Origin of the sequence: Colwellia sp. MB02u-6 (genome assembly GCF_014077095.1) — a bacterium.
Classification (GTDB): Bacteria; Pseudomonadota; Gammaproteobacteria; order Enterobacterales; family Alteromonadaceae; genus Cognaticolwellia.
Window position 1 is genome coordinate 1 of the sequence record NZ_JACGVG010000027.1, and the last position, 230,686, is coordinate 230,686.

The following is a 230,686-nucleotide window of genomic DNA, read 5'->3' on the forward strand; positions in this document are numbered from 1 at the left end:
TAGTGTGGGAGTTCCCATGTGAGAGTAGGACATTGCTAGGCTTCTATTTAGAGAGACCCGTAGCTAACGCTACGGGTTTTTTGCTTTCTGGCATTTGATAAATAAAGCTTGAGATTTGAGCATTAACTTGCTGTAATCTCAAAGGTTATAACAACTCCAATAATTAACTAGTCAACTTTGCCCAGTCCCTCCAGGATAGAAATAAGGCCCGTTCTTTATCAGCTATGAAGTTGTTCCATGCAATAGAGCACTTATCCACTATATCCTCATAATCAGTGAACGAGCGATTCGCTATTTCATTTTAAAAGCTTATTTTACTTTGACTATCCATCAGTGCTCGTATTTTTTAATAAGCAATACAAAGGTTTGGGATGGTGAGTACAGACTCAAGTGATCTGGTTAGTAAAAGTCAGCACAAGGTTTAACTTTACGCATTAATTCTAAATAATAATGCAAATGTAGCGGTAAATTGTCGTAATATAGATAAACTAAGTAATGTACATTATATGGAATTAATTTATGGATGAATCTAGCAGCTCAAGCGCAACAGAACAGGTAAGTAAAACCTTAGATCCTGTCAACTTACTTAAAGATGAAATTGATCAAGTGGGTCGTATTTACAATATCATTATTGAGTTTTTCACCAATTACAGTTTTCAATTAATTGGTGCGTTTATCATCTTCATTATTGGTTACATTTTTGCTGGTAAAATAGCGACTTTCGTACTGAAATTATGTGAGCGACATAAGCTTGATGTCACCCTGAGTCGCTTTTTAGCGAATACCAGTAAAATGTTAATTGTAGTGATGATAACCATCATTTCTTTAGGTAAATTAGGTATTAGTGTTACGCCATTTATTGCCGCTATAGGTGCTATTTCATTAGGTGCGGGTTTAGCTCTGCAAGGCTTGCTGGCTAACTATGCTGCCGGCTTTAATATTATTATTATTCGTCCCTTTGTGGTGGGTGATACGATTACGGTGCGTGGCGTTACTGGGCTAGTGAAAGAGGTTTTACTGGCATACACAATATTGTCAGATGAAGACAATGTTGAAATTACCATTCCGAATAAACATATCGTGGGTGAAATATTACATAATTCAAGCCACGACTCGTTGTTAGAGTTAAGTGTTGGCATTGATTATAGCGAAAACCCGTTAGCGGTGGTGGCGTTGCTTGAAGAGGTGATTGGACAGTTAGACATTGTGAGTAAAGCTCGTAAGCCTCTGATTGGTATCGATGCTTTTGCTGATAGTGCTATTAACATCGCGGTGCGCTTGTGGACCCCAACAGAAAATTTATACAGTGCTAAATATAAAGCGAATAAAGAAATTTATTTAGCGTTAGATAAAGCCAATATTAAAATTCCATTCCCACAACGTGATGTTCATCTTATTAAGGATCTGGTTTGATTTTTGTGCCGTTTACACTGGATTTATTATGGCGTTAAATAAAGCTAGGCTGGATCGATTTCTGGCACAATATTGTCAGGTTAATCGCAAAAGTGTTCGACTAATATTGGCGCAAAATAGAGTATTGATCAATGATGTAGTCGCTCATGATATTGATGAAATTATTGATACCTTTAGCCATATCACCTTGGATGGTAAAGTGATCCAAGCTAATTGTGCCTATTATATTATGCTGAATAAGCCTGTGGGTGTTGTCAGTGCAACCCGTGATACAAAGCATAAAACAGTGCTTGATTTACTTGAATATTCGTTTAAAAATGAACTGCATATTGTTGGCCGACTTGATCTTAATACTTCTGGTTTGCTGCTAATGACCAATGATAGCCGTTGGTCAGAACGCTTAACTTTACCCGAGAAAAAAATAACTAAACGTTATATAGTAACCTTGAAAAATAAACTTACCGCCGAATATATAGCCGCTTTTGCCGAAGGTATGTATTTTGCGTTTGAGGACATTACGACTCAGCCTGCAAAGTTAACTATTATATCTGACTATCGAGCACAAGTTGAAATTTTTGAAGGACGTTACCACCAAGTCAAGCGCATGTTTGGCCGTTTTCGTAACCCGGTGATGGCTTTGCACCGATGTTCTATTGGCAATTTACAACTTGATCAGCACTTAGCTGTTGGGCTAAGTAGAAAGCTAACCGCGCCCGAGGTTAATAATATTAATCAATAATAGGCGCTTCAATGCATGAATATTGAGGCGTAAAATTACTACAACAATTACAACAATCACAACAGTCACAACAGTCACAACAGTCACAAGAAATCATAAAAAATAATAATAAGGAATAAGAATGTTTAAGTATATTATGCTAATTATTGTACTGGCCTTAATTGTCAGCTTCTTTGTACGAAATAATGCTAACCGTGAAGTAGCAAAGGTTAATGCTGTGCTAACGGCAGATTTTTTAGAAAATAATAAACAAGTCGTCGGTGTGATTGAAACAGCTTCTGGCTTGCAGTATCAGGTATTAAACCCAGGACAGGGTGAGGTTCATCCAATGGCAAGCACAAAAGTAAAAGTCCATTATCACGGCACTTTACTTGATGGCACAGTTTTCGACAGTTCAGTTGAAAGAAATGAACCGATTAGTTTTGGCTTAAATCAAGTGATTAAGGGTTGGACAGAAGGTTTACAGCTAATGGTAGTAGGTGAGAAAACCCGCTTATTTATACCGGCAGAGCTAGGTTATGGTAATAGTGCGGCAGGTAAAATTCCGCCCGGCTCATTATTGATTTTTGATGTTGAATTACTGGCTATTGAGTAGTTCACTTAACTGCCCCCTAGTTCAATGACTTATATTAAATAACAAAACAGTTTTAACAGTGTTGCCAACGCGATACTAGAATAATGGTTATTTTCTTAATTTAGTCGTTTGTTAACGTTTAACTTGCTAGCAACCAAGTAATCAACGGCTTGTCATGGCGTTTTATGTTACCTACTCTTGGTTTTCTTAAACTTCTTTAGCAAACGGCGATATCTAACTATCCAGAATACTTCATAGCAGCGAATGCCGTCTTCCTCAAGTGGCTTACTCTATTCTTCCCTAAAGGCTTCTGCCGAAAGATGGTGGCGATTAAGCAATTTGTAAAATTCGGTGCGATTTCTTTGTGCTATTTTCGCTGCCTGTGAAACATTCCCGGCCGTAATTTTTAACAGCTTGGCAAGATAATCGCGTTCAAATTTATCTCTGGCTTGGACAAATGACGGTAAAATTGTGGTGTTATCGCGCAGTGCATTCTTTACCAACATTTCGCTGATTAATGGTTCAGTAGACAACGCGAGTGTTTGCTCAACCACATTTTGTAATTGTCTTATATTGCCTGGCCAAGTTGCACTGATTAACACTTCCATGGCCTCTTGCGAAAAACCAGTAATATTGATGTGTGACTGGTCGGCAGACTGACTTAAAAAGTATTGCGCAAGTAATGGGATATCTTCTCGACGTTCAGACAAGGGTGGCAACTCTAACTCAACGACATTGAGTCGGTAATACAAGTCTTCACGAAATGTTTTGTCAATAATAGCTTGCTGTAAATTTTTATGGGTTGCTGAAATAATCCTAACATCAACTTTAATCGCTTGTGTGCTACCCACGGGGCGTATTTCTCGTTCTTGCAAGGTACGTAGCAGTTTTACCTGAAAATTCATTGGCATATCACCAATTTCATCCAAAAAGAGTGTACCGCCATCTGTCGCTTGAAATAAGCCAATATGATTTTTTTCCGCGCCGGTAAATGCGCCTTTAATATGACCAAATAATTCAGACTCTAGCAGCTGCTCAGGAATAGCAGCGCAGTTAATAGCGGTAAATGTTTGTTGGTGTCGAGGGCTTGCCAAATGAATCGCCTTTGCCAACAGCTCTTTACCTGTACCACTTTGGCTTTGAATAAGTAAACTAAAATCACTTCTTGCCACTTGCTTACTTTGTTGTAAAAGCGACTCCATAATAGTACTACGACTAATAATTTTATCACGCCATTGGTTATCAGCCTGACTGTGGTTGAGTTCTGCTGGTTGCAGGCGAATGGCTTGTTGTACTATTTCCAGTAGCTCTTTACTCTCAAAAGGTTTAGTGAGAAAACTAAAAACCCCCTGTTTAGTGGCATTAATTGCATCAGGAATAGTACCGTGGGCGGTCATGATAATGACGGGAATATGAGGGTGCTTAGCTCTTATTTGTTCAAATAGTGCCATGCCGTCCATGCCTTCCATTTTAAGATCGCTGATCACTAATTGTGGATGAAAACTCTCGAGTCGGCCTAGGGCTATTTTAGCATTTTTTGCTGACTCAACTTCATAGCCTGCTGCAGCCAAACGGATAGCAAGTAGCCGCAGCAAGCTAGGATCGTCATCAACGATTAGAATTTTATTGTCTGTTTTAACGGCAGCTGGATTAAGATTGGTCATGGGTTATTCTCGGTGCTTATCTATGGCTATAATATATGGCTAAAATATAGTGCTAAAAATAGAACTTAAATTGCTCTTAATCGCTAGTGCATTTAATAGTGCCTTTAACTAGCAATTATTGATCTCTTTTATCAATAGCTTGTTCAATATTCTTTAATTGTTTAATAGTTTGTTCTAATAACTTCACTTGTTCGGTTAACGCTTCTTGCTGTTTTGTTGCCTGCTGTCGTTGTGCTTGTTGAAGCTCTTGTTGCTGGGTAAGCAAGCGGCTTCTCATTAGTAAACATTGATTTAATTGATCGCGCAATAAGGAAATAAAAGCCTGTTCACTTGGGCTGATATTAGCGAGTGCGGCATTGTTATCATCACTGTTCAATTCATTTAACAATACTTTAGCGTTGAAAACATTGTAAATAGGTGACGTAGGTAGGCTATAAAGTAGCAGGAGTTTTGTTTGTGCGTCATAGTGCATTAGGCTGTTTTTTTTTGTTGGTTTTGTAAGTATTTTTTGTTGCTTACTAACCTCATTGGTTAGTTGTTGTTGGTTAAGTTGTTGCAATATTAGGTAATACTCACCATAACTTGTGTTGCTATTCTTGTGTTTGGTGATGAGTTGACAACCAGATAACAGCAGTAACCCTATGCTTAGTACTATCATTGTTGATGAAAATCGCTGTAAATTAGCCATTAAACGGATTCCTCTTGTCGAAAAGCGCGTGGTAAGGTGATTTTTACTTTAGTTCCCTGTTGCTCACTTTGTTCAGCCAAATATTCAATATCGCCATTGAGGCGTAGTATGAGTTCTTTAACTATGGTGAGGCCGAGACCACTACCTTTGATTAAATTTTGCTCAGGTGGTGGACCTTGATAAAAAGCATCAAATATTTTGTCTTTACTTTCCTCGGCAATTCCCATGCCTTGATCGCTAATAAATAGCTGCAAGTGGCCATCTACTAGTGCTGACGAAATATCTATCACGCCTTCATCCGGTGAGTATTTTATCGCGTTGGACAAAATGTTATCGATAATAACCGTTACTTGTTTACGGTTACTAAAAAGAGATATATCACTCAAGCTATTGTTAAGAAGTATTTTTTTACGTTTTATGGCTAACTTTTGCTCTGCGATCACTTGATAGACTACCTCATTAATTTGTATCAACTTGGAATCTTGTAAACTGGTTGAGTCGAGGACAATATTAAAATCGAGTAAGTCTTCAATATGCTTTTGTAAGCGAAATACGCTGTCTTTGATAATGTGAGAAATTTCTTGTTGCTCGGCATTGAGTTCACCAACACTATTATCATATAACAGCTCCGTGCCTTCTCTAATGGCCGCTAGGGGAGTTTTTAATTCATGTGATATATGGCGAATAAAGCTCGATTTTTGCAACTCTAACGCTTGTAAGCGTGTACGCATGTTTTCCAAGGCTAGCGCTATTTCTTGAATCTCTGGCGAGCCTGTTACTTTGATTTCATGATCAAAATGTCCTTGTTGTAATCGAAAAATACTCTGCGTAAGTACTTTAAGCGGACTAGTGATTAAGAAGGTAAATATAGCTGCAATAACTATGCTAATAGGAATAATAACTAAACTCTGGATCATAATATCGCGGACAGCTTGTGCGGCCTGTTTAATATTTGTGATATGCAAGGTGTTAAGTTCACCACTTCGCTGAGTAATTCGTTCATAAGTCATATTTAGGGCACTAAATATGACCTGTATTGGCTTGATGATTGTGCTGTCAGTAGGTGATTTTTGTTCAGCTTCTGGCATGGTCTGTTCAATCAGTGCCGTAACAGTTTGGGCATATTCAGTTACCAGTAGCTGTAATTTTTGATCTTGGCTCGCCGCGATTAATTGTTGAGCTAATTGTAATATTTGCTTGCACTGCTCATCATAACTGGTTGCCAAAGCAGGATCTCGCAGTACTAAATATTGCGCAGCACTGCGTTCCAGTTTGATTTGACTACTTTTCAGTAATTGTTGCTGATCCAATATTTCTGTTATACCAGTAATTGCACTCGCACTTTTTTTTGCAAGCGTATTGACTTGCGAGGCACCAAAAATTAAAGCAACGACCAGAGGTAAAGCGACTAAACCAAACCCTAATAAGGTTAATGATTTTATTGATAAGCTTTTTATCGACAAATTCCTATTATGCGCTTTACTGGCGAGTGTGATTGAATTGCTCACAATGTGTGCTTGGGCCTTTTTTCCTCATAAATATTTATATAGTGTTAGCTAAAAACGCAAAAAAAACAATGCTGTCTCAATACGGAGACAATAGTACTGACAGTTTTTTATTTTTTTAAATTATTGTTTTATAAATATATTTTATGAGTTAGCTAGAGTCAGTCACTATTTATAAATTATGGTACAGATAAGTTGTTGCTAATTGGAGACATTCACTAGGAAAGCATATTATTTAAATTGATAAAAATCAATGACCTATGTTTTGGCATGAGATATGCTTTATATCTATTGTAAGTGGCAAGGGCCATGGCCGGCATATTTCTTGATGTGCTATCAATTAAAAGGATTCAGATATGAATAATATGAGCTTAAAAAAACTGTCTATTACTGTTGTTGTCGCATCGCTGGCATCAAACCTTGCTTTTGCCAACAATGATGTTACTCAAACAACGCTTAAAGTGGCAGAGCCTACAGCCACTTTTTCTCAATTAGTCACAGATTATGATGTCGATAAAAGTAATAGCTTAAGTGCAAATGAATTAGCTAAAAATGAGACATTAACAAAAGTTTTTGCTCAGCTCGATATCAATGGTGATACAGAAATTAATGAAGAAGAATTTAACCAATACCTAGCTAAGATAAAAAAGCTATTATTATAAAAATAATTTTTTCTATTAATAGCTTTTTTTTCGACTGCTAGTGTTTTTTCAACCAGGCAGTCGCTAATTTTACTGACTTTAAGGACCTCTCCACATGAAAAATCAGTCTTCTCAAGATAGCTTGTCCCGTTATGTTAAAATTGATAAATGGATTTTTGAAGTGAAATCAGTGCGCGCCATACGCGTCGAGGATTTTGGTAAACCTTACACTGCTGTTGCAAATATTGCCTTAAATGGTGACAGCGCATATATTGATGGTCTGCTGACTCGTGAAGATGATGACTTTACACGTGAAGACTATCAAACCTTTGGGAAAATGAGTCAGCAATTAGGACTTGAAACCGTAAATTTTGACCGTTTTAAGCAACAACGAAAATCTTCAGATACAGTTAAAGTGCCACCAATAAATTATGTTAAACCCGAGTTAAAATTAGTTATAGTATAGTTATTAGCACTGATTGCGTTTTAGCATGGTGCGTTAACCTATTTTAAAGGCAGTCTAATGAATTCGGTTAAAGTCAATAATACTTATATTACATCATCTAAAATTATTTGTGTTGGTCGAAATTATGCCCTACACATCAGCGAACTTGGTAATGAGGTTCCTGACGATATGGTGTTATTTATGAAACCCAATGCGGCGATTGGTGAGCAGCTTTGCTCTTACCATCAAGAAACCTTGCATTATGAAGCTGAGCTTTGTTTTCTGTATCAACAAGGTAAATTTTGTGCTGTTGCTATAGGCTTAGATTTGACTAAAAGAGCCCTGCAAACTCAGTTAAAAGCTAAAGGCTTGCCATGGGAGCGCGCTAAAGCGTTTACAGGTTCTGCGCTATTTAGCGATTTTGTGACGATAGATGTTATTGATAAATGCCTAGCGTTAGCACTTTTTATCAATGGTGAATGCCGACAATCTGCTTCGACTGCGATGATGTTACATTCACCGCAAGCCATATTGGATGAAATTCGTTCTTTTATTACGCTAGAAGATGGCGATATTGTGATGACAGGCACACCTGCCGGTGTCGGTGAAGTGGTATCGGGTGATGTTTTTGAAGGGCGAATACTGAATCAAGATAAGGTCTTAGTGACTAAACAATGGCAAGCAACTTAGTTTGGAACCAATAAATAATATCTCACTGTAATAAGTGTTTTATGCTCATTCTATGCGATAATTGCTTAAATTTAATTAACTTAACTGTTTAAAACTCACTTTATGCAACGTATCACGCTTTATACCATGACTAATTGCCCACATTGCCAGACGGCAAAACGCTACCTTGAAGAAAATAACATTGCGTTTCGTTTGTGCAATGTAAAGACGCCAGCAGGGCAGAAAGAGTTTGCCAAATTAAACTTACGTGGTGTACCGGTATTAAAAGTTGGCAATCAAGTTCTTAGAGGCTTTAACGTTAAAAGCTTCAATGAACTCTATCAAGATAACTAATTCCCAACAGACCAATACTAAAGCCACAAAAAGTATCTTTATTATCGAGGAACTTTTAGCAGGTTTTTCACCAAGATGATATTTTTCTGGTATTGGGGTGGCAGTATCTCTGTGTGCTGCCGAAAAAAATAGTGTTGCAAGTACGAGTTTAAAGTCACAACCAAACAATGTCACAGCCAAACATTGTTGAGCGACTCCTGGTCAACTCATCACTCAACAATAGATAAATAACATTAAGCTAGTGCGGCTGTTAGTATTAAGGTTGCGACAATTTTTTGTCTGTCGTCACCATCTGAAATTACGGCCCATTTTTACCTCAATACTGGGCAAGCTTTATATCAAGCAAAACACCAGCATAACAATCAAGTTAAAGTTTTTTAATCCTAAATCATCATTACTACGTATAACTAAAATATTAATCACTTAGCTATAATTTTTCTTATTATCCAAGTATATTCAAAATATCAACGTTCAAGTATTTATCCATTATGAATAGTTTAAATAGGCTCGCAGAAGCCATAATTTCAGGTCTGCAAGATTACATTAATAAACGCGGCTTTCGCGCATTAATACACTTTGAATTGGAAGGGTGTTATCAAAAGCCAAAAGATAAGCATATAGATTATAGGCAGGTGAATAGAAATTTATTAGCACTGGGTATTGATGGTGAAGTGGTTGCTGAGTATTGGAGTAATCAATGGGAGTATGTGTCGATATTTAATGGCCAAAGTCCATTAAAAGAGGCACAAAACCTTAGTCGCGCTATTGAAATATTACCGAAACTGTTTGCTGCTCAAGGCGCGACAAAAACACTTATTAAACCTGTTATTTGGGCGGGTGACCATGGCAAGCTAGCTTATGGGTGTGAAAATATTTTTAGTGGCGATAACCGTGCGGTACATATCCCTAATGCGGTACAAATTAATGTTAGCGTACAAGATGTCAGTGGAAAAAATTTACTTGTTTCCGGTGATTTTGGTGAATGTTTACAGCAACATTTTTTACGTACAAGTTTAGCCTGCTGCTTAATTTATTTGCCAGAGGAAGAAGCTTTTGAGCGATTAGCATTAAAGTCGAAATATGGCTTAGCCGAGGAGCTGTGTTCGCCTGTTGATATTTCTGGCGGGCATCAAGGCAGTATTGCTTTGTACAGAGACATTGGTAAACACAATCAAAAAATGGGCGTTGAGGCACTATTATATGATGATAAAAACAATGTCATTGTTAGTCAGAATAATTGGCATAAAACTGCAAGAATTGAACACAGGCTAGGTGCGTCTAGCGAGCACTACAACCCCTATTTGAATGTGATTTTTGCTTTGCTAAATGTTATTGAAGCTATTGATGACATGAAAAGTGGCTACCAAGTGCACAGTGAAACGTATGGCCAATTACCGAGCTCGTTGCACGATCAAGCTAATAGTGTTGGAGCTATTACGTTATTTGCCAATAATGATTGGTTTAACCAAAGCATAGACAAAGCGCTCAGTGTGACAAGTCGTTATGGTGAAAAAACAACAGAGTTAAGTATGGGGCAATTATTGCAACATGGTTATTTAAAGCAATTTCAACGGCCAAGTATTATTATTTAAAGCGTGAGCTTTGAAATACTAAGTCGGACTACAAACATATTTAGCGAAGAATTAAATGATAAAACAATTAAATACCCCAACACTTGATGGCAACTCGACAGCAGAAAAGCGACAAGAGTTAACCGCATACTTTAAAAATACTTGGTCGACATATGAGTCATTATTCTCACTGATCAACCATGACCATGCTTATTTTTTAAGGCCAGAGCGGTTACGTCATCCGTTAATTTTTTATTTTGGACATACCGCAACTTTTTACGTTAATAAGCTGATACTGGGTAAATATATTAAGCAGCGAGTCAACAGCCGTTTAGAAGCTATTTGCGCGGTCGGTGTTGATGAAATGAGTTGGGACGATCTTAATAGCGAACATTATGACTGGCCAAGTGTCGATGAAGTCCGAATTTATCGTCAGCAAGTTTATGATTTAGTACTCGATTTGATTGACAATATGGAGTTGAGTCTACCTATTACGCAAGACTCGTTAGCATGGATGATATTAATGGGCTGCGAGCACGAACGTATTCATCTTGAAACTTCATCGGTGATTATGCGTATGTTGCCATTAAAATGGCTAACAAGCCAAGAGCAATGGCAACCGTGCTTACATTCATCAGTTGCACCTCAAAACCAATTAATACCGGTTAAGTCTCAACACTTGTCGTTAGGAAAAAAAGCAGATGACAAAACCTTTGGCTGGGATAACGAATATGGTCATCAAGATGTCGATGTTGATAACTTTAGTGCCGCTAAATTTTTAGTGTCCAATGATGAATTCATGGCTTTTGTTGTTGCTGGTGGCTATCGCTCAGAGCAATTTTGGTGCGAAGAAGGCCAGGCATGGCTGGAATTCACTCAAGCTGAAATGCCGAGGTTTTGGCGCTATAACAATGGCCAATATGCTCAGCGTAACTTAACAAGTGAAATGCCTTTGCCATTAGATTGGCCGGTAGAAGTCAATTACTTAGAAGCCAAAGCCTTTTGCCAGTGGCGACAAAAAACGACCACAGGCTTTGTTCGCTTACCCACTGAAGCCCAGTGGTATTGTCTTCGCGAGCATGTTGCTGGTGACCAACACCAGTGGCCTGAAGTACCAGGTAATATTGATTTAGCTTATCAAGCATCATCATGCCCAGTTAACCGACATCAGCAGGGTGAATTTTTTGATGTTATTGGTAATACTTGGCAGTGGACTGAATCAGCCATCGACGGCTTTGCTGGTTTTAATGTTCACCCCTTGTACGACGACTTTTCGACACCGACTTTTGACGGTAAGCATAATTTAATTAAAGGTGGGTCTTGGATCTCTACGGGTAATGAAACTTTGGCCTCTTCACGCTATGCTTTTCGTCGACATTTTTACCAGCATGCAGGCTTTCGCTATGTGGTTAGTGAGCAAGCAGAAAAACCACCAGCAGCGGTTAATAAATATGAAACAAGTAAAGACATTTGCCAGCAGCTTGAGTGTTATTTTGGCGCTAATGCGCTTGGCCATGAAAATTATGGCCAACAAATAGCACAACAGGTAGAGAGTTTTATCGCCGCTGAAAATATTGCGACTGAGCGTTTACTTAACTTAGGCTGTAGTGTTGGGCGAGTAGCATTTGAACTGAGTCAATATTTTCAACATATTGATGCGGTAGACTTTTCTGCGCGCACCATTCAATATGGTGTGCAATTACAAACCGGTGCTAGTGTCCGTTATACCCATACAATAGAAGGAGATATCTGCGAGTATAATGAAATTACCCTAGCGGACAAGGTCAAACAGGCTAATAGTGAACGGATATTATTCAGTCAAGCAGATGGTTGTAATCTCAAAGATAACTTTAAGCACTATGATGTTATTTTGATTCAAAATGCTTTGGAGCAGAGTTACGATCCTAAGCGTTTACTGGCGAATGCTGTAAGCCGTTTAAATCCTTCAGGGTTACTGATTATTATTTCAGACTACCATTATCAGTTGCAGACAACAGATAAAGCTAAATGGCTAAGTGGCGTGAAAGTTAATGGCGAAAACTTATCAGGCATTGATGCTTTAACCAGCGAACTCAATGATGAGTTTGACCTTGTAGCGACCAAAGAATTACCACGTGTTGTCGCAGACTCTGCGCGTAATTTCAATGTCTCTCACTGTCAGCTCAGTGTTTGGCGAGTAAAATAGTTTGCTGACTTATAGCCGTATTTACATAAAGAAGAATAGCTAATTTATGCCAACTTACTCACTGCCTAAGCATATTGCTTATAGTCAAAGTCTTGCGGGTTATATACAGTATAATTTAAGTGATTCGACTGCGCAGGCTTTGACATTAGCTCAGTTGTGTCAGCTTGGCACTGCTGGCTTAGGCGCTAGCAGTTTAGACACTGATAACCTGACCATAAGCGGTGTTGAAACAGACCCTATTGGCGCAACACTTTTAAGTTACTCACCTGTTCAAGGTGATGAGGCGTTGCGGCAAGAAATAGTTAAGTTTCACCAAGGTTTAAATTGCCATAGCCGATCAATAACGGCCGATAGCGCGGTGACATTTTGCGGCGCGCAGGAAGCCCTTTCAGCCATTTATCAAGCTGTATTAAGTGCCGGTGATGAAATAGTGGTCATGACACCCAGTTATCCGTCTTTGGTCAGTATGGCGAAGTCGATGGGCGTTATCGTTAGAGAAATATCACTTTGCGCTGAAAACCATTGGCAAGCCGATATTGACGATTTTAAGCAAGTAGTGAATGATAAAACCCAGCTTATTGTGCTTAATTCACCACATAACCCAACGGGTAGTGTTATTGACAGTAAACTCGCTAAGCAAATACTGCAACTGGCGCAGCATTATCAGTGTTACTTGTTAAGTGATGATGTTTCACAAGCAAGTAATTACTATGATTTAGCTTTAGCTCATGGTTATTTAGATTACCGAAGAAGTATTGTTGTCGGTGTGATGTCTAAGAGCTTAGGGTTGGCTGGCGTTCGTATTGGTTGGGCGGTAACACCTAATAAGACATTACTGCAAAGTTTAATGGCAATTAAAGCCGTTCATTCTATTTGCTGCTCGAAAATTGATGAAAAATTAGCGCTACTGGCATTGCAAAATAGCCAAGAAATTTTAACTCGCAATAATCAGCTTATTGCCGACAATATAGCACTTTTTTCGGCACTTGTTGCCCGACACCCAGAAAAATTACATTGGCATCAACCTCAGGCAGGTATGCTCACGCTAGTTGAGGTTAAAAATATCGACTCAATAATATCTTGGTCACATAAACTTGCCAAGCAAAGCGGTATATTAGCGCTGCCAAGTGAGCTTTTCGGACTTTCAGGTAATTATTTTCGCTTAGGTCTAGGCCAAAAGAGCTTCGCTAATACACTAGAAAAATTTGAAGATTATTTGCTAACAACAAGTATCGATATAGCTTAATTAACAGCTGTTACTTTTAGTTATTTAAAGTACGTAAAAAAACATCATGAAAAAGTGGCACAAAGCGGCTAAAAATACAAAAACATGCCAAATGGCATGACTATATTGCTTGTCTTTTCTAACGTAAAAAATAGTACCCAAGCCATAAATAATACCGCCTAAAGCCAGTAAAATCATGCCTTCATAGGCAAGTTTAGCATTGAGTTTATGTATAAAAGTGAGGGAAATTAAACCCAAACCTAAATAGGTTGATAGCGATAACTTTTTATATTTGTTACCAAACTTAACTTTAAAAGCGATACCCAAAATGGCTAGCCCCCAAATAATAACCAACATTAGCGGGCCAATGTCATCAGCTAATGTAACTAGCATCAGCGGGGTATATGTGCCGGCAATCAATAAATAAATCGCACAATGATCGAGTAACTTAAAGACTCTTTTTGCCTTTTCATGTAATAGCGCATGATAAAGTGTTGAGGCACTAAACAGTAAAACCAGACTAGCACCATAAATACTAAAACTGATGATTTTAACCATGTCAGTTTGTATCCAGGCTAAAGTGACTAAAAGTGTTAAACCGGCCACACTAAGCAATGCCGCCAGCCCATGACTAACTGCATTGACAATTTCTTCTGCTAAGCCGTAATCTTGAGTTTGCACGTTATGTATTCCCGTTTCAGTGTACGCGTGTACGCCGAGTATGATAGCAAGCCACAGATTGGAATACTAGAGGTCTGACCTTTAAGCTTGTGAAGCATGATACAAAAGCTAACATCGTTTCATCATTATTGAGAAATCAGAGCAAAGAAAAGTGGCTTGAAAAAGATGGCTAAAAGCGTGTTTGAATAATATTTTTTAGAAAAAATTGTGGCAATAACAGCACAAGAACTATCCATAAGCTGGTAGCGAAGGATGGAAAATTCAGCATTATTTTTTAAAGTAAGTTGGAGGTTAAATATAAATGATTAAAATTAATAGGTTAAATATCAACCGTCCAGACGATCAAAATGCGCTTATATAGCGAGCGATATACAAGCGCAAATAAGCACTACAGTGCTAGATCGATAACCATTTCACGTAACTCATCTTTGGAAATTGAGTTGTCATGATTTTTATCAAAGCGATTGAATATGGTTTCACACATACGAATGCCTTTATCTTGTAGTAAGCAGTCAATCAATTCGACAAACTCACTTCTATTGATGACACCGTCTTTATCTTCATCAAACAATTCAAATAATTCATCTACCCACTGATTTAATTCCATCAGTCATCCTCTTATCTGGCGAATAATACTTATAACAGACTTTATCGTTATTTTAGGACTATGTGAATGATTAATTCTGTTATTTCGTGCAATCGTGTGTTTTTGCCACATAAGGCTATTTTTATAGAGCAAAGGGCATTGCTGATATCGAACAGCAGGATGATCGCTCTTTAGCATGAAAAATATCACAGCAAGTCATGTTATTTTTCAATTAACTATTTTTTACTTTATTTAGCGCTTAGCAACTTGGTTATGTGTAAACTTCTTAGCGGCTTTATCTCGCGGTAGTCGGTTGTGTTAGCCATTAAAAATAGTTTGAATGAAATTTTAAAAAAAAGATGTAATAGAATCGCCAATGATAAGATTATGCAGTCAGGGTTTTAAAGGGAAGATAAAATGAAAATAAATTGGAAAAATTTATTGAGTGCAAGTTTACTCATTGCAATAACCAACAGCAGTTGGGCTGAGAATAGTGTAAAACAGGCACTAACCTTAACAAGCTGTTATATAGAGGGTATTAGACAACAAGTACAGTGCGGCACTTTAGTTACACCAGAGAACTATGCCAAACCAGATGGCGTAAAAATTGATATAAATTTTGTGCTGTTACCGGCAATAGATAATAGTCAAGAAAAACACCCGCTAATGTTTCTGGCCGGTGGCCCGGGTCAAGCCGCAACTGAGCTGGCTAGCCCTATTTTTCGCGGCTTTAACGAGATTAGAAAAACCCGCGATTTAATTCTTATTGACCAACGCGGCACAGGTCAGTCACATCCTCTGCAATGTGAAGACTCATTAGAGATTGATCCCTATACCAGTATACCTGAAGATTTTGTTTTTACTGATATTGAGCAATGTCTAGCACAGCTCACAGGAGACTTAAGCCAATATAACTCAGAAAATGCGATTCGAGATTTTGAGGCGGTGCGCGCGGCGTTAGGTCATCAACAAGTACATATTTACGGTGGCTCTTATGGCAGCCGTGCCGGTTTAGTTTATATGCGTATGTTCCCAAATTCGTTAAAAAGTGTAGTACTTGACAGTGTTGGCCCAATCGAAGTACCTATTGGCTTATTTGGTAAAAGCGCAGAGCAGTCCTTTATTAAGCTGGTTGAACACTGTCAGAACGAAATAAGTTGTGCGGCACAATACCCTGAATTGGCAAATGAGTTTGCCACCATCAGCAATAAATTATCGCAAGCACAGGTGACGGTAGAAATTGATCATCCAAGATTAGGCACTAATACCGCCTTTATCATTAGCAAGGATAAATTCATTTCAACCATACAAATGCAACTTTACTCGATGGAAACACGTAGCCTAGTGCCGCTGTTAATTCATCAAGCCTATTTAGGTAACTATAAGCCATTGGCGGGTGTTATTGCTCAGAGTGAAGGTGGCATGGGTATTTATATAGCTTTGCATTTTAATATTGTTTGCAATGAAGACTATCCCAGAATATCTGCCCTTATGAAAGCTGACGATGCCGACAATAGTTTCGCTAAAGGTATGAGCTTAACTATGGTTGGAAAAGTGTGTGCTGTTTGGCCAAAGTATCAACCGAGCGACGATTTTTATCAAACCGTTAGTGCGGATATACCAACCCTAATCATGTCGGGTGCATTAGACCCGGTCACGCCAGCCAGTAATGGTGAAAAATCTGCCGCGCATTTACCCAATAGTCATCATATTATTGCTAAAAACAACGCGCATATCGTTGCCTCAACAGCTTGCGGTATTAAAATCGTTAATGAATTTTTAGAGCAACAAACGCCAAAGGAACTTGATGAGTCATGTCTTGAAGAAATTCCTGACGAGTCATTTATGGTGGGTTTAAATGGTGGTGCAGCCCAAGTAACGCCTAGTGCTATGCCAAAAAAAGCAAAGGAATAAATCATGATTGAAGTTAATAATTTACATAAAAGTTTTGTCAGTAAAAAAAATACCGTTAAAGCGCTAGACGGCCTATCATTTATTGCAAAAGATGGTGAAATTACTGGTATTTTAGGCCCAAATGGTGCCGGTAAAACTACTTGTTTGCGCACACTATATGGTTTACTTCGTGCCGATGAAGGTTATGCGACCATTGATGGTATTAAAGTAACAGAAGAGCCAATTAAAGCTAGAAAACTATTAGGCATATTTCCTGATAAATTTGGCTTGTATGAGCGCTTAACTGCTTATGAACAAATTGATTATTTTGCCAGTATTCATGGCATGCAAGGTGCAAAAAAGCATGCCGCCATTGAGCAAATTCTATCTGATTTAGAAATGAGTGAATTAGCGCATCGCAAAACAGTGGGGTTTTCGCAGGGTCAGCGCATGAAAGTGACCTTGGCTCAGGCACTAGTCCATCAACCGAAAAATTTTGTACTTGATGAACCCACCCGTGGTTTAGATGTGATGAGTACGCGCGTGTTGCGTAACCACTTAGCTAAATTTAAAGCCAAAGGCCACTGTATTTTATTTTCCTCACACGTTATGCAAGAAGTTGCCGCGTTATGCGATCGCGTGATCATTGTTTCAAACGGTAAGTTAGCGGCCCAAGGCACACCGCAAGAGTTGTGTGATTTAGCAGGAGAAAGCTTATTGGAAGAAGCCTTCGTGAAACTCATTGGCTCTGATGAAGGTGTCGCCGCATGATGCAATTAAAAGCCTTAATGGTAAAAGAATTTAAAGAAGCTTTTCGCGACCGGCGCGCACTAATGGTAGCGATGAGCATGGCTTTATTGATGCCAGTCATGATCATGGTTATATTAAAAGTAGCGATTAAAGAAGCGGTAGACAACCCGCCAGTCTATGTGAAATATAGTGGCGAGCAACATGCACCAAAACTGATTAACGCCCTCAAAGACCAGAATATTTTATCTTTTGCTGATGTACCCGAAGATGAAGAGCGTAATTGGAATGAGCGTAATATTGAACTGAGCATTCCTGAGACATTCATTGCAGATATGGCAGCAGGTAAGCCCATTGAATTAATTTTGCGTGCGGATTATAACGAGAAATCGTTAACGTCTCCTATTCGCCGAATTAAAGCTGTTATTAGTGAACACTCCTTAACTATTGGTTACAAACGGCTATTAGTGCGCGGTATAGACACTAAATTATTGCAACCCATTAAACTACTTGAACAAGACACCTCACTGCCCAGTAGCAATGCAGTGATGATCTCACTCATTTTAGGGGTTTATTTAATGATGGCAGCGTTTATGTCGGGTTTACCTGTGGCGATAGATTCGAGCGCAGGTGAACGAGAGCGTAATGTTTTAGAAATGCTGCTGTGTCAGCCGGTAAGTACTTTGAAAATAGTGCTGGCGAAGTTGAGTTGTGCCAGCGCTATTTCAATTATCTCCATTATATTAATGCTAGTGTTGACTTCAGTGGCAATGAACTTTGTTGACCTAACTAAAATAGGGGCAACCTTTAGTATTGACGCCAGTACCTTTGTTATATTGTTGTTGTTATTGGTACCTATTTGCTTTCTCGCCGCAGCACTACAGCTCTTCTTTGCCTTTCAGGCCAAGAGTTTCAAAGAAGCACAATCAACTGTGACCATGTTGATTATGGTGCCTAGTTTTATTCCTTTTGCCTTAATGATGATGGATGATAAGCCTGCTTGGATCGATTGGATGCCAATCTCTGGCCAGTCATTGTTGATGGAAGATGTTTTTAAAGGCTTAGCTATTGATTGGAGTGCCTTGCTATTTACCAGCGCAGCCACCATCGCGTTAACCCTGGTCTTGGTGTTAATTTTGGCGAAACGATTAACCTCTGAAAAAGTGGTGATGTCGTTAAGTTAGTCACAGATAGAGCCGTTCCATAACAAGATATAGCTCGAACTAGAACGGCTATGGTTAAGTGAGTATAAAAAGCATCAGGTCAGTAGCTTAGTTAGCAAAAAAAAGGCAGTGCGAAGTGGCTAATGAGCCATTGAGTTATTTATTTCGTATGCAAGGCATATTGATTCATTGTTTTGGCAGGTTAACCAGCATTAAAGACGGCTACATCATATAAGCAATAACTTTGAAACCAAAGCTGCAATTCAAGCAAAGCTACTTCAAGTAATAGGGTTAAATATATCTCGCGCATTATTCAGCTTTCCCCCCAATTCAAAGGTTAACGCTTCATTGGTCTTAAATGTTTGAGTCACACTTGCGTTTATTATTCGAGTTGGGACTTAGGTGGATAATAGCGCGCTTCCACGAGGGTAAGTACAGGATCGAGTCAACACAACCAAGTGCTTTCGCCACCGAATAATTTACAGTTTATTTTTATTTACTTGTATTTAATTTGTATTAACGCATAATTTAATGAATTAAATTTATTGTTTTTACGATTTTAAAGAAGTATATTAGTTTTAGTTATCTATTGATGTTAGTATTAAAAACTTTTGCAGATAACTTCAAAGTATATTTGATTGCAAAATGAACTAAAAGAGCACGGTTTTATCGTGTACAAGCACGGCAAGTTCAGGCAAAATATGTCGCAATTAATTTAGAATTAAAGCCAACCCCCAGTATTGCCAATGGCAGACTATTTGAGGATATAACATGTTTACACGTGATATGAATATTGCTGATTTTGATCCAGAACTTTATCAAGCAATGAGTAACGAAGTTGTTCGTCAAGAAGAGCATATTGAACTCATCGCTTCGGAAAACTACTGTAGTCCACGTGTACTCGAAGCTCAAGGTTCACAACTGACGAATAAATACGCTGAAGGTTACCCAGGTAAGCGTTATTACGGCGGTTGTGAGTATGTTGATATTGCCGAGCAACTGGCTATTGACCGCGCAAAAGAATTATTTGGCGCAACTTATGCTAACGTGCAGCCACATGCCGGTTCACAAGCAAACGCTGCTGTTTTCCAAGCCTTAGTTTCACCAGGTGGCAAAATATTAGGCATGAGTTTAGCGCATGGCGGCCATTTAACGCATGGATCGCATGTAAACTTTTCGGGTAAGTCATATGAAGCTTTTCAATACGGTCTACACCCTGAAACCGGTGATATTGATTATGCTGAATTAGAACGCTTAACACTAGAGCATAAACCAGAGATGATCATTGGTGGTTTCTCAGCCTTTTCTGGTGTGGTTGATTGGGCTCGTATGCGTGAAATTGCCGATAAAGTGGGTGCTTACTTTTTTGTTGATATGGCTCACGTTGCCGGTTTAGTTGCTGCGGGTTTATATCCTAATCCAGTGCCACACGCCCATGTTGTGGCGACAACAACTCACAAAACATTAGCTGGCCCACGTGGCGGACTAATTATTTCGGGTTGTAATGACGAAGCAATTTATAAAAAATTGAACAGCGCAGTATTTCCTGGTGGTCAAGGTGGACCACTAATGCATGTGATTGCCGCAAAAGCTGTAGCATTTAAAGAAGCATTAGCGCCAGAGTTTAAAGTTTATCAACAAAACGTGTTAGATAATGCTAAAGCTATGGTGGCGGTTTTACAAGAACGTGGTTATAAAGTTGTTTCTAATGGCACAGATAACCATCTATTATTGCTTGATTTAATTGATAAAGATATTACGGGTAAAGATGCTGATGCCGCCTTGGGTCGTGCTCATATTACCGTGAATAAAAACTCTGTACCCAATGATCCACGTTCACCTTTCGTAACTTCTGGCCTACGTTTAGGTACACCAGCCATTACTCGTCGTGGTTTTGGTGTTGAAGAAGCCAAAAAAACTGCGGATTGGATTTGTGATATTTTAGATGACATCAACAACGAAGCCGTGATCGCTAAAGTTCAAGCCGCCGTTAGTGAGCTTTGTGCACGCTTCCCTGTTTATAAGTAATTATTTTTAGCTTTTAAATAATATTGTTATTTACTGACTAATCTTAAAGTGGCCACCTTAGTGGCCATTTTTTTGACTGTTTTTTATTGGACCATGACTAGTTTGCCATTAATCGCAAACTATTTGGCTTAATGAACTGTTTTCAATTAACATACCAAGATTAAATTGCTCATGACCTGTTAACTTTGGAACTCATCAATGCATTGCCCCTTTTGTTCAGCCAACGAGACTAAAGTTATCGATTCACGCTTAGTGTCAGATGGTCACCAAGTCCGTCGTCGTCGTGAATGTTTAGCGTGCCATGAAAGATATACCACTTTCGAAAGTGCCGAGTTAGTTATGCCACGCATTATTAAGCGTGATGGCTCTCGTGAACCTTTTAACGAAGATAAAATGCGCAATGGTTTATTACGTGCATTAGAAAAAAGGCCTGTTAGCACCGAACAAATAGAGTTGTCGATTAATAAACTCAAATCACAGCTTAGAGCAACAGGTGAGCGCGAAGTGTCAAGTGAAATGCTCGGTACTATTATTATGGAGCAGCTAAAAGTTTTAGATAAAGTGGCTTATATTCGCTTTGCTTCAGTGTATCGCTCGTTTGAAGATATTAAAGAGTTTGGTGAAGAGATTGCCCGTTTAGGTGATGAATAAATAATTAGTTCGATGGGCATATAGCTTAAGCGCCATCACAGTTTAACTTTGAGTCCAATAATGAACCATTTTTCATTTAAAGATCATCAATTTATGCAGCGCGCCATCAGCCTGGCAAAGTGCGGCCATTTTACCACGTCACCTAATCCGCGTGTTGGTTGTGTCATCGTATTAAATGGCGAAGTGGTGGGTGAAGGCTTTCATCAAAAAGCAGGGCAAGGGCATGCTGAAGTTTATGCATTAAAACAGGCTGGCAGCAAAGCCAAAGGTGCTACTGCTTATGTCACGCTAGAACCTTGTAGTCATTTTGGTCTAACACCACCTTGTGCAGAAGCGCTGATTAAAGCACAAGTGAGCCATGTTATTGCCGCTATGGTTGATCCAGACCCACGAGTTTCGGGTCGTGGCCTTAAGTTGTTAACTGAGGCAGGAATAACCACAAAGTTTGGCTTGCTTGAACAAGATGCTCGGGCATTAAACCCTGGTTTTATTCACTTAATGACCACCAAATCACCTTATGTTCGTTGTAAATTAGCGGCAAGCTTGGACGGAAAAACCGCCATGGCTAGTGGTGAAAGCCAGTGGATAACCTCAAATGAAGCTCGCACTGATGTCCAGCGACTCAGAGCACAAAGTTGTGGCATTATTTGTGGCGCCGACTCTGTTATTTTTGACAATGCTAAAATGAATGTCCGTTGGCAGGCATTAGGTGAGCTAAAGCAGCGTTATGCACAAGCAGATATTAGGCAGCCAGTTCGTATTATTATTGACGGTAAAAACCGCTTAACACCTGATCTTGATGTCTTTAAAACGAGCAGTAAAATAATATTAATTCGACAATCTATTGAAAATAGTCAAAATTGGCCACATTTTGTAGAACAAGTGATTATTCCTAAAGCAGTCGATAGTGAATACATTGATCTCAGTTTATTGTTAGCTTACTTGGCTCAGCAAGGCTTGAATGATATTTTAATTGAGTCAGGCGCTAAGCTAGCAGGCGCTTTTATTAACGCAAACTTAGTGAATGAGCTGGTACTTTACCAAGCACCAAAACTTATCGGTAGCGAGGGTAAAAGCTTACTTAATATGCCAGCAATATTGCAACTATCAGCGGCTAAAAATCTCGATATCAATGATATTCGCATGGTGGGTAAAGATATTAGGATAACGGCAAGGTTTAGTCGTTAAGGTGAAGGCTCTACTGTCTAGACTAGAGTCAGTGGTAATAATAAGCTATACAGACGACGAGACATAATATGTTTACAGGCATTATAGAAGCCGTAGGGCATTTACAAGCAATTAATAGCTCAGGTGATGGCGCACGCGTCACCATTAATACGGCAAGATTAGACTTATCAGATGTTAAATTAGGCGACTCAATTGCAACCAATGGTATTTGTTTAACCGTTGCTGCCTTAGATAGCACCAGTTTTAGCGCTGATGTATCTAGCGAAACTTTAACACGTACCGGTTTCGCACATTATAAAATGGGTGCTAGCGTTAATCTTGAAAAAGCCATGTTACCCACCACACGATTCGGTGGCCACATGGTGTCGGGTCACGTTGATGCCGTGAGTGAAATTAGCGCCATTGAACATAAGGGCAATAGTATAGATTATTGGTTAACTATGCCCGCAGAATTATCTGCCTATATTGCAGAAAAAGGCTCAGTGACTGTCGATGGTACTAGCTTGACGGTCAATAGTTTAAGCGCCGATCAATTTCGCTTAACGACTGTTCCACATACCACAGGTCAAACAATTATCAGTACATACCAAGTGGGCACTAAAGTTAATCTAGAAGTTGATTTAATTGCCCGCTACCTAGAAAGATTACTTACCAAGCAAACAACTGCCAAGCAAGACCCGTCAGGTGTTACGCATGCGCTATTAGCGCGTAATGGTTTTATTAAATAAAGAGGTTGTCATGAATTTACATACGCCACAAGAGATTATCGACGATATAGCTCAAGGTAAAATGGTCATCTTAATGGATGATGAAGATCGCGAGAATGAAGGTGACTTTATTATGGCGGCAGAAAAAGTAACGCCTGAAGCGATAAACTTTATGGCAACACATGGTCGTGGTCTTATTTGTATGCCAATGTCGGCAGCGCGTTGCGAGTTGTTAAAATTACCGCTAATGGTCGATAAAAACGACGCTCAGTTTACCACTAATTTCACTGTCTCTATTGAAGCGGCTGAAGGGGTAACTACTGGTATTTCTGCCGCTGATCGTGCCACGACCGTTTTAGCCGCGGTTGGTAAAGACGCTGATCATAACTCGATTGTGCAGCCTGGCCATATTTTCCCGCTGATTGCCAAAGATGGTGGCGTGTTAAACCGTGCGGGTCATACCGAAGCAGGTGTTGATTTAGCGCGTTTAGCTGGCCTTGAAGCCGCAGCGGTTATTGTTGAGATATTAAATGAAGATGGCACCATGGCGCGTCGGCCAGACCTAGAAATTATTGCTGAAAAACATGGCATAAAAATGGGTACTATTGCGGATTTAATTGAATATCGTAATGCCAATGAAACCACTATTGAACGGATCTCAAAGTGTAAACTACCGACCGAATTTGGTGATTTTGATTTAACCGTATTTAAAGACACTATTGACGGTCAGGCACACTTTGCCTTAACCAAAGGTGAAATTAAGCCTGAAGAGCCAACGTTAGTTCGTGTGCACTTAGAAAATACTTTTAAAGACTTATTGCTCAGTCAACGTGAAAGTGTCGCTAAATGGCCGATGTCGAGTGCGCTGGAAAAAATTGGCAAAGAAGGCGGTGTATTAGTCTTGTTAGGTAAGCACGAATCACCTATGGAGCTTATTGCCCAAGTACAGAAATACGCTAAGCTTGACGCGGGTGAAACCGTTAAAGAAGTTAAACGTCATGTTGGCTCACGTAACGTTGGTGTTGGATCACAAATTTTGGCTAATTTAGGTGTCAGTAAAATGCGCTTATTAAGCTCACAAACGAAATATCACTCGCTTTCAGGCTTTGGCTTAGAAGTTGTGGAATATATTGCTGAGTAAACGATTTTTTAGTGAATTTTGTGACTATTTCACGGCCAAGTGAGTGTAATATAGTTAATGTGCGACAAGAAAAAAAGCGATTTGAAGCCATTCAAATCGCTTTTTTTCTGCCATATTAAACTCAGGTCAACAATATTTAAAGCACTGGCGATCTTCTATGTAATGTTGATTGCTCATAATCATAGGCAACCTCAATCAATTTAGCTTCTTGTAATTTACCTGAAAACATTGATAAACCAACAGGTAAGCCATGAACATAGCCCATTGGTACTGTAATATGGGGATAACCAGAAATTGCTGCAGCAGAGGACGCTGCGCCTAAATAATGGTCACCGTTTATCCAATCAGTTTTCCAAGCTGGTCCTGTGGTTGGTGCAATAATCAGATCAAGCTGGTGTTCAGCCAAGAGGGCATCAATACCTTTATCTTGAGTTGATTTTTTTGCTAGTAGTAATGCGGCACGATAACGCTCATCAGTGAGTGTTCCTTTAGCTTGTGCCATCTCAAATATTTCCTGTTTAAAATAAAGCATTTCTTTATCTGCGTTTGCAAGATTAAAGGCAATTAAGGCTTCAAGTGACTTAGGGATATTATCACCTGTGTTTGCAAGATAAGCATTTAAACCATGTTTAAATTCGTATAGCAGCACTTCAAACTCTGCGTCACCCCAAGCATCAGTATTGGCGAAATTAGTTGCATCAACAATAATGGCACCTTGAGCTTGTAAGTCGACAATAGCTTGTTCAAAAACCGCATCAAGTTGCCCATGATACCCTGTAAGATTTCTGGCAACACCGATGCGTTTACCTCTGATGCCGCCTATTTTTAAATGATTAATAAAATCAGTCGTAGTTGATAGTGCACCATGGTCTCTGTTGTCGACAGCAGTTAATGCAGTAAGCAGAATAACAGCGTCAGTCACTGTGCGCGCCATTGGGCCAGCAGTATCTTGGCTATGAGCGATAGGGATAATGCCATCTCGGCTTATGGTACCTAAAGTAGGCTTGATGCCGACAATACCGTTTATTGCCGATGGACAGGTTACCGAGCCGTCTGTTTCTGTGCCTACAGCCAATAATGCTAGGTCTGCTGCGATGGCTACGCCAGAGCCAGCACTAGACCCACATGGGCTTGTAGTAAAGTCGTATGGGTTTTTACTTTGACCCCATAGGCCACTCCAACCACTTGAAGACGAGGTTGAACGAAAGTTTGCCCACTCACTTAAATTTGTTTTTCCTAAAATAATCGCACCAGCATTTTTAAGTTGCTGAACCAAAAACGCATCATTTGTAGGATAGTGATTTTTTAACGCCCAAGAGCCTGCAGTATTGGCCATACCGTCAACAGTATCGATATTATCTTTTAATAAAACAGGAATACCGTGCAAGGCTCCTACTTTTCCTGATTTTTTATAAATCGCATCAAGCTCTTGCGCTCTTTTAAGTGCATTTTTATTGAGCTGAACTACAGCGTTTAGTTGTGGCCCTTGGTCATCAATTTTTGTTATTCGCGCTAAGTAATAATTGACCAGGGCTTCACTTGTTAGCTGTTTATTTTCCATCATGCGGTGAACTTTAGTCACAGTTAATTCGTGATGATTTATGTTTTTTTTTGAACAAGCTGACAAAGTGCAGAGCATGAGGACTGCTATAATGCTAATAAAGCTTCGCATAGTACTTCCTTTTATGATTTATACGCTTATGTAACGTTAAATAAAGCCACTTGTCTAGCCTTAAAGGTAAACGTGATAGTGAGGTTTAGCATGAGAGATAACATATTTTGACGAAGTGTGTTTGTACTATGTTTATTGTCGAATAAGGCAGTACGCCATTTGCTTTATCAAATGGCGAGTTTGCTTCTAGCGGTGAATTAAGACTTTTATAGTTGCATAAATTTTCTGATTTTCTCGGTTATCCCTTGGCTATCTAAGCCTAATTCTTGATGGATTTCCGCTTGGGTACCGTGCTTAATAAAACTATCGGGTAAGCCTATATTGAGAATTTTTTTCGCGATACCTTGGCTTAAGATAAATTCGTTAACACCAGAGCCGGCACCACCAGCAATAGCGTTGTCTTCGACGGTGACAATACAATCGTGATTGGCACATAGTGTTTTGATAAGCGCTTGATCTAAGGGTTTAACAAAGCGCATATCGACTAAGGTGGTGTTAAGGGTTTCTGCCGCAATTTTCGCTTGCGTTAATAGGGTACCGAAATTAAGCACAGCCACTTTACTTTGCACTTGGGTATTATCGTCTATCGCACGAATAATATTAGCTTTGCCGATCTCAAGTGTTTCTGATATTGCCGGTAGTGTTGCGCCATTACCACTGCCACGAGGGTAACGCACGGCGGCAGGGGTATTTAACTGATAACCGGTATTGAGCATTAGCTGACATTCGCGTTCATCAGAGGGCGTCATGATAGTGAGGTTAGGAATACAACGCATAAAGCTTAAATCAAATGCACCTTGATGCGTCGCACCATCAGCGCCGACAATACCGGCTCTGTCAATGGCAAATAATACGGGTAAATTTTGAATTGCCACGTCATGAATAAATTGATCATAACCGCGTTGTAAAAAGCTCGAATAAATAGCCACCACTGGTTTTTGTCCGCCAATAGCTAGGCCGGCAGCAAAAGTGACTGCATGTTGTTCAGCAATAGCCACATCATAATACTGCTTGGGAAAGCGTTGGCTAAACTCCACCATACCTGAGCCTTCACGCATGGCTGGCGTAATTGCGGCAAGCTGATTATCTTGTTCAGCAACTTTACATAACCAATCACCAAATATGGCTGAATAAGTTGGCAAGCTTGGCGCGCTTTTTGGGAGGCTGGTTTCTGTGTGATCAAATTTAGGTACGGCATGATACTTGATTGGATCTTGTTCAGCCTGTTGATAACCTTTACCTTTTTTAGTGGCAATATGCAGTAATTGTGGACCTTTGAGGTTACGCATATTAGAAATAGTCGCTACTAAGCCATTAACGTCATGACCATCAATGGGGCCAATGTAGTTAAAACCTAGTTCTTCAAATAAGGAGCTTGGCACGACCATACCTTTTAAATGCTCTTCAGCACGACTCGCTAATTCCTTAATTGGTGGAATGTTTTCAAGTATGCGTTTACTCCCTTCACGGATACCGGTATATATGCTGCCAGAAAGTAATTTTGCTAGATGATTATTCAACGCACCAACATTTTCCGATATCGACATTTCGTTATCATTTAAGATAACTAACATGTTTTTATTGATATCACCGGCATGATTTAAAGCTTCAAAAGCCATGCCTGCTGTCATGGCGCCGTCACCAATAACCGTAACCACCTTACGACTTTTTGCTTCTTGCTCAGCCGCAACGGCTAAGCCTAATGCCGCAGAAATTGAGGTGCTTGAGTGACCGACACTAAGCACGTCATATTCACTTTCTTCACGCCATGGGAACGGGTGCAAGCCGTCTTTTTGTCGAATAGTGTGTAGTTGATCACGTCGGCCGGTAAGTATTTTGTGTGGGTATGCTTGGTGTCCAACATCCCAAAGTAAATGGTCAAATGGCGTGTTATAAACATAATGTAAGGCAACTGTTAATTCAATTGTACCTAAGCCCGAGGCAAAGTGACCGCTACTTTTACTGACAGAATTTAAAAGATAACGTCTTAGCTCTTCACTGACTTTTGTTAATTGCTTTGGCTCTAATTTTCGCAAATCAGCTGGAGAATTGATCTTGGCCAATAAAGGATATTTAGTTAAGTTTATAGTCATATGATTCTATTAAATTTAAAAGTTAATGTTTGCGGCTGACAATGAAAGTTGCAAAGTCGGACAAGCTCTGGGTATTGTAAGGCAAAGTGGCTAAAGCTTGAAGCGCTTGTTGATATAAGTTTTCGGCTTTTTCTTGTGCACCTTGTAAACCTAACAATGCGGGATAGGTACTTTTATTGGCGGCAAGGTCAGAACCCGAGGGTTTACCCAGCTCTTCTTGTGTTGATGTTATATCGATAATGTCATCACGTACTTGGTAAGCCAAGCCAATAAGCTTGGCATAAAGGGCTAATTGTTCTTTGTCATACAGAGTGGCTTTATTGCTGCATTCTGCCGCCATTTTTACTGAAGCTTCAAGTAAAGCGCCGGTTTTTAACGAGTGTAAATTTTCTAATGCGGTCAGTGAAATGGCTTTATCAGTTGCGGCTAAATCTAATGCTTGGCCACCACACATGCCTTGATAACCTGCGGCATTGACCAGGTAGCGTAATAAATTAATGCGCTTAGTATCCACGGCCTCAGAAAATTCGTGGTTGGCAATAATGTCAAAAGCTAGCGTCTGCAAACTATCACCAGCAAGAATAGCGGTCGCCTCATCAAAGGCTTTATGACAAGTGGGTTGGCCACGACGCAGGTCATCGTCGTCCATTGCCGGTAAGTCATCATGCAACAGTGAATAAGCATGAATGCATTCTATGGCAGCGGCTACACCGTCGATATCACCTTGTTTGGCGTCTAATGTTGCCCCCGTAATATAAGCTAAATATGGCCGCATACGCTTACCACCAATCAGTAAGCCGTAGCGCATAGCGGCTAATAACTTTTCATCGTTAAGAGTTAAGCTTGCAAGCTTTTTGCTTAGATAATCATTAATGCGCGTTTGCACATCATCAATATGTGCGAGTTTAGTCACGGATGTTAGTCTCGTCAGTATTAAATTTTTCTAATTGCGCTTGGCCGTTTTTTTCTAGCAAAATATTAATTTGCTGTTCGGCCCCTTTAAGTTTTTCCTGATTATGTTGGCTCAGGTGTAGGCCACGTTCAAATAAGGCCATTGAGTCTTCAAGGTTAAGATCACCTTGCTCTAAATTTTTCACAATGGTTTCTAATTCAACTAATGATTCTTCAAAGCTTAAGTTTTCAATTTTTTTTCTGGCCATGGACTTTTTTTTGCGTGATATGAACTCTAAGCGCAAACTTACCTTAGCTAGGGCGCGGGGTCAATTAATGATGAATTGATGCTGGTAATGATAATATTGATATTAGCTTCTTAAGTTATTGACAATGTGGACGATAACAAAGGTACAACGAAAAATATAAGTATTCGCGTAAGACCTATTCATCAGGTATTATCAGCCTAATGGCTATATTTAAGAAAATTTATCGGAGGCACTTGTGGATTTAGCAACGTTAATAGGCATAGTCGGTGCAATAGGGTTACTGGTTATGGCGATGCTACTCGCTGGCGACATTAGCATGTTTATAGATCCTCAGTCGGTGATTATTGTCTTTGGTGGTTCGATTTTTGTTGTGTTAGCCAATTATAATTTAGGCCAGTTTTTTGGTATTGGAAAAATTATTGGTAAATCCTTCATGTTTAAATTGGAAACACCTGAAGAATTAATTGAAAAGTCAGTAGAAATGGCGGATGCAGCTCGTAAAGGCGGTTTTTTAGCCCTAGAGGAAGCTGAAATTTCTAATGCCTTTATGCAAAAGGGTGTCGATATGTTGGTCGATGGGCATGATGCTGATGTTGTGCGTACCACCATGCAAAAAGATATCGACCTTACCACAGAACGTCATGAAACCGGCTCAAATATGATGATGGCCCTAGCCGATATTGCACCCGCTATGGGCATGATAGGCACCTTGATTGGTTTGGTTGCTATGTTATCTAATATGGACGATCCAAAGGCAATTGGTCCAGCCATGGCGGTAGCATTGCTAACAACCTTATACGGTGCGTTTTTGGCGAATGTTATTGCCATACCTATCGCGTCTAAATTAAAATTACGTTTAGCAGAAGAGAAAATGAATCAAGAACTGGTGCTTGATGCCGTTTTAGGTATTCAGGATGGTCAAAACCCACGTGTTATTGAAGGCTTGCTAAAGAGCTACCTTGCTGAAGGTAAGCGAGCTGTTAATACAACTGAAGAGTAGGGGAGTCAATTATGGCAGATAAATGTAAATGCCCACCCCCAGGATTACCACCATGGATGGGCACATTTGCCGACTTAATGGCGCTATTAATGTGTTTCTTTGTCTTACTTTTATCATTTTCTGAAATGGACGTATTAAAGTTTAAGCAAATTGCGGGCTCAATGAAATTTGCCTTTGGTGTACAAAATAAAATAGAAGTAAAAGACATCCCTAAAGGCACCAGTATTATTGCTCAGGAATTTCGCCCCGGTAAACCTGAACCAACCCCGATTGAGGTTATGCAACAGCAAACGATGGAAATGACCCAACAAATGTTGGAATTTCAAGCCGGTGATGACACCTCCGCGGGTGGTCGACAAGAGCAACGTGGCACCCAACGCGGTGGTCAATCAAAAAACACTGCAGATACCAGCTCAACAGCGGCATCACAACAAGCCAGAAATGAGCTAGAGCAAGCGTCTCAAGAGCAAGTTAATGATCTAGTAAAAAAAATAGCCGAGCAATTAGAGCAACAAATCCAAGACGGCGCTATTGAGTTAGAGTCATTGGGGCAGCAAGTTATTATTCGCATTCGTGAAAACGGCTCATTTCCATCTGGCTCAGCATTCTTACAACCACAATTTAAACCCATTATGCGAGAAATTGGTTTGTTATTAAATACTGTACCCGGTGAGATTATGATCTCTGGCAACACCGATAACCAGGGTATAAGTTCTGAATTGTTTACCTCTAATTGGGATTTATCAAGTAAACGCGCTGTGGCTATTGCGCATGAAATTATTAAAGTGCCTAATTTTGACCAATCTCGTCTACTGGTTGTTGGCCATGCCGATACACGGCCTTTAGTGCCTAATACTAATCGCTTAAACCGTCGTCGAAATCGTCGGGTTGAAATTGCCATTAACCAAGGTAAAGCGAAAGAAACGGCGCCAATCTCAATCCAGTGATGATAAAAAGCTATCTCATCTGAAGGAAAATTATATTAGGAGTACAAATGAAGTACTCCTTTTTTACGGTTGAGCTTAAATGTAGTCTATCGCCACTGCTGTTAAATAGGCAGGTTTTTGGATATTAAGGACATGCTCTACCTTGATTATTTTGTGATGCATACTGATATACGCATACTATTGTGCAATAACAGTTTTTCATATGAATAGCGTTCCTAATTTAATGGTTTTTATACTTAAAACACTTTGGTATTATTTTATTGTTAATGTTTATCACCTAGCAGATAAGCCGTTAGCAGTTTACATTAGGGTACTTAGCGCTGAAATTGCATATTACATCGGAACAGGTATATAATGCGCGCCATTATAAATAAGGGCGTTATTGTTGATGAGATTCATTGTTAAGCTACAGGCTGAAATAACCATTAAAAGCCGTCCAGTGCGTAAGCGTTTTACTAAGATTTTAGAATCAAGTATAAAAAATGTTCTACGTCGTGTTGATGAACAAGTGACAACACAAATGCACTGGGACAACATTGAAGTTAATACGGCCAATAATAGCCCCGAAAATCGTTTAAAATTAATAGCGACTTTAAAATCCACGCCAGGCATTCCGATGTTTCTCGAAGTGCAACAAGCTAGCTTTACTAACCTTGATGATATTTGTGAAAAAACCTTAGCGGTTCATGCCAAAAATATCGAAAACAAAACATTTTCTGTCAGAGTAAAGCGTTCAGGTAAGCACGACTTTAATTCCATGGACGTCGAAAAATATGTTGGCAGTGGACTAAATTTGCAAGTTGAATCTGCTAGCGTTAAATTGAAAAAACCTGATGTTACTGTTTATTTAGAAATTAAAAACACACATTTATATATTGTTACCCAGCGTCACAAAGGCATGGGCGGTTTTCCCATAGCCACACAAGAAGATGTGCTATCGCTAATGTCGGGTGGTTTTGATTCAGGTGTTGCTAGTTATCAAATGATTAAAAAAGGTGCACGAACGCATTATTGTTTTTTTAATTTAGGTGGTGCGGCGCACGAAGTGGGTGTTAAGCAAGTTAGTTATTATCTCTGGAACAAGTATGGTGCGTCACACCGAGTGAAGTTTTTCTCGGTAGATTTTGAACCCGTTGTTGCACAGATACTCAAACACATTGATAACGGTCTAATGGGCGTTGTGCTTAAACGTATGATGATGCGAGCCGCAGCTACCATAGCCGAAAAAATGGGTATTCAAGCCTTAGTGACTGGTGAAGCAATTGGCCAAGTATCTAGTCAAACAATTACTAACTTAAATGTGATTGACCGGGTGACTAATGCCTTGATTTTGCGACCATTAGTGACCTACGATAAACAAGATATTATTAATATTGCACGGGAAATTGGTACGGAAGACTTTGCCAAAACCATCCCTGAATATTGTGGTGTTATTTCTAAAAAGCCAACCGTAAAAGCGGTATTGTCAAAAGTTGAAGCTGAAGAAGAAAAATTTGATTTCTCAATTCTTGACAAAGTTGTTGATGAAACCCGAGTCTTTGATGTTCGTGATATCGGCAAAGAAAGTGAAGCAGAAATTCATGCGGTTGATACTTTAGATAATATCCCAGCCAATGCGGTTGTACTTGATATTCGAAGCCCTGATGAAGAAGATGACCGCCCGTTAGTATTAGAAGGCGTAGAAGTTATACACATACCGTTTTACAAACTAACCAGTCAATTTGGCGAGTTGGATAAGTCCAAAGACTACTTACTTTATTGCGACCAAGGTGTGATGAGTAAATTACAGGCGCTCTATTTATTAGGCGCAGGCTTTAGCAATGTGAAAGTATATCGGCCATAAGTAACCACTCGGTTTCACCACAATGTTGTTCACAGATGGAGTCTACCCTAAATAGAACCTAGGTGGATAAGAGAGTGTTGGGCAATTTTTTCTAGGTCGAACTTTAGTCCGGCAAGCGTTAAATAGGTAAGTAACATGATAGGCCAAATATGCATAGCCCAGTTAATTTTGTGTCAGACGACAAAAGTTAATTGCAACTAAATACTATTATAGATTCAACACCTTTTTTTAATGTTAAGCATGTCAGAGTACTAAACTTCTAGCGCTCTAACTTGCTGTATTATTTTTTCATTTTGGGGTACACCAAGACCTGCCTTTCTAGCCACATTAACAATGTAGCCATTGATATAATCAATCTCAGTTTTTCGTTGTTGTAGAATATCACTGCGCATTGAAGAGCAATTTTTAGCGGTGTTTGTCACAACCTGCAGTATTGTTGCTTGCAGCTCGTTAAAGTCAAAGTTAATGTTTTCATAAGCTGCTACAGCAATGATTTCATGAATTAACTTAGTGACGAGTGACTTGAATTTATCATCAAGTAGCTGACCATTATTGATGTTTTCTATCGCGGTTATTGGGTTAATAACACAATTTATCGCTAATTTAAGCCACTGTTTGTCTTTAATAGCCTCTGTAAAGGTCAATGTTGGCAAGTTTTGGGCCAATGTCGCGGTAAGTTCATCACGCATTGATGGTTTAATATCGCCAGCGATCAGGCCTAAATCATGGTGACCTAAACCTGTGTGCCGAGCATGAAAAGGGCGGATTATTTTACAGCCATGGGTGGTTAATAATGCTAAACAAGGTTGCTGAAGTTTGGCCCAATCGTGGTATGCGCCCATACCATTATGACAAAAAATAATGATTGCTTGAGTTGATATTTTATTGGTTAAAGCCGCTATGGCGGCTTTAACCTGATAAGACTTTACGCAGAGCAATATCAACTCTGCATTGGCAAAGGTATTGTTATTGGCGAGCGTTAATAAACCCTGCTCACTGTGGTTGTTAATGTCAGTAAAGTGGTAATGTCTAGGCACAGAACTTGCGCTTGATGAGCAGGATAAACTGACTGAGTTTTTCGGCGCTTTAGTTAAATGATGATACCAGAGCAGTCCAATAGCACCTTGGCCAATAACAACAATATTCATGATGTTGACTTGTTACTAGAGCGATTACGATAGATCAAAATTGCCCATCTAATAACACCAAATAAGGCTATGCCGATTAAATCAGAAATAAAGTCGCTTACTTGCGCACTGCGAAAGCCTAAATAATACTGTCCTAACTCGGTGAGTATGCCGTAAAAAGCGACGGTTAACATGGTATTAAATAACGGCAGTTTTAATATGCTCTGTAGCACCCAAGTTAAGCAAAAAAAACTGATGATATGGCCAATAGAGTCGATTTCTGTGCTACGAAAAACGATGCGCCTCAAGTCTTCAGAACTAAAATAAAAGCAAAAAAATAGCATAACAATAATGGCGAGAATAGATAAGTGATAGCGACTTTTCATTGCAGTGTAGGTCATTGTACTTAATAAAATTAGATGTTATTAATCATATCAGTGCTAAGCAACGAAAACTATCATTGTTGCTTTGAACTAAAGGCTTTATTTCCCTTAACATAAATAATCGATCGCTTAGTTAATTCAACGGGTATTATTCCTAGTCAAAGCAATAATTTGTTATCTTGTGCATTGGTATTAATTTCATATATTGATAATATATGCCTAATTATTGTTAGATAGAGAATCATCATGCCTTCAATGGATATTGTTTCCGAAATTAATTTGGAAGAAGTTAGAAACGCAACTGAAAATGCTAACCGTGAGTTATCGACTCGATTCGACTTTCGAGGTGCAGACGCAAGCTTTACTTGGAAAACGCCAACAGTAACGATGAAAGGTGATGCTGACTTTCAACTTAAGCAAATGGCGGATGTGCTGAGAAGCCAATTAGTCAAACGTAATATTGACGCCAAAGCGCTGACACTGAGCAACATTGAGCACACAGGGAAAAATTTTAGCCAAGAGGCGACTTTTAAAGAAGGCATCGAACAATTGGTGGCCAAGAAAGTGGTTAAATTGATCAAAGATAGTAAGTTAAAAGTGCAGGCTTCAATTCAAGGTGAACAAGTGCGAGTTACCGGCAAAAAGCGTGACGATTTACAAGCGGTAATGCAATTACTCAGAGAAAATGAGTTTGAACAATCATTTCAATATAATAACTTTAGAGATTAATGCGCTAGTCATAGCGTTATTTTCTATTGGTTAGTGTCTAATTTTTAAAAAGAGGCTTTGGCCTCTTTTTTTTGCTTTAATCTTTTTACAAAGCTATAGGTAGCAATAAATATACTGCTGACTGTAATTTAACCAGTAATGAAATGTTTACGCGAAAAACAGCGATTAAAAGCACTTTCATGACCTTTTCTACCAATAAACGCTGTTTTTTTCTTAATATTTTAAGTAAATTAACTTATTCAAATAATAATAATGATGGTTTTAAATGGCTGCTTCTAGAGGTGCGTTCAGTTCTCGTTTTGGTTTTATCATGGCGGCGGCGGGTTCTGCGGTAGGGTTAGGTAATATATGGGGTTTTCCAACCCAAACAGCAAGTAATGGTGGCGCTGCATTTGTGCTAGTTTATTTAGTGCTTGCCTTTTGTTTAGCGTATCCCGCTTTTATGGCGGAGTTACTGATAGGACGATATGGCCAAGCCAATGCGGTGACGTCACTACAAAAAATATCACGTAATATTTTTCACAAACGTTTTGCTTTTGTCGTTGGCTTTGGCGGTATTGTTTGTGCGGCATTAATTTTAAGCTTTTATGGCATTTTAGCGGGTTGGATGATGTCATTCGCGATTGAGCCAATGACGACTTTGTTAGGCTTTAATGAAGCGTCAAACTGGCTAACCTCACAATCTATAGCGCGTAATTTAATTTTTTCTGCGTTATTTATGATGCTGACTATCGCGATTATTCGCCGAGGTGTTGAGCAGGGTATTGAAAAATGGTCTAAGCGCTTAATGCCTATGCTAATAGGTTTGTTGATATTATTGATCTTCTATGTCTTTACTTTAGAAGGGGCAAAAGAAGGCTTCGCGGCGTATTTAAATCCTGATATCTCTCGTCTATTTGAACCCGACTTACTGATCAGCGCATTGGGGCAAGCTTTCTTTTCTTTGTCACTAGGGACTAGTGTGATGGTGATTTATGGTTCATATATATCTAAAAGTGAAAACTTAGTATCGCTTGGTGCACAAGTGACCTTAATTGACGTCTCTATTGCCTTCTTGGCCGGTTTGCTTATTATTCCATCGATGTATGTTGCCCAAGCACAAGGTGTCGCAATTTTCAGTGCAGATGGCAGTTTAATTTCTGGTCCTAATTTGGTTTTTGATGTCTTACCGACGTTATTCAACGGTATGGGGGCCATTGGTTTATTTGTTGGCTTTGGTTTTTTTGTTTTAATGTCAATTGCCGCGTTAACATCTAGTATTTCAATGTTAGAAGGGCCGGTTTCTTTTGTGGTAGAACGCCATAATATTGAACGGAAAAAAGCCACCACTTTTATCGGCCTAGGTATCTTTATGTTAAGTACCTTAATCGTATTTAATTTTGATGTGCTTTTTGGTTTAGTTATTTCGATGTCTACGGTTTATGGTCAGCCACTGATTGCGATGTTGTGCTGTGTGTTTGTTGGTTGGATTTGGTTTCGTAACGATATTTTAAATGAACTTAAGCAAGGTAATGATATGGTTGAACATTCGTTATTTTGGAAGATTTGGCCTTGGTACACTAAGTTTGTTTGTCCCACAGCAATCGGTATTGTTTTCTGGCATTCATTGTAATAAACCCACTTTAAATTTAGTGATTAAAAAGGGAGCTATTTTAGCTCCCTTTTCTTATACTATTTTGTGCCAAAATGTTTTTTTAAGTATGGTTTTTAAGTATAGATTATAATGTAGGCCATGATTGTTGCCATGGTGGTGTCAGTTGTTTTATAACCGCAAGCGTTGAGCTGTTGTTGAAAATGGCTCCCGTGTTTGGCGCCAGGCAGTACTGATATTGTTTATTGTGCAAACTAAAGCTTAAGGCAAAGGCGTGGAGATAACCTCGGTCAGTATTGAGTTCACTGTTGTATAGCGGATCACCCAGTATGGGTACGCCTATGCTATTTAGCGCCACTCTAATTTGATGCGTTTTACCCGAATGAGGCTTGATTAAATAGAGCCGTTGTTTGGCGGCAATAGTGAAAGATAAGAATTGGCTGATGGCGGGGTTATCCATAGTGCGGAGCAATTTCCACATACCTCTGCGGCTTTTTTCCATATCACCTTTAATTAAGCCTTGTTTTTTTTTCGGCTTACCCTCCGCTATTGCCAAGTAATATTTTTGCACTTGGTGTTGCTCAAATTGTTGTTGAAACGCTCTTGCGGTCGCACTATTTTTAGCTACTATAATCAGCCCCGAGGTCATCTTATCTAATCGATGAACAGGATAAAGCTCAGTAAGGGCAAACTGGGTTTTTAGCTGCGCTTTTATTTGGGAAAATAAACCACTGCCAAGCTTATCTTCATCATGAAAACTTAGCCCTTGGGGTTTATCAATGATGACAAAGTCAGCTTGGTGATCAATCACAGTTAATGTTTGCTCAATCATTAAAAGCTCAGCCCTATAATGATATAAATAATGAGTGTTAGTACCGCGCCCACTAAGGCATAAGGTAATTGGGTTTTAACGTGCTCAAAGTGATCACAGCCACTGGCAATTGAGGCGACAATGGTGGTGTCGGAAATAGGTGATGCATGATCGCCAAATATACCGCCACCGAGCACGGCAGCCACCAAAAATTCAATAGGTAAGCCGCTTTGTTGCGCGATAGGTACAGCAATGGGGATCAGTATCGCAAAGGTGCCCCATGATGTGCCGGTTGCAAAAGCCATTATAGCAGCGGCAATAAATAAAATGGGAGCCATTAAAAATAATGGCACTTCAACATTAATTAATTGGCTGACATAAACCCCGGTACCAAGCGCTTTAATAGCGTCACCAAAAGCAAACGACAATACTAAAATGGCGACAACAGGTGACATATATTTAATACCGGTAACAATAGTTTTAACAACAGTTGACCATGACATGAGCTTATGGCTGATAATTAATAGCACTAAGAATACTAGCGCACCAACCACAGACCAAAACACAGAGAAAGCACCAGAGCCTCGACGTATATCACCATCACCGGTAAACCAAAGCAGTATAAAAGTGCCAATTAATAGCGTTAGCATCGGGAACCACATAATATAGGCGGGGGCAACATCATCAACCGTGGTTTTTTGTTGTGCTTGTACTACCGATTCAGCACGCTTTAATGGTCCAAAAACTCGGCCACTAAAGGCGGTGTAATAAGCTAAAGCAACCGCAATAATGGCGTAAAAATTATAGCCAATGGTAGCAATTAAAATACCGACCGGATCCTTAAGTGAATAACCATCAAGTAAGCCTAAAACATAAGCTCCCCAGCCATTAATCAAAAATAAAATACTGATGGGTGCACAGGTTGAATCCACCAAGTAAGCTAGCCTAGCTCGGCTAAGCTTGTGCTGATCGAATAGCTTTTGACTCGCCATGCCGGCAGTAAACATGCTGAGATTAGTATCAGTAAAAATGGTGGTACCGATCACTGTGGGTAATATGCTAGCTTGTCGGCTGTTTTTCACTAAGTTTAATGAGGCAAGGTGATTAATAAAGCCGTTTACCGCGCCTGATTGATTCATCAAGGTGACTAACGCGCCAATTAATAAGCTGAAACTGACAATATATATGTTACCTAAAGAATAAAATACTTTCGCAATGCCAAGTGTAGTGCCAGTTAAACCGTCAATAGGATGACCATTTTCTATCATGACATAACAAAGCGTTACACCACATAAAAGTGCAAAAAGTGCTTTTTTTCGCCATATGGCAATGATAATAGCAACAAGCGGGGGAAGTAAGCTAAAAACACTGTCTTGCATAGTAAACCTTTATTATTATTTTATGTTGGGGGGGAACTTGTAGCTATAATTTAAAAATTTACAGCAGCTAACTTTACCGTAAGCTCATCCAATAAGAAACTGTATGCTTGCAGACCTGAGTATACAAATTTTCAAAAAAAGAAACATACTTTGACTGAATTGCTGCAATATCTGAGTTAGCTAAAGATAAATGCAGCAATATAGCGTATATTTTACCAGAGTAAGGTGATGAGTTAAAAGTGAGAGAGCAAATTTTTACCGTTTTGTTGGTACTTTATTTACTTGACCTAACGCATATTTAAAGAATAATAAATCATTGTAGCCATTGAAAAATTCACATTTCACCCTTAAATAACAGTCACTCACTGGCGTAACGCATCAGGAACTATTTTGACATTAACATTAAACGAATATATCACGGCTTTTACTCAAGAAAAGCATCAATCTTCTTTGAGCCAATTTGGTCGAGGTATAGAACGTGAAGCACTTCGGGTGCTACCACAAGGCGGGTTGTCTGAACGCCCGCACAGTGAACGATTAGGCTCGGCGTTAACCCATCCTAATATTACCACCGACTACTCAGAAACTTTGATGGAATTTATCACCCCAGTGAGTTATAAACCTGAAACGGTTATAGCCCAACTTGAAGATGTACAAAAGTTTACTTTAAGCCAACTTGATGGGGAGCTATTATGGCCAATGAGTATGCCGTGCTTTGTTGATGATGATGATAAAATACCCTTAGCTCAGTTTGGTAAATCTAACATAGGTAGAATGAAAACTGTTTATCGCCAAGGCTTAAAAAATCGCTATGGTAGCATGATGCAGGTTATCTCTGGCATACACTTCAACTTTTCCTTTCCAAAAAGTTTTTTTCAATCGCTACAGACCATCGAAAAAAATACTGATGACATTGATGATTACACTTCTGATAAATATTTTGCACTTTTAAGAAACTACAAACGTTTTTGCTGGCTGATTCCATATTTATATGGCAGTTCACCCGCTATTTGTGGCTCATTTTTAAAAAGTAAACCTACTGATTTACCATTTAAAAAAACTAAAAAAGGTTATTTGTATCTTGAGTATGCCACGTCATTACGTATGAGTGATTTAGGTTATACCAACAGTGAACAGTCATCGTTGCAAATTTGCTATAACAACTTGTCAGGCTACTTAGACGGGGTGAAAAGCGCGATTAACTTACCGTCGAAAAAATTTGAGAAAATTGGTATTAAAGTTGATGGCAAGTACCAACAGCTTAATAGTAATGTTTTGCAAATAGAAAACGAACTATATGCGCCAGTGCGACCAAAGTGTGTTGCTAAAGCTGGCGAAAAGCCATCAGAAGCTTTAAATAATAGGGGCGTCGAGTATATTGAAGTTAGAGCACTTGATGTTAACCCCTTTTCTGCGACTGGCATTACGGTTGAACAAGTACGATTTTTAGATATTTTCCTGACTTTTTGTATGCTGGAAACGAGTCCAATACTTGACTGCAAAGCACAGGCAACCAGTGAAGAAAATATGGATGCTGTGGTAGTAAGAGGTCGTGATCCAAGCTTATTATTACGAGATATTACCGGTAGTGCAGAAGATAACCTAGAAAAAATCGCAGCAGAAAAGTCTGTACAGCAATGGGGTGGCGAAATTTTTGCTAAAATGGCAAATATCGCCACGTTATTAGATCAAGCTAACGACAGTAAGTTATATAGCCAAGTACTGGCGGCGGAAGCAGCTAAAATTAATGACCCAAGTTTAACGCCGTCAGCACAAATTTTAGCGGCAGTGGTGGATGAAAATCAATCATTAACTAAAATGGCACTTACTAAGGCTGTTGATTATCGCCAAGAGCTTTTAGCTAATGATTATCAAGAGTTTAACGCAGAATACTTTACTGAAACTGTCGCCGATTCATTGCAAAAAAATACTGCGATTGAAGCAAGTGATAAAGTAGACTTTGATACGTTTTTACAGGATTACTTTTCCTGAGTAACTGTTAGTTTTTAATATCACGGTAAACACCGGTAATTTGACTGCCATTATCCGTGGCAGTTATCATCGTCCTAACCGTTACTTAAATTGTGAGCAAAGCTGTTGGTGAAATTTCAGCAAAAAAAGCGTGTTAAGATAACGCGATGTAAAGAATAAGAAGGAAATTTAGGAAGATTTTACTTTCATGTATTATGACTGGCTATTTCTTTGGTAGTTTATTTTTAATATGATTCATTTTTCTTCCTTCCTTAATGAATACTCAGCAAAAGCTTGCCTCAATGACATTGACGTTTGTTTTACCTATTTGAATATAAGGTTATTACTAAGTTTTTATTTTATGCATCAGAATAGAGTTTTCCAAGCAGGTGCTAGAAAAAAGTGTCATATATAGCGACTTTAATCTGAAAATTCGACAATATTCTGGCATGATATTATCACTCAAAACTAAGTAACTGCATTCATGGCCTTTTTTAAAACACTTATTATTTCTGCGTTAGCTTGCTTAACGTTATCAAGTTGTGCAACTAGCCCACCAAAAAATCCTGAAAATTTATGCGAAATATTCCGCGAACATAGAGATTGGTACTTTATTGCAAAAGAAGTGCGCGAACGTTGGGGTGTACCTATTCATGTGCCGATGAGTATGATGTATCAAGAAAGCTCATTTAAAGCCGGTGCATTGCCGCCTAGGGACTACCTGCTAGGGTTTATTCCTTGGGGAAGAGTTAGTAGCGCTTATGGCTATTCACAAGCAAAAACTATGACTTGGGCAGACTACGTGAGAGAAACTGACAATGCCGGTGCTGATCGTGATGACTTTGAAGATGCTATCGATTTTATGGGCTGGTTTATTTTTAAAACTCAAAAAATTAATAAGGTCTCTAAATGGGATGGCTACAACCAGTATTTAAATTATCATGAAGGTTGGAGCGGCTTTAAACATAAAAGTTATAAGAAAAAATCTTGGTTAAGTAAGGTGGCCCGAAAAGTCGATCGTCGTGGTAAGCGTTATTCAAGTCAGCTTAAAAGCTGTGAAGAAGAACTTAATCATGGTTGGTTATGGCGTTTATTTTTTGGTGATTAATTCGTTTACTATGACAGAGGTTAACAAGTTTTTAGCCTCGAGTTATTTTTGTCGCTTTATGACTAGCAATATGACTAGCCGCTACTAAACCAATGGCAAGCTTTTATCCCACTTCAGATTGCTGGTACCTTACACGGTCAGTCTATTATGCTTGGTTCCTACCACTTATCCCTACCACAGGTTTTTATTCAATAGCGCGAGATTAACAGTAGAAAAATGACAATACAGTCAAGCTTGTAGGTGATTTTATTTGGTTGAGCATATCGCTGTGTTGGGGGTAACCAGCACAAGTGGGCGACAACTTAATGCAATGGCTATTAGCTTTAGTATTCTAAAAATTGTGCTGTAGTTAAAGCTTAATTAAATGGCTGCTGATTTAATTAGTCCGATATCGCTTTATGCTTTGAGCCAACTTTGCTGTGCAATATTGCATATAATTAGACCATACTCTTACATAACTTTACTGCACCGTTTTATTCGTTAGTTCCATAGCATAGTTCTTGCCAAAGTTGATAAAAATAGTATTATTTTTTAACAACTCAGTGTGAGTAAGGGCTAGAAAATAAACGTAGTGATTTTTAAAAAAAAATTCATTTTATTTGGAAAAATCGATTGCAAAACTCAAAGGCTATTTGTTGGAGGGCTCGCATTTGTTATCCACAGAAATTGTGGAAACATCGTCTGAAGATCTAGAGCTGTGCATAACCTTGTTAGTAAGTCTTGTTGGTGAATGTTCTATCCACAAAAAACTCTAAAAATGAGCCAGACGCTTTGGGCTAAATGTCATTTACTGATTAGCTTTATATGATGAAATGAATAACTGAGGACGCTAGTTCACTATTACATCCAACTTATTAAAGCTTAGTTATTGAAGAGTTCATAAGAAAAAGGCACCGTTGACTTAGGTTCAACGGTGCCTTTGCGTGAAAAGCTAGTTTAGCCTTTAATCGCTAAGGTTTAATACCATCATAAAAATCAGGTAAAATTCTAACTGTTTTGATCATATTGTCTTTTACTGCGATAATTTCTAGCGGGTAGCCTGCTATTCTAACGCTTAAGTTTGCTTCTGGAATGTCTTCAAGGTATTCCAAAATTAAGCCATTGATAGTTTTTGGGCCATCAGTAGGGAAATTCCAGGCCATTTCTTTATTCACGTCACGTACGGTGGCACTGCCATCAACTAAATAGCTGCCGTCGGGTTGAATATTAACTTCATCACTGGTGGTTGGCGTCATCGTTGTAGTGAAATCACCAACAATTTCTTCAAGAATATCTTCTAAGGTTACTAAACCTTGAATATCACCATATTCATCAACCACTAAGCCTATGCGCTCTTTTGCATGTTGAAACTTTAACAGTTGTACATTGAGGGGAGTACCTTCAGGAATAAAATAAATTTCTCGCACAGCACGTAACAAGGTTGCTTTGGTAAATTGTTCTCTTGAGACTAATCGCAAGGCATCGCGCATGTGAACATAACCTACTACATCGTCAATATTGTCACGATATAATAATACCCGGGTATGGTTTGACTGGGTAAGTTGTTTTTGGATGCGTTTCCACTCGTTATTGATATCGATGCCAACCAGTTCATTACGCGGGATCATAATATCTTCAACGGTGACATTTTCTAAATCGAGAATACCCACCAGCATGTCTTGATCTTGAGATTTCAATAAGGCACCTGATTCATTTACCACGGTGCGTAATTCTTCAGAGCTTAAACTGTGTTGTTCACGTTGTTCTGAACTAATCCCTAATATGGCTAATATGCCATTGGTAATCCAATTGACCGCAATAACGAAAGGGTAGAGTAGCTTTAAAAGCAAAACGAGGATCAATGAACTCGGAAACGCGACTTTTTCTGGATATAGTGCCGCTAAGGTTTTTGGCGTTATTTCAGCAAAAATCAAAATAACTAACGTTAGCAACAAGCCGGAATAAAACACGCCTGCGTCGCCGTACAATCGTTGCGCTATGATGCCGGTAATTAGGGTAGCAAAAATATTGACTAAGTTATTGCCAATCAAGATTAGGCCAATTAATTTATCTGGTTTTGCCAGTAATTTACTGACCCTTTTTGCGCCACTATGATTTTGTTTTTCTAGGTGTTTTAACCGATACCGGTTAATCGACATCATGCCCGTTTCAGAACCAGAGAAATAGGCTGATATGAATATGAGAATGCCAAGTACGACAAACAGCATATCGGTAGAGATGTTATCCAAAAGGTATCCTATTGATGCGTTATTTATAAGCAGTACTACAAGACCAAAGTGGAAAAGTAATACAAAGTTAACTTATACCCTAAAAATTATAATAAGAGAAATTCTTTCACAAATCGGCTACCAAAATAAGCCAAAGTCAGTATGAAGGTGGCAATTACGGTTAATATGAGTACCCGTTGGCCACGCCAACCTTGTTTAAAATGTCCCCATAACGTTAAAAAATAAATGCTGCAGGCGATCAGCGATAAAATAGTTTTATGTGCATTTACTTTTGAGATCATGCCGTCAAGAAACAAAAAGCCTAATGCTTGGCTGAGCAATAGGCTGATAGTACCTAACAGTAAAATAATATATAACTGGCGTTCAACTTGCATTAAAGGCGGTAAGTGATGTACGGCTTGTATATTTTTACTTTTTAATTTTTTATTGATGTAGGCAACTTGGAAGGCATACAAAGTGGCGATAACTAAAATACAATAGGCAATAAGGGCTAAAGTAATGTGGCTTAACATGGCAAGCTTATCGCTAACAATTTCCATATTACCTATAGGTGAAATGAAAATCATACTGAGTTGCCAAAGGCCAGCAAAACCATAAATCACGGGCAATAATAAATTAACCTTGAAGCGTAAAGCGACCGTCGAAATCACTAAGGTAATAATTAGACTGACCAGCGAAACCACATTAGGTAGCGAGAAATTAAGGTGGTTATGCGTAAATAAAAATTGTGAGCTACTTAATACATGAAAAACAATCGCCAAACAGGCAAAAATCAAGGTAATGATTAAGTTTGGTCCTTTCGGATGAAATAAACGCGATAAAATTGATATCGTCGCCACGCTGTAGCATACAAACGCAGTAAATGAACTGATACTTGAAAATTCCACAAAGAGCTCCAAAAAATTAAAAATTGTCCACAAGGTAAATAATACTGCTAGTTAATATTTGCTATAGCGATTCTAGCAGAACCTCTAGCAGACTCCATACTATTGTTTATTTTATATCAAGAGTTTACGCAAAGGTTTAATGGCTAAGAATGTTAATACGCCAAGACAAGTTAAGCCAAACCAAAAAGCTATTAACTGGTGACTGTGTTGCATTTGCTGACTAATAGTAATGTTAAAATAGACTAGCCCCCAGTCCAATAATAAACCAAAACTAATGGCAGAAATGCTAATGCCTAAAAGGTACTTTATCAATACGCTACTACCCATTTCATTTTTGATCACGCCTAAGGTTGAGATTTTAGTGGCCGGAGCTGAAGATCCTGATCGTCGTAGTTTAGTCGCCACAGGGATCACGCCACACGAACATAACGGCAATGGTGCACCAATAAATGCTGCTTTAATAATGGCTTTATTACCATAACCTAAATACTGGCTTAAAATTTTAGTGAGTACCTAAACTTTCATTAGGCCAGCAAAAAGTAAACCGAGTAATAGCCATGGGCTAGCTTCGACAGCTGAGCTGTAATAAATTATTAAAAAATAAGGTAAAGGTATTCACACTTGGTCCAAAAGTGAGTTAATTACTGGGAGTTTATCATAAATTTTTTCACTGTTATTGATCTATAATCAGGCTTTTTTTTCTACATATCGTAAGATTAAATCTCATCATTAGCTTAAAAAGATAACTTCTACTTTCGCTAATTAATTGTACGGGTATAATAGAGGTAATTTTTTGCGCAAAGTTAATATTTGAGTCATTTATGTTTGAAAATCTTTCCGATCGTTTAACGAAAACACTAAAAAATATCAGTGGCCGTGGTCGCTTAACTGAAGACAATATAAAAGAAACTTTACGTGAAGTACGGATGGCCTTATTAGAAGCTGATGTCGCTTTACCGGTTATTCGCGATTTTATTGCCAAAGTAAAAGAAAGTGCTGTTGGGCAAGATGTTTCTAAAAGCTTAACGCCAGGTCAGGTTTTTGTAAAAATTGTTCGTACTGAACTTGAAATGGCCATGGGTGAAGTTAATGAAGCCCTTAACCTAAAAACAGCACCGCCAGCCGTTGTGTTAATGGCCGGCTTACAAGGTGCAGGTAAGACGACCTCTGTTGCGAAGCTAGCTAAATTTTTAACTGAGCGTGAAAAGAAAAAAGTGCTTGTGGTAAGTGCTGATGTTTATCGCCCCGCAGCGATTAAACAACTGGAAATGTTAGCCACTGAAATTAATGTTGGCTTTTTCCCAAGTGATATTAATCAAAAGCCTATTGATATTGCTAACGGGGCGATTGACCACGCGAAGAAAAACTTTTTTGATGTTGTTATTGTTGATACCGCCGGACGTTTGCACATCGACGGCGAAATGATGGCTGAGATCCAACAATTACACGCCGCCATTAACCCCATTGAAACCTTGTTCACGGTTGACGCTATGACAGGTCAAGATGCGGCTAATACCGCTAAAGTCTTTAATGACGCCTTACCATTAACCGGTATTATCTTAACCAAAACTGACGGTGATGCCCGTGGTGGTGCAGCGTTATCTATTCGCCATATTACTGGTAAACCCATCAAGTTTATGGGGGTTGGCGAAAAAATTGAAGCCTTAGAACCTTTTCATCCGGACAGAATTGCTTCTCGTATACTTGGTATGGGCGATGTACTTTCTTTAATTGAAGAGGTCGAGCAAAAAGTTGATCGGAAACAAGCCGAAAAATTAGCGAAAAAAGTAAAAAGTGGTAAAGGCTTCGATTTAGAAGACTTTCGTGACCAACTTGTGCAAATGAAAAGCATGGGCGGCATGATGGGCATGATGGATAAATTACCCGGTATGGGCAATATGTCGGAACAAGTTAAAGGCCAAATGGATGATAAAGTGACTGTCCGTATGGAAGCTATGATTAACTCGATGACCAAAGCCGAACGACAGCGCCCTGATGTGATTAAAGGCTCACGCAAGCGTCGTATTGCTGCCGGCTCGGGTACGCAAATACAAGACGTCAATAAATTGCTCAAACAATTTACTCAAATGCAAAAAATGATGAAAAAAATGTCCGGTAAAGGCGGCATGCAAAAAATGATGCGCTCAATGAAAGGCATGATGCCTCCGGGTGGTGGCATGGGCGGTGGTATGCCGGGCCGTTAATTTGATGCTTTAAATTATGCTTTTAAAACAAAAAAGGTAGCGCATTGCTACCTTTTTTTTGTTTCCCTTTGCGCCATGTTGGCATAAATTTATAAAAAAAGTGGCTGATTTAGTGCTTTAATCGATATTTTTTCTTTACTCAATATTGGTCATAGCGGCTAAATCAAGCACTTTTATTTTTAAATCTTAAGTACTCTTTAACTGCATTTATATTTTTTTTATTAAGTATTCTATTACCTAGGGCTGTTAGCATTGAGCCCAACACCACAAAGCTGGCTCCGATATAAGCAAGTGCATTCAACTGTTGTGCTTGGAATGCTGTTGGCCAAATTTTCTCGGCGATAGTGGCAAACATCACAGTAAGTAAGGGTGTGATCGCCAAGGTTGCACTCACTTTGGCGGTTGACAAATATTCTAATGACTTGGCAAAAGTGCCATAGGCAATGAGGGTGTTAGCGCAGCAAAAAAGTAACAAAAGTAATGCGGTATCATCTAAAGACTTTATTTTTTCTGGGCTTGCCAAGGGTAAAAAAAACAGGGCACTAAATAAGTAAATACACCACATTATTTGGTTTGAGCTGTAATAACGTAACATTTGTTTTTGCATGATCGCATAGGCCGCCCAAGTTATTGCCGCACCGAACATAATGATAAAGCCAAGTAAAAAATCATTGCTATCAATGCCACGACTATTAATAAATTGTTGGTTAAAAAACAATAACAAACCTGAGATAAGCACTAAAGAGCCAACCATTTGACCACGGCTAAAGTGTTCCTTCATTACAACAACACTGCCCAGTAACATGAAAAATGGCGCCATTTGAATGAGCATTTGTGCAGTTTCTACTGGTATATAGTGCAATGAAACTAGATACAGTATGTAGTTAAAACTCAATAGGATGGCCGCAAGCAATAGTCGTTTTATGACGCTAGTTTTTTGTAGTGCTGAGCTAGGTATTTTTCTTGCTGCTGATAAAAAGAGGGTAACGAAAAATGCAGCGAACACGAAGCGGTACCAAGTAATAGTATAAGCGTCCATTAAGACTAAAACAGATTTTAGCGCTAAAGGCAGTAATCCCCACATAATAGCCGTGGTCATCGCTAGCATTAATCCTTTTATACTGGTGTTTGCGAGCTGAGTCATAGTTTTTTCCGGCTAGAAAGAGTTAATTAAAGCGCGGATATATGGCGCTTGGTTTTGCAGGAGTGGATTATATAGTTATATTGGTAACACAGATAACTAATTTAAGAAATAATTCATCCAAAGCTAGCTTTAGGTTGCTTTGTCAACAGAAAAGCGTAATATACGCGAGCTTTTCTGTTGCTTAGTCGACGGAAATGTCTGGGAAATTCGTTTTAACACTTAAATTATATAGAGGACGATATGGTTACCATTCGTTTAGCTCGTGCCGGCGCAAAGAAGCGTCCATTCTATCAGGTTGTTGTTGCAGATAGCCGTAACTCTCGCGATGGTCGTTTCATCGAGAAAGTTGGTTTTTTCAACCCTACAGCGCAAGGTCAAGCGGAAAAATTACGTTTAGACTTAGACCGTGTCAACCATTGGGTTGGTCAAGGTGCAACTGTATCTGATCGTGTGGCCAAATTAATTAAAGATGCTAACAAAGCAGCTTAATTTAATTGGTAGGTTTTAGGAGTTTGTTGTGGAAGTTATTGGTAAAGATGTCACTTTAGGTAAAGTAGGCGCAGTCTACGGTATCAAAGGTTGGTTGAAAATTCATTCATTCACAGATGACCAAGAAGCCATTCTAGACTATTTTCCTTGGTCTTTAAAATTAGGGAATAAGATTCAATCAGTAGAGATTACCGATTGGCGCAAACATAACAATGGTCTTGTGGTTAAAGTGGCAGGTATTGATGATCGCGATGTAGCACAAAAGCTCGTCGGTTCAGAGATATTTGTCAGCGAAGAGGCGTTATCAGACTTACCTGAAGGTGAGTTTTATTGGCGTGATCTAATCGGCATGGCGGTAGTTACTGACAAAGGTTACGACCTAGGTCGGGTTTCCGACATAATGGAAACGGGCGCTAACGACGTACTGGTTGTTAAAGCTAATCTGAAAGATGGCTTTGGTAAAAAAGAAAGGTTAATACCTTACTTAATGGACCAAGTTATACTTTCGATAAGCGCTGAAGATAAACAAATTTGTGTTGACTGGGATCCAGGTTTCTAACTTGAGTAAGAGTGTATTAACAAACATGCTTAGTGATAAGAAAATGTGGATTGGGGTGATAAGCCTTTTTCCCGAAATGTTTGACGCAATTACTGAGTATGGGGTGACAGGCCGAGCGATACGTAATGGTCTAATTGAGTTCCATAAATGGAACCCAAGAGATTTTACTCATGATAAACATCGCACTGTGGACGACCGACCTTACGGTGGCGGCCCAGGGATGCTTATGATGGTTCAACCATTACGTGATGCTATACAAGCTGCAAGAAAAGCTGCAGATGAACATAGCAGCCCTGATTTTATTAAAGAAAAGGGTAGAGCGAAGGTTATTTATTTGTCGCCACAAGGACGGAAATTGGACCAAGCTGGTGTACGTGAATTAGCACAACATGACCGACTGATATTTATAGCAGGACGTTATGAAGGCATAGACGAGCGACTAATAGAGTCTGAAATTGACGAAGAATGGTCGGTCGGCGATTATGTATTAAGTGGTGGGGAATTACCTGCTATGAACATAATTGATGCCGTAGCACGCTTTGTGCCTGGAGTATTAGGACATCAACAATCAGCTGAGCAGGATTCATTTTCTGACGGTTTATTGGATTGTCCTCATTACACTCGGCCAGAGGTTATGGATGTTTCGGTAGTCGAAGCAAAGTCTGTTCCTAAAGTGCTATTAAGTGGTAATCACGAACATATAAGGCAATGGCGCCAATATCAGTCGTTAGAAAGAACTTGGACTAGAAGACCGGAACTTTTAACTAACCTAGCTCTGACAGCAGAGCAGCAAAAAATGTTAACAGCCATTAAGGCTGATAACAAAAATGCTGCTGATGACTGTGAAACCTAGGAAGAAGGTATTATGAGTAATATTATTAAGCAGCTCGAAGCCGAGCAAATGAGAACAGATGCACCAGACTACCGCCCAGGCGATACAGTTGTTGTACAAGTAAAAGTTACAGAAGGTGAAAAATCACGTCTTCAAGCATTTGAAGGTGTTGTAATCGCTATTAAAAACCGTGGCATCAATTCTGCATTCACTGTTCGTAAAACTTCGAACGGCGTTGGTGTAGAGCGTGTATTCCAGACACATAGCCCAATCGTTGACTCAATTGCAGTCAAACGTCGCGGCGATGTACGTCAAGCCAAGCTATACTACTTACGCGAGCTATCTGGTCGTAAAGCACGTATTAAAGAGAAATTGGGAAAAAGATAATTCCCCTTTAATACGCGTATTGTTAGTTAGTTTGAGAAAAGCCTGTTTGGGAAACCAAATAGGCTTTTTTGTGTGTTTTTTTACTTATCGAGAAGCTGTAACGTTAGAAAAAACTACAATAAATGCAATGAATACTCTGGCTTTAGCAGTGCCTGGCCAGTGACTGTAGGTTTATTTTCGTTGTTATTGTGTTTTATGTACTTAGACAAGTACATAAAACAGTCAACACTTGTTTTATTTGAACGCCTCAAGATTTTCTAGGCTTTATTCTATCCTCTTGATTTAAATGTTTTGTTTATTTTAAAAATCTTATTGTGCCGCATTTTTAACATTCCTATTAGACTTATTCCATCTCAAGCTTATATAAATAATTCATGAATATTCGACTTAAGTGGTGTGTCCCATCGCGAAAAGTTAGGCTATTATGTTGGTAAGTTAAAAAGTTGATTGATAGTTGAATGAGGTTTTGCTTCAACGTCTCAACAAGCCATTAAATAACAAGATTTCAAGGATTAAGCATGCAAAAACTAAAAAACCATTTTCCCGTATTAGCGCAAGCAAAAGCCCACACCTATATTGATGCAGCGAAATATGACGCAATGTACAAGCAGTCAATTGAACAACCTGATGTTTTCTGGGCTGAGCAAGCTGAACAGTTCCTTGATTGGTATAAGCCTTGGGACAGTGTCTCAGATGTTGACCTTAAGTCTGCTAATATCAAATGGTTTTCTGGTGGTAAATTAAATGTGAGTTATAACTGTATTGATCGTCATTTAGTCAGCAAAGCTGATGATATCGCTATTATTTGGGAAGGTGATGACCCTAGCGAAGATAAAAAAATAACCTATCAAGAGCTGCATGATCATGTCTGTCGTTTTGCTAACTTACTAAAAGCACGTGGCGTGAAAAAAGGAGATCGTGTCTGTATTTATATGCCCATGATTCCAGAAATTGGCTATGCCATGCTAGCTTGTGCCCGCATAGGAGCAGTGCATTCAGTGGTGTTCGGTGGTTTCTCTACTGAAGCTATTCGTTCACGTATTGCTGATGCTGACTGTAAAGTCGTTGTTACCTCGGATGAAAGTCTTCGAGGAGGTCGCGTTATTCCATTGAAAGTCAATGTTGATGCGGCCGTTGCTGATTGTCCAAATGTTCACTCCGTTATTGTTGTTCAACGCACGGGGGGTGATGTGGCGTGGAATGATAAAATTGATGTGAATTACCAACAAGAAGTTGCTAAGCTTCCTGCGGTTTGTGAGCCGGAAGTGATGGACGCTGAAGATCCACTCTTTATTTTATATACCTCTGGTTCAACAGGCACACCTAAAGGTGTGTTACATACCTGTGGTGGCTATTTACTTTACGCTGCTATGACCCATAAATATGTTTTTGATTACAAAGATGGTGAAATTTATTGGTGTACGGCAGACGCAGGCTGGATTACTGGCCATTCGTATATTTTTTACGGACCCTTAGCCAATGGCGCAACCACACTGGTTTTTGAAGGTGTGCCGACTTATCCTGATGCTAGTCGTTTTTGGCAGGTGTGTGATAAGCACCAAGTTAATATTTTTTATACCGCACCAACCGCTATTCGCGCCTTGATGAGTGTTGGTGATAGCTTTGTTGAAAAAGCGGATTTATCATCGTTGCGTCTTTTAGGTACGGTAGGTGAACCGATTAATCCAGAAGCATGGCATTGGTATTATGAGGTTGTGGGTAAAAGTAATTGTCCTATTGTTGATACATGGTGGCAAACAGAAACGGGTGGTATTTTAATCACCTCTTTGCCAGGAGCGGTTGATATGAAACCAGGGGCAGCAGGTAAACCATTTTTTGGCGTTAAACCCGCACTCTTTGACAAAGACGGAAATACCCTTGAAGGCGCAAACCAAGGCTTATTAATGATGACAGGCAGTTGGCCGGGTCAATTACGCAGTGTTTATGGCGACCATGATCGTTTTTATCAAACCTACTTTAGCCAATATCCAGGTAATTACTTTACCGGTGATGGTGCTAAACGTGATGACGACGGTTTTTATTGGATCACCGGTCGTGTTGATGATGTGTTGAATGTTTCTGGTCACCGCTTAGGTACTGCTGAAATTGAGAGTGCTTTGGTATTGCACCCTGCAGTTGCTGAAGCGGCTGTTGTTGGTTATCCGCATGAAATTAAAGGCCAAGGTGTTTATGCTTATGTCACCTTAATGAGTAATGCGACAGAGTCAGATGAGTTATTGCGTGAGTTAACTGAGTTTGTGGCGAAAGAATTAGGCCGTTTTGCTAAACCTGACTACATCCAATACGCTCCAGGACTACCTAAAACCCGTTCAGGTAAAATTATGCGTCGTATTTTACGCAAAATAGCTGAGAATGATGTAGATACCTTAGGTGATACCTCAACTTTGGCTGATCCCGCAGTTGTCGAGAACTTAGTTAAGAATCGTATTGTGCATAAATAAAGTTATTGATATAAACTATTAAGAAAGAAGCGCCATTTGGCGCTTTTTTTATGTCATATTTTTAATAATAGGACTGTACGTGAGTAAATTATAGTGTAATATAAATGATACAAAACAAGTAAACTATATTTTACAGTAAGAAAGGCGTAAAGGATGTATAACCTGCAGTATCGATATTATTACCTCTCATACTTTAACTAGTTGTTCTTCTCGTAGCATGTCTATTGTTAAAAATAGTGGCTAACCAAAATACTTTACTTAAAACTCACAATTATTGTTCCATATTTAGGAAAGAATCATGTCAAAAAATACCTTAACGGCGTCAGACGCAAACCAAATACCTAAAAGTAGGCTGAACGATATTCACGTCAATGCGGAAGATGTCTTAATTACCCCGAATGCTTTACGAGAAGAGTTGCCGCTGCCAGAAGCAGGCCGTGTTTTTGTTAAAAATGCTCGCCAAATCATTGCTAATATTATTCATAAAAAAGATCATCGCTTGTTAGTTATTGCTGGCCCCTGTTCTGTACATGATCTTGAAGGTGCCAAAGCTTACGCAAGACAACTGAAAGAATTACACGATAAATATCAAGATAGTTTATACATTGTTATGCGAGTTTACTTTGAAAAGCCGCGCACTACGGTCGGCTGGAAAGGTCTGATTAATGATCCGCATATGGATGGTTCATTTGATGTGGAAACTGGCCTTCGCAAAGCCCGTGCATTATTAATTTACTTAACCGAGTTAGGTTTGCCGTTGGCGACTGAAGCGCTAGATCCAATCAGCCCACAATATTTAGCCGAGTTATTTAGTTGGTCGGCTATTGGTGCTCGCACCACAGAGTCACAAACGCACCGTGAAATGGCCAGTGGCTTGTCGATGCCGATTGGCTTTAAAAATGGTACCAGTGGTGGTCTTGGTGTGGCTATTAATGCTTTGCAGTCAGCCGCTTCTTCACATCGTTTCATGGGTATCAATCGCTTAGGACAAGTGGCACTGATTAAAACTTCTGGCAATCCTGACGGTCATGTCATTTTGCGTGGCGGAACAAAGCCTAACTACGATGCGGTTAATGTCGCTTTATGTGAAGAAGAACTAGCCAAACATAATTTAGAGCCGGGTATCTTGGTTGATTGTTCGCACGGTAATTCTAATAAAGACTACCGTCGTCAACCCTTAGTAGCTGATAATGTTTTCGATCAAATTTGTGCCGGCAATAAGGCTATTATTGGCATTATGTTAGAAAGTAATATAAATGCTGGTAATCAAAGTTCAGAGTTACCTATTGACCAGCTGAAATATGGCGTTTCTGTGACAGATGCTTGTATCGATTTTGAAACCACGGAGCAGCTTATTTCAGCGGCGAGTGCTAAACTTGAAGTCGTTTTAAAACAGCGGATTAATTCAACCGTTAGTGAATAGGAATAAGCAGCTACGATGAACAACGAATTTACATTTGAGCAAAATTTAGGCGCGTTACGCGATGAAATTGACGATATTGATGGTCAATTAGTGGCCTTATTGGCAACGCGTCGCGTTGTTACCACCAAAGTGGGTTTATTAAAAAGTGCAGCGGGTATGCCAATTTATGCCCCTGAGCGTGAAGCAAACTTATTAAAGGTGCGTCGCCAGCAAGCCATAGATGCCGGTTTGTCGCCAGAATTAATTGAAGATATTCTGCGCCGCTTGATGCAAGACTCTTATGTCAGCCAAGATGCTAGTGGCTATCGTTGTGTCAATCCTGATTGCAAAAAAGTGATTGTGATTGGTGGTAAGGGACAATTGGGGCGCATTTTTGTTGATTTGTTTACTCGTTCTGGCTATCAAGTACAGGCTTTAGAGCAAGCTGACTGGCCAAATAGTGCTGCTATTTTAGCCGAGGCGAGTTTAGTCATTGTTGCTGTGCCGATTCGATTAACCACTTTGGTTATCCAAAAACTAGGCACCTTGCCTGAAAACTGTATTTTGGCAGACGTTACTAGTATTAAAGAAGCGCCACTATATGAAATGATGAAAGTACACGCTGGCCCTGTGGTTGGACTACATCCGATGTTTGGGCCTGATGTCACGGGTTTAGTTAAACAAACTATTATTGCTTGCGAAGGTCGATTTCCACAACAGTATCACTGGCTACTAGAGCAATTTAATGTTTGGGGAGCAAAAATCTATCCAGTTGAAGCACAGGTACATGATCAAGCCATGTCTATGGTGCAAGTTATGCGACATTTCTCAACCATAGCTTATGGTTACCACTTAATGACTGAAGGCGCTGATATAGCGCAACTGGTGGAGATGAGTTCACCTATCTATCGTTTGGAGTTGATTATGGTTGGGCGTTTGTTTGCTCAAAACCCTGAACTTTATACTGATATTATTTTCGCCAATCAAAACAACATAGCTATGATGAAGCGCTTTGCCTATCGATTTTTAGCATTACTTGAAGATGTGCAATCAAATGACAAAGCCGCTTTTACTGAGATGTTTTCACAGGTTGCTGATTACTTTGGTGATTATGCTGATATTTTTATGCAGGAAAGTAAAGTGATGTTGGCAAAAGCAGACCAACTAAAAAAATACTAAACAAGGATTGAGATGAGAAAATTTGCGGTGACGCTATTAAGTATTATGCTGGTTGTTGTTTCAGTCTGCGCCAATAGCCAGGGGGAAAAAACGCCGATGACCATTGGTGAAATTAGCCAGCAGCAATTGATGGCTAATCATAAGTTTTTCCAACAAGGTTATCAGGCATCTCGACTGTCTGCGCTTGAAATTGCTGAAATTAACCGCTGGCCAAAAGATTTACACGTAGACGTTTACTTTGGCTCTTGGTGCCATGACAGTGTGCGTGAAGTGCCTATGTTTTTAAAAATAGTGGCTCAAAGCCTAAGGCTTTCAAATCGCTTAATTGCGCTCGATTATGCAAAGTCAGAGCCAAGCGGCTCAGCTAAAAACCACGATATAAAATATACCCCGACTTTTATTGTTTATCAAAACGATAAAGAAATTGGTCGTATTATTGAACGTCCAAAAGTGTCATTAACCGCTGATATCTCAGCGATGTTATAGCTTAGTTTAAAATGTGCGTATGGGCATGTAGCGAAAAAATCGCCGATGAATTATATTCTCTGCGATTTTTTTGATCATGGCTCACTTTTTTGATAATAGCTGAATTGGTAATATTTTAATGAGTAATAGTTTAATGGATAAGTAGACTTTATAGCTTTTCGTCTGGGTATATTCTGTTACTCATTTAAGCAACAAATACCGTTATGCTTAAGCGACTATAAAGTTCCGCTGTGCCGGCTTAGTAGATGGTGAGTTAACATATGGCAACAGGCATGAACTCGTTGCATGATAATGAAAGTAAGTAGTTGAAGTTTTATTGCTCTTTTTGACCAAGCAGTTACTTTACCCTGTTATAAATTGCCTAGAGTGACAGCTTCAAACTAAGAACAGGTGCATGTTGGCAGGTGACTTAAGGTTTATTAAGTTAAAATTTGATGGCGATTCCGACCGAAATTGAACTATCTATCCAGAGTGAATCGCTAAAGTTTGCGCTACAAATATCCTGCTGGCAAAACATGGCGTCATCCTCATCAATTAAGGTGGCATAGGCGCGTAGTTCGGTCACTAAGGCTATTTGCTGAGAGAATTCATAGCGAGTACCAATGGCGACGCTGGCAGACGGATACAGTTCTTCACTACCTTGTTCGGCATCGAAATAAGCACCACCTAGCCCTAAACTTAAAGTCGTTACATAGTTTTGCTGACGGTACAAAGCGATGCCATTAAAGTGTGCATAAGTGACATCTAGCTCATTATTAACTTGATTTTCGCCAATAAAATCATGACTAACGTGGCTCAAAAGTATCTGACCTTGGCCATTAACATTTTCTTGCCACGCTATACCAACAGCCATGTTATTGCCAGAGTCAATATGGATATCGCTATTGTCACTGGTAACCAAGTCAGGGCCGTATATTTTACCCAACATAAAGCTGAGTTCTAATGGTTTTGCCATAGCGGCATGTGATAACAAAAAAGTGCAAAGCATTGCTAGTGGTGTTAATCGGCTATTTACTTTCATGACAAGGTGTCCTGTGATTTGTTATTTTTTATAAACTCAGCCAAATGTAGTGGCTAATTCTGACTAATCTCGGCCAGTTTTGGCCAATTTTGACTGAGTTTTAAGACCGCTAAAAATTAAGGTTAGCCAAATAAGTCAGTCAGTTTTTTCTTAGCTTTTTCTTTTAGCTTCTCTTTTAATTTCTCTTTAGCACTGTCGGTTAACTTTTTCTTTTGTGTGGTTTTTGCTTGTTGCCAAATTTGAGATAATGCTTGTTTAACAATCTCGGCACCGAGTTGGCTTGCAGGTAAACCAGTTTCACCACCGACATTACTTAATGTGATATCCGGTAAAGTGGCACTGTGTGCTTTATTACCAAAAGCACTTAAATCAAGCGTTAACGCCGTGCCAGCAAGGATGATTTTACTGACTTTTATTTTAGGCTCCTCACCCGTGTTAGTTTCGGTAGCAATTGCCTCAGCTTCAGGGGTATTACGCTTGATAGCATCGAGAATATCTTTAATATTAGAGCCACCAGTTTGGGTGAACTGGACAAATGCTTGCGGTGATTTGATGATGATCGCATCAATAATAATAGGTGATGAGGCTAAGCTTTCTAAATTAATATCAAGCGTTACTTCCTCTAAAGCGAAAGCGTTTGGTTGGTTATAAGTCTTAGGGTTGGCTAAATTAATACCTAAAATACTACCTGCGCCACTCGCGATCTTAATATCAACAGTTTTTACGGTAACCGCTTGTTCAGTGACTTTACTGCCCACCGTTTCAATTTGACCTTTAATGTAGCCATTAAGTGAGCTTCCTGCTAAAAACCAAAGAGTACCACCACTAAGTAATAATAAAACAATAATAATTGAGGCTATAATTTTCACGAGTTCAATCCTTAAAATGTAAAAATGAAGCATCGCGCATACTCGCTATACTTCATTTGGTTCATGTCTTATTAAATTATATCTTAATAAGTACAAAGTTAATTTTTTTTCTAATTTGCGACCAAAGCCTTAAATCCTAGGCTAAGTTGTCTCGAGCGCTGTCAGTATCTAAGCTATAGTAATATTATTATAATTTACTCAATTTTAGAGAGTTTTGTTTATGTCTACTGCCATTGGTCGTCGCTTACCTTTGTTATTACTTGTTGGAATGTTGGTTGCCTTAGTCGTTTATTTACAATGGCCTGAAAAGACCTCCAGCAAAGAAAAATATCAACGTGTTGTCGCAGTAAAAGTCGCTAAAATCGATCTAGTTGATTTTAACGATTCTGTCGAGGCCATTGGTACGTCACGGGCGAATGAGCAGGTCTATATTACCAGTAAATATTCAGATGTTGTTGCTGAGGTTTTATTTCAAGATGGCGAAACGGTTAAAAAAGATGACATTTTAGTACGGCTAAATAGCCAAGAGGAAGCAGCTAAAGTCGAAGAACTTCAGGCTAACCTTGCTGAATCTGTCGCGCAACTCAATCGTTTTCAAGATTTGTACAAACAAAAAGCCACGGCTAAGTCGCTGGTTGATCAACAAGAAGCAAAAACTAAGGCTATTTCAGCACAACTACTCAGTGCTAGAATAAAACTAGCCGAACTTACTATTAAAGCACCATTTTCAGGCATCTTAGGCTTTCGCGAAATTAGTCTCGGTGCGTTAATTAATGTTGGCGATGTGATCACCAGTTTAGATGATCTGAGTATTATTAAAGTTGATTTTTCAATTCCAGAGCGTTACTTAACTACCGTAGCGATTGGTCAGCGCATAGAAGCGAACAATATAGCTTATAAAGACAAAGTATTTGTTGGCAAAGTCACCTCGATAGACTCTCGCATCGACAGCGTTACACGAACTTTAAAAGTACGTGCAAAAATTAACAATGCTGACAATCAGTTACGTGCGGGCATGTTGCTAACTTTGCATGTGGTACGCAAAGTTGAGCAAATATTACAGATACCCGAAAGTGCAATTATTCCGATTGAAGACCAGCATTTTGTTTTTGTTGTTGAAGCGGGTAAAGCCATTAAGAAACCATTAGATATTGGTCGTCGCTACCGTGGTTTTGTTGAGGTTATTGGTGGGCTAGAAGTAGGCACAGAAGTGGTTGTCGAAGGCGCCTTAAAATTACGTGATGGTACTAGTGTCAATACCATAGGGAATAAATCGTGATTTTATCTGACCTGTCAGTTAAGCGCCCTGTCTTTGCCACAGTAATCAATTTACTCTTGATTACTTTTGGTATTGTCGCTTTTTTAACTTTACCCCTTCGAGAGTATCCTGATATCGACCCGCCGGTAGTGAGTATTAATACCTCATATCCTGGCGCTTCTGCTGCAATTGTCGAAAGTAAAATCACGAAAATACTGGAAGATAGAATTAGCGGTATTGAAGGGGTTAAATCCATCAATTCTTCTAGCCGAGTGGGCCGTTCTAATATTTCAATTGAATTCGAACTAGACCGTGATATTGACGCCGCGACAAATGATGTGCGTGACAGAATTTCGCGTGCGTTAAACAACTTACCAGAACAAGCTGAACCGCCTGAGGTGTCTAAGGCAAATGATGATGAAAGTGCCATTGTTTGGTTTGTTTTACAAAGCGAGGTAATGAGCACATTACAGCTAACTGATTACGCCGAACGTTATATTGTTGACAGGTTTTCTGTGGTTGATGGCGTTGCACGTGTGCAAGTTGGTGGTGGTAGAACCTATGCGATGAATGTGGTGTTAAACCGAAAAGCAATGGCCGCTAGAGGTATCACTGTTAATGATATAGAACAAACTCTGCGCGCTGAAAATGTTGAATTACCAGCGGGAGAAGTGGAATCAATCGACCGAGATTTTTCGATTCGTGTTGAACGCAGTTATCTCACCGAAGATGACTTTGCCACTATGGTGGTGGCGCGTAATGATGATAAATCATTGGTCTATCTGGGTGATGTGGCTAAAATTGATTTAGCGGCGGAAGATGAAGAAAACATGTTTCGTGGTAATGGCAAAAATATGGTGGGTCTGGGCATTATTAAACAGTCAAAAGCCAATACCCTCGAAGTAGTTAAAGCGGCGCGAAAAGAGATGATGTCGATTCGTGGTGGCTTGCCAATAGGTACCACGATCACTAATAGCTATGACTCATCAGTGTTCATTCAAGGCTCAATTGACGAAGTATATAGCACACTGGCCATTGCCATGACCATGGTGGTATTGGTTATATTTTTATTTTTGGGTAACGTTAGAGCAACCCTTATTCCAGCTGTTACCGTCCCTGTAGCGCTAATTGGTTCCATGATGGTGCTATCGTGGTTTGGTTTTTCAATAAACTTATTGACCCTACTGGCCATGGTGCTAGCCATTGGTTTGGTGGTAGATGATGCCATTGTGGTACTGGAAAATATTTACCGCCGTATTGAGCGCGGGCAAACCCCGTTGCTCGCTGCATACGAAGGCGGACGAGAAGTGGCGTTTGCTGTTATTGCTACCACCTTAGTGTTGGTCGCGGTGTTTGTACCGTTAATCTTTTTATCAGGTAACGTCGGACGATTATTCACCGAGTTTGCTATTGCGATTGCGGCAGCGGTGATTTTTTCTAGTTTAACGGCATTATCGTTAACGCCAATGATGTGTTCTAAAATGTTAAAACATAAGGAACGTAGCTCATCGTTTGGTCAAAAGTTGGATCGAGGTTTTGCTAAGTTTGAAGCGGCTTATGGGCGTTCGTTAAAAGCCAGTATCCATCAACCCCTGATGATTTTTATTGTGATTATTTTGTCGCTATTCGCGGTCTACAGTTTATTTAATCAATTACCTTCAGAGTACACACCAAAAGAAGACCGCGGAAACTTCTTCGTCATGATGCGTGGTGCAGAAGGGGCAAGTTATGAAAATAACGTTAAAAATATGCAGCAAATAGAAGAAGCATTACTCGTGCATCAGCAAAGTGGAGAGCTTGACCGAGTACTTGTGCGTGTGCCTGGTTTTGGTGGTTCGGGTGGTATTGCCATTGTAGGTATGCCCGCTTGGAAAGATCGCATTACGGACACCTTCGAATTTATTAATAAAATAAATGGTGAACTCGCTAAAGTAACGGATGTTAGAGCGTTTGCTATGATGCGCCGAGGCTTAAGTGGAGGCGGGTCTTCATCACCGGTTGAATTTGTTTTGCAAGGTAACACCTATGAAGAGTTAGCAAAGTGGCGTGATATTATTATTGCTAAAGCGCAAGAAAACCCCAATCTGCACAGTATCGATAGTGACTACAAAGAAACCTATCCACAATTGCTGGTTAATATTAATCACAACAGAGCCTTCGACTTAGGCGTGTCGGTGGGTGATATTGGCCGCACCCTTGAAACTATGTTGGGTCAACGCCGTGTCACTAACTTTGTTGAGCGCGGTGAAGAGTATTATGTGGTGGTTAAAGGCGAGAAAAATGATTTTTCAAACCCTAAAGACATTGATAATATTTTTGTTCGCTCCACGGTCAGTAATAAATTAGTGCCCTTGTCGAACTTGATCACGATACAAGAGAGTGCCACATCGTCGCAACTCAATCGTTTCAATCGCCTGCGCAGTGTCACTATTAGTGCTAACTTAGCCACAGGCTATGCCTTGGGTGACGCCTTAGCGTTTTTAAATACGGCGGTTGCTGAGCATTTGCCTGAACAAGCGCAAGTGGCCTACAAAGGCCAATCGCAATTATTACAAGAATCAGGTAACTCTATCGCTTTTATTTTTATTTTGGCCTTAGTGATAACCTACCTAGTATTGTCAGCCCAATTTGAGAGCTTTATTCATCCTTTTGTGATCATGTTAACCGTGCCATTAGCTTTAGTTGGCGCTTTAGCCGGCCTGAAACTGATGGGAATGAGCCTGAATATATACAGTCAAATTGGCATTGTGATGTTAATTGGTTTAGCGGCAAAAAATGGTATTTTAATTGTTGAATTTGCCAATCAGTTACGCGACAAAGGCATCGCCTTTGAAGAAGCCTTAATCACTGCCGCCACGCAACGTTTAAGGCCTATAGTGATGACCACATTCACCACAGTCACCAGTGCTATTCCATTAGTGCTAGCGGTGGGGCCTGGCGCTGAAAGTAGAATGGTGATCGGTGTGGTAATCTTCGCGGGTGTATCATTGGCGAGTATTTTTACTTTATTTGTTGTACCTGGGGCTTATTATTGGCTGTGCCGCAATACAGGCTCACCACAAGTTATCTCTAAAGAAATTGAGCACCAGCAAGCTCAAGCCGCTATAGATAAAATATAGTTATAGCAATTTCATTAAAGCAGTGAGCAATGATAAGTAAAAAAATAGTTAAGAGTCAGACGCTTAATGGATCAATAACGGGCTATTATGATGGTAAGCAACAGAGATTTTGGCTGTTTAGGCTATCTTAAACGGTCGATTATTTATTTCAATTGCTACTCAATAGTGCCAGTCGATAAAAGTCTCTATAGCCGTAATGTTATAGGGACTTTTCTACATTTAAAGCAGGTAAGCCAAACACTGAGGCTAAATGGCTGCTGATTATTTTTGTATAAAAACCAGACGTCTTGATTAAAAACTATACTTGGGATATAAATAGGGAAAATAATAATAATAAATTTGGGAAATATTGATGTTTAAGGTTAATAAAAAGCTTTGGTCTTTTAATTTTGGTTGCCTAATTGCAGGTTCATTAGTGTGGTTGGTTCATATCGGTAATTGGGTGCCAGTACCCAGCATACTTCACCCCCATACTGATTTTATGCTTGATTATTACCCTGGTGCAGTTACGGCTATTACCGCAAGTATCGTCAGCATATTGTTACTGTTTTTTATGCATAAAGGTTTTAAATTATGTGCCAGTGAACATACTTTTTGGCTATTATTACCAACAATGTGCTTTATTAGTTTAACCTTGTTAATGGGTCAGTTTATGTTTTCAGCCCTTATGTTCGCCGCCATGCCAATATTATTTATCTTAGTGTCTAGTGCTGTTATTTTTAAATTAAAAAATCGCAAACTGCTAGTTATCTAAACTGAACTGAGATTAAGCAAGTGTTGTGTGATAAGTATTGGAAGCTAAGTATGTAGAATTAAGCAGTTCGAACTAAGCATTTAGAAAGTAGATGATTAATAAGGGGCAGTTTTTCTGCCCCTTATTATGTTAAGCATTAGCGCTTATATGAGTGCGCTACTTGGGACACTGGTTGGGCTAATGTGTTCAATAGGGTAACAACCTAGAATTTTAATGAAATTTGTTTGTTCTGTGATTTGACTAATGGCCTCTTGTAAAGCTAAGTGCTTCAAATTGGCTTCTACATCGACATAAAACATTTCTTCCCAAGGTCGCCCTTGAATTGGGCGAGACTCAAGTTTGCACATGTTAATACCTTTGTTTTTTAGTACTAGTAGGCACTCGACTAACGCACCAGGCTTTTGGCCAGTAGCAATAATTAAGGTGGTTTTTGCTGGAATTTGTTCAGCAACCTCAATAGGTTTACGCGCCACTAAAATGAAGCGACTATGGTTTTCAATTTGGTTGGCTATCTGTTTTTCCAAAGCCTGAAGTTGGTATAAGTTACCGCCTTCTTCGCTACCAATAACCGCCACACTGTCGTCTTGCAATTGATAGACTTTAGCCATGGCATCAGCTGTACTCTCACAGTATTCAATGCGAATATCAGTTTGCTTATCTAAAAAGTTACTGCATTGCGCAAATGGCTGGCCATGAGCATAAATGGTTTTGATTTTATTAAGTTTGGTATTTACGGCGGTCAGCAAGCAATGCTCAATAGGTTGGGTTATTTCACCAACAATCGACAAGTTGGTATGTTGTAGTACGTCATAAACTTCATTAATGCTGCCTGAACTGGTGTTTTCTATTGGCAACATGCCATAGTCAACCGAGCCAGATTCAACTTGCTGCATAATCTCAGCAAAACTTTGGCAACCGCTTTCAATAATTTTTGCTGCACGGCGAGAAAAATAACGATGGCTTGCCAAGTAGCTGTAAGAGCCTTTATCACCAAGAAAAGCGACACTCACCGCTGGCTCTTGTATATTTGGATTGGCTAAGGTTTGCAGGTAAGCCTGCTGATTCAGCACGGAATCTTCAATAATGGTTTGAAACACACTAGTCACGTAATGCGCATCTAAACCTAGTTTTTTACCTTGGGTGATCAAGCGGATCAGTAACTCTTGTTCGCGCTGTTGGTCTCGTACTGGGCGAATGAGATGAGCTTTGCTTTTCGCAACATTTAAAGTAAGGGCACGGCGCTCCGCAAATAATGTCAGTAATTGCTGATCGAGTTGGGTAATTTGTTCACGTATTTTATTTAAATCTAATGCTTCGTTCACCGCTTTTTCCTAATAGGTAGTTATGAGTTTATTCGCATTTATTATCATATTCTGCGAGTTATTTATTACTGTTACTTGTTGCGACCACTAAAACTAAAAAACCTCCATTAGGAGGTTTTTTAGTGAATGCCAAAACCTAAAGCGCGCTCAGAGAACTGAGAGAAAGAAAGTGTTAAAGAAAAAAGCTAGTTTTGTCATTTGCATAGCTTTACTTTAGCCACCATCACAGCAGAGTACAACCGTTTCTTTATGCCTATTTTTATCTAAAGGGATAAAAAAGGCTTATTAGTAATAATTTAGACCAATACACAGCTAATAATTGACCTCTAATAACTTACAACTGATAGCTAATCACTATTATCTGTTACTTAAATACATTGATAGATAATAGTGAAAGAACTCATGATGCCAACACCCCATATTAATGAACGTATGACGCCGATATTCATTAAATAGGCAATATTGTAAAGCACTCTGGCAACAATATGGGTAATAGCGAGTTGCTCGATAAAAACGCCGGTGTTTTGTGTCGCTATGGCTAACAAAACGGCGGGAGAAAATATAAGCAAGGATTCAAAGGCATTTTGATGTGCAGCGAAAGCTCTAGCACCAAAACCGGTTAGCTTAGCTTGTTGATCACGAGGGTGATTGTTGTAACCGCCCATTTTATTCATAGCAATGGCAACTGGAATTTTGGCAATAAAAGGTAATAGGGTGGCGATAAATAAACAAATAATTAAAGTGGTCATTATTGTTCCTTAGTATGTTGATGGGTTGCTTTGCTTCGCGAGTAACTGAGTAACCTAGTAACTGAGTAACGTCAGTGTGTACTTGCTTGGGCCGGGCAAAAAGCTAGAGGCCTGACCTTTTATCCAACTTTCATGTCCTAAACCATAATATGGACTCCAAGGATGACCTGATTGACTAGTAGGCATATGAAAAATGCCACTTTCTTCGTGTCCAGGAGAAACCACCATGCGCTGCGACGCACCAAATGATTGTCCTTGTACTCTTGGCATGTAGCTATCACCAGGTAATTCTACTTCAGGCATATCAAGCCATTGACCAATAAATGGCACAGCACGACTTAATGGGTGCTGAATTTTACTGATGTTTTGTTTACCCCAAGTGGCGTTCGCCAGTGTGCTCGATTCGGTCATTTGGCTGAGTGTTGTCTCAAGGCTAGCTTCAAATAAGGCCGACCAACTTTTATGACTACGCCAGAGAAAGTTCTCGGGTTGCTGATTGATTAATTGCCATAATGGCGTTTCTATTTGGTGACGTATGCTGTGAAAACTGTAACTTTTATCAAGCTTGGTCATATTTTCATTGAAAATTGCAAACACTTGCTCTCTGATGGTTAAGCGAAAATTTCTGATCAGGCGATAGGCAACAGAATCTGTGCTTGCTGACAAATGTTCAACGTTGATAATTTCCTTCACTTTATACCAGTCATGATGCTTAGCCAACATGGCGTCAGTGAGTACATCAGACAAGATAAATCTTTGCCAACGTAATAAAAATTTAGCGCGGTTATCAAGGGCAATATCGAGTAAGGCTATTTCATCAAACGATACTTTAGCCTCGAGGTTTTGTTTTATTTGTGAAGACCGCGCACCGATGGCATAGCCGCCATTACCAACTTTGTCCAACATATCTGCACCAATAACCCTTGAATTTGCTGTCCATAGGCGCGAATTATCTGGGTTGATGACTTTTGGATACGCTTCAGCTGGCAAAAGTCCTAACCATTTATTTTCGCCATTGGCCCAAGATGTCGGTGTTTCACCAAATTTTGCACTGCGTTGTGGGATCGGCCCCATGATGGTCCAGCCAATATTACCTTGTTTATCGCCCACCATTAGGTTTTGTGCTGGTAAGCCGGCACGAGCAGCAATAGCGAAAGCTTGCTCTACATTGGTAGCGGTTTCAAATTCAACAATAGCCATGTTAACGGCGGCTTTGTCGTGAGCAATCCAACGATAGGCAAGTAAATCGCCTTGAGCATTTTCACCAATAACAGGCCCCCAAATAGTATCAGTTACCGTGATATCGACCGCTTCTTGATCTTTTACTGCAATAATTTGTTTACGCTTGATAAAGTCCTGATAGCCATCAGGCGTTAAATATTGGCTTTTATCGGCATTGGTTTCAAGAATGATCACATCGCTCCAGTCGCCATAACTGTTGGTAAAGCCCCAAGCAATATGACCGTTGCTGCCAATAATAATGTTGGGCGTGCCAGGTAATGTTGCGCCAGTGACTTTTATGGCGGTATTATCAACACTTGGATATTCAAAAGAGGCTCTAAACCAAGTGTTTGGTACTCGAATGCCCAAATGCATATCGTTGGCCACCATAGCGCTGTCTGTTGAACTGATATTACCGGCAATAGCCCAATTGTTTGAACCTGGGAACTCTTCATTTAAAGTTGATTTTTTTCTGGCCAGTGGTGAGGAAATCCTGTCAGCTATTAGCGGATCTAGCGCTTTATACTTTAGCAAAGCCGTCATAGCTTCACTCGAGGCAGAAGGCCAAGCTGCTTTTGGTAATGGCGATGCAGGAAATTCAGTGCCATCTATGGCAGCATCCCAGCGACTGCCTTTAGGGTTAAGAAATGCATATACTTCAGAGCTTAAGATCGAATGCATTAAGCCTAGGGTTCGTTCACGTTTTCCGTCTTGATACTGTAAGTCGATATACATACTGAGTACAGTTAAAATGGTATCTTCTTCTTGCCATTCGACGGGGGCTTGGCGTAGTAGTAAATATTCAAAAGGTGGTGCTTTAAGGTACTTTAAACCCTGATTTACCCCGCGAGTGTAGGCTTTTAGCAGGTCTAAATCTGTGGCTGATAATTGTGACACTATGTTAGTAGCGCGTTCACGAAAACGATGGCGGCGAATGTCACTGTCATAGGCTATTGCGGCGTCACCAAATAGGCTGGCAAGTTCTCCAGCTGAATTTCGGCGTAATAAATCCATTTGAAAAAATCGTTCTTGAGCATGAACAAAGCCTGTAGCGATGGCGATGTCTAAGCGATTATCTGCTTTGATGGTGACAATACCTTGCGAGTCTCGTTCGACGATAGTGCTGGCAGATAAGCCATAGAGTGTTTGCTTACCGTCTAATTGTGGTAAGGCACTGTCGATTTGACTGTATATCCAAGTACTCAAAGTTGCTATCACTAAGAAGAGAATAAATAGTATGCCAATCAGCGTATTTTTTAAATGTTTCATTAGGCTTAGCAAAGTAAACAATTTCGATAGCTTAGAGTACCTTAAAACAAAGGAAGTTTGAATCTTGATGATTCGATAAATGCATCCTAACCATAGATTAAACTTACATATATACAAACAGACATACACATTTGGTAAAATCCAATGCTTGGTTGAAATCGCCTTGTTGGTTTTATTTGATGTTACACTCAGCCAATTAGTATTCAGATGGTTCGCCAGCAAAAGGCTTAAAATGATGGTAAAGAGCAAATTGAAATGACGAATTGCGCAAATAATAATTTTGCCATCATAGTGTTGGCAGCAGGGAAGTCGTCTCGTTTAGGTCAGATGAAGCAATTAATTAATATCAACGAACAAAGCTTAGTTGAATGGCAACTAGCGCAAGCATTAAAGGTGACAAGTCAGGTCTATTGCGTTTTAGGTTTTAATGCCAGCCAAGTTCAAGCACGTATTGACCATCTCCCCATTAAGACTATTATTAATAGCAAGTTCTCAGAGGGCATGGCGTCATCGATTGCTGTTGGTGTTGCAGGATTAGCTTCTGATATCAAGGCGGTTATGATCGTATTAGTTGACCAATGGCAGTTAACCTCAGCTGATTTGATTCGTCATCAAGGTTATTGGCAAGCTAATCCTGATGCTATTGTTGTTGCACAAGATTTAAGGGTAGTTGCGTCAAACGAAAAAGAAAACATTGGCCCGCCAGTAATATTTTCTCAAAACTATTTTACTGAATTAACCCAGTTAACTGGTCAGCAAGGGGCAAAGCCGTTACTGGCGCAATACCAAAATAAATTATTAAAAGTACCACTCGCGCATGCGTTTATTGATATAGATACACCAGAGCAATTAACATACATGGTTAAAAAGCTTGGTATTAATGTCTAACATCACTAGCTAACCTAACAAAAGCAAGGTTCAACAAACTTAAAGGAAATGATTGTATGATTACCTTAACGGTCAATGGTAAAGAACATCAATTTACTGATGATGGCGACATGCCATTGTTGTGGGTATTAAGAGATATTTTAAAATATACCGGTACCAAGTATGGTTGTGGTAAAGGCTTATGTGGAGCTTGTACTGTCCATGTTGATGGCCAACCTGTTCGCTCATGTGTTATGCCAGTGTCAGCTATTGCGCAGCAAAAAATCACCACTATTGAAGGACTTTCTGAGCATGGAGAACACCCGGTTCAACAAGCGTGGCAAGCATTAAATGTGGCACAGTGCGGTTATTGTCAATCAGGACAGATGATGTCAGCGGTGGCATTGTTAGACCGCAAACCTAAACCAAACAATGAAGACATTGAACTCGCCATGAGTGGTAATATTTGTCGCTGTGGTACTTATCAACGCATCAAACAAGCGATTCACCTTGCCGCTGATTTGGGCACTGAAGTAAAAGGAAGCGGATCATGAAACATATTGAAAATGTTAGCCGTCGCGGCTTCTTAAAAACACTCGGTATCAGTTCTACGGCTTTGGTGCTTGGGGTGCAATTACCTTCTATGCTGACTATTCCAAAAGCCTTGGCAGGTGTTATAGCCGCTGATAAATTTTCACCCAATGTTTATGTCCAAATAGGCAGCGACAATATAGTTAGTATTGTGGTGCATAGGTCCGAAATGGGGCAAGGGATCAGAACCAGCATACCGATGATTGTTGCCGACGAGCTCGGCGCTGATTGGCAACAAATAACTGTTGTACAAGGTTTAGGTGATAAAAAATATGGTAGCCAAAATACTGATGGCTCACGCTCGGTAAGACGCTTTTATCAACCACTGCGAGAAGCTGGCGCTGCCGCACGTATGATGCTGCAACAGGCGGCAGCCAAGCAATGGCAAGTTGATGTGAGTGAAACCACAGCGATAAATAGCACTATTGTCCATAAAAAAACGGGTCGAACATTATCTTTTGGCAGCTTAGTTGCTATAGCAAGCACACTAGCATTGCCTGCACAATCTGCCTTGATATTAAAAGATAAGAAAGATTTTAATCTTATTGGCAAGTCGGATGTGGCTTTAGTTGACGGTGAAAAAATCGCAATAGGTGCTGCTACTTACGGTTTTGATGTTGAATTAGACCAGATGCAATATGCTGTTATTGCTAGGCCACCGGTACTTGGGGCAAAGGTTAAATCATTTAATAGCGCTGCGGCAAAAGCCGTTATGGGTGTTATTGATGTAGTGCAATTACCTGATTTAGAAGAGCCCGCAGTATTTAAACCTTTAGGTGGCGTTGCCGTTATTGCTAAAAATACTTGGGCGGCAATGAAAGGTCGAGAAGCATTAGCAATGCAATGGCATGAAAGTGCGCATCAAAGTTACAACAGCGATGACTATAAACAAGCATTAGCAAAAAGTTGTGATAACCCGAGCAAAGTGTTGCGTAGTAAAGGTGATGTAGGTAAAGCATTAATTGTGGCTAAACAAGTGATAACAGCATCCTATTATGTGCCAGAATTAATTCATGTCCCTATGGAGCCACCAGCCGCTGCCGCACATTTTCATAACGGTATTTTTGATATTTGGGCTTGTACTCAAACACCGCAGTCAGCGCAAAGTACCGTTGCACAAATTACCGGTATTGCGCCAGAAAATGTCAATATTAATGTCACTTTGTTAGGGGGTGGCTTTGGTCGAAAATCTAAGCCAGACTTTATTGTTGAAGCTGCGATACTCTCTAAACAGTTAAATGTGCCAATTAAAGTGATGTGGACTCGCGAAGATGAAATTCAAAATGGTTATTATCATGCGGTTAGTTATCAAAAGCTTGCGGCTGGTATTGATGAAGATGGCACGGTTATCGCGTGGCAACATCATGTGGCAGAGCCGCCTATTGGCTCAACGTTTAGCCAAGGTGAAGACTTAATTGGCTCAGAAGCTGATTTAGGCTTAATTGATATGCCCTATGATATTGCTAATGTCAGTTGTGCTGCAGGCAAAGCGCCAGCCCATACTCGTATCGGCTGGATGCGCTCAGTCACTAATATTAACCATGTTTTTGCAGTAAGTTCATTTGTTGATGAGCTGGCCCAAGCAAAAGGTTTGGACAGTAAAGACAACTTAATAGCCATGCTAGGCGCAGATCGTAAAATTGACTTCTCGAATGAGCAGGCTAAATACGGAAATTATGGTGAAACACTAGAGAAATTCCCTGTTGACACCGCGCGCATGAAAACCGTAATAGAAAAAGTCAGTACCATGGCAAAGTGGGGCAGAAAGCTACCTAAAGGCCATGGCCTAGGTATTGCCATGCATCGAAGCTTCGTTAGTTATGTGGCTTGTATTGTTGAAGTATCAGAAAACAGTGACGGGAAAATTAAAGTTAATGACGTTTGGATGGCGGTAGATTGTGGTTTAGCGGTAAACCCTGAACGTATTCGCTCACAAATGGAAGGCGCGGCTATTTTTGCTTTATCATTAACCTTTTTTAGCGAACTAACCGCGAAAGATGGGGTAATTGAGCAAAATAATTTTGACCGTTATCAAGTGGCTCGAATGGCAGATACTCCAAGTACACATGTAGAAATAATTGACAGTGAGGCGCCTCCAGGCGGTGTGGGTGAACCGGGTGTTCCGCCTATTGCCCCTGCTATTTGTAATGCTATTTTTAATGCCACAGGTAAACGTTATCGAGAATTGCCATTAAAAAAATATGGCATAGTGTAAACGCCTATGGTTAGCTAACTACAGCTGTTTTAGGCTGGGCTAGAGGCCAATTTAAACCAGTACATTAACCATAAAAAAGCAGCAAATTATGCTGCTTTTTTATTGAATGCTGTAAAATGGTAAACGAACTGATAAAATAGTAAAAATCGATATTCAATTGGTATTCTACCATAGGAAAATAGATGGCCTCATTACAAGAGCAGTTGCTTAAAGCAGGTTTAACCACCAAGCAAAAAGCACGACAAGCAAATAGTGATAAACGAAAAACAGGCAAACAAAAGCGCAGTGGCGTCAAGGTTGACACGAGTTTACAAGAGCAAGTAAAACAAGAGCTTGAGCTGGCGAAAAAAGACAAGCTAGCTCATGATATGGCCTTGAATAATGAAAGAAAACAAACCTTAGCAGCAAAAGAGCAACAGCTGAGAATTTTACAAATTTTGCAACATCATCAAGTGACTAATGTTAAAGGCGAAGCAGAATATAATTACACTTTTAATAGTAAAATTAAGAAGTTATTTGTTGATGCTGTCACCCATAAAGCCTTAGTTAATGGCCGTTTAGCCTTGTGTGGTGTCAATGATACAACTTATATCGTTACCACTGAAACGGCAGAAAAAGTAGCAAGTTTAGATAAAGCGGTTATTTTGGTGCAAAACACTAAGGTGGCTGATGAAGTTATTGCTGAAGATGACCCTTACGCAGAATTTCAAATTCCTGATGATATGATGTGGTAATAAAATCATGTCATTATTTTAATTTATTTACTTAACAGTGAGCACAAACCCTATTATGTTTTTAATTCGTTGGCCGATTGGCCGTTTAATTTTGTTATTAAATTTTATATTTTCTCCCAGTGCGCCAAAACGCTCGCCACAACTACAAAAAGAAGTGGATGCTAGTACGGCACATTTAAGCTTGTATCAATTACCTGCTTGTCCATTTTGTGTGAAAACCCGTCGCGCTATCAAGCGATTAGGCTTAAATATTGAATTACGCAATATAAACCAGCATGAGCAATACCGTGAAGAGTTGATCCAAGAAGGTGGTAAAAGAACCGTACCTTGTTTAAAAATTATCAATGCAGATCAATCAGTTACTTGGATGTATGAATCAGGTGAGATTATTGACTATTTAGAGAAGTTTTCTCGTTAAGCGCCATTTTTAATTAAACATGACTGTTAATTAATTATTAAGCTTTTATTAAGAATTTTTCCACCTCTTGATGGGTCTGTATATTGCAAGTTAATCAGATTGCTATAACTAGATCGATCAGAGGTGAAAATGTTAATTAACACGAAAAAAAACCATCGACTGTCCGAGCAGCAAGTAACAGACGAGTCAGTTTATCATGGTCGACGTGAGCTGTTAAAGAAGCTTGGCTACCTGGGTGCGGGTAGTTTATTAGCACAATCTGCCAGCACAAATGCTGGCGCACTAGACTTTTTCAGTAGTAAAGAAGCTGAGGTTTTTCAGCGTCAAGCCTTAAAGTTTGCGCCAGCAGGCGAATCTTTACAAATACTCACCCCGGAAGCTAAAATTTCCAGCCATAATAATTTTTATGAATTTGGTATGGGTAAGAGCGATCCCGTTGAAAATGCGCAAGGATTTAAGGTCAACCCTTGGCAACTGAGCATTTCTGGTGAAGTCGATAAACCTTATACCTTAGGTTACGATGATTTATTTAAACACTTTCCCTTAGAAGAACGTATCTATCGTTTACGCTGTGTTGAAGCATGGTCAATGGTTATTCCATGGGTAGGTTTTGGCTTAGCAGAGTTAATTAAAAAAGCAGCACCTAATTCACGAGCAAAATATGTTGCCTTTGAAACTTTATATGATCCAGAGCAGATGCCAGAACAAAAAAGTCGATTTGGTAGTGTTGAATACCCCTACGTAGAAGGTTTACGTATTGATGAAGCGATGAATCCGCTAACGTTTATGAGCGTAGGTTTATACGGTAAAACCCTACCCGCGCAAAATGGTGCGCCTATTCGATTAGTTGTGCCATGGAAGTATGGTTTTAAAAGTATTAAATCAATTGTTGGTATAAAATTAGTTGAAGATAAACCACCCACAACCTGGAATATACTAGCTGATAGAGAATACGGTTTTTATGCCAATGTTAATCCAGCCGTAGATCACCCGCGTTGGAGCCAGGCAAGTGAGAGACGTATAACCACTGGCGGTTTATTTGCCCGTAATCGTATTGCGACCTTGCCATTTAATGGTTATGGTGAAGAAGTTGCTCACTTGTATAAAAATATGGATTTAAGGAAGAACTATTAGTGCAAACTAGGGCAACTGGGGTGAGTAAAGTGACTTTCAAAGCCGTATTTTTACGTAATAGAGTTATGTTACTTAAAATTGCGATTCACTTACTGGCTTTTTTACCTTTATTTGTACTGTATTTTTTAGCCTTTACCGAGCAGCTTGGTGCAGACCCTGTAGAAGAGGTTATTCACTTTACCGGTATGGGTGCCTTTAATTTATTACTGATTTCTCTGCTGGTAACACCGGTTGCGAAAAAATATCGCCAAGGCTATTTATTACAAATAAGGCGATTACTGGGTCTGTATAGCTTTACCTATGCGATGTTTCATTTACTGAATTTTTTAGCTTTTGAAGTGCAATTTGATCTTGCGCTATTTTTTGACGAGATTATTGACAGACCTTACATTACTGTCGGTATGGCAGCGCTAATAATACTTTTTTCTTTAGCGCTGACTTCAATAACTGCACTAAGGCGCAAAATGGGGACAAAGTGGCAAAAGTTACACAACGGGGTTTATCTCGCGGTATTACTGATTGCACTACACTTTTTTTGGTCAGTAAAATCTGACATTGTTGAACCGATGATATATTTTACGATGGCCGTACTGCTATTAATTTTACGCAAAGATAAAATTAAGCGTTGGTTTAAGTCATCGTGATTGGTTTTTTAGTCAAAAAAAACGAAGGCATTAGCCTTCGTTTTCTATCTTAGATGCGATACCTAAGGGTATTAAATCGTTTGGTCTTAGTCGTCTCGAGCAGTAACTTCAAGCAAGTGATAACCAAATTGAGTCTTAACAGGCCCTTGTACTTCATTCAATGGCGCTGTAAATACAACTTCATCAAACTCTGGCACCATTTGACCGCGACCAAAAGAGCCTAATGCTCCACCTTGCGCTTTAGAAGGACAGTTTGAATGCGCTTGTGCGATGGCAGTAAAATCTTCACCGGCGACTATTTGTTGCTTTAATGTTAGACATTGCTCTTCAGTATCTACCAATATATGACGTGCTGACGCTTTTGACATTGTGTCTCTCTTATTCATTACTTTAAAAGTTATCGGTGGACTTTAACGTATTTTTTTTGAGAATAGAATAGCCAAAAAAATAAATTATGTTACTTAAGGTAAAGGGGGGGGTAAGGAGAAACTAAATAACCTGATAAATGGAGTGTATATCTCTTGATAATTTAATTGATTATCAACTTCATAGATTTTGTTACAGGGGAAATTATCTGGGTATTGGGTTAAATAGCTAGTGATTGTTTCTGCATTTGAGCTAGTTATGACTATATTTATTTCAAATTATGCTTAATAAAACCTGAGTTAAAAATAGTATTGATGGTGCTTATAGCATCTAGGATGATATTTCATATAATAATTTATGTCATCCTAGTTATTATAGTAACTCAAGTCATAGATTATAATAGTGATTGGATTAAAGCTTGCTGCATATGACACTCTTTGGTGTTGCTCACCTTATTAACTATCTTTTAAGCCCATTTTTTTTAAAAAAGTCATCATTAAACACCACTTTGTGAATGATGATTGTAATAAATTAAGGCCAATAAAAGCGGTAAACCATAACCAATTTTGCGAATAGGTTACGGCTAAATAAAGTGAAATTAAAATCATAATACCTGCAACTAGACGAAGTGCTTCATTAATGGTCATGAGAATATCCTTTTAAGTTTAAGTCATAATATGTATTTTCTAATGTAAAAAGGAAGGGTAATTAAAAATTAATTTTGATCCGTAAGTTGCATCAAGAGTCAAACTAATGAGCGTGAAAGCTAAGTGATTAAGCTTAGTGACTCTTTTTAGTGACCATGTTCAGTGACTAAGTTCACTGGTTATGGTTTGGTAGGAATTTTTAGTGATTAGGTTTAAGTGAAACACCGGCATTAAAAACCCGCTAAAAGGCGGTCTGTTAATGCCATCAATCAGATTAAGTGCCCTTGACTAGTACTCAGTATAAATTACTATCATTTTTTACTGACCCTCGCATTGGCCTTTAAAACTTTATTGTCATTTTTAGCAACCAAGCTAGATTTCTGTTTAGCATTATTTTCGCTAATATTTTTGTTTTTACTATTGGTGCTGGTGGATAAAAAGTCAAAGTAGGCGAGTACTTGTTGCAGCTTGTCATTAAATTTAGCCGCAAACTCAAAGAGAGAATTATTTTTAGCAAACTTATGTGGTACTAAGTTTGCAAAATCAGTGACTTTAATCCCCAGCGATGGTTTTCGAGATATTTGAGTCGTTGACTGTATAGCGATTTGATTGTGTCGATTGAATACTTCGCTGGTAATACTAGGGTAAGCGTAGTTATTAACAATGTTAGCTTTGTCTTGCATTTTTGACTCTGCTTGAATCGCTGAGCAGTATAAGCCAATAACAAGCAATATACCGCCACTTAAGCTAAGTTTCTTTGGTCTTGTTTTTTTAGTTATTTTCATTAAATAGTTAACCCGTATCCTTACTTGGTATAACAATTGTACCATTGTGTTACAAATTAATATAGATAGGGCTTGTGTTTACGCGACAATAATATGTTGAGTTGGGTATTTTATCAGGCCAATAACCTGATCTAGTTTATAATTAGCTTATTATGATTTTCTTAATTTATTCATAGAACCATTATTTCAGGAAATTTGCTCAGTAAATTTTGAATCTATACTGACTGCGATGTTGACTAAATTACACCGGATTAGCTGTTTTTGAGCCATAAAAATAGGCCGGTGCTAATAAATACCATGATTTATCAGCACCAAGCTTTAGTCTTATTTGGCTTGAGCTTTAAATAACAGTCTATTATTATGCAATAAAGGTTCAGTATAACCGTTAGGTTGTTTGTCGCCTTGCAGCACTAATGCTAGTGCCGTTTGAAAAGCTATGCTGTTGTCAAAGTCATCCGACATAGCGTGATATTGACTATCACCTTGGTTTTGTTGATCAACAATGGTGGCCATTTTTTTCAAGCTGGCTAGTACTTGTTCTGGTGTACAAATGTTATGTTGTAACCAATTAGCCATATGCTGACTTGATATTCTTAAAGTGGCGCGATCTTCCATTAAGCCAACATTATTAATGTCAGGCACTTTTGAACAACCAACGCCTTGATCAATCCAGCGCACAACATAGCCTAAAATTCCTTGTGAATTGTTATCTAACTCATCTGAAATTTCTTGTGCTGACCACTGGGTATTTTCTGCTAAAGGTATGGTTAAAATATCATCAACGTTTGCCGGTACACGATTTTTCAGTCGCTGCTGCAATTGCAATACACTCACTTTATGGTAATGCAAAGCGTGCAAGGTTGCTGCTGTGGGTGAGGGCACCCATGCGGTATTTGCGCCCGCTTTAACATGATTGATTTTTGTTGCTAACATATTGGCCATTTGATCAGGTATTGGCCACATGCCTTTGCCTATTTGTGCTTTACCACTAAAACCACAAGCTAAGCCAACATCGACATTATTATCTTCATAAGCAGAAATCCATTTAGTTAATTTGATATCTGCTTTTCTGGCCATAACGCCGGCAGCCATTGAGGTATGAATTTCATCACCGGTTCGGTCCAGAAAGCCAGTATTGATAAATACCACGCGCTCTTTTGCCTGATAAATACAGGCTTTTAAGTTAACACTGGTGCGGCGTTCTTCATCCATAATACCCATTTTTATCGTATGACGAGGTAGAGTTAACAGGTCTTCAACTCGGTCAAATAATTCATTGGCAAAAGCCACTTCTTCAGGACCATGCATTTTAGGCTTAACAATATAAACTGAACCTGTGTCACTGTTACGTAAAGTGTTCTTTTGATTAACGTCGTATGTGGAGATTAATGAGGTAATAACAGCATCCATGATGCCCTCAGGTACTTCATTGTCGTGCTGGTCAATAATGGCATTGTTGGTCATCAAGTGGCCAACGTTACGCACAAACATTAAGCTGCGAGCTTTTAGTTTGCCTTGTGTACCATCAAGTTTTTGAAAACATTTATCAGGGTGCATCAAACGGGTTTGTTGTTCACCTGATTTTTCAAAAGTTTCAGATAAAGTGCCTTGATTTAAACCAAGCCAATTTTTATAGGCAATCACTTTGTCTTCTGCATCAACTGCGGCAACCGAGTCTTCACAATCCATGATAGTCGTTAATGCTGACTCCATAGCAATATCACTAACACCTGCTGTATCGCCTTTTGCAATCGTACTGTTTTGATCAAATTCAACGATAAAATGTAAATCGTGGTGTTTAAAAACCAACGCATTTGGCGACGTTTGTTCACCGGTAAAACCAATAAATAATTCAGGCTGAGCTAAGTAGGTGCTTTCGTCATTGCTTAGTGTAACGACAAGGGCATGGTTAATTATTTGATAACTTTTTACATCCCTGTGAGCGCCGTTAACCAAAGGAATAGTTTGGTCTAAAAAGTCGCGAGCAAAGGCGACAACTTTAGCCCCACGTGCGGGGTTATAAGCTTTTGTTTTTTCAGCGCCATCTGCTTCAGAGATCACATCTGAGCCATATAAGGCGTCGTATAAGCTCCCCCAGCGAGCATTGACCGCATTTAAGGCAAAGCGAGCATTCATTACCGGCACAACAAGTTGCGGTCCTGCGATAGTGGCTAATTCAGCATCAACATTTTTTGTTGATATGGTGAAGTCAGCCACTGGGGGAACGAGGTAGCCAATAGCGGTTAAAAAGTTTTTATATTTTTTAAAATCAAATTTTTCAGCTTGATGTGCATGATGATAAGCCGTTATTTGCTCTTGCAATGACGTACGCTTTAACAATAGGGCTTTATTTTTCGGACTTAACTCAGCAATGAGTTTTGCAAAGCCAGACCAAAATGTATTCACAGCGATAGTTGTGCCTGGAAGAACTTGCAGGTTAACAAAATTATATAACTCTTCTGCTACCTGTAAATTTGCGATGGAAATTCTTTTTGTCATAGGGCACCTATTTTGAAAGTTTGAAGAAAATTTTATGTATTACGAAAAACCAATACCTGCAATGTAGAAATATTGTCTATCTGATGCAATAGCTGCAATTTCACGATAGCGCTTGTTTGGGCTAAATTCTTGTTACTTTCACGTAGAGTATAAAGATAAATTATTGTTAAATAAGATTAAAATGTTTATTTATTTTAATTTTTTAGACTTTTATTCATGTTATTGTTTATTATTATCTTTGGTATTCATAATGCGAATGTGTGTAAGTGAAAACGATGACTACCTTTTGATGAAATCTAGTCCAGACCGCAATATAAACGATGTTTTCATGACACTCTAATAATAGATAACTAAGCCTTTAATCGCTATCGCTCAACTAAATACAGCGCTAGATTAGCCCAGCTAGAAAGGTAATCATAAATGGACTGATGAGGGCTGTTATGACCGCAGAAACAATCAAAGCCAATGAACTATAGGCTGCATGTTCGTAACTAATATTACTCACAGTTGCGGTACCAATAGCATGGCTTGCCGCGCCAATAGCTAAACCTTGTGCCTTGGGGGATTTTACTTTAATAAACTTCAACCATGGTGGTCCGACTAAAGCGCCAAAAAAACCTGCAAGAATAATAGCAAAAGCAGTAATGGCAGTATTGCCATCCAATTGACCCGCAATGGCGATAGCAATGGGTGTGGTAACCGATTTTAATGACAATGCAACTGCAATGGTGTAATCCCCTATGAGTAGCATAGTAATAACAAAGCTGGTGCTGATGGCAATAAATGCACCAATGAATAGTACCAAAATAATACTTTTCCACTGCTTAGTAATGGTTTCTAAGTGCTGATAGAGCGGGAAACCTAGCGCAACAACCGCCGGTTCGAGTAACGCATTGAGTAGCCAAGAATTTGAGAAGTAATTTTCAAAACTTATATCTTGCCAGAGTAAAATAGCAATGATCACTAAAATACTTATCAGCATTGGCTGTAACCAAATGGCATTTAATTTACGTTGCAATACGGCGATCAGTTGAAACAGTGTAATGGTGCCTGCGACAACAACGAATGAGGAAAGGATATGGGCGCTTAATAGCTCAGTTGATACCATGATTTCTACTCTTCATCGACAGCATAGCGCTGGTAATGCAAACCAACAATAGTAAGCAATATAAAGGTAGTAGCGAAGGTAATAGCTATGATGGTGAGACCAAATTGTTTTATTAATTCAAAGTGGTTAATAATGCCAACACCAGCAGGAACAAAGCATACACCCATGTGTTTTAAGCACCAAACAACAGTGCTTTTAATATGGTCAGCATTAAAGAGGCGAAAATGTAATGTTAGCGTAAAAATAATTAATCCGTATAAACTACTAGGTAATACAGGCACAAAGTACGAACATAGTTTGCCTAGCGCAACACAACTAAATAGAGCAAAAATGCTATATAACACCTTGAATGTTTTTTTCTTAAATGCTATCACACTTACTATAACCTTCTTGTATTACAAACCTTCATTTGCGGCTTCTATAACCAATTGTCTAAACCAGATGTGGCTTGCATCATGATGTAAAAGTGGGCTCCAAATCATTTTTAGTTCAATGTCAGGAATATCAAATGGTGGTTTAAGAATCGTGTAATTTGAATCGTTTTTATGAATTAATGCCGCCCGCGAAGGCAGGGTTGCCACTAGATCACCTTCAAACGCTAACTGCATAGCAACATGATAATTTCGGGTAAATACCTTAATGTCACGCTGTTTACCTAAGCGCGCTAAAGCTTCATCAACCCAACCGAGTTTTTGCACATCTTTTGGATCCATACCAACGCCAACACCAAAGCCCGTTTTAGATACCCAAACATGCTTAGCACTAAGGTAGGTATTGAGGTTAAATTTTTCAACAACTGGGTTATCGGCACTTAATAAGCAGGCAAATGAATCTCGCCAAATGGTTTTTTGATGAAAAGATTGGGGTAATTCGTCAAAGCGGTTGATGGCCATATCAATTTTACCTGCCTCAACGTCATGAAAGTTGACATCACTGGGTGTCATAATATCAATGGTAACATTTGGTGCTATTTGATTAATGCGCTTCAATAATTTTGGTAACAAAGTTGAGGCGGCATAATCACTTGCCATTAGGCGAAAAACCCGCTGACTATTTTTCTCATTAAATTCTTCTTCACCTTGCAGTGCTTCTTCGAGTTCCATTAAAATTTTACGAATAGCGGGTGCTAAAGCTCGAGCCCGTTCGGTTGGTACCATACCATCCGAAGTTCTCACTAAAATAGGATCGTTGAAAAGCGTGCGTAACCTTTTTAAGCCATTACTCATGGCGGGCTGGGTGATATTTAACTGACCAGCAGCGCGGGTAACATTTTTTTCTCTCAGTAAGACATCAAGATAAATTAACAGATTTAAGTCAATTTTTGAGATATTCATAAAATTAATAATCTAGAACATAAACATAACCTAGATATATGTCACGGCTTATAATGATAATCAAGTGAATTTAATAGAAATATAAATTATTTTCATTGATAGAATCTTGCTTTATGCAGGCGTAATTTTTTTTAGTGATTGAATTTATTAAGTTATATCGAATTATTCTTTAGAGTTAATACACCATTATTTTGCTGGTGAATGGTAGGGATGTGTATTATATATTTCATTTATTTATGATTGTTGGTTTAGTATTTATGTTGTCCGGTGTGACAGCTTACATAAGCAGTTACATGATCAAACCTATAAATACTGTCAGCGAAAAATTTTGGAGAAAGTCATATGTCTAATTATCAAAGTGCAATTGAAGCGGTTCAAGCAATTAAAGAAAAAGCTGGCAGTTCATGGAATGCCATTAATCCTGAATCAGTAGCCCGTATGCGAGCGCAGAACAAATTTAAAACGGGTTTAGACATTGCTCAGTACACTGCAAACATTATGCGTGCTGATATGGAAGCTTACGACGCTGATAGTTCTAAGTACACTCAATCTTTAGGTTGTTGGCATGGTTTTATTGGCCAACAGAAAATGATTTCTATCAAGAAACATTTTGCGGGCAAAACAGACCGTCGTTACTTATATCTTTCCGGTTGGATGGTTGCTGCACTTCGCAGTGAATTTGGTCCTCTTCCTGATCAATCTATGCACGAAAAAACCTCAGTAGCGGCTTTAGTTGCAGAGCTTTACACCTTTTTACGTCAAGCTGATGCCCGTGAATTAGGTGGTCTTTTCCGTGGCCTAGACGCAGCAAGCGAAGGCGACAAAGCGGCTATCCAAGACCAAATTGATAACCACGTAACACATGTTGTGCCAATTATTGCTGATATCGATGCCGGTTTTGGTAATGCTGAAGCGACTTACATCATGGCTAAGCAAATGATCGAAGCCGGTGCATGTGCACTTCAAATTGAAAACCAAGTGGCCGATGAAAAGCAATGTGGACACCAAGACGGTAAAGTGACGGTTCCTCATGCAGATTTTCATTCTAAGATCCGTGCACTACGTCATGCTTTCCTTGAGTTAGGTATAGACAACGGTATTATCGTTTCTCGTACTGACTCTGAAGGTGCTGGCCTGACTAAAGAAATCGCCGTGGTTAAAGAGCCCGGCGATCAAGGCGACATATATAACTCTTTCCTAGATGTTGAAGAAATTGATGTAGCTGACATGGCAGAAGGCGATGTATGTTTCAACCGTAACGGTAAGCTAGTTCGTCCTAAGCGCCTACCTTCTGGTTTATACCAGTTTCGTCAAGGTACCGGTGAAGAGCGTTGTGTATTTGACAGCATTGAAGCGATTAAAGCGGGCGCTGATTTACTTTGGATTGAAACGGCAACACCAAACGTTGCTGACATTACAGCCATGATGAACGAGGTACGTAAAGAAATTCCAAATGCTAAGCTGGTTTACAACAACAGCCCATCATTTAACTGGACACTAAACTTCCGTCAGCAAGCCTTTGACGCCATGGTAGCGGCTGGTGAAGACGTATCTACCTATATTCGTGCTGATTTGATGCATGTTGATTATGATACGACTGAGTTAGCGGTTGCTGCCGATGACAAAATCCGTAGTTTCCAAGCGGAGACTTCACGTGAAGCGGGTATTTTCCATCATTTAATTACACTACCTACTTACCATACAGCGGCGTTATCTACCGATAACCTTGCAAAAGAATACTTTGGTGATGCAGGTATGCTGGGTTATGTTGAAGGTGTACAGCGTAAAGAAATTCGTCAAGGTATTGCCTGTGTTAAACATCAAAATATGTCAGGTTCAGATATGGGTGATGATCACAAAGAATACTTTGCGGGTGAAAACGCGCTTAAAGCCGGTGGCGCGAACAACACTTCTAACCAGTTTTAATTGCACACCTGCATAAAATTTGGCTTAAAATAATACCCAACCGAAGTAAAAAATACTGTATTCAAACAGTACTGCCGACAAGTTAGCATATTAAGCTTGAAAATTGGCAGAAGAAACCAAAATCCGATGAAACCTCTCATCGGATTTTTTATGCCTGAAATTTAGTATTTGAACGTTTTATAATATTTTGAACCAATACGAGATAGATCATTAAAACTTCAGGATGGCAAGCACATGTTGATTTTTAAAATCGTGTGACTCACTTAAAACTATTTCTACAAATAGTTTAGGTTAATGTCGATTAAAGATTTACCATATTCATATATGGGTATATTATTTCGAATATACATTTAAAATATTTTATACATTGATGGTTTTAGGGGGATTAGGAACAAAATGTTTTATGAAATAATAAAGCCACGAGTAGGTGAAACAGATGCTCTTGGGCACATAAATAATACGGTTATTCCACAATGGTTCGAAGGTGGAAGAAATCCAATATTTAGACTGTTTAGTCCTGAATTTAATTTAAACCTCAGTCAATGGGGATTAACGTTAGCAAAAAGCACCATCGAGTTTCATTTACCACTTCTATTTGATTATGATGTTGAAATAAAAACCTATATTTCTCGCATCGGTACAAGCTCGCTTGATGTATATCAAGAAGCATGGCAAAACGGTATTAAACATGTTTCTGGCACGGCAGTGATGGTTCACTTTGATTTCATTACACGGGAATCACGTCCGATTTCTAATAACTTCAAACAAAAGTTACATATGCACTTTAGTAATTCTATTTATGAAACATATTATTAATTGAAATTTAGCGCTACTTTGAGGTTTTGGCCAATTCTTCTAAATAAGCTTCTAAAATCAGATGGCTGCGTGCGCCCTTGCTAATAATTGCAGAGAAGTTAGTATTAAATGTTCTTTTATGAGCTTCAATGGCTCTTAGTTTATCTCTACCTACCCAACTCTGAGCAAAGTGCGTTGGTAGAAAACCAATAAACCGCCCGGTTAATATCAAAAAAGCAATACCTTCTCTGTCTGTCGAAGTTGCAGTGGCATGGAGTTTTTTTTGTTGCTGCTTAATCTCAACAGACTGCGGATAATTGGGCACAACCGCGTCATATTGAATTAAAGAACTGTCACTAATTTTATGTAAATCCTGCTTAAATAAAGGATGTTTTTCGCTGCAATAAAGCAGGGATTGTTCTTTATACAGTGGTAAATAATTTAGTCCTGGCAGTGTTCTAAATTCAGGTACAACGCCAATATGCAATTGGCCATTTAAAATGGCTGATTCAATATCATTTGGCGGCATCATACGGATATTAATAAAAACTTCAGGTCCGCGATGCTTTAAAGCACTTAATGCACGTGTGATCCGCATCTGTTCAATCGTGACTAAGTTATCAGTAATACCTATATTCAATTCACCCACTAGATCAGTCTTTATCGCATTCATTTCAGCTCTAAAGTTTTCAAGACTGCCCAATAACTGTAGAGCAGATTGATAGACCTGTTCGCCATGCTCTGTTATTGAAAAACCTGAACGCCCTCTGTGGCAAAGCTTCATACTTAATAATGACTCTAACTCGGTTATCGCTAGGCTTATTGCTGGCCTACTGATATTGAGTTCGACTTCTGCTGCGGAGAAACCGCCTGACTCAATCACGACTTTATAAATTCTTAACAGCCGAATATGAGCGTCGCCTAATTGTCTTGGTAGTAAATTATTATTTTTTTTCATTCTATGGCGTTATTAGGTAAGTAAAAGCTTAACTTAAGTTTTTAAAATATGGATTTAATAACCTATTAAATCATTGATAATGTAGACATGCAATTAAATATACGCTTCGGTAAACTTTATGAAGAGTAAGGTGGAATGATGAATAAAAACACACACGCAAGTCACGGTTTAACTCAAGAGCAGTTAGACTCGCACTGGATGCCATTTACTGCAAACAGAGAGTTTAAAAAAGATCCTAGAATTATCGTTTCAGCAGCAGGAAATTACTATACTGATGCCGATGGTCGAAAAATATTTGACGGTCTTTCAGGGCTTTGGACTTGCGGGGCTGGCCATTGTCGTCCTGAAATTGCTGAAGCGGTAAGCAAGCAAGTTAAAGAATTAGACTATTCCCCTGCATTTCAATTTGGTCATCCTAAATCTTTTGAATTAGCGCACCGCATTACTGAGCTGATGCCTGAAGGGTTGAATCGTGTTTTTTTTACTGGTTCTGGCTCCGAATCAGTTGAAACAGCACTAAAAATTGCCCGCGGCTATTGGCGTAAAAAAGGCATGGCGAGTAAAACACGTTTTATTGGTCGTTCAAAGGGTTATCACGGTGTTAATTTTGGTGGTATTAGTGTTGGCGGAATTGGTGCAAATCGTACCATTTACGGACAAGGTATTGAAGCCGCACATTTAGCTCATACACTACTGCCGGAGAATGAATTTTGCCAAGGTATGCCTGAAACTGGCGCTGAATTAGCCAATGAATTAGAAGATATGGTGGCTTTATACGACGCTTCTAACATTGCTGCTGTGATTGTTGAACCCATGGCTGGATCTACAGGTGTTATTCCACCGCCAAAAGGTTATTTAAAACGCTTAAGAGAAATATGTACCAAACATAATATTTTATTGATTTTTGATGAAGTTATTACCGCATTTGGTCGTATAGGATCTAATACCGGTGCAGAAGAGTTTGGCGTAACACCCGATATTATGACCGTAGCAAAACAGTTAACTAATGGTGTTATCCCTATGGGTGCTGTTATTGCTAAGCAAGAAATATACGATGCATTTATGGAGACTGGAGGTCCTGAGTACATGCTTGAACTTCCTCACGGCTATACTTACTCAGCACACCCTGTTGCCTGTGCTGCAGCGCTTGCTTCATTGGATATTTTAGCTAAAGATAACTTGCCTGAAAGAGTAAAATCTATCGCACCATATTTTCAAGAATTATTGCATAGTTTGAAAAGTTGCAAACATGTACTTGATATTCGTAACTATGGTTTAGCTGGTGGGATCACCATTGCTCATGCTCCCGGTGAACCGGCAAAACGACCACACCAAATAGCCATGAAGATGTGGCAGAAAGGATTTTATGTTCGTTATGGCGGAGACACAATTCAGCTTGGTTTACCGTTTACTTCTACTTTGCCAGAAATAAGCAGCTTGATAAACGCGCTTGGTGAAACGCTTAACGAAATTGATTGATTTTTACACATTTTAATTTATACATTTTACTCTTACAGTAAGTGAACTAAAGCATTAAAGGAAAAAATATGACAATTATTGGCCACCTAATTAACGGCGAAATATATAACGATAATAACCGTACTCAAGATGTTTTTAACCCTGCGACGGGAAAAGCAGAAAAAAAAGTAGCACTTGCTTCCAAAGCAACAGTCGAAAAAGCGATTGCTGCTGCTCAAGAAGCATATCCAGCATGGCGAAATACGCCACCGATTAAACGTGCGCGTGTCATGTTTAGATTTAAAGAATTATTAGAACAAAACGCCGACAAAATTTGCCAATTAATTGGCCAAGAACATGGCAAAATATCTCATGATGCGGCAGGTGAATTACAACGTGGTATCGAAAATGTTGAATTCGCCTGTGGGGCACCTGAATTATTGAAAGGTGAGCACAGCAAAAATGTTGGGCCAAATATTGATTCGTGGAGTGAATTTCAACCACTAGGTGTTGTTGCGGGTATTACGCCTTTTAACTTCCCTGCTATGGTACCTATGTGGATGTTCCCACTTGCTATTGTTTGCGGTAATACCTTTATATTGAAACCCTCTGAGCGTGATCCAAGTTCTACTTTATTCATTGCCCAATTATTACAAGAAGCCGGTTTACCTGATGGCGTAATGAACGTAATTAATGGCGATAAAGAAGCCGTTGATACCTTGTTAACAGATCAGCGTGTTAAAGCTGTCAGTTTTGTTGGCTCAACACCCATTGCAGAATATATTTATGCAACAGCCAGTGCTAATGGTAAACGTTGTCAAGCACTAGGTGGCGCTAAAAATCATGCCATAGTGATGCCTGATGCTGATATGGACAATGCAGTAAATCAATTGGTAGGTGCTGCATTTGGCTCTTCTGGTGAGCGTTGTATGGCGTTGTCTGTAGCGGTAGCGGTTGGCAATGAAGCTGGTGATGCACTGGTTGAAAAAATGCAACAAGCAATGAAGGGTTTAAGTGTTGGTGAGTACTCAAACGCTAATAACGATTTTGGACCTGTGATCACGCAAGCGCATCAAGACAAAGTGGTTGGGTATATTTCAAGTGCAGTTGAGCAAGGTGCTACTTTAGTTGTTGATGGCCGCAACCCAACCGTTGAAGGCTATGAAAATGGTTTCTTTGTTGGTGCTACGCTAATCGATAACGTAACGGCAAGTATGGATAGTTACAAAGCTGAAATTTTTGGTCCCGTTTTACAAGTCATTAGAGTTAAAACGATGGAAGAAGCTATGCAACTTATTAATGAGCATGAATACGGTAATGGTACCTGTATTTTTACTCGAGATGGTGAAGCCGCACGTTACTTCTCTGATCATATTGAAGTAGGTATGGTGGGCATTAACGTGCCATTACCTGTACCTGTTGCTTATCACAGTTTTGGTGGTTGGAAACGTAGCTTATTTGGTGATTTAAGTGCTTACGGCCCTGATGGTGTTAAATTTTATACCAAGCGTAAAACTATCACACAGCGCTGGCCTTCAAGTGGTGTGCGAGAGGGGGTAAGCTTTGCTTTCCCAAGCTAATACTGATAGTCCATCAAGTGAGCGGTTAAAGCTTTATTTTAAAGACTTACCTGCTCTATAGATTTTTAGATGCTCCGACATGGATGTCGGGCATTAGCATAACGCAGGTGTTTTTAACGATAATAAACCTTCTCGGCTTTGCCATCCTGCTTCGCTCTACCTATAACTCTTCGTCTTCCATCTATAGTAACGTCTTCAATAAATGCTATTGCTCTAAGTCTTTGAAATACTGCTCAGCGTGGGTAAATTTATTGGCATGGCTATAAGTATTTAATGCACTGGGATTTCCACAAATTCATCAAAATCCACAGCCTGTTAGTCAACTTGAATAGTTGGCTGTAAAGGTATGTAAAGCTTGGTTAATCAGGACTATCTCGTTAACCAATAACAACTATCTTGCCAGTGAAATAGCTGACAAAACTTGTTTTTTTTCTCTGTATTACTTGGAAACAACCGTGACTGAATTAGTGTGCTTCAGGGCTACCCACTTTACTGTTTTGGTATCCCTGAAGCTTTCTTGTATTGGTATGTATGGCCAAAATATAAAGAGGAATATGACTCTTTTAATCAATGCCCATCAATAAACGCGGTAAATATAATGCCAGATCAGGTACAAATGTAACTAATAGCACCATAGGCAAATGACCAAAGAAGAGTAATTTAACTGTTGGAACAATATATTTATTCAGAGGCAACTTAGCCACACCTCCTGCCATGTAGAGCATAGGAGCACAAGGTGGTGAAACATTACCTAAACCTAAGTTTACGCCAACTATAGCGGCAAAATGAATAGGGTGAATACCCAGCTCTTGAACCACGGGCAAGAAAATAATTGCGGCAAGTACACCGCCAGAAATATCATCAACAATCATCCCAATTAGTAGTAGTAGCAGGTTAATAACCAACAGAATGACTAACTTATGTTCAGATATGTCTAATAAAGCTTCCGCAAGCTGCTTAGGTACTTGCTCAAGGATCATAGCGCGGCTCATAATAAACAAAAAGAATAAAACTGCCATGATGGAACCGGTCATAATAACTGCCCGAACCGTCGCACTACCTAGTGTTTTAAAAGTCAGCCCTTTATAGACCATTAAACTAACCGGTATCGCATAGATTACTGCAATTGCCGCCGCTTCAGTCGGCGTTGCAATGCCACTGTAAATAGCTCCTAAGATAATAATGGGCATTAATAAAGCAAAAAAAGCTTTATTACCTGAGTGAACCACTCCGCGTACAGCCTGTTTAAAAGGGAGAGCAGGTTCTACCTTAATGTCGGTGTTATTGCGTAAAAACCAAAAATTTAATCCACAGTAGATAATGGTCAACATAATGCCGGGAATAATAGTCGATAAAAATGCAGCACCGACCGATAATCCCCCAGTAATAGAAAATATAATCATGGGAATGCTAGGAGGGATCAGTAATGCTAAAACAGATGAGCAAGCAACTAGCGCTGTAGCATGTCCCTCAGGATAGCCTTCTTTTTTCATGCGAGGGATCATGATCTGTCCAATCGCAGCAATAGACGCCGAAGAGCTGCCAGATATTGCGCCAAATAGTGCACAGGTCACCACGGTTACTGCACCTAAACCCCCTTTAACTCGGCCTACTATGGAATTAACAAAATCAAGTAAACGCTCTGATATCCCACCTTCTGCCATTAATATTCCCGCTAAAATAAACAATGGCAGGGCTAATAGAGCAAAGCCACTAGCTAAATTAAAGCCATGAGTGGCTAAATATGAAATATCATTACCGGTTGTAAAAGTAAATAATAACGCGCCAAAACCAAAGGCAAAGGCAACAGGAGTTTCTATTAATAAAAGCACAACGATGGCTAACATACATAAAAGGAAAATAGTCATAGTGCGTTACCCCTTATTGCTGTTGTGTGATTGATCTTTAATGTCTACCATCAGACGAAAATCCTTAAGAGTTTGTAAGAGAAAATAGACCGACATCAACAAAAACCCAAAAACCATACTTGCAGTCCATAAGCCTTTAGGCCATTGCAGATATAAACTCATTCGCTCTTTTTCAATGACAAATAATCCATACTTGGCAGAAAAATAGCCAAAAATACAGGCTGTAATTAGACAAATAACTGAAACAATGAAGCGCAGCATTTGGATTTTAAATGCATCATAAACAATCAAACTAACAATACCACCATGAATGTGTGAGCGCTTTTTAGTCGCATAACCCATCCCTAGAAAAGAAACCCAAACGGCAAGTAAAATAGCCGCTTCTTCAATACCCGCAAAAGGAGATTCAAGCACATATCGCATAATAACCTGGGTAAACATTAATACGGCCAATCCCAAACCAGTAAATACCATTGCCCCACGAAGGCAATAATCGAGTATAGATTCCAGTTTTTGTAATACTTTGTATTTTGGAACAGTAGGGTCTTTAAACTGTTGTTCCGGGCTTGATGATGCTAACTTTTTAATATTCATATATATCTTCTTTATCAGAGAGAAGTTAAGCCTAAGTAATTGATGGCCTAAGCTATAGAGAGCCTAACAAAACTATTTTATGTCAGCGATATCACGCACTAAGTTCATAATGTCGATACCAACTTTTTCTTCCATATATGGCCACTCATTTTCATACAAAATACCTTTAGCTATAGCTAGATCTTCATCTGATAATTCAATGATTTTAATACCTGAATCTCGAACTTTCTCTAAAAAATTATTATCAATAGATTCTGCTTCTTGCCACACCCAATCAAGAGTTTTATCCACGGCTGCTTGCATTTTATTTCTTTCAAGATCAGAAAGCTCTTCCCACCACTGTTTATTGACAAGCCAGAAAGCATGTTCAAAATAATCACGAGTAAGAATGTAAGCTTCTAGCACATCACGCATCTGATAGATCTCAACCGCTGGACCAAATGCCCTACCATCTACAGTGCCTAGCTGTAATGCAGTATATAACTCGGAATATGGCATTGGAACTGCTGAAAACCCCCAGTTTTGAAAACGTTGAATGGCCAAGGGCGATGGGATCACGCGCATTTTTATGCCTTTAGCATCTTCAGGAAAGCGAGTAGGGATTTTCCCTACCCCTTTACTGATCGTAATAGAGCCAAAGCCAGTAGGAATAGTGCCTAGCGCGACAAGGTCTAGATCAGAAAAAATTTCATTATAAACCTCAATCATAGGTCCACCAGGGCCATAAACTTCATGAGCGCTTGTCCAGTTATCAACTACATAGCCGAGCCAAGTTAAATCCAGCCGCGCATCAAATTCTGATGCGCCATAGGTAATAGTCATGGGGATAACGCCTAACATTGCTTGCTCAAACTGCGAGGTCCAGTCACCTAAGTCTCCACCTGGATGATAATCAGGTTTATAGGAAGAGTTTTTTTTATTAAGTTTTTCGATGAATTTTTGCGAAGTGTGATGGAAAATATGTTCAGTATTGTAAGCTTGGGTAAATATAAACTTACTCTTTGAGTGTGCAATATTAATTGATGATATAAATATCAAAATAACAAAAAATAAAAAATTCAGCCATTTTTTTTGGGTAGGTATAATTTTTTTTAACACTATATTAAGCCTCTATAATTGTTTTTATAAGCTAAGGCTGACGTTATCATAATAATGTCAGCCTTAGTGAGGTAGCATGCTCTGGTCTTAAAGTTAAGGTAAATAATGATGCCTTGGTGTTATGTTTTTTTTAGCAGCAACAATAAGGCTAGTATCTTTTTACACAGACGGTTCCCTTAATGTAAGTAAAACTATTATTCGCCTAGTCTGGTATATACAAAGTTCTTACTATGATTATTTATGTTTCAGCTCTCTGCATTTTACAAAATTCATTAGCTTAACTCTATTATCAACACCCAGTTAGATTAGTAAATCTAAATATTTTTAACTTAAGTTAAGTGATTACTTATTTAACTACTTACCATGAAAATAGCCTATAAAATAAAACTGACAACTTTATACTTAACAGTGGACTCGTGACCAAAGATGATTCTCTCCTTCAAAAATACTGAACCAAGCATTTAGCCTGATACTATAAATAGGCCTAGCAGGGGATATAAAAAGCAGTAAACGATTTTCAGTGTCTAACTTGTTACTAGTTGGGGCTATAGTAGCCTTAATACCTTAATCTATGATGAGTTGTATAAACTAAAATCAATATTTAGTTCATCATGCCGATCAAAGACAGTATGTCTTGCGAGCTCAAGCCTCTTGAACAAAATAGTATTACGCTTACCCTGACTTTAGTCCTAGCTGATTTTTTATCGATTTTAACCTGTGAAAGTACAAGGGTAATAGGCTGTTCTTACTACCTTATCTGTGATGATTTTTTTACTCAATTAGTAAAGCTAAACCACAGATAAAGTGATTATTTCTATGATTTTTTTGTTCATAATTAAGTAAATATCAAAAACTTTTCGCAGTGAATCGTTAATATGGGGTTGCATTTTAGTTAACTGGCGTCTGGACTTACTTGTTAAAACCAAGTAATGTGCGATGTAAAAAGCTGCTAATTTATCTTAGTTAAATAGTATTTTAATGAATAAAACACAAATAATTATAAAAGCACTAAAAGGAAGGAAACATGAAAGTTTTAAATAGTCGTAAACACACACTCGCTTTAAGCATTACCGCCGCATTATTTGCCTCACAAAGTTATATTGCTGTTGCGGCAGAAAAAGACAGTGTAGAAAGAATACAAGTTACCGGTTCTCACATTCAGAGAACTGACATGGAGGGACCCTCTCCATTAACATCACTGAGTGCAGAAGATATTGCCAATAGTGGCGTGACTGATCTTATTGGCCTTTTCACAAAATTACCGATGGCAGGACAAGGCACTTTTTCAACACAAGGAAACAGCAGTGATAATACCAGTAATGGTGGTTCAAGTGTTTCATTACGTGGTTTAGGTGCTGACTCAACATTAATATTAGTGAACGGAAGACGTGTTTCGGTGTCACCATTTGCTAATAATATTGATACCGCCTTTGTTGATATCAATAATATTCCATTAGCGGCTATTAAACGCGTTGATATTCTAAAAGATGGTGCCTCTGCTACTTATGGTTCTGATGCTGTAGCCGGTGTTATAAACATTATCTTAAGAGACGATGTTGAAGGTGCCGAAATTTCAGCCAAACTCGGTGACACTGCTGATGGCGGTGGTAAAGAAAAAAATCTTAGTATTGTTTGGGGCAGCTCAACAGAAAAAAGCAGCCACACTTTTGCTTTAGATTACTTTGACCGCGAAGAGATCCTTTATGCTGATCGAGATTATTCAAAATCAGCTAATCAACAAGCCTTAAGGCCTAATGATCCATTTGCGACAGACTTTAGAAGTTCATCAGGGTTCCCAGGCACTATTGCTTTAGCGAGTGACTCAACTAATCGTCTGCCTGACACCTTTGGTAATGATGTTTGTGCTGAAGCAGATATTGTGGGTAACCTTTGTCGTTATGATTACGCGCCAGTAATGACCTCAGTTCCTGCTACAGAACGAGCTAGCTTTATTTATTTAGGTAAGTACGAAATAAATGACAATTTACGTGGCTTTGCTGAGTTAAACGGTCAACATTCAAAAACCACTATTCGTGGTGCCGGTAGCCCAAGTTTTAACGAGTTATTTATGGCGGGAGACAATGTTAATCACCCTTTTGCCGACTTACCTGAAGATGAGTTTTATCAGCAAGATTTAACCATGCGTCGACGTATGGTCGATATAGGCAATCGTGAAAAACGCGTTACCTCTAATTATTATCGCTCGATTATTGGTTTACAAGGCGAGATTAAAGATTGGAACTGGGAAGTTGCTTATAACTACATTAAAAGTGAATCGACAGAGCGTGGCGTAAATGGTTTCCCTAATTCTCGTCGCACGCAAGAAGCGATTGACAGTGGTTTATGGAACCCGTTTGAACCCTCAAGTAACAGTCAGGAATCTTTAGACTTTATTGAAACTACTACCACACGAATTGGTAAATCAACCAGTAAATCATTTGATGGTAAAATCAGTGGTTCATTAATGGAAATGGCACATGGCGATCTTGGTTTAGCGGTAGGTGTTGAATACAGAGAAGAGAGCATTAGCGATAACCCTGATGATCAATTCTTGCGTGGTGAAGTTTTTGGTACGGAAGCAACTCAAGCTAATGGCTCTCGTGACAATACCTCTATTTTTGCTGAGTTAGCGATTCCAGTACTTGATAACTTAGAAGTACAGGTTGCGGTACGTCATGAAGATTACAGCGATTTTGGTACCACTACCGATCCAAAAGTAGCCTTTATTTGGCAAACAACTGATTCATTATCACTACGTGGTTCATATGGTACGGCGTTTAGAGCACCGTCATTGCATCAAATTGGTTTAGGCAACACAGATGAATCGCCTAACTTAGTTGATTCAGTGCGTTGTGCTGCTGTTGGTAATGTTAATAAAGCTTGTGAGCCACAAGAATATACCGCAGTGCTGTCAGGTAATGATGACTTAGGCCCTGAAGAATCTAAAAGTTATAACTTAGGTTTAATCTATGAAATCGCTGAAAATATGGATTTTTCAGTAGATTATTATGATTATGATATCGAAAATGTTATCACTAAAGATACGCAGTTTAAATTTAGTACCTTGGGTAACGATCCCTCTGTAGTTGAGCGTTTACCGTCAAGTGTTGCTGGCGATCCGGGTGAAGTAGTACGTATTTTTGATCAATATGAAAATATTGGCAATATCACCACATCAGGTTTAGACGTCGAAGCTAATTACGGCTTAGAAACTGATATGGGTGATTTCAGATTTACCTATGCTCTAAATTACGTTTTATCTTATGAAGATGCTCGCCCGAATGCTGATGGCTCTATGCGCATTGATACTCAAGAAGGTGACTTTGAACAACCTGAAGTACGTTGGTCATTCAACACAGTTTGGGTACAAGGTGACTGGAACGCAAGTATGGCGGTTAACTATATTGGCGAATTTCAACAGGACGCATCAGTGGCTACTGAAGGTATGAATGATATAGATTCATTGACAACGGTAGACACCACAGTGAATTATATCGGCATTAAAGATACCACCTTAAGTATTGGTGCCACCAACTTGTTTAATGAAGAGCCTCCGTTTACTTATCATGACTTTATGGGCTTCGTCAGTGGCACACACAATAGCCAAGGCCGTTTTGTCTACGTTAAAGCAAGCTACAAATTTTAAATAACACTTAGTATGTAACCATATAGAAAAGTAATTAAAATTTTTAAAAAGCTCTTACTTAGGTAAGAGCTTTTTTTTGATGCAACTTTTAGGCTCTGCTTTACAAGATTGTTGCTGGGTTGTTGCTAGGTTGTAAAGTCATATTTTTAAAGGATTACAGAGAAGATGAGTATGTTAGCCAAAATTTCTTTAACAGATGATTATGCAGCGCTGAGTGATGGTTTTTTAGGTCGGACTTTAGTCCGCAAGCGGTTAAGCGGGCCATGTATACGATAGGTCAAAAAAACATTAGCAGTGGGGTGTTTTTGTCGCTAAGTTTTTGTGCTTATGGCAGCTAAATTGCATTTAACCTCAAACCGAGATTGAAGTTATATTGAAGCTAAATAGCAGCTATATAGCACCTAGATAGCCTTAAGGCTGAGCATGTATTAGTCACTAAATTTAGTTTAAACTTTTCGAATTTCTTCATTGGGTGGCGTTGTTAGTCTGGTTCCTTGATTTTTAATCATCTGCCGAAAAGCGCCAGGAGTTATGCCATAGCGGCGTTTAAAGTGTCGGTATAAATGGCTTAAATTACTAAAGCCTGTAGCGAATGCCACTGATGCTATATCAGTTTCTGAGCTTGCAAGTAATTTAGCCACCGCATCGCATCGCACCTTAAGGAGATATTCAATGACACTGAATCCTGTGTGCTGACGAAATTGACGCGCAAAATGACTTCTCGATATGTTAACTTGATTTGCCACCATTTCCAGCGTGATATCCATGGCATAGTTGTCATGAATCCAATGCTGCGCTTTAGTCATTCGCAGCGATGATTGTACACTTTTTTTCTGTTCATAACCGGCATTACTCATATGAATAAGCAATAATCGCAAGTATAAATTCTCTTTTAAACTGGCATGCAGTAGCGAGCTGGAATCAGGAGATGCTTCGATTTCATGGGCAATTTTTTGCATTTCCTCAGTGCTGTCATCGCTGTTAACTTGGTTATTGTTGATTAAAAATTCACCTTCAGATAATGTAGTTAAAAACAGGCGATTAGTAGGGTTTGACAAAGTATCAAATGACGGTGGATTAATGCAGACAAAGAGTAACTTGGTAGCCTTGTGCTGATCAATAGCAATGGTATGTGGATATTTAGCGGGGATAAAAATAGAGTGTCCAGCTGAAAAGTGATGCACCTCGTCATTAATGCTGATGTTTACACTGCCTTGTAAGCAGACAACAAACTCATGCAGGTTATGGTGGTGTTGCTCGATATTATGCTGTAATACAACACTGGAAGTCCAAAGCATAAAATAGTCCAATAGTATAGTTATAGGGTTCAATGCTATGCGACAGCAAGCAATAAAGATACTAAAATAACACATGCTTGCACTATTGTGCGCTAAGTCGTGGTCATAAAAAATGCATTGCCAAGGTAAATGTTTAACTCTGGCAATCGAATGGCAATAGCTTAGTTGATATTTTATCTTATTGGAGAAAACTATGGTTGTTGTACATCACTTAAATAATTCTCGGTCTCAACGGGTGCTTTGGGCTTTGGAAGAGTTTGGCGTATCTTATGAAGTAAAACAATATCAACGTGATCTCAAGACTAATTTAGCGCCTGCTAGCCTTAAAAAAATACATCCTTTGGGTAAATCTCCAGTAATTACCGATGGTGACATCACGGTTGCAGAATCTGGAGCGATTATTGAATATCTCGCTCAAACTTATGGTGAGGGTAATTTCATTCCTGAGGCTAAAACTGAAGCGCATCGCCAGTATTTATACTGGTTACATTTTGCTGAAGGTACTATGATGCAGCAATTATTGTTGAAACTCATTTTAGAAAAGGCAGTGCAAAGGTCGAAGCCATTTTTTGTTAAATACATAGCTAAAGCTATTATGAAAAAAGTAATGGCGGGTTATGTCGGGCCTAATATTATGGCTAATTTAGCGTTAATTGAGCGCCACTTAACCGATAATGAATGGTTTGCTGGCGATCAGCTATCAGGCGCTGATATTCAGATGAGTTTTCCTTTAGAAGCATGGGCGGCTGGGAAGACAGCCGACCAAGATTATCCAAACATTATTGCCTACGTTAAACATTTTCAGGCTCGAGCAGGGTATCAAAAAGCCTTAAAGTCGGGTGGCACCTACGATTATGCCTAGCTCTGGCAGTTTAATGAAAAGCCATCAATAGATAGTGTTAAACTTAGCGTCATAAAGTGCATGACAAAACGGTTTTGTTAATGGAATGTTATTATTTGGCTTTTTTTGGGGAGAGCAGTTCCTTGAAAACATCGCTTTATGCATCTCAGTGAGTGCCAGGCACGTTTAGATAAATAATCAACCACTGCCATAAGTGGCGTACTTAATAAATTGATGAGTTGTTAATGTTTCAACTCAATTTTGGGAGAGAAAGCTATGATTGTATTCAAGTTAAATGGGAACAAGGTTTCCTCTGCTGCTGATGTAAACACACCCTTATTATGGGTTATCCGTGATGAATTTGGTTTTAAAGGCACAAAGTTTGGTTGTGGTATTGGTCTGTGTGGTGCTTGTACCGTGCATATTGACGGTGCGCCAGTCAGAACATGCTCTTTTCCATTAATAGCAGCAGAAAATAAAAATATCACCACGATTGAAGGTTTAGAAAACAAACATCCATTACAACAAACATGGATTGATGAACAGGTGCCGCAATGTGGCTACTGCCAGTCGGGACAAATTATGCAAGCCGCTACTTTACTAGCCAGTAATTCGTCACCGAGTGACCAAGAAATTGTCGATCATATGAGTGGAAATTTATGTCGCTGTATGGCTTATGTACGCATTAAAAGTGCGATTAAAAACGCGGCAGGTGTAATGTCAGCGGATGTGCAAACTTTTGATCCTAGCTCTTCAACGCAACAATCATAAGGCGTATGGCAATGAAAAATATTAAAGATGCAAAAAATAATATCAGCTTATCTCGACGTCGATTTTTAGTTGGTTCGGTCAGTGGTTCACTGTTAATGGCTTTTGCCCCCTTAGTTGGCGCAGTAGGCTTGGGTGACAGTCCTCAAGAAACATTGAAAAATAAATTATTTTCCCCAACGGTTTGGTTTGAAATTAACCCATTAGGTGAAGTGAATGTCAATATTGCCAAGGCAGAAATGGGCCAACATATTGGTACTGCACTAGCACGCGTTGTCGCTGATGAGCTCGGCGCTGATTGGTCTAAAGTCTCCATCACTCATGTCGACACCGATCCTAAATGGGGTTATATGGTCACTGGGGGTTCATGGTCAGTTTTTCAAACATTTAAGCCAATGTCTCAAGCGGGTGCTGCAGGCCGTATAGCCTTAATAGAAGCAGCAGCAAAAATATTAAATTGCCCTGCAGAGCAATGTAGCGTAGAAAACGGCACGGTACTTTATCAAGATCGCTCAATTAGTTTTGGTGATATTGTTGCCAAGGGCAATTTTAATCGTGCCTTTACTCCAGAAGAGATTAGCGCCTTACCGTTAAAACCTGCAAGTAAAAGAACCTTAGTAGGAAAACCAGCCTTAGCGCTTGATATTCCAGCTAAAACTAATGGCTCAGCCGTTTATGGTATTGATGTCGAGTTGGCCGATATGGTCTATGCTCGCCCGATAATTCCACCGACCCGATATGGCAGTAAAGTCACGAATGTTGACGACAGTGCCGCCCAGAAAATCAAAGGTTATTTGGGTTATCATCTCTTGCAAGACCCAAGTGACCACCTTCAAGGTTGGGTGAGTGTCGCCGCTGATAGTTATTATGGCGCAATTCAAGCGGCTGATGCCCTAAATGTTAGCTATCAAGTGGGTAAAACCGCTAAGGTCAGTGAGCAAGATATTCTCCAAGAAGGAGAGCGTTTAGTTGCTGATGAAAGTGAAGGCGGATTGTTTATTGATCAGGGTGATTTCTCAGTGGCAAGTACTAAAGCCGATAAAGCGATTGATGCGGTTTATCGCACGCATACCGTTTTACACTTCGCTTTAGAGCCTGTTAACGCCACCGTAGAAGAAAAAAATGGTCTTTGGCATGTTTATACCGGTAATCAATGGCAGTCATTAACCTTGCCAGCCATTGCTAAAGCGCTGCAAGTAACTGATGACAAAGTTGTTATGCATCAGCAATATCTTGGTGGTGGTTTTGGTCGTCGTTTATTCGGCGATTATGCAATACCTGCGGTATTAACGGCTAAAGCGATTGGCAAGCCAGTAAAAATGGTATTTACCCGTGAAGATGACTCTAGATTTGATCAACCTAGATCGCCGTCTGTAGTCTCGTTTCGAGCGGTATTTGATCAGGAAAATAAATTTACCGGTATGGAACATGCACTTGCTGCAGGTTGGCCGACCTTATCTATGGCACCAGGATTTATGCCTGAAAGCTTAGATAAAAAAACCCGTGTTGATATGTTTTCTACCAGTGGTGCTGATCACTGGTACAGCATGGACAATCATCGTGTGCGCGTGGTCAATAATAGCCTAGCACAACAAACCATGCTGCCTGGTTGGTTAAGGTCTGTTGGGCAGGGTTGGATTGTTTGGGGACTAGAATCATTTATTGATGAAATTGCCCATCAAAGCAAAACTGATCCGATTGATTTTCGCTTATCCATGCTTGACGGTTTAGGTAAACAAGCCGGTAAAGCGCCAGAAAGTGTTGGTGGTGCCAAGCGATTAGCGAATGTACTAAACATTCTTAAGCAAAAAACTAAAGATGTTAAACTCGCTAAGAATGAAGGCATGGGTGTTGCGATAAGTTCGGGACAAGAACGTACCATGCCGGCTTGGATGGCTTGTGCTGCTCAGGTTCATGTAGAACCTAACTCAAGAAAAATAACTGTTAAAAAGCTCACCATGATCGTTGATGCTGGTGTTATTGTTCACCCTGATGGCGCATTAGCGCAAGTTCAAGGCTCTATGCTCTGGGGAACAAGTTTAGCTTTACACGAACAAAGCCCAATAGAAAATGGTCAGGTGAGTAATCTCAACTTAAACACCTACTCACCATTACGTATGAGTGACGTACCTGAGCTCGATATTGAATTTGTTAAAAGCGATGAGTTTCCTGTCGGCTTAGGCGAACCTGGCGTAGTATCGATAGCACCAGCGATAGCCAATGCTATTTTTCAAATAACGGGTGTTAGAGTGCGAGATTTACCTATTACCGCCGCAGCAATCAAAAATGCTTAAGCAATAAATGTTATCACTTTTAAGTGAGTTATAGTGATTATATAAAGACTATAGTTAACCCGTTTATTAAAGCCCTTAGTTGTCTTCATAGCGACTAAGGGCTTTTTATTTTCATCTTCTAGCCTAAATGTGCAGGCACATTTAGGCCTCAATATCTTTTAAAGTGCCTGTAAAATCAACAGCAATAATAGAATAAGACTAACCCATTGCCAAAACATGACAGGATCACGCTGCATTAACGGCGGTTTAGTTTTTGCTAGAAATAATTTATTCGGCTGTCGCAAGTCATGAACAAACTCTGATAACACAGAGTAGCGTTTTAAGGGATCAATTTTTAAGGCGCGTTCAAGTGTATCGTCAATCCAAAGGGGAAATTCAGTATTATCATCGATCATCGATTTATAGTTGAGCTTGCGTTGCGCTGACACGCTGTTCGCTTGTGCTATTTCACGACCATATGGAAATTTACCTGATAACATTTGATAAGTGATCACGCCCAACGAATAAAGGTCAGATGCCTGTGTGCCTAAATGTCCTAAAAAATATTCAGGGGCTGAATAACGAATGGTACCGCGCATAATTTCTTCGGTGTCAGCATCGGTCACACCGGCAATAAAGGTTGAACCAAAGTCTATTATTTTTACCGTCTTAGTATTGTCGATCATGATATTAGCTGGGCGCAAGTCTTGATGTATCATGTCTTGGCGGTGAAAAGCCTGTAAGCCTTTTGCGGTTTGCTCAATAATATTTCTAACTTGTTCTAAGCTTGGTTCTGGATGGTCTATCATCCATTGACTTAACGAAATACCATCAATAAATTCTGTCACTAAATATAAATAATGACGTTTTCTTTTTGGAATAATCGCTTTAACAACATGTGGATTGTTAATGCGTTTAGCTATCCATTCTTCTAGCATAAAACGCTCAAGGTATTGCGTGTCGGTTCTTAATTCAGTGGATGGCGTTTTTATCACTACGGTTTGCTGTGTGTCGTTGTCGCGTGCTAAAAAAACATGGCTTCGGCTACTAATATATATTTCGCGGATAATTTCATAACCATCAAACTGCATTCTTGGTGAAAGTCTTGGCGGTAATGGCAACAAGGTGAGTTGATGCACTTCATCAAGCTGATAGCTGGGCACGTTATCAATACGGACAATTTGAACACTGAGGTTGTCATCACTTCCTAAGGCAAGTGCTTGCGCAATAATGGCATCAGCGGCATTATCTAAGCTCGGGGCATTGTTAACGCTATTGGCGATTTGAGTATTATTTAAAAACTCATAAACGCCATCAGTGGCAATAATATAGATATCGCCTTGCTCAAGTAGCTGGCTTTGATAATCAATGTCAAATGTTTGGTTAATGCCTAAAGCGCGGGTTAAATAGCTAACCTCAGCGGAAACAACTCGGCGGTGATCTTCGGTTAATTGCTCTAATTGTTGACCTGACAAACGATAAATTCGCGTATCACCTGAATGAAAAAGATGTGCCGAATTTGATTTTAGTATCAACGCACTGAAGGTGCAGACATAGCCTTTGTCTTTATCAAAACGATAAGGGCTATTACGTGTTTGCGAATAAAGCCATGAATTAATCGATTTAATGACCTTTTGTGCAGAATTTTTAACAGACCATGAATCAGAGGTACAGTAGTAATCCTCTAAAAAACTCGATATTGCTGTTTCACTGGCAATTTGGCTGACGTTACTTGAGCTAATACCATCAGCCATGGCAAGTACAATCCCTTTGCTGCTTAGTATAGGTTCTTTAGGAATGATGCTACCGAGAAAATCTTGATTAATTTTTTTTCGACCTTTATTGGTAGCGCCGCCAATACTCACAGTTAATGCTTGACTCATTACTTATTTCCAATGGATTAAAATTAGCTTAAATCGGTAAAGTTTGAAGCAATAAAAAGACTTCGTAACCTAAATTACGAAGTCTTTTATCTACATTGATATTATTCCAAGTTGATTAATTACCTGATCATTTTTAATGATTACAATGAAAAAATAAGGCATTATAAAATTTATAAGTAGCATAATTATAGACTAAATTTTATGGCTTGTATTTAGCCATTTTTCCTCATGTAAAAGTACATCACTTATTTAATCAAATGGGTATTAGTTATTTATTAATTGACTCATACAAGCTTATGCTTTGAATAAACCCATTGATAAAGTGTGAATTAAGCAATTTTTCTGCTTGGCGATGTTTTAACATGGGTAAAGTATAATGGTAAACCTACTAATAATAAGCCACCGGCAAGGTTACCTAATACCGTTGGAATTTCGTTCCATACCAAATAATCATAAACAGTAAAGTCACCCCCCATGATCATTGAGAATGGGAATAAGAACATGTTAACAATGGAATGTTCAAAACCCATAAAGAAGAACAACATTACGGGCATCCACATGGCGGCCATTTTAGCACCAGCAGAAGTAGAGATCATCGCACCAACTACGCCCATTGATACCATCCAATTACATAACATGCCACGGAAGAATATAGTGATCCAGCCGCTTAAGCCATGTTCTTGGTAACCTACGGTTCTTGCTTCACCAATACTTGCTACTTTAGCTGCAATAGCACCGCCGTCAGCCGAATAACCATAGGTTAAAATAAAGGACATTAAAAAGGCTGTGGTCATTGCTCCGCCAAAGTTACCTAGAAAGACCAGGCCCCAGTTACGCATTACGCCGCCAAAGGTAACACCAGGACGCTTGTCTAATAAAGCTAATGGTACCAGTGTAAATACCCCAGTGAGTAAATCAAACTTCATCAAATAAAGCATAATAAAACCAACAGGGAAAAGACAGGCGCCTAAAATCGGGCTACCTGTTTTAGTTGCCACTGTAATCGCAAATATCGCAGCTAGGCCTAAAATAGCGCCGGCCATAAAAGCACGTATAAGAGTATCTTTGGTAGACATGTAAACTTTCTGTTCACCTGCGTCCACCATCTTGGTTACAAATTCACTGGGTTCTATATAAGCCATTGTTATATCTCTATTTAATAGTAAGGTTAATTAATTTCACTGTTTACCTGACAAAGCAAGTTGAATGCCAGTCATGTAACGTATTGATTTGTATCTAATATATAATTTTTCACTTGGTTTTTTTTGTCTTATTTGCCAACGTTGCACAACTTTAATTAGCTTGGCGCACCAAATAAGATCACCATGATTTATAGGGTAAAAATTTACCATTCAAGGTTAAAATGACTCTATCGCCTTTGGGATTTTCTTCTTTTTCTACTTCCATAGAGAAGTCGATAGCACTCATGATGCCGTCACCAAATTTTTCTTGAATAACCTCTTTAAGGGTATCGCCATAGACGCCTACCACTTCGTATATACGATAAATTAATGGGTCTTGTGGTACTGACTTATCCCATTCTTTGGTTGGGTAGGCCATTAGGGCTTGCTTTGTTTCTTTAGGTAAAGCTAAAAATTCAATGATTTTATCAGCTTCAATTTCAGGCCAACTGTTCATGCCTAAACAGGCAGAGGTTGTCCAAACGATAGACATACCCACAGCGTCTGCAATATTCTGCCAACTAAGTTCTTTTTCAATTTTTATTGCAAATATTGCTTCAGTTACATCGAGCTTATTCATGTGACTTCCTTAAGATTAAAAATATTATTTTATTAAGTTAGCTGTTTAATCTTGGTGCGTTATTTTCAACATAGTGCAAGCATTTTAAATTACGCGTTAATTTAACCATCAAACCACTAACCTTGTTATCTACTGACATTAACAATTGCGAAAACTATGCCAATAGCTATAATTTAATTAAATAGCTGATATTTAATGATATTAATTACTTTCTTGGTCTGTGAAAGGCCACGATTTTTCGTGATAAACGATATTTCGTGCTATTTTTTACGAAATATCGTTGCTTGGCTTAGAAATTGAATGGTGGGGTTAGTTGATAAGTCATCAGGAATGTTTTATGCAAGCGAACTTATTTTTAAATGCACCTAACGCACTGTTATATATTGATCCTTTTAATAATAAAATTTTGCAGTTAAACCACGAAGCTGCAGTATTATTTGCTATCAAAAGCGACGTTGAGCTAGAAAATAATACGTTAACACAGGTTAGCGTAACGCAGTTTTTTACTGGCTGTTTAGATAAGTTAATTCACTTTACTCAACAAATATTAACGCAGGGCGAAGCGTGGACAAACGATCTATTTCTCACCATCAATAATGAAAAAGTATATTTAGATATTACGGCTAGCACTTTAGACAATAAGCTTTTGTTTTCTTGTCAAAGTGCCAAAGTGACTTATGCCCGTTACCACCAAGCAACAGCGCAAGCTAAATATAAAGCGGGCATTGTCCATTGGAATACTAACGAAAGTGTATTTGAAGAAATTGAACGACAAAATCAATTGTTACTCAGTGCGGTAGGTGATGGTATATATGGCGTAGATGTTGACGGGAATACCACCTTTGTAAATACAGCGGCCGAGCAAATATTAGGCTGGAAAAAAGCAGAACTGGTCGGGAAAAGTATTCATGACGTTATTCATCATTCTCATGCCGATGGCGAGCATTACCACGCTTACAAATGCCCGATTTATGCTGCTTTTAAAGATGGAGAAGTACACAGTGTTGATGACGAAGTGTTCTGGTCAAAAAATGGTATGCCAGTTGCGGTAGAATATAAAAGTACCCCAGTAACTGAAAAGGGGTTATTAATCGGCGCCGTAGTTATTTTTCGAGACATAACACAAAGAAAGTCTATTCAAGCTAAATTGTTAACCGCTTTAAAAGAGGTAGATACACTAAAAGAGCGACTTGAAATGGATAACGCATATTTGCTTGAAGAATTAAATGCAGATTTTAATCATCACCAGATCATTGGTCAGAGTATGCAGGTGCAGCATATGGTTAATCAAATAGAGTTAGTGGCAGCTACTAATGCAAATGTCATCATTACTGGTGAATCAGGCACGGGTAAAGAGCTAATTGCTAGAGCGATTCATGAAGTCAGTGAACGAAAAGCTCGGCCATTAATTAGAGTTAATTGTGCGGCAATACCGGCAGACTTATTTGAAAGTGAATTTTTTGGTCATGTAAAAGGCGCTTTTTCAGGCGCAATATCAGACCGAGTTGGACGATTTGAACTGGCGGATGGTGCGACTATTTTTTTAGATGAAGTCGGTGAAATTCCTTTACAACTGCAAGGGAAATTATTACGGGTATTACAAGAGCAGCAGTTTGAGCGGGTAGGAGAGTCGAAAACCAGACATGTTGATGTCAGAGTTATTTCAGCCACTAATCAAAAATTAAAGACCTTAGTTCAACAGAATAAATTTAGAGAAGACTTATATTTTAGGCTTAACGTATTTCCTATTCATTCACCGGCATTACGAGAGCGTAGCGATGATATTCCGCTTTTAGCCAGACATTTTATTGATAAAGTGTGTTTAAACTTTAATCGACCTAAACCACAAGTGTCAGTTTCGCAAATGCAGTATTTAATCCAATACCCTTGGCCCGGTAATATCAGAGAACTGGAAAATATTATTGAACGTCAGATAATCTTAGCCAAAAGTAATAAAATAAACTTCGAATTTTTGACTAATGAATCGGTATTTAATCATGAATCATTTAACCCTAAAGTTACTCCACAGTTGATGAGAGTAGAAGAACAAAAATCACTTGAAAAAACCAATTTGGCTAATGCGTTAAGATATTGCCAAGGTAAAATTTATGGTGAGAAGGGTGCTGCTCAGCTATTAGGTTTAAAACCGACAACATTGGCGTCGAAGTTAAAAAAATATGGCTTAAATCGTCAGGAATTTACTCCTTAATCAGCTGATAGCAAGTGGCTGTTTGATGTTATAAAAATACTATGGACTACACATTTACCACATTTTATTATCTTGACGATCGAGAGCAATGCTCTAATTATTTTTCGTCAAATTAATCCTATGCAGACCTGAGATGATTTAACACCTTGTGTCTCCAGGGTACTTATAATAGTTGCAGCATATTATTTAGGGTAGCCAAGCTTGATAAGGCTGCCAACTGCTCAGCCAGGTTGGAATATCACTGGCGGGCATCGGTCTTGCGATGCCGTAACCTTGGGCTTTATTACAACCCAGTTGTAATAAAGCAGTACCATGCTCAACAGTTTCTACTCCTTCTGCAATCACCTCAAGCTGGAAGGCTTTCGCCAAACTAACAACAGCCAAAACAATAGCTAAGTCATCAGCGTCAGTGAGCATGTCGCGTATAAAACTCTGATCTATTTTAATCAGGTTGGCGGGTAGGCGCCTGAGGTAAGTTAGGGAGGAATATCCGGTACCAAAGTCATCTAACGCAAACTGCACACCAAGCTCAAGGCAAGCTTTCATGGTCGCTATAATGTAGTTGATGTCACTAAAGGCACTGGTTTCTAATATTTCTAATTCTAAAAAATACGGCGACACATCAGAATGTGCAGCCAATAATGTCGCCAAGCGTTCAACAAAATCAGTTTGCTGGAGTTGATAGGCACTGATGTTAACGCTAATCGGTAACGTAATGCCGATACTTTGCCAGTAGCTTATTTGGTTCAGCGCGGTATCGATAACCCATTCACCTATCTCTAAGCTAATAGCATGATTTTCTATTAGCGGTAAAAAATCTAATGGTGGCATTAAGCCGCGGACAGGATGTTGCCAGCGGATCAATGCTTCTACGCCCACGACTTCACCCGTAGACATATTTACTTTCGGTTGATAGTACAAAACAAACTCATGTTTATTAAGTCCTGCACCGATACGACTGATGTTTTCCTGTTTGAGGTTAACGGCGTTATCGAGTGCGTTATCAAACAAGTGATAACAATTTTTACCTGCCTTTTTCGCTATATACATGGCTTGGTCGGCATGACGGATAAGTATGTCTGCATCAGCATCATCTTGAGGATAGATCACAACACCCATGCTAACGGATACTTTTAAGACCACATCGCCAACAGTGATAGGCTTTGATGCGGCAAGAAGTAAGCGCTTTAATGCCATTTTGTAATCTTCAGTGTTAACTAAATCACTTAATACGGCGACGAATTCATCACCACCGATACGGGCAAGTGTGTCCACTTCACGTAAGGTACCACTCATTCGCCCAGAGACTATAATAAGTAGTTCGTCACCGATCGCATGGCCATAGGTATCATTGATATCTTTAAAATTATCTAGATCCATAAAGATAACTGCGAGCGAGTTATGATGGCGTTGGCATTGCCGCATAGCTTGGTTTAGTCGATCAGCAAATAATGCACGATTAGGTAGCTTAGTTAAGGCGTCAAAATGGGCCATCTCTTCTAGTTGGCATTGATGATCTCTTTGCAGCGTAATATCACTAAAGAGGGCCACATAATGGCTGACTTTGCCAACATCATCTTTTACGGCACTGATGGTAATGCCTGCAACATATTTTTCACCATTTTTGCAAAGACTTAATATTTCACCAGCCCATTGACCAGTAGTGTTAATGATTTGCCACATCGCGTTATAAAACTCAGGTGGATGGCGGTCTGCTTGGAAGAAACCTGGGGCTTGGCCAATGACCTCTTCTCGGGAGTAACCGGTAATGTCAGTAAACTTTTTGTTAACGTCAATGACCCTATTTTTCGCATCGGTAATAACAATACCTTCTAGGGCGTGGGTGAATACACTCGCGGCAAGGGTGAGTTCATTTGCTCGTTTATCTATCTCTTTATTTTGAAAAGCCAGTTTTTCGTTCGCAATAATCAGTGCTTTTTGGGCTTGTTTACGTTGGCTGATATCTCGAACAAGCGCATTAAATTCAAAGCCATCAGCTAGCTTAATAAAAGAAATAGTTAATTCTATTGGAAGATTATGTCCGTCTTGATGTAATGCTTCAACCTCAATTATTTTATTTAGAATAGGACCTTCACCCGTGGCCATAAAATGCTCCAAGCCCTTTTTATGTGCCGCACGCAATGGTATTGGGATAATCAGGTTTGCCAGTGCCTGTCCTACAGCTTGCTTATTTGTCCAACCAAAGACATTTTGTGCTTGAGCGCTCCAGCCAACAATATCGCCTTTGGCATTCATCTGTATTAATGCATCTTGTGATGTATTCATCATGGCATGGAGACGTTCTGTATCTTCGTTCACTGTATTAATTAGCTGCTTGTATCTTAGTGAATACGGAATGATAATCACGGGGAGCATTAGTAGCAATATCATTACAGTGACTATTAAGGCTAATGTGTTTGCAGAAAGGCCATTAATGACTTTATCGGTAGTTTGTGGAATAAACTGAAGCGCTGTCATCGCGGTATAGTACATACCAGAGAAAGCTAACCCCATAACTACCGCACTCACGATTTGTTTTTTAGTTATAAATTTGTATTGGCTTTGCTGAATAACTTGATACTGTATTTTCAGTGCCACTATGGCCAATGCCACAGCAATAAAGCTGGCAAGATAAACTAAACCAGTGTCATGAACTATCACGGAGTTTGATCTGATGGCGGCTATGTTTATATAGTGCATCAGGCTGATAGCTGAACCCAACAACAATCCAGCGGCTAATAGTCGGAAATAGTTAAAGGTTTGCTGTGTTATCAACCACAGAACAATGCTGCAAACACAAATTACAGGCAGAACAGATAAAATTATTGTGGGTACATCATAGTTAGCGGGCATTGCAGGCTTTAACGCTAACATGCCAATAAAACTCATGGCCCAAATACCTGCGGCCATCACTGAAGCCGCGAATAAATTCCAAGCTATTTTTTGACTGCTTTGGTGGCTGGAAATATTTCGCTCAACCATGCCAAAAGCACTGAACGATGACAAAATAGCAATGAGGATGGATAGCAATACTAATATAGGGTCATAAGCTGTGATTAGTGCTTCAACAGTGACAACATTATAGTCGGGATTCATTGCTATCAAACCTCAAGCACTTAATGAAAATTAGGTGTATTGCACTTTAATATAGCTTATCCACACTAAGTTTCAAGCAGCACTGAAAGCTTGACCTGTAGGCTTTTTTTGTTATGAACCTAGGCATTTTTCAGTTAACTATTATGTTGTGTTGTTTGTATCAATTCATAATGAGCAGATTGATTGATGGCAGCATTAAGCTTAACTTTGTTGTGACGCTGACTTTTGAGCCGATTATATTAAGGTTATGACTAAGCTAGTTTTGCTAATGTAGTGTTAGTTTACGCTTAACACTCAGACACTTAACACTCATAAGCTAAGCCTCTTGGTTTAGGGCTTGTCGGCTAGATCATTGACCACTAAATCGAGTAATTGCATTAGCTGGTTTGCTTGCATGCTGTCAATACTATTGAACCTGCAGCTTATTTCATTAGGAATGTTTACCGCCTTTATTTTTAAGGCCTGACCATCTTGCGTTAGCTCAACAAGACGTTTGCGCTTGTCGTGCTGGTCTTTAATTATGGCTAACAAGCCCTTGTCAGTCATTTTCTTCAAAATTTGTGTCATCGCACCACCATCAATCACAGTTTTTTCTACCAGCGCTGCTATGGTTATTTTGTCTTGTTCCCACAATGCCATCATAACCACATATTGTGGATAGGTAATATTAAGCTTCATTAGAGGTTCACGATAAGCACGAACAATGCTGTTTGATGCCATATATAAACGATGACACAGCTGATTTTTGAGTGTTAATTGTTCAAATGACATAAGTTGCTCCTTTAAGTGATATTTGAAGTGATATTTTAATTTGCACACAAAGTATTTGCAATCAGTATTTGTTTGATATATTATTTTGCATACAAACTAAATTGTTGTCACTTGGAGTTAATGATGAACGTATTAGAAAATATTGCTTACACAGCAAAAGCAACTGCAACCGGCGGCCGTGAAGGTATAGCAAAATCTGACGATGGCCGTTTAGAGCTTGCATTATCTACGCCTAAAGGTTTAGGTGGTGATGATGGACAAGGTACAAACCCTGAGCAATTATTTGCTGCAGGCTATGCGGCTTGTTTTATTGGCGCACTTAAATTTGTCGCGGGTGAAGAAAAAACCAGTTTACCAAACGAGACCTATATTAATTCAGCAGTGTCTATTGGTGCTATTGAGGGTGGCTTCGGCATCGCAGTTAAGCTAGCGATATCATTAGGCGATATGGATAAAGCACAAGCACAAATCATGGTAGATAAAGCGCATCAAGTATGTCCTTACTCAAATGCGACTCGTGGCAACATTGCCGTGGAACTTTCAATTATTTAATATGCCACATAAGTTGATATAAAAGCACGCATTGCCAACAGCAAGTGCGTGCTTTTTTGTGCCTGTAATAGCGTTAAGGTTAATAGCTTAATCAAGCTATTACATTGATTTTATAACAAAAATATATCTTATTTTAAGCTAACTAAGCGTTAATTTTTCTGTTTTATGCCAAAAAAGATCTTATAGGATGTTTAAGGTTAAGTTGCCATTTCCCTGTGATATTTACCGGCTAATGGCCTTTTCATTTTACAAAAGTACAGGCTTAACATTGACTAAGCTTATGGTGCTGCCATTTTTATTTTCTGCTTGCTCACCAACTAATAAAAGCAGGGTTTTGCCAACGTTGGCTAGTTAAGTAGCCATACTTAGCAGCTTACTTGGCTGGTTTGCTCAAATTTGAGTAGTCGTCTTGAGATAATATCAATGGCGACATTAAGCAGGGCTGTACAGGTAATAAGCATAAGTGCGTTACTATAGCGTATTTCGCTGAAATTACTGTCGATATAAAATCCCAAAGTCATAATGCCTAAAATACCAAACACGGCGGTTTCTCGCACTATGATCTCAAAGCGATAAAACATCAAAGCCATCATACTGGGATAGATAGTTGGCATGATGTGGTAGTTAAATTGATTTAGCCTACTTATCTGCATTTCTTGAGGCGCAATAGCGTTACTTTGTTTCACCGCCAAGTAAGCGATAACACAGCCATTATGTATCGCTAAAGCAATAATAGCAGGTAACATTGATGGGCCAAGCAGCATTAAAAAGATAAAGGCTAAGATATATTCAGGCACTGAACGACCCATTAATAAGGTGAATCGGCCGAGCCAAGTTAGGGGTGTAGGCCATAGGTGCTTACTTGCCATCATATGGGCGCTTAAGCTAATAAAGTGAGTAGCTGCCAAGGCAAGCAGCGCCAAGGTAATCGTGGCTATTGCGCCAGGTATAGCTTGCTCTGACAACAGATCGCTAAACCAAGCCGTGAGTGATGACCATTGCACCTCAGCCAATGTTGCCGCGTTTGCTATTGCGGGAGGTAAAATATCGTGGGTAATAAAGCGTACCAGTAAGCTGCTATTGATGTCAGGAATATCTATCAGTGTCACACAGGCAATCACCAGATAAACCCCGAGTAACTTAGGTGGGCACCAGTAACGAATGGTGCCGATAAGAGCAATAAATATCATTAACAAGGCGGCCCCCTCGCTATAGTTTCCCTGTCTAAAAGCTGTTTCCATGTAAAAACCTAGCGTTGGCATACCGATAAAGCCGAGTACGGCGCTACTGCGCAGGGCACATTCAAAACGGTAGCGAGTGTAGCTCATCAGTTGCGGCATAACTTGGGCGATTTTACCATAAGTGAAACGGCTAATCATATCAGCACGGCTATCAATACTTTCTAAAGGGCTATCTGATGATTGATTGATGATATCGTGAAACACGCGGGCAAAAGTGGCGGCAAATGGGACACTAATAGCCAAAATTCCGGTCAGGGGAGACAGCCCAAAAACTTGTAAAAATAGCAGTGCCCAAAAAATTTCATGAATGGCCCGCAAAAAAGCACAGCAGCTAGATATTAACGGGTGTTGGTATATGAGTGCGAGGGGAGCACCCAGTACTAAGCCTAAGCAGACACCGATAATGGCAAAGTTAACGGTTTGCATAATGGCTTGCCACAAGTATTCAGTGGCGAAAAAATCAGGTGTTATTAACCCCTCCACCATACGAGTTAACTCGAGAAAAGGGTCAAAATTAACAATTTCTATATCCGCAAAAGGCAGAACAATCAGAGCAATAAGCCAGATTGATAACGTGACTTTCTGCCAATAACCTAAAGCATATTGTGGGTTTTTCAATGGTGGTATTTGTTGTAGCTGCTTGGGTTGCGACATAAAAGCAGCTTACGCGATGGCGCTAGTTTGATAGAGCGCCGTGATTTGCTCTTGGTCGATATTCTGCTGTTGGCTATCGAGTATCAAGCGACCTTTATCTAACGCGATAACACGGTCAAAAGCGCTCATGGCTAACGCTCTGTCATGAATCACCATAATAACACTGTTGTGCCGCGCTAACACGGTGTCGAGTAGTCTTGATGTCATTAAGGGATCTAGCGCTGAAAAAGGTTCATCGCCAATAAAAATATCTTGTTGTTGATACAAAGCTCTGGCTAAGGCGACTCGTTGTCTTTGCCCACCAGAGAGTTGATCCACTTTCTTTGATAAGGGCTGGTCTAATTCTAACTGCTGACAAAGTGCTGCAATATCGTGTAAATCTTGCTTGAAAGGTCTCACTAAATTGACTAAGTTGAATAACCAGTGGTGTCGAGCTAAAGCACCCATAAATATATTGTGATAGATACTGAGATTATCCACTAAACTCTGGCGCTGTGAACACAGGGCCGCATGGGTTGTTAATTCTTGATATATATGGTGTAGCAGACTAGATTTTCCCGCGCCAGAGGGACCGATAATCGCAACTTTCTCACCTTCATTGATGGTCAGGTTCAGATCAAAAATCACCTGAGTAGAGCGCTTGTTTTTACCGGTTTTCTTACGAAAATTAGCGCCAGCAGTTTTATCATAATGAAGGTTTAAATTGGCAAGGGTGAGCATTAATCGATAAGCCCTATTTGTTTAGCCACGTCTTCCACCGGTTGAAAATCTTTGTTTTTAGCTTTGACAAAAGCAGAACGTGGAAAACTTTTTAACAGCTCAGGACTATTCATATTGAGCAATGTGGCTTGAACTTTGTCAGCAAAGCCGGCACCAAAATTGGCTTCAACATCAGCGCGTATTGTCCATTGGTAATCAGGATAGGTGGGGCTCTGCCAAATAACCTTGACTTTATTAGTGTCTATTTTACCGGCGGCAAGGGCACTTTCCCACACTTTATAATTTACTGCACCCACTTGGTAAGTACCTGATTGAACTTGCACAATAGTACGGTTATGGTCGCCCGAAAACCCCACCCGTTTAAAGGCTTGTTGTGGTTTTTGCTTTAAGTGCTGCTCGATATAATATTGCGGCATCAATCGACCTGAGGTTGAACCTTTTGAGCCGAAGGTAAAGGTTTTGTCGGTGATATCAGGAAAAATTTTACTCAGTGCTAAGCCTGTGCTGTAGTGGGCAATAAAGTAGCTTTTAAAAAACTGATCTTCATAACCTTGTGCAATTGCTCGCGAGCCTGGCACTAATCGTCTGGCTTGTACCCCAGATAAACCCCCAAACCAAGCAAGCTGCACCTGATTATTTCTAAAGGCGGTTACCGCGGCTGAGTAAGACTTAACGGGAACATATTTTACCTCAACGCCAAGTTGCTTGGATAAATAGAGGGCAACCTGCTCAAAGCGGGTTCTCAGCTGAGACTCATCAGCATCGGGAATAGCGGTAAAAGTAAAGGTGGCCGCACTCGCGTTGGCACCTACAAAAAGGCTCAGGGTTAATACATATAGGGCAAGTAGTTGGGTCAGTGTTTTCATCATATATCTCTGTTAATTAGGCTCTCATCAATATTTTGATGTTATAACGTTGGGCGTGTTAAGTAGTGCATTATCTCTTAAAAATAATAATTAACACACTATTTAGCGATAATCATGCCTGTTAATGCTCAGGCGGAGGAATTGATTTCACTTAGATTAAAATAATAAGTACATAATTTGAATAATTTAAATAAGTTAAAAAGGGGTTAACTGGAGATATGCCCATTATTTTTTCGGGCAAAAATTGCATTAATGAAAGACTTAACACAACAACCAATGGGTTGCTGTTTAGGGTCTCACCATAGTAACACGGAATTGCATTATATTGGGTTGGTGTTACTGAGAGTGTTATTAAAATGTTGGTTTTTATAAGTTCTTATTAATCGTCAACAATCACTAACTGGCTAGTTCTGTAAGGTTTTGTTAGTTTTTAGGCACAAAAAAAGACGCTATAGTGCGTCTTTAAGTGTAGAAATGGTGGCCCCTCCCTGACTTGAACAGGGGACCTGCCGATTATGAGTCGGATGCTCTAACCAACTGAGCTAAGGGGCCATAATTCTACTTCGCTTTGATAAACGCTAAAGGTTCATCGAAAGCGGCCTGAAGTATAAGCACTTTTTATTTTGTTGTCACCCTTATAAAGTTAAAAACCTGATAAATAAGTCTAATAGTTCAATAGATGAGCGATTTGCTGTTTCGGTAATCACTCGATGGAATTTAGGTTACTTTTTATTAAACAGTTTAATTAATTGATCAGCTACAAATGGCCGACATCATATACTCTTTCTTTTTGTGTCATCCACTTAAGCTAGTTATTGATCGACAATATGATTTGCATTGTCCTACTCATTAACATCTATGTAAGCATCAATTACACCTCTTATATGTACAGAGATACTATTATCATGCTTTGCTAGCTAGCATCACTAAAGCAACAGCATACGAATAGAATGTAAACTAGCGCCTCGGGTTGACATTAAATGCGAGGTAAAAAAAATCCAGCTATTAGCTGGATTTTATGTTTATATATTTCGAGAAGAAATATTACTCACCGTCTAAGAAACTCTTTAATTGCTCAGAACGTGAAGGATGGCGCAATTTACGTAATGCTTTTGCTTCAATTTGACGAATACGTTCACGTGTCACATCAAATTGTTTACCCACTTCTTCAAGCGTATGATCTGTGTTCATGTCGATACCAAAGCGCATTCTTAACACTTTTGCTTCACGAGCAGTTAGACCCGCTAGTACTTCATGTGTTGCATGCTTCAAGTTTTCAGCCGTTGCAGAATCAACAGGTAATTCGCCGCTACCGTCTTCAATAAAGTCACCTAAGTGAGAATCTTCATCATCACCAATCGGTGTTTCCATTGAAATAGGTTCTTTAGCGATTTTTAACACTTTACGAATTTTATCTTCCGGCATAATCATGCGTTCAGCTAATTCTTCAGGTGTTGGTTCGCGACCCATTTCTTGTAACATTTGACGTGAAATACGGTTAAGTTTATTAATCGTTTCAATCATGTGCACTGGAATACGAATAGTACGCGCCTGATCGGCAATTGATCGAGTAATCGCTTGACGTATCCACCACGTAGCATAAGTTGAGAACTTATAACCACGACGATATTCAAACTTATCAACTGCTTTCATTAAGCCGATGTTACCTTCTTGAATTAAATCCAAGAATTGTAAACCACGGTTTGTGTATTTTTTCGCAATTGAGATAACTAAACGTAAGTTAGCTTCGACCATTTCTTTTTTCGCTCGACGGGCTTTCGCTTCGCCGATCGACATACGACGGTTAATGTCTTTGATGCCGTGAACATTGAGATAAGTCTCTTCTTCTAGCATGTTCAATTTATAAATACAGCGTTCAACATCTAGTTCGATGTCAGCCATTCTCTTTGAGTGAGGTAGGCCAGCTGCTTTTTGTTCTTCAAACCAATTTTTTGAGGTTTCATTACCAGGAAATATTTTGATGAAAGTAGTTTTTGGCATACCGGCACCAACCACACAGTGTTTCATGATTAAGCGTTCTTGAACACGTAAACGGTCCACAACACTGCGCATGTTTTTAACTAGGCGGTCAAATACTTTGGGTACGATTCTAAATTCTTTAAATACTTCAGCTAATGCATCAATTGCTGCTTGTGCATCAGTATGGCCACGGCCTTTGGTTTTAATAACCTTGTTAGCAAGCTCGTAGGCTGTGCGCAAAGCAGTAAACTTTTCACGGGCTTCTTCAGGACAAGGGCCAGTATCTTCTTCTTCCTCATCGTCCTCATCAGATTTATCTTCGTTAGCTAACTGTTCTTTAGAAAGCTCTGATCCGATATGAGTTGCCGCGGCTGGAATTTCTTCGTCTTGAGCATCAGGGTCTAAAAATCCAACAATAATGTCACTTAGACGTACTTCTTCAGCTTCAAAATTATCCCATTGATCAAGCAAGTAATTAATTGCTGGCGGGTATTCAGAAACAGAACGTTGTACTTCTTTGATACCTTCTTCGATGCGTTTGGCGATAACAATTTCGCCTTTACGCGTCAGTAGCTCTACCGTACCCATTTCACGCATGTACATGCGAACGGGATCAGTTGTACGACCAATTTCACTTTCAACGGTCGCAAGCGCTTGCGCAGCAGCTTCAGCAGCATCTTCATCAGTATTTGCTTCACTCATCATTAACGTGTCGTTATCAGGAGCGTTTTCAAACACCTGAATACCCATGTCGTTAATCATTCGAATGATGTCTTCAACTTGATCTGAATCGATAATATCCTGAGGTAAATGATCGTTAACTTGTGCAAAAGTTAAATAACCTTGCTCTTTACCTTTTACTATTAACTCTTTAAGTCTAGATTGAGGGGCTTGATCCATTGACGAGTGTCCACCTATTTATGGCTATCAAAATTACAACAGTTAGCAGGCAATTATAGCGAAATAATTACTAAATTACCAGCAGTAAACTGCTCTTCTGCTTGTTCTAAATATAACTTAAACGATATTGTTCTATGCGCTTAGTAAACCGTGCAATTCTTGCTTTTCGGTTAAAGTTAAGCCGCTACTACGTTCTTTTTCTAATAATTGCTCTGTGCGTTGTTCAATAAAAACATTTAAAAAGTTTTCAATTAAATCCAAAAACATGCTTTCGGCATTTTCTGCTTCAACATGATGTTCTAAACACAGCAGCTTTGTTAGTTGTTTTCCGGCTTCCTGGCCTCTAAAGTGCTCAACTAATTGTGCACTATTTACCTTCGGGTTTTGCTTACACAATACTAATAACGTATTTAGCAAAGGTATACCTGGCATATTTAATTCATTTAAAATTGCCGAGTCTGGTAGTATCTCTACTATATGGGGATGCTCAAGTAGTAATGCAATAGCGAGTCTTACTGGGGTGATTTTAGGCCGCTTAGCTTTAGCTTTATTTTCAGCGACGTTAGCAAAACTCTTATGTAATTTTTTTAATTGCATTTCGTTACTTGCACCAAATTGATTTGCTAGCTTAGTGACAATGGCGTCTTTAAGATTACTTTCAGGTAGTTTGGCTAAATAAGGTTGAAAAGCACTGACAGCGGCACCTTTTCCTTCGGGAGAGCTCATGTCGATTTGGTTTAGTAAATGTTCAAACAAAAATTGTGACAACGGCGTGGCATTATCTAATATGCTTTCAAAAGCAGCCTGGCCTTGCTCTCTAATCATCGAGTCAGGGTCTTCGCCATCAGGCAAAAATACAAACTTGAGACTATAACCGTCTTGAATTAACGGTAGGGCATTATCCAGAGCACGCCATGCGGCATCACGGCCAGCCCGGTCACCATCGTAACAACAAATAACTTCTTTAACGGTGCGAAATAGGGTTTGTAGTTGTTCGGGCGTTGTTGCCGTACCTAGTGAGGCAACCGCATAGTTAACACCGTGTTGAGCGAGTGCAACTACATCCATATAGCCTTCAACCACCACTAAGCGAGTTAGTTGCTTAATGGCCTGTTTCGCTTCAAATAGGCCATATAATTCTTGGCCTTTATGGTAAATTCGGGTTTCTGGCGAGTTGAGGTACTTGGGTGTACCATCACTCAATACCCGTCCGCCAAAACCGATAACTCGGCCACGTTTATCGCGAATAGGAAATTGAATGCGGCCTCTAAACCTGTCATAGGGTTTGTTTTTATCGCCTTGAACGGCCATGCCTAAATCAACAAGCTGCTGATTTATTTGGCCGCTGCGGCCAAATACTTTCATCATGCCGTCCCAAGCATCACTGATATAACCTATACCAAAACGCTTAACTATCTCACCACTTAAGCCTCGGCCTTTTAAATAACCAATCGCGACATCTTTGTCAGTGGCAACTTTTAATTGCTGTTGAAAAAATCGGCTGATTTGCGCCATTAATTCATAGTCATCTTGTTTTTGTATGTGGTTTTTTTGATCTTGTTTTTGTTGTGCAGGTGAACGCGTGTTTTGTTCGCGTGGCACGTCCATATTGTAATGGGAAGCCAACTCTTCAACTGCATCAGGAAACTCTAAACGGTCAAATTCCATCAAAAACGAAATTGCATTGCCATGCTCACCACAACCGAAGCAGTGATAAAATTGCTTATCTTGGCTAACGCTAAAAGAGGGGGATTTTTCCGTATGAAAAGGGCAGCAAGCTTGGTAATTTTTACCAGCTTTTTTTAATGGCACGCGAGAATCTATGAGTTCGACAATATCGGCTCGAGCCAATAAGTCATCAATAAATTGTCGAGGGATCATTCCAGCCATAAATACCATTACATCAAGATAAAACTCTATTTTACACCAATAAGGTTTGGAAAATAGTAGCTTCTTATATTCTAGTTAAAATAAAACCGCGAGGCCTAAGCTATCGCGGTTTATATTTAGCATGAACATTGAAGTTCAAAGGAAGCTTAACTAACTGTTTAACATTACTCTCACTTGGCCACTTACGGCGCCCATGTCAGCTTTACCTTGCATTAGCGGTTTTAATACCGCCATTACTTTACCCATATCAGCCATTGAGGCTGCACCGGTATCGGCAATTGTTTCTGTAATCAGTTGGTTAATTTCATCTGCAGATAAGGGGTGTGGCAAAAAATATTCTATAGCAATAACTTCTGCAGCTTCTTTAGCTGCTAGTTCATCGCGACCACCTTCAGTAAACATTTTGATAGATTCTTTGCGCTGTTTAACCATTTTGGTTAACAAGGCAATGACATTTTCATCAGTTGCTTCTGTTTTGTGATCTATTTCTGCTAGCTTTATTGCAGAAAGTGCCATACGAATTACGCCAAGACGAAGTTTGTCTTTTGCCCGCATGGCATTTTTCATTTCATCTTGCAGTTGACTAAGTAGACTCATAATTTAATTTACGCTTAAGTTAACTCAGTTGACCTAGGATTTACTAAGGTATCTTAGTACATGCGAACGCGACGAGCGTTCTCACGAGAAACTTTTTTAGCTGCGCGTTTCACTGCGGCTGCTTTCTTACGCTTACGTTCCCAAGTCGGCTTTTCATAAGATTCGCGACGGCGAACTTCTGAAAGGATACCTGCTTTTTCACATGAACGTTTAAAACGACGTAATGCAACGTCAAATGGTTCGTTTTCTCTTACTTTAATTACTGGCATGTACTATTTTACCTTAGTTAGGAATCTATATTAAATGGTGTCTGATTTCAGCTAAATAGCCTCATCTTCACCCACTCTATTAAAAATTGGTGACGTATTCTAATGCGAAGGCCATAGTAATGTAAAGTGGAATTAATTTTTTCACTAGCTTTATTAGCTCAATAGCGGCCGGAACACAGTAATAGTAGTCGCTGTGTAAATAGCTGCTGTAATATTAACAAAATTGATCACTGGTTTTATTTATCATGAATTTTAAAGGCTAAATGGTGTTTTTAAAATGTTTTGGCTATCTTTATGCGCTATAAATTGAAAGTTGCCTAGGGCATAGGTAAAATCAGCAACCAAATAACGGCTGTAGCTTAATACAAGTGAATAGTCGAATTCACTATTGATGCAACAGGGCTAGGTAAAGAAAAATTATGCGAATTTTAGGTATTGAAACCTCTTGTGATGAAACCGGTATTGCGATTTATGACGATGGGCAAGCTAATTTACCCGCGGGTATAGTTGCACATAAATTATATAGTCAAATTGCAGTTCATGCTGATTATGGTGGGGTAGTGCCTGAGCTGGCATCACGTGATCATGTCCGCAAAACTATTCCTTTAATAAAAGAAGTTTTAGCTGAAGCTAATTTAACCCCTGCTGATTTAGACGGTGTTGCTTATACGGCTGGACCAGGCTTAGTAGGCGCCTTACTTGTTGGTTGTTCAATTGGCCGCAGTTTAGCCTATGGCTGGAACTTGCCTGCTGTACCCGTGCATCATATGGAAGGACATTTACTAGCGCCAATGCTAGAAGAGAATGTACCTGACTTTCCCTTTGTCGCTTTATTAGTGTCTGGTGGTCATACCATGTTGGTGCGTGTTGATGGTATCGGTCACTATGAATTATTAGGTGAATCCGTTGATGATGCCGCAGGTGAAGCTTTTGATAAAACAGCTAAATTACTAGGGCTTGATTATCCTGGCGGACCCGTATTAGCGAAAATGGCAGAAAGTGGTCGAAAAGGTCGTTATAAATTTCCAAGACCTATGACGGATAAACCTGGGTTGAACTTTAGTTTTAGCGGTTTGAAAACCTCAGCCGCGGTTACCATTCGAAAAGAAGAAAATGCAGTATTAACACCAGAGCAAAAAGCACAAATGCAAGCTGATATCGCTTATGCCTTTCAAGAAGCGGTCGTTGATACGCTAGCCATTAAATGTAAACGGGCATTAAAACAATGCAATTTAAATCGTTTAGTCATTGCTGGTGGTGTTAGTGCCAATAAGGCGTTAAGAGAAGAATTAGCAGAAATTACTAAAAAGTTAGGTGGGGAAGTTTTCTATCCTAGGCCTGAGTTTTGTACTGATAACGGCGCTATGATTGCCTACGCGGGTTTACAACGCCTAAAAGCCGGTGTTGATACCGACTTAACCTTTAAGGCAACACCACGTTGGCCCTTAGATACCTTGCAGCCCGTTTAAGCTTGCAGGTTGGTGATTAAAACCGGTGATAAAGGCTACTTCTTGGTAAAAGATATTTTGCTTTCTTTGCCCTGTAGTAGTCTAACAATATTGTCTTTATGTCTAAGTATGATCAGCGCTGATAACATCAATACAGGGTAGACATAAATGGGTTTTAATAACCAAGTATACAGTGGCGCTATTGATAAGGTAACAATGGCGGCCAAACTCGAATAGCGGCTAACTTTAGCGACCAACAACCAGGTTAAAATAAGTAGACCACCTAAGTCCAAACCAATAGGTAATAACACACCAAATGCCGTAGCAACAGCTTTACCACCCTCGAAATTAAAAAATATTGGGTACATGTGACCTAAACAAGCGGCGAGAGCAATCATACCTAGATACAAGGGATCTAAGCCTAAGAAATAACCACCCCAAACCGGTAATGTGCCTTTAAGTATGTCAAAAAGCAGCACAGATGCCGCAACAAATTTATTACTTATACGTAAGACATTTGTCGCACCTGGATTTTTTGAACCTGCTGAGCGGGGATCCGGTAAGTGCAGTAATTTGCAAATTAAAATGGCACTCGAAATTGAACCTACTAAGTAAGCCATAACCACCATTAAAAACGTTACAAGTAGACTACTGATACTAAGCTCCTTCTCAAACAGGTGTTAGCAAAGTTATAAAAAAATTTATTCTTTTTAGCTTTTTGACATTGTAGCGCGATGTTTACTAGTTTTTCTAGACCTGCACAGGTAAACTCGCCATTTATTTTCTAAAGTATGTTGTGGCGATTGCGGGGTATATCTCGATAATGCAATGGCTAAATACTGCCAAACCATGTAAGGGTTTTAGTGTGGATAAAGTCTATATTGAAGGGTTAACCTTTCAAACAACCATCGGTTTCTTCCAGTGGGAAAAAGAAATAAAGCAAACACTTGTTATTGATTTAGTGATGGGCTGGAATACGGCGCAAGCAGCAGAAAATGACGAATTAGCTAAAACACTTGATTACGCGACAATTTCTGAAGCCATTGTTGAGTTTGCTAACGCTAACCCAGTAGATTTAATTGAAACGCTTGCCGAACGTATTGCCAGCTTTCTTATCGCTGAATATAAAATCCCTTGGCTGCGTCTAAAGGTAATGAAACCGACTGCGGTGCATAATGCGACTACGGTAGCTGTTGAAATAGAACGTGGCGAACAGTTGTCAGGCCAAGTATTGTAATGGCTGAAATCTATATTTCGCTGGGTAGTAACATAAATCGTCAACATTATATTGAACAAGGGTTGCATGCTTTAACCGATGTATTTGGCCCGCTCACCTTATCTTCATTATTTGAAAGTGAAGCTGTCGGCTTTGCTGGTAAAGCTTTTTACAATATGGTGGCTGGAGTAAGTACTGAGTTTACTTTGACTGAAGTGGCGGCAATACTGCGTGAAATAGAGTTTGCGCACGGTAGAAACCAAGACGCTAAAAAATTTAGTCCGCGGACCTTAGATTTAGATTTATTACTTTATGATGACATTATTGCCGACTCTCCAGCGCAAATACCGCGTGATGAAATTAGCAAAAATGCTTTTGTATTGTGCCCGTTAGCTGAAGTTGCAGGGCATTTGGCTCACCCGATTATTGGCCAGTGTTATGACAAGTTATGGCAACAATATGATAAAAGCCAACAAAAGTTAAAAACAGTGGCTTTTATTTGGCCAAAAAAATAAGAAAAATAAGGAAATATACCCCCAATGAGCACAATTGAAGTTTTTATTTTAGCGCTAATTCAAGGTTTAACTGAGTTTTTGCCTATTTCTAGTTCAGCACATTTAATCTTACCCTCAGTAGTTTTCGGCTGGAAAGATCAAGGCTTAGCGTTTGATGTTGCCGTGCATGTTGGCAGTTTGCTGGCCGTAGTGCTTTATTTTCGCAAAGAAGTGGGCTGCATGGCTGTAGCTTGGTTTGCCACTTTAAAAGGTGAGCGAAATAATTTTGATGGTAAATTGGCTTGGTGGATTATTTTTGCCACCATCCCCGCTGGTTTATTTGGTTTACTTGGTAAAGATTTTATTGAAGAGCATTTACGCAGTGCACTTGTTATTGCCGCCACAACACTATTATTTGGTTTTTTGCTTGGCTTTGCTGATATTAAAGCTAAACAAAATAAAAGCATTGAAAATTTAGGTTTTAAAGGTGCCATGTTAATCGGCTTAGCACAGGCTATTGCGTTAATACCGGGCACATCGCGCTCTGGTATTACCATGACTATCGGCTTGATGTTAGGGTTAAGCAGAGAAAATGCCGCGCGTTTTTCATTTTTATTATCGATTCCAGCTATTGCCATGGCGGGCAGTTATTTAACTTTAAAGTTAATTTTGGAAGCCGGCGCGGTAGATTGGTCAGCCATGGGCCTAGGTAGTATATTGGCCTTTGTTAGTGCTTATGCCTGTATTCACTACTTTCTTATTTTAGTGGGTAAGTTCGGCATGATGCCATTTGTTATTTATCGCTTAGTGCTTGGTGCTGGTCTGCTTTGGTTTGTTGCCGGATAATGGTTATAATATATTCAACTTATGAAAAATGCGCTTTTAGCGCATTTTTCATATCTACATGTATTTTTTTAGATACCAAAAGGGTAGTTTGCTACCGCTTTTGGTATTGTTTTATCACTATTAGTCGTACTAATGCCCATTGTACTTTCTAATGTTGCTAATAAATTTTAGCGATTAATATAGTGATAGATATTCAGCCAATAAAAAAGTGAGAAGTTTGATGGATTTGTCTCTAACTGAAGAACAAATAATGATTCAAGATATGGCCCGAAAATTTGCCGATAGTGAATTAGCACCTGTAGCCGCACAGCTTGATGAAACAAGAGATCAAAGTTTGTTTTTAAAAAATTTAGCGCAACTAAATGCACTCGGCTTTATGGGCCTAAATATTAAAGCTGAATATGGTGGCGTTGAAGCGGGTAGTGTTGCTTTTAGCTTGGCGATTACAGAATTAGCGCGCGCTTGTGCATCAACCGCTGTGACAACCTCAGTGACTAATATGGTCGCCGAAGTTATTCAAGCGGTAGGTAACGATGAACAAAAAAGTAAATACTTGCCAAAAATTTGCAGTGGTGAGTATCGTGCGGGTGGCTTTTGCTTAAGTGAAGCGGCGGCAGGCTCAGATCCCGCGGGGATGAAAACGCAAGCCGTTAAAGACGGTGATGACTATCTTATTAGTGGTAGTAAAATTTATATTACTAGTGGCTCGTTTGCTGATGTATTCGTGGTTTGGGCCGTTACCGATCTAGCAGCAAAAAAAGGTAAGGGTATTTCGTGCTTTATTGTTGAAGCCGGTACCGCGGGTATGACTATTGGTAAGTCGGAAGAAAAAATGGGTCAAAAAGCGTCGCCAACCAATGAAGTGCATTTTGACCGTTGTCGTGTGCCAGCATCGGCCATGATGGGCGCTGAAAATAAAGGCTTTGGTGTTGCGGTTGGGGAGTTGGCTGGTGGTCGTATCGGTATCGGTTCATTAGCCTTAGGTATTGGCCTTGCTGCACTTGATTATGCCAAAGATCATATTGTTGAGCGAAAACAGTTTGGTCAATCACTGTCAAACTTTCAAGGCCTACAATGGACGTTAGCAGAACGTTATACTGAGATGGAAGCCGCACGATTACTTCTGATGCAAGCAGCTTATACTAAAGATCAAGGCCAACCATTTGGGATGGCAGCTTCAATGGCTAAGTTGTTTGCCGCTGAAAAAGCTAATAAAGCTTGTTATGATGCCTTACAGCTTATGGGTGGAGCCGGTTATATTAGAGAATATCCACTGGAGCGTATGGCGCGCGATGTGCGTGTAACATCAATCTATGAAGGCACCAGTGAAATTCAAAAAGTGATCATTGCTCGAGAATTATTGCAAAAAATCTAAGTACTTACATCGGTGATTTAAAACGGAGATGAGCTTTGCTGATGTCCGTTTTTTTATGCTTTTTTTATGCTTTTTTTTTGTTTATGTTTGTTTTATAGGTTAATAGACAGCCTACATCAGAATATGCAAAGCAAAGCTGACACCATTTAACGGTTTGTATTATAGCGTGCGCAGCAGTATAAATAATCTCATATAGGAGCATTAAGGCTTAGGGTTTTAAAGTTTAGTGTTTAATATTTTGTCCCTGTAACGCATGTTCTGAGCTAAAATTTTTGCTATCACGCTATAATCCTCAATTGTCTTGTTTTTGACTTGCTCTTTGTTGAGTCGTTATAAATATTTAGCCCCGCTGCTTGTATCTTTGGTGCTTTGCCCCAATTTAACTACATATATCTTTATTATTGGAACTGCATTGATGACAAATTCTCTTGCGATCAACTTAGAAAACTTTCAACAAGTTATTATTGAAACATCAAAAACTAAACTGGTATTGGTCAGCTTTTGGGCTCAGCAAATTCCAGAAAGTGTTGAATTACGCGACAAGTTGGCGATGGCATTAGCTAATTGTAGCGACACACTCTTGTTTACCACAGTCGATTGCGAAAGCCAGGGACAAATTGCTCAGCAGTTTGGTATTCAAAGCCTACCAACGGTAATTTTAGTACAAGATGGCCAGCCACTTGATGGGTTAACTGGACCACAAACCGATGCAACAATTAATGATTTTTTGGATAAATATTTACCAAAACAGCAAGATGTTTTATTAGCAGAGGCGAAAACACTATTAGCAGAAAATAAAGTGTCGGAAGCATTTCCTATTATCACTCAAGCCTATCAGCTTGATACTGAACGTGCTGATATTAAGTTTGTGCTATCAGATGTTTATATTCAAACTGGTAAAATTACTGAAGCAGAGGCACTACTAAAAAGTATTAAAATGATCGATCAAGACAGTGCTTATCAATCTTTAATGGCAAAATTAGAATTAGCTACTCAAGCTGCCGACTCTCCTGAAATTCAAGCACTTGAGCAACAGTTAGCCAGTGATGCTGATAATGTCCAATTACAACAAAAATTGGCGGCGCAATATAGCCAAGTTAATCGCCATGACGATGCACTGATGATGCTGTTTTTGTTAGTGCAAAAAGATGGTGCCGACATTGCTAGTAAAGATTTACTGCTTGATGTGCTTAAATCGTTACCTGAGGGTGATGCATTGGCGAGTAAATATAGACGTAAGCTTTATACCTTGATGTATTAAGTCGTTAGTTTAATCTAGCGCGGATTTAAAACTAAATTAACCTAGCTTATATTGGATTTTACTCAACGCATAGCAAGTAAATTGTCATGCGTTTTTTTATGAGCAAATTTTTATTAGTTGTCAGATAAGGCGAGTTAAATTACTTGATGTTATATCGCTACAGCGATTAAGTTTCATTTTTTAACAAGTATGAAAACTCACTTAAAAATTTTTGAATTTTTTTTGCTACAACCAGCTGACAGTACTTATTTTCTGGGTTGTTGGTGACATAATCTTGATGATAGTCTTCCGCACTGTAAAAATTAGTGGCGGCTTTCACGACAGTGACTATTGTTTGCTCAACGTATTGCTGTGCATGCAATTGAGCAATTTTTTTTTTCGCTACCACTTGCTGTGCAGCGGTGTGACATAAAATCGTTGAGCGATATTGACTACCTATATCGTCACCTTGACGGTTTAGAGTTGTCGCGTCGTGAATAGCAAAAAAAACCGTTAATAACTGCTCAATAGCTAACAGTGATGGGTTAAAAGTTATTTGTACTACCTCTGCGTGATTAGTGATGCCGCTACAAACTTGCTCATAGCTTGGGTTGATAATATCGCCATCGGCATAACCACATGTTACCGATAGTACACCTTTAATTCGGTTAAAAATATTCTCAACGCACCAAAAACAGCCGGCGCCTAAAGTAATTGTTTCGTTGCTCACTACTCATTTCCTTGTTAAATTTTGCTTAGGTTAACTGAAAGTAGATTTTCAGTCAGATATAAAGACGTTTAGACGTCTATTAACTTTATTCTAAGAAGGTAACACTTAGCCGTTTAGATGTCCATATCTTTTGTTGTTTAAGTTATGGTTGGTACTAGCTGAGTCAGTAGTAGTGTTGATATAGTTTTTAGGCAGGCTGGCCGGCAGCTATGGCGATGTTAGCATGAGTTCATTCAACACAAGTTAACCATATATGTCGTTACTATTGCCATGACCTGATGTTATGCGGTTAGTCTAGTTATCAGTAAATAAGTGACTTAGAACTAGTGTTGTAGTTAGCTCTAGGTGTTATAAATATCAGTTATTAGGCGATAAGTTATAGGCAATCTGTTGATGAAATCGTCAGGTTAATTGCTCCTTTTTGGTTGGAATTTCAAGCTCTTTGGCAAATAAATACATGGCTTGTTCTATTTGATTGATAAATTTCTCATAGTTTTTTCTTCGCCACTATGGCAATCAGCAACAAAGATTAGTTGCACGTTATCAACCAATTCATGCGCTTGCCATCTACTGATAATACCACAGGGGCTTTTTTTGGGGGTGTAGCCTAACATTTGCAATTCGCCCACTTTCAAGACTAAATCATGCAAACTATGCCTAACAATGGGGACTAAACCATTAGCGATAAGTGCGCCATTATTTAAGTTAAAATGTTTTGCTACCAATGAACAAGTGTTGGTTAAATAAGTACCAAGTGGGTTATAGGGATCGGTTGCTGAGGAACCTATATCAACTAACTCAGCAATCCTATGATCAAGGTGTAAGTCGATTATGGCGTAAGTGATTGATGACATACTTTCTGCTAATGTAATATTTTGACTTGCATACCCTTTGTTTTATTGGTTTAAATTTATGAACTTGGCTAGTTTTTTAGTCTTTATTCTTAGCAAAAATATCGTAAGTAAGATGTTGGTGGTCGCGCATACGGATACCCGTTATGGGTAAGTCTATTTGCGGGGAAAAATGTTCTCATCGTACTTTTACCCCTTTATGTAAATTGGCTGCTCCGGCACTGATATCAGGTCCAGAGGCTAAAAATACTAAGGTAATTTTTTGCTTTAATATTGGCATCAAAAAATGAATTTTGCAGTACAGGCTGATTTGGATCGTAATAAAAGATGATTTGTTGTTTTGTTTGCCATTGGTGCACTTCTTGACTGTAACGGACACAAACCTACTTGTCGTTGGCAACCCATATTCTGTTTTTAACGCCATAGTTCTTACTTAAGGTAAACAGTAAGTTTGCCAGGGTTTGATCACAAGCATAATAATTTATACTACCGCTATTATTAACCTGTGTCGGTAATTGCGAAAGCAGTTGCTCTGTTAAGGTGAATTCGGCCAAAATATACTGATTATCATGGGCATTAGTCGGTATAGTAAGCTTTTACTGCAGCACTGTGTTTCCTAACCATTGACATAATAATTCCCCCAAAGAAAAATTTAGGTATCATCTTGATACCAGTCAAGTTGTAAATATGAGCAAAACTATAAACACTCGCGGTGACATTTTATGCCAACGCATGAGCAATAACTAATAACATCTAGGGGCTCAACTGAGCATGAGTAACTTATGTCGATAAATAATAATGCAGATTTAATTGCGGCGGTAAATCAGATCATGCCATTTGGCAAATATAGTGGCAGAAAGTTGCTGCAACTGCCTGAGCCTTATTTAGTTTGGTTTCACCGTAAGGGATTTCCAGAAGGAAAGTTAGGTCAACAGTTGGCCCTCATTTACGAAGTTAAACTTAATGGTTTAGAAGCGATGTTAAAACCTTTATTAAGGGGGTAGGGTTATTCATAGTGCTTTGTCATTAATACAGTTGTAGCCTTATTTACATCAATTTGTTATCTAATTTATGGTTTTAAGAACGGTTAATTATAGGTGGTTTTATAACGAATTGTTTTGCAATGAATAGTTAATTATGGTGTTTTACACTGGACTATCTTGTCTATAAACAAGGGTAAAAGTTGTGTAATTAACTATGGTATCAACTTGCATTCACCGTATTGTTGTTCTTAAATTAACTATTGATTGAAGTAATACTAAGAAAGTATAGAGAAAGTATAGAGAAAGTATGAGACATAAACTTTCAGCGATATTTCTTTGGTTATTATATAAAGTATTAGACGGTTATAAAACAGTTAACGGTGAGGTGTTATATATGAAAAGACAGAAACGCGATAAATTAGGCAGAGCACATTCAAATGGCTATCAAGCTGGCCTCTGTGGCAGAACCAAGAAACATTGCCCGTACCAGAATACCGACGTTAAGTCAGAGTGGCTTGGTGGTTGGCGTGAGGCCTTGACCGATAGAAGTATGGGGTTGTTTAAATAATACATTTTATGCCACTAAACTGAGTTGTATAAGCACATTTGAGCCTGCAATATATTTTTTGCACAGTGTCGTATTATTTTCATTTTTAGTGGCAAGTTATTTACTTATTATTTGCATCTAAGCTTGATACAAAGTTATGAGAGCGAAAGACTTATTATCGGGTAACTTACATTTATACTATGGCGTAGTTGAATATCTTCAGAGTTTTTTCCACAAGTTTTAGCCTTAATTGTGCTAATTTTTTATTAGTTGCTCTAACTGTGTTTTGTAGCCATACAATTGCCACTTTTTTGTTGTCATTAATAACGTATAATCTGTTTATATTTAGCTGTCCGATAAAGTAAAAAAACCTATGACCATACTTTCAATGATAGTGGCCCATGCCAATAATCGTGTAATCGGTAAAAACAATGACATGCCTTGGCACTTACCAGCCGATTTGGCCTATTTTAAAAAAACTACTTTAGGTAAGCCCATTATTATGGGGCGAAAAACTTATCAATCTATTGGTCGGCCTTTGCCGGGGCGGAAAAACATTGTTATTTCGCGTGATAATAACTTTCGAGCCGAGGGAGTTGAGGTGGTTAATTCTGTTGATGCCGCTTTAGCTTTGGTTGTTGATAGCGCAGAAGTTATGGTAATTGGTGGTGGCGCTATTTACCAACATTGTTTAGCGGTGGCGCAACGACTTTATATTACTCATATTAATGCTGCTATTGATGGTGATACTCACTTTCCTGAATATGATTTAACTGTTTGGCAAAAAGTTACTAGTGATATCCGCCCCAGTGATGAAAAAAACCCATATCAGTTAGATTTCTCGGTGTATGAAAAAATTTAAAAATAAGCTAGGCATAATAGCTAAGTGATTAAAAATCACTTAGCGGTCAATAAATTATAGCCATTTGAAATAAAGATTGTTAGACATAAAAAAGAGCGCCTAAGCGCTCTTTTTGTTATTTAAGGTTAGGTAAAACTAAAGCTTAAATTCTCGTACTGACTGTTGTAATTCTTCAGCTAAGCGGGCAACTTCACTGCTGGCTTCTGCGGTTTGCTTGGAGCCGGCTGTTGTTTGTTCAGCAATAGTGACAATTGACTCTAGGTTTTCGCTTATTTCATGAGCAACAACACTTTGTTCCTCAGCGGCTGTTGCTATTTGCGAGCTACGGTCAAAGGCTTCATGCACCGCGTGTGTAATAGTATCAAGTGATTGTTCGGCTTGAATACTTTGTTCAACACAGTTCTTTGCTTGCTTTTTACCTGTATTCATCACTACCACGGCTTCTTCTGCACCGGTTTGTAGTACTTCAATCATATTTTGAATTTCTTGGGTAGACACTTGGGTTCTGCTCGCCAATGTTCTCACTTCATCAGCGACCACAGCAAAGCCTCGACCTTGCTCACCGGCACGAGCAGCTTCTATCGCTGCGTTTAGTGCTAATAAGTTAGTTTGCTCTGCAATACCTCTGATCACATCAAGAATGCCACCAATTGATGCGCTATCTTGTTGCAATTTATTAATGACTTGCGAAGCAGAGTCTACTTCATTAGCTAATAGCTCAATAGTTTGGCGGTTATGACCAGAAATAACTTTAACCCGCTCAGATTCGTCATCAGCATGTTTGATTTCAACTAAGGCATCATTTGCACTCGATAACACACTTTGTGCCGTACTGCTCATTTCAGTGGTAGCAGACGCCGCTTGTTCTACTTGCGTGCGTTGCTCTTCAATAGCTTTGGTACTTTGGGCGGTTACTGTCGACGTTTGCTCAGCTGCTGTTGCTAGCTGGGTTGAACGACTAACAATACTTTGAATTAAGTTGCGTAAACTATCGATTAATAAGTTGCAGTTAGCGGAAAGCTGAGCGAACTCATCATTACCACTTTCATCTAGTTTGTGAGATAAGTCACCAGACGCAACAATATTGAGCATTTTATTTACTCGTCTTAATGGGCGAATAATGCTCGTTAATGTTACCCACGCGATCACTATAGCCAGCACAATAGAAATTAAGGTGATAATAAGGGTATTAAGTGTGCCGTCAGATACTGATGTTTTCACTAAATCGCCAGTTGCAATGGCTGTTTTATTAGCTAAATTTACTTGTGTGGCCAATATGGTATTAGCACTATTAATACCATTTTCTGCCAGTTGTAAACTTGCTTTTGCTGTAGCAATTGCGTTTAGTTGATTATTTTTATGGGTAAAAATTCTTTCACTGCCAATCAGGTAACCTTGCAATGCTGAAAAGCTATCGGATAACTTATTAGCAATATTAGTCACACCTTGTTGCTTTAATTCATTAGCGACATCATAGATTGAATTATCAATATCATTAAATGTGTTTTCGATTTGACTGGCAACCAGTGATGCAGATTGTTGATCTTTAATATCATGATAATTCAGTGATGAACTAACCATGTTATTGAGTAAGGTCTCTAAGCGTTCAGCTAAACTAACCGCACGTTGTAATTTTGTTGTTGCAAGTTTATGGTCGCCAAGATCTAATAAAATAGTTGCCATGTCGTCGGCTTTTTCTTCGATAATATATATTTTATCTAGCAAAATCAGGTGTTGCTCTATGGCAAATTTTCTATTGCGAAGTACAGTGTCGATTTCTTTCTCTAAGCTATTGTAAACCGGATCTACTTGACGTAAGTTTTCGATTAAACTAGCTTCGTCTCGAACAATATCTTTTAAACGCTTGAGCTGAGTTTTAAATTCACTTTTCTCTTTATCAAAAGTGTTAAAATTTTCTGCCAATGGTGCTAGTGCTGTTTGGTAATATGCGCGCAGCGTTAGGTTGCCAATAAAGGCTAGATCGTTCGCTAACTTGTTGCTTGTTTTTAAAGTCGGTATCGCTAGTTCATTTTGCTGTTTTGTAGCATCGCCAATAGTATTTAAACTATTCCATGATATTACGCTGGTTAAAATGAGTAAAAGCGAAATAATGGTGAAGCCACCAATTATTTTTGTTGCTACGGTTAAGTTCATAGATCCCACCAATATATAAATTAAATTATACTTAGATCACATAATAAATAATAAGCGTTATTACCTATCTAGGTGATCATTCATTATTAGACTACAAAGGAATGTACATATATCTTTTCGCTAGTATAACAAGCTAAGTTATATTTTAAACCAATGCCATGCATTATTTTGTTTTTGTATGTGCTTGTTCAATAAATATTTTTTTATCATGCCATCTTAGCATTGTCAGGTGTTGTCCCCAGACACAACCTGTATCAAGTGCATATATATTATTGGCTGGGCAATACCCCATCAAAGCAGCCCAATGGCCAAATATCCATTGGGTATTATCATTAATATGACCAAAATCAAACCAGGGAGATAATGCTTTTGGAGCGCTGGAGGGACTTTCTTTACAGCTAAAGTCTAAACTACCGTCAGCAAAGCAATAGCGCATACGGGTTAGCGAATTGATGGTAAATCTAAAGCGAGCAAGTTCATCGTCAGCCTTCAGCCAACTGATAGGTTGTTCGCCATACATGTTGCTTAACCACGTATGGCTTGCTGAAGAGGTTAAATGCTGTTGTGCGATTTTGGCTTGTTTAAGTGCTTGTTGAGGTGTCCACTGCGGAGAAAGACCCGCATGGCTCATATAAGTCTCTTCATCAGGCAATTTTTGAATAAGTGGCTGTTGAATTAACCAGTGCATTAGTTCTGCTACGTCTGGAGCTGATAATAATAGCGCTAGATGATCTTGCTTTTTCACTTTTTTAATACCGTGATAAACGGCAAGTAAGTGTAAGTCATGATTACCTAAAACCACTTTAGCACTTTGCCCAAGCGATTTAATAAAGCGCAAGGTTTCAAGAGAATTAGGCCCGCGGGCGACTAAATCACCGGCAACATAAAGTTGGTCACTAACATTGGAAAAGCCCACTTGAGTTAATAACGCCTTTAGTTCGCTATAGCAGCCTTGAATGTCACCGACGAAATAAACAGCCATTAGTGCTCTCTAGTTTAATATATTGGGCTTTGCTAAGCGAAACAGTGGGATTGCAACTTGCACTAACTTAGCTGACTTTCTTTGCATGTGGTAGTGCCCTTGCATATTACCTAAAGGAGACTTTAATACACAGCCACTGGTATAGGTAAAATTTTGGCCGGCCTTAATAAAAGGTTGCTGACCAATAACACCTTCACCTGATACAGTGCTAGATTCACCGTTAGCGTCAGTAATTAACCAATATCGACTGAGCAGTTGCACAGTTTCATCACTGTTATTTGTTACGGTAACAGTGTAACTAAAGACAAATTGTTGTTCTGCTTCGATAGACTGTTGCGCTAGATAGTCACTAACGACACTGACTTCAATATCAGCAACTGTTGCTACTTGGTTATCATTCATTGTTAAGCTCTATTGGGTTGTCAGTAACAAAATTAGCTAACATGACAAAATCGGCTAAGGCTAAATTTTCAGCACGCAGTCCTGGATCAATGCCTAACGCGGTTAACTGTTCAGCAGAAATCAGATTTTTAAAACTGTTCCGAATGGTCTTGCGACGCTGATTAAATGCCGCTAAGCAAACTTTATTGAGCGAGTTAATATCCTTAACAGGATTCTTAATTACTTTATGCGGTATTAATCTGACAATGGCCGAGTCTACTTTAGGTGCAGGTTTAAAGGCTTCAGGGCCTATTTCCATCACAGGTATAACTTGGCATTGGTATTGTGTCATGATGGACAAACGACCATAAGCTTTACAGTTTTCACCCGATGCCATGCGTTGTACAACTTCTTTTTGCAGCATAAAGTGCATATCTTTCACTTTATCTTTAAAAGTCAGTAAGTGAAAAATCAGCGGGGTTGAAATGTTATAAGGCAAATTACCAAAAATACGTAATGGTTTTTCGTCACTGGCTAATTGGGAAAAATCAAATTTTAAAGCATCTTCTTCATAGATAGTTAACTTAGCCGCTAAAAATGGATGATGACGTAATCTATGTGCCAAATCTCGGTCTAACTCAATGACGCTGAGTTGACCCGCACGTTCGATAACAGGTTCGGTAAGTGCGCCTAATCCTGGCCCAATTTCGACTAAATTTTCATTGGGCTCTGGATTGATAACGTCAACAATATTGCTGATGATGGCGTCATTATGTAAAAAGTTTTGTCCAAAACGTTTTTTGGCTTGATGACCTAAATGGGAATTTTTACTCATAGTATTTTTTTGCTCGAATTAATCTTCTACATGGTTGTTAGCTAAGGTTATCGCTGTGTTTATCGCTTCTTTGAAACTACCAACATCTGCTTCATCGGTGCCAGCCAAATCTAAGGCGGTACCGTGATCAACAGATGTTCTGACGAATGGCAGTCCTAAAGTAATATTTACCGAAGAGCCAAAACCTTTATATTTAAGTACCGGTAAACCCTGATCATGAAACATAGTCAATATGGCATCAGCATCATCCAAGTATTTAGCTTGGAAAATGGTATCAGCAGGCAAGGGTCCAATAAGGTTCATGCCTTCTAAACGCAATTCGTCTAAAGCGGGGATCATCACATCGATTTCTTCACGGCCGAGATGGCCGTCCTCACCGGCATGCGGGTTGATGCCACAAACATAAATTTTAGGATCATCAATGCCAAATTTCTCAATCAAATCTCGATGCAATATACGCGTAACTTTTTGTAGCCTTTCGTGTGTGATGGCTTTGGAGACATAGGCTAAAGGTATATGAGTAGTGACTAGCGCAACTCTTAATCCTTCTGTCGCTAACATCATTACCACATCAGAACAGTTTGCTTGATTAGCAAAATATTCGGTATGGCCGCTAAACGCGATGCCGGCTTTGTTGATTAAACCTTTGTGAACAGGGCCAGTAACTACCGCATCGAATTCGCCAGAAATATTTTTCTCACTGGCAATACGCAAGGTTTCGACTACGTAGCGACCATTGTTAGCGTTAAGTACGCCAGGCTCGCAGATATCTTCCAATGCTACCGGTAATACAATCAGTGTTCCGGCTTTATGCGCGGTTATTTCATCATCGGCGTTATAATGCTTAATCATCAGTGGCAAGTTTAATAATTTTGCCCGTGCGATTAATAACTCAGGAGATACAACCGCAACCATTTGCATAGGCCAATCTTGCTGTGCGACTTTTATCATCAAATCTGGGCCAATACCTGCAGGCTCTCCGGGTGTTATTGCTATTCGTTTTAACACTATTTTTTACCTATTTCTAAAACTTCTATATACGCTTCGTCACGTAATTCTTTGATCCAACGTGCACCTTCCATACCGAATTTACGGTTGTAAAGCAGTTGGTAAACGCGGTTCTCATTCATTTGCTCAGTGGCGTCTAATGTTCTACGACCAGTTAATTTAGCAATGTGCCAACCAAAAGACGAACGAAATGGTTTATGCACTTCATCAATGTCTAAACTTGCCAATGCTTCGGCAAAGGCGGGATCATATTTACTTGGCTCTGACCAACCTAAGTCGCCACCACGAACAGAGGTAGGCCCCTCAGAGTACTCTTTGGCAAGCTCAGCAAAGTCAGCTTCACCAGCTGTTAATTTGTCGACAAAACCTTGTAATAAAGCTTCTGCTTTGGCTTCACTGAGAATAATAGAGGGCTTAATTAAGATGTGACTTGCTTTTACTTCTTCAACTTCCATGGTTTTGCGACCACGAATATCGACTAATTTGACGATACTAAAACCTAAGCCAGTACGGATGGGGCCAAAAATACTGCCCTTTTCTTGACCATCAACTACTTTAGAAAATAAGGTTGGCATTTCATTAATCGTTTTCCAACCTAAATCACCACCCTCAAGGGCACTTCCGCCACCAGATGAGGTCATAGCAATATTAGTAAAGTCGCTGCCGTTATTTAATAATTCAAGCACTTTCTCAGCGCGTACTTTAGCCGCGCTGATATCCACTTGTTTTGGATTATTAGGAAACTCAATTAATATATGACCTAAACGATACTCTACATCAGCATTCGTTTGTGCTTTCATGACCGACAATAGGTTAGCGACTTCTTGTGGTGAGATATAAATGCGCCGACGTAAACTAGCGCGTCGAACTTCGCCTGAAATTAACTCGTTACGAATACTCTCACGATATTTTTCATAATCTAGGCCATCTGCAACAAGTGATTGGCGAAACTCTTCAAGTGATTGCTTATTCTCTTGTGCCATATTTGATATGGTTTCATCAAGTTGGGCATCACTGATCTGAACGCCCATGCGCTCACCCAGTTGTGAGATTATTGCGTCATTAATTAATTTTTCCATCACTTGAATACGTAAAGCGCGATCTGATGGTAAGGTTTGGTTATTTTTTTTTGCTTGTATAGTAATAGAGGCGATCAGGTCTTTAACTTCAGACTCTAATACAACACCACTATTAACTACCGCTGCGACTCGGTCTAGTTCAACCTCAACGGCCATACATTTCCCCAGTGAGCTTAAAATAAACACCGAGCTAAGCAGTAATAATTTCAATGAATTTTTCATGTAACGTAGGTTTCTTTTAATTAGTTATTGAGGAAGTAAGGGCGTTTATAGCCGAATATACTTGAGTTAAACATATCTCCAACACTGTTGGACGATTTATTGCTATTTATACCATTATATACAAACTGAATATTAAAACTGCTATCAAATGCATCTCGATTTTCGTTTATGTTACCCGTGTCGTCAATGGTCGAATTAATATTGCGATGGTAGGTAAAGCGAATACCCCAACAGCAGCTACTATATTCAAGGCCAGCATAACTTTCGATACTGCGTTTACCTTGCAAGTCTTGGCTAAATCGGCCAACAATTTGCCAGCGCTGTGCAATCTTAATATTAGTGGCTAAAGACATTTGCTCTAATGACTCTCCTGAGACATCACGCGCATATCGATGGTTCAATTGAATTGTTTGATTATCGGAAAATAAATAATCAAATGAGGTTTGGCTTTTATTAGTCACGCCTAAATCGCTGTTGTATTGAATGTCAGAACTAAATTGCCATTGGCGATTTATGTGGACAAAAATATCGGCAGCGAATGCTGATTTATCCACTAAAGCCTCTTGGTCGCTATCGTCAACGTTACTATCGTTTAAATAAACGATTCGTCCTAAACTAAAGCGTAGCACTTCAGTATTATCTGCCGTTAATAGTCGACTTGTTACCCCCCAAGATACTTGATTGGCTTGTGCTATGCGATCAATGCCGCTGAAACGGCGGTCGCGAAATAAACCGTTATAGTCATCTTGCAATCTTGTTGTATCGTAAATACCGATATTGTTTTGTTCTTGCTCTGGAATATAAAGATATTGCAATTGTGGCTCTAATGTTTGGTTATAGCCTTGATTAAATAAGGTTAAGCTGCGGTCGAAGTTTACCCCACCATGGAGACGTATTTTTGGTAAAGTTCTACTGATATTTTTTTCTAACAGACTACCAGTACGAATATTTTTCTGGTTGTAATTGGTTTGAAGTACCTTAAACTCTGAATTTAAAAACCAGGCAGGGGTAACTATGGGATATAACAAGCCCGCTTCTACATGGTACCTTTGTGCGGTGGGCTTGGTTTTATCTGCGGTATCAAAGCTTGAAAACTCAGAATAAAGATCCAAAACACCATCAAAATTAGCTAATGATTGCTGAAGGCTGAATTCTATTTGCGGTAAGGTTTTGTAACTCAGTTGATGGTTTCCCAACAGCTCAAAATCTTGCATTTTGATCGTCGTTTGCCAGTTATCGGCAAAATAGGCAAGCTCACCAATTTGATAAAGATAAGCGTCATTGGCGCTAAATTGATCACTGCCTAAATCAACTAGGTAATTATCATCACTGATAGCGGTATAATCAACATGAGCCCTAAACCGTTCTGAAAATGTACCAATATGTTGAAGTCGTGCTAAATATCGTGCGTTATCATTATTAATCAGTTTTGTGTCTTTATTGAGATATTCAACATCAATTTGTCCTGATTGTAAGTCCTGTAAATACCTAAACTGAGTGATTAATTGTGTGCCTCTTTGTGACATATAACGCGGTGTAATGGTCGCATCGATGTTTTCTGCAATGTTGACATAATAAGGGGTCTCAATCTCTAAACCTGAACTATTGGAGGTACTGACTGTTGGGTATAAAAAGCCTGACATTCGGTCATTACTGAGTGGCATAGTTATATAGGGAATATATAAAATTGGGATATCAAAAAGGCTAAAGCGTGCATGATAAGCTTCAAGCGATTTTTTATCTGATGAAATGGTAATTTCACTGGCCCGCATTTGCCAATCAGGTACGGCGTCGTAACAGGTGGTGAAGCTTGAGTCGAGAAAGCTTAAGGTTTTACCATTACCATTAATGTTGATTTTTTTTGCATTACCATGACCAGCAGAGCCATTGAGTTGATACGAAGCTGCGTTCAGTGAGGTAGTTTTTTTCAGCTGGTTGATATTGAGCGAGTCGGCAAATATATCAATGCCTTTATTTTGAAAGTGAATGTCGCCATTTGCATCGACCGTTGCTGTGTCGCGGTTGACCGTTAATTGCTCAGCAACAATTGATTTATCTTGATTTAATAAAGTAACACCACCGGAAAAGGCCGCATATTGACCTTTTTTTATGGTTGAGGTGGTAGAGATAATAGTAAAGTTTTCGTTGAGCTGCTTACCGGTTTCGTCAGCAATATTTGCGTAGAATGGAATAGGGCATTGGCTGGCTAGATTAGTATTTATTTCAGTATTTTGCGCCTTACTACCAAATGTAAACGATATCAGGCAGACAAAGATAATTTTGTTTAGGGAAAAGCGCATTTATGGTCCGGATAATTAACTTGAAAAATACAAAGCCTAGATTTAGAACGGCATTTTACCGCTAATAGCGATAATATAGCAATTTTCATTAGTCTGCTAATTAGTTATATTGGCATAATCATTGGCATAATTTTTTTTAGAGCGATATTTCATTGAGTAACTTAAGAGCTAGAGATTTATTACAGTGGCTAGAAAGTCACTTTTTTGCAGAAAATATTAGCCTAATCCCCTTAACTGGAGATGCAGGTTTTCGACGATACTTTCGCTTTCACTATCTAAATCAGTGCTACATAGCGGTTGATGCACCAGTAAAGTCATCAAATAATCAAGCGTTTGTCGATGTGCAGCAAATTTTGCAGGATCTTGGGGTAAATGTGCCTAACATAATAGCCGTAGACCTTAAAAACGGTTTTCTTTGTCTGAGTGATTTTGGTGATACGGTATTGGCTGAAAGACTATCCAGTAAAAACATGCAGCGTTATTATGCCAAAGCGATTATTGAGCTGAGCAAGATGCTTAAATGCAAACCAGCAGTCGTGGCAAAATTGCCTGATTATAATGCAGCATTTATTCTGACTGAATTGACAATATTTAACGAATGGTTGTTAGAAAAACATTTAGGGATTTATTTAACTACGGATGAAAAAATAGCATTAAACGCTTGTTTTGATGTTCTGGTTTCTGCCATCATTACACAGCCTAAGGTTTTTATGCATCGTGACTATCACAGTCGAAATATTATGCTGTTGGCCGATGATAAATTGGGTGTTATTGATTTTCAAGATGCGGTAAAAGGCCCGGTTATTTATGATCTGGTGTCGTTACTTAAGGATTGTTACGTACGTTGGCCTAAGCAGTTAATAACGCCATTGATAGAAGATTATCGCCAACAAGTACAAGACTATTTTCCTGATGAAAACCTAAGCAAAGAAAAGTGGCAATATTGGTTTGATTTGACCGGACTACAACGCCATATAAAAGCCAGCGGTATTTTTGCCCGCTTGCATCATAGAGACAACAAGTCAGGGTATTTAGCGGATATTCCACTTACTTTGACCTACATAAAAGATGTTAGCGCACAATATGATAAACTCAGTTTTTTGCACGAGTTAGTCACTAAACGAGTAATGCCAGCAGTAAATAAAGGCAGTAGATTTTAAATTTAATTTTGGATGATTTTTCATGAAAGCAATGATCTTAGCCGCAGGCCGAGGCGAACGTATGCGGCCCCTAACAGATGATTGCCCTAAGCCATTATTGCAAATTAATGGTATACCCTTGATTGAATATCACATCAAAAATTTAGTCGCGGCGGGTATTCAAAATATTGTCATTAATCACGCTTGGTTGGGTCAACAAATTGTTGATTATCTTGGCTGTGGTCAGCAATTTTCGGCTAATATTAGCTACAGTGAAGAGCCGGTAGCGCTGGAAACTGCGGGGGGGATTATTAAAGCACTGCCGATGTTAACCGAGCATGAAGGTGATGTGTTTATGGTGATTAATGCGGATATTTATTGTGACTATAATTTAAAAAAATTACCATTATTATCTGCTGATTGTAACGCACACTTGCTGTTAGTTGAAAATCCAGAGCATAATCGCCAGGGCGACTTTGTACTGGTTGAAGGCATGTTAGCTAATCCTAAAAGTAAACAGCAAGCCACTTACACCTTTAGCGGTATTGCGCTTTATAGAAAAAGCTTTTTTGAGCAAGAAAGAACAAGCGGGCATAAAGCCTTAATGTCACAACAAGCAGTGCAACCTTTAGCGCCGATGTTAAGAGCTGCTGCTGATCAGCAAAAAATATCAGCAAGTGTGACAGACACAGCCTGGACTGATGTCGGCACACCTGAACGTTTAGCTAGACTAAACACTATTTAAAACAGTTTTACAGTTAATTAATTATTGAGTTTTACAATGCGAATTTGGGGTAAGGTTTTAGGTTTCTTGTTTGGTTTTATGCTGAGCAGGAGTATTATTGGTGCATTAATAGGTGCATGGATTGGACATCGTTTTGATAAAGGCATAGGGCTAGATTTTAGTGCTTTAGGTGGCGCTAAAAATGATACCGACCGTCAAGCAGCATTTTTTTATAGTAGCTTTTCGGTTATGGGATATATCGCCAAAGCGGATGGTCAGGTTTCGCCACATGAAATTGCTTTTGCCAACGCCTACATGGATAAGTTGGGATTAAAAGACGCATTACGCCAACAAGCCCAAGAAGCATTTAGAGACGGTAAAACTACCGGTTTTCCACTGAGCGAGCAATTAAAGAAATTAAAGTCTGCAGTAGGTAATCGCCGAGATTTATTATTGTTGTTTTTAGAAATTCAAATTCAAGTCGCCTTTGCCGACGGTAGTTTAGAGCAAGATGAACGTAATGCTCTACACCAAATTGCTAATGGTTTAGGCTACTCAGCACAAGAGTTAGATAAATTATTAGAAATGATTATTGCGGGTGCAAACTTTCATCAACAAGGCCAAGGTGGCTCAAATCACAGTTTTGCACAATCAGGAAAACAGTTGGAAAATGCCTATAAAGTGTTAGGTGTGACGGAGAACAATTCTGCCAGTGAGATTAAAAAAGCTTACCGTAAACTGATGTCTCAGCATCATCCTGATAAATTAGTTGCGAAAGGCTTACCCCCTGAAATGATGGAGACTGCTAAACAAAAAGCGCAAGACATTCAAGCCGCATATGAGTTAGTCACTGCACAAAATAAGTGATGATCGCCAGCAAGATTAGCATTTTATTGTGCTGACATCCGTGTAGTTACTTAAACACTTGCGATAGAAGTACCGTTAATTGTGTTGAACGGTACTTGCTCTGCTTGCAAGATAAGTTGTAAGTCGCGTACACTATCATCGAATTTGATTCATTCACTCATTAGGTAGCACAAATGTACTTTTCAGTAACTAACAGGCGACTTGTCGCAATATGGCTCAGTGCTATATTGTTATTTTTGTCTGTGGCTGCTGCTGCGCATAGTGTTGAACATATTGATGATGGTGCTAAAACTCACTGTACTTTGTGCTTTCACCAGCATCAATTTGATCAAGTACTGCCGCAGCAAGACGTCAAAATTGGACTTATTTCTCAACCGATTGAACAAACCCCTAGTGTTCAACCAATAGTAATACTCACTCATAGTGTTACTTACCTTAGTCGTGCCCCCCCCATAACACTCTAAAACATTTTATACCTAGTTGATAATTTTGATAGTCAAACCGGTATTTTCAACAATTTAAAGTTTTACTAAGCGTTTGCTGTCTATTAGCACACGATATTTGTATTTAATTTAATTTATTTTAGAGATTTTTAACAATGAAAAATTTTCAATTTTTACCTGCCCGCTTATCTGCACACTTGCCGATAAAATTCAGCGCAGCAATCGTCATATCTAGTTTTTTTCCACTACTTTCACAAGCGCAAACACCGACACTCTCTAACCTCACTGTTAGTGCGGTTTTAGACGGCTATTATCAAAGCGATGATCGCCTGATGACTGAACGGGCCGAAGGCTTTGGGCTAGGTGAAACTGAATTGGCGTTCAGTGCCAGTATTGATGATATGTTCTTTGGTAAACTGACTACGGTTTTTGAGTCACATAATGGTGAAACTGAAGTTAACGTTGAAGAAGCCTTTATTCAAACTATGGCTCTACCTAATGGCTTTACCGTACGTGCAGGTAAATTTCTATCAGATATTGGCTATTTAAATAACCAACATCTTCATAGTGACTCTTTTACCAGTAGACCCAGTGCTTATCGAGCATTTTTAGGCGGGCATTACTTCGACGACGGCTTGAGATTTAGTTACATTGCCCCTACGGATTTGTATTGGACTATGGGCGTAGAAGCCTTTTCAGGTGATAGTCTTCGAGCGGCCGACGAGCATGGTGAACGAGCGTTTGACAGTACAGGGGTTTATACCGCGTTCACTAAAATGGGTGGCGATATCTCTATTGAAAGTTCTTGGCAGTTAGGGCTGAGTTATTTACGCAATGAAAATGGCCAATTAACAGCGGAAGAACATGACGAAGCGGGACATGAAGAAGCAGGGCATGAAGAAGCAGGTCATGAGGAAGCTGGGCATGAAGATGAAAATGATCATGCCCATGGTGCAAGTTATACCGGCAAGAATACCTTTATAACTGACTTTGTTTATAAGTGGGCACCTAATGGTAATTATAAATATCAACATTTAACCCTCAGTGCTGAATACTTTAGAGTCAGTGATTTTATGGTTCCGGATCTGCATGAAGAACTTGCTGGAGCAGCAGATCATGAAGAGGGCGATGACGCTAATAGTAAAGACTATCATGAAGCTTGGTACGTCAGTGGTGTGTATCAATTCTCACCAAATTGGTCTGCAGGATTACGCTATGGCAAGTTAAATAGTCAGTTGCAACATGAAGGACACTTTGATCAACAAACACTGAAGGAAACTGAGCTCAGTATCGCTTGGCATAATAGTCACTTCTCTACCGTAAGATTAGAGTTTAGTCATCAAAGTAATGTTGGTTTTGAAAATGCAAATAATGACAACGTTATGACCTTACAATATGTTGTGACAATGGGAGCACACAATGCGCATCAATTTTAAATTACTATTAGGTAGTGCTTTACTGACCCTGAGTCACGGTGCTTTGGCGCAAATGAATATTTTTGCTTGTGAGCCTGAATATGCCGCTTTAGCCAAAGAACTTGCGCCAGATGCTCGTATATACTCGGCTACAACCGCGATGCAAGACCCACATCAAGTGCAAGCTCGACCAAGCTTGATTGCTAAAATGCGCCAAGCAGATCTGGTGATCTGCGCGGGTGCTGAATTAGAAGTCGGTTGGTTACCTATGTTGCAAATGAAAGCGGCTAACGTGCAAGTGCGTAGCACAGACAAAGGTTTGTTTTTTGCGGCAGAGCATGTAAAAACCTTAGATCAAATGAGCAACGTCGACCGTAGTATGGGCGACATACATAGCTTAGGTAACCCGCATGTACATTTTTCGCCGCAGCGTATGCTAACTATTGCTCAAGCGTTAACAGGTAAGTTAATTCAACTTGATGAAAAGCAAAGTGCTGGGTATCAACAGCAGCTAAGTCTTTTTTCTGTACGTTGGCAATTAGCCATGACTAAGTGGCAAGTAAAAGCGCGTGCTTTGCAAGGCATGAAAGTGATTGCTTATCACTCAAGTTTTCGTTATTTGTTTGACTTTACCAATATTGAACAAGTAGCAGACTTAGAGCCTAAACCTGGTTTGCCGCCCACTAGTAGCCACCTTGCAAGCTTATTAAAGCGGGCTGACAAAGGTGATATAGCGGCAATTATTATTGCTTCTTATCAAAACCAACGTGGCGCAAATTGGTTAGCAGAAAAGTCTAATTTACCCATTATTATATTGCCACTATCGGTCGGTGGTAATGAGCAAAGTAATGATTTATTTAGCTTATATGACAGTACTCTAGATTTATTGACGCAAGCATATCGCGCACAAAAATAGCATTAGTTGTTAGAGGACCTTTGATGGATTATGAATTACTGACCATATTATTGCCGGCCTTTGCTGCCGGTATATTAGTGCTTTCAACCCATGTTGTGCTAGGTAAGCAAGTATTAAAGCGTGGCATTATTTTTATTGATTTAGCTATCGCACAAATTGCTGCTTTAGGCGCCATTGTTGTGCGTATGGATCATGATATTGCTGAACTTGCCTATGCATATGTTTGGATGCCAGCGCTATTTGCTTTAGCGGGAGCGGGAATTATTGCTTGGTTAGCTAAGCATATGGCAGAAGAATTGGAAGCGATGATAGGGTGTTTTTACGTCTTATCAGCCGTGACCGCTATGCTGTTGTTAGCTAATGATCCCCATGGCGCTGAACTACTTAAACAGCTTATGTCAGGACAAATCCTCTGGGTAAGTTGGCAACAATTATTGCTACCTACTATGGTCTATAGTGCGATTCTGGCGCTAATATTTTACAAGCCTAAGATATTGGATGGTGCAGCTTTCTATCTTATATTTGCGCTAGTGATAACATTATCGGTTGAGCTGGTTGGCGTTTATCTTGTTTTTAGTACCTTAATATTACCCGCACTGGCGATTAATAAGTTACAGACAAAACGGGTATTACTCTGGGCTTATGGCGTTGGTTTAGTGGGTTACTTATTGGGTTTGTGTTTATCAGCCAGTTTTGACCTACCCAGTGGTGCGGCGATTGTGGCGACATTAGCCTTAAGTGCGGTAGTTTTTAGGTTAGTCAGTAAAGTCGCTTTAAAAAATCAGTGATGTTTTAATAGGTAAAAAGAACAAAGCCAGCATGTTAGATATGCTGGCTTTATAAAACAAAGTTATCACTAACTGCGCTTAATACTTAGAAACTATAGACCAGAGTCATGGCGGTTTCGGTATTAACATTTTCTTTGTCATCTTCCACATCAGTGTTGTAATCTAAGGTAAAGCTAAACTTAAGTTGTAAGGTTTCAAGTAACTTTGTGGTGATTGATGTTCTCGCTTTATAAATGCTATTTTCGTCTGCTTTTGGTGCGTACTTAGCCACAACTAATTGCTTAAATAAAACGTGTTCATTTATTTGACGCTTGTATAAAGCCTGGGCTTGAATAATAAAAGCAGATTTAGTTTGTTCTGCTTGAGCGCCAGTTTGGCGAATAACGTCGCGCTTGTAACCTGGGCCAATATCGGCATCTAGTGTTGCTTTTTTAGATTCAAACCAACGACGACCCCAACCGGTTGAAACCGAACTTTGGTTTTTGAAATTACTAAAACGATTATCTTCATAAGAAACGTTACCATAGATATAGTTTGGACTCGCGGTATCAATATTGTAATTTGTCTGGCCGACCGCCGTCCATTTTTGATCACTAGTGGTAAAGTGTTCCTCACCGTTCTCATCTTCCTGCTCACTCTTCTTGACCAGTAAGCCCAGTGTTACTGTGGATTTCCAATCATCAACTTCGTAAGTAAAATCAAAACCGGATTTAATATCAGCACTATTAGTATCACCGGTTTTAAAAAGCATACCTAATTCTGCAGAAGCTGTATAAGGTGACTCTACTGCTGGTGTATTTGCTTCTTCTGCTAGCGTTGTTAGTGATACACAACATAATGCGGCTGATAATAACTTATGACTCATTTTTTTCCTCTTTATTCATATGAATAGACAATTGTGGGAATGGGATTTCGATACCTGCGTCATCCAATTCGGTTTTAATTTTTTCTAGTAAATCGTAGTAAGTTGGCCAGTAATCTTCTGAGTTAACCCAAGGTCTCACCACGAAATTAACGCTGCTGTCAGCAAGTGCTGAGACACCTACGGTCACTGTTTGATCTTTTAATACTCTTTCATCTGCACTGGCTATAGCGAGTAACAGTGCTTTAGTTTTTGCAAGGTCAGCTTGATAACTTACCCCGATAATTAAATCGATTCTTCTGGTTGCCTTGGTTGAGTAATTGGTAATGGTGCCACTAGTGATCGCACCATTTGGGATAATAACGGTTTTATTATCCCCGGTTCTCAATTGAGTGGAGAATATTAAAATTTGTTCAACCATACCAGCAACACCAGCGACTTCGATAAAATCGCCTGATTTAAAGGGTTTAAAAACAATCAGCAATACGCCCGAAGCAAAGTTTGATAATGAACCTTGCAACGCTAGACCTATCGCTAAACCGGCGGCACCAACGATAGCAACTAATGACGTGGTGTTAAAGCCTAAGTGTGATATGCCAGCAACAATAACAATGAAAAAAAACATACCGTAAAGTAAACTACTGATGAAGGAAATAATCGCTTCATCCATACCTTTATGGCGCATGACTTTGATTACGCCTTGGCGCACCATCTTGGCAATAAACTTACCGACAACAATGATCGCTATTGCAACGATTAATTTAATCGCAAAATCGAACAACAATAGTTGGTTATCGACAAACCAGCTTTGAATAATGTCCATTATGTATCCTAAGTATTATGATAAAAGGTTAATTATAATAAACATCAATTGAAATATCATTATCTTGTTAATAAATTAAGCGATTTATTGACAAGACATCTAAGTTGATTAGCTTTTTCATACGCGTTTTTGTTTAAAAAAGTATCGTTAAAAAGTATCGTTAAAAAGTATTGTTAAAAAGTAGACAAAAAAAATCCGATGAATAATATCCATCGGATTATTTGCTAGCTTATTAAACTAAAATAGGACTAATTGATTGTTGTCAGTTTTAACTGTAATTACTTAATTAAAGCATCCAATTTGCCAGTAGAATATTGCAAAAACATGTTATCAAGCGAGATAGGCTTAATGGCTGATGCATGGCCAACGCTGCCAAAGGCTTCGTAACGTGCTTTACAAATATCGTACATAGCTTGTGTTGATGCTTTTAAGAATTTACGTGGATCAAATTCACTTGGGTTTTCGGCTAAGAAACGACGAACGGCACCCGTAGACGCTAAACGTAAATCGGTATCTATGTTGATTTTGCGTACACCATTTTTAATACCTTCTTGAATTTGCTCAACTGGCACACCATAAGTTTCTGGTATCTTGCCACCAAATTCATTAATAATAGCTAACCAGTCTTGTGGCACTGAAGAAGAGCCGTGCATCACTAAATGTGTATTAGGAATACGGTTATGAATGGCTTTAATACGATCAATCGCTAATATATCGCCCGTAGGTGGACGGGTAAATTTATAAGCACCGTGAGAAGTACCACAGGCAATAGCTAAGGCGTCAACTTGTGTTTTTTGCACAAAGTCAGCAGCTTCTTCAGGATCAGTTAGCATTTGCTCCATGGTCAGTTTACCGACCGCGCCAATGCCATCTTCTTCACCGGCTTCACCTGTTTCAAGCGAACCTAAACACCCTAATTCACCTTCAACTGAAACACCACAGGCGTGCGCCATTTCAACCGTACGGCGAGTAACATCAACATTGTATTCATAGCTTGAAGGCGTTTTACCGTCAGTCATTAATGAACCGTCCATCATCACAGATGAAAAACCTAACTGAATTGAACGTTGGCAAACACCCGGTGAGGTACCGTGATCTTGATGCATTACTACAGGTATATGAGGGAACTCTTCAATAGCGGCTAAAATTAAATGCCGTAAAAAGGGGGCGCCGGCATACGCTCTAGCGCCTGCTGAACCCTGCAAAATCACCGGACTGTTGGTGTCGTTGGCGGCAAGCATGATAGCTCTAACTTGTTCTAAATTGTTAACGTTAAAGGCTGGGATACCGTAACCGTTTTCGGCCGCATGATCTAACATTTGGCGCATAGAAACTAAAGCCATGAACTAACTCCTGTGATTGTAAATAGTGACAAAATTGACTGTTAACAAGTTTCATTGTGAAACTTATTGCTTTCGTAACGTAAGTATATCAGATGAATTTAGTAATTTGCACTAGAAAAAAATGATCTATATTGTTTAAAATATAATTTTTTTTTAATTTACAGCTTCTGTATATTAATTACGTAAGTAATGGTGTTTTAAGCAGATTTCAGCATGATAAATTGTAGTATTGGTGTAAATTTACTACGAAATAGGCAGTGTAAAGAATAATATTTTTATGCTTGATTTTAGTCACTGAAAATAAATAACGTAATGAAAATTTTATTGAAAAAAAGCTGATAGCACAATTAAGTGCTATCAGCTTTTTAAAATAAAATATTTATCTGTCAAGCGAGTTTATGCTTTAGCGCGCGCCTCTAAAATTGCTACTGCAGGCAATTTTTTGCCTTCTAAAAATTCAAGAAAAGCACCACCACCAGTTGAAATATAAGATATTTTATCGGCAATACCATATTTATCAACAGCGGCTAAGGTGTCACCACCTCCGGCAATAGAGAATGCCTTGCTATTGGCAATAGCGTGGGCGATAACTTCAGTGCCTTGACCAAATTGGTCAAACTCAAAGACACCAACAGGGCCATTCCATACGACTGTACCGGCATTAGCGATAATATCTGCCAAGGCTTTAGCGCTCTCTGGACCAATATCAAAAATCATATCGCCATCGGCTACGTCGCTAACATTTTTAAGTGTTGCTACAGCGGTTTCAGAAAATTCTTGACCAACCACCACATCGGTGGGAACTGGAATTGAACCGTTATTGTCGCTAGCTTGTTTAGTTAAGCGTTTTGCTTCATCGACTAAATCAGCTTCGAATAATGATTTACCAACATTGTGACCTTGTGAGGCAATAAAAGTATTGGCAATACCGCCACCAACAACCAGTTGATCAACAATACCTGCCAATGAGTCTAGCACGGTAAGTTTAGTTGACACTTTTGAGCCACCAACAATCGCCACCAATGGCCGGGCAGGGTTATCAAGTGCTTGTGATAACGCAGTTAATTCACCCGCTAACAGTGGGCCGGCACAGGCAGTAGCGGCATATTTTGCGACGCCATATGTACTGGCTTGTGCGCGATGAGCCGTGCCAAATGCGTCCATAACGAAAATGTCACACAGCGAGGCTAATTTTTTTGATAAGGCGTCATCATTGCTTTGCTCACCAATATTAAAGCGAATGTTTTCAAATATCACCAATTCGCCAATGTTAACCTCTACACCATCAAGGTAATCCGTTACTAAACGAACCGGTACGTTCAGTGCCGCACTGAGATAATCTGCTACAGGCTGCAAAGAGAAATCGGCATTATATTCACCTTCAGTCGGACGACCTAAGTGCGACATAACCATCACTTTTGCACCCGCTTCTAAGGCTAATCTCATTGTTGGTAAGGCAGCTCTTAAGCGCGCATCAGAGGTGATTTTTCCATCTTTAACTGGTACATTTAAGTCTTCACGAATGAGCACACGTTGGTTGTTTAATGCTAAGTCGGTCATTTTGATTACTGACATGTTTATTCCCTGTTGGTAGAAGTTTAATGGTTAAGTAAATTTGAGGTTATGGTATTTGTTAACGAGATCTATGCTCAATTAACCCGCCTTTGCCATAGCAGAAGCAGTGTCTAGTAAACGATTAGCAAAACCCCATTCGTTATCACACCAAATAAGTAATTTAACTAAGCGCTTGTGACTAACTCGCGTTTGATTGCCATCAACAATGCTTGAGTGTGGGTCATGATTAAAGTCGATGGAAACTAACGGTTCAGTGGTATAACCTAAAATACCCGCCAAATCATTGTGTTGAGCGTCAACAATGGCTTGATTAATTTGTGCAATAGTAGCGTCGCTTGATAAGTTTAAACTTAAATCCATAGCGGTTACATTGATAGTGGGTACTCGCACGGCTATCGCTTCAAAGCGGCCAGCAAACTTGGGTAATATTCGTTCAATACCTGCTGCCAATTTAGTATCCACCGGTATTATCGATTGGCTAGCGGCACGAGCACGGCGTAAGTCAGGATGATAAGCGTCAATCACTTGTTGATCATGCATCGAAGAATGAATGGTCGTGATGGCACCACTTTCAACACCAAAGGCTTGATCTAAAACCTGAATAACAGGGACCACACAATTGGTGGTACAAGAGCCGTTTGACACCACTTTTTCAGCTGTAGTGAGTTGTTGATGGTTAATACCATAAATAATGGTGGCGTCTAAATCTTGTGAGCCAGGATGTGAAAACAAGACCTTTTTTGCGCCTTGCTGAATATGTAATTGGCCATCTGCTTGGCTGCCAAATTTACCGGTACAATCAATGACAATATCGACATTGTGCTCTTGCCAAGGCAGATTGTTTAACTCAGTTTCATGGCTTAACGATATTTCGTCACCAGCAATAAATAATTTCCCAGCACTTTGTTGCACCGCAAATGAAAAACGACCATGAGTTGAGTCGTATTTTAATAGGTGAGCTATGCCTTCAGGCTCGGCAAGTTCATTAATAGCTACTAAGTTAAATTCGTTGGTGCTGCCGTTTTCATACAGTGCACGAACAACATTTCTGCCGACTCGGCCAAAGCCATTGATAGCGATATTAATTGACATGTTTTTGGCTCTTATTGATCACGAATTTGCTAAAAAAGATAGCCAGTTAAGCATATGTTAACTGGCTATAAAGACCATTTTTTAGCTAAGGGGATTAGTTTAGGCTGTTAACTGTGTTAACTACGTTTTCAACGGTAAAACCAAAATATTCAAGTAAGACATTACCCGGCGCTGACTCACCAAAAGTGGTCATGCCAACAACTTTGCCACTCAAGCCTACGTATTTATACCAAAAGTCAGTATGTGCGGCTTCAATCGCAACACGTTTGGTTACTGCTGGTGGTAATACTGATGCTTTGTAGTCATTATCTTGAGCATCAAAAATATTGGTTGATGGCATAGAAACAACGCGGACATTATCACCCAAGCTTTCAGCTGCTTTTAACGCTAATGACACTTCAGAGCCGGTAGCAATTAAAATAACTTCTGGCGTGCCAACACTATCTTTTAAGATGTAGCCACCTTTAGCAATATCAGCTACTTGTGCACTGGTACGTGTTAATGCCGGTAAACCTTGGCGAGAAAAAATTAATGATGTGGGTGCATTCTGGCGAACAACCGCGTTTTTCCATGCCACAGCTGACTCGGTGGCATCAGCGGGACGCCAAGTCACCATGTTAGGCGTGGTACGTAGGTTAGTTAACTGCTCAATAGGCTGATGCGTTGGACCATCTTCACCTTGACCAATTGAATCATGGGTATAGACAAAAATGTTTTGAATGCCCATCAGTGCAGACATGCGTACCGCGTTACGAGCGTACTCCATAAACATCATGAAAGTTGCCCCGTAGTTGATAAAACCACCATGCAATGAAACACCGTTCATGATACCGCTCATACCAAATTCACGCACACCGTAGTAAATGTAGTTACCGGCCGCATCATCTTGAATGCCTTTTGAACCAGACCAAAGCGTTAAGTTTGAGCCAGCTAAATCAGCTGAGCCGCCCAATAACTCAGGTAACATAGCACCAAAGACTTCAATGGTGTTTTGTGATGCTTTACGTGAAGCGACATTTTCAGCTTTTTCCTGACAGGCTAAAATGTAGGCATTGGCTTTTTCTTCAAACTCTGCAGGTAAATCACCTTTAATCACACGACGTTCATATTCTGCGGCTAAGGCTGGATGAGCAGCTTGGTAGGCGGCAAATTTATCATTCCAGTTGGCTTGTTCTGTGGCGCCACTTTCTTTTTGATCCCACTCGGCATAAATATCAGCAGGTATTTCAAACGGCGCATGAGGCCAGTTAAGAAATTCGCGCGTTGCCGTAATTTCGTCATCGCCTAATGGTGCGCCGTGACAATCGTGCGTACCTGATTTATTGGGTGAACCAAAGCCAATCACGGTTTTACAACAAATCATAGTAGGTTTATCGGTTACGGCTTTTGCTGCGGCAATGGCAGCCGTGATAGCGGCGCTATCATGGCCATCAACATCGCTGATTACATGCCAACCGTAAGCTTCAAATCGTGCTGGGGTATTGTCAGTGAACCAACCTTCAACATGACCATCAATTGAAATACCGTTATCATCCCAAAAGGCCACTAATTTGCCTAAACCTAAGGTACCGGCTAATGAACAAACTTCATGCGAAATACCTTCCATTAAACAACCATCACCTAAAAATACATAAGTGTTGTGATCGACAATGTTATGACCATCACGGTTAAACTGTGCCGCCAAGGTTTTTTCAGCTATTGCCATACCTACAGCATTAGACAGACCAGCCCCCAACGGACCTGTGGTAGTTTCTACGCCAGGCGTATAGCCGTATTCAGGATGACCCGGTGTTTTAGAGTGTAATTGGCGGAAGTTTTTTAATTCACTCATCGGCAAGTCATAACCGCTAAGGTGCAATAGTGAATAAATCAACATGGAACCGTGGCCGTTAGACAAAATAAAGCGGTCACGATCAACCCACTGTGGATCAGTTGGGTTATGTTTTAGAAAGTCACGCCATAAAACTTCAGCGATATCTGCCATGCCCATTGGGGCTCCAGGGTGTCCTGATTTAGCTTTTTGCACGGCATCCATGCTTAAAACTCGAATTGCATTGGCTAGTTGTTGACGCGACGGCATATTTGCTCCAGTTATTATAAGATTTGATGGGATATAAATTGTGCTTATTTTCGCCTAGACTACCCCTTAACTGCAAATGTTATTAGCATTTTTCTATGATTATTTTTGACTTAGCCATATTTATAGACATTAAGGCTTAATTAGCCCTATTAACTGTTGTGAATATATCTGGTGATTAAATCAGCAATAAAAGCTGAATTGGCCAAGTAAGATCTTGAAATTAAAATTAAGATCCTATAGTGTTGATAGCGTGTATGTAAAAAAAAATAAAAAACTTAATAAAAATATACAAGCTGACATAGGATTAAGTCATGAACAGCTCGTCACGCGGAATTAAGCTGACTACGGTAATATTAGCAGTATTAGTATTAGCCATATCAGCATTGTTGAGCACTGGCTCAGCAGCAGACGACAAGGACGTTGTAAGAGAAAAAACAGATACTGAACTAGTAAATTAGCTCATTTAATAATAAAAACCTCGCAATCGCGGGGTTTTTTATGTGCGCTAAATAAGGTTATCACGGTGATAGGACGTAATGTTCTAAGGTTTATGACGTAGTTTATAGCTTATTTTGTAATCTTTTGCACTGCAGATAAGTCAATAATTTAGGATGAAAAATTGACACAATATACGCAATATTGTGTTGACGGCCTCTAGTCGCTTATCGTTTTAAAACAAGGTCTTTATTAAGGTTTTAACTATTGATAAGCATTTTGGTCAAATATCAGGCTAAATAACATAACTCACCATAAAAGCTCAGTACCGCTAATTATAAAGCGCCTCCCTGCAAATTTTGCATAAATAATTACTGGCGTCCCCACCAGGACTCGAACCTGGAGCAGCAGCTTAGGAGGCCGCAGTTTTATCCAGTTAAACTATGAGGACATGATGCAAATAATTATACTACTAACCTATGCTACAGCTATTTTATAAATTAGTATTCAAAAAAATACACTTTACACCTGATAACTAAAGATTTAATTAATGGTCATAATTTTTAGCTCTGTTCAAATCTTCTAATACCTTACCGCTAAGTCGTTAATTTGGATATTGTCTAATATGTGCTGCTCAGTGGTGGTTGCCCGGGCACTATCTTGACTGACAGAAGTTACAATAACTTTATAAGGACTGATGTTAAAACCTGAATAAGAGCGCTTATCATCACTGATAAAATTATTGAAATGTAGCAAAGAGAATTCATCACCTATTTTAACCCCGTGTCTTTTTCCTAAGTTAAACGTTAGTGAGTTACCTTGTACTTGCACAATTCTCGCTTGGGTAGGCTGACACATCATGTTTTCATCAATATCACTGACCATGTTGTCTAAGGTCAGACTAATGCTTTCGCCATAATCACTTTGCCAAAAGTTATGGCTAGTCACGTCAACTTGTTTGCGCTTATCGAATTGCCAAGGGGCGGAGCTTTGATAGTGTTTAGCCAAAACTCTTTCACCTGTGGTACCGTCGTGAATATAAAGGGCAAGATTAAATTGGCGTTGATAGACGTTTTTTTGCCAAAACTGCCAGTTATTATTTTCGTCATTTGCTAGAGAAAGATCTTGGATCTCTGAAAACAGAACATACTGGCTATCGGTCATGTGGGCTAATGACATGGTTAAGTTTTTTAAACTTTGACGTTGCAGGCTTTGGTTATAACGTGAAAATTCTGTTTTAGTTTGTAAGGCCAGTTTAGTCTCTAAATAGATCCCTTGCTGCTGTATTTTATTAGCCAGTTTTTGGATTAACGTCCTATCAATAGCGTAGATGTTACCAATATTAGCTTGTTCGCGGTGTAGTATATTACTGCGGGTTAACAGTATGGATTTTTTATAATCAGCCGCGAAGCACTTTTTTTCTTGTGGAAAAATATCAGCCCGAATGGTGACAGTGACCAAGTCGTCGCTATAGTGTTCACTGATCAGCTCTAATGAATTTACACTGCCACTGGCGCGAATGCTAATTTCGTCTTGGGTGAGTAAACCATTAACCACTTGTTGAACACTTGACACTGAAGCACCAGCAACCAGTAAGGCTTTTTTCAACGCATTGTGCATGGCCTGTGTTTTTGCTGTTTTGTTATCAGCATTTACTATGCTCGCCACACCTTGCGATTCATACCATTGTCCGACACTAGCGCTACTATATATAGCACAGCAAAGGCAAAATAAACTTAAGCGCATAAAGGTCTCTTTTAATAGGGAATCAATCTCTGTTTTTAAATATGCAGGTTTTGTGCCTATTTCAAAGAAAATTTCAACTCTAGATAAGTAAATTTGCCCAACCAACCACTTTCATCGGTATTAGGTTACCAATAGAGATGTAGCCGTAGGGTTTTATCGGGCATTACAAACCCTATCTGGTTTGGCAAAAGCTGGCGATTAGATAAAAATAGGTCTTGAGAGCGATAAGGCATTAGTGCTGAAAAAGGAGATAATAGGCAGAACAATAACGCTAAAACTATGCCGGCTGATCTAAGAGTATAGTTTTAATCTAATCTGCATTATGCCAAGTGAGGTGAAATAAAAATATTGGCGCGGATCATGCTTTAATATTTTTATTAATTATTTTCATTAATTTTATGACATTAGCATTAATTGAGGAGAGCTCAATGAAAAATTGGCTTATAGCAATAATAATACCGACAGTGATGTCATGTTCTGTGACAACCAAGGACGATTTTTATCGATCTTCTTATACCGATAAACAAGAAATTGACAGTTTTAAGTTACCTCGCCATGCGATAAATGACGTGGTGAAAGGTCTTGCGTATCAAATGCTGGAAAGTAGCACTTTTGTTACGCCCAAAACGCCAATCGCTGTTGCATCGTTTGTCGATCTAAAAAACTTAGAATCAACTAACTCGTTAGGCAATCAACTGTCAGAAAGTTTTATCCATGAAATGCAGCGACATGGCTTAGTTGTTATTGATTTTAAAACTACCGGGCATATTCGTGTAACGGCCGATGGTGATTATGTTTTCAGTCGCGATTGGCAAGAATTGCCAGAACGTCAGATAATTGACTATGTTGTTACCGGCACTATGATGCAACAAAATGAAGGCGTGTTAGTCAACGCACGAATGATTGGCATGCAATCTCGAGTTGTGGTGGCAACGGCGCAGTCATTTATTCCCGCTTGGGTTGTTGGCGATGATTTCAATCGCCATGAAAATGTTAAAATGAAAGATGGCATGATCTTGCGTGACAGTACCACATTAGCTGACGATGCACGTGCCATTACGATACAAAAGTAATATTATCAAACAAATGTCTAAGGTAAATATGAATACTTTACGTAATAGTATTGGGTTTTTTTTAAGCGCTTTAGTGTTAAGCGCCTGTTCTTCGGTGTTTGATAAACAGGTTGAATGGCAACACGTGAAACCTGAAAAATTTCCTGTATTAACCGCTATAGGGCAAGCACCAATTAGTTTGCAGAACTCTCAAAACAAAACTCAGCGCATGCTGATGGCAATAAAAGCTTCAAAAATGGCCGCTTATGCGGAGTTAGCTGAACAAGTTTATGGTCAAAATATTAATGGTAGCACCACCATGTCTAATTTAGTGCTTGATAATCAAAAATTTAAGGCATCAGTACGAGGTATTATTCGTGGCGCAAAAGTCGTTAAAAGTTATCCGGTGGGTGACAGTTATACCACTGAGTTGAGTTTAGATTTTAAAGATGTGTATGAAATTTATATCGCGACATCTAACCGCAAAGAAATAAAGCATATCTCATATTACTAGTGTTATTGAATTGCGTTGTATTTTAGTAACATTAATAAAACCAGCTATTGCTGGTTTTATTTTGCATAAGGTAGCATATACAAAGCTAAGCTTTTATACCTAAGCTACTGAGTCCGCCTGAGGTTTTTCCTTTACTATTATAGGTCATGGATGACTTGTTATGATTCTCTAGTAATGAGGTCTTCATACGTTCTACAGATAATTGTGATTGATGAATGATCAGGCCATTAATTTGGTTCTGTTTTTTACAGCGCACTAAAATGGCTTCAATATCTGATAATAGGTTGGTGAACTTGCCCGCTAGTTTTTCTTGTTTGAATTCAAAACTTTGACCAATGGCATTGTCAATTCTCTGAATCGCTAAAAGCAGGTCATTTTTGTCTGCGGTAAGGTGAATAAGTGCATCAGGATTTTGTTGCTGCAGTACATCTTTCTCAGTGTCTAATAACGCCTCTAATTGCATTAATTGTGATAATTGTTGAGAAACCAATTGTTGCGGTGTTAGTTTTTCAGACACTTATATACTCCACTTTAGTGACAAGTTAGCCAAGTTCAAATTCAAAATTGGCGATACTTGCCGCTAGCTTTTCTGGATTTATTTTATAATCGCCAGAGGCAATAGCACTCTTTAACTCAGCAATTTTTTTCTCATTGATCATAGGCGAATCTGCTGCTTGTTTCTGCAGTTCATTCATTTGTTTTGCTTGCGGGGTAATTGATACTGAATCACGCGTTGCCAATGTAGCTTGTTGCGAGGCATTGCTACTTTCGCTAATTTGCTGTTTGCTCTGAACTTGCTGTTCAAGTTTTTGTTTTACTTGATTAGTGTTATTCAAATTGTTGATATTAATAGCCATTATTGTATCCTACTTACAACAGTTATTGGTTTCTAACCCTTTATCGGCAGAACAGCATAAAACTTAAGCAATTATTATAAATTAATTATCACTTGGTTAATAGCGTTAACTTGCCCCTGAACCACGCGACCAGACTTCCTATTTCGCACCGATATAATTTCGCCTAAACTACCGTCATTTAAGGCAATGCCAAAAGACTTAATTTCAAAGTGTTCCGACTTAGCAATAATATTTACTGGCTCGCCTTTACAAACAAAACAGGTGTTTTGATTAGTAATAGCGCTACCTTGAGACAAGTTTCTTTTTGTGCGAGCACCCACCACTACTTTAGGGTTGGTCAGCACTGTACCCCGTATTTGCCCATTATCTTTAAATATAATTTCGATATTAGCGTTACTGAGCAAAGTGCCTTTGCTTATTCGCATCCGCGTTACCAATACCGGTACAATAGTGTGAATTTTTACGGGGATATACAACTGCCAAGATTCTTCGTCAGGACAAACAATTTTAACATTTACGTTTCTACCGATATGTTTTTCAGGTATATTTGCCCTTAATGGCAATAAACAAGGCTGTAATGTAATTCGGGGATCTATTTCAGAAACTTCAATTTTCAGTTTTCCTCGCGCAGGCAAACTGACATTGTCTTCAACATAGGATTTGATAAAGTTATAGAGATAATCACGATCGAATGTCATGGCTGAACTAGCGTTAATACTGGCCAAATAAATAAGGGTGATTGCTATTACTATCTTTAATTTGTTCATAAGTTATATCTGACTGCTAGGAAAATAAAAATACCCGTCCAAACTTAATTAAGTTTAATTCAGTACAATTTAGCACGAATAACGTCAAAGTATTCACGTTGTTGCAATGCTAATGCTTTAAACGTTAAAACAATCAAGAATCGTGCCTTTGTTATACTTACATTGGCATACCAAAGAGGTTTTTATGGCAAGTATATTAGACACAGTTAATCAACGTACCCAATTAGTTGGCGAGAACCGACTGGAGTTGTTGTTATTTAAACTCATTGGTAAACAGCGTTTTGGTATCAACGTATTTAAAGTGCGTGAAGTTATGCCATGTCCTAGGTTGACCGTATTACCTAAGCAAAACAAATTTGTTAAAGGTGTTGCCCATATTCGTGGTCAAACTATTTCGGTTATTGACCTAAGTAAAGCCACGGGTGGTCCGGCAATTGTACAAACAGAAAGCAGCTTTGTTATTATTTCTGAGTATAACCGAACTGTGCAGGGTTTTCTTGTTGCCGGTGTAGAGCGCATTGTAACCTTAAGCTGGAAAGACATTATGCCGCCGCCAGAAGGTGCGGGAAAGTTAAGCTACCTTACGGCGGTTACCAAAATTGACGATGAACTGGTATCGATTCTTGATGTTGAAAAAATTATCAATGAAATCAATCCTATTTCAACAGAGTTAAGCGAAGGTATTGCTGATGCAAGCGTTGGAGCAGCTATTGGTGAACGAGTGATTATGATTGCTGATGACTCTACCGTGGCACGAAATCAGGTGAAACGTGCTCTTGAACCTTTGGGTTTAACCATGCTGTTAGCAAAAAATGGTCAAGAAGCACTTGAGCAATTACAGGAAATTGATCAAGGGTGTAAAAACAGCATCACTGAAAAAGTCGCTTTGTTGATTTCTGATATTGAAATGCCTGTGATGGACGGTTATACCCTAACAGCAGAAATTAAGCAGAATGATCGCATGAAAGATATGCCGGTTATTCTGCATACTTCACTAAGTGGTGTTTTTAACAATGCCATGATAGAAAAAGTAGGAGCTGAAGATTTTATTCCTAAATTTCATCCCGACGAGTTAGCGATTGCGGTTAAAAAGTGGCTAAAGCATGATGAGATTTCTTAATCTTAGTTTGCAGTATTTAAATAAGGTGGACTACAGCTAGTGTTAACTAAACAACTTGATGATAAAAGTTATCATCAATTTAGACTGTTTTTAGAGCAGCAATGCGGCATTGTTTTAGGTGAAAGCAAACAGTACCTGGTGAAAAGTCGCCTCGCACCTCTGATGGCAAAATTTGATGTCGGGTCTTTGTCTGAACTCGTCGCGCAAACACTTAATCCCGTTAAACGACAATTACGCGCTGCCGTTATTGATGCCATGACCACCAATGAAACCTTATGGTTTCGAGATGGCTATCCCTTTGAACTATTGAAAAAAGATCTACTGCCAGGCTTTAAAAATCAGCGAGCGCCATTAAAAATTTGGTCAGCGGCAAGTTCATCAGGACAAGAGCCCTATTCAATTGCCATGGCGGTTTATGAATTTCAGCAGAGTAACCCGGGCGCATTTCCTGGCGGTGTTCAAATTATTGGCACTGATATATCTACTAGCATGTTAGATCATTGCAAACATGCTCATTATGACAGTTTAGCCTTAGCACGAGGCTTATCTTTGGAGCGGCAACGACAATTCTTTGAAAGTAGTGGTAATGGTACGTTAAAGGTGAAAGACGTGATTAAGAAAATGGTCAGTTTTCGCCAACTTAACTTGTTAAATAGTTATAGTTTAATGGGCCAGTTTGATTTGGTTTTTTGTCGTAACGTCTTGATTTACTTTGCTCCTGAACTCAAATCAAAAATAATTTCTCAAATACACGCGACCTTAAAAAAAGACTGCTTTTTATTTCTGGGTGCCTCAGAATCACTGTCAGGTATTAGCCAAGATTTTAACATGATCCGCTGTAATCCTGGTATTGTTTACCAAAAAAAATAACCTTTCCGTATAACCTTGGCATGAATATTGAATAAATACCTCCATTCTTCTGGAGGTATTTTTTTATGGCTATTAGTTTTGATAAAGCATTCGGTATTCACCCGCAAGGTCTACAATTGCGTGCTCAACGCGCTGAACTTATTGCCAGTAATATTGCCAATGCCGACACACCAGGCTACAAAGCCAAAGGAATGGACTTCAAAGCCGCATTAGCACAAGCCGCCTCAAAACAACAAACCGGTATGACCCGTACCAACGAGAAACATTTCGACGTGCGTATGGAACTTAATAACGGTGTCGGTTTTCGTGTACCTGATCAAGCCGATACAGGTGACGGTAATAGCGTAGACGTACAAGTGGAACGAAACTTGTATCTAGAAAACTCTATGGAATATCAAGCAAGCCTACAATTTCTTAACAGTAAGATTAAAGGCTTGAAAAAAGCAATCACTGGAGGGCAATAATAATGAGCCTATTTAATGTATTTTCTATTTCCGGTTCAGGCATGAGCGCACAATCAGTGCGCTTAAATGCCACCGCGAGTAATATCGCTAACGCTGATAGTGTCAGTAGTAGTGTCGGTGAAACCTATCGTGCCCGCCATCCAGTTTTTGCCGCCGAGATGCAAAAAGCTGCCGGTGGGCAAAATGAGTCGGTAGGTGTACAAGTCCTTGGCATTGTTGAAAGTAATAAGCCACTTAATGTTGAATATGCTCCGGATCATCCAATGGCTGACGGAGAGGGCTATATTTACAAGCCGAACGTTAACGTAATTGAAGAAATGACCAACATGATCTCTGCTTCTCGTTCATATCAAACCAATGTGCAATTAGCGGAGTCAGCAAAGAACATGCTGAATAAAACGCTAACACTTGGTCAACGCTAAGGTTAAATAGGACTTATCATGGAAACAGTATCTGGCTCTAGCCTATTAGATAATATTCGTTGGCAACAAGAGAATTCAACTCCTGAGGCCGATGACACACGCGGTATGTTAACGCAGGAAGATTTTTTCGCGTTGCTCACCCAAGAACTTTCAAATCAAGACCCAACTAAGCCGGTTGAAAATAATGAGATGATATCTCAGATGACGGCATTCTCAACCACTGATGGCGTGACAAAGTTAAACGATCAATTTTCCAGTTTTGCTGCTTCAATGTCGTCTAGCCAAGCCCTACAGGCATCGACGCTGGTTGGTCGTAGTGTCTTAGTTGAAGACAACGTCTTTGGTATGGAAGAAGGTCAAGCGGTAAAAGGTAAGTTAGTAACCGACCAAGCGGCAAGTAATGTCAATATTTATGTAGAAAATGTTGCCGGTGAAGTTATTCAGACCGTACCTGTAGGTGACGTATCTGCAGGTGAATTTACCTTTACTTGGGACGGGAAAGGCAGCAATGGCGAATCTGCACCAGAAGGAGCTTATCGTTTTCGTGTTGCCGGCTTAGTCGATGGTAATGCATCAGAATTGCAAGCGATGACTTATCGTAAGGTAGACAGTGTCACTTTGGCTGGCAACGGCGGAAGTATTTTATTAAATCTTAACGGTGGCAGCACCATGAAGCTTTCTGACGTGGTCGAAGTTTCTCAAGGTTAATTAAACAATTTTTTGTATGAGGTGAAATTATGTCATTTAATATAGCATTGAGCGGATTAAACGCAGCTCAGAAAGATTTGGATATAACATCCAACAACATTGCCAATGTAAACACCACTGGCTTTAAAGAATCACGAGCAGAGTTTGTTGACGTTTATGCATCTTCACTTTTATCAGCCGGTAAAACTAAAGTGGGTGACGGTGTTTTGACGGCTGATGCGGCGCAACAATTTTCACAAGGTAGTATTAAGTTTACCAATAACTCTTTAGATTTGGCGATTAACGGTAATGGATTTTTTGCTACCGTACCAGAACTTGGTAGTTTAGATACCTCATATACCCGAGCGGGTCAGTTTAAATTGAACCAAGACAATTTTATTGTTAATTCTCAAGGTGGCCACTTATTGGGTTTTCCTGTTAATGGCGACGGTTCATCGACCTCAGTCAGTTTAAGTACCGCTGAGCCTATTCGTATTCCAACCGCCTCAGGTGCACCAGAAAAAACCTCGGAAGTTAATCTGCGAATGAATTTACCCGCAGGTGAAGCCTATATTAAATCTGCACCAGGAAACTTTGATTCCAATAATCCATCAACATTTAATCATTCAACATCAGCAACGGTATTTGACTCATTCGGTGACAGTCATATTATGACTTATTACTTTGTCAAAGATGATCCAAGTAGCAAACCGAATGAGTGGATGATGTTTACCTCTGTTGATGGTGAGATGGTTGATTTAGAGGCTGATCCTGGACAGACTAACCCTATTGCGGGGGCGGCGCCCGGAGTTGTTGGTGCGAGATTAAAATTTAATTCAGTAGGCGATTTTACTGGCATAGTGCCAAGTTTAGCTGACGGCGGAATAACTACTGGCCCCCTTGGCGGTAACATTTTATCGAACGGTGCAGATCCTACTCAGACCATAAGCGTTAACTTTAATTTAGATCCCTCAGGTCCGAATCCAAATGAACCCACACAGTTTGCTTCCAGCTTTGAAGTTACCTCTTTACAACAAGATGGACTAGCGGTTGGTCGATTAACCGGTATTGATATCGGTGGTGATGGTTTGGTAAGAGCGACATACAGTAATGGTACTTCAGAGCCTTTATCACGAATTGCTATGGTAAGTTTTGCCAATGATCAGGGCTTAAAACAGATTGGCAGCACCGGCTGGAAAGAAAGTATTACCTCTGGAGAAGCGCTAGCGGGTGAAGCGGGCACGGGTACCTTTGGTTCGATAAGTTCTTCAGCATTAGAGCAATCTAATGTTAATTTAACCTCTGAGTTAATTGACTTAATCTCGGCGCAACGAAATTTCCAAGCTAACTCTAGAGCACTCGAAGTTGATAATCAGTTAAACCAAACCATTTTACAAATTCGATAATCTCAATAGTGGTCAATCTTGATAGTGGTTAAGAGCAATAGACAATAATTGCTCATAACCAAGAGATTAATTTATAGCGTTCAGCGCTAATTATTGAGCCTAATGAAAATAAAAAGCCAGATAATCATCCATTGATATCTGGCTTTTTTATGCTCAAGACATACAGCCTGCAAAGCAATAGCTGTCAGTAAAAAAGTGTTCAGCTTTTAGCAACAAGCTGTTAGTAAAAAAGTCATCAGATCATAAGCTTAATGCCATTTTTATTCTAGCTTATTAGCCTTCTTAACTTTTGGCACTTTATTTGCAACAATTTCAATATTACTAATATTATTGAGTGAAGTTCATTATGGATAAGATGCTGTATATCGCCATGAGTGGTGCAAAGCAAAACATGCAAGCCTTATCAGTCAATGCTAACAACCTCGCTAACGCCAAAACTACCGGCTTTAAAGCGGATTTAGCCAATGCTAGATCCATGCAAGCTTTTGGTGAAGGCATGCCTTCTCGGGTATTTTCAATGACCGAACGAGCAGGCCAAAACTTTGACACTGGTGCTTTATTGACCACAGGACGTGATCTTGATATTGCCATTCAAGGCCAAGGTTGGTTAACGGTACAAACCGAAGATGGCAATGAAGCCTATACCCGCAATGGTCAGTTGAAGTTAAACGACAACGGGGCACTTGAAACGTCAAGAGGTGACATAGTGATTGGCGACCGTGGGCCAATTTTTTTACCTCTACCTGTGAGTAATATCAATATCACATCTGACGGCACCATTATGGTTCAGCCTGAAGGAGCACCAAGCTCTGCTCAAGAAGAAGTGGGCAGAATTAAATTTGTTAAGCCAGATAATCGCCTGCTAGAAAAAGGCAGTGATGGCTTATTTCGTCGTCAAGACGGCAACAATGAACCGGCCGATGTCACGGTAAAAATGGCGAGTGGGGCATTAGAGTCTAGTAACGTAAACCCTATCAGTGAAATGACCGATATGATCGCACTACAGCGTCAATTTGAAATGCAGTTAAAAATGATGAAAACCGCAGAAGAAATTGACGCAAGTGCCGCTTCATTATTAAAAGCGTTCTAAATAAAATTTTTCGAGGTGATGTATGAATCCAGCATTATGGATCAGTAAAACAGGCTTAGACGCCCAAACCAAAGAGATTGCGGTTATTTCCAACAATCTAGCCAACGCCAGTACCATTGGTTTTAAAAAGAGTCGCGCGGTATTTGAAGACTTACTTTATCAAAATATTAACCAGCCTGGTGGGCGTTCAGCACAAGACACTGAAATGCCGTCAGGGTTAATGTTAGGTGCGGGTACCAAAGTGGTAGCCACACAAAAAATTCACACCCAAGGTGACATGCTTAATACCGACAATGCCTTAGATCTGATGATCCAAGGTGAAGGTATGTTTGAAATTTTAATGCCTGACGGCTCTTCTGCTTATTCACGTAATGGTCAATTTACCATGAACGATGAAGGCAGCATAGTGACCCCAGGCGCAGGTTATTTAATGCAACCGCAAATAACCGTGCCAGAAGATGCCTTAAGTATTATTGTTTCGCAAGATGGTGAAGTCTCCGTCACCTTGCAAGGCCAAGCTGAACCCGCTGTAGTTGGACAAATTAATACCGTTAACTTTGTTAACCCAACCGGATTACAGCCCATCGGGCAGAACTTATACATTGAAACTGCAGTCAGTGGTGCGGCACAAGAGGGTGTGCCAGGTTTAGCGGGTTACGGCATGATAGTGCAAGGAGCGTTAGAAACCTCAAATGTTAATACCACCGAAGAGCTGGTTAACCTGATTGAAAGCCAACGAGTTTATGAAATGAACTCGAAAGTAATTTCTGCAGTTGACGAAATGCTTAGCTACATTAATCAGCAACTATAACGTTGAGGAAGGTCTCATGAAAAACACCCGAACTTCGTTATTAAACACAGTTTTTACCGTCAGTATTGTCGTGTTATTGTTCACGGGTTGTGCTAGCACTAAACAGGAAAAAACATTGCCTAATGATCCTGATTTTGCCCCCATTTTACCCGAAATGGAGGATAAACCTTTAGTGCCAACGGGCTCTCTTTTTAACGTTAACTATGTTAATAACATCTATTCAGACTCTAAAGCGCATCGGGTTGGCGATATTATTTCCGTGATTTTAAGTGAAAGTACCCAAGCGCAAAAAAGTGCCAAAACAGAGTTTAAAAAAGCCAATAGCGCCACGCTCAATCCTATTACTGGTTTTGGTGGTGCAGCGGTAAATTTCAACAACAAAGCCATACAATTTGGTTACGACCAAAGCTCAGATTTTAAAGGTGATTCAAAAGCCAATCAGGGCAACAGTTTAGCTGGCAATATTTCGGTGCATGTCTTGAGAGTTTTACCCAACGGTAATTTAATGATCCGTGGTGAAAAATGGATGTCATTAAATAATGGTGATGAATATATTCGCTTAACAGGTATTGTTCGTTCGCAAGACATCAGTTCAAATAACACAGTTACCTCGAGTAAAGTGGCGAACGCCCGTATTGAATATGCTGGTACCGGGACATTCGCTGACGTGCAAGAGCAAGGCTGGTTGTCAAAGTTTTTCAATAGTTCATGGTGGCCTCTTTAGTCGGATAATAGAATGAAAATAGTAGGATAATAGAATGAAAAAATATTTAGTTAGCTTTGCTTTTTTAACCTTAATGCTTTTATTGCCAGAAGCTAATGCCCAACGCATTAAAGACTTAGCTGATGTTGCAGGTGTGCGTAGCAACCAATTAATTGGTTATGGTTTGGTGGTGGGTTTACCTGGTACGGGTGAGCAAAGCCCTTTTACCGAGCAAAGTTTTAAAACCATGTTAAGTAATTTTGGCATTAAAATGCCAGCGAATTTAAAACCAAAAATTAAAAATGTTGCTGCTGTGGCGGTCCATGCTGAATTACCTGCATTTGCAAAACCAGGGCAAACCATTGACGTTACCGTCTCGTCTATGGGGAGCGCACAAAGTTTACGTGGCGGTACTTTAATTCAAACTATTTTAATGGGACTAGATGGTAACGCTTATGCAGTTGCCCAAGGTAGCTTAATTGTTAGTGGCTTAGGCGCTGAAGGCTTAGACGGCTCAAAAGTGATTGCTAATACTCCCACCGTGGGCCGTATCGCTAATGGTGCTATGGTTGAGCGCGAAGTATTATCGCCCTTTGCTTCAGGTGACCATATTACTTTTAATCTTCATAACGCTGACTTTACCACCGCAAAGCGCCTTTCTGACACCATTAATAACTTAATTTCTGGCTCAGCACGCGCCATTGACGCAGCGTCGGTCCAAGTGACTGCGCCTAGAGATGCTGCAGATCGGGTGAGTTTTTTGTCAGTATTAGAAAACTTAGAATTTGAACCTGGTTCGCCAGCGGCAAAAATTATTGTTAACTCACGCACAGGTACTATCGTTATTGGCGCTGATGTTCGCCTATTACCGGCGGCCATTACCCATGGCGGCATTACCGTCACCATTAATGAGGTGGCGGCTATTTCACAGCCCAATGCCTTTGCCGAGGGCGTAACGGTAGCGACCAATCAATCGATTATTGACGTTAAAAAAGATGACTCACGGATGTTCGTTTTTGACCCCGGCGTAACGTTAGACGCACTTGTGCGGGCTATCAACCAAGTAGGCGCTGGCCCTGGTGATGTTATGGCGATATTAGAAGCCTTAGACCAAGCCGGTGCCTTACGTGGAGATTTGATCATTATCTAATGAACAAATAAAGCTTATGACAACACGTATTGCAGACGCACAAAACTTTTTAGACGTTAACGGCTTAAACTCAATTCGCCAAGACGCGAAATCGGGTGATAAAGCCGGTAAAAAAGACGCATTAGAACAGGCCGCTAAACAGTTTGAAGCTATTTTTATGCAAATGCTGATGAAAAGCATGCGTAAAGCGCAAGAAGTGTTGGAGTCTGATAGCCCATTTAATTCAGAATCGACGAAATTTTATCGTGACATGCATGATCAACAAATGTCGCTAGAGTTGTCTAATAATGGTGCCTTAGGTCTTTCTGAACTGATTGTTCGCCAACTCGGTGGTGACAGTGAAAACTTTACCCCACATAATATTTTGCGCAGCGATGGCAATCTTGATAGTCGTGGCAGTTTACGTATTAGCGAACCGGGATTACTTAACAATATCAGTACAGTCAAGGACTCGTCAGCGCATCAGGGCTCTAGTAAAGATCGTCAAACAAATGGCTCTATTGCTGCCCAAGCGGCCAGCATGATGCAAAGCCCAACCTTCGAACAGCCAAAAGATTTTGTTAGCGCCTTAACCGCTGATGCTAAACGTGTACAAGATAAAATCAACGTACCCTTTGAGGTCGTTATTGCCCAAGCTGCGCTAGAAACGGGTTGGGGTCAAAAAATAATCAAAACCAATTCAGGTGAAAGTTCGAATAACTTATTTAATATTAAAGCCGATAGCCGCTGGGCTGGCGAGAAAACACACAAAGAAACCTTAGAGTTTGAAAATGGCGCTATGGTGAAAAAGCGTGAACCGTTTAGGGTTTACGAATCTATTGGTCAAAGTGTTGATGACTACTTAAATTTGTTGACCAAAAGCGAACGTTATCAGGGTGCATTAGAAAACTCGGCCAATGTGGAGCAATTTTTGCATAACCTACAAAGTGCTGGTTATGCCACAGATCCTGATTACGCTAAAAAAATCATAGGAACACTTCGGACAGTAACCAGCTTATTAGATAAATAAGTTTACCGCTAATTTCACTGTTGAAATTAACGTTACTGTAGGAGTTTAGGTCATGTCGATTAATCTGTATCAAACTGGTGTTAGTGGTTTACTGTCCGCGCAGCAGCAGTTGGGCACTACAGGTCATAACATTGCTAACGTTAATACTGAAGGTTATACCCGCCAACGTGCTGAACAAGCCGCAATGGCAGGAAATACTATCAGCGGTAATTTTATTGGCGCGGGTACTTATGTTCAAGACATTACTCGGCTCTACGATCAATTCTCTTATAAAGAACAATTACTCAATAAAAGTAACTTAGGTAATGCGGACTCAATTAGTACAGACCTGAACCAATTAAATCAAATAATGTCATTTTCAAACGAAGCTATTGGCGGCTCTATTGATCGGTTTTATCAAGCGGCTAATGGTATTGCTGACAACCCAAGTGACATTGGTTTACGTAATATCGCGCTCAGCCAAGCCGAGGTATTAGCCAAAGATTTTAATAGCTTAAATGATAATTTAGACCAGCTTAAAAAGTCGACTAACGGCGAGATCGAGCAAATAGCGAACAAAATATCGCAAATATCTCTTAATTTGGCCAAAGTTAACGAACAAATATTAGATAGTAAAAACCTAGATCAAACCGGCCAACCCAATGATTTATTAGACAAACGCGACCAACTGGTGAGCCAATTGGGTGAATATACCTCGGTTAATACCATTGAAGACTCTAACGGGCTAATGACCGTTATGATCGGCAATGGCGCAACGCTTGTTGCTGGTACTACGGCTTTAACGGTAAGTGTGCAAGCGGGCGATCCTGACCCATTACAAACAAAACTACAGTTAAACAGTCGCAATGGTGCGGTCGCAATTGACGGCGCTAAGTTGGGTGGCGCTATTGCCGCCAAAATAGAATATCGTGATGAGCATGTTGCCAAAGCGCGCAGCGAACTCAATCGTTTAGCCATGTCAGTGTCACAAACCTTAAATCAAACCCAAGCACAAGGGCTAGATTTAAATGGCAAGCAGGGCCGAGATATTTTTACTGATATTAACAGCACCAGCCTACAAAATTCACGCGTACTCGCCTCATCAAAAAATTCAGGCAATGTGCAAGCGGGCATAAAAATCACTGACATTTCATTAGTGCCGACCAATGAATTTAGCCTTAAGTATGACGGCTCAGACTATATTATGACCAATGAACTTAATGGCAGCAAAACCACCTTAGCTGAGTCCCCTTTAGGCTCGGGGCTTTACCCAAGCGATTTTGGCTTTGAATTTAGCGTTAATTCAGGCACAGCCAATTTAAATGATAGTTTTACCTTGCGCCCAACCGAAAACAGCGCCGCATTAATGCATGTCACACTTAACGATCCTAAAGGCATAGCCGCAAGCTCTGCCATTTCGGTCGCGGCGAACGATAACAACATCAGTAATGGCGCGGTAAATATTGTCAATGTAACGAATCCAGAAATTGCCCGCGCTTTTACCGAAGGCAGCAATGAACAATTGACCGTTGATGTTTATGAAAGTGCGCCAGGCACTTTCGAATACCGGGTTTATAACGCGGCTAATCCACCACCGGCGCCATTATTAGCCAATGGTAACTTTGCTGCTGGCGCATCAGCGGTTATTGACATGCCACCCTTGCCAGCAACCGCTGCTTTTCAAATAGAAATTGCCGGTTTACCCGTTGGGCAAGGGGAATTTGCGCGTGAAAAATTTACTATCTCAGATGCTTTTGGCTCAGGTAACGCCAGTAATGCCAGCATAATGGCGGCTACGCAAGAAAAACAAATTTTAGCGGGCGGTAAACAAACCTTTAACCAAGCATTAGCCACGGCCAGCGCTAATGTAGGGTCAAATGCCAGTTCGGCTGAATTTGTTGCCGACACAGCGCAGGCACTGTATACCCAAGCCTATAACCGCAATCAATCTAAGTCAGGGGTAAATCTTGATGAAGAAGCGGCAAACTTATTGAAATACCAACAAGCCTACCAAGCGTCGTCACAGATCATTTCAGTGGCAAATACCATTTTCGACACATTACTAGCGGCCACTAGATAGGAGTTATTATGCGCGTTTCTACAGCACAGTTTTATATTCAAAGTGGCGTAAAAATGTCTGATCAGCAGTCTAGCCTTAACGAACAAGCTAATAAAATTTCTACTGGTAAGCAAGTTGTAACCGCCAAAGACGATGCCGTAGCCTATGGCACCTTAGCTGGTTATAAAAATGATTTGGCCAATATTGATAAGTATCAACGTAATATTACCCAAGCAGAAAATCACAACAGTTTAATTGATACCTCGCTAGCCAGTGCTGAAGGCATGATAAATGAATTAAAAGACTTACTGCTACAAGCTAATAATGGTGCTTACACAGCCGATGATCTTGCCGCTATGGGCCAACAGGCGAGCCAAAGTTTGGAGCAAATAATCGGTATTGCCAATACCCAAGATCAATCGGGCAGTTATGTTTTTGCCGGATACCAAATTGACGATGCACCGTTTGCTTTACAAGCCGATAACTCAGTGAACTATCGGGGTGATAGTGGCGTGAGAGAATTACAAATAGCCAAAAACGTCACCATAGCGACCAATCAAAGTGGTGAACAGGTGTTTCAAAAAGTGCCCAATGCTATTGGCGACTTTTCTGCCACTTATAATAACAATACTTCAGGCATAGCGGTTGAACGGGCCGTTGTCGCTGATGCGAGTCGTTATAATAGTGTGGCAAATCCAGCAGACTTTACCTTTGAATTTAGCACAGCCACTGACTTAAGCATTACTGATGGCGCTGGTAACGTGACCAATATCGCAGATTACGCACCAGGGCAAACCATTGCCTTTAACGGTATTGAGGTTAAATTAAGTGGCAACCCGTTGCCGGGCGATAACTTCTCGCTAACACCGGAACAAAATGTCGGTGTTTTTGAGACAATAAAATCCGCCATTGATTGGATTAACAACAAGGCCAGTGGCAAAGAAGACCCACAAGTACAAGTTGACTATAATCAAATTCTTAACCAATTAGGTGATTCAATTAACCACCTAACGTCTAGCCGAGCAGAGTCGGGTATTAATTTACAAGTTATCGACCGTCAAAAAAGTAACCATTTAGATACTGAGTTGTATTTAACCTCAGGTAAATCATCGATTGAAGATTTAGATATTGCCAAAGCATACTCTACTTTTGAACAATCGAAAGTAGCGCTGCAAGCGGCGCAGCAAACCTTTACGCAAGTGCAGAGTTTGACTTTGTTTAATTATATTTAATCACACTTTTGGGTATTATTTAAGCTGAAACTCTCTATTTACATTAGAACGCTTAATTTTGGTACAGATGTTGCTTTAGTAAAAGTAGTTAGCATAAAGGTAAAGAAAAACATAAAACTGACGGTTTTAGCTTGTAAAGCTTAATCGCAAAAATCATGGCGACTAAGGCCAATGAAGCCCAAATGCATTGAATAAGTTGTTTTAGCCATAAGTTGTTTTAGCATTAATAAGTTTTAGTAATGATAAACACGGGCTGAACACTAAAGTGTTGGTAGTTTGTACAAAAGCAAACCGACTAACGCATAACCTAATACATCACTATGTTAAAGATAATTTAATTTCTAGGAGTCTATCGTGGCCTTATCAGTAATCACCAACACGGCATCATTGAATGCTCAGCGTAACTTAACTAAATCTAGTAATGATTTGGCCACCTCAATGGAACGTTTATCATCGGGTATGCGTATTAACAGCGCCAAAGATGACGCGGCCGGTTTGCAAATATCAAATCGCTTAACCACACAAATTAATGGTTTAGCTGTCGCACAGCGAAATGCTAACGACGGCATTTCAATGGCGCAAACCGCAGAGGGCGCCATGTCGGCCTCTACTGATATTTTACAACGTATGCGTGAACTCGCCTTGCAATCCGCTAATGGTTCAAATTCATCTGATGACCGTGACGCCATGCAAAAAGAAGCGTCAGCTTTACAATTAGAACTAACCCGTATTGCTGATACCACCTCATTTGGTGGTCAAAAGTTATTAGACGGTGATTTTGGCTCTAAAAACTTTCAAGTCGGTTCTAATGCCAATGAAACTATTGCTGTTACTATGACTAGTACCGCTGCTGCCGATATAGGTTCAAGCAGCTCCACTGTAACTGGTGGTGTAACCTTCACTGGTGTTGACCCGATAACCGCAGGTACAGCTCCGACTACCGTGGTTGGCGATTCATTAGATGTTAGCGTTAATGGCAAGACCACAGCAGTAGCTTTAAGCGATGGCATGGCTGCAAATGCAGCGAGCATCAATGCACTGGCCGGAATCAGCGGCGTTACCGGTCAAACAGAAGCATTAATCAATGTAACCACTGCTGCAGGTACTGACACTGGAACTAACGGTTCGTTAAAGTTAGAAATCGATGGTGTTACCCTTACCGGCATAGATACTACCACTAGTGTCGGGGATGCTGAAACTGCTATAATGACTGCAATCAACGACAATTCTGCTTTGGATACTGCGGGTATTAAGGCATCAATCAATGATAGTGGCGACGTATCGATTATCAGAGCAGATGGTAAAGCCTTGGACATTACAATGACTAGTACAGGTGCAACTGGTACAGGTAATGCTACTGGGATATACACACTTGCTGCTGCTGATTCGTTAGGCGTTGCAACTGGAACACCAGTCACTAATACCGCGGCAGATGCTGTGGATGTCGCTACAGCGATACAATACGTTACAGGTACACTTGATTTTAGCGCGGCGACAGTTGAAGGCGATGCTAGTCCTGCTAGTTTAACCATTGGTGCAACTACTGGTAATACAACGGTTACAGGCGCAACGTCGACGTTAGCAATAGGTGCTACAACTGTTTCGTCTATTGAAGGAGTTAACCTTTCGACTGAGGCCGGTGCTCAAAGTGCCCTAGCCGTTATTGATAGCGCATTAGCACAAATTGACAGCCAACGCGCTGATTTAGGTGCGGTGCAAAACCGTTTTGACTATACCATCAGTAATTTATCTAATATTCAAGAAAACTTATCAGCGTCACGTGGCCGTATTCAAGACACTGACTTTGCGGTAGAAACAGCTAACTTGACTAAGAACCAAATCTTGCAACAAGCGGGTACCTCAATTTTAGCGCAAGCGAATCAAATACCGCAGGCGGCTATTAGTTTACTTGGTGGTTAATTTCATCGGTTAACCAATAGTTTAACCGTATTAATAGGCTTAATAGGGTTAATATAAAAACCGAACTTACGTTCGGTTTTTTTGTTTTTATCATTTAATGTTTCTTGATGTGTAGGGCTTTTGTAGAACACTTTGTAGGGGCGACTTTAGTCGCCAGATGGCTAATATCAAAATACCCACTTATTCTGTTTATGCTCAGGCGAATAAATTCGCCCCTACAAGGATCATAATTCGCATGGCGTGCAGGGCTTTTTGTAGGGGCGACTTCAGTCGCCAGATAGCTAATATCACAATACCCTCTTATTCTGTTTATGCTCAGGCGAATAAATTCGCCCCTACAAGGATCATAATTCGTATGGCGTGCAGGACTTTTGTAGGGGCGACGTCAGTCGTCAGATAGCAGATATCGAAATACCCTCTATATTCCATTTATACTCAGGCGAATAAATTCGCCCCTACAAGGGTTTATAAATCTCATGGTGTGCAGGGCATTTTGTAGGGGCGACTTTAATCGCCAGATAGCAGATATCAAAATACCCTCTTATTCCACTTATGCTCAGGCGAATAAATTCGCCCCTACAAGGGTTTATAACTCCCATGGTGTGCAGGGCTTTTTGTAGGGGCGACTTTAATCGCCAGATAGCTAATATCACAATACCCTCTTATTCTGTTTATGCTCAGGCGAATAAATTCGCCCCTACAAGGGTTTATAACTCCCATGGTGTGCAGGGCATTTTGTAGGGGCGACTTTAGTCGCCAGATAGCAGATATCAAAATACCCTATTATTCCACTTACGCTCAGGCGACTAAATTCGCCCCTACAAGGATCATAATTCGTATGGTGTGCAGGACTTTTGTAGGGGCGACTTTAGTCGCCAGATAGCAGATATCAAAATACCCTATTATTCCACTTACGCTCAGGCGAATAAATTCGCCCCTACAAGGGTTTATAACTCCCATGGCGTGCAGGGCTTTTTGTAGGGGCGACTTCAGTCGCCAGATGCCAAATAACATTTTAGACGTTATATCCACATATCCGACTATAATAAAAATACATTGCATCAAAAGGATTTTGACTATGTCACGTAATAACCTCATGACAGGCAGAACATCACTTAAACATCATATTTATCACATAACAGCATGTACAGAAAATCGTCAGGCCTTTTTTCATAACGTCCAATACGCTCGCCTTTTGATAAATGAAATGACAACATTAGTAGCGAAACAAGAAATAAGCTCTATTACCTGGGTCATTATGCCAGACCATTTACATTGGTTATTTCAATTAACGTCAGATAAAAACTTATCAAAAGTTATGCAAACATTAAAAGGGCATAGTGCAAGGGCGATTAATCGGTATGAAAAAGGGGCCGGTTTTTCATGGCAACGCGGTTTTCATGATCACGCCATCAGAACCGAAGAAAATTTATTAGCCGTATCACGTTATATTGTTGCGAATCCATTACGCGCAGGTTTAGTTGATCATGTCGGTAATTATCCATTTTGGGATTCAGTGTATTTACAAGATGAGACCGGCGAATAAATTCGCCCCTACAGGTTCGTGTGTTCTGTAGGGGCGACTGTAGGGGCGACTTCAGTCGCCCAACCCCGAGTATTAAAACGCAGACATTATTCTTCAATGTTATCCCTAGGCGAATAAATTCGCCCCTACAGGTTCGTGTGTTCTGTAGAGGCGACTGTAGGGGCGACTTCAGTCGCCAAACCCCGAGTATTAAAACGCAGACATTATTCTTCAATGTTATCCCTAGGCGAATAAATTCGCCCCTACAGGTTCGTGTGTTCTGCAGGGGCGACTTCAGTCGCCCAACCCCGAGTATTAAAACGCAGACATTATTCTTCAATGTTATCCCCAGGCGAATAAATTCGCCCCTACAGGTTCGTGTGTTCTGCAGGGGCGACTGTAGGGGCGACTTCAGTCGCCAAACCCCGAGTATTAAAACGCAGACATTATTCTTTAATGTTATCCCCAGGTGAATAAATTCGCCTCTACAGTCGCCAAAATGGGCTAAAACATTAATTATTAAATAAATTCATAAAAAGTGTAAAGTTATTTGAAGAGCTGCCGTTAAAGTATTTAGAACGGGTGCTTTAAAATTTAAATATTACTAAATTGAAGTTCCTGACTTATTAAATTGTTTAACTAACGTATTACATATTGTAATCAGGAGTTTTAAAAATGGCTATTTCAGTAATCACCAATACGGCATCATTAAACGCACAACGTAACTTATCTAATTCTAGTAATGATTTAGCCACCTCAATGGAACGTTTATCATCGGGTATGCGTATTAATAGCGCCAAAGATGATGCGGCCGGTTTACAAATTTCAAACCGCTTAACTTCACAAATTAATGGTTTAGGCGTAGCGCAACGAAATGCTAACGACGGTATTTCAATGGCACAAACCGCAGAGGGTGCCATGTCGGCCTCTACTGATATTTTACAACGTATGCGTGAATTAGCGCTACAATCAGCTAACGGTTCAAACACAACCGAAGACCGTGACGCCATGCAAAAAGAAGTGTCAGTTTTACAATCTGAATTAACCCGTATTGCTGATACGACCTCATTTGGTGGTCAAAAGTTATTAGACGGTGATTTTGGCTCTAAAAACTTCCAAGTCGGTTCTAATGCCAATGAGACTATTGCTATTACTATGACTAGTACAGCCGCTGCGGATATAGGTTCAAGCAGCTCCACTGTAACTGGTGGTGTAACCTTCACTGGTGTTGACCCGATAACCGCAGGTACAGCTCCGACTACCGTGGTTGGCGATTCATTAGATGTTAGCGTTAATGGCAAGACCACAGCAGTAGCTTTAAGCGATGGCATGGCTGCAAATGCAGCGAGCATCAATGCACTGGCCGGAATCAGCGGCGTTACCGGTCAAACAGAAGCATTAATCAATGTAACCACTGCTGCAGGTACTGACACTGGAACTAACGGTTCGTTAAAGTTAGAAATCGATGGTGTTACCCTTACCGGCATAGATACTACCACTAGTGTCGGGGATGCTGAAACTGCTATAATGACTGCAATCAACGACAATTCTGCTTTGGATACTGCGGGTATTAAGGCATCAATCAATGATAGTGGCGACGTATCGATTATCAGAGCAGATGGTAAAGCCTTGGACATTACAATGACTAGTACAGGTGCAACTGGTACAGGTAATGCTACTGGGATATACACACTTGCTGCTGCTGATTCGTTAGGCGTTGCAACTGGAACACCAGTCACTAATACCGCGGCAGATGCTGTGGATGTCGCTACAGCGATACAATACGTTACAGGTACACTTGATTTTAGCGCGGCGACAGTTGAAGGCGATGCTAGTCCTGCTAGTTTAACCATTGGTGCAACTACTGGTAATACAACGGTTACAGGCGCAACGTCGACGTTAGCAATAGGTGCTACAACTGTTTCGTCTATTGAAGGAGTTAACCTTTCGACTGAGGCCGGTGCTCAAAGTGCCCTAGCCGTTATTGATAGCGCATTAGCACAAATTGACAGCCAACGCGCTGATTTAGGTGCGGTGCAAAACCGTTTTGACTATACCATCAGTAATTTATCTAATATTCAAGAAAACTTATCAGCGTCACGTGGCCGTATTCAAGACACTGACTTTGCGGTAGAAACAGCTAACTTGACTAAAAACCAAATCTTGCAACAAGCAGGTACCTCAATCTTGTCACAAGCTAACCAATTACCACAAGCGGCATTAAGCTTGTTAGGTTAGGTCTCCAACTCACACTAGGATAGATTTTATATTAGTGGCATAAGTGAAGGAAGGGGCCAATACTCCTTCCTTTTTGTGTTTTATGGTGAATGAAATGTCACCTGAAAATAACATTAATGATAGACAGTAACGTCAAATGTTTAGGTGATAAAAAGGAGTCAGAGATGAATGTAACTAATACCGTCAATACCGCTGTTGATTCAAGTAACTCAACAAAAATTGAATTAACCAGTGACAAAGCTGAGCGTTCAGCTTTACATAAAGCAGAGGCTGAAAACGATTTAGCCAACAAAACAGCCCGTATGGAAGCGCAAAGTAAAACAAGTATAACGGAAGCAAGCAATATACCAGCGATGACACCCAAGCAATTGGAAAAAGTGGCGCAACAATTGCAAGATTTCATGGGTGAAATGAATCGAAGTTTAGAATTTTTAGTCGATAAAGACTCAGGACGCGATGTGATTAAAGTGCTTGATAAAAGCACCGGCGATTTAGTGAAGCAATATCCGTCGGAAGAAGTGTTGGGTATTATTTCTAAATTGTCTAATGCGACCGGTAACTTAATAGATACAGAAATATAAGCTCGATTAACAGCTATCTTAACGGCTATTATTGACGCTCTATGAGCTATTTTTGTAATGGCTGTTACTTATTTAGGTATACTTTTAGCTAGCACTTACGTCAACAAAAATTGGTGGGATTATGGTAGATATTGCCTTTACAGGTATAGGCTCAGGACTTCAGGTTTCTGAAATTGTTGACGCGATTGTTGGTGCTGAACGGGCACCGTTTGAAAGTCGTTTAAATCGTCGTGAAGCTGCAATAACAACCGATATTTCTGCTGTTGGTGCGCTAAAAGGTGGTTTGCAAAATGTTGCCGACGCTATCGAAAATTTAGCCAGTGCAGATAAATATCAACAAAGAAATATCAGCGGTTCTGATAGTTTTGTTGCACTAAGCAGTACAAAAATCGCCGAAGTGGGCAGTTATTCTGTTCAGGTCGACCAACTCGCCAGCACGCATAAACTCGTTTCGGCGGGCATTGACAGTAGCGAAGCTGTCGGTGAAGGTACCTTGACTTTTGCGTCAGGTAGTAACAGTTTTGATATTAGCGTATCAAGCAGTGGGACATTAAGCGATATTCGCGACTCGGTTAACGACAGCCTAGATAACGACGCAATTACCGCCACTATTATTACCGATGATAACGGCCAACATCTTGTTTTTACCAGCAAAGAAACCGGTCTTGCTAACGCCATTAAAGTGACTAGCAACGATGTTTCTGACGGCAACAATACTGACAATGTGGGTTTATCTCGTTTAGCTTATGATGCTGACCCAGACTCGCCTACCTTTGCGACACACCTTTCAGAAACGAGTGCAGCAACAGACGCAAAAATAACCATAGATGGTGCCTTAGTGGTTACCAATAGTAGCAATGAGTTTGTTGATGCTATCGACGGCATCACCATTACAGCAAAAAAAGTGCACGATGTTGATGACAGTATCAGCAAGGCGAGTGTCTCTGAAAATAATACTAATATTAAAGCCGGTATTGAAGGCTTTGTAAAAAGTTATAACGAACTGGTTGATCTTAGCAAGCAACTTGGTGCCTCAAGCGAAAATGGAGTAGGCCCACTTGCCGGCGATTCATTATTACGTGGTGTAATGGGCAAGCTACGCCAAGAGCTGAGTAGCTCATTTGCCAGTAGTGGCGGTGACAATTTAACCTTGAACCAATTAGGTGTTCGTGCAGACCGCTTTGGTAAATTAGAACTAGACAGTGAAGATTTAAACGCACAAATAGCATTGAATGTTGGCGGAGTGCAAAACTTTTTTGTTGGCTCTGACGATGCCCCAGGTTTTGCTGCTTCACTTAAAACCTTAACTGACTTTTATACGGGGTCAGGCGGTTTAATTGAGGGGCGTATTGACAGTAAAACTAATCAATTAACAAAAATAGATGATGAACGCGTTGACTTTACTCGTCGTATTGATTCATTAGAAGCACGACTATTCGCACAGTATAATGCGATGGATTTGATCGTATCTAATTTGAATGCGACCAGTAGTTATTTAGAACAGCAGCTTGATAATTTGCCAGGTGTGGTAAGAAAAAATAAATAACCATCGTTAAAAATAACCTTGGAAAATTTTTTTGTAGGTCGGACTTCAGTCTGACAACCGTTAAGCGGGCGATTATGCTGATAGACGAATAAACCTCTGTAGCGGGTATTATGTTGTTGATCTGTGTTTATGTTGAAAATGGTTAAATTTCATTTAACTTGTTGGACTGAAGTCCAACCTACATCAAACCTAGATCAAGGCCACATCCAACCTAAATACAGCCTTGGACAATTTTTTTGTAGGTCGGACTTCAGTCTGACAACCGTTAAGCGGTTGATTATGCTGATAGGTCAAAAAATCTCTGTAGCGGGTATTATGTTGTTGATCTGTTTTTGTGTTGAAAATGGTTAAATTTTATTTAACTTGTTGGACTGAAGTCCAACCTACATCCAGCCGAAATCCAACCGATATCAAGCCCATATCCAACCTACATCGAGCCTAGATTAAACCTAGGTTAAATTTATATAGTTACTTCGAGTGAAAATATAGTGTTGGGCAATTGTTTTGTAGGTCGGACTTCAGTCTGACAACCGTTAAGCGGGGGAATATGCTGATAGACCAACAAACCCCTGCAGCAGGCATTATATTGTTGATCAGTTTAGAAAAGGTGGCATGGTAATAATAGTGTTATCTACTGAGTATTTTACAGTTTTTGATAGAGGTTTATCGCCTTTTTGTTTTTCTTTAAGGTCAATATTTCTGACTTAGCTGACTCTTGAGTACGATTGACTTTTTCAATAAGTTGGCTGTCGAGTGCCGCTATAGTTTGCAGTTGTGCAAGATGTAATTGCAATTCTTCGGGGCTAAAGTGCTCGAATAACTGATAAATTTTCTCTTCTCTGTGCTTCATCAATTTAAGCAGCTTTGCTGTATTAATTTGCTCGCTGCTATCATGGCTGGTTGACTCGGCAATCAACTTTTTATTCTCTTTTATGCTGTCTATTTCACTCTCAGGTCTACCCTCTATTTCACTCTCTATTTCATTCTCACTCTGACCCTGAATATCTGCGGTATCTAAAAGCTTAAGGAGCATTTTAGATACCTCAATAATATCAGTTAAATTTTCAAGGGCTGTTAACGCCACTAGAAGCTTACTTCTTGTTGAGTATCAAGGGGTATGTTATCCCAGCCTGACTTAATAGGGATTAATATTTGAGCAATTTCATTGAGTTTATCAATATCATTACTTAAGCTAGCGGCTAGTAATTGTTCTGAGCAATAAACGTAGATAGAGGCTAAATTATTTGATATTTCACCGCCTTGTTTAAAATCAAGTGAGGCTTGTAATACACCTATAATGGAAATGGCATTTGAAATCTCAGCGCCTTTTTTAGCGTAATTTTTTTGTATAATAGCGCCTTTAGCGGTAGCAATGTTATCGAGTAACTTTTGAAATAACAGTGCAACCAATTGATAAGGTGACGCTTGTTGAGCAGTGCTTTTGTTAATTTGTTGATATTTCTTTAATGACGCGTGAGTCATAGATATCTCCAACTGTAAGACAATAAATCTATTATACTAAAATACATTAGATTTAAAATTGAATATTATAAATTATAGCAAAGCTTGGTTATTAATGGTGACAGCAAAACCTTCGCTTTTAGCCTTTTCGTAAGCGGCGAGTAACACACCGTGCTCAATGGCTTTAGGATCTGTAACAATGCCGTTATCGGCCACTTCAATATTGTCCCAACCGCGTGTGACTAAATAGTCCTCTATCTGAACAAGCTGTTCTTCTAGCGGCATATTTAATGAGAACATATTGAACTCATGCCTGTCACCTTTATTAAAACTGCCATTTTTTTTCATCAGCTCAGCCGTGCCGTTAATAATTAACATTGAATAATTCCTATGGATGTTATTTGCTATTTTATCTAATGCCTTTTTACAAGCTCATTTCATGCCACTTTTTTATATTTATAAAAATAGTTAATATTTTTCAGTAATACAAGCAGTTAGCTAGTTATTTAACGATAGCTTTTACTGAGTTATCTAACAGCGTTTAATCGTTGTTTTTTTGACACGCTTCAATTACCTATAAATTTATTTAGCTGAAGTTAATTTTATGGACAAATATTTTCCTTACTAATACTAAGGCTTAACTGACAATAAAATGACAGACAAGTGTCAATTTATTGTTGATTAATCATGGCAGCAAGTGAATAATGGCGGTAGCTTATAATAATAAATGACTTGTTAGGCTCTACGTAAGGTCAAAAGTAAGATCAAAAAACGCAAAATGACCAAACGTGAAGTCAACAAATATAAAGGCAAACAATGCAAGAGAAAAAATATATTTTAGTCGTCGATAATGATGCGACAAGACGCCATCAAATAGAAACCGTTTTAGCTTTTGTTGGTGAGTATTTTCATGTTTTTGCTGAAGAAGAAATTGATCAATATCTAGCTGAAGTGCCGAATGTCCTGACCATTATTTTATGTGGTGAGGTTTCTGAAAAGTTACAAAATATTATTAAGTCTCAGCCAACCTACCCTTTTATTTATCACGATGTTATTGATAGAAAACAACTGAGTGGTTATGTCAATGTGATTGGTGAATTAACCAGACCGCTAAATTATGCACAATTGACTGAGTTAGTGCACCATAGTCACCAGTACCATAATAACCTACCGTCAAAACGTGGTTTTAATCGTCCAAACTCTTTATTTCGCTCTTTGGTGGGTACCAGTAGTGCAATGCAACAGGTACGATTTTTAATTGAACAAGTGGCCTCTACTTCGGCCAGTGTCTTGATTTTAGGCGAGTCCGGCACAGGTAAAGAGGTAGTTGCGCGTAATATTCATAACTTGTCAGAGCGAAGTAAAGGGCCATTTGTGCCGGTTAATTGTGGCGCTATTCCCGCTGATTTATTAGAAAGTGAACTGTTTGGCCATGAAAAAGGGGCATTCACTGGCGCTATTTCTACGCGTAAAGGTCGCTTTGAAATGGCGGAAGGCGGCACACTATTTCTCGATGAAATTGGTGATATGCCACAACCCATGCAAGTAAAATTATTACGTGTGTTACAAGAACGCACTTTTGAACGGGTAGGTGGCGCTAAAAGTTTAAAAGCTAATGTGCGAATTGTGGCGGCGACACATCAACATTTAGAAGACATGATTAAAACTAATCATTTTCGTGAAGATCTTTACTATCGATTAAATGTTTTTCCTATCGAAACTCCATCGCTAAGAGAGCGAAAAGAAGATATTCCACTCTTGTTGCAAGAGCTTATTTCACGATTTTCGGCTGAGCAAGGCCAGTCAGTGCGCTTTACTGAACATGCGATTGAATCGTTAACAGAGCATACTTGGGCCGGTAATGTCAGAGAACTCTCTAATTTAATTGAACGTATGATTATTATGTATGGTGAGCAGGTGGTGAATGTCGGACAACTACCGTTGAAGTATCGCCACTTAGACATAGATGATTATCAACCTCAATACCCTGAAGAATTACAAGAACGTGAAGCGATTAATGAGATGTTTTCAGGTACTGATTATGACGATGAAGAAGAGGCTATGGCACAAACTAGCTCAGTAGATGCGAGCACTGATAGTGGCAATATCCTTGATGTTTTACCAAATAATGGTCTGAACCTAAAAGAGTATTTAGCTGATTTAGAAATATCGTTGATCAACCAAGCCTTAGGTAAAAATGACTGGGTTGTTGCTCGTTCAGCTGAGCTTTTAGGTATGCGCCGTACTACCTTGGTGGAGAAAATGCGTAAATATAATCTCCAGAAAGTCAGTTAATGATTTATGGCTATAAGCGGTAGGTAACAGCAAGATAACTTACCGCTGCTTTGTTAGCTTGATTGCGTAAAACGCCCTTGAAATAATGATTATTTCAAGGGCGTTTTACTTTTTAGCACAGCCAATAGAGTCAGTTAAATACGCATTGTTTAAATACACATGGTAATAGCACTTTTAGATCGGCGTTCAATCTTTTTTTAATGGCTTTATGATGTTAGCCATTTTATTGACAGCAAATATTAAGCGAAATAATGTGCTTTAGTTGCTGAATAATATCATTTTAATTGGTTGGCATACTTAATGCTTTGTTCGAGTGTACTTCTTTACTCGGGTAAAATATTATGGCACTTGCCTATTCGACATCGACCAATTCGTCATCAGCCAATTCTGCGCTGAATCGTGGAGTAACTTCATTTGATGAGGTTAGTTTTAAACGCGAGCAATCCAATCGACTAGAAAGTGAAAACTACGCGGGTGAATTGACGTACTTACGTCAACAAAACAAACAACTGCAACACGTTATTGATGTTATGCCAACGGGGATGATTATGCTTGATGGCAACGGTATTGTGGTGAAAATTAATGACAGCGCTAAACGTTTGCTTGATGAGCCCATTTTGGGTCAACCTTGGTTTGGTGTGATCAAACGCTCTTTTAAACCTCGCGCTGATGATTGGCACGAGGTTTCGTTAAATGACGGTCGCCGGGTAAAATTAGAAATTACTACTTTAGGGGGGCAACCTGGGCAGTTGATCATGATCACTGACTTAACCGAAACGCGACTTTTACAAGATAAGCTCGGCCAATTACAGCGACTATCGTCTTTAGGGCGTATGGTGTCAAAATTAGCTCATCAAATTCGTACGCCATTATCGGCTGCCATGCTGTATGGCGCTAATCTTCGCAATAAAAAACTTAGCCAAGAGGCACGGATTAATTTTCAAGACAAATTAATGCTACGTCTACATGACTTAGAGCAGCAAGTTAATGACATGCTGCTGTTTGCTAAAAGTGGCAGTAAAGCGGTTGTTGAACCGGTTAATATCAACCAACTGATTGAGCAAGCTAAGCAAGTAATTGAGCCGCAAGTGAGTCAAGCTGGCGCAAAAGTCCATCTGCATTTTTGCCAACAAGGTTGTGAAATTTTAGGCAATGTGAGTGCCTTGTCAGGAGCAATTCAAAACTTAATACACAATAGTTTATCTGTTATTAAAGCCAATGCCGTTATTAATATTAGCGCTTATTGTCAGGGCGAATATGCCTACATTAGTGTGCGTGATAATGGTCCGGGCATTAGTGGCGAGCTAGCCGATAAAATATTCGAACCTTTTTATACCTCAAGAAGCCAAGGCACAGGTTTAGGCCTAGCGGTGGTAAAATCTGTCACTAATGCACACCAAGGTGAAGTGAGCTTGTTAAGTCAGCCAGGTGAAGGGGCACATTTTTGTATGAAAATACCCTTACTGGTTAGTGAAGCGACAAACACGGCATTGACTGAGCATGAAAACGAGACATTGTTGTCTAAGGAGCTTAGTCATGAGCACAAGTAAAATAATGGTTGTTGAAGATGATGCCGGACTGAGAGAGGCGCTGGCTGATACTTTGCTATTGGCGGGCTATCAATGTTTAGCCGTAGACTCAGGTGAAGACGCACTGATAAAACTTAAGTCGCATAACGTCGATTTAGTGGTTAGTGATGTACAAATGGGCGGCATGTCAGGGCTGTCATTATTGAAAAGTATTCGTCATAACTATCCAAAATTGCCGGTATTGATCATGACCGCCTATGGCACTATTGATGATGCCGTACAGGCCATGCGAGACGGTGCACGAAATTATATGGCAAAACCCTTTGCGCCAGAAGTTTTACTGAATATGGTCAGTCAATATGTGCCGTTACAAGTGAATGATGGTGGCGACCCTATTGTGGCTGATGCTCAAAGTCTTGAGTTATTAAAACTCGCCAAAAAAGTGGCTAATACTGAAGCCTCTGTAATGGTTTTGGGACCTAGTGGCTCAGGTAAAGAAGTGCTAGCACAATATATTCATAATTACTCACCACGTAGCCAAGCGCCTTTTGTGGCGATTAACTGTGCTGCTATTCCTGAAAATATGCTTGAAGCCACTCTATTTGGTTATGAAAAAGGCGCTTTTACTGGCGCTATTCAAGCGTGTCCGGGTAAGTTTGAACAAGCGCAAGGTGGCACTATCTTACTCGATGAAATAACAGAGATGGACTTAAGTTTACAAGCCAAAATTTTACGCGTGTTGCAAGAGCGAGAAGTAGAACGCATAGGTGGACGTAAAACCATCAGCTTAGATGTCAGAGTAATCGCCACCAGTAATCGCGATTTAAAAGCCGCCGTGCAAAGTGGTATTTTTAGAGAAGACTTATATTATCGCCTGAATGTATTCCCATTAACTTGGTTGCCACTTAATGATCGCCGAGATGATATTCTCCCCTTGGCGGCCCACCTTATTAGCCGTATTTGTCAAAAAGACGGTAATATTATTCCTGAATTCACCGCGGCCGCGCGTAGTAAATTACTGGCTTACGACTGGCCGGGTAATGTGCGAGAGTTAGACAACGTTATTCAACGGGCGTTAATTTTACAAAGTGATCGTTGTATTGATGCGAATGATTTATTGATCGATGACTTTGAAACACCCAAGGTAGCAAGTGATGCAGTAGACGCTGAAAAAAACGACAAACTCGGCAGTGAACTTAAACTACAAGAACATCAAATAATATTGGACACTTTGCATGCTTGTCGCGGCAGTCGTAAAGATGTGGCTGAGCGTTTAGGTATTAGTCCACGTACCTTACGTTATAAAATTGCGCGTATGCGTGATAGTGGTATTAATATTCCACTTTAAGAAAAATGGCCTTATTATCTGTTTGTAACAAAAAAACGACGCCTTAACGTCGTTTTTTTCGTTTCATTAATTATTTATTTATATTTACTATATTTATTTATTTTCAGTTTCTATTTGATTTTAAAGTCTTTTTAAAAACTTTAAAAGATATTCTAGCTTTTTTATCAGGTGATTTTTTCAATATTTTGCGATATTATTTAGCTTGGCACTATGCTTGCTTTAATCTTAAGTAACATTAAGTAACAAGAAATTGACGAAAGCGAGATAGCCATGGATATTAAAACTAATTCTTTATACGCTCAAATGCAAAGCATGTCGATGGAAGCTATGGGTAACAAACTACCCATAGGTGAAGCAAATGGCATGGGCACACCACCGGTGAGCAAAGCCGGTAGTGACTTTGGTAGCTTATTAAAAGATGCTGTAAATAATGTCAATGAACTACAGCAAGATGCGGGTGCAAAACGTACTGCTTTTGAACTTGGCGATCGCAGTGTTACTTTGGCTGACACTATGATTTCGGCGTCAAAGGCAGGTATTGCTTTCGATGCGACCGTTCAGGTGCGCAATAAGTTTGTTGAAGCTTATAAAGAAATTATGAGCATGCCGGTATAATGGCTCAGTAGTTAAGTATAAAACGATAGTGACGCGGAGAGAAGTAAGTGGCAGATTCAACAAACAACACAAATTTAACCTTTGCAGATGGTAACAATGACTTAGTCGCCAATGATAGTTCAGATGATGTTGGTGAACAAAAGTCAGGTTTAGCCGCTGCTATGGGTAATGTTGATTTTCTACGTCAAATGACCATAGTGATTGCGCTAGCGATTTGTTTCGCGATTGCTGTGTTTGTTATCATGCTAGCCAATGAAGCCGAATATCGTTTTTTAACTAAATTGCCCACCGAGCAATTGATTAAAACCATGGATTTTCTGGACAGCAAGCAAGTTGAATACCGTCAAGAAAACAACACAATATCGGTAGAAAGTGACCAGTACCAAGATGTTAAGTTGATGCTAGCTCGAGGTGGCCTAAGTGGAGCACCTTCTGAAGGCAGCGAAATTCTTATGCAAGATATGGGTTTTGGTGTAAGTCAACGCCTTGAAACTGAACGTTTAAAGCATTCTAGAGAGCAGCAACTTGCCCGAACCATTGAAGAGTTAAAGTCTATTTCACGCGCTCGAGTTTTATTAGCCATTCCGCGTGAAAATGTTTTCGCTAAACGTGAGAAAAACCCGTCAGCTACTGTGGTACTGACCTTGAGTCGGGGCCGCTTGCTATCTGAAGAAGAAGTTGACGCTGTCGTCGATATTGTCGGATCGGCCGTACAAAGTTTATCGCCCAATCGGGTCACGGTGACTGACCAAAATGGTCGTTTATTAAATTCTGGCTCACAAGATTCTGTGTCGTCACGCTCACGTAAAGAATTCGAAATTGAACAAAAACGCGAAGCAGAATACATGGATAAGATTGATTCGATCTTAATTCCCGTTGTAGGTTTGGGCAATTTTACCGCACAAGTTGACGTGGCCATGGACTTTACCAATACCGAAGAAACTCAACGACGTTATAATTCAGATTTACCGGCTTTGCGCAGCGAAATGAAAGTGGAAGATAATACCATTGGGGGTTTACTCGGTGGTATTCCAGGTGCGTTAACTAATCAACCACCGCTGGACAGTAATATTCCCCAAGATGCTACGGGCAATGCTCAACAGCAAACCATGCCGGGCCGCAAACATACAGAGTCGACACGTAATTATGAACTCGACGAGGCTATTAGCTACACCAAACAACAAACCGGCGTTATTCATCGCATTAGTGTCTCTGTTGCTTTAGATTATTTGTCTGAGCTAAATGCTGAAGGTGAACCTGTGCCAACAGCACGCTCTGTACAAGAAATGGCTAATATTCGTCGTTTATTGCAAGGCAGTATTGGTTTTAATTTACAACGTGGTGATTCATTAGAGGTGGTTACTTTACCGTTTTCTCGTCCAGAAATTATAGCCGTGGCTCCATTAGTATGGTGGAAAGATCCTACTATTTATAAGTATGCAAAATTGCTTGGCGCCGTTATCTTAATTGCTATTCTGTTTATTGCCGTGGTGCGTCCGATGTTAAAACGCCTAATTCACCCCGAAAAAACCCCGAGTGATTACGGTGATAAGTCGCTTGATAGTCATGTCGATTTGGGTGATGAAACCATGGACATGTTATCATCTGAGTTAGATGCTAGCTCAATTGGCTTTGCACCTGATGGTAGTTTACAATTGCCTGACTTACATCGTGATGGCGATATATTAAAGGCGGTACGGGCCTTAGTGGCAAACGAGCCAGAATTATCATCGCAAGTCGTTAAAAGTTGGTTAACCGAAAATGAGTAATGAAAATCAAGAACTAGCAGAGCAACAATCGTCTAGCTATGACGTCAATAAACTTGATGGCGCCGAAAAAGCTGCGATTTTATTGTTGAGCCTTTCAGAAGAAGATGCGGCACAAATACTAAAACACTTAGAGCCGAAGCAAGTGCAAAAAGTGGGTATGATCATGGCCGGTATGGAAGATTTTACTCAACAAAAAATTACTGCTGTGCATAAGTTATTTATTAACGAAATTCAAAATTTTTCTACCATTGGTTTTAAAAGTGAAGAGTTTGTCCGCAAAGCGCTAACCGCAGCATTAGGCGAAGATAAAGCCGGTAACCTTATTGATCAAATTGTCAAGGGTGGTGGTGCTAAGGGTCTTGATTCTTTAAAATGGATGGACTCGAAGCAAGTGGCGAATATTATTCGTAATGAACATCCTCAAATTCAAACCATCGTTTTATCTTACCTTGAACCGGATCAATCAGCAGAAATACTGACCCAATTTGCCGACAAAGTACGCTTGGATCTTATGATGCGTATTGCCAATTTAGAAGAAGTTCAACCAGCAGCATTGCAAGAATTAAATGAGATCATGGAAAAACAATTTGCCGGTCAAGCGGGCGCACAAGCCGCGAAAATGGGCGGCCTGAAAGCGGCTGCAGACATTATGAACTATTTAGACAATAATGTTGAAGGTATGTTGATGACTTCAATTCGCGAACATGACGAAGAAATGAGTCAGCAAATACAAGACCTTATGTTTGTCTTTGAAAACCTTGCCGATGTTGACGACCGAGGTATCCAAGCGATTTTAAGAGAAGTTCAGCAAGATGCGCTAATGAAAGCAATAAAAGGTGCCGATGAAGCCTTAAGAGAAAAAATTATGGCTAATATGTCTAAACGTGCTGCAGAAATGCTAGCGGATGATCTTGAAGTGATGGGGCCAGTACGCATTAGTGAAGTTGAAGCAGCACAAAAAGAAATTTTGGCAGTTGCACATCGATTAGCTGATGCCGGTGAAATTATGCTCGGTGGTGGCGGCGGTGGCGATGAATTCTTATAATCAAACATCAGAGAGTGTAAAGTAATGGCAGCAGATTCTGAGCCAAGCACTGGGGCAATGACCGAAAAAAAAATTGAACAGGTTGATATCTGGTCAGCACCTAATGTGCAACCAGACGAAGATACAAAGGTTAATAAAACTAATGCCTTAGGCAAGTCAATGAATTGGCGTTATGAGCCACCAGAAGAGATAGAAGTTAATGAGCCAGTGCCGTTAACGGCACAAGATATAGAAGATATTCGCCAAGCCGCATTTGAAGAAGGCTTTAGTGAGGGGAAAGCAGACGGTTTTACCAAAGGTTTTGATGAAGGTAAAACTAGTGGTCATGAAGCGGGTCTAATTTCAGGTAGTGAAGAAGGTGTGGCACAAGGTTTAGCTGAAGGTAAAGAAACCAGCCAACAACAAATCGCGGCGATGCAAATCCTATTAGATCAATTACATCAGCCTTTGCTCAATGTTGAAAAAAATGTTGAAGCGCAACTATTACAGTTAGTCGTGCAACTAACCCAAGCGGTGACTAAGCATGAAGCGAAAACTAACCCAGACATTTTATTATCGGCTATCGCTGAAGGTATTAAAGCGCTACCGGCACAAGAGTCTCAAACCCAAATTTTATTGCATCCCACAGACATTAAATTGGTAGAAGAACAATTTGGTGCCGCACATATTCAAGCACAAGGTTGGCGTTTATTGGCTGCGCCACAATTAAGTCCTGGGAGTTGCCAAATTGAAAACAGTACCTCTAATATTGATCTGAGTGTTAAGTCACGCTTGAATGAGGTGTTGGACTCGTTTTTGCAAGAAGCTTTGCATCAATAAACTTTATATCCATAAACCTTATATTCATAAAGCGAACCTCAATAAAAATAAGTCATGAAGCTTACAAAAATAAACCCGACACACCTTAACTTTCTAGCGACAGATATTGTCCTGTTAAACTTTATCAATAAGCGTAAAAACTTCTATGGTTGATATAAATCGCATAACTGAACGTTTAAAAAATAGTGAAAAATTTATTCACCCACACAGTGTCTCTGTTGCTGGTCGTTTAGTGCGTGTGGTGGGCTTAACTTTAGAAGCGGTTGGTGTGAAAGCAGCAGTGGGTAGTCAATGTTTGGTGGAAACATCACAAGGTGAGCTGATTGCAGAAATTGTTGGTTTTGCCCAAGAGATAACGTTTTTAATGCCAGAACAAAGTTTGCAAGGGGTATTACCTGGCGCACGAGTCGTGCCTTTATCGACTAAAGCACGTTTACCCTTATCAATGGACTTGTTAGGCCGAGTTATTGACGGTGTTGGTAAACCGCTGGACGGTAAAGGGCCGATTAAAGCATCTGAGAGTTATCAATATGACAGTAAACCGATCAACCCCTTATCACGACGAGCTATTACAGAGCCCCTAGATGTTGGAGTGCGCTCGATTAACAGTTTTCTTACTGTTGGTGTTGGGCAACGAATGGGGTTGTTTGCTGGCTCAGGTGTCGGTAAAAGTGTGCTGTTAGGTATGATGACACGTGGCACAAACGCTGATGTTATTGTGGTGGGTTTAATTGGTGAGCGTGGACGAGAAGTTAAAGAGTTTATTGAAGAAATTTTGGGTGAAGAAGGTCGATCGCGTTCTGTGGTGGTGGCAGCACCTGCCGATAATTCAGCGTTAATGCGGCTTAAGGGCTGTGAAACTGCAGTGCAAATCAGCGAATACTTTCGTGACCAAGGTTTAAATGTTTTATTACTGGTAGATTCACTGACGCGTTATGCACAAGCGCAGCGCGAAATAGCACTAGCGGTAGGCGAACCACCGGCAACGAAAGGTTATCCGCCATCCGTTTTCTCTAAATTACCCCAACTCGTCGAGCGAGCCGGCAATGGCGGCGAGGGTCAAGGTTCAATCAGTGCATTTTTTACTGTGTTAACCGAAGGTGATGATTTACAAGACCCAATTGCTGATGCTGCCCGTGCCATTTTAGACGGCCATATTGTTTTATCTCGAAAATTAGCTGATGCTGGGCATTATCCAGCGGTTGATATTGAAGGCTCAATTAGTCGAGTTATGCCGATGGTAACTAGCCAAGAACATCAGCAACTTGCCAGGCAACTGCGGCAGATTTATGCCTTATATCAAGAAAATAAAGATTTGATTGCCATTGGCGCCTACAGCCGAGGGACGGATCCAAGAATAGATCAATCGATTGATTTGCAACCCGTAATTCAATTTTTTTTGCAGCAACAAACGCTTGAAATTATTCCTTATGATCAAAGTTTAACTCAGCTGCAGGAAGTATTAGCGGCAGCGCAAGCTCATGCCAATAAAAATCAGTAGACACAATAACGCATAGGTCACTAAACCGATGAAACAGTTGAACACCTTATATAAGTATGAACTTGATAAAGAACAAAAAGCCTCACAAGCATTGCAAGTGGCGGAGGTCGACTATGAACAAAATAAAGCGCGTTTAAAAAGTGTTAGCGATTATCGTTTAGAATATATGCGCCGGCTTAATCAGCGTTCAATAGCGGGTATTGATAGTGCAACATATAGCCATTTTCATGCTTTTATCGCGAAATTAGATAACGCCTCTCAACAGGTTAAAATTGCGCTTCATCAAGCTAAAGCATTAGTTGATACACGAAAAAAGCAATGGTTAGAGCAAAGACAAAAAATACAAGCGGTAGAATTACTACGTAATAAAAAGCTTGCCGCCCTACAATTAGTTGCTAATAAAAAAGAACAAAAAATGTTTGATGAAATGGCGACACAACAATTTGTTCGCCGCCGGCGCTAAACTCTGGGATGTTAATACTAGAGATCATAGATTAAGTACTTGAGTAAAACCCATGAGCATTAAGGTTTAAACTCAAAGCTTATTTTGGATGCTTATATACTCAGTTAATTTTAAGATTTATCGCCTAGATTTATGTTGTTATTGTATTGCCAGCTCTTTTGAAAGTTAGTTTTGGAATGAATTTTGCTTAATTAACTATAGAAATAATTTATTAAATTGCGCTTAAGTCTACATTTAAGAAAGGTCTGTTATGTCTCAACTCAATATATTGTCTACTGATGCTGGCCAAAACCCTGACATCTCTGGTGCTAAAGGTGGTTTGTCAATAAAAAGTCAAGCTAAAAGCAACGCATTTAATGATGCGATGGAGCAACACTATTCCAGAAAAAAAGCGGAAGAATCAGAATACAATACTGAGCCATATGGCAATTTTGTCTCTAAAGCGGCAGAACAACACCAACAGGCTTTAAAGAGTGAGCGTTTATCTAAAGCTAATGAGGCTGATGATGCCGAGGCTTTACCCGTGTCTTTACCGATAGACGATGCCGATACTCGCTCTGCGCCAAAATCTTATTTTGGTTTTCAAACTCAAACTGAACATCAAACTCAAGCCCAAAGTGGCTTAGCTACCGATCTTGAAAATGATGACGCGGTTGATTTATTAAAAATGTTAAGTGGTGCTGAGCAATTGTTGACAAAATCTACAGCAAATAATACTGCTGAAGGAACAGTGCAAGACGGCGTTACATCAGGCTCTCTGCAAACAACCACTGCTGGCACAACACCATTAAAGAGTGAGCAAGGGAGCATTGATGATGCCGAGCTAATGGCCAAGCAAGCAGGTATAAAGGTATTAACTGAAGAAGGCAATGCCGGCTTAGATAAAGCCCAAGATGTTGACCAAATAACTAACAATAGAGCATTGCAAAATAGTGCCCGCGATATCGAAGCAACACAAACTCACCTCGTTAATCAAAGTACAGCGACTGTGGTAACGACATCGGTTACGGATAAAAAACTTGATGTTAATCAGAAAACAGCGGTAAATGAAGACCTTGATAAATTAGCCAGTGCCGTGTTTGAGGCACAAAAAATCTCTAAAACTGAGAGCGAGAAGCTAACACCACAAGTTGACAAAGTGGCGTCAGTTTTTAATCAAGCATTAGTCGATCAAGCTAAGCCGATCACAAGTGCTGTCGAGTTAGCTGCTCAGCAAGAGCAAAGTTTTGAAAGTGGGATAAGTCAATTAACGACAAATACGCTCTCAACACAAAAATCATTTGCCACTGTGCAGACTGAAACTATTGCTATTTACCGGAAAGATTTTGCCGACGCTGTTAAAGATAAAGTGATGGTGATGATCAATCAAAAAATTCAACAAGTGGAAATCCAACTTGATCCACCAGAGATGGGTAATATTCATGTGCGAGTGAATTTACAAAATGAGCAAGCCGCGGTGCAATTTGTGGTGCAAAACCAGCAAGCAAGAGAGGCTTTAGAGCAAAATATGGGCAAGTTACGCGATATGTTAGCTGAAAACGGTGTTGATGTTGGCGAGGCAAATATCGAACAGCGCGAAGCAAAAGAGCAAAATGATAATGGTTTTGACAGCCAGTCTAACAAGGGTCAAAAGACCCAGTCTGCTGAAGACAATTTTAGTGAAAATGATAACGCCATGGTGAATGTGCTCAAAGCTTCGTCAACTGGTATCGATTACTATGCTTAATTCACTAATACACTGACAATACTTGATAAACCCTTTGGATTAGCCGCTATTCAACGATATAGTTTAACAATAGATATAAAATTCTTCACAGGTAGGAACCATGGCCGACGAAAAAGAACTTAAGCTGGATAACCCAGGTAAGAAAAAAAAGTTGATTATCATTATCGCCATTGTTGCCGTTTTGGCTATTGCTAGCGGCGTGGCTGCGTTTTTTATCTTTGGTGGTGATAATGACATTTCACAAGCTGAGATCGATGCCGCTTTAGACACAGGCGCTAAAAACGAAAAGGTAGAAGGCGCTGAACTTGGCTCAGCTTTGTATGTTCCTATGCCGAGACATTTTCGCTTTAATGCACCCGGAGCCGCTCGCGATCGCTTTGTTGAAATTCGTGTACAACTGTTGGTGCGAGGCATTGAAAATGAAGAAACTGCTAAAAAACATGTACCCTTAATTGAAAGTGCGTTGTTAGGTGTTTTCTCAACGTCGAATGCTGATGATCTAGCAACAAGTGCAGGAAAAATATCTTTAAAGCAAAAGTCTTTAGTGGCAGTTCAGAAAATAATGGCTGAAATCGAAGGGAGTGCAGTGGTTGAAAAAGTACTATTTACCGGCTTTGTCATGCAGTAAAACCTTTGAAGAAAAATAGCCGCTAATAGATTACTTGGTTGAACTTTTGATTAACTTTTGATTAAGTTGGCGGCTATGGTTTGTGAACAGTGTAACTAAACTAACAAGATAAAGAGACTATTGAGTGAGTGATTTATTATCTCAAGATGAAATCGATGCACTTTTACACGGTGTTGATGATGTTGAAGAAGATGAAAGTTTAGAGGACTCTGCCAAGTCAGGAGAGACGTCTGATTACGACTTTTCTTCGCAAGATCGCCTTGTGCGTGGCCGCATGCCAACGTTGGAGATGATCAACGAACGTTTTGCACGTCATATGCGTATTAGTTTATTTAATATGATGCGTCGCACAGCAGAAGTTTCTATTAACGGTATCCAAATGATCAAGTTTGGCGAATACGTACATACTTTATTTGTGCCAACCAGTTTAAATATGGTGCGCTTTCGGCCTTTAAAAGGCACCGCATTAATTACCATGGAAGCGCGACTGGTTTTTATATTAGTGGACAATTTTTTTGGTGGTGATGGTCGATATCATGCGAAAATTGAAGGTCGTGAATTTACCCCTACTGAACGCCGTATCGTGCAAATGTTGTTAAAAATTATCTTTGAAGATTACAAAGTAGCATGGTCACCTGTGATGGATGTTTCATTTGAATATCTTGATTCAGAAGTTAATCCGTCGATGGCAAACATTGTTAGCCCAACTGAAGTGGTGGTGATTAGTTCTTTTCATATTGAACTTGATGGTGGTGGTGGCGATTTTCATGTGGTTTTACCCTATGCCATGTTAGAGCCTATTCGTGAATTACTTGATGCCGGTTTACAATCTGACAAAGAAGATACTGATATGCGTTGGTCGAAAGCCCTACGTGATGAAATTATGGACGTGTCGGTCGAGATATCAACTAAATTCATCGAAGTGACCTTGCCATTACAACAAATTATGGACCTGAAAACCGGTGATATTATTCCCATTGTGATGCCTGAGCATATTACTGTGTTAGTAGAAAAATTACCGTCATTTAGGGCTCAACTTGGTCAAAGTCGTAATAATTTAGCACTGAAAATAGAATCAAAAATTAAGCGTCCGGAATCAGTTAAATCAGAGCTAACTATCTTGACGAAAGGTGGTAAGCGTTTAGACAGTGATGCAGAGCTGCATTTATTAGACGATTATTTATAACAAGCATGGGTAAATCATATGAATAAAACAGGATTGATTAACTTTAGTGTAAGCATTTTATAACGGCATAATAAAAAATAACAAACGAGTAGTGTGAGTATTTTGACGCTACTTGATGAAAATTGAGGCAAAATAGTATGAGTACAGACAACAAAGATGAATTAGGTATGTGGGATGAAGCTATGGATGAGCAAGCTAGTGCAGAGTCGGCTAAAGCGGTTGAATTGGAAGAGTTAAAAGAAGATAGTGATAATATCTCAGGTGTAGAAAAGCGTAAGCTCGATGCGATTTTAGACATACCTGTTACTATTTCTATGGAAGTAGGGCGTAGTCATATTAGTATTCGAAATTTACTACAGCTGAACCAAGGCTCGGTTGTTGAACTTGACCGCGTTGCAGGTGAATCATTAGATGTTATGGTTAATGGGACCTTAATCGCTCATGGTGAAGTGGTTGTGGTTAACGATAAATTTGGTATTCGCTTGACTGATGTTATTAGCCAAGTTGAACGTATTAAAAAGTTAAAATAATCACTAATGAAAAAAACTCTGTCAGGGCTTTTTAGCTGGTTAGTCTTTGCAGCCTTTGCCGATGCGCAAGAGGTTGTTAGCGATGTTGCTTTAACTGAGGATGTTCCGGTTGAAGTGGGTAAGCATATTGCCGCTAATATGAATTCTATGAGCATGATTATGTCATTACTGATGGTGCTTGCGGTGATTGTTATTAGTGCCATGATATTAAAACGTTTTCAAGGTGTACGTCAAACTCACCATGGCTTAAAAATAGTCACCAGTTTACACCTTGGGGCAAAAGAGAAGTTAGTGGTGGTGCAAGCTGGAGATAAACAATTGTTGCTTGGGGTTACCACACAGCAAGTTACTTTGTTAGAAACCCTTGATGAACCCTTGGTGAATGCTAAAGAAAACAGTGTTGATTTTGCTCAGTCGTTAGCAAAACTATTCAAACAGAAAGCTATAAAAACCTATGATAAACAAAAATAAAAAATCATTATTATCGTTAAACAAAATCGTCACTTTACTGTTAACGATTTTGTCGTTTTTACTCATTAGCAATACTAGTTTTGCCGCTGATGGCCTTTCATTATCAGCGTTAACCTTGACCACTAATCCGGATGGTTCGCAAGAATACTCAGTTACCTTACAAATATTAATTTTTATGACCGCGCTAGGTTTCATACCTGCAGCGGTGATCATGATGACGTCGTTTACCCGTATTGTGGTGGTAATGGCGATTTTACGGCAAGCTTTTGGTTTACAACAAACCCCGTCTAATCAGGTGATTATTGGCATTACTTTGTTTATGACCTTATTTATTATGACGCCAGTCTATAACGAAATTAATGACCGTGCGATTCAACCTTATTTACAAGATCAATTAACCTCGGTTGAAGCGATTAATAAAGCTAAAGTGCCATTACGGGCGTTTATGTTAGAGCAAACTCGCATTAAAGATCTGGACACCTTGGCCCAAATGGCGGGCATAACACAAGTTGATAAACCGACAGATTTACCCATGACAGTGATCATTCCAGCCTTTGTTATTAGTGAGTTAAAAACCGCCTTTCAAATTGGCTTTATGTTATTTATTCCATTTTTAATCATAGATTTAGTGGTGGCCAGTATCTTAATGGCGATGGGGATGATGATGCTATCGCCGATGATCGTATCTTTGCCGTTTAAGTTAATGCTATTTGTGCTGATTGATGGTTGGAATTTAGTGATAGGCACACTGGCAACCAGTTATGGCATGGGAGCCACGTAATGGGTCCTGAGGTATTTGTTGATATTTTACGAGATGCGCTGTTTCTAGTGATTATACTGGTGAGTGCCGTTATTGTGCCAAGCCTGATTATTGGTTTGGTTGTAGCAGTATTCCAAGCGGCTACCTCGATAAATGAACAAACCTTGAGTTTTTTACCGCGTTTAATTGTGACTTTGCTCTCTTTAATTATAGGTGGACATTGGTTGGTACAAAAACTAATGGATTATACCATTCGACTGATCGGTAGTATCCCTAGTGTAGTAAGTTAATCATGGAGTTCACTGAGTCAATTATTAATCAAAGCATGGCTGATTTCTTGCTGCCGTTTACGCGTATTTCAGCCATGGTGATGTCAATGATAGGCTTAGGAGCAAAAGCGATTCCTGGACGGGTGAAATTGTTTTTTTGCTTGGCAGTTACGGTCGCGGTTATGCCAGCATTGCCGCCTACTCGTGTTGATAATATGTTTTCATTGGCGACAACACTGCTCATTGGTGAGCAAATGATTATCGGTATCATGCTTGGCTTTGTCACCGTAATGGTGGTCAATACTTTTACTTTAGCGGGCCAAATTATCGCGATGCAAACTGGCTTAGGTTTCGCCTCGCTTGTTGACCCCGCTAGTGGCACAAGCGTGCCGGCTGTAGGTCAGTTCTTTTTAATTTTATCATCATTATTGTTTTGGACAATGGATGGCCACTTAGCTTATTTACAGTTTGTTGTCGCCAGTTTTGACACCATTCCTATTCCGGCCCCAGAATTTTCCAGTATCAAATTTAAAGAAATCGCCCAATGGGGTGGGTGGATGTTTGCCACCGCATTGTCACTCGCCATTGCACCTTTAACGGCGATGTTATTAATTAACTTTTCATTTGGCATTATGACGCGAGCAGCACCGCAATTGAATATTTTCGCTATTGGTTTTCCTGTCACTATGTGTGCAGGGTTATTAATTATGTGGTTAACCATGGGTAATTTTTATAGTCATTTTGTGATGCAATGGCAACGGGCTTTAGATTTTAGCTGTTATCTTATCGATTGTGGAGCTGCGCCCTAATGGCTGAATCTGATAGCGGTGAAAAAACCGAAGAGCCCACGGCGAAAAAACTTTCTGATGCGAGAAAAAAAGGCCAAATAGCGCGTTCAAAAGATTTAGGCACTATGTTTGTTTTAGTCGGTAGTGCTGCAGCATTGATGCTGATGGGCAACTCTTTGGTCGAGGGCCTAGCAAAGATGATGACTCGTCTGCTTAGTTTAAGTCGAAAAGAAACCATGGATGTGCATGCTTTATATCAAGTGATCAGTGATAGTATCAGTGCGATAACGGTGCCTTTTCTTTGGATACATATTATTATTGTTATTGCAGCTTTAATTGGCAACATGCTGCTGGGCGGTATCAGTTTTTCTTGGGAAGCCATGGCACCAAAAGCCAGTAAACTTTCGCCGATGGCTGGGTTTAAACGCATGTTTGGTGTGCAATCCTATGTTGAACTTATTAAGTCAATTCTTAAGTTTTTTGTGGTTTTTATTTCAGCGTATTTATTACTGAGTAGTTTGTTTGGCCAAATATTGAGTTTAAGTACGGAGAATATTCCGGATAATTTTGCTCATGCGGTATCATTACTGATGTGGATGTTTTTAGCTTTAGCGTTTTCAATTGGCATTATTGTGGTTATTGATGCGCCATATCAAGTGTGGAATCATAATCGGCAATTAAAAATGAGTATGCAAGAAATTAAAGATGAAATGAAAAGCTCTGAAGGTAGCCCAGAAACAAAAGGTCGGATTAGAAGGGCGCAATATGAAATGTCACAACGGCGGATGATGCAAGACGTACCCCAGTCTGATGTGGTGATCACTAACCCAACCCATTATTCAATAGCGCTTAAATATGACACCGAAGCAGGTGGCGCACCGGTATTAGTTGCTAAAGGTATAGATGAAATGGCCTTACATATTCGTACCATTGCCAAAGAACATAATATTGAGGTTGTGGCATCTCCGGCTTTGGCCCGATCTTTATATTATACCGCAGAGCCCAATGAAGAAATTCCAGAACAATTATTTGCGGCAGTTGCACAAATACTGGCATTTATTTTTCAGTTGAGTGCTCATAAAAAAGGTCAGGCGCGCCGACCCAAACCTGTGGCCAAAAACTTACCCATCCCAGATGAATTTCGCTATTAACCTTGACTTAAACAAGCTTAGGTAAAAGGGTGCGGGATTAGCTTTCAGCTGTCAGTAAAAAATATTGGACAGTTTTAAGTCACAATCATCTAAATCCACATCAGCAGCCATAGGTACTATCTAGTTTTGACTTTAGTCCATCAAGTTAAATAAAATTCAACCGTTTTTGGCATAAAAGCCAATCAATAATAAAAAGTTTTCGTTTATGCATTACTATTTTTTATATGAACAAGGGCTGGTAAATGATGATACTGAACAATGTAAAATAAAAATGATTAAATTACAGAAATAATAACATTGGTCTGATTATTGCTAACTTATAAGACACGTCAAAAAATTATCCTAAGCACTCATGCAGTTAGCCGCAACTTTTAATAAGTTAAAGAAACAAAAACTTAACCTACTTTCGGGTTTAGGTACGCCATTCCTCGTGATGGCGGCGCTCGGTATGGTGATTTTGCCTATGCCGGCATTTTTGTTAGATATTCTTTTCTCCTTCAATATAGCCTTGTCTCTGGTGGTTTTATTGATCACGGTTTATACCTTAAAACCGCTTGAGTTTGGTTCATTTCCAGCGGTATTGCTCATTGCGACTATTTTACGTTTAGCGCTTAATGTTGCTAGTACCCGAGTCGTATTACTTGAGGGGCATGAAGGCCCGGATGCGGCAGGGAAAGTTATTGAAGCCTTTGGTTCGGTTGTTATTGGTGGCAATTACGCGGTTGGTTTAGTCGTTTTTGCTATTTTGATTATTATCAATTTTGTTGTTGTTACCAAAGGTGCAGGGCGTATTGCTGAGGTAACTGCGCGCTTTACTTTAGACGCTATGCCAGGTAAACAAATGGCGATTGACGCTGATTTAAATGCCGGTTTTATAACCGCAGATGAAGCTAGAGAACGCCGAGTCGAAGTCACCAGTGAAGCGGACTTTTATGGTTCAATGGATGGTGCGAGTAAATTTGTTAAAGGTGATGCCATTGCGGGGATTTTAATTCTCTTTATCAATATTGTTGGCGGTTTAATTATTGGTATGGTGCAGCATGATCTTTCGTTTGACAGTGCGGTGGAGATTTATACGCTGCTGACTATCGGAGACGGTTTAGTTGCACAAATTCCAGGGCTACTGCTATCAGTAGGCACGGCAATCGTCGTTACTCGCCAAAATACCTCTCAAGATATGGGTGAGCAAGTTAGTAGTCAACTTGGCCAAGAAAAATCACTTTATATTGCCGCAGGTGTGATGTTTGTTATGGGCATTGTACCTGGAATGCCCCACTTTGCCTTTTTAACCTTTGCGATATTAATCGCGGGGGTGGCATTTTTTAATAGTAAATATAAAGCAGCGGCGGCGGCACAATTAATTGAACAAGGTCAGGCGGCAGAAGTTGAAAATCAGCAACAAGAAGCTGAAGTTAAAGACCTAGGTTGGGATGATGTCAACCATGTTGATATTATTGGCCTCGAAATAGGCTATCGCTTAATTCCTTTGGTGGATAAAGCTCAAGGTGGAGAGTTACTTAATCGTATTAAAGGCGTGAGAAAAAAGCTTTCACAAGAATTTGGTTTTTTGGTACCAGCAGTGCATATTCGCGATAATTTAGACTTAGATCCTAACAGTTACCGGATATCACTTATGGGAGTCACAGTAGGTGAAGCCGAAATTCGTCACGATCAAGAACTGGCTATTAATCCAGGTCAAGTATTTGGCAAGCTTGATGGTGTTGCAACCAAAGACCCTGCTTTTGGCTTAGATGCTGTGTGGATAAAAAAAGAACAAAGAGAACACGCACAATCATTAGGCTATACGGTGGTCGATTCAGCCACGGTATTAGCAACACATTTAAGTCAAATTTTAACTAATAATACGGCACAGCTATTAGGGCATGAGGAAGTTCAAAACTTACTTGATATGTTAGCTAAGAGTTATCCTAAATTGATTGAAGGCCTTATCCCTGATGTCTTGTCATTAAGTACTATCGTAAAAGTATTACAAAACTTAATGAATGAAGGGGTGCCTGTACGTGATATGCGTAGCATTATTCAAACCTTAGTTGAGTATGGACCTAAGACTCAAGACCCTGAAGTGTTAACGGCGGCGGTTCGGATAACCTTACGAAAATTCATCGTGCAAGAGTTAGTTGGACCTGTGGTGGAGATACCTGTCATAACTTTGTCGCCAGAGTTGGAACAAATGTTGCATCAGTCTATGCAAATGGCTGGAGATGATGGCGCAGGTATCGAACCAGGTTTAGCAGAAAGACTACAGAAATCTTTGACTGATGGTGCACAACAGCAAGAAATGGCTGGCGACACACCAATTTTATTAACGTCAGGTATTTTACGTGCAGTTTTAGCTAAATTTGTTAAATATACCATCCCGGGATTACGGGTGATTTCTTATCAAGAAATTCCAGATGATAAGCAAATCAAAATTGTTAGCGCTATCGGCCAGTAAAAATACTTCAAAGTAAGTTGTACTGAATTATAAGGGTTGGCGATGAAAATTAGACGTTATGTAGCTAAAGATATGAGAAGCGCACTCGCACAAATCAAAGAAGATTTGGGTGTTGATGCTGTGATTATGTCTAATAAAAAAATTGCTGAAGGTGTCGAATTAATGGCAGCGGTTGACTATAACCAAAGTGTTGAGCCTGCCCAATCATCAGTATCCGAACACAGCAAAGCTAATACGGTTGCCAATACTGAGCCGACTCATCGAGTTGACCGATTCGACAGTGTTGAAGATACGGTAGCCATTAGTAGCGCACATCAGTCAGTAGAAGCGTCAACAACTTTGCCAGCCGATAGCCTAGCCGCATTACTAAGCCGACAAGTACAACAAAATGGCTATGACAAAGCGCCAGCAACACAGGCATTTAATAGTCAAATAGCCAGCCCAACTCATGAGGTTAATCATCAAGCGGACAATAAACCTGGTGCTGCACCACAAGATATTGAACAACAGTTTAAAAATTTCACTACTCGTTTAGAGCAAACTACTGACTTAGACTCACCTGCTCACGCGGGCAACCAACGAGTAGATGCTACTCAGTATGGGTCAAATAGTGCAAACGTTAATAGCTCGCTTGACTCATCAATACCTGCACCTGAGCAAATGGCTTCGCACGGCGAACGTCAAATAAGTGGCAGTGAATTTGATAATATGCAAAAAGAAATGTCATCTATTCGTCAGTTGTTAGAACATCAAATGTCAGGGCTAATGTGGCAAGATATGGCACAAAAAGATCCGATGCGCGCTGTGTTAGTTAATAAATTAATGGCGATGGGTCTTAATGAACAAGTGGCTGATCAAATTGCGGGTTACATTCCAGCAAATAGCCTTGAAAAAGATGCAGTTGAGCAAGCAAAACACATTATAGCGCAACAATTAAACACGACTAATAATGATATTATTCAACGTGGTGGCGTGGTTTCTCTTGTTGGTCCAACAGGCGTGGGTAAAACCACCACTATTGCGAAGTTAGCGGCCCGCTTTACTCAGATTCATGGCGCCGACCAAGTGGTATTAATTTCTACCGATAGTTATCGTATTGCTGGTTTTGAGCAGCTTGCAACTTACGGTCGTATTATTGGTTGTCAGGTTAAGTTGGCCAAAGATGGTAATGAGCTAGATAGCTTGTTACAACAGTTCTCACAAAAAAAATTAATATTGATCGATACTGCCGGTATGGGGCAAAGAGATATGCGTCTAACTGAGCATTTGACTACCTTAATCTCAAATGCTCGTGTTAGAATTCGTAATTACTTAGTATTAGCAGCCAATACGCAGCAGCGTGTTATGCAAGAAAATGTTGAGCGCTTTAAACATATTCCTTTAGCGGGCTGCATTTATACTAAATTAGATGAAAGCCTAAGTGTGGGTGAAATTATAACCACGTCATTACAAAACGGTTTAGCTATTGCTTATCTTACTGATGGACAAAGAGTTCCGGAAGATATTAAGGTTGCAAATGCTGAAAAATTGGTTACGCTAGCTGAAAGAATGGCTGCTAAGTATCAAAACTCAGGGACTGTTTCTTGGCGTAATCCGGTATCAGCTGTCGCAGGATAGTTAGGCCGAGCATTGATGGCAATTAAATTTAGCAAGCAGTCATAAGTAAGTAGTTATCAGTTAGTATAAATATTCAAGAGCATATGTTTATGGTGTTAGACCAAACGTAAATATCTACTCCGTGCAGTTTGGTGCTTAATTGATTATTACATGGCCTTTTTTAGCCATGCATGGTTTTACAGCAATAAGTAAATCTTTGTACGTCGAGGTAAACCGTAGAACCATGCAGAAGCATATTGTCGAGCAATAGCTAGCGTAGGTGATTAAAAATAACGTAGGTATTGGATGTAGAGGTCAGCTTAGAATGACCGATTATTTATTGCAATTGGTATTACATAGAGAAGTTATATAGATGATAGATCAAGCGAGCGGCTTAAGAAAAATGCAAAATCCCCAATACATAAAAGTCATAGCCGTTTCTGGCGGTAAAGGGGGTGTTGGTAAAACTAATGTCTCATTAAATACTGCAATTTCTTTAGCTAAATTAGGTAAGCGGGTTTTAGTGCTAGATGCCGACTTAGGCCTGGCGAATGTTGATGTTATGCTAGGTTTGCGCGTAAAACGTAACCTGTCGCATGTGCTATCGGGTGAATGTGAACTGGATGATATTATTATTCAAGGTCCTGCCGGCATTAATATTATTCCTGCGACATCAGGCACTCAATCTATGGTGGATTTAACCCCAGCTGAGCATGCCGGGCTTATTCGTGCTTTTAGTGATATGAAAACCAAATTTGACATTTTAATTGTTGATACCGCTGCAGGTATCTCCGATATGGTATTAAGTTTTTGCCGTGCATCACAAGATGTTTTATTAGTCGTGTGTGACGAACCCACCTCAATTACTGACTGTTATGCCTTAATGAAATTGTTAAGCCGAGATCACGGGCTATTCAAGTTTAAAGTGTTGGCAAATATGGTGCGCACCCCGAATGAAGGTAAAAATTTATTTGCGAAATTAGCGAAAGTCACTGACAGATTTTTGGATGTCACTTTAGAGCTTGTTGCCGTTATACCTTATGATGAAAATATTCGTAAATCTGTTAGAAAGCAACAAGCGATTGTTGAGGCATATCCTAACTCACCAGCATCAATTGGCCTTAAAGCACTTGCCAAAAATATTGTTAGCTGGCCAGTGCCACAACAAGCCTCTGGGCATTTAGAATTCTTTATTGAGCAATTACTAGAACACTAAAGCTGTTGAGTTTGAGTTATGTATGGACATAACGACGAAGCAGGGTTGCAATTGAACAATCCTTAGTATTTTTTTGAGTATTAGTTAAACAAGCGTTAGCTATATCAAGCGTGTAGGTTTTTTACCGCCGGTTAAAGATCTATAGTTAATTTTTAGCTAACATTGTTGGCCAGTGTAAACTAGCATATCTACCCAATATTCCTGCTGCCTTGTTGATTGAAACGTAATCTATAGCCGAGACTACAATGAAAATTCTACAGGCCCTATTTAACAAATAAGTGAGTTATCGTGTTAAAAGTACATACTTATAGTGTTGATAAATCGGCCTTGCTGGAGCGACACACAGTACTCGTGAAGCGCATTGCTTATCATTTGCTTGCCCGACTACCGGCCAGTGTTTTGGTTGATGACCTTATTCAATCAGGCATGATAGGCTTACTTGAGGCGGCAAATAAGTTTGATAATAGCAAAGGTGCTAGCTTTGAAACTTTCGCGGGTATTCGTATTCGTGGTGCCATGCTTGATGAAATTCGTCGGGGTGACTGGGTTCCCCGCTCAGTACATAAAAATAGTCGTATGATCAGCGAAGCCATCAAAATCTTAGAAGCGCAATATGGCCGTGACGTTACCGATGTTGAAGTTGCTGAACAACTTGAAATTTCAATTAATGAATACCATCAGATACTTAATGACGTGAGTTCAGGGAAAATTCTCGCTCTTGATGATTTAGGTGTTAGTGACGATGTGATTGAAATAGCCCATAGTAATCAGCAAGATGAACCTTACGCCAACATTGAACAGAGTTTCTTTAAAAAGTCATTAGCAGAGTGTATTTCTACTTTACCCGAGCGTGAAGCTTTAGTACTGTCCTTGTATTATGACGAAGAGCTAAACCTTAGAGAAATAGGCCAAGTACTTGATGTAAGTGAATCACGGGTAAGTCAAATACACAGTCAAGCGATGCATAGATTAAAAGCTCGTATGCAATCGTGGCAAAGTTAAGTAGAATATTAGAAATATTGTAAAATTTTAAATGCTATCACCGGAGGGTGTCTTGGAAAAAAATATGAAAGTGCTGGTTGTTGATGATTTTTCAACCATGAGACGTATAATTAAAAACTTGTTACGCGATTTAGGTTTCACTAATATATCAGAAGCAGATGATGGTAATACCGCGCTGCCAATGCTTAAAACTGGTGATTTTGATTTTGTTGTTACCGATTGGAATATGCCAGTTATGCAAGGGATAGATTTACTGAAAGCTATTAGAGCGGATGAAAAATTATCTCATATTCCAGTATTAATGGTGACTGCAGAAGCGAAGAAAGATCAAATTGTTATGGCAGCTCAAGCGGGAGTTAATGGTTATATCGTTAAACCTTTTACGGCTGCAACGTTAAGCGCAAAGCTTGATAAAATTTTTCAGCGTATTGGTTAGTCACCAACTTTTTACATAAGGCTGTTATATGAGTAAATATACTAGTATCCATGTTTCTTTAGAGCAGGCTAAATTGTTGGTTAAATACCTTGAGGCAGATCAGCAAAATAAAGCAGATGAGTTAATTGCAGAAATTCAAAACCCAATTCAAACTGCATTATTTGAAGAAATAGGTAAGTTAACTCGCGAATTGCATAATTCATTAAATAACTTTCATTTTGATTCACGTTTGAATGATTTAGCGACTGCTGACATTCCAGACGCTAAAGAAAGATTGAATTTTGTTATTGATCGTACCGAAGAAGCGGCTAATAAAACCATGGATGTTGTTGAATCAATTTTTCCGGTGGTTAGTAATATTCAACAACAAATTAATAACGTTAATCCGCAGTGGCATAAATTAATGCACAATGAACTCGATGTTGCTGAGTTCAAAACATTATGTCGAGACATCGATGTGTTACTGACAACAACAGCAAAAGAAACCAGCAAAATTCATGGCTTAATGACTGATGTTTTGATGGCGCAAGATTTTCAAGATCTTACCGGCCAAATTATTCGCAAAGTTATTGATTTAGTTTGTGAGGTTGAAGACAGCTTAATAACTATGCTAACAGCCTTTGGTATCTCTTCCAAACAAGAGCAATCGAATCACCACTCAAAATTAGGTGAAAACTTAGTTGAAGGTCCAATCGTTAATCCTGGTAATCGTAAGGATGTTGTTTCAGATCAACACGACGTTGATGATTTATTATCAAGCTTAGGTTTTTAATAGGAGTTACTAAATGTCATTTGCACAAGATGATGAAATTCTTCAGGATTTTTTAATTGAAGCTGGGGAAATACTTGAGACCTTGTCAGAGCAATTAGTTGAGCTTGAAAATGATCCTGAAAATGCGGAATTGCTCAATGCTATTTTTAGAGGCTTTCATACAGTAAAAGGTGGTGCTGGCTTTTTGTCACTTGCCGAGTTAGTTGATGCGTGTCACGGAGCGGAAAATGTTTTTGACACCTTAAGAAATCAGCAAAGATCAGTTACCTCCTCGTTAATGGATGTTATTCTTAAAGCGCTAGATACCATTAATGAAATGTTTGTTAAAGTACAAAATAAAGCGCCATTAAGCCCGGCAGAACCAAGTCTGTTAGCCGAGTTACATCGACTATCTCAGCCGGAAGGACAAGCAGAGTCTGTGGCAGAAAATGCGCTTGCAACGACTGAGGAAAATATACCGGCAGCTGATAGTAATTCAAGTGACGACATATCAGAAGATGAATTTGAACGCCTATTAGATGAACTTCATGGTAGTAGTATAAAAAAAGCAAGTGCGCCTGTAGTTGAGCAGCCAACAACATTTAATAGTGATAGTAGTAATGATATTTCGGATGATGAATTCGAATCATTACTTGATGAACTGCATGGTCAAGGTACATTCTCTCCTGCGGTGACTGCAGCGCAAGTTAGTACCGAAAATTCAGCATCGGCTGATGAAATAGATGATAATGACTTTGAGTTGTTATTAGATGAACTGCACGGGAAAAATCAACGACCTAAAGCTCAAGCAGCAGCAAAACCTGTGACAAATAACATCGCAGCTAAACCGGCAATAAATCAACTATCAGCAAGCGCTGACAAAAAAACCGTACCGGTAAAGCACGCTCAAGGCGAAACAACGGTGAGGGTTGATACCAAACGACTCGATCAGATCATGAACATGGTTGGCGAGTTAGTTTTAGTGCGTAACCGTCTAGCGAGTCTAGGCATGACAAAAGAAGATGAAGAATTAACTAAGGCCTTGTCAAACCTAGATGCGGTCACTACTGACTTGCAAGGCGCGGTAATGAAAACGCGTATGCAACCCATTAAGAAAGTCTTTGGACGTTTTCCTCGTGTGGTACGAGATCTAGCCCGTAGTCTCAATAAAGAAATTAAACTTGTTCTTGAAGGCGAAGAAACCGATTTAGATAAAAATTTAGTTGAAGCCTTAGCCGATCCTTTAGTGCATCTTGTGCGCAACTCGGTTGATCATGGTATTGAAGCCCCTGATACTCGTGAAGCCGCTGGTAAGCCACGAGAAGGTATTGTGCTATTGTCAGCAACACAAGAAGGCGACCATATTCTGCTCACCATTCGTGATGATGGCGCAGGCATGAATGCTGAAAAACTAAAAGAAATAGCTATAAATCGTGGTGTTTTGGATGCCGACGCCGCAGCACGTATGTCTGATAAAGAAGCTTTTAGTTTAATTTTTGCCCCTGGATTTTCAACAAAAACCGAAATTTCAGAAGTATCAGGCCGTGGCGTAGGTATGGATGTGGTGAAAACAAAAATTACTCAGCTAAATGGCACAATCAGTATCGACTCAGAAATGGGTGTTGGCACCATACTTGAAATTAAAGTGCCATTAACCTTAGCCATATTACCAACCTTAATGGTGGTGATTGGCCAACAGACTTTTGCTTTACCCCTGGCTGTGGTTAATGAAATATTTCACCTTGATTTAACTAAAACTAATGTAGTTGATGGACAGTTAACGATCATTGTTCGTGAAAAATCTATCCCATTATTTTATCTTGACCAGTGGCTAGTACGTAATTATGTTGAAAAAACACGAGAGCTGGGCCATGTCGTTATTGTGCAGTTAGGCAACCAGAAAGTTGGCTTTGTTGTTGATAGTTTAATTGGCCAAGAAGAAGTGGTTATTAAACCACTAGACAGATTATTAAATGGTACGCCAGGTATGGCTGGAGCAACAATAACCAGCGACGGGGGTATTGCCTTAATTATTGATGTACCTAACATGCTTAAATTTTACGCAAAAAAAACGCTGGTAAATAAGAAATTACGTTCATAATATCCATGGGTAATAGCCTGTGGTAAACACATAATCACGACAGGAAATAGATTGTAAATGTCATTTAAAGTATTAGTAGTTGATGACTCCAGTTTTTTTCGACGCCGAGTAACAGATATTCTCAATAAAGATATTAACCTTGAGGTTATCGGTGTTGCTATTAATGGTATTGATGCAGTAGAAAAAGCGATTGCCTTAAAGCCTGATGTCATCACTATGGATATAGAAATGCCGTTATTAAATGGCATTGAAGCGGTTAAACAGATCATGGCAAAAGCACCAACGGCCATTATTATGTTTTCTTCATTAACCCATGACGGCGCTAAAGCGACGCTTGAAGCACTAGATGCTGGCGCGTTAGATTTTTTGCCGAAAAAATTTAACGAAATAGCTAAAAATAGCGAAGACGCCGGTAGTGTATTACGTCAACGCGTTAAGCAACTAGCTAGAAAAAAAATGGTTAGAGCTGTGCGAGTTTCAAACTTTCGCGCACGGACTGTGGTTGAGGAAAAAGCTAAAGTCAGTCATGTAACTAGCCCCAATGTAGCCACAACAAAGACCACACATCAAAATCTGACTTTTAGAAAAAGTTCTGGCAAAAAATATAAATTACTTGCCATAGGCACTTCAACTGGAGGCCCGGTAGCATTACAAAAGTTGTTAACTCAATTACCTGAAGACTTCCCGCTACCTATCATTATGGTGCAGCACATGCCGGCAGCATTTACCTTAGCTTTCGCTAATCGCTTAAATAATATCTGTAAGATAAAGGTTAGCCAAGCGAGTTCAGGTGACATCTTAAAACCTGGTCATGCCTATTTAGCGCCAGGTGGTAAGCAAATGATTATTGATGGTACAGGAAATTCGGCAAAACTAAGGATACTTGAAGACAACTCTGAACGAATGGCTTTCAAACCAAGTGTAGATATTAGTTTTGCTTCAGCGGCTAAAGTGTTTGGTGGCAATGTTTTAGGTATTATATTGACCGGAATGGGTGCGGACGGTCGCGAAGGCTCACGATTATTAAAAAGTAAAGGCGCAACTATATGGGCACAAGATGAGGAATCTTGTGTTGTTTATGGTATGCCGCAAGCGGTTAAGGTTGCCGGGATCTCTGAACTATCATTGACCATTGAAAGCTTTCCAGCTGCAATTCTTAAGGAAATTCAGCATGGATAAACTGAGTGTAGCCGGGCTTCTTATTGCCATTTTCGCTATTTATTTCGGTTTTGTTATTGATGGGGGGGCTATATCTTCATTGTTGGAACTGCCCGCTTTCATTATTGTTTTTGGTGGTACGCTCGGGGCTGTTATGTTGCAGTCATCACAAAGTCAGTTTTTTCACGCAATAAGCTTACTAAAATGGTTATTCGTGCCCCCTAAATACGACATTGAACAGGGCATTGAATCGATTGTGCTTTGGGCTGAAAAAGCACGAGAGTCTGGTTTTTTGTCGCTAGAATATATTGCCAAAGAAGAAAATGATTTTTACGTTAACAAAGGCTTAAATTTGCTTGTTGACGGTGTAGAGGTCGACAACCTAAGGGTTTCCTTAGAACTTGATTTAGATTTATATCGTGAACATAATTTACGCTCTGCGCATGTTTTTGAGTCTATGGGGGGGTATAGTCCAACCATAGGGATTTTAGGCGCTGTGCTGGGGTTAATCCATGCCATGTCGAATTTGGCTGACCCACAACTATTGGGGCAAGGCATCGCCACCGCATTTGTTGCCACTATTTATGGTGTAGGTTTTGCCAACTTACTTTATTTACCGGTCGCTAATAAAATAAAAGCCATAGTACACGAACAAACTATGTATCGTGAAATGATGACCGAAGGTTTGATTGCCATTGCTTTGGCAGAAAATCCACATGCTATTGAAAATAAACTGTCGGCATTTCGGTTGGAGCAATGAGGCGTCAACGCGCAAGACGTCATTTAGTAGAGCATGAAAATGTTGAGCGCTGGTTAATATCTTATGCCGATTATATGACCTTATTGTTTGCGCTTTTTGTTGTATTATATGCGATGGCGATAGTCAATGAAAAACCGTTTGAAACCGCGACAGAATCTCTAGGTCGTGTATTTCAAGCGCAGGAAGAACAAACTAAAAATCGCGGTCATGGCGATGACATTTTACCGGTTAATAGTGCTAAAACTAAGCAGATATTGTTTGGTGATGCTATTGTAGATGTCGCTGAACCTGAAATTGCTTCAGGTGATGTAACTTTATCTACAGTCTCAGATGCTGGCGTGGGCAGTAGCTTAAGGTCTTTAGAAAAAGATCTCCATGAAGCCTTATACGAACTAGTTGAATCCGGTTACGCTCAACTGTTAATTGATGGTGATTGGTTGGAAATTGAATTAAACAGCAGTTTATTGTTTCCAAGTGGCTCAGCGTCACCCACCAATGGCGCAAAAGATATTTTATTGCTTATCTATCAAGTTATTGCCGATACCAACAACTATATTAGGGTTAGAGGTTATACCGATAATCAAGCGATTAAGACCGAAGTTTTTTCCTCTAATTGGGAATTATCAGTATTTAGAGCAACCGCAATTTTACGGACCTTAGAGGCCTTAACCTTAAACCCGGCTCGAATGGCTATTGAAGGTTACGGTCAGTATTATCCAAGTGCTGACAATACTACAGCTGCAGGGCGGGCCAAAAATCGTCGTGTCGTTATTGCGCTTTCTAAATACGGTTTAGAAAAAGCCAAGGTAGTGGCCACCCCCACTATTTCAGCAGAAAATGAAGTGGTAATTAACCGTATTAGTACTTCAATGGTCGATGATGAGATCCGTATTATCGAACTTGATAATGGTGGTATACGCATTACCACCCGAGCTGAGACTAACGCTAATAATAAAGCCACTAAGCCATCACAAGCAAAAACTAATGAATAATAGGAATTCCACTTGGTAGTTTGGACAGTTGCAAATCAAAAAGGTGGTGTCGGTAAAACGACCACAGCTATTGCCTTAGCCGGTTTATTGGCTGAGCAAGGAAAGCGCGTGCTTTTAGTTGATACCGATCCTCATGCTTCATTAAGTTATTATTTTGGTATCGAGTCTGAAGACCTAGAGCTCAGTGTTTATGATTTGTTTTTACAGGTGTCTACCAAAGAACAGATCATGCAAAGTCTATGTCCTACGCATTATAGTAATATCGACATACTCCCTGGCACAATGGGCTTAGCAACACTTGACCGCGCACTTGGCAATAAAGGCGGCATGGGCTTAGTGTTAAAAAAAGTGATGTCTGCAATCGAAGGTGAATATGATTATGTATTGATTGATTGCCCGCCGATTTTAGGGGTGTTGATGGTGAATGCATTAGCGGCTAGTGATAGAATTATAGTACCAGTTCAAACTGAATTTTTGGCATTAAAAGGTTTAGACCGGATGATGAAAACCTTAGAAATTATGCAAGCTCAACATCCTTTGCCGTTTAAATATACCATTGTCCCTACCATGTTTGATAGACGTACTAAAGCATCAAGAACGACCTACCAAAAATTGCAAGACCTTTACGGTGAGTTTCTTTGGCCCTCAGTTGTGCCAATTGATACTAATTTTCGTAATGCCAGTGTCGCACAGAAGGTACCTTCAGATTATGCCGCAAAATCTCGTGGTATTATTGCTTATAAATATTTATTAAAATATCTCATTAACTTAAACACAAAGAGTACGTAAGCCGATGCCAAAGTCTTTAGCTGCAAGTAAAAAACTTATGCAGACTTATTTGTCAGAATTACTTACTGAAGAAGAGGTAGAGCAAAAAGCAGCACTGCCGGTTAAAGAAAGACAATATCAGCCACTTGAAAAGTTACTCAGTAGTGCTACTTTTCCAAAGGTTTTTGCATCAAAGGATAGTGATAAATTAAGTTCAGTTCAAGACGCTACGGTTAGCCAAAGCGATATAAGTCATGCAGGGAATCAAACAATACCGGAAAAAGCAGCCGCTAAAATTGCACTGAGACAGCCAGTAATAAACCCAGTTGATGTTAATGAAAAGCTAATTACAACCCGTAAAAGCACTGATGCAGCGGTTGATACTCAACAGCACAGTTATCGTCAGGGTGACTTTCAGGTGATGTTTTTCGAGGTCGCTGGCTTAATGATTGCCGTGCCGCTAATCGAGTTAGGAGGTATTCATAACACAGATAAAATTACACCGCTGATGGGTAAGCCTGATTGGTTTAAAGGTGTTATGCTGCACCGAACAGCAAAAGTTAATGTGGTTGATACCGCTCTATGGGTTATGCCTGAAAAGTGCGATGAAGCCTTAATTTCAGCACTTAACTACCAATATATCATCATGTTAAATGATTCATCTTGGGGCTTGTCGGCTGAGAAATTGGTTGATACGGTAACGCTCAAGCAAGAAGATGTTAAATGGTTAGATACCCGAAGCAAACGTCCTTGGCTGGCAGGGTTAGTAAAAAACCGGATGTGCGTACTGTTAGACGTTGAATCTTTAATTAAGTTATTGGAAAAAGGTGTAAATATAACTCAAGAATAATTGATGAATTTAAACTTGCCAGTATACTGAGAGCCTAAGTGTTCTGGTCATTAGAATAACAACTAAAATTTAAAGAGGTCAGCAGTATGTCTGATGAAAGACGCAATGCAAGTGAACGTGTAAACATCAATGAAGAAATACTACAATGGGTAACGTTTAAGCTCGATCGAGAAACATACGGTATCAACGTTATGCAAGTGCAAGAAGTGTTACGCTACACTGAAGTAGCACCTGTACCAGGTGCGCCAACGTATGTTATGGGTATTATTAACCTGCGTGGTAATGTCGTTACCGTTATTGATACTCGTAAAAAATTTGGCCTTGAGTCTGCTGAAATAAACGATAATACTCGCATCGTGATCATTGAAGCTGAAACACAAGTTATTGGCATTTTAGTGGATAGTGTTGCAGAAGTTGTTTATTTAAAATCATCAGAGATTGATGTAGCACCCAATGTTGGTAATGACGAAAGCGCCAAGTTTATCCAAGGCGTGTCCAACCGAGATGGTGAATTACTGATTTTGGTTGACCTAAATCAATTACTCTCTGACGAAGAGTGGGATGAACTAAAGCAATTCTAATTATTAGCCAATAAGCCTGCTTAAATAGGCTTTTATTGCCAGCGAAGCGAATTACACTTATGGAAAATATATCTGCTAACCTGATCAGCTTAATTACATTCGTCATTGTAATACCCCTTTTCCTACTATTAGTGGCGCGAAAAAAATTTTTTGCCCAACAAATAGATGAATTACAACAACAAGTAAATAGCCAAGAAATACAACTGTTAGAATTACAAAATTTGCTTGCTAGACAGCAATCGCAGTTAGAAATCAATCAACAGCACTGCACTGAGTCAACAATAGAAAACGAACAAGTTAGCAAGCAATTAGAACACCGCATTAAAGTGGCTCAGGAACAGTTCAATAACCAATTTCAAAGTATCGAAAAACTGTTACATCAGCAACCTGAAGATAAATTATACACTCGAGCACAAAAGTTGGTTGAGCTAGGTGCAGACCTTGCTGAAATAATGCGAGAGTGTGATATTCCTAGAGCTGAAGCTGAAATGTTGCTTTCTATTCATCAAAGAAAAGCTGTAAAATAGTGCCCTTACTATAAAATACCGTATTTAAACGTTACATTTTTACGTAAAATCTTAAACGCTCTCGTGATAAACTGCACAATAGAGAAATTTTATTTTTAGCTTTATAACCTATATATTACTTAATGGTTAGAAGACAAGGATCCTGTAGTGAACAGAATAAAAAAAGTTACCTTGAAAACCCGGTCAATATTTGGCTTAAAACTCATACTAACCCTAATGTTTTCGTTTTTTTTAACAGCTTGTTCGACAACGCCTTCGTCAGAGCAAACTCTATCTGATCCAAAAGATCCGCTAGAAGTGATTAACCGACCTTTTTGGACTTTTACTTGGGATTATGCCGACAAATACGTCTTCAAACCGGCATCGCAAGGTTATGTTGAATATATGCCGACAGACTTGCGCAGAGGTGTTCATAATATGGCACTGAATCTAAATGAACCTTCAACAATCATTAACGATTTATTACAAGCAAAGTTTACTGATGCAGCAAAATCCACCGGACGCTTTGTTTTGAATTCTACCATCGGATTATTAGGTTTTTTTGACCCAGCAAGTGATTTTGGTTGGCACCGAAAACAAGAAGAGTTTGGCGAGGTACTTGGTAGTTATGGTGTGGGTAACGGCCCTTACTTGGTTGTTCCCGCGCTTGGTCCGTCATCGGTACGTGAAGAGGTAGGTGATTTTGTTGACAGTTATTACTGGCCCCTTGCCGTTATCGATTTTTGGCCTAATATATTACGAGCTGGCGTTTTAGGTTTGGAAGCCCGAGCGTCATTTGCTGATCAAGAAGCTATTTTAAATGATGCTATCGATCCTTATGAGTTTGTTAAAAATGCCTACTTTCAAAATATGCAGTTTAGAGTTTATGATGGAAACCCACCGATTGAAGTTAACGAAGCAGAAGAGGCCAATATTGACGCGTATCTAGAAGAGCTTGAAAAGATGCAGCCTTAATATTTTTAACCAAGACTGCTGCTAGCAATAAACTGAAGAATAAGAAAAAGCGAACTAAAGTTCGCTTTTTTGGTATTGAGCAACGGCGTTATCTAGGTGCTTTTGTGTAAAAAATAACATAATAGGTCTTAATAGCAAAAAATAGGCAATCAACACCATCACAACGGATGCTGCCAAAGCAAAGCCTTGTAGATTTGCGATAAAGAAAAATGGTGGTATCAGCAGTGATAATTTAACCATATTCAAAATAAACTTTTCAGGCGGAGACAGTTTTGCTTGCGCTAAGGCTAGAATAGCTTGTCGTTGATGTAAGCTAAATACCTGCAAGGCTGGTATTTTATTGGAAGAAAAATAAATTGTCATAAAATTTCAAATAAATATGCGCTCAATTATAGGTAGCGCTATCATACAAAAATGATACTAAATGTGCCATGGGCAAATACGATAGTGAGTGATTTATTAACCTTGTTGCTGTTTATTTTAATCCCAAGCTAACATTACGAAGATAGCAGTAAGCTGTAGGTTAGACGCGAGCAGTAAAAAAATAGCGTTAAGCTATCAGTAAAGTACACTAAAATCGTTATAATAGAATTAGTGATTATGAGTACTAAAATTTAACTGAAAGCTAAGGACTAATAACGTAAAACTTCTCTTAGCACTAGTTGTAAGCGAACATTTATGCGATTAAGTTAGCTGATAAATTAGCCAATAAGTACCTGTAGAAATACTAAATAAAAATGATGGTCTTGAGCCTAAGCTACATCCGCCGGTAAGAAAGGTAAAATATCGACTTTAGATACAAAGTTTCTGATAAATTTGTCAAAACGAGTTCCTCAGTCGCGTGCAATTTGCTAGAATTGCGACAATTTTTATCAGTAGGTGATTTTTAAATGAATATCATAGAAGCTAACTTTGATGCAACCGGTAAGAAATTCGCGATTGTCGTCTCTCGTTTTAATAGTTTTGTTGTTGAAAACTTACTTGAAGGCGCCGTAGATACACTCAAACGCCATGGTAATGTTGCTGATAGCGACATTACCATCATCCGTGTTCCTGGTGCCTACGAGTTGCCAGTAGCGGCTAAAAAAGTTGCTGCCAAAGGTGGATACGATGGCATTATTGCTATTGGTGCCGTTATTCGTGGCGGTACGCCACATTTTGATTTTGTTGCTGGCGAATGTAATAAAGGTTTAGCACAAGTTGCTATGGAATATACTCTGCCAGTGGCATTTGGTGTTATTACTACCGACTCTATTGAGCAAGCTATTGACCGTGCTGGCCTTAAAGTAGGCAATAAAGGCGCTGAAGCAGCATTAAGTGCTTTAGAAATGGTTAACGTGCTCGATAAGTTATAACAGGATATTTTTGTGAAACCATCACCTAGAAGAAAAGCCAGAGAGTTGGCAGTACAAGCAGTATACTCTTGGCAATTAAGTAAAAACAATATTGCTGAAATTGAATTGAATTTTTTGACTGAAAATAGTGCTCGTCGTTTTGACATTCCTTATTTTCAACAATTGTTCCGTGGAATTTCAGCACAAATTAGCAGTATTGATGAAAAAATATCTCCTCATGTTGACCGTCCACTAAAAGATGTTGATCCGGTTGAAAAAGCGATTTTACGCGTTGCGGTGTTTGAACTATCTGAATGTCTAGATGTGCCTTATCGTGTCATCATCAATGAAGCCATTGAGTTAGCAAAATCATTTGGTGCAGATGATAGTCATAAGTTTGTCAACGGTGTTTTAGATAAAGTTATTAAGCTTGTTCGCCCGAACGAATAGTCATAATTTGGTTGTAATATGAAAGAGTTTGAATTGATCAAGCACTTCTTTAGTGAGCAAGTGATCAAACGCAAGGATGTGGTACTCGGTATTGGTGATGACTGCGCTATAGTCAGCCCTGCTGAGCGTCAAAATATTGCAATAACCACAGATACCCTGGTCGCTGGCGTTCATTTTCCTCATGAAACCAGCGCTCGCGCTATTGGTCATAAATCAATAGCCGTGAATTTATCAGACCTAGCGGCAATGGGCGCTGAACCTAGTTGGCTTTCTTTAGCGATCACCATGCCAGAAGTCGATCTAAAATGGATTGAAGAGTTCTGTCTTGGCGTCTTTGAGTTGTGCGAATATTATAATGTGCAACTCATTGGTGGCGATACGACGCAAGGGCCTTTGAGTATTACTGTTACCGCTCAAGGTTTAGTGCCGATAAATAAGCATCTGACCCGTTCAGGCGCCAAAGCCGGTGATTGGATTTATGTTACTGGCGAAGTGGGTGATGCGGCATTAGCCTTAAAGCATATTTTACGTGAGGTCAATGTTGCACCTGAATATCGAGAAAGTGTGCAGCACAGTTTAGACTTTCCAACACCGAGGATCTTGGCTGGACAGGCACTTCGTGGCTATGCCAGTGCGGCGATAGATTTATCTGATGGTATTATTTCAGATTTAGGTCATCTTTGTACCGCTTCTAAGGTCGGTGCTAACATCGTATTAGATCACTTGCCAATTTCTCAGGCACTACGAACTACGGTTGGTATAGAAAAAGCTTTTGAAATGGCACTCACAGGTGGTGATGATTATGAATTGTTATTTACGGTATCTGAAGACAACAAAGTGGGTATTGAAACTGCTTTAGCAAATACCAGTAACACTGTAACCTGCATTGGTCAGATTAATCGCAGTGAAAAAATAACCACAACTTTAAACCGTAAAGCTGTCGCTATTAAGACTAAAAGCTTCGAACACTTTTCTAGCAGTAAAGAGTGATGATGAAAACTTCTAAGGCAAATTTTAGTCTATCAAATCCAATCCACTTTTTGGCTCTAGGTTTTGGCAGTGGTTTAGCACCTAAAGCACCCGGTACTTTTGGTACCTTAGCCGCAATTCCACTATTTTTGCTGTTTGCACCGCTTAACAATACACTTTATTTAACCTTGTTAATGTTGATGAGTGTTGCAGGTATTTATATTTGTGGTAAAGCAGCAACTGATGCAGGGGTTCCTGATCATGGCGCGATAGTGTGGGATGAATTTGTTGGGTTTTTGATCACCATGTTCTTGATGCCATTAACATGGCAGACAATACTAGTGGGGTTCATCTTATTTCGCTTTTTCGATATTCTCAAGCCTTGGCCGATTTCCTATATTGACAAAAATTGTCATGGCGGATTAGGCATTATGCTTGACGATATAGTCGCGGGTATTGCGGCCTGGGCTTGTATGATGCTAATTTTTTACTAAGCTGATAAACATCACAACTTTCTACTAGTAACGAGCGAATAACCAGTCAATAACCTATCACTAGAAAAGCCAAAGAATGTATTCTTTGGCTTTTTCACTTTGCAGACAAGTAGGCTTTGCTGTACAAAGGCAGCTAAGAAAAATAAGAGCAATTGATGTTTAGGGTAGCTGATTGTAGCTCGCTACCTGTGCCGGTAGTTATGCTGGCAATCATGCAAGTAGTCATACCGTCTAATACGCCATAAGACAATGATGGCATTATTTATTGCCCTACGTGGCTTGAAGATATGAGTGCTTGTTTGCACGTCATTTAAAATATTCGCTACTTAAAGAGTAATAATATGACTCAGTTAAAACCGCAATGGCAAAAAATTATAGCCCATGAGCAACAACAAGATTATTTTCAACAATTATCGAAAGAAATTGCTCAGCAAAGAGCAAACGGTGAGGTGGTACTGCCGGGTGAAGAGGATGTCTTTAATGCTTTTTCTACCATTGATTTATCCAATGTGAAAGTGGTGATTCTAGGTCAAGACCCCTATCATGGCCTGGGTAAAAGTGGTGAATCACAAGCACATGGTTTAGCTTTTTCGGTGCGAAAAGGCATTAAAGTGCCACCTTCTTTAGTTAATATCTACAAGGAGCTTAAGCAAGATATTGCTGACTTTATCACACCGCATCATGGCTATTTGAATGAGTGGGCACAACAAGGTGTTTTGCTGCTCAACACTGTGTTGACCGTTAAGCAGGGACAAGCACACTCTCACGCTAAATTGGGTTGGGAAGAGTTTACTAATAAAATTATTGCGGAAATTAATCAGCATAATGCCGGCTGTGTATTTTTACTCTGGGGCAGTCATGCGCAGAAAAAAGGTAAAAATATTGATCAGCAAAAACATTTAGTATTAAACGGGCCACACCCCTCGCCACTTTCGGCTTATCGAGGTTTCTTCGGTTGCCAACATTTTTCTAAAGCTAACCTATGGTTAAAAGCACATAATAAAACCGTCATCAATTGGCAAATTAGCGATTAAAAGCCGTTATTATTGGTCGATTTTAAGAAAATAATTTCACTTTATATCAATTACTAACATTTATTTTCAGATAAGGCTAAAAATCAATCATTAAAGGTTGGTTTTTTCATTAATATGTTTTTTTGTAAATTTAATTTGCTATTAATCTTATTTTATTAGTATTTTGTTTTACAAAGTGGCAATGGTGCTAGTATGTTTTCATTATAGAAAGTGAAGAGTATACAGCATGTCATTGGAAAATTATTTTTTACCCTTTCGCCAACATGTTATTGGGAAGAATTTACAGCATCAAATTAATGGTCAAAAGCTTGATATCATTTATGTAGATTGGACAGCAAGTGGCAGGTTATATCAACCCATTGAAGATTATTTGACCCAGGAGCTAGGGCCTTACGTCGCTAATACGCATACTGAGACTAATCTAACCGGTAGTGCCATGACCCATGCTTATCATGACGCCCAACATATTATTAAACGACATGTAAATGCTTGCAACAATGATGTTTTGATTACTGCTGGCGCAGGTATGACGGCTGTTGTTAATAAATTTCAACGGATTTTAGGTTTACGAATTCCTGAGCGTATGCAAGCGCAAGTCGCGTTTGCAGAAAATGACAGGCCGGTGGTGTTCATTACCCATATGGAGCATCACTCTAATCAAACCTCTTGGTATGAATGTGATGTAACCTTAGAAATTGTTGAGCCTGATAGTCAGGGCCTACCTTCTTTAACGCACCTAGAATTATTGTTAGAAAAATACCAAAACCGCAAGGTAAAAATAGGCTCTTTCTCTGCTTGTTCAAATGTTACTGGTATTAAAACCCCATATTATCAGCTTGCAGAAATTATGCACCAACATGGTGGTTTGTGTTTTGTTGATTTTGCGGCTTCTGCACCCTATGTTGATATTGATATGCATCCGAGTAATCCTAAGCAAGTGTTAGATGCAATTTACTTTTCACCACATAAATTTTTAGGTGGTCCTGGCAGTTCAGGGGTGTTGGTTTTTAACAAGGCACTTTATAAAAACAAAGTGCCAGATCATCCTGGTGGCGGTACAGTAACTTGGACAAATCCTTGGGGAAAACACAGTTTTTTTAATAATATAGAGCTGAGGGAAGATGGTGGAACCCCCGGATTTTTACAATGTATTAAAACCGCACTAGCGATCAAATTAAAAGATGCTATGGGCGTTGAAAAAATTCAGCAACGTGAAGCTCAAATCAGCCAATATGTTATGGATAACTTAGCTAAGAATCAACATGTGGTAATGCTTGAGCCTAATATACGTCAGCGTTTAGCTATTGTTTCATTTTATGTGCCGGGCGTTCATTATAATTTAGTCGTGCGGTTATTGAATGATAAATTTGGTGTACAAACCCGTGGTGGCTGTTCATGCGCGGGTACTTATGGTCATATTTTATTAAAAGTGGATCAAGATACCTCATCAAAAATAACCCAGCAAATAGACTCGGGTGACTTTGCCGAAAAGCCTGGTTGGATACGAGCTTCATTTCATCCTACCACCTCAGATAAAGAAGTTGCTTTTGTGGTTGAGGCCATCAATCAAGTGACTGAAAATATAGTGGTATGGAGCAAAGAATACCGTTTTAATCCAGCTTCAGGTGACTACGAACATGGTAAACCAGAAGTTGATTTTCCAAGCTTATCTGATTTTAATGCCTTACCAGACGATGGCTCAGCAGTTAGAAATAAAGTGCTAGAAACGCCATCAATATTACGGAAAATATTTGGCTAGAGGATTAAATAGTAAGGGGTGATTAATAAAAACAATCACCCATCAGAAAGTTTCAAGTATGGTATTATTGGTCAAAAACAACCATCATTTCGGCAGCTTCGCAATGACAGTTATGATGACATATCGTACATTCATAGCCTGCTAAGCTTAATTCATGCCAACGGTCTGGGTGGTCTTTAATTAGTATACCACCAGATTTAGTAAAATATTTTACCGCACTATTGCCTGGGCTTTGTTTCCATAAATGGCTAACTCCGGCAATGGCACCTTGTTGCATAGCGGCTGTAATTGAGCGCTTTAATAGCTCGCCACCAACACCATGGCCACGGTAATGCTGATCAACCGTATTGCACTTAAAATAGCAAACTTGTGCGGCAGGCACTGGCCAGAGTTCAGTAGAACACCATTTGTCTATTTGCCATTGCTCCGAGGCATAAGTAATTCTAAAGCCGGCTAATTTTTTATCATGATAAACCACAAAACCCGCGTTAATACCATTTTTAAGTCCTTTATCGTACCAAATTTGCATGCTGGTTTGATCAAGATAACCGGCACCATGAACCTCGGTAGCTAATTGAATAACTTTATCAAAGTCAGCAGGGGTTAATGCTTGATAATTGAGGGTGATGGCCATAAGATTATTTTTATTGAGTGAGTTATTACAGCATTGTACTGTTTTTTTTGAGATACTTTAAGCGCACCAGTGTTTAAAACAATATAAAAAATTAATATAAAAACCTATCAGGTTTTGGAAGTGAAAATGTACGATCCTTTACACGATTTATCTCCGGGCTGTAATGAAGCCTACCCCGAGAGTTATTGGGCCAATGTCTCAGGCATAGCACCGGAACACGATGGCGCCGTTATTGCTGATCTTGATGTTGACGTAGCTATTATTGGTGCAGGATATACCGGTTTATCTTGCGCGCTACATTTGGCTCGAGAGCATGGTATTAAAGCCCATGTGTTAGAAGCTAACCAAACCGCCTGGGGTTGCAGTGGCCGTAATGCTGGTTTTATTTTGAAATCTTCAGGTCGCAAGTCTTATGGCCAAATGGCTAAGCAATGGGGCGAAGAGGTTATGCGTGGCATTTATCAAGAAATGGCTGCGGGTGTTGAAACAGTCAATTCACTGATTAATGAAGGCATTGACTGCGACAAGCAAAGTGCGGGTTACATTAAAGTTGCCCATAAGCCTAATAAACTCAAAGAATTAGTTGAGCTAGCAAACCTGCAGCAAAAAATGTTTGGTTATGATGTTGAAGTTTTGTCGCAAAATGAACTGCGTCAGCAATACATGGACGATCGTAATGCTTACGGGGCTATTCGTTATCAAGACGGTTTTGGTTTAAATCCATTAAAACTTGCTTGGGGTTACCAAAAATTGGCACGACAAGCAGGCGCTAAAGTGCATTGTGCGACACCGGTTAACCACTGGCAATTAGAAGGTAATAAACAAAAACTTTATACCCCTAATGGTATTGTTAGTGCGCAAAAAGTGGTGATAGCCACCAATGGTTACACTCCAAAAAACTTTCACCCATTAACAACCGATAGAACATTGCCGGTACTTTCACAAATTATTGTTACCGAGCCGTTGAGTGCAGCGCAAATAGCCGCGTGTAATTTCTTAACCTCGAATGTTGTGATGGACACGCGAGCATTAAAATATTACTACCGTAAGTTACCTGACAATAGAATATTATTTGGTGGCCGAGGGGCTATAACAGGTAAAGGTGCAGATGACCCTTATTATGCACAACGTTTACTGGCGGTATTAAAAACCAGTTTTCCAGCGCTAGCCAGTATCACTTATGGCTACGCTTGGTCGGGCTGGATTTGTATGGCGTTGGACGATTTGCCACACATTCATCAAAATGATCAACAATCGGTATTTTACAGCATGGGTTATTGTGGCAGTGGCGTATCGTTCTCGGTACAAGCAGGCAAACGTTTAGCTGAAAAAGTGGCTGAAAAGCCAGTGCCTAATTTACCTTTGTATAATAAAGCACTGCCTAAATTTCCATTTGCTCCATTACGACGAGCAGGACAATGGGGCTACTTTCATTACGGTAAAATAAAAGATCAGTGGTTTTAAGTGCCCAGTGAGTGAAAATCAAAGACCTTTGGTTTTAGCGTTGTGACTGTAAAGTAAATTTCTACCTCAGTATTAATCGATGCGGTTAGTGCACTCGTCTTGTTTAAATGCCGTTATATTCGCGGCGACTAAATTAAGTAAGGCTTGCTGTGCTTGTTGGCTTGCCCAGGCGATGTGCGCGGTTATTTTCAATTTTGTTGACTGTGCCGCTAACAGGATATGATCTTTTGGTGGCGGCTCTTGCTCTAATACATCTAAAATTGCACAAGCCAATTGGTTATTATTTAATGCAGCTAATAAGTCATGATTATTAATTAAAGCGCCTCTGGCGGTGTTAATAAGTACTGCGCTATCTTTCATGCAGTTGAATATTTCTTTATCAAACAAGCCTTCAGTTTCAGCTGTTTGTGGACAATGTAAACTAATAATGTCAGCCTGAGAAATCACCTGCTCAAAGGCCACTCGGTCGATACGTATTTCCACTGCCTTAGGTCTTTCAGCAATCAGTACACGCATATCAAAGGCGCGAGCGATTGTCGCTACTTTGCTACCTAATGCGCCGTAGCCAATAATCCCCATGGTTTTACCCGCTAATTCATCACTGCCTTTGCCGTGCATGCAAAATGTATTACTAGCTTGCCATTGGCCAGCACGGGTATTGTTATTGTGATCTTCTATTTTGCTGTAATAGGCCAGTAGTTGAGCAAATACATATTGAGCGACTGAATTTTTTGCATAACCACTGACATTAGTTACCGCAATGCCAAGCTCGCGCGCGGCATCAATATCAACATTATTAATACCCGTGGCGGTGATACAAATGAGTTTTAAATGGGGTAGCTGGCTTAATATTACACGGTTAAGTATGACTTTATTACTTAAAATAATTTCAGCGTCGATGCTATGTAGTAATACTTGTGCTGGTGTTGTGACTGGGTATAAATCTAACTTACTCACCGTCTGACGAAGGACAGATAAGTCAAGTGAAGGGCTAAAGGTTTGATAGTCTAAAAATACCGCACGCATGTTATCTACTCAAGATTAAAATTTTGCTTAGTTTATATCAATTCTAATGAGCGACTCAATCAATGCTTATTTATTGCTTTAAAGCTCAACGCTTGACTATCAATAAAAATAGATTAAAACAGTAGGTTAAGGTGTTTTGGCAAATCGAAAAACTGCTTGCAACCTCTAACCAGGACGGCCGTCAGCGCGTGCTTTTAATAGCATAGGTCCATAACATATGGCAAACAGCATAAAACTGACTATCCAAAGTAAGCCACTAATATCAATAAAGATCATTGTTTTGTCTGGAAATCCCCAAGGGCCAAAACTTCGTACTAAGCTTGCTAATATTAGCGCAGCAAAAGCCAACGACATCAGCTTAGGCGCTTGTAATTTTCTGCCTGTATGACCCAAAGATATCCGTGAAATCATAGCAAGAATAACACCACCGAGTCCGCCTACGGTTATTAAATGCCAAATATGGTTACTGGGAATTTCAGGGATTAAATAACTAAGGCCAAGCAATATCAAACCAAAGGCCAAGGCGCTGATTGCCAAGTGTAATGACCAAAGTAATGGCGCGCCTAAGGTGATCCAAGGTCGCCATCTATACCATCGGACGGCTTGAAAAATGCCAGCAAAAATTAATAAGCCACCGAGATAAAAATGGTTTAAGCCGATAGCTGGCTGCAGTAGCAGCAGTATAGTGCTCAGGGCGAGCGAGCCATTAGTGAATTTATCAAGCCAAGGTAGCGTTGTTGCTTTGGGGGTTTGAGTGCCATTTGCGGTAAACATGGGTACTACGCGACCGGTCATCACTGAACTAAGTAAAGTCATTAACATGACACCGGCATAGCCTGCGTATTGAGTAGAGACCAACTTGGGGTAATATAGGCTAGCATGCATTTGGACATTAGCGATGGTAAAAATGGTTAATAAAGGCACAAAGAATAAGTTGCGATACTGTTTAACCGTTAATATTGGCTTGGCTAAAACAAAAGCGACACAAGGTAAAAAGGCCAAATCTATTATTGTGGTTAATCTTGTACCCAGTAAATCAGGAAAAATTAAGCAAACTCGGCCGAGTAACCACAAAGAAAATAAAGCGGCGAGCATTTTGCCTTGCATACCGCGCAACCCAGTCCAGTTTTGCACTGCGGTTAATAGAAAACCAGCAATGATGGCACAACCAAAACCAAAAATCATTTCGTGAATATGCCACCAGTAACCGCCACCGAAAGGCTGAAAATTTAACACGGCTCGGTAGAGCATTAGCCACAAGAGTATAGCTATAATACTAAATATTGTGCCAGCGAGAAAGAAAGGGCGAAAGCCGAGCCTAAATAAGGGTATTATTTGCTGTTCTTTTTCTAAATCAGCTTTTTCTAAATCAGAAAGTTGCGTCACAGGTGCCATCCTAAATTTTTATTTTGTGCTTATCATAAAGCAATTAATCAGCATTACTTTGGGGCAAATCAAGTGAATTTGTTATTTGAGGTTTTTAATGGTTATTTGGATACGGGTAATTCTAATTCAACAATTTGCTCAGCAATTAATTCGATTTTTTCTGCCATCAATGCTTGGGCATCATACAAACCGCGATTGTAATATACCGCACCTAACTCTTCAGTAAAAAAGTCGAGCAAGAAATCAGCATCAAACTGCCCTAAATCTTGATCTAATTCATTAGTGAAGTAGCCTTGTAGTTTGTCGATTAATAGTGCTTTTTCGGTGCGGGTAAATTTTATTGGTGACATAAATACGTTTCCCTGAATGACAAATAACCAAATTAATCAGCATTATACGTAAGTCACTTCAAGATGCATGTTTATGGCTTTTGCAAGGGCCTAACTTTGAAGGCTAGGGCGGCAAAATTTTTATGCTCGGTAACTGCTCCTGGGATAACTCTTGTAGTAGGATGTAAATGCATCGATGCGATGTTTATTTTTTGGTTAGAGAATGACAATACCTCAAAACAATTGCCTTGTTTAAATCGTGTTTAGCGACCACTGAAGTGAATATATTACAGTGATTTGGGTATATACTCACCAGATGAAAACTAATTTAAGTATGACACTGTGAATAAATCGTCGTTTAAGCAATGGTGGCAAACAGACTGTCAGTTTTGCCGTAAATCAAGAATGATTATTTTATGGTTGGTGTTGATGTTAATTGCTGATAGTTTGTGGTTTGGTTTAATACCGATTTGATTCATCAAGTGATGACCTTTCTCATCAGGAAAAATGGCCAAATATAAGTCATAAAGCTTAGTCAGCAGTGATGCTAATTATAAATTTTATAACGCTGTGGTTTTTCATTTTAACCATTTAAAATGAGTAAATAATTAATCAACTTGGTTTAATTATTCACTAACAAAATAAAGAGGTAATACTATGACTTATCGTTGGAGCGACTCACTTGAGGTTGCACTTGATTTAATCGAAGCACATCCTGATGTAGACCCAATGAAATTACATTTTCCAGAATTAATGCAATGGGTGTTAGCGTTAGAAAATTTTGAGGATGACCCTAAACATTGCGGCGAACGCATACTTGAAGCTATTCAGTTAGCTTGGATTTCAGAAGCTGATTAACTATAGTGTTAACGAGTTAGTAGCCATAATAAGTAATTAAAACTGAATGATTAAGCTTTATCACTATTCAAAAGGTGATATTTGTCTATAATGTGCCCATCATTATTCTTATGATGAATCTTCGTCATTCACTCAGTATATAAAGAAAGCATGCAACTATGACATCTGAAAAGACATCTGAAAAAAATAAACGTCCATTATATATTTCCTACGCAGGTTCTAGCTTACTAGAAACACCTTTATTAAATAAAGGTAGCGCATTTAGCGAAGAAGAGCGCTCACACTTTAATTTAACTGGGTTATTACCACCACGTTTTGAAACTATCGATGAGCAAGTTGAACGTGCCTACATGCAATATCGTAGTTTTGAAACTAACTTAAATAAACATATTTACCTACGCGCCATTCATGATAACAATGAAACCCTATTTTTTAAGTTAGTGCAAGCGAACTTGGCTGAGATGATGCCAATTATTTATACGCCAACTGTCGGTGATGCTTGTGAGCAGTTTTCAGATATTTATCGCAGTTCTCGGGGTTTGTTTGTTTCATATGACCAACGTCATCAGCTTGACGATATCTTGCGTAATGCGACAAAGAACAAAGTTAAAGTTATTGTGGTAACTGACGGTGAGCGTATTTTGGGTTTAGGTGACCAAGGTATTGGCGGCATGGGTATACCCATAGGTAAGCTGTCGCTTTACACAGCCTGTGGTGGTATTAGCCCAGCTTATACCTTGCCTGTGATGCTCGATGTGGGTACTAATAATGAAAAATTATTAAATGATCCTATGTATATGGGCTGGCGTCATCGTCGTATTGAACAAGATAAATACGACGAATTTTTAGCTATGTTTATTAACGCTGTTAAAAATCGTTGGCCGGATGTTTTATTACAGTTTGAAGATTTTGCTCAACCTAATGCCACCCCCTTGTTAAACCGTTATCGCGATGAACTTTGTTGTTTTAACGATGATATTCAAGGTACTGCGTCAGTTACTGTGGGTACCTTATTAGCGGCTTGTCGTACCAAAAAATCAGCTTTATCAGCGCAACGTGTAGTTTTTGTTGGTGCTGGCTCTGCGGGTTGTGGCATTGCGGAGCAAATTATCTCACAAATGGTCAGTGAAGGGATTGGAGAGCAACAAGCGCGTAGCCAAATATTTATGGTCGACCGTTTGGGTTTATTAACTGTAGGTATGCCGGGTTTACGTGACTTTCAAGAAAAGCTGACTCAGCAAAAATCAGCAATAGCATCATGGAATGTCCAAGGTGACTACGCTTCTTTACTGGACGTTATGCATGGCGCTGAACCGACGATTTTAATTGGCGTTTCTGGTGTGCCGGGTTTGTTCACTGAAGCAGTGATTAAGGCCATGAAAGCACATTGTAATATGCCAATAATCTTCCCACTGAGTAACCCAAGTCGTCAGGTAGAAGCAACACCTGAACAAGTGATCAACTGGACCGAAGGTGAAGTGATTATTGCCACAGGTAGCCCGTTTGAGCCGGTAGAATATAAAGGTCAGATGTTTCCTATCGCTCAATGTAATAACAGTTACGTCTTTCCAGGTATAGGTTTAGGTGTGGTGTCAGCAAAGATCAATCGCATTACCGATGAAATGTTAATGGCAGCAAGCGCCATGTTAGCGCAAGCCTCGCCGTTGGCTAATGCCGGTACTGGTGAGTTGTTACCCCCATTAGTAGAAATTGCTGCTTTAAGTAAAAAAATAGCCTTTGCTGTTGCTAAAGTCGCTTTTGAGCAAAATTTAGCCTTACCACTATCGGATGAACAACTTGTGGAAAATATTGAGCGTAATTTTTGGACACCTGAATATCGTCAATATCGTCGAGTCAGTATCTAAACCGCGATAAAGTGTGATTTAAACAGCATTGCAATGAATAAAAACAATGAATAAAAAACGCTCACATGGATGAGCGTTTTCTGTTTAATCCCTGTGGTAAGTTTTTTAGCATAAATAAAAAATCACTAGCTAGCTCTATCTAGGCACAAGTTATTAATTTTAGCTGTAAGCCAAGTAGTCGCCTTGCGATAAAAATCTACCTTAGGCAAACAGGCAGCCTTACAGTGGTTTAACTTCTCAGAAAAGTGCTAGCTTGCAGGTTAAGCGTCCAAGCGTATGTCATTTCATTGATTTATACTTGCTTATAATAAAAAAAATTAGTTTAGATTACGTCAGCTAAAAGTGATAACTCTAGGCATTTGCTTTTAATTCGTCTATAATCGCGCCAAAATTTATACCGTATTTTAATTCTAATTTATTGAGAGGGCTATCATGGCTATCGAACGTACTTTTTCTATCGTAAAACCTGACGCAGTTGCTAAAAACTTTATTGGTCAAATCTACAACCGTTTTGAAACAGCTGGTTTAAAAATTGTTGCTGCTAAAATGATTCACTTATCAAAAGAAAAAGCAGAAGGTTTTTACGCTGAGCACAGCGAACGTCCTTTCTTTGGTGCTTTAGTTGAATTCATGACTTCTGGCCCAGTAATGGTACAAGTTTTAGAAGGCGAAAACGCTGTACTTAAAAACCGTGAAATCATGGGTGCTACTAACCCAGCTGAAGCGCTTGCCGGCACCATTCGTGCTGATCTTGCTGATTCAATCGATGAAAATGCAGCTCACGGTAGTGATGCCTTAGAATCTGCTGCTCGTGAAATTGCTTACTTCTTCGC

The 230,686-nt window shown here is 39.6% G+C and carries 209 protein-coding genes, 2 tRNA genes and 1 pseudogene (1 of these 212 cut by a window edge); 135 read left to right on the forward strand and 77 right to left on the reverse strand.

Annotated features, from left to right (window positions below; translation table 11 throughout):
• The first annotated feature begins 519 nt into the window (after window positions 1-519).
• The 3 genes from H4J46_RS02400 to H4J46_RS02410 all read left to right on the forward strand — a co-directional run bounded on the left by H4J46_RS02400 (window position 520) and on the right by H4J46_RS02410 (window position 2,747).
• On the forward strand, window positions 520-1,413 hold the full coding sequence (locus H4J46_RS02400) for a mechanosensitive ion channel family protein (protein WP_182231981.1): 894 nt from the start codon (window positions 520-522) through the stop codon (window positions 1,411-1,413).
• A gap of 28 nt (window positions 1,414-1,441) precedes the next feature.
• Complete coding sequence (locus H4J46_RS02405; RefSeq protein ID WP_182231982.1) at window positions 1,442-2,152, forward strand: pseudouridine synthase; 711 nt, start codon at window positions 1,442-1,444, stop codon at window positions 2,150-2,152.
• Window positions 2,153-2,273: 121 nt separating this feature from the next.
• Complete coding sequence (locus tag H4J46_RS02410) at window positions 2,274-2,747, forward strand: FKBP-type peptidyl-prolyl cis-trans isomerase (RefSeq protein WP_182231983.1); 474 nt, start codon at window positions 2,274-2,276, stop codon at window positions 2,745-2,747.
• Window positions 2,748-3,016: 269 nt separating this feature from the next.
• On the opposite strand, the gene H4J46_RS02415 is transcribed toward H4J46_RS02410, so the two are convergent.
• From H4J46_RS02415 to H4J46_RS17485, 3 genes are all read right to left on the reverse strand, one after another.
• Entirely contained in the window at window positions 3,017-4,390 is a 1,374-nt protein-coding gene (locus H4J46_RS02415; RefSeq protein WP_182231984.1) for a sigma 54-interacting transcriptional regulator, read from the reverse strand.
• A gap of 115 nt (window positions 4,391-4,505) precedes the next feature.
• The gene (locus H4J46_RS02420) at window positions 4,506-5,078 is read right to left on the reverse strand and encodes a hypothetical protein (RefSeq protein ID WP_182231985.1); all 573 of its coding nucleotides are present in this window, start codon (window positions 5,076-5,078) and stop codon (window positions 4,506-4,508) included.
• On the reverse strand, window positions 5,078-6,586 hold the full coding sequence (locus tag H4J46_RS17485) for a HAMP domain-containing sensor histidine kinase (RefSeq protein WP_182231986.1): 1,509 nt from the start codon (window positions 6,584-6,586) through the stop codon (window positions 5,078-5,080). Before H4J46_RS17485 ends, H4J46_RS02420 begins: the two co-directional genes overlap by 1 nt.
• A 353-nt stretch (window positions 6,587-6,939) precedes the next feature.
• Between H4J46_RS17485 and H4J46_RS02430 the strand changes: the two genes are divergently transcribed.
• From H4J46_RS02430 to H4J46_RS02460, 7 genes are all read left to right on the forward strand, one after another.
• The gene (locus H4J46_RS02430) at window positions 6,940-7,245 is read left to right on the forward strand and encodes a hypothetical protein (RefSeq protein WP_182231987.1); all 306 of its coding nucleotides are present in this window, start codon (window positions 6,940-6,942) and stop codon (window positions 7,243-7,245) included.
• A 94-nt stretch (window positions 7,246-7,339) separates the two neighbouring features.
• Window positions 7,340-7,690, forward strand: coding sequence for a hypothetical protein (locus H4J46_RS02435; protein WP_182231988.1), 351 nt, complete (start codon window positions 7,340-7,342; stop codon window positions 7,688-7,690).
• Between the two features lie 57 nt (window positions 7,691-7,747).
• Window positions 7,748-8,359, forward strand: a complete 612-nt coding sequence (locus H4J46_RS02440) for a fumarylacetoacetate hydrolase family protein (protein WP_182231989.1) — start codon at window positions 7,748-7,750, stop codon at window positions 8,357-8,359.
• A 102-nt stretch (window positions 8,360-8,461) separates the two neighbouring features.
• Entirely contained in the window at window positions 8,462-8,692 is a 231-nt protein-coding gene (locus H4J46_RS02445; protein WP_182231990.1) for a glutaredoxin family protein, read from the forward strand.
• A gap of 488 nt (window positions 8,693-9,180) precedes the next feature.
• Window positions 9,181-10,284 carry a hypothetical protein gene (locus tag H4J46_RS02450; RefSeq protein ID WP_182231991.1) on the forward strand — a complete coding sequence of 368 codons (1,104 nt, stop codon included), beginning with the start codon at window positions 9,181-9,183 and terminating at the stop codon, window positions 10,282-10,284.
• A gap of 55 nt (window positions 10,285-10,339) precedes the next feature.
• Window positions 10,340-12,448: a 5-histidylcysteine sulfoxide synthase gene (ovoA, locus tag H4J46_RS02455; protein ID WP_182231992.1), complete on the forward strand. Its 2,109-nt coding sequence runs from the start codon at window positions 10,340-10,342 to the stop codon at window positions 12,446-12,448.
• Between the two features lie 46 nt (window positions 12,449-12,494).
• Window positions 12,495-13,694 (forward strand): pyridoxal phosphate-dependent aminotransferase, encoded by a 1,200-nt coding sequence (locus tag H4J46_RS02460; protein WP_182231993.1) that lies wholly within the window; start codon window positions 12,495-12,497, stop codon window positions 13,692-13,694.
• Window positions 13,695-13,718: 24 nt separating this feature from the next.
• Here the strand turns inward: H4J46_RS02460 and H4J46_RS02465 are convergent, their stop codons facing one another.
• Window positions 13,719-14,354, reverse strand: coding sequence for a hemolysin III family protein (locus H4J46_RS02465; RefSeq protein ID WP_310650194.1), 636 nt, complete (start codon window positions 14,352-14,354; stop codon window positions 13,719-13,721).
• Window positions 14,355-14,742: 388 nt separating this feature from the next.
• On the reverse strand, window positions 14,743-14,961 hold the full coding sequence (locus H4J46_RS02470) for an EF-hand domain-containing protein (RefSeq protein WP_182136059.1): 219 nt from the start codon (window positions 14,959-14,961) through the stop codon (window positions 14,743-14,745).
• A 396-nt stretch (window positions 14,962-15,357) separates the two neighbouring features.
• On the opposite strand from H4J46_RS02470, the gene H4J46_RS02475 reads away from it, so the two are divergent.
• From H4J46_RS02475 to ribBA, 8 genes are all read left to right on the forward strand, one after another.
• Window positions 15,358-16,854 (forward strand): alpha/beta fold hydrolase, encoded by a 1,497-nt coding sequence (locus tag H4J46_RS02475; protein ID WP_182231994.1) that lies wholly within the window; start codon window positions 15,358-15,360, stop codon window positions 16,852-16,854.
• Window positions 16,855-16,857: 3 nt separating this feature from the next.
• Complete coding sequence (locus H4J46_RS02480; protein WP_182136057.1) at window positions 16,858-17,604, forward strand: ATP-binding cassette domain-containing protein; 747 nt, start codon at window positions 16,858-16,860, stop codon at window positions 17,602-17,604.
• On the forward strand, window positions 17,601-18,764 hold the full coding sequence (locus tag H4J46_RS02485; protein WP_182231995.1) for an ABC transporter permease: 1,164 nt from the start codon (window positions 17,601-17,603) through the stop codon (window positions 18,762-18,764). The genes H4J46_RS02480 and H4J46_RS02485 overlap by 4 nt, the downstream gene beginning before the upstream one ends.
• Window positions 18,765-19,514: 750 nt before the next feature.
• The gene (glyA, locus tag H4J46_RS02490) at window positions 19,515-20,771 is read left to right on the forward strand and encodes a serine hydroxymethyltransferase (RefSeq protein ID WP_182231996.1); all 1,257 of its coding nucleotides are present in this window, start codon (window positions 19,515-19,517) and stop codon (window positions 20,769-20,771) included.
• 198 nt (window positions 20,772-20,969) lie between these two features.
• Window positions 20,970-21,422 (forward strand): transcriptional regulator NrdR, encoded by a 453-nt coding sequence (nrdR, locus tag H4J46_RS02495; RefSeq protein WP_146880154.1) that lies wholly within the window; start codon window positions 20,970-20,972, stop codon window positions 21,420-21,422.
• A 60-nt stretch (window positions 21,423-21,482) separates the two neighbouring features.
• Window positions 21,483-22,610 (forward strand): bifunctional diaminohydroxyphosphoribosylaminopyrimidine deaminase/5-amino-6-(5-phosphoribosylamino)uracil reductase RibD, encoded by a 1,128-nt coding sequence (gene ribD / locus H4J46_RS02500; protein WP_259365661.1) that lies wholly within the window; start codon window positions 21,483-21,485, stop codon window positions 22,608-22,610.
• 68 nt (window positions 22,611-22,678) lie between these two features.
• The gene (locus H4J46_RS02505; RefSeq protein WP_182231997.1) at window positions 22,679-23,338 is read left to right on the forward strand and encodes a riboflavin synthase; all 660 of its coding nucleotides are present in this window, start codon (window positions 22,679-22,681) and stop codon (window positions 23,336-23,338) included.
• Between the two features lie 10 nt (window positions 23,339-23,348).
• Window positions 23,349-24,458 carry a bifunctional 3,4-dihydroxy-2-butanone-4-phosphate synthase/GTP cyclohydrolase II gene (gene ribBA, locus H4J46_RS02510; RefSeq protein ID WP_182231998.1) on the forward strand — a complete coding sequence of 370 codons (1,110 nt, stop codon included), beginning with the start codon at window positions 23,349-23,351 and terminating at the stop codon, window positions 24,456-24,458.
• 136 nt (window positions 24,459-24,594) lie between these two features.
• Here the strand turns inward: ribBA and H4J46_RS02515 are convergent, their stop codons facing one another.
• From H4J46_RS02515 to xseB, 4 genes are all read right to left on the reverse strand, one after another.
• Window positions 24,595-26,130: an amidase gene (locus H4J46_RS02515; protein WP_182231999.1), complete on the reverse strand. Its 1,536-nt coding sequence runs from the start codon at window positions 26,128-26,130 to the stop codon at window positions 24,595-24,597.
• A 206-nt stretch (window positions 26,131-26,336) separates the two neighbouring features.
• Entirely contained in the window at window positions 26,337-28,223 is a 1,887-nt protein-coding gene (dxs, locus tag H4J46_RS02520; protein ID WP_182232000.1) for a 1-deoxy-D-xylulose-5-phosphate synthase, read from the reverse strand.
• Between the two features lie 22 nt (window positions 28,224-28,245).
• Window positions 28,246-29,136: a (2E,6E)-farnesyl diphosphate synthase gene (ispA, locus tag H4J46_RS02525; RefSeq protein ID WP_182232001.1), complete on the reverse strand. Its 891-nt coding sequence runs from the start codon at window positions 29,134-29,136 to the stop codon at window positions 28,246-28,248.
• Entirely contained in the window at window positions 29,129-29,383 is a 255-nt protein-coding gene (gene xseB, locus H4J46_RS02530) for an exodeoxyribonuclease VII small subunit (protein ID WP_146880161.1), read from the reverse strand. The genes ispA and xseB overlap by 8 nt, the downstream gene beginning before the upstream one ends.
• Window positions 29,384-29,618: 235 nt before the next feature.
• Between xseB and pomA the strand changes: the two genes are divergently transcribed.
• The 3 genes from pomA to thiI all read left to right on the forward strand — a co-directional run bounded on the left by pomA (window position 29,619) and on the right by thiI (window position 33,173).
• Window positions 29,619-30,383 (forward strand): flagellar motor protein PomA, encoded by a 765-nt coding sequence (pomA, locus tag H4J46_RS02535; protein ID WP_182232002.1) that lies wholly within the window; start codon window positions 29,619-29,621, stop codon window positions 30,381-30,383.
• Window positions 30,384-30,394: 11 nt separating this feature from the next.
• A complete protein-coding gene (locus H4J46_RS02540; protein WP_182232003.1) occupies window positions 30,395-31,330 on the forward strand; it encodes a flagellar motor protein MotB in 936 nt (311 codons plus the stop codon).
• Between the two features lie 388 nt (window positions 31,331-31,718).
• Window positions 31,719-33,173, forward strand: coding sequence for a tRNA uracil 4-sulfurtransferase ThiI (gene thiI, locus H4J46_RS02545; RefSeq protein WP_182232004.1), 1,455 nt, complete (start codon window positions 31,719-31,721; stop codon window positions 33,171-33,173).
• Between the two features lie 251 nt (window positions 33,174-33,424).
• On the opposite strand, the gene H4J46_RS02550 is transcribed toward thiI, so the two are convergent.
• On the reverse strand, window positions 33,425-34,321 hold the full coding sequence (locus H4J46_RS02550) for a ketopantoate reductase family protein (RefSeq protein ID WP_182232005.1): 897 nt from the start codon (window positions 34,319-34,321) through the stop codon (window positions 33,425-33,427).
• On the reverse strand, window positions 34,318-34,701 hold the full coding sequence (locus H4J46_RS02555) for a VanZ family protein (RefSeq protein ID WP_182232006.1): 384 nt from the start codon (window positions 34,699-34,701) through the stop codon (window positions 34,318-34,320). The genes H4J46_RS02550 and H4J46_RS02555 overlap by 4 nt, the downstream gene beginning before the upstream one ends.
• A 228-nt stretch (window positions 34,702-34,929) precedes the next feature.
• On the opposite strand from H4J46_RS02555, the gene H4J46_RS02560 reads away from it, so the two are divergent.
• Both H4J46_RS02560 and H4J46_RS02565 read left to right on the forward strand, forming a co-directional pair.
• Complete coding sequence (locus tag H4J46_RS02560; RefSeq protein WP_182232007.1) at window positions 34,930-35,412, forward strand: YajQ family cyclic di-GMP-binding protein; 483 nt, start codon at window positions 34,930-34,932, stop codon at window positions 35,410-35,412.
• A gap of 265 nt (window positions 35,413-35,677) precedes the next feature.
• Window positions 35,678-37,024, forward strand: coding sequence for a sodium-dependent transporter (locus H4J46_RS02565; RefSeq protein ID WP_182232008.1), 1,347 nt, complete (start codon window positions 35,678-35,680; stop codon window positions 37,022-37,024).
• A 106-nt stretch (window positions 37,025-37,130) separates the two neighbouring features.
• Here the strand turns inward: H4J46_RS02565 and H4J46_RS02570 are convergent, their stop codons facing one another.
• Together H4J46_RS02570 and H4J46_RS02575 are read right to left on the reverse strand one after the other, a co-directional pair.
• Entirely contained in the window at window positions 37,131-37,835 is a 705-nt protein-coding gene (locus tag H4J46_RS02570) for a TIGR01621 family pseudouridine synthase (RefSeq protein WP_182232009.1), read from the reverse strand.
• Window positions 37,835-39,193, reverse strand: coding sequence for a Na+/H+ antiporter NhaC family protein (locus H4J46_RS02575; RefSeq protein ID WP_182232010.1), 1,359 nt, complete (start codon window positions 39,191-39,193; stop codon window positions 37,835-37,837). Before H4J46_RS02575 ends, H4J46_RS02570 begins: the two co-directional genes overlap by 1 nt.
• A gap of 390 nt (window positions 39,194-39,583) precedes the next feature.
• On the opposite strand from H4J46_RS02575, the gene gshA reads away from it, so the two are divergent.
• Complete coding sequence (gshA, locus tag H4J46_RS02580) at window positions 39,584-41,185, forward strand: glutamate--cysteine ligase (RefSeq protein WP_182232011.1); 1,602 nt, start codon at window positions 39,584-39,586, stop codon at window positions 41,183-41,185.
• Window positions 41,186-41,648: 463 nt separating this feature from the next.
• A complete protein-coding gene (locus tag H4J46_RS02585) occupies window positions 41,649-42,272 on the forward strand; it encodes a hypothetical protein (protein WP_182232012.1) in 624 nt (207 codons plus the stop codon).
• A gap of 950 nt (window positions 42,273-43,222) precedes the next feature.
• Here H4J46_RS02585 and H4J46_RS02590 read toward each other — a convergent pair.
• On the reverse strand, window positions 43,223-44,500 hold the full coding sequence (locus tag H4J46_RS02590; protein ID WP_182232013.1) for an HlyC/CorC family transporter: 1,278 nt from the start codon (window positions 44,498-44,500) through the stop codon (window positions 43,223-43,225).
• An 86-nt stretch (window positions 44,501-44,586) separates the two neighbouring features.
• Window positions 44,587-45,387, reverse strand: a complete 801-nt coding sequence (locus H4J46_RS02595; RefSeq protein ID WP_182232014.1) for a cytochrome c biogenesis protein CcsA — start codon at window positions 45,385-45,387, stop codon at window positions 44,587-44,589.
• A gap of 274 nt (window positions 45,388-45,661) precedes the next feature.
• On the opposite strand from H4J46_RS02595, the gene H4J46_RS02600 reads away from it, so the two are divergent.
• Both H4J46_RS02600 and ffh read left to right on the forward strand, forming a co-directional pair.
• Window positions 45,662-45,868 (forward strand): hypothetical protein, encoded by a 207-nt coding sequence (locus tag H4J46_RS02600; protein ID WP_182232015.1) that lies wholly within the window; start codon window positions 45,662-45,664, stop codon window positions 45,866-45,868.
• A 340-nt stretch (window positions 45,869-46,208) separates the two neighbouring features.
• Window positions 46,209-47,591, forward strand: coding sequence for a signal recognition particle protein (gene ffh, locus H4J46_RS02605; protein ID WP_182232016.1), 1,383 nt, complete (start codon window positions 46,209-46,211; stop codon window positions 47,589-47,591).
• 163 nt (window positions 47,592-47,754) lie between these two features.
• On the opposite strand, the gene H4J46_RS02610 is transcribed toward ffh, so the two are convergent.
• Entirely contained in the window at window positions 47,755-48,735 is a 981-nt protein-coding gene (locus tag H4J46_RS02610; RefSeq protein WP_182232017.1) for a DMT family transporter, read from the reverse strand.
• 240 nt (window positions 48,736-48,975) lie between these two features.
• Here H4J46_RS02610 and rpsP point away from each other — a divergent pair, with 240 nt between their 5' ends.
• The 8 genes from rpsP (at window position 48,976) to H4J46_RS02650 (ending at window position 56,531) form a co-directional block, all read left to right on the forward strand.
• The gene (rpsP, locus tag H4J46_RS02615) at window positions 48,976-49,224 is read left to right on the forward strand and encodes a 30S ribosomal protein S16 (RefSeq protein WP_146879194.1); all 249 of its coding nucleotides are present in this window, start codon (window positions 48,976-48,978) and stop codon (window positions 49,222-49,224) included.
• A gap of 28 nt (window positions 49,225-49,252) precedes the next feature.
• Window positions 49,253-49,783, forward strand: coding sequence for a ribosome maturation factor RimM (gene rimM, locus H4J46_RS02620; RefSeq protein WP_404851647.1), 531 nt, complete (start codon window positions 49,253-49,255; stop codon window positions 49,781-49,783).
• Window positions 49,784-49,826: 43 nt separating this feature from the next.
• A complete protein-coding gene (gene trmD / locus H4J46_RS02625; protein ID WP_182232485.1) occupies window positions 49,827-50,636 on the forward strand; it encodes a tRNA (guanosine(37)-N1)-methyltransferase TrmD in 810 nt (269 codons plus the stop codon).
• Between the two features lie 12 nt (window positions 50,637-50,648).
• Window positions 50,649-51,002: a 50S ribosomal protein L19 gene (rplS, locus tag H4J46_RS02630; protein ID WP_182136030.1), complete on the forward strand. Its 354-nt coding sequence runs from the start codon at window positions 50,649-50,651 to the stop codon at window positions 51,000-51,002.
• Between the two features lie 518 nt (window positions 51,003-51,520).
• On the forward strand, window positions 51,521-53,464 hold the full coding sequence (gene acs / locus H4J46_RS02635) for an acetate--CoA ligase (RefSeq protein WP_182232018.1): 1,944 nt from the start codon (window positions 51,521-51,523) through the stop codon (window positions 53,462-53,464).
• Between the two features lie 298 nt (window positions 53,465-53,762).
• Window positions 53,763-54,887, forward strand: coding sequence for a 3-deoxy-7-phosphoheptulonate synthase (locus tag H4J46_RS02640; RefSeq protein WP_220462914.1), 1,125 nt, complete (start codon window positions 53,763-53,765; stop codon window positions 54,885-54,887).
• Window positions 54,888-54,902: 15 nt separating this feature from the next.
• Window positions 54,903-56,045, forward strand: coding sequence for a bifunctional chorismate mutase/prephenate dehydrogenase (gene tyrA / locus H4J46_RS02645; protein ID WP_182232019.1), 1,143 nt, complete (start codon window positions 54,903-54,905; stop codon window positions 56,043-56,045).
• A 12-nt stretch (window positions 56,046-56,057) separates the two neighbouring features.
• Complete coding sequence (locus H4J46_RS02650; RefSeq protein WP_182232020.1) at window positions 56,058-56,531, forward strand: thioredoxin family protein; 474 nt, start codon at window positions 56,058-56,060, stop codon at window positions 56,529-56,531.
• A 424-nt stretch (window positions 56,532-56,955) separates the two neighbouring features.
• Here H4J46_RS02650 and H4J46_RS02655 read toward each other — a convergent pair whose 3' ends face one another.
• Both H4J46_RS02655 and H4J46_RS02660 read right to left on the reverse strand, forming a co-directional pair.
• Entirely contained in the window at window positions 56,956-57,552 is a 597-nt protein-coding gene (locus H4J46_RS02655) for a hypothetical protein (RefSeq protein WP_182232021.1), read from the reverse strand.
• A 122-nt stretch (window positions 57,553-57,674) separates the two neighbouring features.
• Window positions 57,675-58,421 carry a hypothetical protein gene (locus H4J46_RS02660; protein WP_182232022.1) on the reverse strand — a complete coding sequence of 249 codons (747 nt, stop codon included), beginning with the start codon at window positions 58,419-58,421 and terminating at the stop codon, window positions 57,675-57,677.
• Between the two features lie 220 nt (window positions 58,422-58,641).
• Between H4J46_RS02660 and H4J46_RS02665 the strand changes: the two genes are divergently transcribed.
• The 3 genes from H4J46_RS02665 (at window position 58,642) to H4J46_RS02675 (ending at window position 63,552) form a co-directional block, all read left to right on the forward strand.
• On the forward strand, window positions 58,642-59,700 hold the full coding sequence (locus tag H4J46_RS02665; RefSeq protein ID WP_182232023.1) for an efflux RND transporter periplasmic adaptor subunit: 1,059 nt from the start codon (window positions 58,642-58,644) through the stop codon (window positions 59,698-59,700).
• Entirely contained in the window at window positions 59,697-62,798 is a 3,102-nt protein-coding gene (locus H4J46_RS02670) for an efflux RND transporter permease subunit (protein WP_182232024.1), read from the forward strand. The genes H4J46_RS02665 and H4J46_RS02670 overlap by 4 nt, the downstream gene beginning before the upstream one ends.
• Before the next feature lie 352 nt (window positions 62,799-63,150).
• Window positions 63,151-63,552 (forward strand): hypothetical protein, encoded by a 402-nt coding sequence (locus H4J46_RS02675; RefSeq protein WP_182232025.1) that lies wholly within the window; start codon window positions 63,151-63,153, stop codon window positions 63,550-63,552.
• 146 nt (window positions 63,553-63,698) lie between these two features.
• Here H4J46_RS02675 and pheA read toward each other — a convergent pair.
• The 3 genes and pseudogenes from pheA to H4J46_RS02690 form a co-directional block, all read right to left on the reverse strand.
• Window positions 63,699-64,874 (reverse strand): annotated as a pseudogene (pheA, locus tag H4J46_RS02680) (prephenate dehydratase); the annotation flags it as partial.
• Window positions 64,875-65,242: 368 nt separating this feature from the next.
• On the reverse strand, window positions 65,243-65,623 hold the full coding sequence (locus H4J46_RS02685) for an MAPEG family protein (protein WP_182232027.1): 381 nt from the start codon (window positions 65,621-65,623) through the stop codon (window positions 65,243-65,245).
• Between the two features lie 54 nt (window positions 65,624-65,677).
• Window positions 65,678-68,113, reverse strand: a complete 2,436-nt coding sequence (locus H4J46_RS02690) for a penicillin acylase family protein (RefSeq protein WP_182232028.1) — start codon at window positions 68,111-68,113, stop codon at window positions 65,678-65,680.
• A gap of 255 nt (window positions 68,114-68,368) precedes the next feature.
• Here H4J46_RS02690 and H4J46_RS02695 point away from each other — a divergent pair, with 255 nt between their 5' ends.
• The 7 genes from H4J46_RS02695 (at window position 68,369) to msrQ (ending at window position 74,716) form a co-directional block, all read left to right on the forward strand.
• A complete protein-coding gene (locus H4J46_RS02695; protein ID WP_182232029.1) occupies window positions 68,369-69,001 on the forward strand; it encodes an NTP transferase domain-containing protein in 633 nt (210 codons plus the stop codon).
• A gap of 56 nt (window positions 69,002-69,057) precedes the next feature.
• On the forward strand, window positions 69,058-69,534 hold the full coding sequence (locus tag H4J46_RS02700; protein WP_182232030.1) for a (2Fe-2S)-binding protein: 477 nt from the start codon (window positions 69,058-69,060) through the stop codon (window positions 69,532-69,534).
• The gene (locus tag H4J46_RS02705; protein ID WP_182232031.1) at window positions 69,531-71,786 is read left to right on the forward strand and encodes a xanthine dehydrogenase family protein molybdopterin-binding subunit; all 2,256 of its coding nucleotides are present in this window, start codon (window positions 69,531-69,533) and stop codon (window positions 71,784-71,786) included. Before H4J46_RS02700 ends, H4J46_RS02705 begins: the two co-directional genes overlap by 4 nt.
• Window positions 71,787-71,968: 182 nt before the next feature.
• Window positions 71,969-72,520: a DUF2058 domain-containing protein gene (locus H4J46_RS02710; protein ID WP_182232032.1), complete on the forward strand. Its 552-nt coding sequence runs from the start codon at window positions 71,969-71,971 to the stop codon at window positions 72,518-72,520.
• 55 nt (window positions 72,521-72,575) lie between these two features.
• Window positions 72,576-72,938, forward strand: a complete 363-nt coding sequence (locus H4J46_RS02715) for a glutaredoxin (RefSeq protein WP_182232033.1) — start codon at window positions 72,576-72,578, stop codon at window positions 72,936-72,938.
• 129 nt (window positions 72,939-73,067) lie between these two features.
• The gene (msrP, locus tag H4J46_RS02720) at window positions 73,068-74,072 is read left to right on the forward strand and encodes a protein-methionine-sulfoxide reductase catalytic subunit MsrP (protein WP_182232034.1); all 1,005 of its coding nucleotides are present in this window, start codon (window positions 73,068-73,070) and stop codon (window positions 74,070-74,072) included.
• The gene (msrQ, locus tag H4J46_RS02725) at window positions 74,072-74,716 is read left to right on the forward strand and encodes a protein-methionine-sulfoxide reductase heme-binding subunit MsrQ (protein ID WP_310650195.1); all 645 of its coding nucleotides are present in this window, start codon (window positions 74,072-74,074) and stop codon (window positions 74,714-74,716) included. The genes msrP and msrQ overlap by 1 nt, the downstream gene beginning before the upstream one ends.
• Before the next feature lie 86 nt (window positions 74,717-74,802).
• Here msrQ and H4J46_RS02730 read toward each other — a convergent pair whose 3' ends face one another.
• The 7 genes from H4J46_RS02730 to H4J46_RS02760 all read right to left on the reverse strand — a co-directional run bounded on the left by H4J46_RS02730 (window position 74,803) and on the right by H4J46_RS02760 (window position 81,455).
• Window positions 74,803-75,102 carry a peptidylprolyl isomerase gene (locus H4J46_RS02730; RefSeq protein ID WP_182136011.1) on the reverse strand — a complete coding sequence of 100 codons (300 nt, stop codon included), beginning with the start codon at window positions 75,100-75,102 and terminating at the stop codon, window positions 74,803-74,805.
• 435 nt (window positions 75,103-75,537) lie between these two features.
• Window positions 75,538-75,729, reverse strand: a complete 192-nt coding sequence (locus H4J46_RS02735; protein WP_182232035.1) for a DUF2892 domain-containing protein — start codon at window positions 75,727-75,729, stop codon at window positions 75,538-75,540.
• Window positions 75,730-76,040: 311 nt separating this feature from the next.
• Window positions 76,041-76,514 (reverse strand): hypothetical protein, encoded by a 474-nt coding sequence (locus tag H4J46_RS02740; protein ID WP_182232036.1) that lies wholly within the window; start codon window positions 76,512-76,514, stop codon window positions 76,041-76,043.
• A gap of 324 nt (window positions 76,515-76,838) precedes the next feature.
• Complete coding sequence (locus tag H4J46_RS02745; protein ID WP_182232037.1) at window positions 76,839-79,013, reverse strand: malate synthase G; 2,175 nt, start codon at window positions 79,011-79,013, stop codon at window positions 76,839-76,841.
• 388 nt (window positions 79,014-79,401) lie between these two features.
• Window positions 79,402-80,121 (reverse strand): LrgB family protein, encoded by a 720-nt coding sequence (locus H4J46_RS02750; RefSeq protein WP_182232038.1) that lies wholly within the window; start codon window positions 80,119-80,121, stop codon window positions 79,402-79,404.
• A gap of 5 nt (window positions 80,122-80,126) precedes the next feature.
• Window positions 80,127-80,495 (reverse strand): CidA/LrgA family protein, encoded by a 369-nt coding sequence (locus H4J46_RS02755; protein WP_310650196.1) that lies wholly within the window; start codon window positions 80,493-80,495, stop codon window positions 80,127-80,129.
• Window positions 80,496-80,516: 21 nt separating this feature from the next.
• Entirely contained in the window at window positions 80,517-81,455 is a 939-nt protein-coding gene (locus tag H4J46_RS02760) for a LysR family transcriptional regulator (RefSeq protein WP_182232039.1), read from the reverse strand.
• A 342-nt stretch (window positions 81,456-81,797) separates the two neighbouring features.
• On the opposite strand from H4J46_RS02760, the gene H4J46_RS02765 reads away from it, so the two are divergent.
• Window positions 81,798-83,381, forward strand: a complete 1,584-nt coding sequence (locus tag H4J46_RS02765) for an isocitrate lyase (RefSeq protein WP_182232040.1) — start codon at window positions 81,798-81,800, stop codon at window positions 83,379-83,381.
• A 396-nt stretch (window positions 83,382-83,777) separates the two neighbouring features.
• Window positions 83,778-84,197 carry a thioesterase family protein gene (locus H4J46_RS02770; protein ID WP_182232041.1) on the forward strand — a complete coding sequence of 140 codons (420 nt, stop codon included), beginning with the start codon at window positions 83,778-83,780 and terminating at the stop codon, window positions 84,195-84,197.
• A gap of 13 nt (window positions 84,198-84,210) precedes the next feature.
• Here the strand turns inward: H4J46_RS02770 and H4J46_RS02775 are convergent, their stop codons facing one another.
• Entirely contained in the window at window positions 84,211-85,134 is a 924-nt protein-coding gene (locus tag H4J46_RS02775) for a LysR family transcriptional regulator (protein ID WP_182232042.1), read from the reverse strand.
• Window positions 85,135-85,272: 138 nt separating this feature from the next.
• Here H4J46_RS02775 and H4J46_RS02780 point away from each other — a divergent pair, with 138 nt between their 5' ends.
• Both H4J46_RS02780 and H4J46_RS02785 read left to right on the forward strand, forming a co-directional pair.
• Window positions 85,273-86,613 (forward strand): aspartate aminotransferase family protein, encoded by a 1,341-nt coding sequence (locus tag H4J46_RS02780; RefSeq protein ID WP_220462915.1) that lies wholly within the window; start codon window positions 85,273-85,275, stop codon window positions 86,611-86,613.
• A 68-nt stretch (window positions 86,614-86,681) separates the two neighbouring features.
• Entirely contained in the window at window positions 86,682-88,172 is a 1,491-nt protein-coding gene (locus H4J46_RS02785) for a CoA-acylating methylmalonate-semialdehyde dehydrogenase (protein WP_182232044.1), read from the forward strand.
• 563 nt (window positions 88,173-88,735) lie between these two features.
• On the opposite strand, the gene H4J46_RS02790 is transcribed toward H4J46_RS02785, so the two are convergent.
• The 3 genes from H4J46_RS02790 to dctP form a co-directional block, all read right to left on the reverse strand.
• The gene (locus H4J46_RS02790; protein ID WP_182190046.1) at window positions 88,736-90,040 is read right to left on the reverse strand and encodes a TRAP transporter large permease; all 1,305 of its coding nucleotides are present in this window, start codon (window positions 90,038-90,040) and stop codon (window positions 88,736-88,738) included.
• Between the two features lie 6 nt (window positions 90,041-90,046).
• On the reverse strand, window positions 90,047-90,634 hold the full coding sequence (locus H4J46_RS02795) for a TRAP transporter small permease (protein ID WP_182232045.1): 588 nt from the start codon (window positions 90,632-90,634) through the stop codon (window positions 90,047-90,049).
• Window positions 90,635-90,706: 72 nt separating this feature from the next.
• Window positions 90,707-91,732 carry a TRAP transporter substrate-binding protein DctP gene (gene dctP, locus H4J46_RS02800; protein ID WP_310650197.1) on the reverse strand — a complete coding sequence of 342 codons (1,026 nt, stop codon included), beginning with the start codon at window positions 91,730-91,732 and terminating at the stop codon, window positions 90,707-90,709.
• 1,024 nt (window positions 91,733-92,756) lie between these two features.
• On the opposite strand from dctP, the gene H4J46_RS02805 reads away from it, so the two are divergent.
• Window positions 92,757-95,378: a TonB-dependent siderophore receptor gene (locus H4J46_RS02805; RefSeq protein ID WP_182232046.1), complete on the forward strand. Its 2,622-nt coding sequence runs from the start codon at window positions 92,757-92,759 to the stop codon at window positions 95,376-95,378.
• A gap of 446 nt (window positions 95,379-95,824) precedes the next feature.
• On the opposite strand, the gene H4J46_RS02810 is transcribed toward H4J46_RS02805, so the two are convergent.
• Entirely contained in the window at window positions 95,825-96,676 is an 852-nt protein-coding gene (locus H4J46_RS02810; protein ID WP_182232047.1) for an AraC family transcriptional regulator, read from the reverse strand.
• A gap of 193 nt (window positions 96,677-96,869) precedes the next feature.
• Here H4J46_RS02810 and H4J46_RS02815 point away from each other — a divergent pair, with 193 nt between their 5' ends.
• The 3 genes from H4J46_RS02815 to H4J46_RS02825 all read left to right on the forward strand — a co-directional run bounded on the left by H4J46_RS02815 (window position 96,870) and on the right by H4J46_RS02825 (window position 100,579).
• The gene (locus tag H4J46_RS02815; protein ID WP_182232048.1) at window positions 96,870-97,538 is read left to right on the forward strand and encodes a glutathione S-transferase family protein; all 669 of its coding nucleotides are present in this window, start codon (window positions 96,870-96,872) and stop codon (window positions 97,536-97,538) included.
• A 255-nt stretch (window positions 97,539-97,793) separates the two neighbouring features.
• Window positions 97,794-98,288, forward strand: coding sequence for a (2Fe-2S)-binding protein (locus tag H4J46_RS02820; RefSeq protein ID WP_182136001.1), 495 nt, complete (start codon window positions 97,794-97,796; stop codon window positions 98,286-98,288).
• Window positions 98,289-98,293: 5 nt separating this feature from the next.
• Window positions 98,294-100,579 (forward strand): xanthine dehydrogenase family protein molybdopterin-binding subunit, encoded by a 2,286-nt coding sequence (locus H4J46_RS02825; RefSeq protein WP_182232049.1) that lies wholly within the window; start codon window positions 98,294-98,296, stop codon window positions 100,577-100,579.
• A 158-nt stretch (window positions 100,580-100,737) separates the two neighbouring features.
• On the opposite strand, the gene H4J46_RS02830 is transcribed toward H4J46_RS02825, so the two are convergent.
• The 3 genes from H4J46_RS02830 to cynS all read right to left on the reverse strand — a co-directional run bounded on the left by H4J46_RS02830 (window position 100,738) and on the right by cynS (window position 104,202).
• A complete protein-coding gene (locus H4J46_RS02830) occupies window positions 100,738-102,441 on the reverse strand; it encodes a bifunctional protein-serine/threonine kinase/phosphatase (RefSeq protein WP_182232050.1) in 1,704 nt (567 codons plus the stop codon).
• A 329-nt stretch (window positions 102,442-102,770) separates the two neighbouring features.
• Complete coding sequence (locus H4J46_RS02835) at window positions 102,771-103,583, reverse strand: formate/nitrite transporter family protein (protein ID WP_182198434.1); 813 nt, start codon at window positions 103,581-103,583, stop codon at window positions 102,771-102,773.
• 178 nt (window positions 103,584-103,761) lie between these two features.
• Complete coding sequence (gene cynS / locus H4J46_RS02840) at window positions 103,762-104,202, reverse strand: cyanase (RefSeq protein ID WP_182232051.1); 441 nt, start codon at window positions 104,200-104,202, stop codon at window positions 103,762-103,764.
• Window positions 104,203-104,539: 337 nt separating this feature from the next.
• On the opposite strand from cynS, the gene H4J46_RS02845 reads away from it, so the two are divergent.
• Entirely contained in the window at window positions 104,540-106,411 is a 1,872-nt protein-coding gene (locus H4J46_RS02845; RefSeq protein ID WP_182232052.1) for a sigma 54-interacting transcriptional regulator, read from the forward strand.
• 186 nt (window positions 106,412-106,597) lie between these two features.
• On the opposite strand, the gene H4J46_RS02850 is transcribed toward H4J46_RS02845, so the two are convergent.
• Window positions 106,598-109,507 (reverse strand): EAL domain-containing protein, encoded by a 2,910-nt coding sequence (locus tag H4J46_RS02850; RefSeq protein WP_182232053.1) that lies wholly within the window; start codon window positions 109,505-109,507, stop codon window positions 106,598-106,600.
• A gap of 330 nt (window positions 109,508-109,837) precedes the next feature.
• A complete protein-coding gene (locus H4J46_RS02855; protein ID WP_182232054.1) occupies window positions 109,838-110,278 on the reverse strand; it encodes a MarR family winged helix-turn-helix transcriptional regulator in 441 nt (146 codons plus the stop codon).
• Between the two features lie 123 nt (window positions 110,279-110,401).
• Between H4J46_RS02855 and H4J46_RS02860 the strand changes: the two genes are divergently transcribed.
• Complete coding sequence (locus H4J46_RS02860) at window positions 110,402-110,830, forward strand: organic hydroperoxide resistance protein (RefSeq protein ID WP_182232490.1); 429 nt, start codon at window positions 110,402-110,404, stop codon at window positions 110,828-110,830.
• A gap of 365 nt (window positions 110,831-111,195) precedes the next feature.
• Here H4J46_RS02860 and H4J46_RS02865 read toward each other — a convergent pair whose 3' ends face one another.
• The 8 genes from H4J46_RS02865 to rpsU form a co-directional block, all read right to left on the reverse strand.
• Window positions 111,196-112,725 carry an ABC transporter permease gene (locus H4J46_RS02865; protein WP_182232055.1) on the reverse strand — a complete coding sequence of 510 codons (1,530 nt, stop codon included), beginning with the start codon at window positions 112,723-112,725 and terminating at the stop codon, window positions 111,196-111,198.
• A 9-nt stretch (window positions 112,726-112,734) separates the two neighbouring features.
• Window positions 112,735-113,445 carry an ATP-binding cassette domain-containing protein gene (locus H4J46_RS02870; RefSeq protein WP_182232056.1) on the reverse strand — a complete coding sequence of 237 codons (711 nt, stop codon included), beginning with the start codon at window positions 113,443-113,445 and terminating at the stop codon, window positions 112,735-112,737.
• Complete coding sequence (locus tag H4J46_RS02875; RefSeq protein ID WP_182232491.1) at window positions 113,445-114,311, reverse strand: putative selenate ABC transporter substrate-binding protein; 867 nt, start codon at window positions 114,309-114,311, stop codon at window positions 113,445-113,447. Before H4J46_RS02875 ends, H4J46_RS02870 begins: the two co-directional genes overlap by 1 nt.
• Window positions 114,312-114,786: 475 nt before the next feature.
• Window positions 114,787-114,863: transfer RNA gene (locus H4J46_RS02880), tRNA-Ile, on the reverse strand.
• A 492-nt stretch (window positions 114,864-115,355) separates the two neighbouring features.
• Window positions 115,356-117,191, reverse strand: coding sequence for an RNA polymerase sigma factor RpoD (gene rpoD, locus H4J46_RS02885; RefSeq protein WP_182232057.1), 1,836 nt, complete (start codon window positions 117,189-117,191; stop codon window positions 115,356-115,358).
• Window positions 117,192-117,323: 132 nt separating this feature from the next.
• Window positions 117,324-119,081, reverse strand: a complete 1,758-nt coding sequence (gene dnaG / locus H4J46_RS02890) for a DNA primase (RefSeq protein WP_182232058.1) — start codon at window positions 119,079-119,081, stop codon at window positions 117,324-117,326.
• Between the two features lie 150 nt (window positions 119,082-119,231).
• Entirely contained in the window at window positions 119,232-119,678 is a 447-nt protein-coding gene (locus H4J46_RS02895; protein WP_182232059.1) for a GatB/YqeY domain-containing protein, read from the reverse strand.
• A gap of 53 nt (window positions 119,679-119,731) precedes the next feature.
• Window positions 119,732-119,947 (reverse strand): 30S ribosomal protein S21, encoded by a 216-nt coding sequence (gene rpsU / locus H4J46_RS02900; protein ID WP_011045067.1) that lies wholly within the window; start codon window positions 119,945-119,947, stop codon window positions 119,732-119,734.
• A gap of 419 nt (window positions 119,948-120,366) precedes the next feature.
• On the opposite strand from rpsU, the gene tsaD reads away from it, so the two are divergent.
• Window positions 120,367-121,416, forward strand: a complete 1,050-nt coding sequence (tsaD, locus tag H4J46_RS02905) for a tRNA (adenosine(37)-N6)-threonylcarbamoyltransferase complex transferase subunit TsaD (RefSeq protein WP_182232060.1) — start codon at window positions 120,367-120,369, stop codon at window positions 121,414-121,416.
• 35 nt (window positions 121,417-121,451) lie between these two features.
• Here the strand turns inward: tsaD and plsY are convergent, their stop codons facing one another.
• Entirely contained in the window at window positions 121,452-122,024 is a 573-nt protein-coding gene (gene plsY / locus H4J46_RS02910; protein ID WP_182232061.1) for a glycerol-3-phosphate 1-O-acyltransferase PlsY, read from the reverse strand.
• A gap of 236 nt (window positions 122,025-122,260) precedes the next feature.
• Between plsY and folB the strand changes: the two genes are divergently transcribed.
• From folB to H4J46_RS02935, 5 genes are all read left to right on the forward strand, one after another.
• On the forward strand, window positions 122,261-122,632 hold the full coding sequence (gene folB / locus H4J46_RS02915) for a dihydroneopterin aldolase (protein WP_182232062.1): 372 nt from the start codon (window positions 122,261-122,263) through the stop codon (window positions 122,630-122,632).
• Window positions 122,632-123,126, forward strand: coding sequence for a 2-amino-4-hydroxy-6-hydroxymethyldihydropteridine diphosphokinase (gene folK, locus H4J46_RS02920; RefSeq protein WP_182232063.1), 495 nt, complete (start codon window positions 122,632-122,634; stop codon window positions 123,124-123,126). The genes folB and folK overlap by 1 nt, the downstream gene beginning before the upstream one ends.
• 24 nt (window positions 123,127-123,150) lie before the next feature.
• On the forward strand, window positions 123,151-123,951 hold the full coding sequence (locus tag H4J46_RS02925; RefSeq protein ID WP_182232064.1) for an undecaprenyl-diphosphate phosphatase: 801 nt from the start codon (window positions 123,151-123,153) through the stop codon (window positions 123,949-123,951).
• A 220-nt stretch (window positions 123,952-124,171) separates the two neighbouring features.
• Window positions 124,172-125,326 carry an acyl-CoA dehydrogenase family protein gene (locus tag H4J46_RS02930; RefSeq protein ID WP_182232065.1) on the forward strand — a complete coding sequence of 385 codons (1,155 nt, stop codon included), beginning with the start codon at window positions 124,172-124,174 and terminating at the stop codon, window positions 125,324-125,326.
• A gap of 415 nt (window positions 125,327-125,741) precedes the next feature.
• Entirely contained in the window at window positions 125,742-126,587 is an 846-nt protein-coding gene (locus tag H4J46_RS02935; RefSeq protein ID WP_182232066.1) for a tetratricopeptide repeat protein, read from the forward strand.
• 166 nt (window positions 126,588-126,753) lie between these two features.
• Here the strand turns inward: H4J46_RS02935 and msrA are convergent, their stop codons facing one another.
• The 4 genes from msrA to H4J46_RS17490 all read right to left on the reverse strand — a co-directional run bounded on the left by msrA (window position 126,754) and on the right by H4J46_RS17490 (window position 128,571).
• Window positions 126,754-127,296 (reverse strand): peptide-methionine (S)-S-oxide reductase MsrA, encoded by a 543-nt coding sequence (gene msrA / locus H4J46_RS02940; RefSeq protein WP_182232067.1) that lies wholly within the window; start codon window positions 127,294-127,296, stop codon window positions 126,754-126,756.
• Window positions 127,297-127,763: 467 nt separating this feature from the next.
• Window positions 127,764-128,150 (reverse strand): DUF3083 family protein, encoded by a 387-nt coding sequence (locus tag H4J46_RS17055; RefSeq protein WP_259365662.1) that lies wholly within the window; start codon window positions 128,148-128,150, stop codon window positions 127,764-127,766.
• Window positions 128,151-128,226: 76 nt separating this feature from the next.
• The gene (locus H4J46_RS17630; protein ID WP_259365690.1) at window positions 128,227-128,280 is read right to left on the reverse strand and encodes a DUF3083 family protein; all 54 of its coding nucleotides are present in this window, start codon (window positions 128,278-128,280) and stop codon (window positions 128,227-128,229) included.
• 45 nt (window positions 128,281-128,325) lie between these two features.
• A complete protein-coding gene (locus H4J46_RS17490) occupies window positions 128,326-128,571 on the reverse strand; it encodes a hypothetical protein (RefSeq protein WP_310650198.1) in 246 nt (81 codons plus the stop codon).
• Window positions 128,572-128,929: 358 nt separating this feature from the next.
• Between H4J46_RS17490 and H4J46_RS02950 the strand changes: the two genes are divergently transcribed.
• From H4J46_RS02950 to folA, 3 genes are all read left to right on the forward strand, one after another.
• Window positions 128,930-129,151 carry a DUF3820 family protein gene (locus H4J46_RS02950; protein ID WP_182190013.1) on the forward strand — a complete coding sequence of 74 codons (222 nt, stop codon included), beginning with the start codon at window positions 128,930-128,932 and terminating at the stop codon, window positions 129,149-129,151.
• A 373-nt stretch (window positions 129,152-129,524) separates the two neighbouring features.
• Window positions 129,525-129,698 (forward strand): ribosome modulation factor, encoded by a 174-nt coding sequence (gene rmf / locus H4J46_RS02955; RefSeq protein ID WP_182135602.1) that lies wholly within the window; start codon window positions 129,525-129,527, stop codon window positions 129,696-129,698.
• Between the two features lie 352 nt (window positions 129,699-130,050).
• The gene (folA, locus tag H4J46_RS02960; RefSeq protein WP_182232068.1) at window positions 130,051-130,539 is read left to right on the forward strand and encodes a type 3 dihydrofolate reductase; all 489 of its coding nucleotides are present in this window, start codon (window positions 130,051-130,053) and stop codon (window positions 130,537-130,539) included.
• A 135-nt stretch (window positions 130,540-130,674) separates the two neighbouring features.
• Here folA and H4J46_RS02965 read toward each other — a convergent pair whose 3' ends face one another.
• The 7 genes from H4J46_RS02965 to lptD form a co-directional block, all read right to left on the reverse strand.
• Complete coding sequence (locus H4J46_RS02965; protein ID WP_182232069.1) at window positions 130,675-132,693, reverse strand: methyl-accepting chemotaxis protein; 2,019 nt, start codon at window positions 132,691-132,693, stop codon at window positions 130,675-130,677.
• Between the two features lie 163 nt (window positions 132,694-132,856).
• Window positions 132,857-133,675: a symmetrical bis(5'-nucleosyl)-tetraphosphatase gene (locus tag H4J46_RS02970; protein ID WP_182232070.1), complete on the reverse strand. Its 819-nt coding sequence runs from the start codon at window positions 133,673-133,675 to the stop codon at window positions 132,857-132,859.
• A gap of 9 nt (window positions 133,676-133,684) precedes the next feature.
• Complete coding sequence (gene apaG, locus H4J46_RS02975; protein WP_182232071.1) at window positions 133,685-134,077, reverse strand: Co2+/Mg2+ efflux protein ApaG; 393 nt, start codon at window positions 134,075-134,077, stop codon at window positions 133,685-133,687.
• Window positions 134,070-134,891, reverse strand: coding sequence for a 16S rRNA (adenine(1518)-N(6)/adenine(1519)-N(6))-dimethyltransferase RsmA (gene rsmA, locus H4J46_RS02980; RefSeq protein ID WP_182232072.1), 822 nt, complete (start codon window positions 134,889-134,891; stop codon window positions 134,070-134,072). Before rsmA ends, apaG begins: the two co-directional genes overlap by 8 nt.
• Window positions 134,892-134,909: 18 nt before the next feature.
• Complete coding sequence (gene pdxA, locus H4J46_RS02985; protein WP_182232492.1) at window positions 134,910-135,902, reverse strand: 4-hydroxythreonine-4-phosphate dehydrogenase PdxA; 993 nt, start codon at window positions 135,900-135,902, stop codon at window positions 134,910-134,912.
• The gene (surA, locus tag H4J46_RS02990; RefSeq protein WP_404851677.1) at window positions 135,899-137,221 is read right to left on the reverse strand and encodes a peptidylprolyl isomerase SurA; all 1,323 of its coding nucleotides are present in this window, start codon (window positions 137,219-137,221) and stop codon (window positions 135,899-135,901) included. Before surA ends, pdxA begins: the two co-directional genes overlap by 4 nt.
• A complete protein-coding gene (gene lptD / locus H4J46_RS02995) occupies window positions 137,221-139,500 on the reverse strand; it encodes an LPS assembly protein LptD (protein WP_182232074.1) in 2,280 nt (759 codons plus the stop codon). Before lptD ends, surA begins: the two co-directional genes overlap by 1 nt.
• A 152-nt stretch (window positions 139,501-139,652) precedes the next feature.
• Here lptD and H4J46_RS03000 point away from each other — a divergent pair, with 152 nt between their 5' ends.
• The 7 genes from H4J46_RS03000 to H4J46_RS03030 all read left to right on the forward strand — a co-directional run bounded on the left by H4J46_RS03000 (window position 139,653) and on the right by H4J46_RS03030 (window position 145,792).
• Window positions 139,653-140,660, forward strand: coding sequence for an aminoglycoside phosphotransferase family protein (locus tag H4J46_RS03000; protein WP_182232075.1), 1,008 nt, complete (start codon window positions 139,653-139,655; stop codon window positions 140,658-140,660).
• Window positions 140,661-140,682: 22 nt separating this feature from the next.
• Window positions 140,683-141,384, forward strand: coding sequence for an N-acetylmuramate alpha-1-phosphate uridylyltransferase MurU (murU, locus tag H4J46_RS03005; RefSeq protein WP_182232076.1), 702 nt, complete (start codon window positions 140,683-140,685; stop codon window positions 141,382-141,384).
• A 36-nt stretch (window positions 141,385-141,420) separates the two neighbouring features.
• Window positions 141,421-142,230: a co-chaperone DjlA gene (djlA, locus tag H4J46_RS03010; RefSeq protein ID WP_182232077.1), complete on the forward strand. Its 810-nt coding sequence runs from the start codon at window positions 141,421-141,423 to the stop codon at window positions 142,228-142,230.
• A gap of 173 nt (window positions 142,231-142,403) precedes the next feature.
• A complete protein-coding gene (locus tag H4J46_RS03015) occupies window positions 142,404-142,694 on the forward strand; it encodes a DUF2607 family protein (RefSeq protein WP_182232078.1) in 291 nt (96 codons plus the stop codon).
• A gap of 134 nt (window positions 142,695-142,828) precedes the next feature.
• Complete coding sequence (locus H4J46_RS03020) at window positions 142,829-144,109, forward strand: hypothetical protein (protein ID WP_182232079.1); 1,281 nt, start codon at window positions 142,829-142,831, stop codon at window positions 144,107-144,109.
• On the forward strand, window positions 144,093-145,004 hold the full coding sequence (locus H4J46_RS03025) for a metal ABC transporter solute-binding protein, Zn/Mn family (protein WP_182232080.1): 912 nt from the start codon (window positions 144,093-144,095) through the stop codon (window positions 145,002-145,004). Before H4J46_RS03020 ends, H4J46_RS03025 begins: the two co-directional genes overlap by 17 nt.
• Window positions 145,005-145,024: 20 nt before the next feature.
• Entirely contained in the window at window positions 145,025-145,792 is a 768-nt protein-coding gene (locus H4J46_RS03030) for a metal ABC transporter permease (RefSeq protein WP_182232081.1), read from the forward strand.
• A gap of 85 nt (window positions 145,793-145,877) precedes the next feature.
• Here the strand turns inward: H4J46_RS03030 and H4J46_RS03035 are convergent, their stop codons facing one another.
• The 6 genes from H4J46_RS03035 to tkt all read right to left on the reverse strand — a co-directional run bounded on the left by H4J46_RS03035 (window position 145,878) and on the right by tkt (window position 153,567).
• A complete protein-coding gene (locus H4J46_RS03035; RefSeq protein ID WP_182232082.1) occupies window positions 145,878-146,657 on the reverse strand; it encodes a YdiY family protein in 780 nt (259 codons plus the stop codon).
• Complete coding sequence (locus tag H4J46_RS03040; protein WP_182232083.1) at window positions 146,647-147,477, reverse strand: mechanosensitive ion channel domain-containing protein; 831 nt, start codon at window positions 147,475-147,477, stop codon at window positions 146,647-146,649. The genes H4J46_RS03035 and H4J46_RS03040 overlap by 11 nt, the downstream gene beginning before the upstream one ends.
• A gap of 278 nt (window positions 147,478-147,755) precedes the next feature.
• Entirely contained in the window at window positions 147,756-148,820 is a 1,065-nt protein-coding gene (gene fba / locus H4J46_RS03045; RefSeq protein ID WP_182232084.1) for a class II fructose-bisphosphate aldolase, read from the reverse strand.
• Between the two features lie 396 nt (window positions 148,821-149,216).
• Window positions 149,217-150,395 carry a phosphoglycerate kinase gene (locus H4J46_RS03050; RefSeq protein WP_182232085.1) on the reverse strand — a complete coding sequence of 393 codons (1,179 nt, stop codon included), beginning with the start codon at window positions 150,393-150,395 and terminating at the stop codon, window positions 149,217-149,219.
• A gap of 78 nt (window positions 150,396-150,473) precedes the next feature.
• Window positions 150,474-151,487 carry an erythrose-4-phosphate dehydrogenase gene (epd, locus tag H4J46_RS03055; protein WP_182232086.1) on the reverse strand — a complete coding sequence of 338 codons (1,014 nt, stop codon included), beginning with the start codon at window positions 151,485-151,487 and terminating at the stop codon, window positions 150,474-150,476.
• Window positions 151,488-151,581: 94 nt separating this feature from the next.
• Window positions 151,582-153,567: a transketolase gene (tkt, locus tag H4J46_RS03060; protein WP_182232087.1), complete on the reverse strand. Its 1,986-nt coding sequence runs from the start codon at window positions 153,565-153,567 to the stop codon at window positions 151,582-151,584.
• A gap of 311 nt (window positions 153,568-153,878) precedes the next feature.
• On the opposite strand from tkt, the gene H4J46_RS03065 reads away from it, so the two are divergent.
• Entirely contained in the window at window positions 153,879-154,025 is a 147-nt protein-coding gene (locus tag H4J46_RS03065; RefSeq protein ID WP_182232088.1) for a hypothetical protein, read from the forward strand.
• A gap of 352 nt (window positions 154,026-154,377) precedes the next feature.
• Here the strand turns inward: H4J46_RS03065 and H4J46_RS03070 are convergent.
• Together H4J46_RS03070 and H4J46_RS03075 are read right to left on the reverse strand one after the other, a co-directional pair.
• A tRNA-Arg gene (locus H4J46_RS03070) sits at window positions 154,378-154,453 on the reverse strand.
• 131 nt (window positions 154,454-154,584) lie between these two features.
• The gene (locus H4J46_RS03075) at window positions 154,585-155,748 is read right to left on the reverse strand and encodes a flagella assembly protein FlgT (protein ID WP_182232089.1); all 1,164 of its coding nucleotides are present in this window, start codon (window positions 155,746-155,748) and stop codon (window positions 154,585-154,587) included.
• Window positions 155,749-156,176: 428 nt separating this feature from the next.
• On the opposite strand from H4J46_RS03075, the gene H4J46_RS03080 reads away from it, so the two are divergent.
• On the forward strand, window positions 156,177-156,821 hold the full coding sequence (locus tag H4J46_RS03080; protein WP_182232090.1) for a FlgO family outer membrane protein: 645 nt from the start codon (window positions 156,177-156,179) through the stop codon (window positions 156,819-156,821).
• Between the two features lie 28 nt (window positions 156,822-156,849).
• Entirely contained in the window at window positions 156,850-157,314 is a 465-nt protein-coding gene (locus tag H4J46_RS03085) for an LPP20 family lipoprotein (protein WP_259365663.1), read from the forward strand.
• An 85-nt stretch (window positions 157,315-157,399) separates the two neighbouring features.
• On the opposite strand, the gene H4J46_RS03090 is transcribed toward H4J46_RS03085, so the two are convergent.
• The 3 genes from H4J46_RS03090 to flgA all read right to left on the reverse strand — a co-directional run bounded on the left by H4J46_RS03090 (window position 157,400) and on the right by flgA (window position 158,938).
• On the reverse strand, window positions 157,400-157,831 hold the full coding sequence (locus H4J46_RS03090) for a flagellar export chaperone FlgN (protein ID WP_310650199.1): 432 nt from the start codon (window positions 157,829-157,831) through the stop codon (window positions 157,400-157,402).
• 25 nt (window positions 157,832-157,856) lie between these two features.
• Window positions 157,857-158,171 carry a flagellar biosynthesis anti-sigma factor FlgM gene (flgM, locus tag H4J46_RS03095; protein WP_182232092.1) on the reverse strand — a complete coding sequence of 105 codons (315 nt, stop codon included), beginning with the start codon at window positions 158,169-158,171 and terminating at the stop codon, window positions 157,857-157,859.
• A gap of 74 nt (window positions 158,172-158,245) precedes the next feature.
• Entirely contained in the window at window positions 158,246-158,938 is a 693-nt protein-coding gene (gene flgA / locus H4J46_RS03100; RefSeq protein WP_182232093.1) for a flagellar basal body P-ring formation chaperone FlgA, read from the reverse strand.
• Between the two features lie 184 nt (window positions 158,939-159,122).
• Between flgA and H4J46_RS03105 the strand changes: the two genes are divergently transcribed.
• From H4J46_RS03105 to fliD, 18 genes are all read left to right on the forward strand, one after another.
• Window positions 159,123-160,058 carry a chemotaxis protein gene (locus tag H4J46_RS03105; RefSeq protein WP_182232094.1) on the forward strand — a complete coding sequence of 312 codons (936 nt, stop codon included), beginning with the start codon at window positions 159,123-159,125 and terminating at the stop codon, window positions 160,056-160,058.
• Between the two features lie 39 nt (window positions 160,059-160,097).
• On the forward strand, window positions 160,098-160,928 hold the full coding sequence (locus H4J46_RS03110) for a protein-glutamate O-methyltransferase CheR (RefSeq protein ID WP_182232095.1): 831 nt from the start codon (window positions 160,098-160,100) through the stop codon (window positions 160,926-160,928).
• 65 nt (window positions 160,929-160,993) lie between these two features.
• Window positions 160,994-161,392, forward strand: a complete 399-nt coding sequence (flgB, locus tag H4J46_RS03115; RefSeq protein WP_182232096.1) for a flagellar basal body rod protein FlgB — start codon at window positions 160,994-160,996, stop codon at window positions 161,390-161,392.
• Window positions 161,393-161,394: 2 nt separating this feature from the next.
• On the forward strand, window positions 161,395-161,814 hold the full coding sequence (flgC, locus tag H4J46_RS03120) for a flagellar basal body rod protein FlgC (protein ID WP_182232097.1): 420 nt from the start codon (window positions 161,395-161,397) through the stop codon (window positions 161,812-161,814).
• A gap of 18 nt (window positions 161,815-161,832) precedes the next feature.
• Complete coding sequence (locus H4J46_RS03125; protein WP_182232098.1) at window positions 161,833-162,522, forward strand: flagellar hook assembly protein FlgD; 690 nt, start codon at window positions 161,833-161,835, stop codon at window positions 162,520-162,522.
• A gap of 29 nt (window positions 162,523-162,551) precedes the next feature.
• Window positions 162,552-163,907, forward strand: coding sequence for a flagellar hook protein FlgE (flgE, locus tag H4J46_RS03130; RefSeq protein WP_182232099.1), 1,356 nt, complete (start codon window positions 162,552-162,554; stop codon window positions 163,905-163,907).
• 346 nt (window positions 163,908-164,253) lie between these two features.
• On the forward strand, window positions 164,254-164,997 hold the full coding sequence (gene flgF / locus H4J46_RS03135; protein WP_182232100.1) for a flagellar basal-body rod protein FlgF: 744 nt from the start codon (window positions 164,254-164,256) through the stop codon (window positions 164,995-164,997).
• A 22-nt stretch (window positions 164,998-165,019) separates the two neighbouring features.
• Window positions 165,020-165,808, forward strand: a complete 789-nt coding sequence (gene flgG / locus H4J46_RS03140; protein ID WP_182198463.1) for a flagellar basal-body rod protein FlgG — start codon at window positions 165,020-165,022, stop codon at window positions 165,806-165,808.
• A gap of 16 nt (window positions 165,809-165,824) precedes the next feature.
• Entirely contained in the window at window positions 165,825-166,532 is a 708-nt protein-coding gene (gene flgH / locus H4J46_RS03145) for a flagellar basal body L-ring protein FlgH (RefSeq protein WP_182232101.1), read from the forward strand.
• A 34-nt stretch (window positions 166,533-166,566) separates the two neighbouring features.
• Window positions 166,567-167,661 carry a flagellar basal body P-ring protein FlgI gene (locus H4J46_RS03150; protein ID WP_182232102.1) on the forward strand — a complete coding sequence of 365 codons (1,095 nt, stop codon included), beginning with the start codon at window positions 166,567-166,569 and terminating at the stop codon, window positions 167,659-167,661.
• A gap of 16 nt (window positions 167,662-167,677) precedes the next feature.
• Window positions 167,678-168,670: a flagellar assembly peptidoglycan hydrolase FlgJ gene (gene flgJ / locus H4J46_RS03155; protein ID WP_182232103.1), complete on the forward strand. Its 993-nt coding sequence runs from the start codon at window positions 167,678-167,680 to the stop codon at window positions 168,668-168,670.
• A 52-nt stretch (window positions 168,671-168,722) separates the two neighbouring features.
• A complete protein-coding gene (gene flgK, locus H4J46_RS03160) occupies window positions 168,723-170,729 on the forward strand; it encodes a flagellar hook-associated protein FlgK (protein ID WP_182232104.1) in 2,007 nt (668 codons plus the stop codon).
• An 8-nt stretch (window positions 170,730-170,737) separates the two neighbouring features.
• Window positions 170,738-171,940, forward strand: a complete 1,203-nt coding sequence (gene flgL, locus H4J46_RS03165; protein ID WP_182232105.1) for a flagellar hook-associated protein FlgL — start codon at window positions 170,738-170,740, stop codon at window positions 171,938-171,940.
• A 354-nt stretch (window positions 171,941-172,294) separates the two neighbouring features.
• Entirely contained in the window at window positions 172,295-173,860 is a 1,566-nt protein-coding gene (locus H4J46_RS17495) for a flagellin (RefSeq protein WP_182232106.1), read from the forward strand.
• A gap of 1,078 nt (window positions 173,861-174,938) precedes the next feature.
• Complete coding sequence (locus H4J46_RS03175) at window positions 174,939-175,406, forward strand: REP-associated tyrosine transposase (protein ID WP_182232107.1); 468 nt, start codon at window positions 174,939-174,941, stop codon at window positions 175,404-175,406.
• A 654-nt stretch (window positions 175,407-176,060) separates the two neighbouring features.
• Entirely contained in the window at window positions 176,061-177,623 is a 1,563-nt protein-coding gene (locus H4J46_RS03180; protein ID WP_182232108.1) for a flagellin, read from the forward strand.
• 164 nt (window positions 177,624-177,787) lie between these two features.
• Complete coding sequence (locus H4J46_RS03185; RefSeq protein WP_182232109.1) at window positions 177,788-178,204, forward strand: flagellar protein FlaG; 417 nt, start codon at window positions 177,788-177,790, stop codon at window positions 178,202-178,204.
• Window positions 178,205-178,325: 121 nt separating this feature from the next.
• The gene (fliD, locus tag H4J46_RS03190) at window positions 178,326-179,750 is read left to right on the forward strand and encodes a flagellar filament capping protein FliD (RefSeq protein ID WP_182232110.1); all 1,425 of its coding nucleotides are present in this window, start codon (window positions 178,326-178,328) and stop codon (window positions 179,748-179,750) included.
• 643 nt (window positions 179,751-180,393) lie between these two features.
• Here the strand turns inward: fliD and H4J46_RS03195 are convergent.
• From H4J46_RS03195 to H4J46_RS03205, 3 genes are all read right to left on the reverse strand, one after another.
• Entirely contained in the window at window positions 180,394-180,783 is a 390-nt protein-coding gene (locus H4J46_RS03195) for a hypothetical protein (RefSeq protein ID WP_182232111.1), read from the reverse strand.
• A gap of 50 nt (window positions 180,784-180,833) precedes the next feature.
• The gene (gene fliS / locus H4J46_RS03200) at window positions 180,834-181,232 is read right to left on the reverse strand and encodes a flagellar export chaperone FliS (RefSeq protein ID WP_182232112.1); all 399 of its coding nucleotides are present in this window, start codon (window positions 181,230-181,232) and stop codon (window positions 180,834-180,836) included.
• A 72-nt stretch (window positions 181,233-181,304) separates the two neighbouring features.
• Window positions 181,305-181,589: a hypothetical protein gene (locus H4J46_RS03205; RefSeq protein ID WP_182232113.1), complete on the reverse strand. Its 285-nt coding sequence runs from the start codon at window positions 181,587-181,589 to the stop codon at window positions 181,305-181,307.
• Between the two features lie 438 nt (window positions 181,590-182,027).
• Between H4J46_RS03205 and H4J46_RS03210 the strand changes: the two genes are divergently transcribed.
• From H4J46_RS03210 to H4J46_RS03370, 33 genes are all read left to right on the forward strand, one after another.
• Window positions 182,028-183,506 carry a sigma-54-dependent Fis family transcriptional regulator gene (locus H4J46_RS03210; RefSeq protein ID WP_182232114.1) on the forward strand — a complete coding sequence of 493 codons (1,479 nt, stop codon included), beginning with the start codon at window positions 182,028-182,030 and terminating at the stop codon, window positions 183,504-183,506.
• A 341-nt stretch (window positions 183,507-183,847) separates the two neighbouring features.
• The gene (locus H4J46_RS03215) at window positions 183,848-185,056 is read left to right on the forward strand and encodes a PAS domain-containing sensor histidine kinase (protein ID WP_182232115.1); all 1,209 of its coding nucleotides are present in this window, start codon (window positions 183,848-183,850) and stop codon (window positions 185,054-185,056) included.
• Window positions 185,043-186,383, forward strand: coding sequence for a sigma-54 dependent transcriptional regulator (locus tag H4J46_RS03220; RefSeq protein WP_182232116.1), 1,341 nt, complete (start codon window positions 185,043-185,045; stop codon window positions 186,381-186,383). The genes H4J46_RS03215 and H4J46_RS03220 overlap by 14 nt, the downstream gene beginning before the upstream one ends.
• Before the next feature lie 270 nt (window positions 186,384-186,653).
• Window positions 186,654-186,998: a flagellar hook-basal body complex protein FliE gene (fliE, locus tag H4J46_RS03225; RefSeq protein WP_182134796.1), complete on the forward strand. Its 345-nt coding sequence runs from the start codon at window positions 186,654-186,656 to the stop codon at window positions 186,996-186,998.
• A gap of 47 nt (window positions 186,999-187,045) precedes the next feature.
• A complete protein-coding gene (gene fliF, locus H4J46_RS03230) occupies window positions 187,046-188,767 on the forward strand; it encodes a flagellar basal-body MS-ring/collar protein FliF (protein ID WP_182232117.1) in 1,722 nt (573 codons plus the stop codon).
• Window positions 188,760-189,812 (forward strand): flagellar motor switch protein FliG, encoded by a 1,053-nt coding sequence (gene fliG / locus H4J46_RS03235; RefSeq protein WP_182232118.1) that lies wholly within the window; start codon window positions 188,760-188,762, stop codon window positions 189,810-189,812. The genes fliF and fliG overlap by 8 nt, the downstream gene beginning before the upstream one ends.
• Before the next feature lie 24 nt (window positions 189,813-189,836).
• Entirely contained in the window at window positions 189,837-190,631 is a 795-nt protein-coding gene (gene fliH, locus H4J46_RS03240) for a flagellar assembly protein FliH (RefSeq protein WP_259365664.1), read from the forward strand.
• Window positions 190,632-190,776: 145 nt separating this feature from the next.
• Window positions 190,777-192,132 (forward strand): flagellar protein export ATPase FliI, encoded by a 1,356-nt coding sequence (gene fliI / locus H4J46_RS03245; protein ID WP_182232119.1) that lies wholly within the window; start codon window positions 190,777-190,779, stop codon window positions 192,130-192,132.
• A 28-nt stretch (window positions 192,133-192,160) separates the two neighbouring features.
• Window positions 192,161-192,595, forward strand: coding sequence for a flagellar export protein FliJ (fliJ, locus tag H4J46_RS03250; RefSeq protein ID WP_182232120.1), 435 nt, complete (start codon window positions 192,161-192,163; stop codon window positions 192,593-192,595).
• A 250-nt stretch (window positions 192,596-192,845) separates the two neighbouring features.
• Window positions 192,846-194,321, forward strand: coding sequence for a flagellar hook-length control protein FliK (locus tag H4J46_RS03255; protein WP_182232121.1), 1,476 nt, complete (start codon window positions 192,846-192,848; stop codon window positions 194,319-194,321).
• Window positions 194,322-194,421: 100 nt separating this feature from the next.
• A complete protein-coding gene (fliL, locus tag H4J46_RS03260; protein WP_182232122.1) occupies window positions 194,422-194,949 on the forward strand; it encodes a flagellar basal body-associated protein FliL in 528 nt (175 codons plus the stop codon).
• Window positions 194,950-195,073: 124 nt separating this feature from the next.
• Window positions 195,074-196,135 (forward strand): flagellar motor switch protein FliM, encoded by a 1,062-nt coding sequence (gene fliM / locus H4J46_RS03265; RefSeq protein WP_182232123.1) that lies wholly within the window; start codon window positions 195,074-195,076, stop codon window positions 196,133-196,135.
• A gap of 137 nt (window positions 196,136-196,272) precedes the next feature.
• Entirely contained in the window at window positions 196,273-196,665 is a 393-nt protein-coding gene (fliN, locus tag H4J46_RS03270; protein WP_182232124.1) for a flagellar motor switch protein FliN, read from the forward strand.
• A 6-nt stretch (window positions 196,666-196,671) separates the two neighbouring features.
• The gene (gene fliO / locus H4J46_RS03275; RefSeq protein WP_182232125.1) at window positions 196,672-197,136 is read left to right on the forward strand and encodes a flagellar biosynthetic protein FliO; all 465 of its coding nucleotides are present in this window, start codon (window positions 196,672-196,674) and stop codon (window positions 197,134-197,136) included.
• Complete coding sequence (gene fliP, locus H4J46_RS03280; RefSeq protein WP_182232126.1) at window positions 197,120-197,917, forward strand: flagellar type III secretion system pore protein FliP; 798 nt, start codon at window positions 197,120-197,122, stop codon at window positions 197,915-197,917. Before fliO ends, fliP begins: the two co-directional genes overlap by 17 nt.
• Window positions 197,917-198,186 carry a flagellar biosynthesis protein FliQ gene (gene fliQ / locus H4J46_RS03285; protein ID WP_182232127.1) on the forward strand — a complete coding sequence of 90 codons (270 nt, stop codon included), beginning with the start codon at window positions 197,917-197,919 and terminating at the stop codon, window positions 198,184-198,186. The genes fliP and fliQ overlap by 1 nt, the downstream gene beginning before the upstream one ends.
• Before the next feature lie 2 nt (window positions 198,187-198,188).
• Window positions 198,189-198,974, forward strand: a complete 786-nt coding sequence (gene fliR / locus H4J46_RS03290) for a flagellar biosynthetic protein FliR (protein WP_182232128.1) — start codon at window positions 198,189-198,191, stop codon at window positions 198,972-198,974.
• A complete protein-coding gene (gene flhB / locus H4J46_RS03295) occupies window positions 198,974-200,104 on the forward strand; it encodes a flagellar biosynthesis protein FlhB (protein ID WP_182232129.1) in 1,131 nt (376 codons plus the stop codon). Before fliR ends, flhB begins: the two co-directional genes overlap by 1 nt.
• Before the next feature lie 352 nt (window positions 200,105-200,456).
• A complete protein-coding gene (flhA, locus tag H4J46_RS03300; RefSeq protein WP_182232130.1) occupies window positions 200,457-202,559 on the forward strand; it encodes a flagellar biosynthesis protein FlhA in 2,103 nt (700 codons plus the stop codon).
• Window positions 202,560-202,601: 42 nt separating this feature from the next.
• Window positions 202,602-204,176: a flagellar biosynthesis protein FlhF gene (gene flhF, locus H4J46_RS03305; protein WP_182232131.1), complete on the forward strand. Its 1,575-nt coding sequence runs from the start codon at window positions 202,602-202,604 to the stop codon at window positions 204,174-204,176.
• 352 nt (window positions 204,177-204,528) lie between these two features.
• Window positions 204,529-205,371 carry a MinD/ParA family protein gene (locus H4J46_RS03310; protein ID WP_182232132.1) on the forward strand — a complete coding sequence of 281 codons (843 nt, stop codon included), beginning with the start codon at window positions 204,529-204,531 and terminating at the stop codon, window positions 205,369-205,371.
• 288 nt (window positions 205,372-205,659) lie between these two features.
• Window positions 205,660-206,373 (forward strand): RNA polymerase sigma factor FliA, encoded by a 714-nt coding sequence (locus H4J46_RS03315; protein WP_182232133.1) that lies wholly within the window; start codon window positions 205,660-205,662, stop codon window positions 206,371-206,373.
• A gap of 52 nt (window positions 206,374-206,425) precedes the next feature.
• A complete protein-coding gene (cheY, locus tag H4J46_RS03320; RefSeq protein ID WP_182232134.1) occupies window positions 206,426-206,809 on the forward strand; it encodes a chemotaxis response regulator CheY in 384 nt (127 codons plus the stop codon).
• 28 nt (window positions 206,810-206,837) lie between these two features.
• Window positions 206,838-207,581: a protein phosphatase CheZ gene (locus tag H4J46_RS03325; protein WP_182232135.1), complete on the forward strand. Its 744-nt coding sequence runs from the start codon at window positions 206,838-206,840 to the stop codon at window positions 207,579-207,581.
• Window positions 207,582-207,594: 13 nt separating this feature from the next.
• Window positions 207,595-209,661 (forward strand): chemotaxis protein CheA, encoded by a 2,067-nt coding sequence (locus H4J46_RS03330; protein WP_182232136.1) that lies wholly within the window; start codon window positions 207,595-207,597, stop codon window positions 209,659-209,661.
• Between the two features lie 57 nt (window positions 209,662-209,718).
• Entirely contained in the window at window positions 209,719-210,840 is a 1,122-nt protein-coding gene (locus H4J46_RS03335) for a chemotaxis response regulator protein-glutamate methylesterase (RefSeq protein WP_182232137.1), read from the forward strand.
• Entirely contained in the window at window positions 210,833-211,579 is a 747-nt protein-coding gene (locus tag H4J46_RS03340) for a flagellar motor protein (protein ID WP_182232138.1), read from the forward strand. The genes H4J46_RS03335 and H4J46_RS03340 overlap by 8 nt, the downstream gene beginning before the upstream one ends.
• Window positions 211,576-212,571, forward strand: a complete 996-nt coding sequence (locus H4J46_RS03345) for a flagellar motor protein MotB (RefSeq protein ID WP_182232139.1) — start codon at window positions 211,576-211,578, stop codon at window positions 212,569-212,571. Before H4J46_RS03340 ends, H4J46_RS03345 begins: the two co-directional genes overlap by 4 nt.
• Before the next feature lie 12 nt (window positions 212,572-212,583).
• Entirely contained in the window at window positions 212,584-213,360 is a 777-nt protein-coding gene (locus tag H4J46_RS03350; protein WP_182232140.1) for a ParA family protein, read from the forward strand.
• Window positions 213,361-213,364: 4 nt separating this feature from the next.
• Window positions 213,365-214,189 carry a chemotaxis protein CheW gene (locus tag H4J46_RS03355; protein WP_259365665.1) on the forward strand — a complete coding sequence of 275 codons (825 nt, stop codon included), beginning with the start codon at window positions 213,365-213,367 and terminating at the stop codon, window positions 214,187-214,189.
• Window positions 214,190-214,275: 86 nt separating this feature from the next.
• Window positions 214,276-214,770 (forward strand): chemotaxis protein CheW, encoded by a 495-nt coding sequence (locus tag H4J46_RS03360; RefSeq protein WP_182232141.1) that lies wholly within the window; start codon window positions 214,276-214,278, stop codon window positions 214,768-214,770.
• Between the two features lie 59 nt (window positions 214,771-214,829).
• On the forward strand, window positions 214,830-215,297 hold the full coding sequence (locus H4J46_RS03365) for a DUF2802 domain-containing protein (protein ID WP_182232142.1): 468 nt from the start codon (window positions 214,830-214,832) through the stop codon (window positions 215,295-215,297).
• 147 nt (window positions 215,298-215,444) lie between these two features.
• Complete coding sequence (locus H4J46_RS03370) at window positions 215,445-216,251, forward strand: VacJ family lipoprotein (protein ID WP_310650200.1); 807 nt, start codon at window positions 215,445-215,447, stop codon at window positions 216,249-216,251.
• A gap of 54 nt (window positions 216,252-216,305) precedes the next feature.
• Here H4J46_RS03370 and H4J46_RS03375 read toward each other — a convergent pair whose 3' ends face one another.
• On the reverse strand, window positions 216,306-216,614 hold the full coding sequence (locus H4J46_RS03375) for a DUF6170 family protein (protein WP_182232143.1): 309 nt from the start codon (window positions 216,612-216,614) through the stop codon (window positions 216,306-216,308).
• Between the two features lie 527 nt (window positions 216,615-217,141).
• Here H4J46_RS03375 and ribE point away from each other — a divergent pair.
• From ribE to H4J46_RS03405, 6 genes are all read left to right on the forward strand, one after another.
• Window positions 217,142-217,606, forward strand: coding sequence for a 6,7-dimethyl-8-ribityllumazine synthase (gene ribE / locus H4J46_RS03380; RefSeq protein WP_182134850.1), 465 nt, complete (start codon window positions 217,142-217,144; stop codon window positions 217,604-217,606).
• Between the two features lie 12 nt (window positions 217,607-217,618).
• Window positions 217,619-218,035, forward strand: coding sequence for a transcription antitermination factor NusB (gene nusB / locus H4J46_RS03385; protein ID WP_182232144.1), 417 nt, complete (start codon window positions 217,619-217,621; stop codon window positions 218,033-218,035).
• 18 nt (window positions 218,036-218,053) lie between these two features.
• A complete protein-coding gene (gene thiL, locus H4J46_RS03390) occupies window positions 218,054-219,025 on the forward strand; it encodes a thiamine-phosphate kinase (protein ID WP_182232145.1) in 972 nt (323 codons plus the stop codon).
• Window positions 219,026-219,027: 2 nt separating this feature from the next.
• On the forward strand, window positions 219,028-219,498 hold the full coding sequence (locus H4J46_RS03395; protein ID WP_182232146.1) for a phosphatidylglycerophosphatase A: 471 nt from the start codon (window positions 219,028-219,030) through the stop codon (window positions 219,496-219,498).
• A 341-nt stretch (window positions 219,499-219,839) separates the two neighbouring features.
• Window positions 219,840-220,532 (forward strand): uracil-DNA glycosylase, encoded by a 693-nt coding sequence (gene ung / locus H4J46_RS03400; RefSeq protein ID WP_182232147.1) that lies wholly within the window; start codon window positions 219,840-219,842, stop codon window positions 220,530-220,532.
• A 226-nt stretch (window positions 220,533-220,758) separates the two neighbouring features.
• Entirely contained in the window at window positions 220,759-222,291 is a 1,533-nt protein-coding gene (locus H4J46_RS03405) for an aminotransferase class V-fold PLP-dependent enzyme (RefSeq protein WP_182232148.1), read from the forward strand.
• A 64-nt stretch (window positions 222,292-222,355) separates the two neighbouring features.
• Here the strand turns inward: H4J46_RS03405 and H4J46_RS03410 are convergent, their stop codons facing one another.
• On the reverse strand, window positions 222,356-222,925 hold the full coding sequence (locus H4J46_RS03410; RefSeq protein ID WP_182232149.1) for a GNAT family N-acetyltransferase: 570 nt from the start codon (window positions 222,923-222,925) through the stop codon (window positions 222,356-222,358).
• A 126-nt stretch (window positions 222,926-223,051) separates the two neighbouring features.
• On the opposite strand from H4J46_RS03410, the gene H4J46_RS03415 reads away from it, so the two are divergent.
• On the forward strand, window positions 223,052-224,389 hold the full coding sequence (locus H4J46_RS03415; protein WP_182232150.1) for an FAD-binding oxidoreductase: 1,338 nt from the start codon (window positions 223,052-223,054) through the stop codon (window positions 224,387-224,389).
• A 72-nt stretch (window positions 224,390-224,461) separates the two neighbouring features.
• Here the strand turns inward: H4J46_RS03415 and H4J46_RS03420 are convergent, their stop codons facing one another.
• From H4J46_RS03420 to H4J46_RS03430, 3 genes are all read right to left on the reverse strand, one after another.
• A complete protein-coding gene (locus H4J46_RS03420) occupies window positions 224,462-225,415 on the reverse strand; it encodes an NAD(P)-dependent oxidoreductase (RefSeq protein WP_182232151.1) in 954 nt (317 codons plus the stop codon).
• 165 nt (window positions 225,416-225,580) lie between these two features.
• A complete protein-coding gene (locus H4J46_RS03425; protein ID WP_310650201.1) occupies window positions 225,581-226,801 on the reverse strand; it encodes an NnrS family protein in 1,221 nt (406 codons plus the stop codon).
• A 101-nt stretch (window positions 226,802-226,902) separates the two neighbouring features.
• Entirely contained in the window at window positions 226,903-227,151 is a 249-nt protein-coding gene (locus H4J46_RS03430; protein ID WP_182232153.1) for a DUF2164 domain-containing protein, read from the reverse strand.
• A gap of 636 nt (window positions 227,152-227,787) precedes the next feature.
• On the opposite strand from H4J46_RS03430, the gene iscX reads away from it, so the two are divergent.
• The 3 genes from iscX to ndk form a co-directional block, all read left to right on the forward strand.
• A complete protein-coding gene (iscX, locus tag H4J46_RS03435) occupies window positions 227,788-227,988 on the forward strand; it encodes a Fe-S cluster assembly protein IscX (RefSeq protein WP_182232154.1) in 201 nt (66 codons plus the stop codon).
• Between the two features lie 158 nt (window positions 227,989-228,146).
• The gene (locus H4J46_RS03440) at window positions 228,147-229,853 is read left to right on the forward strand and encodes an NAD-dependent malic enzyme (RefSeq protein WP_182232155.1); all 1,707 of its coding nucleotides are present in this window, start codon (window positions 228,147-228,149) and stop codon (window positions 229,851-229,853) included.
• A 432-nt stretch (window positions 229,854-230,285) separates the two neighbouring features.
• Window positions 230,286-230,686, forward strand: partial view of a nucleoside-diphosphate kinase gene (ndk, locus tag H4J46_RS03445; protein WP_182134874.1) — the 5' portion only. Its footprint extends 31 nt past the window's final position; the window shows 401 of its 432 coding nt (coding positions 1-401); its start codon is at window positions 230,286-230,288; its stop codon lies beyond the right edge, outside the window.

Coding starts and splice junctions, on each gene's coding strand:
- H4J46_RS02400 (WP_182231981.1), top strand. CDS start 520: ATGGATGAATCTAGCAGCTCAAGCGCAACAGAACAGGTAAGTAAAACC.
- H4J46_RS02405 (WP_182231982.1), top strand. CDS start 1,442: ATGGCGTTAAATAAAGCTAGGCTGGATCGATTTCTGGCACAATATTGT.
- H4J46_RS02410 (WP_182231983.1), top strand. CDS start 2,274: ATGTTTAAGTATATTATGCTAATTATTGTACTGGCCTTAATTGTCAGC.
- H4J46_RS02415 (WP_182231984.1), bottom strand. CDS start 4,390: ATGACCAATCTTAATCCAGCTGCCGTTAAAACAGACAATAAAATTCTA.
- H4J46_RS02420 (WP_182231985.1), bottom strand. CDS start 5,078: ATGGCTAATTTACAGCGATTTTCATCAACAATGATAGTACTAAGCATA.
- H4J46_RS02430 (WP_182231987.1), top strand. CDS start 6,940: ATGAATAATATGAGCTTAAAAAAACTGTCTATTACTGTTGTTGTCGCA.
- H4J46_RS02435 (WP_182231988.1), top strand. CDS start 7,340: ATGAAAAATCAGTCTTCTCAAGATAGCTTGTCCCGTTATGTTAAAATT.
- H4J46_RS02440 (WP_182231989.1), top strand. CDS start 7,748: ATGAATTCGGTTAAAGTCAATAATACTTATATTACATCATCTAAAATT.
- H4J46_RS02445 (WP_182231990.1), top strand. CDS start 8,462: ATGCAACGTATCACGCTTTATACCATGACTAATTGCCCACATTGCCAG.
- H4J46_RS02450 (WP_182231991.1), top strand. CDS start 9,181: ATGAATAGTTTAAATAGGCTCGCAGAAGCCATAATTTCAGGTCTGCAA.
- ovoA (WP_182231992.1), top strand. CDS start 10,340: ATGATAAAACAATTAAATACCCCAACACTTGATGGCAACTCGACAGCA.
- H4J46_RS02460 (WP_182231993.1), top strand. CDS start 12,495: ATGCCAACTTACTCACTGCCTAAGCATATTGCTTATAGTCAAAGTCTT.
- H4J46_RS02470 (WP_182136059.1), bottom strand. CDS start 14,961: ATGGAATTAAATCAGTGGGTAGATGAATTATTTGAATTGTTTGATGAA.
- H4J46_RS02475 (WP_182231994.1), top strand. CDS start 15,358: ATGAAAATAAATTGGAAAAATTTATTGAGTGCAAGTTTACTCATTGCA.
- H4J46_RS02480 (WP_182136057.1), top strand. CDS start 16,858: ATGATTGAAGTTAATAATTTACATAAAAGTTTTGTCAGTAAAAAAAAT.
- H4J46_RS02485 (WP_182231995.1), top strand. CDS start 17,601: ATGATGCAATTAAAAGCCTTAATGGTAAAAGAATTTAAAGAAGCTTTT.
- glyA (WP_182231996.1), top strand. CDS start 19,515: ATGTTTACACGTGATATGAATATTGCTGATTTTGATCCAGAACTTTAT.
- nrdR (WP_146880154.1), top strand. CDS start 20,970: ATGCATTGCCCCTTTTGTTCAGCCAACGAGACTAAAGTTATCGATTCA.
- ribD (WP_259365661.1), top strand. CDS start 21,483: ATGAACCATTTTTCATTTAAAGATCATCAATTTATGCAGCGCGCCATC.
- H4J46_RS02505 (WP_182231997.1), top strand. CDS start 22,679: ATGTTTACAGGCATTATAGAAGCCGTAGGGCATTTACAAGCAATTAAT.
- ribBA (WP_182231998.1), top strand. CDS start 23,349: ATGAATTTACATACGCCACAAGAGATTATCGACGATATAGCTCAAGGT.
- H4J46_RS02515 (WP_182231999.1), bottom strand. CDS start 26,130: ATGCGAAGCTTTATTAGCATTATAGCAGTCCTCATGCTCTGCACTTTG.
- dxs (WP_182232000.1), bottom strand. CDS start 28,223: ATGACTATAAACTTAACTAAATATCCTTTATTGGCCAAGATCAATTCT.
- xseB (WP_146880161.1), bottom strand. CDS start 29,383: ATGGCCAGAAAAAAAATTGAAAACTTAAGCTTTGAAGAATCATTAGTT.
- H4J46_RS02540 (WP_182232003.1), top strand. CDS start 30,395: ATGGCAGATAAATGTAAATGCCCACCCCCAGGATTACCACCATGGATG.
- thiI (WP_182232004.1), top strand. CDS start 31,719: ATGAGATTCATTGTTAAGCTACAGGCTGAAATAACCATTAAAAGCCGT.
- H4J46_RS02550 (WP_182232005.1), bottom strand. CDS start 34,321: ATGAATATTGTTGTTATTGGCCAAGGTGCTATTGGACTGCTCTGGTAT.
- H4J46_RS02555 (WP_182232006.1), bottom strand. CDS start 34,701: ATGACCTACACTGCAATGAAAAGTCGCTATCACTTATCTATTCTCGCC.
- H4J46_RS02560 (WP_182232007.1), top strand. CDS start 34,930: ATGCCTTCAATGGATATTGTTTCCGAAATTAATTTGGAAGAAGTTAGA.
- H4J46_RS02565 (WP_182232008.1), top strand. CDS start 35,678: ATGGCTGCTTCTAGAGGTGCGTTCAGTTCTCGTTTTGGTTTTATCATG.
- H4J46_RS02570 (WP_182232009.1), bottom strand. CDS start 37,835: ATGATTGAGCAAACATTAACTGTGATTGATCACCAAGCTGACTTTGTC.
- H4J46_RS02575 (WP_182232010.1), bottom strand. CDS start 39,193: ATGCAAGACAGTGTTTTTAGCTTACTTCCCCCGCTTGTTGCTATTATC.
- H4J46_RS02585 (WP_182232012.1), top strand. CDS start 41,649: ATGGCCTTTTTTAAAACACTTATTATTTCTGCGTTAGCTTGCTTAACG.
- H4J46_RS02600 (WP_182232015.1), top strand. CDS start 45,662: ATGGCAGAAATGCTAATGCCTAAAAGGTACTTTATCAATACGCTACTA.
- ffh (WP_182232016.1), top strand. CDS start 46,209: ATGTTTGAAAATCTTTCCGATCGTTTAACGAAAACACTAAAAAATATC.
- H4J46_RS02610 (WP_182232017.1), bottom strand. CDS start 48,735: ATGACTCAGCTCGCAAACACCAGTATAAAAGGATTAATGCTAGCGATG.
- rpsP (WP_146879194.1), top strand. CDS start 48,976: ATGGTTACCATTCGTTTAGCTCGTGCCGGCGCAAAGAAGCGTCCATTC.
- trmD (WP_182232485.1), top strand. CDS start 49,827: ATGTGGATTGGGGTGATAAGCCTTTTTCCCGAAATGTTTGACGCAATT.
- rplS (WP_182136030.1), top strand. CDS start 50,649: ATGAGTAATATTATTAAGCAGCTCGAAGCCGAGCAAATGAGAACAGAT.
- acs (WP_182232018.1), top strand. CDS start 51,521: ATGCAAAAACTAAAAAACCATTTTCCCGTATTAGCGCAAGCAAAAGCC.
- H4J46_RS02640 (WP_220462914.1), top strand. CDS start 53,763: ATGTCAAAAAATACCTTAACGGCGTCAGACGCAAACCAAATACCTAAA.
- tyrA (WP_182232019.1), top strand. CDS start 54,903: ATGAACAACGAATTTACATTTGAGCAAAATTTAGGCGCGTTACGCGAT.
- H4J46_RS02650 (WP_182232020.1), top strand. CDS start 56,058: ATGAGAAAATTTGCGGTGACGCTATTAAGTATTATGCTGGTTGTTGTT.
- H4J46_RS02655 (WP_182232021.1), bottom strand. CDS start 57,552: ATGAAAGTAAATAGCCGATTAACACCACTAGCAATGCTTTGCACTTTT.
- H4J46_RS02665 (WP_182232023.1), top strand. CDS start 58,642: ATGTCTACTGCCATTGGTCGTCGCTTACCTTTGTTATTACTTGTTGGA.
- H4J46_RS02675 (WP_182232025.1), top strand. CDS start 63,151: ATGTTTAAGGTTAATAAAAAGCTTTGGTCTTTTAATTTTGGTTGCCTA.
- H4J46_RS02685 (WP_182232027.1), bottom strand. CDS start 65,623: ATGACCACTTTAATTATTTGTTTATTTATCGCCACCCTATTACCTTTT.
- H4J46_RS02690 (WP_182232028.1), bottom strand. CDS start 68,113: ATGAAACATTTAAAAAATACGCTGATTGGCATACTATTTATTCTCTTC.
- H4J46_RS02695 (WP_182232029.1), top strand. CDS start 68,369: ATGACGAATTGCGCAAATAATAATTTTGCCATCATAGTGTTGGCAGCA.
- H4J46_RS02700 (WP_182232030.1), top strand. CDS start 69,058: ATGATTACCTTAACGGTCAATGGTAAAGAACATCAATTTACTGATGAT.
- H4J46_RS02705 (WP_182232031.1), top strand. CDS start 69,531: ATGAAACATATTGAAAATGTTAGCCGTCGCGGCTTCTTAAAAACACTC.
- H4J46_RS02710 (WP_182232032.1), top strand. CDS start 71,969: ATGGCCTCATTACAAGAGCAGTTGCTTAAAGCAGGTTTAACCACCAAG.
- H4J46_RS02715 (WP_182232033.1), top strand. CDS start 72,576: ATGTTTTTAATTCGTTGGCCGATTGGCCGTTTAATTTTGTTATTAAAT.
- msrP (WP_182232034.1), top strand. CDS start 73,068: ATGTTAATTAACACGAAAAAAAACCATCGACTGTCCGAGCAGCAAGTA.
- H4J46_RS02730 (WP_182136011.1), bottom strand. CDS start 75,102: ATGAATAAGAGAGACACAATGTCAAAAGCGTCAGCACGTCATATATTG.
- H4J46_RS02735 (WP_182232035.1), bottom strand. CDS start 75,729: ATGACCATTAATGAAGCACTTCGTCTAGTTGCAGGTATTATGATTTTA.
- H4J46_RS02740 (WP_182232036.1), bottom strand. CDS start 76,514: ATGAAAATAACTAAAAAAACAAGACCAAAGAAACTTAGCTTAAGTGGC.
- H4J46_RS02745 (WP_182232037.1), bottom strand. CDS start 79,013: ATGACAAAAAGAATTTCCATCGCAAATTTACAGGTAGCAGAAGAGTTA.
- H4J46_RS02750 (WP_182232038.1), bottom strand. CDS start 80,121: ATGGTATCAACTGAGCTATTAAGCGCCCATATCCTTTCCTCATTCGTT.
- H4J46_RS02760 (WP_182232039.1), bottom strand. CDS start 81,455: ATGAATATCTCAAAAATTGACTTAAATCTGTTAATTTATCTTGATGTC.
- H4J46_RS02765 (WP_182232040.1), top strand. CDS start 81,798: ATGTCTAATTATCAAAGTGCAATTGAAGCGGTTCAAGCAATTAAAGAA.
- H4J46_RS02770 (WP_182232041.1), top strand. CDS start 83,778: ATGTTTTATGAAATAATAAAGCCACGAGTAGGTGAAACAGATGCTCTT.
- H4J46_RS02775 (WP_182232042.1), bottom strand. CDS start 85,134: ATGAAAAAAAATAATAATTTACTACCAAGACAATTAGGCGACGCTCAT.
- H4J46_RS02780 (WP_220462915.1), top strand. CDS start 85,273: ATGAATAAAAACACACACGCAAGTCACGGTTTAACTCAAGAGCAGTTA.
- H4J46_RS02785 (WP_182232044.1), top strand. CDS start 86,682: ATGACAATTATTGGCCACCTAATTAACGGCGAAATATATAACGATAAT.
- H4J46_RS02790 (WP_182190046.1), bottom strand. CDS start 90,040: ATGACTATTTTCCTTTTATGTATGTTAGCCATCGTTGTGCTTTTATTA.
- H4J46_RS02795 (WP_182232045.1), bottom strand. CDS start 90,634: ATGAATATTAAAAAGTTAGCATCATCAAGCCCGGAACAACAGTTTAAA.
- H4J46_RS02805 (WP_182232046.1), top strand. CDS start 92,757: ATGAAAGTTTTAAATAGTCGTAAACACACACTCGCTTTAAGCATTACC.
- H4J46_RS02810 (WP_182232047.1), bottom strand. CDS start 96,676: ATGCTTTGGACTTCCAGTGTTGTATTACAGCATAATATCGAGCAACAC.
- H4J46_RS02815 (WP_182232048.1), top strand. CDS start 96,870: ATGGTTGTTGTACATCACTTAAATAATTCTCGGTCTCAACGGGTGCTT.
- H4J46_RS02820 (WP_182136001.1), top strand. CDS start 97,794: ATGATTGTATTCAAGTTAAATGGGAACAAGGTTTCCTCTGCTGCTGAT.
- H4J46_RS02825 (WP_182232049.1), top strand. CDS start 98,294: ATGGCAATGAAAAATATTAAAGATGCAAAAAATAATATCAGCTTATCT.
- H4J46_RS02830 (WP_182232050.1), bottom strand. CDS start 102,441: ATGAGTCAAGCATTAACTGTGAGTATTGGCGGCGCTACCAATAAAGGT.
- H4J46_RS02835 (WP_182198434.1), bottom strand. CDS start 103,583: ATGGCTTATATAGAACCCAGTGAATTTGTAACCAAGATGGTGGACGCA.
- cynS (WP_182232051.1), bottom strand. CDS start 104,202: ATGAATAAGCTCGATGTAACTGAAGCAATATTTGCAATAAAAATTGAA.
- H4J46_RS02845 (WP_182232052.1), top strand. CDS start 104,540: ATGCAAGCGAACTTATTTTTAAATGCACCTAACGCACTGTTATATATT.
- H4J46_RS02850 (WP_182232053.1), bottom strand. CDS start 109,507: ATGAATCCCGACTATAATGTTGTCACTGTTGAAGCACTAATCACAGCT.
- H4J46_RS02855 (WP_182232054.1), bottom strand. CDS start 110,278: ATGTCATTTGAACAATTAACACTCAAAAATCAGCTGTGTCATCGTTTA.
- H4J46_RS02860 (WP_182232490.1), top strand. CDS start 110,402: ATGAACGTATTAGAAAATATTGCTTACACAGCAAAAGCAACTGCAACC.
- H4J46_RS02865 (WP_182232055.1), bottom strand. CDS start 112,725: ATGTCGCAACCCAAGCAGCTACAACAAATACCACCATTGAAAAACCCA.
- H4J46_RS02870 (WP_182232056.1), bottom strand. CDS start 113,445: ATGCTCACCCTTGCCAATTTAAACCTTCATTATGATAAAACTGCTGGC.
- H4J46_RS02875 (WP_182232491.1), bottom strand. CDS start 114,311: ATGAAAACACTGACCCAACTACTTGCCCTATATGTATTAACCCTGAGC.
- rpoD (WP_182232057.1), bottom strand. CDS start 117,191: ATGGATCAAGCCCCTCAATCTAGACTTAAAGAGTTAATAGTAAAAGGT.
- dnaG (WP_182232058.1), bottom strand. CDS start 119,081: ATGGCTGGAATGATCCCTCGACAATTTATTGATGACTTATTGGCTCGA.
- H4J46_RS02895 (WP_182232059.1), bottom strand. CDS start 119,678: ATGAGTCTACTTAGTCAACTGCAAGATGAAATGAAAAATGCCATGCGG.
- rpsU (WP_011045067.1), bottom strand. CDS start 119,947: ATGCCAGTAATTAAAGTAAGAGAAAACGAACCATTTGACGTTGCATTA.
- tsaD (WP_182232060.1), top strand. CDS start 120,367: ATGCGAATTTTAGGTATTGAAACCTCTTGTGATGAAACCGGTATTGCG.
- plsY (WP_182232061.1), bottom strand. CDS start 122,024: ATGGTGGTTATGGCTTACTTAGTAGGTTCAATTTCGAGTGCCATTTTA.
- folK (WP_182232063.1), top strand. CDS start 122,632: ATGGCTGAAATCTATATTTCGCTGGGTAGTAACATAAATCGTCAACAT.
- H4J46_RS02925 (WP_182232064.1), top strand. CDS start 123,151: ATGAGCACAATTGAAGTTTTTATTTTAGCGCTAATTCAAGGTTTAACT.
- H4J46_RS02930 (WP_182232065.1), top strand. CDS start 124,172: ATGGATTTGTCTCTAACTGAAGAACAAATAATGATTCAAGATATGGCC.
- H4J46_RS02935 (WP_182232066.1), top strand. CDS start 125,742: ATGACAAATTCTCTTGCGATCAACTTAGAAAACTTTCAACAAGTTATT.
- H4J46_RS17055 (WP_259365662.1), bottom strand. CDS start 128,150: ATGTCATCAATCACTTACGCCATAATCGACTTACACCTTGATCATAGG.
- H4J46_RS17490 (WP_310650198.1), bottom strand. CDS start 128,571: ATGGCGTTAAAAACAGAATATGGGTTGCCAACGACAAGTAGGTTTGTG.
- H4J46_RS02950 (WP_182190013.1), top strand. CDS start 128,930: ATGTCGATAAATAATAATGCAGATTTAATTGCGGCGGTAAATCAGATC.
- rmf (WP_182135602.1), top strand. CDS start 129,525: ATGAAAAGACAGAAACGCGATAAATTAGGCAGAGCACATTCAAATGGC.
- folA (WP_182232068.1), top strand. CDS start 130,051: ATGACCATACTTTCAATGATAGTGGCCCATGCCAATAATCGTGTAATC.
- H4J46_RS02965 (WP_182232069.1), bottom strand. CDS start 132,693: ATGAACTTAACCGTAGCAACAAAAATAATTGGTGGCTTCACCATTATT.
- H4J46_RS02970 (WP_182232070.1), bottom strand. CDS start 133,675: ATGGCTGTTTATTTCGTCGGTGACATTCAAGGCTGCTATAGCGAACTA.
- apaG (WP_182232071.1), bottom strand. CDS start 134,077: ATGAATGATAACCAAGTAGCAACAGTTGCTGATATTGAAGTCAGTGTC.
- rsmA (WP_182232072.1), bottom strand. CDS start 134,891: ATGAGTAAAAATTCCCATTTAGGTCATCAAGCCAAAAAACGTTTTGGA.
- lptD (WP_182232074.1), bottom strand. CDS start 139,500: ATGCGCTTTTCCCTAAACAAAATTATCTTTGTCTGCCTGATATCGTTT.
- murU (WP_182232076.1), top strand. CDS start 140,683: ATGAAAGCAATGATCTTAGCCGCAGGCCGAGGCGAACGTATGCGGCCC.
- djlA (WP_182232077.1), top strand. CDS start 141,421: ATGCGAATTTGGGGTAAGGTTTTAGGTTTCTTGTTTGGTTTTATGCTG.
- H4J46_RS03015 (WP_182232078.1), top strand. CDS start 142,404: ATGTACTTTTCAGTAACTAACAGGCGACTTGTCGCAATATGGCTCAGT.
- H4J46_RS03020 (WP_182232079.1), top strand. CDS start 142,829: ATGAAAAATTTTCAATTTTTACCTGCCCGCTTATCTGCACACTTGCCG.
- H4J46_RS03025 (WP_182232080.1), top strand. CDS start 144,093: ATGCGCATCAATTTTAAATTACTATTAGGTAGTGCTTTACTGACCCTG.
- H4J46_RS03035 (WP_182232082.1), bottom strand. CDS start 146,657: ATGAGTCATAAGTTATTATCAGCCGCATTATGTTGTGTATCACTAACA.
- H4J46_RS03040 (WP_182232083.1), bottom strand. CDS start 147,477: ATGGACATTATTCAAAGCTGGTTTGTCGATAACCAACTATTGTTGTTC.
- fba (WP_182232084.1), bottom strand. CDS start 148,820: ATGGCTTTAGTTTCTATGCGCCAAATGTTAGATCATGCGGCCGAAAAC.
- H4J46_RS03050 (WP_182232085.1), bottom strand. CDS start 150,395: ATGTCAGTAATCAAAATGACCGACTTAGCATTAAACAACCAACGTGTG.
- epd (WP_182232086.1), bottom strand. CDS start 151,487: ATGTCAATTAATATCGCTATCAATGGCTTTGGCCGAGTCGGCAGAAAT.
- tkt (WP_182232087.1), bottom strand. CDS start 153,567: ATGCCGTCGCGTCAACAACTAGCCAATGCAATTCGAGTTTTAAGCATG.
- H4J46_RS03065 (WP_182232088.1), top strand. CDS start 153,879: ATGAACAGCTCGTCACGCGGAATTAAGCTGACTACGGTAATATTAGCA.
- H4J46_RS03075 (WP_182232089.1), bottom strand. CDS start 155,748: ATGCGCTTAAGTTTATTTTGCCTTTGCTGTGCTATATATAGTAGCGCT.
- H4J46_RS03080 (WP_182232090.1), top strand. CDS start 156,177: ATGAAAAATTGGCTTATAGCAATAATAATACCGACAGTGATGTCATGT.
- H4J46_RS03085 (WP_259365663.1), top strand. CDS start 156,850: ATGAATACTTTACGTAATAGTATTGGGTTTTTTTTAAGCGCTTTAGTG.
- flgM (WP_182232092.1), bottom strand. CDS start 158,171: ATGGCTATTAATATCAACAATTTGAATAACACTAATCAAGTAAAACAA.
- flgA (WP_182232093.1), bottom strand. CDS start 158,938: ATGAACAAATTAAAGATAGTAATAGCAATCACCCTTATTTATTTGGCC.
- H4J46_RS03105 (WP_182232094.1), top strand. CDS start 159,123: ATGGCAAGTATATTAGACACAGTTAATCAACGTACCCAATTAGTTGGC.
- flgB (WP_182232096.1), top strand. CDS start 160,994: ATGGCTATTAGTTTTGATAAAGCATTCGGTATTCACCCGCAAGGTCTA.
- flgC (WP_182232097.1), top strand. CDS start 161,395: ATGAGCCTATTTAATGTATTTTCTATTTCCGGTTCAGGCATGAGCGCA.
- H4J46_RS03125 (WP_182232098.1), top strand. CDS start 161,833: ATGGAAACAGTATCTGGCTCTAGCCTATTAGATAATATTCGTTGGCAA.
- flgE (WP_182232099.1), top strand. CDS start 162,552: ATGTCATTTAATATAGCATTGAGCGGATTAAACGCAGCTCAGAAAGAT.
- flgF (WP_182232100.1), top strand. CDS start 164,254: ATGGATAAGATGCTGTATATCGCCATGAGTGGTGCAAAGCAAAACATG.
- flgG (WP_182198463.1), top strand. CDS start 165,020: ATGAATCCAGCATTATGGATCAGTAAAACAGGCTTAGACGCCCAAACC.
- flgH (WP_182232101.1), top strand. CDS start 165,825: ATGAAAAACACCCGAACTTCGTTATTAAACACAGTTTTTACCGTCAGT.
- H4J46_RS03150 (WP_182232102.1), top strand. CDS start 166,567: ATGAAAAAATATTTAGTTAGCTTTGCTTTTTTAACCTTAATGCTTTTA.
- flgJ (WP_182232103.1), top strand. CDS start 167,678: ATGACAACACGTATTGCAGACGCACAAAACTTTTTAGACGTTAACGGC.
- flgK (WP_182232104.1), top strand. CDS start 168,723: ATGTCGATTAATCTGTATCAAACTGGTGTTAGTGGTTTACTGTCCGCG.
- flgL (WP_182232105.1), top strand. CDS start 170,738: ATGCGCGTTTCTACAGCACAGTTTTATATTCAAAGTGGCGTAAAAATG.
- H4J46_RS03175 (WP_182232107.1), top strand. CDS start 174,939: ATGTCACGTAATAACCTCATGACAGGCAGAACATCACTTAAACATCAT.
- H4J46_RS03180 (WP_182232108.1), top strand. CDS start 176,061: ATGGCTATTTCAGTAATCACCAATACGGCATCATTAAACGCACAACGT.
- H4J46_RS03185 (WP_182232109.1), top strand. CDS start 177,788: ATGAATGTAACTAATACCGTCAATACCGCTGTTGATTCAAGTAACTCA.
- fliD (WP_182232110.1), top strand. CDS start 178,326: ATGGTAGATATTGCCTTTACAGGTATAGGCTCAGGACTTCAGGTTTCT.
- H4J46_RS03195 (WP_182232111.1), bottom strand. CDS start 180,783: ATGCTCCTTAAGCTTTTAGATACCGCAGATATTCAGGGTCAGAGTGAG.
- fliS (WP_182232112.1), bottom strand. CDS start 181,232: ATGACTCACGCGTCATTAAAGAAATATCAACAAATTAACAAAAGCACT.
- H4J46_RS03205 (WP_182232113.1), bottom strand. CDS start 181,589: ATGTTAATTATTAACGGCACGGCTGAGCTGATGAAAAAAAATGGCAGT.
- H4J46_RS03210 (WP_182232114.1), top strand. CDS start 182,028: ATGCAAGAGAAAAAATATATTTTAGTCGTCGATAATGATGCGACAAGA.
- H4J46_RS03215 (WP_182232115.1), top strand. CDS start 183,848: ATGGCACTTGCCTATTCGACATCGACCAATTCGTCATCAGCCAATTCT.
- H4J46_RS03220 (WP_182232116.1), top strand. CDS start 185,043: ATGAGCACAAGTAAAATAATGGTTGTTGAAGATGATGCCGGACTGAGA.
- fliE (WP_182134796.1), top strand. CDS start 186,654: ATGGATATTAAAACTAATTCTTTATACGCTCAAATGCAAAGCATGTCG.
- fliG (WP_182232118.1), top strand. CDS start 188,760: ATGAGTAATGAAAATCAAGAACTAGCAGAGCAACAATCGTCTAGCTAT.
- fliH (WP_259365664.1), top strand. CDS start 189,837: ATGGCAGCAGATTCTGAGCCAAGCACTGGGGCAATGACCGAAAAAAAA.
- fliI (WP_182232119.1), top strand. CDS start 190,777: ATGGTTGATATAAATCGCATAACTGAACGTTTAAAAAATAGTGAAAAA.
- fliJ (WP_182232120.1), top strand. CDS start 192,161: ATGAAACAGTTGAACACCTTATATAAGTATGAACTTGATAAAGAACAA.
- H4J46_RS03255 (WP_182232121.1), top strand. CDS start 192,846: ATGTCTCAACTCAATATATTGTCTACTGATGCTGGCCAAAACCCTGAC.
- fliL (WP_182232122.1), top strand. CDS start 194,422: ATGGCCGACGAAAAAGAACTTAAGCTGGATAACCCAGGTAAGAAAAAA.
- fliN (WP_182232124.1), top strand. CDS start 196,273: ATGAGTACAGACAACAAAGATGAATTAGGTATGTGGGATGAAGCTATG.
- fliO (WP_182232125.1), top strand. CDS start 196,672: ATGAAAAAAACTCTGTCAGGGCTTTTTAGCTGGTTAGTCTTTGCAGCC.
- fliP (WP_182232126.1), top strand. CDS start 197,120: ATGATAAACAAAAATAAAAAATCATTATTATCGTTAAACAAAATCGTC.
- fliQ (WP_182232127.1), top strand. CDS start 197,917: ATGGGTCCTGAGGTATTTGTTGATATTTTACGAGATGCGCTGTTTCTA.
- fliR (WP_182232128.1), top strand. CDS start 198,189: ATGGAGTTCACTGAGTCAATTATTAATCAAAGCATGGCTGATTTCTTG.
- flhB (WP_182232129.1), top strand. CDS start 198,974: ATGGCTGAATCTGATAGCGGTGAAAAAACCGAAGAGCCCACGGCGAAA.
- flhA (WP_182232130.1), top strand. CDS start 200,457: ATGCAGTTAGCCGCAACTTTTAATAAGTTAAAGAAACAAAAACTTAAC.
- flhF (WP_182232131.1), top strand. CDS start 202,602: ATGAAAATTAGACGTTATGTAGCTAAAGATATGAGAAGCGCACTCGCA.
- H4J46_RS03310 (WP_182232132.1), top strand. CDS start 204,529: ATGATAGATCAAGCGAGCGGCTTAAGAAAAATGCAAAATCCCCAATAC.
- H4J46_RS03325 (WP_182232135.1), top strand. CDS start 206,838: ATGAGTAAATATACTAGTATCCATGTTTCTTTAGAGCAGGCTAAATTG.
- H4J46_RS03330 (WP_182232136.1), top strand. CDS start 207,595: ATGTCATTTGCACAAGATGATGAAATTCTTCAGGATTTTTTAATTGAA.
- H4J46_RS03335 (WP_182232137.1), top strand. CDS start 209,719: ATGTCATTTAAAGTATTAGTAGTTGATGACTCCAGTTTTTTTCGACGC.
- H4J46_RS03340 (WP_182232138.1), top strand. CDS start 210,833: ATGGATAAACTGAGTGTAGCCGGGCTTCTTATTGCCATTTTCGCTATT.
- H4J46_RS03345 (WP_182232139.1), top strand. CDS start 211,576: ATGAGGCGTCAACGCGCAAGACGTCATTTAGTAGAGCATGAAAATGTT.
- H4J46_RS03355 (WP_259365665.1), top strand. CDS start 213,365: ATGCCAAAGTCTTTAGCTGCAAGTAAAAAACTTATGCAGACTTATTTG.
- H4J46_RS03360 (WP_182232141.1), top strand. CDS start 214,276: ATGTCTGATGAAAGACGCAATGCAAGTGAACGTGTAAACATCAATGAA.
- H4J46_RS03365 (WP_182232142.1), top strand. CDS start 214,830: ATGGAAAATATATCTGCTAACCTGATCAGCTTAATTACATTCGTCATT.
- H4J46_RS03375 (WP_182232143.1), bottom strand. CDS start 216,614: ATGACAATTTATTTTTCTTCCAATAAAATACCAGCCTTGCAGGTATTT.
- ribE (WP_182134850.1), top strand. CDS start 217,142: ATGAATATCATAGAAGCTAACTTTGATGCAACCGGTAAGAAATTCGCG.
- thiL (WP_182232145.1), top strand. CDS start 218,054: ATGAAAGAGTTTGAATTGATCAAGCACTTCTTTAGTGAGCAAGTGATC.
- H4J46_RS03395 (WP_182232146.1), top strand. CDS start 219,028: ATGAAAACTTCTAAGGCAAATTTTAGTCTATCAAATCCAATCCACTTT.
- ung (WP_182232147.1), top strand. CDS start 219,840: ATGACTCAGTTAAAACCGCAATGGCAAAAAATTATAGCCCATGAGCAA.
- H4J46_RS03405 (WP_182232148.1), top strand. CDS start 220,759: ATGTCATTGGAAAATTATTTTTTACCCTTTCGCCAACATGTTATTGGG.
- H4J46_RS03410 (WP_182232149.1), bottom strand. CDS start 222,925: ATGGCCATCACCCTCAATTATCAAGCATTAACCCCTGCTGACTTTGAT.
- H4J46_RS03415 (WP_182232150.1), top strand. CDS start 223,052: ATGTACGATCCTTTACACGATTTATCTCCGGGCTGTAATGAAGCCTAC.
- H4J46_RS03420 (WP_182232151.1), bottom strand. CDS start 225,415: ATGCGTGCGGTATTTTTAGACTATCAAACCTTTAGCCCTTCACTTGAC.
- H4J46_RS03430 (WP_182232153.1), bottom strand. CDS start 227,151: ATGTCACCAATAAAATTTACCCGCACCGAAAAAGCACTATTAATCGAC.
- iscX (WP_182232154.1), top strand. CDS start 227,788: ATGACTTATCGTTGGAGCGACTCACTTGAGGTTGCACTTGATTTAATC.
- H4J46_RS03440 (WP_182232155.1), top strand. CDS start 228,147: ATGACATCTGAAAAGACATCTGAAAAAAATAAACGTCCATTATATATT.